The sequence below is a fragment of the Streptomyces sp. NPDC048484 genome (assembly GCF_040651415.1).
In the GTDB taxonomy this organism is placed as follows: domain Bacteria; phylum Actinomycetota; class Actinomycetes; order Streptomycetales; family Streptomycetaceae; genus Streptomyces.
Genome location: NZ_JBEZJY010000001.1, coordinates 1 through 229723, shown reverse-complemented (window position 1 = coordinate 229723; position 229723 = coordinate 1). Strand labels below are relative to the sequence as shown.

The window sequence follows — 229723 nt, the reverse complement described above, 5'->3', positions numbered from 1 at the left end:
GAACCCGGAGCGGCAGCAGCAGGCGCGGGACGAGTTCCCCGACGTGCGGTTCGCGGCGACCCCCGACGAACTCTGGCAGCGTGCCGACGAGCTGGACCTGATCGTCATCGCGTCCCCGAACAAGACGCACGTCGCGATCGCCAGGGCCGCCCTCAAGGCGGGCCTGCCGGTCGTCGTCGACAAGCCGATCGCGGGCACGGCGGCGGAGGCCCGCGAGCTCGCCGCCCTCGCCGGGGAGCGCGGCCTGTTGCTCTCGGTCTTCCAGAACCGCCGCTGGGACAACGACTTCCTGACCCTCCGCAAGCTGATCACCGAGGGCGGCCTCGGCGACGTCCAACGCTTCGAGTCCCGCTTCGAGCGCTGGCGTCCCGAGCCCAAGGGCGGCTGGCGCGAGTCCGGCGACCCTGCAGAGATCGGAGGTCTGCTGTACGACCTCGGCAGCCACGTGGTTGACCAGGCGCTGGTCCTCTTCGGCCCGGCGGCCACGGTGTACGCCGAGTCGGTCGTGCGCCGCCCAGGCGCCGAGGCCGACGACGACACGTTCATCGCGATCACGCACACGAACGGCGTCCGCTCCCACCTCTACGCCTCCGCGACCACGGCCCAGCTCGGCCCGCGCTTCCGCACACTGGGCTCGAAGGCCGGTTACGTGAAGTACGGCCTCGACCCCCAGGAAGCCACCCTGCGCGACGGCGGACGCCCGGTCGCGGGCGACGAGAAGGAGTGGGGCGTCGAGCCCGAGGAGCTGTGGGGCCGTGTCGGCTCCGGAGAGTCCCCGCTGACCGGCGGCGGCACCCCGGTCCCGACCGTGCCGGGCGCGTACCCCGCGTACTACGCGGCCGTCGCGGAAGCCCTGCGCGGCACCGGCGAGAACCCGGTCACCGCCCTGGAGGCCGCCGCCGCCCTGGACGTCCTGGAAGCCGCGCGCCGCTCGGCCCGCGAGAACGTGACGGTGACCCTGTGAGCACTTCCACGTCCGCCACCGCGCCGACCATCGCCGAGCTGGAGGAGCAGGAGCGCCGTCTGACGCTCCCCCGCTTCACCCACGACGACGCGTGGACCCTCGGGACGCTCCTCGTCGAGCTGGCCCGCGAGCGCAACGCCCCCGTCGCCATCGACATCCGCCGAGCCGGCCAGCAGCTCTTCCACGCCGCGCTTGCCGGCTCGGCCCCGGACAACGACGCCTGGATCGACCGCAAACGCCGGGTCGTCGAGCGCTACGCCGCTTCGTCCCTCCTGGTCGGCACCCGCTTCCGCGCCAAGGACACCACCTTCGAGGCCTCGTCCCGCCTGGACCCCGACACCTACGCGGCCCACGGCGGAGCCTTCCCGATCACGGTGGAGGGCACCGGAGTCATCGGCACGGTAGTGGTATCGGGCCTACCCCAACTGGAGGACCACGCACTGGTGGTGCAGGCACTGGAACGCTTCATCGCCCGATAAGGGGCGCAGCCCTGGGGGCGCGGGGAACGGCGCAGTCTTTAAGTGGGCGCAGCCCCCAGGGGCGCGGGGAACGGCGCGACCAGCCACGACGGACCGGCACCCGACAACGCACCACACCACACCACCCTTCCTCCCCGCGTACCCCAGTGGAACGCCCCGTGGAACGGTTACGCCGGCTTGAACTCCTGCCGCTGCCGCCCCAGCCCCTCGATCTCCAACTCCACAACATCCCCCGCCCGCAGAAACGGCTTGGGCTCAGGCATCCCCAGAGCGACCCCGGCCGGCGTACCGGTATTGATCACGTCCCCGGGATAAAGAGTCATGAACTGACTCACGTACCGCACGACTTCGGCCACGGAGAAGATCTGGTCGGACGTGCTGCCGTCCTGCCTCAGCTCCCCGTTCACCCACAGCTTCAGCCCGAGCGCCTGCGGATCGGGCACCTCGTCCGCCGTCACCAGCCACGGCCCCAGCGGATTGAACGTCTCGCAGTTCTTCCCCTTGTCCCAGGTCCCGCCCCGCTCGATCTGGAACTCCCGCTCGGAGACGTCGTGCGCCACCGCGTACCCGGCGACATGCGCGAGCGCCTCCTCGCGCGAGCCGAGATAGCGCGCCGTACGCCCGATGACGACGGCCAGTTCGACCTCCCAGTCGGTCTTCACCGAGCCGCGCGGCACGAGCACCGTGTCGTGCGGCCCGACGACCGTGTCCGCCGCCTTGAAGAAGATCACCGGCTCGGCGGGCGGCTCGGCGCCGGTCTCCTTGGCGTGGTCGTGGTAGTTGAGGCCGATACAGACGACCTTGCCTATTCGGGCGACCGGCGGTCCGACCCGTACCCCGTCCGCGTCGAGCGCGGGCAGTTCCCCGGCCTCGGCGGCGGTACGGATCCGGCCGAGCGCCGCGTCGTCGGCGAGCAGCGCCCCGTCGATGTCCGGCGCGATGCCCGACAGGTCCCGCAGGACTCCCTCGGCATCGAGCAGCGCGGGCCGCTCGGCCCCCGCCGTACCGACTCGCAGCAGCTTCATGAGCACAGTCTCCCTTGATCGCAGGCGGTCCGACCGAATGGGCGCAACTGGTGCAGCTGATGCAGCTGAGTGCAGCCATCGGAGGACTGGTCGATCCTCCAAGGTCGGCGTCCAGTCCGCAATACCTGGTTCACGGACTGGACCGTAACCGCCCTCGCCCCAAGCCCCGTATCCGCCCCGTACCCCCAGGGCGTCAGCCCAGTACGGCGGCGGCCGGCACCGTGCCCGGCATGTCCCGGTACAGGGCGGCCCGCTCCACCACGCTCCAGGTCGTGCTGGTCACCACGTACAGCGCGGCGGCCAGCGGCACGAACGCCACGGTGACCAGCGTGAAGAAGGACATCAGCGGCATGACCTTGGTGATGGCGCCGAGCCCCGGCACCTGCTGCGCCCCGTCCTCAACACCACTGAACGCGCCGCCCGCACCACCCACACTGTTCGCGCCACCCGCGCCGCCCGCGCCGTTCGCCGCGGCACCGGCCGCCATCATCCGCTTCGTACGCCGGTAGTTGAACGTGGCGACCGCCGCGACGATCACGAACAGTCCCCCGTACACCAGCCCCTGCGCCCCGAAGACCCCGCCGTCACCCAGCGCGTCCGCCCACCGCTCCCCCAGCGGCGCCGCGAAGAGCTTGTGGGCGAGCAGGGAGTTCGCCTCGCCGCCGATCCGGGAGTTGGAGAACAGGTGGTAGAGGAGGAAGAAGGCCGGCAGCTGGAAGAGGCTCGGCAGGCACCCCGACAGCGGGGACACCTTCTCCGCGGCGTGCAGTTCCAGCACCGCCTTCTGAAGCTTCTCGGGGTTCTTCCCGTGCTTCTTCCGCAGCTCGGCGATCTGCGGCTGCAGCGCGGACCGCGCCCGCTGCCCGCGCGCCGAGGCACGCGACAGGGGGTGCACGAGGAGCCGTACGAACGCGGTGAACAGGACGATCGCGGCAGCCGTCGCCGAGGCGTGGAAGAGCGGGTCGAGCACCTCGGCGAGCCCCTCGACGAGGCTCGCGAAAGCGGACATGAAGGAGGAGAAAACAGAAGAGAAGACGGATGAGGAAACGGTTGAGGAGACAGACATGGGTGAGCCCTCCGTGGGTCTCGTCGTGCGTCGTGCCGAAGGAGATGAGACGTGACGTGCGTCGGCATGACGACCCGCGAGGGGGCTGCGAAAGCAGGAGAGGAGGAACCCAGAAGCACGGATGCTGCTGCGAAGTCCCCTACGCGGCCGTCAGGAGGGGACGGCCGGGGGCCCTGGGACGCCTGCGGCCCCGGGCATCGGGATCGCGCTGCGGCAGGAACGCCGTGCGCCGCTCACGGTCGCGCATGGCCGTTCGGACCCGCGTACGGGGCACGGCGGGCGCGAGCCGCGAGGAGATCAGGGAACAGGCGGCGAGCGCGGACCCGGCCGCGGCGGTCGCCGCGAACGTGACAGCGACGGCTCCGGAGAGGCTGCCGGTGTCGAGGAACGCCACCTGCAGGAGGAGGACGAGCAGCAGGACAGCGGGCTTCGACTGCGCCCAGGTCCGTGTCATCGGCTGCTCTCCTCCCTACGCGTCGATCTGGCTTCCCACTCGTCCAGCTGGCTCTGCGGCCTCCTGCCGTTATACAGGAAGCACGGGCCGCTACGACAAGGCCAAGAAGCCGTGCCCCATCACCCCATCGACCTATCTATCGCCTTATCTACCCATCTACCTATCGAGGCCGCACGGAGTCGAGCTTCCCCCACACCACCAGGCGGTACTTGGAGGTGTACTCCGGCGTGCACGTGGTGAGCGTGAGGTAGTGCCCGGCTTCGGTGTATCCGTACGCGGGCCTCACAACGCTGCGAGGAATCGCACGGATGGTTCCGCCGTCTCCGGGCGAGGTCCGCGGCAGCGTCCTGTCGACGACGTACGTGTAGAGGGCGACCTCGGTCTCGACCTCGACCCGGTCTCCCCGCCGCAGCCGGTCGATGTAGCGGAAGGGCTCGCCATGGGTGTTCCGATGCCCGGCGAGGGCGAAGTTCCCGACCTGTCCGGGCTGGGCGACGCCCGGGTAGTGGCCGACGTACCCCTTGTTGAGCACATTCGCCTTACTGGCGCCTTCCGCGACGGGGACGCGAAGCCCGAGACGGGGGATGGTGAGGATGGCATAGGCCTGCGACCAGCGGGGCTGGGACGTGGAGCCCGGCGTACGCAGGGAGCCGCTGCCGCCACCGGAGCCGGAGCCGGGAGAGCCGCCACCGGAGCCGGCCCCACCGCCCACACCCGAGACACCACCACCCAGCCCACCCCCGCCCACCCCATCCCCATTCCCCTCCCACTCCCTCTCCAGGGCCTGGACCTTCCTCTCGGCGCCCTCCCTGGCCTGCCGGTTGGTCCACCACAGCTGGTGGACGACGAGCAGCAGGATGACGACACCGAGGGTCACGAGAACTTCGGCACCGTTCCAGAGGAGACGGGCGTACCGCGCACGCCGCCGCCGGGCCCGCTGATGAACGACAGGAACCCGCACGCGCGTGCCTCCTCTCCGGAGATCCAGGGACCAAGGCGGCAACCGGGCCGGGGGCACAACCGGACCGGGGCGACAACCAGGCCAGGCCGGAGCCGAGGGCCGCACGATAAGGGCTGAGGCGCCAACTCACCATCCCCATGAAGGCTCCACGCCTCCACGCCGCCCACGGCCGCCCGCGCCCCCTCACGCCCCTCCGCCGATCTCACCCCTGGCCTGCACATACCTGACCTCTGTCGGCCGTCGGCAGTACGGTGTCACTCATGCGCCCCGACACCTCTGCCGAGTACGTCGACCACAACGCCGAAGCAGCACGCCTGGAGCGGACAGCCGGCCTGTACCCCGAGGATGCCGAACACCTGCTCGTGCAGGCCGCGGCCCACCTCGAACTGGCCGACGACCGCCCGCGAGCCACTTCTCTCTACGACCGCCTGCTCTCCAGCCCGATCCCGCTGGAGAACCCGTTCCTGGTACGGGCCCTGAAGGCGGCCAACCTCTGGGAGTACGGCCACGAGGCGGAGGCCGGGGCGATCATCACCGGAGTCCGCGTGGCGGCACCCCGCGACCCCGCTCCCTGGGTGATCGTGGCGGAGGCCCTGGAGGCCCACGACGAGCTGGAAGCCGCACAGGAGACGTTCACGGAGGCGGCGGTCCACCTCCTGACCGACGTCCCGGAACCCCCGTACGCGACCCACCCGGTCCTCTTCGGCCGCCACCGCGTACGCCGCATGCTGGGCCTCCCCCACGACAACTGGGACTCCCTCGCGGACACGCTGAACTCCTCCCCGGTCTCCCTGGACGAGCTCCACGACCCGAAGCGCGTGTGGTCGCTGGGCTCCGAGAACCCGGCGGAACTGGAGGCGGAGATCTCGCGCCTGCGCGCCGAACTGGGCACGGCCCGCGAGGCGTTGTCCCGCCCGTTCCCGGTGGCGGTCCTCCACTGGCCGGCCCCCGAACTGACCGAACTCCTGGCGGCGTACCCGTCCCTCTCCACGGAGTACCCGTCCCACGAGGAACACCTGGCGACCATAGAGTCCTCGCTACGAGAACTGGCGGCATCCGGCACCCCGAACCTGGGCATCGTCACGGGCACGGTCCCGTCCTACGAGGCGTTCGCAGCCTCGGAACTGGCTTCACCGGCGGACGCGTCACTACTGCCGCAGTACGCGACGACACTGGCGGCGCGGGGCAGGGCGGAGGCCTGGCCGCCGGAGCGGGGGGCGGCTTGTTGGTGTGGGTCGGGAACGGCGTACGAGGGGTGCCACGGGGCGGACCTGTAGGCGGCCTGTCCCCCTTTCCGTCCGTCCCCGGTGCTGGGGCCTCAGACCGGAGGCCCCAGCCGCCCGCCGGGCAAGGGGCGTAAGAAATTCCCGTCCCGTTTCGGCACCCACGGTTACGGTGTCCGACCTTTGCAGTACCGTCACACCATCGACCGAGATGTCGGGCCGCTCCTCCCCCACGCAGCCTCCGACCTGTGTACACGAGGAGCCCATGCCCTACGAACCAAGCGCGGCCTGGCAGTACGACGTCCCCACCACCGGCAGTACGCACCTGCCTCCGGACTCCGGTTACGCCAAGGCGCTCACCAACCAGGGATACGGCTTCGAGGTCGCCGTCGCGGACCTGATCGACAACTCCCTCGACGCGGGCGCCGACGAGGTGGTCGTGCACTTCCTGCGGGACGCCGAACGCATCCTGACGTTGCTGATCATCGACAACGGCCGCGGCATGGACGAGGCGGGCCTGGACGCCGCGATGACGGTGGGCAAGCGCCGCGACTACGACGACGACTCCCTCGGCATGTACGGCACCGGCCTGAAGGCCGCCTCCCTCTCCCACGCCGCCTCGCTCACCGTCGTCAGCCGCACCCGGCGCAGTCGCGCCGCGGGCCGCCGCCTGACGGCCGAGGGCATAGAGGACGGCTTCCGCTGCGACACCGTCGACCCGCGGTACGCGCAGGACCTCGTCGACCGCTACGACGGCGTCATCGAGTGGCAGGGCACGGTGGTCCGCTGGGACCGGGTACGGACCTTCGAGACGGTGGCGCGCGGACAGAGCGACCAGTACCTGTCGAAGGCGATATCCCGCCTGGAGACCCACCTCGGCCTCTACTTCCACCGCTTCCTGCACAAGGGCCTGAAGCTGGACGTCGCCGTGTGGGACGTCGGCGAGGGCGGCGGCGGGCAGTGGGAGGAGCTGGACCACATCAGCGTCGAGCCCCTCGACCCCTTCGGCTACACGGTGCCGGGCCGGGCGGGTTACCCACGCTCGTTCACCGCGCCGGTCGAAGGCGTCGGCGAGGTGACGCTCACCGCGCACATCTGGCCCGCCAAGTCCAATCAGGCGGGCTTCCGCCAGATCGGCGCGCTGGCCGACCGGCAGGGCTTCTACTTCTACCGCAACGACCGGCTCGTGCAGGCCGGCGGCTGGAACGGCCTCCGCAACCCGGAGGGCCACCTCGCCCTGGCCCGCGTCGAGGTCGATCTGCCCACGTCCCCGAACGGTGTCTTCAGCCTCGACGTGAAGAAGGAGGGCGTCACCGTGACTCCCGCCTTCACCCTCGGCGTGGAGAAGGCGGTGGACGCGGCGGGCCACACCTTCCACGGCTATCTCCTCGACGCCGAGACCGCGTACCGCGACGGCTCGAAGCGCACCGAGATCACCCGCAAGCCGGTGACGCCTCCCGGCAAGGGCCTCGACCCGAAGGTCAAGCGGGTCGTCAAGGAGGAGCTGCCGGAGAAACCGGGCGAGGAGCCCATCGAGTTCCGCTGGGCCCCTCTGCCGGACGACCGCTTCTTCGACCTCGACCGCGAGGCCAACACCGTCCTCCTCAACAGGTCGTTCCGGGAGGACTTCAACGACGGCCGGCGCGGCGGCTCGAACGACGCCCCGGTCACCAAGACGCTGCTCTACCTCCTCCTCGAGGACTGCTTCGGTCTCGGCCGCTGGGAGAGGACGCGCCAGGACCGCGTCGACTACTGGAACACGATCCTGCTGGCGTCGGTACGGGTCCAGCGCGAGCGCCGCGAACGCGGCGACTCCTGACCCGCCCTCCCCTGCCACCGCCACCCCGACCGCCTAAGGACCTCCGTGAGCGACGACGCCCTCCTCACCATCCACGCCTCCGCCCTGTCCGGCATGACGAGCGGACCGAAGCACTTCGCCAAGTGGGCGGCGCTGGCCGCCGACGAGGACCACCCCGACGCCGACCTGACCGAGGAGACGTTCCGCGCCCGGCTCGCCACCGGCGACGAGGCGCTCCTCGCCCTGTGGAGCCGTCACCTCAACGACTGGGACTTCGCCGGGTCCGCCCCCTGGGCCGCCGACACCTCTCCGCGCACTCCGGAGCGGCGCGCGGCCGCGTACAACCGGCTGCGGCTCGGCGAGGACCTGCGCAAGGCGCTGGACGAGCTGGTACGGGTGTCCGAGGTGCCCGGCGCCACGGTGATCACCCGCGAGTTCACCCCCTGGTACACCCCGGAGCGCGCGGAGGCCCGCTCGTTCTACTGGCGGGCGTACGAGCGCAAGCTGCGGGCCAAGGGCTGGTCGTCCGAGGCGGTCGCCGATGTCGACGAGGCGAGCCGCGCGGTGGTCGAGCGCCTCGCCGACCCGGAGCAGACGGCCGCGCGCCAGGCGAAGGGCCTGGTCGTCGGTTACGTACAGTCCGGCAAGACCGCGAACTTCACCGGTGTCGCCGCGAAGGCCATCGACGCGGGATACCGCCTGGTCATCGTCCTCGGCGGCACCCTGAACATGCTGCGCGCGCAGACGCAGCGCCGCCTCGACATGGAGCTGATCGGGCAGGAGAACATCCTGCGCGGCGCGGACCCCGACGACGTGGACAGCCTGGTCGGCGTGGACTACGTGGGCGACGACGAGGAGTGGCCGGAGTTCGTCCGGCACGGCGGGCGCCCCTCGACCCGTGGCGCGTTCGACATCGAACGGCTCACCACGCGCGGCAACGACTACAAGAGCCTGGCGCAGGGCATCCGCGCCCTGGAGTTCGAGAAGCGCGAGCCGACGCGCCCGCTGCACGACCCGTCGAACCTGCACCACGCGGCGGCCCGCGTGATGGTGGTGAAGAAGAACAAGTCCGTCCTGGAGAAGCTGGTCAAGGACCTCAAGCAGATCCACGGCATCCTCGGCGAACTGCCCGCCCTGATCATCGACGACGAGTCCGACCAGGCGTCCGTGAACACGTCGAACCCGAAGAAGTGGGAGCAGGGCCGCACCGAGCGTACGGCGATCAACAGCCTGATATCCCAGCTCCTCGGGCTGCTGCCGCGCGCCCAGTACGTCGGCTACACGGCGACCCCGTTCGCCAACGTCTTCGTGGACCCGAGCGACGGCGACGACATCTTCCCCTCCGACTTCCTCATCTCCCTCCCCCGCCCGGCCGGTTACATGGGCGTACAGGACTTCCACGATCTGGACTCGACGGTCCCGGCCGAGGAGCGCACGTACGCGAACTCGCAGGAGAAGTCACACGTCCGCGGGGTCTACGACTCGACGGGTGACCGGCTCCAGGAGGCGATGGACGCATTCGTCCTGTCCGGCGCCCTGAAGCTGTACCGGGCGGCGCACGGTGTGCCGGAAGGCCCGTTCCGCCACCACACGATGCTCGTGCACGAGTCGGTGAAGAAGGACGACCACGCGGAGCTCGCTCTACGCATCAACTCCATGTGGCACGAGGCGGGTTACGCGTCCACAACCGGCCACGCCCGCCTGGCCGCACTGTGGGAGTCGGACTTCGCGCGGGTGACCGAGGCCCGCGCGACGGACCTCCCCACCCCCGCCTCGTACGAGGAACTGCGGCGGCACGTCAGCCGCGCCCGCCAGCTCATCGGTTCCGGCGGCCGTCCCGTCATCGTCGTGAACGGCGACTCGGACCGCTACTTCGACCAGCTCGACCTGGACTTCGACCGCACGCCGCACGTCTGGAAGATCCTGGTCGGCGGCACGAAGCTGTCCCGCGGCTTCACGGTGGAGGGCCTGACGGTCACCTACTACCGCCGCACGACCCAGCAGGCGGACACCCTGATGCAGATGGGCCGCTGGTTCGGCTTCCGCCCCGGCTACCGCGACCTGGTACGCCTGTACATCGGCCGCGAGGAGACGTACGGCCGCAGCCAGACGGCGGACCTGTACGAGGCGTTCGAGGCGGTGTGCCGGGACGAGGAACTGTTCCGCGAGCAGCTGGCGCGGTACGCGGAGCTGATCGACGGGCGCCCGCAGTTGACGCCTTCGCAGGTCCCGCCCCTGGTGTCCCAGCACCTGCCGACGCTCATGCCGGCGGCGCGGAACAAGATGTTCAACGCGGAGCTGGTGGAGATCCGGTCGCCGGGCGAGTGGGTGGAGCTGTCGGCCTACCCTGCCGCCACGGCGACGGGGGATCTGCGGCACAACGTGGAGACGTGGAAACCGGTCCTCGACCGTCTCGACACGCCGCCGGTCACCCTCGCCTGCGGCGGAACCGAGTACGAGGCACTCGTCTCCACCGTCGACCACGACACCCTCCTGAAGGTGCTGTGCGAGCTGCGCTGGTCGGAGCCGCGTCAGTTCTCCCCCCACCTGGAGTCCCTGGTCGAGGCGGGAAACCTCAACCCGCCCATCGACGACTGGGTCGTGATCGCCCCGCAGCAGACGTCGGGCCGCCGTACCGAGGGGCGTGTCCTCGGATCGCGACCGCTGTCGCTGGCCCGTCGTACGCGGCGCCGGAACGACCTGTTCGGTGCGATCAGCGAGCCCAAGCACCGGCCGGCCGTCCTGCGCATCGCGGGGGCCGGCAGGGCGCCTCACGGCCACAGAGCCGTGGAGTCACTCGTCCGCCCCCGGCGCGGCGCCGTCGTGCTGTACCCGGTCGTGGAGTCCGATCCCGTGCTGTCCTCCGACGGCTCGGTCGACCCCCGTCGTCTGGTCATGGCCTTTACCCTGGTCGCACCGGGCGGCGCCGCACGGGCGGGACGCGGCCTGCTGCGCTTCCGGGCCCGGGACAACGGCAGGAGCGACCACGCGATCGTCGATCGCCAGGACAGCTGAGCACGGGAAACGTCCATGAACACCGCGAAACCGTCCTCGCCCGCCGTCTCCGCGAGGATGAGTCGGCAGGCGAGACGGGACACCGCGCCCGAGGTGGCCGTGCGGAAGCTGCTCCATGCCGCAGGTCATCGGTACCGCCTCAACGTGCGGGTCCCGGAGATGTCCCGACGCACGATCGACATCGCCTTCACCCGCGCCAAGGTGGCCGTCTTCATGGACGGCTGCTTCTGGCACGGCTGCCCGCAGCACGCGACCCGGCCGAAGGCGAACGCGGAGTGGTGGCGCGAGAAGCTGGACGGCAACATGGCCCGGGACGCGGAGACGACGCGGCATCTGGCGGCATCGGGGTGGACGGTGCTGCGCTTCTGGGAGCACGAGGCACCGGGGGACGTGGCGGAGCGGGTGGCGGCGACGGTGGACCGACAGCGGCACAGCAATAGGGGGATGCGGAACGATGAGTGAGCTGACGTTCATCGATGTCTGCTCAGGCGCGGGGGGTCTCGCGCTCGGGCTGGAGAGAGCCGGTTTCGAATCGAAGCTGCTCCTCGACATCGACCCGCATGCGTGCGAAACACTCCTGATGAACCGCCCACACTGGAACGTGGTGCAAGAGGATCTTTTGGATTTCGACCCTTCGGAGCACCCGGAAGCGTACGACGTGGACGTGCTGACGGCTGGCCTTCCCCGAGTGAAATCGAACGCGACCGTGACACGCGACTCGTCCGACGACGAGATCCGGCTCATCGAGGCCACCGCGTACCTCGCCCACGCCGTACAACCGCGGGCTCTGATCATCGAGAACATGCGCACCTTGGTCGACAAGGACTCCTTCGCACCCGTACGTGATTTCCTGCGCGGCGAGTTGGAACACCTCGGCTACGAACTGCGCTGGTTCGTCCTGAACGCCGCCGATTTCGGAGTGCCGCAGGATCGCGAGTCGGGTGTCCTCGTGGCTGTGAAGCACCAGTGGGCCGAGGCGTTCCAGCCGCCCGTGCCTACCGTTCGCCGACATGTATCGGTGGGTCAGGCACTGGCGCCGTCGATGCGGTCCCGGGGCTGGTCGGATGCCGACCGTTGGGCCGCCCAAGCCGTGCACGTAGCTCCAACACTCGTGGGCGGCTCCAAGGCGCGAGGGGGCGCGGACTTCGGGCCGCGCGGCACCAAGGCCCAGTGGAAGCGGATGGGGGTCTACACGAAGTCCTTCGGTGACGAGGTCCCCGACCACGACTTCGCGTGGGACCCCGCTCTGGGCGACGAGGGGCTGGTGAAGATCACCGTGGCGCAGGCGGCACTGCTGCAGGACTTCCCCGCGGACTGGCGCTTCGCCGGTGGAAAGACCGCCCGATATCGGCAGGTGGGCAACGCCGCCCCACCCGCCGTCGGTGAGGCGTTGGGACGCGTGGTGGCCGAGGCACTCGGGCGACGATCACGGTCGCCGGCCGGCTACACTTCGGCCACATGAGCAACCCGGAACCACAGACGCACGACCCCGAGGACAGATCATTTGACTACGACGTCCTCGACCTCTTCGCCGGCCCTGGCGGATTGGATGTCGCAGCGCATTTCCTGGGTCTCACCAGCGTCGGTATCGAGTTGGACGGTAACGCATGCGAAACGCGTTACCGGGCCGGCCTGCCGACCATTCACGCCGATGTGACCGTCATGCGCGAGGAGCGTTATGAAGAGGTCCCGCACACAAGGGTTCTGGCAGGCGGACCGCCCTGTCAGTCGTTCTCCATCGCGGGGAACGGCGCCGGGCGGGAAGCCTTGAACACGGTGACGGAACTAATCGACGAGCTGATCGAAGATCCAGAAGGTCAGCTCGTCGACAAGAAGCTCGAGGACCTCGATGGGCGTACCCGCTTGGTGTTGGAGCCGCTGCGCTATCTGCTCAAGGCAATCACCTCGGGCAGAGGGCCGTACCAATACATCGTCCTGGAGCAGGTACCCGCGGTCTACGAGGTTTGGCGCGCATACGCAAAGGTGCTCGCCAGTGGTGTGATCAAGCGTCCGCGTCTCGACAGTTCCGGACAGGTGCAGAACGAGGACGTGAAGTACGAGGTCGCTTACGACGTACTACGCACCGAGGAGTACGGCGTCCCGCAGACCCGCAAACGAGCAGTTCTCATCGCCCGCCTCATCGACGGGGAGCAGCACCCGGACAAGCCCTTGGAACTGCCCGGTCCCACACACGCCCGTTTCGTCACCCTTCGAAACAAAACTGCCGGGGACGATGCGACCCTGTTCGCCGTCGAATCGAAGAAACCCGAAGAGGAGGAGTCGAAAGAACCGTGGCGCTCCATGCATTCCGCATTGTTCGCCGCGAAAAAAGAGCTGGATTCCTCCCACGATTCGATTCCGCGTGACTCGAAATTCTACGTGGTCTCCAACTACGGATCCGGCGGGGATCCGAAGAATCGGGGAATCCGGCACTGGGACCAACCTTCATTCACCGTCACGGGGAAGGTTTCCCGCAACCGACCGATGGACGAGAACGGGGAGCCTCTGCCTCGTTTCACCATTCATGAGGCCGGCGTCCTCCAGTCGTTCCCCGGGAATTTCCCATGGTCCGGCAGGGACCAGGCGCAGCAGGTCGGTAATGCGGTGCCCCCTCTGTTCGGCATGCACGTCCTGGGAGTTGCGCTCGGCCTGACCCCCTCTTTCCCGGACGGGCTGAACCTCAGGTGGGCCGGTTCCGTCGATGTGTTGCGCAGCGCCGACCTCCGGCTCGAAGGGTGCCCGCTGAAGCGAGCCTGTCCGACCGGCCACCCTTACGATCAGCCTGCCGAGAGCTCCTCCACGACTTCACGCCCCCGCACCGGGGCATCCGCGAAGAGCCCCTCGAAGTAGTCGGCGAGCACCGCCACCGAACTCTCAGGTGCACGCTCTTCCTCCGGGCCCTCGGGCAGCGCGTTGCGACTGACCGGGGAAGCCCCTTCCGCCGCTGCGATCCAGTCGCGCAGAGGCTCCGCGTCCCGCTCGGAGTCCTGCGCGACCACGTCGTACATCAGCGTGGCGGCCGACGCGTTGACCGCGGAAGCCAGCGCGTTGGCCTCACGGCCGGTACGTATCACCTCACGTTCGATGAGGCGGACGAGCGCCAGAGCGGTCGGGCGGTGGTCGACGACGTCCATCCGTAGTGCGGTGTTGAGCATGTCCTGATTCCCGCACGCGACCACGACCGGGGAATAGTCGGGACCGTTGCGGAACAGTTCCGCCGCCCACCACAGACGAGCGAAGGCCTGTGTGTAGTGCGGGCCACGGAACCTGACCCGGGCGACGCTCGACGCGCCGCCGTCCTTCTTCGGCGTCGTCGGCAGGTGGCGCCGGACGACGTAGTCCGGAGCCGCCCCGAGTGCCAGGTAGGACCACAGCCGTGCGTCCGCCGCCTCCCGGCGGGTCAGTCGGAGCGTGGCGTGCAGGCGGGGGGCCAGCCAGGCGTCCGCCGCGGTCGGAGGTCGCTCGTCGTCGCGGAACTTGTACATGACGTCGTCGATCAGGTCCCGCACCGGTCGCAGGCGGAATCGGGCGTCGTCGACGGGCAGCTCCTCCGTGGCCTTGTTCAGCGCGATCGAGGGGACGTCCTCACGCCCCGTGAGCAGGCCCTCGGTGATGTATGTGGCGGCCTGCATGTCGGCGAGCAGGGCCAGCCGCTCCGGCAGGTGCTCGGGTCTTGCGGTCACGCGGTGGCCTCCTGGTCGAGTCGTTCGATGCCACGGACGGTCTCGCCCAGCGTCTTGGGTACCTCGGCGCGGCGCGTGGCGGCGTAGTGGATGCGCGGCTGGAGTTCGGCCCAGGTCCCGTCCCCGGTGCGACGGGCGTGCACCTCGCGCAACGCGTCCTCGACGGATAGTCCGGGCACGACGTCCGGCAGCATCTCGCGCAGCACCTCGCCCCGCCAGTCGGGCGGGAGGAGCGGCGTGCCGTCGTCCTCGATCTCCAGGTCGCCGATTGCGGTGTGGAACACGGCGGTCCATACGTCGGTGCACAACTGGGAGAGCAGCATCTCGCCCACCAAGCTCTCGACCTTGGTCCCCGCCCCCTGCACCAACGCGGTGAGGCCCTCGAAGTCGGTGTTCAGACGGACGGTCGGCATCCGGCCCGACGTGTCCACCATCCAGGGCGCGTCCCGGAAGGGACGCAGCCACTCGGCCGCACGCGCGAAGCTGACCGTCACGACGTCCAACTGACGGTCCCGCAGCGGCACGTCGGCCGTCACGTCGACCATCCAGTCCCGCTCCGAGGAGGCGATGATCCGGCCCGGTACGCCGTCGACCGTGGCCACCACGTGGACGGAGAGCGTCGCCCTGTCCAGGTGGTCGGGTCGGGCGAGCGTGACGGTTCCCGTCCAATCCCGCTTGTCCGATCCGTCCGGCTCCAGCCGGGCGACGGTTCGGGCGTTGGTGGCCTTCTCCGTCAGGACGGCGACGACCGTCATGTCCGACCAATGTCCCTTGGTCTCGATCTCCCGGGCCGGCACGGTCGCCGACAGCTTGAGCCGGGCCGTCTCCCAATCCGGGCGTTCGGCACGCCCCAGAGCCACGACCTGTTCGACGACCGAGTAACCCTTGGCGTCCAGATCCTCCCGCGCCTCGCCGGGACCGCTCAGCCGCACGGCCGTGACCCGCATGGTCACGGGGCCGGACGGGCGGGGGTACGGATAGGCCCTCATGCGCTGTCTCCCCTGCCCGTGTGGAGCTCGACGACGAGACCGGTCAGCGCGGCCCGTACGGGGTGCGTGGACACGTCGGTGACTCCTCGGAAGGAGGCGCGGCGCGCGCCGGGCGCGAAGTGCAGCACACCGTCGACCACTTCACAGTTGCTGACCGCGACGAGCTCGGCCCACCGCACCACGGGGCGTGGACCGGACCTGACCTCCAACTTCGCGACCGGGCTCATGTGCCAGGTCTCACCGCCCGTGGGTACCTTCACCTCAGCGGTGACCTGCCACGCTCCGTCGGTGCCGACCGTGGCATCGAGATCGTCGAGCTTCGGCAGGGCCACGGCCATGTTGCCCTTGGCGGCGGCCTTGCCGGAGACCTTCAGCCGCTTGCGTACCTTGCCGGTACCGTTGCTGTCCTTCTTCTCCTTCGGGACGGCGGCCAGTTCCTTCACGGCCTTGTTCGTCGCCGTCGTCAGGGCCGCGATCCGGCGGTGGGCCGACGGCGAGTAGCGCATACGCAACTCCTCCGTCTGACTCCACTTGTTGTGCTCGGGCGGCTCCGACGTACGCAGGAACTCCTCCGCCTCCGCTGCGAAGGGGGCGCCCTCGCCCGCGGCGCGCCCCGCGAGGAGGACCGCCTGGAACGGGTCGGTTCCCATGGGAAGGTCGGGGACCCGACTGGTTCTGACCGTCATCCGGTTGCCGCGCATCGCTGTCACCTGGTTCGACTTCCCGTCGGAGTCCGAGGCATCGGTGACGAGCAGCACGGCTCGGTGCTCGCCGCCCGAGCCGGGACGTCCCGCGATGTCCGGCACCTTCAACGGCACGGTGACAGCGGCCACCTGACCCACCTCGGTGATCCGCTCCACCGTGTTCCCCGCGAGGAACGCCTGCAAGGCCCGGGAGCGTGCCGGTTGGTAGATCATCGGGTCGACCCGCTCCTCCTTGAGGAACTCCTCGCCGTTGCGCTGGGTCCGGACCGACGCCTCCAGGAGCGGCTGCCGGTCACCACCCGTCGTCATCGCCGCCCAGAAGTTGCGGCCGAGCGCCTGGACCAGCCGCTTGTGCATGCGTTCCACACTGTCCTCGTCGTCGCTCGGGCCGCCGTCCGGCCGTGCCCCCGCGAGACTGGCGACGTCGTGCGCTCCCACGACGAGGAAGGAGGTGCCGGGATCGTCGCTCTCGCGATCGAGGTGCAGACTCTTGACCGTGTCCTCGTCCGCCCACCAGGAACGCACTACGTCCACGTTGTCCGACTCGGCGTCGGGGCGGCCGAGCCAGGCGGGGCCCGCGTACGGTTTGCCGTCCACCTCGCGCCACGGCAGGTCGAGGCGCCCGATCAACCGTCGGTCGGTGCGACCCTCGTGCGCTTCGGCGAGGGTGGAGTTGATGAGGACGAGGCCCAGCCGGCTGGTCGCCCACAGGGTGGCCTTGCCCAGACCGTAGGAGCCACCGGCACCCGAGTCGGACTTGCGGCTGTCGAGTTGGCGACGCACGACGGCGGCGAAGCGACCGTCTGCGTAGTCGTCGCCCGTCAGACCGCTCGCGTTGTAGTCGTCGACGCGAAGCAGCACCAGACGGTCGCGGTCGTACATCTCACGGAGACCCGCGCTGATGACACGACCGACCTTCTGGTTCTGCGCGGCGGCGCTCTCGTAGTGCGGGAACAGGTCGTCCCAACGTATGGCCGTACGGAACCGGGCCAGGGTCTCGCCGGTCAGTTCGTTCAGGGTGTAGCGGACGCGGACCGGCTGTTCGTTCTCCCTACGGCGCTCGTCCAGGCTGTTCTGGGTCGCCTCGCGGGCCAGGACCTCCAGGTCGGCCTCGAAGGCGAAGGCCGCCGCGTTGCCGAACTCCCGCCCTCCGTCGGCGTGTCCGGGGCGGTGGTACCAGGTGATCGGGAGGCCGGCGAGCGTGTCGGTGGTGCGGGTATGGAGCGTTCCGACGTCCAACTTGAGCGCTTCGGCGATCTTGTTGATCGTCTCCGTGCGGGGCTCGGCCCGGCCGGTGATCCAGGCGGAGACGGCGGCACGCGTCACCCCGACCGCCTCGGCGAGCTCCGTCTGCTTCATCCTCGTCAGCTGGAGCTGACGGGCCAGCCAGGGCCCGAAGTCTTCTCCGACCTCCACGCTTCCCCCTCTCTCGGGTCACCGTCTCGACCACGGCACGGATCGGTTGACGCGACAGCGACCTGTCAAAGAGTACTTGACGAGCACCTTCCGACCCCAGGAACGTTGTCATGAAGGATCAGATTCTTTCGCCCCCATTCATCACCCTGTGCGCCATGCATCCCTTTTACTCCTCCGACCTCCGCAACAAGTGGGGGCCCTCATTCCGCAGCGCCCCCTTGCGCCACTCGAACAGAAGTCGCTAACCTCCCGTCAGGAAACGCGGTCCACCGCCACGTGACCCTTCCTTTCAATTTGGTTTCAGTGCGCCGTAGGTCACCGGACCTCCCCCCATTCGTGCGCCCCTGCCGTGCTGTACGAGCAGTCTCTTTCGACGCATACGAATGGGTTCCCGTGACCAGTCATTTTCTTTTCCTGTCTCCGACACATGACGCGGGACTCCCGCACGTTCGACGCGGCACGGGAGAAACGATTTCTTACCCCTGATTCACAGGGAAACAGGAACCATCGGCGCCGACATCGCGTCCCTGCCGTCACCCTCACCGCTGACCCCACGAGCAGCGACTACGCCTACCAACGCACCGCACCGCGCGCCTGGGCCGGATGCAGGCGACCGGTTTCCGCGCTCCCTCGTACTCGCTGTTCCTGGAATGGAGTCCCGCCATGACCGCTGTCGAAACGCCTGTGATCAAGACCGTCGTCGAGCAGTCCGCTCGCGTCCTGGAGACCTACCGTGTCGACCCCGGACTCATTCCGGAGCACGCCAACGGGGAAAGACGGATCACCCAGGGTGGTTACGGTGACCGTCAGCTCTTCGAACTCGTCCAGAACGCCGCCGACGAGATCGCCGACGAGCCCGGCGGAAAGGTGCATGTCGTCCTGACGGAGACGCACCTCTACTGCGCGAACCAGGGAACTCCCGTCACTCCCGAGGGCGCCGAGACCATTCTTCGGATGAGTATGTCCCGAAAGCGGGGTGGCCAGATCGGGCGCTTCGGTGTCGGCGTGAAGTCGGTACTCGTCGTGTCGGACGCTCCTGAGTTCTTCAGTCGTACGGGTTGTTTCGGATTCGACCGTGAATGGGCGTACGAGCAGATCAAAGGCGTGCCCGGGGTCGAGCACCTCGGTGAGAACTTCGAGGCGCCGGTACTGCGTATGGCGCGTCCCCTCGACGAGGCGGCCGAACGGAGCAGGGACCAGACGCTCGACGAGCTGATGGGGTGGGCGACCACGGTGGTCCGTCTGCCGCTGCTCCCCAAGGCCGACGAGAAGCTGGCCTACGACATGCACGCCGTCCCCCTCTCCCCGCGCAAGGAAGGGAACGGCACCAGCCCGGTACGCGACAGCTTCCCGGCCGGATTTCAGCTGTTCTCCCCGCACGTGGGCGAAGTGACCCTTGAAGACCGGCGACTTCGTCCGGTGGTCCGACGAGTGCTCAGGACGGAACAGGACGGTCATCTCCGTACCGTCCACGAGCAGCGCACCGGCAGCCCCGTGACGGCCCACCGATGGAAGGTCTTCACACACACCCATCAGCCCACGGAACGGGCTCGTCTCAGCGCCGGCGAGATGCACGACCGGATCGCCATCGACGTCTCGTGGGCGGTCCCGGCGTACACCAAGGACGAGGCGACCGGCCTGCTGACCTCCCCGAGGGGACGGGGCAAGTTCTGGTCGTTCTTCCCCACCAAGTACGACATCACCCTGAGCGGATACCTCAACGGCGCCTGGAAGACCAACGAGGACCGGCAGAACCTGCTGGACTCGTCACCGTTCAACGAGGAGTTGATCCAGGTCGGGGCACGCCTCGTCGTCGATTCCCTGCCGAAGCTGGCGCCCGCCGAGGACCCCGCCGCCTACCTTCCGCTGCTGCCCGGACGTGCCCGTGAGTCGGAGACCGTCAGTTGGGCCGACCGTTACCTGACCCGCCACATCTGGGCGGTGACGGTCCAGCGTCCCTCGCTTCCGGACCAGGACGGTGTCCTGCAGACCCCTCGTGACCTCAACTTCCCTCCGGACCTGGGCAAGGCCACTCCCAGGGACCAGGTACGGTGGTTGGGGATGTGGAACGCCTACGCCGGCCGTCCCACGAACTGGCTGCACCCCTCGGCCGAGGCCGACAACCTCCGCGCGGGCAAGGTCAAGCACATCCTGGAAGCCGCCGAGCTGAACCGTTCCACGGTGAAGGAGTGGCTGGAGGCACTCGTCTCGGACAAGACCCCGGCGTCCTCCGCCGCCGCGATCCGAATCGTCGCCGACGTGATCGGGGTGGATTCCCCCTACGCCGTCGAAGCCCGCAGGGCACGCGTCGTACTCACCGAGGACCACGGCCTCGTCCCGCCGGTCGCGGGCAAGGTCTTCCGGCGGTCGGTGCAGGACGGGCTCAAGGACGACCTGGTGTACGTCCACGCCGGGCTGTCCGACGACGACTCCCTGTCGATGGCCCTGAACACCGTCGGTATCCAGGAGGCGGACGCACGCGGTCGCTTCGTCGGCGTTCTGGACCAGGGTTTCGACAACTACGCGCCCCAGGACTGGAACCACTTCTGGGAGTTGTTCCACAGCGCGGGCGGCAGCCATGTCTCCAACGAGGTCCGCTCCCGTGTAGCGACTCCCCTCACCACGCTCCACGTCCGGGTGACCGACGGTACATACCGCCCGATGCGCAACACCATGCTTCCCGGCCCGGTGGTGACCGCCGAGTCCGACCCGTCCCTCACGGTCGACATGCGCTTCCACTCGGACGACGCCGGCTTCTTCCGCGAGGTGGGTCTGCGCGACCGGCCGACGGGTGGCTACCGGCCCGAGAGTGAGGACTGGTACGAGCGGGAGTACCGCGAGTGGGCCTACAAGCTCTACCTGGGACAGCTCGACGACCGTGCGTCCCGGCCGCAGATCACCCGCATGAAGCTCGAAGGCGCCGCTGTGGGCGGTCCCCTTCACCTGCTTCCGCTGATGTCGGACGAGGCGAAGGCCGCCTTCGTGGCGGCGTTGTCCGACGACTCGGTGATCGACCGCTGGACGCGCCAGTTCGGCGTCCAGGTCGGCACGCGTCAGGCCGTCGCCTCGCCCCTGCACTGGATGCTCCGGCGCCACGGCCGGGTGAAGACCTCCCAGGGCCTCAAGCCGCTCACCGAGGCCGTCGGCCCGCAACTCGACGCCTACCGTGACCTGCTGCCGGTCGCGGCGATCAGTTCCGAGAAGGCCCGCAAGCTGGGCCTCCCCGTCAGCCTCGACAAGGTGCCGGACAAGCACTGGGACCAGCTCCTGGAGCAGCTGAGGGAGAGCGAGGACGACGCTTTCGTCGGCAACATGTACGTGATGCTGACCCGCCTGGAGGTCGCCTTCCCCGAGGACTCCCTCACCCGCTGCCGCGTCGGCACGGAGTGGAGCACCCGTGAGGACGGCGAGATCGCCGTGGCCGCCACGCCGGCCGAGTACAAGGCGCTGCGCGCCGAGCAGGTACCCGCCCTGCTCACCGCCTCCCCCGGGGACGCGGCACTGCTCGTCAAGCAGTGGGGCATGCTGCCGTACGCGGACGTCATCAGCAAGGAGACCCGGCATGTGGCCGCCGGTGAGCCGATCCCGCTGCGCGATGCCTACCCCACGCTCCGACAGCGTGTGGGCAAGGCCGCCAACGAGTACTCCCTGCTGCGTTGCTCCGAGCTGGAGGAGGTCCTCCGCACCCCCAACGGCATGAAGCCCACCCCGTTGAAGAGCGCGCTGGACGGCACGACCGTACTGGTCATGGAACCCGCCACCGACCTGGAGGCGCTTGTCGCGGTGGACCGCGAGCTGCGCCTGAATCTCCGGGAGACGGGCTGCCGCCAGGTGCTCGACGCGCAGGAGCAGCAGGAGCAGAGCCTCAAGGTCCGGGAAACGCTGAAGGCGGTGCGCGGGGCCGAGAACGTGGTGACCAAACTGGAGCTGCTGATCGGTGCGGACACCCTGCGCACCGGGCTGCCCGCCGGACTGCTGGACAGCGAGAAGGCCGCTCTCGGTGGGGCGGAACCCTCCGGTTCCCGCATCGCGCAGTTGGCGTTCGACGCCCACGGCGACGGCATACTGCAGGTCCACGTCCGAGACCTCCAGGCGAACTACCCGACCAACGCCCCGTCGTCGTTCTCCGGCAGTTCCCGGGCGCTCGCCTTCGTCTCCGACCTCGACTTCCCCGACTCCTTCGCCGGCGTCAGGGCACCTTCCCTGGATCCCCGGATCGAGGTGTCCGGCCCCACCCAGTTCCCTCGGCTCCACGACTACCAGGAGCGGTTGGCTACGAACGTCTTCACCATGCTGGACCGCATCGCCCCGCAGCGAGGGATGCTGTCCCTGCCCACCGGCGCGGGCAAGACGCGCGTCGCGGCGGAGGCGGTGATCCGTTGGGTCAAGCAGGTGGAGAAGTTGGACGGCCCGATCCTGTGGATCGCTCAGAGCGATGAGTTGTGCGAACAGGCGGTGCAGAGTTGGAAGTTCGTGTGGGAGAAGGTCGGCGCGGAGACACCACTCGTGATCAGCCGGCTCTGGACCACGAACGAGGCGGGACCGGTCACCGACAGGCCGCACCTCGTGGTGGCCACGGACGCCAAGCTGCGGGTCTGTCTCGACACCGACGCGTACACCTGGCTGCGCCGGGCCGCGCTCGTCATCGTCGACGAGGCCCACATGGCCATCGCCCCGCAGTACACCGAGATCCTCTCCCACCTGGGGCTCACGGCGTCCCGCACCGACCGACACCTGCTCGGCCTGACGGCAACCCCGTTCCGCAACACCAACGTCGAGGAGACCGAGCGTCTGGTCCGGCGGTTCGGCGTCACGCGTCTGGACGACGGGGTCTTCACGACGGGTGATCCGTACGCCGAACTCCAGGAGCTCGGCATGCTTGCCCGCGTCGAGCATCGGGAACTCACCGGCGGCACCATCGAACTGACTCCTCAGGAGCGGACGCAGGCCGAACAGCTGAGCATCCTGTCCAAGGCGGCCGAGCAGCGGCTCGCGGAGGACCACGACCGCAATGACCGGATCATCGCCGAGATCAAGAGCATGCCGGACGACTGGCCGGTGCTCGTCTTCGCGACCTCCGTCAGCCATGCGAAGTTCCTAGCGGCCAAACTGAACGGCCAGGGCATCGGCGCGGCAGCCGTGGACTCGGCCACCTCAACCTCCGACCGCCGCCGCCGGATCGACGCGTTCCGCAGCGGTCGGACCCGGGTGCTCACCAACTACGGCGTCCTCACCCAGGGCTTCGACGCCCCGGCGACGCGGGCCGTCGTCGTCGCCCGCCCCACCTACAGCCCCAATGTGTACCAGCAGATGATCGGGCGCGGTCTGCGCGGTCCCCGCAACGGCGGCAAGGACACCTGCCTGATCCTCAACGTCCGCGACAACATCACCAACTACGGCAAGGCCCTGGCCTTCACGCAGTTCGAGCACCTCTGGAGCGAGAAGTGATCGACGCCTACGCCGACAGCCCGGCGCTCACCGACGAGCAGCGGGCCGTCGTCGACCAGCCCTGGGACGCGCGCGTCCTGGTGACGGCCGGCGCCGGGTCGGGCAAGACCCACACCCTGGTCCGGCGTCTCGACGCCCTGGTCGGCCGCGAGGAGGACGCGCTGGAGGCCGGGGAGATCCTCGTGCTGAGCTTCTCCCGAGCCGCCGTGCGCGAGCTGCGTCGTCGCATCGCCACGCACGGGCAGCGGGCCCGGCGGGTGCGCGTGCAGACCTTCGACTCCTGGGCGTACGCCCTGCTGGCCCAGGCGTACCCGGACGAGGAGTGGGGGCGCCGCAGCTTCGACGAGCGGATCAGGGAGGCGACGCGGGCGATCGGGAAAGGGGCGGTCGAGGCCGGCGAGGCGGGAGGGCCTTCCCATGTGGTGATCGACGAGGTGCAGGATCTCGTCGGCGACCGCCGCGACATGGTCGAGACCCTTCTCGACCAGTTCCAGGACTCGTGCGGATTCACCGTGGTCGGGGACTCCGCGCAGTCGATCTACGGCTTCCAGATCGACGACCCAGATGCCCGGGCCGCCGAGGTCGACCACTTCCTGACCTGGCTGCGCGTCTCCTATCCCGACGACCTGGTGGAGCTGCACCTGACGGAGAACTTCCGCGCGGAGGCACCCGATGCGCGGACCGCGCTGTCCTTGGGCCCGGAGATCCAGCGGCTCGGCCCGGACGCCACGGACAAGGACGGCGAACGCCTCTACCGGGAGCTGTGCGGCCGTCTTTCGGTCCTTCCCGACCTGGGTCTCCTCGACGACCCGTCGACCCTGATGGCCCTGCAGGTCTACCCCGACACCTGCGCGATCCTCACCCGGGACAACCGCCAGGCGCTTGCGGTGTCGGAACTACTCGCCTCCCGCGGCGTCGACCACAGCCTCAAGCGCTCGCTCCGCGACCGCCCCGTGCCGTACTGGGTGGCCGAACTCCTCCGTCGCGCCGGTGCGCCCACCCTGGCCGAGGCGCGCTTCCTGGAGATCGTCGCCGACATCCCGCTGCCGGACGGCACCGACCCCGCTCAGGCTTGGCGTTCCCTGCGTGGTGTGGCGCGAGGGCCGCGCGGATTCCTGGAGCTGGACGGAGTGCGTCGGGCGGTGGCCGACGGCCGGTTCCCCGAAGAACTCGCGCCCTCGGAGTCGTCCCGGCTCGTCGTCTCCACGGTCCACCGGGCCAAGGGCCTGGAGTACGACCGGGTGCTTCTGTTGACCCCGCCTACCCCCGCCGAGCTGCGCAAACAGCACACCGAGGTGGACCTGGCGGCGGAGACCCGCGCGCTGTACGTCGCGATGACCCGGGCCCGCGCGGACCTGTGTCACGTACGCCCGCCGAACACCGCCCAGGTTCGTAGGGAGCGCCGTACGGACCGCTTCTACAAGGGCGGGTGGAAGGCGCACCAGCGATACGGCATCGCCGCAGCCGACCGGGACGTCTCTTGGGACGAGCCGCCGGGCGCGGACCTGCCGGATGCCACCGCCCTGTCCGTGCAGGAGTATCTGCTCGGCCACGTACGCCCCGGGGACGAGGTCGTCCTGCAGCTGCGTCACGAGATGCCGATGGGACCGGACCAGAGCCCGCCCTACGGGCTCCACCACCGCGACCACGAGATCGGCGAGGTCTCGGAGAGCTTCCGCAGGGACCTGTACGCGGTGGAGAAGATCTCCCGCAACTGGGAGGTGAGCTGGCCCGTCGAGATCACCGGACTGCGGGTGGATTGCGTGGAGACGGTCGCGGGCAGTGCCGCCGCGAGCATCCGCGCCGGGCTCGGCGACCACGGGGCGTGGATGGCCCCCCGACTCGACGGACTCGGCAACTACCGGCGCGCGCCGGGCACTCACAAGGGAGACGAGAAATCATGACCGACAGCACGACCGGACGCCACGGCGCCCACTACCGGGCCCGTGAGGACCTCGTCGAGAGACTGCGTCGTGACCTGCTCGGTCCGGCCGACGACGCCGTCGGCGAGGACCGCGAGGAGGTCCTCGCCCAGGACGCGCCGATCACGGTCTACCCCATCGGCGTGCTCTATCCGCAGCCCGCCGATGGGGCAGCGCGCCGAGAGGTCGAGGAGGACGAGGCCGAGCAGGACGGCCTTGACGCCGCTCCGGTCCTGAGCCACGACAACGCGGACGAGTCGGCCCCGGCGGTCGAACTGCCGTCGGTCGGGGACCGCAGGCCCTCCAGCATGGGCCTGACGTTCGCCGTCGATCCGACGGCGACGGACACGATCGTGGTGAAGGCGCGAGCCGCCATGTACGACCCCGTCGACTCCGAGGGTCACAAGGTGGCGCCCAGGCGGGCCGAGTCGAGGACCACCGTCGACCAACGTGAACACTGGAGGCGTCGGGTGCTCGACCTGCCGGAGGTGTCGGTCGACGTCACCGACCCCGGCCGTCCGAGGCCGAAGCCGAAATTGGCCGACGGTGTCGAACTCGATGTCCTGGTCCGCAAGCCGAGCGCCACGGGGACCGTCACCGTCACCATCACACTGATCAACTGCAACAAGGTGGGTGAGCGTGAGCTCCAGGACGCCTACGGTCTCTTCCAGCCCCGGCTGACCGTCACCGCCGCCAACGGGTCCTCCGCCTTCGTCGAGCGCCCCGCCGCCCTCAGCGCGGTCGACGAGGAGCTGGGGACCAGCCGGCTCCTGCACCGGCACGCCCCGACGTTCGCCGTCGGGCACGGCTGCTCGGCCGCCTGGGACTGGACACCGCCGCAGGTCGGGATCACCGACATAGAACGGGCCGCGATCGCCGAGGTCCGCACCGAGTTCCTGCCCACGCACGAGGTCCTGCTGACCGACTCCAACCCTGAGATCGACGCCTCCGCGCTCCGTATGCACGACCTCGCCACCTGCCCGGACGCCGACGTGCTGTCCGCCCTCGAAGGGCTGGTGAACGGCTACGAGCAGTGGATCGCCCGGAAGGACGCGGAAGCCTCCCAGCTGTCCGGCACCCCGTACGAGGAATCCGCTCACGAGCAGATCCGCGCCTGCCGCGAGGCGCTGCGCCGTATCCGCCGGGGCATCGAGCTCCTGCGCTCCGAACCCGACGTGATGCATGCCTTCCGTCTCTCCAACCAGGCCATGGCGCAGCAGCGGGCGCGCACCGACTGGGTGAAGGGCGGTCGGGAGGGCGAACCCGATGTCGCGTCGGGCCGCTGGCGGCCCTTCCAGATCGCGTTCGTCCTGCTGTGCCTGACCGGCATCGAGGACGCGGACCACGAGGACCGCCGGATCTCCGACCTCCTCTGGTTCCCGACCGGTGGTGGCAAGACCGAGGCGTATCTGGGGCTGATCGCCTTCACGACCTTCCTGCGTCGCATTCGCGGCAAGGAACGGGGCGGCGGCGTCACCGTCCTCATGCGCTACACGCTGCGGCTGCTCACCCTTCAGCAGTTCGAACGCGCCACGATCCTCATCTGCGCCATGGAACTGATGCGCCGCGAGAACCCGAAGACGCTGGGGTCCGAGCAGATCTCGATCGGCATGTGGGTCGGTAGGTCCGCCACGCCCAACAAGCTGAAGGTCGCGGCCGGGAAGCTCGACGAGTTGCGCGCCGGCAAGACCTTGCAGAAGGAGAACCCGGCCCAGCTCCACTACTGCCCGTGGTGCGGGACCGCCATGGACGCCGACGACTACGAGGTGGATGAGGACGCTCGGCGCATGTACGTGCGCTGTCCCGGTGACGGCTGCGACTTCGCCTCCGGTCTGCCCGTGCATCTCGTGGACGACGCGGTGTACGACGCGCGGCCGACCCTTGTCATCGCCACCGTCGACAAGTTCGCGTCGATGCCGTGGCGCGAGCAAACCGCCGCGCTCTTCAACCGTGACCGCTCCGACGGCACGCCGCCCCCCGAGCTGATCGTGCAGGACGAGCTGCATCTCATCTCCGGTCCGCTCGGCACCCTCACAGGTCTGTACGAGACCGCCGTCGACGCCCTCGCCGACCAGCCGAAGGTGATCGCCTCCACGGCGACGATCCGTCGGGCCGGCGAGCAGGGCAAGGCCCTCTTCGACCGTGAGGTGCGGCAGTTCCCGCCGGCGGGCCTCGACTCGCGGGACTCCTGGTTCGCCGTCGAGACACCGCGCGAGGTCAAGGCCAGCCGTCGCTACGTCGGGCTGCTCGCCCCCGGCACCAGCCAGTCGACCTTGCTGATCCGAACCTACGCCACCCTGTTGCACCAAGCGATGCGCACCGACACCACCGACGAGGTGCGCGACGCCTACTGGACCCTGGTCGGTTACTTCAACAGCCTGCGTCTGCTGTCCGCGGCCGAGCTGCAGGTGCACGACGACGTGGCGTCGTACCTGAATCTCCTGGCCGAGCGGGACGGGCTCGAAGTTCCACGCAGTACGGACGGCTACTCGGAGCTGACCAGCCGAATCGACGCCAGCGCGATTCCTGCCCGCCTGAAGCAGATCGAGCGGCGCTACCCCGACCCGGACGTCGTGGACGTCCTGCTGGCCACGAACATGATCTCGGTCGGTGTCGACGTGGACCGACTCGGTCTGATGGCCGTCATGGGTCAGCCGCAGACCACCGCCGAGTACATCCAGGCCACCAGCCGGGTCGGGCGTTCCCACCCCGGCCTGGTCGCCGTCATGCTCAACGCGACGCGCTCCCGCGACCGGTCCCACTACGAGAACTTCCTGCACTTCCACTCGGCCCTGTACCGCGAGGTGGAGTCGACGTCCGTGACCCCGTTCTCCTCCCGGGCGCGTGACCGGGGTCTGCACGCGGTCGTGGTCGCCCTGGCCCGCATCCTGATCCCGGCCGCGCGGCCGAACGAGGGCGCCGGCCGCATCGCCGACTACGTCGACGCCCTTCGTCATGAGATCAAGCCCATCCTCATGGCGCGTGTGCAAGGGGTGGACGAGGAGGAGTACGAGGCGACCTCCGCCGCCTTCGACGAGTTCGTGGACTCATGGGAGAGCGAGGCCGAGTTCTTCGGCAGCCTCCTCTACGAGCCCGTACGCGGGAAGAAGACACCGTCCCTGCTCAAGGCTTACGACGACGAGTCGGAGGACGCCGAGGCCTGGTCGACTCTGTGGAGTCTGCGCGACGTCGACGCCGAGTCCGCCCTTTTCATGGAGGCTTCCCGATGACCCCGCCCCCCGCCCGCCGCCGTCGCGGCGCCGGCGCCACCGTCCCCCGGCACAACCTCCCCCGACGCGGAGCCGTTCGCCGGGCCCAGATGATCACCACGTACGGCGTAGGTTCACTGATCGCCGTCGACAACGAGTCGTTCATCGTGGCCGGCCTCGACGGTGCCCACGAGGCGTGGAGCCTCGCTGAGGCGCCGATCATCTACGAGCACCGGCTGGCCCGCATCCTCGGCGTGCAGCACTTCCGGCTGCCCCCCGCGTCGGACGAGAGCAGCAAGGACGGCATACGGGTACGCCGCTTCCCGCTCTGGCACTCCTGCCCCGGCTGCGACACTCTTCAGCACGTGCGGGGCTTCAACCCGCCGCCCGGCAAGAACATCTGCACCGACTGCGAGGAGGACCTCGTCCCCTCCCGCTTCGTGGTGGCGTGCGAACACGGGCACCTCGACGACTTCCCCTACTGGAAGTGGGCACATCGGGGCAACCGGGCGGACGGCGCGTCCGGTCACTGCGGCGGCGAGCTGCGTCTGCGTACCTCCGGTCGTACCGCCTCGCTCCGCTCCATCCTCATCTCGTGCACGTGCGGCGTGCCCGAGGTGTCGATGGAGGGCGCGTTCCGCCGCTCAGCGCTCGCCGACCTCAAGGTCCCCTGCTCGGGTAGGTGTCCGTGGCTGAAGGACGCGCCCGTGAAGCCGTGCGCCCAGCCGCCGCGCACGCTCCAGCGTGGTTCTTCGGTCGTGTGGGCTCCGGTCCTCAAGTCGGCGCTGTCGATCCCACCCTGGAGCGACGGCCTCGCCGATCGTCTCTCCGGGCGATGGGACACCGTACGCGAGTACGCCACCGACCTCTTGAAGTTGGAGATCTACCTCAAGGGAGCGTTCCCGAACGAGGAGATCTCCACCGACGCCGTTCTCGCCCTGATCGAGGCGGAGGACCAGGAGGACCCCGATCCCGACGGGTCTTCCGGCGGACAGAACCACCGTTACCTCGCCCTGCGCAGGCAGGAGTACGAGCGTCTCTGCGCCGGGAACGCCGAGGCCGACAACGACCGACGCCAGCAGTTCGTGTGCGAGCCGCCGTCCGGCGACAGCGCCCCTCTCCTCCCTACCGGCGTGATGACCCCGATGCTCGTCAAGCGTCTGCGCGAAGTCCGTGCGCTCAAAGCCTTCTCCCGCGTCACCGCCCCCGACTCCAACGTCGAGGTGCACGAGGCAGCGTTGTCGCTGCACCCCATCAACTGGCTGCCCGCCATGGAGGTCCACGGCGAGGGCGTCTTCCTGCGCCTGGACGACGATCGCCTGGAGAGGTGGGCCGCCTCCACCGCGGTGGCCGCCCGGACCGACCGTATCCGCGCCAACCACGAGCGGCTGCTGCGCGAGCGGGCCTCCGACCCCGCGCAGGTCCCCGATTCGCCGGCGGAACCTCGTATGGTGCTGCTGCACACCTTGGCCCACGCGCTGATCAACGAGTGGAGCCTGAACGCCGGCTATCCGGCGGCCTCCCTGCGCGAGCGCCTGTACGCGGACGAGACGATGGCCGGCCTGTTGATATACACGGCCACCAGCGACTCGGCGGGCAGCCTCGGTGGTGTCGTCGCCCAGGGGGAGCCGACACGGCTGGCCCAGGCGCTGCGCTCGGCCGTGCACCGCGCGCAGTGGTGCTCCGCCGATCCCCTGTGCATCGAGTCCGAGGCCACCGGCACCGGTTCCACCAACCTCGCCGCCTGTCACGCCTGCGTGATGCTTCCGGAGACGAGCTGCGAGCACAACAACTGCCTGCTCGACCGCGCCCTGCTGGTGGGCACTCCGGAAGATCCGTCCATCGGGTTCTTCGCCGACCTCCTGACCGGTTGAGCGACGCCTCACCAAGTGTCCCGTGGGTTCGTCTCGGCCTCGAAGTGGGTCTGTGCCCGGTCCAGGGCCTCGTCCGGGTCGCAGCCGTGCGCCCGGAGCCAGTGGAGGAGGTCAGCGATCACATCGATCGCCGCCTCCTCCGCGACGGCCACGCTCAGCAAGGAGTCCTCCGTGGCCGCCGTACGGGGCAGACGGGCCGCACCGTAGAGGCCGAGCATCGCCTCGGCCCGTGTGACGCGCGTCCCGCCGCTGTGGCCATGTGGCGAGGGCAGGTCGGTGGCCAGCTCGCACCAGGTGACCTTGTGGTCCGATCGCAGTTGGACACCCCACCGTTCGGCGACGGCGCCGACAAGCATCATGCCGCGTCCGGACTCCGCGTCGGCGGACGCGCCGACGAGTGTCGGGAGCGCCCTGGTGTCGGTGTCGTGGACCTCGATGCGCACAAAGGTTCCGTTCATGGCCAGTGCGAGGGTGGTCGGAGTTCCCGCGCCGACGTGGGTGACGACGTTGGAGACGAGTTCGCTCACGCACAACTCCGCCGAGTCGGCGATCCGATGCAGCCCCCAGAGCCCGAGGTTCATACGAACGATGCGCCGCAGGGATGACACCTCCTCGGGGTCGGCCAGAAAAGCCAGGTCCCACGGCTTCCGCACCATGCACGCTCCTTGGATCACAGCAGCTCCTCCCACCACACCGGCGGCACGGCTCACCCGGTCGATCGGTGAGCCCCAGCCGCTACATGCCGTTGCCTGTCCGCACACAGCGTGACGCCGGCTCATCCCGTTCTGCAATGTGCACGAAGGGATTCCCACGAATGAGTGATTGGCAAGGCCACGCCTTGGCACTGAGACTGGGGGCCGCTACGAAGAGGGGGCTCGCATGGCAGGTTCACCGACGGCACGTCGCCGTCGACTCTCGATCGAGCTGAAGAAGCTCCGCGAGAAAAGTGCGCTGACCTGCGCTCAGGTGGGAGCGGCTCTGGACTGGAGCGGGTCCAAGGTCAACCGTATGGAGACGGGAAGCGGTCGGGTCCAGCCCTCGGACGTCGATGGACTGTGTCGCTTCTACGACACCAGCGACGAAATGCGCGAGTTTCTCAAGTCCCTGGCCAGAGAGGCCAAGACGCGAGGATGGTGGCAGGTACACGGCACAGGGGTGCCGGAATGGTTCAACATCTACATCGGTCTGGAGCAGGACGCGTCGACGTTCCGTCAGTACCAGTGCGAACTGCTGCCCGGCCTGTTGCAGACCGCCGAGTACGCTCGTGAACTGCACACCTGCGGCAGCCACATGACAGCGAACGACATCGATCGTGCCGTGCGCGTGCGCATGGAACGTCAGGCGATGCTGGTGCGTCCCGACGCCCCGGACGCCTGGTTCGTCGTGAACGAGGCGGCGCTACGGCACGTGATCGGTGACCGCTCTCTGATGCGCGACCAGTTGGAACGCGTGCTGGAGTCCACTCGGACACCCGGCGTCACCCTGCAGATCCTCCCCTTCGACTGCGGGAGCTACCCGGCCACCGGAGCATTCACCGTCCTCGGCTTCCCCGACCAGGAGGACCCGGACATCGTGTACCGGGACGGCATCACCGATGCCGTGTACCTCGAAGGGGAGCATCATGTGCGGGAGTACACCAGGGCCTTCGACGGCCTGAGGGCCGCCGCCCTCAGCCCTCAACGTTCCACCAAGTTGGTCGAGTCCATTCTTAAGGAATACGCAGGATGAAGATCGCGCCGTCCGCTTCCGAAGTCCCCTCACCCTGGTTCAGGTCCTCCTACAGCAACGGCGCCGGCGGTGAGTGCGTCGAGGGTGCCCGCGTCGAGGGCGGTTTGCTACTACGCGACTCCAAGTGCGCAGCGGGACCGGTCGTAGCCGTTCGTGTCCCGGCTTGGCGGGCTTTCATACGGGCCTTGTAGGGCTGCACCTCGGCTGCGTAAACGGTATGTATGCCTTGGTGGCCGTGGCGCCACCCGCTTCTTGGCAGTGTCGTGCTTCCGCGCGCCGCGTAAAGGGCGGCCTTCGGCCGTCGCCTGCGGCGATTGCGCTGCGCTTCATCCTTGACTCGGCCCGCTCCAGCACGGGTGAGAAGCGAGCGCGCGGCCCGGAGAGGCGGGGGCCCAGGAGGCATGGATGCGGGCGGGTTGGTTGGGCTGTGGGGCCGGGCTTGTGGGCGCAGGCGCGTCTAGCCAGCATGCCGGGATGGCTCAGCGGCTCTCCGTAAGAGGTTGGCAGTTGCTTGGCCGGAGCCAGAATGCGGTGCGACGCGGGTCCGCCCATTGCCCGTCGGGTTGGACTGTTTTGGCCAACTTACGGACGCAGATGGTTACTTGAGGCCGCAACTGGTTGCCGGTCGGTGCTCCGGTGGCATTATTTCCTTGGCCCGCCAGGGGGATGGGCCGTACGGGACGCGGGGGCCGATCATTGGTTTTACGGATTCACTTCACTGCGGAAGACCTCTCACGGGTCGTTCTGGCGGGTCGCCCGGATCCGATGTGGGAGGTGCTGCTCAGCATGCACCTGCTCCAGAACGGGGACGGGCCGCTGGTGTTCGACCGTTGGCGCAGGCAGGTGACCGGGCGGGCCGGGCGAGTCTGGGGCGGCGTGCGGCTGTTGGCTCCGCCGCGGGGCTACTCACCGGACTTCCTGACCCCCACCCTGCCCGAGCCCGGTGGGGAACTGGACGACGGGATCGAGGCCCTGCTGTCCACCCCGCGCCGACGCCTGCGCGCGGATCTGACGGAACTGGCCGAAGACCGGCGCGTACCGGCATGGGGGCAGCGGCTGGCCGACGGTGACGTTCCCTCGTTGCGCGTCCTGGCGGATGCCCTGCGACGGCATCACCGACTGGCCGTCGCACCGTTCTGGTCCCACATCCGCGCCCGCTTCGACGCGAACCGGACCGCCGTGGGAGCGGCGATGCTCAACCAGGGACTCGCGGGAACACTGCCCCTCCTGCATTCCTCGCTGCGCTGGGAATCGCCCATCCTGTACGTCGGCGGAGAGCATCTGGGAAGCGACCTCCATCTGCGGGGGCGTGGGCTGCGGCTCGTCCCGTCGTTCTTCTGCTGGCCCGGTCCCACGCTCCTCAAGGACCCGGAACTGGATCCGGTGCTGGTCTACCCGGTCGACCACGATCCGCTCTGGCTCGCGGGAAACCCCGCCGCACCGCCGGCCGCCCCCGAGATCGCTCTCGGCGCGCTGCTGGGCAAGACACGGGCCACGGTCCTCCGGGCCGCCGCCGACAGCTGTACGACCACCGATCTGGCCCGGCGCTCGGGCATTTCGCCGGCCAGCGCGAGCCACCACGCCGGGATCCTCCGTGAGGCACGGCTGCTCAACACCCGGCGAGTGGGCGGTGCGGTGATCCACCACATCACGCCGTTGGGCGCCGCGCTCTTGCACGGAAACGGCTGACCGGCCTCCTTACCCACCGGACAGCGATTCGAATCTCTTCCTCGGAGGGCTTTCGACGTACGCCGAACAGATTGCTCCCCGAACGCGGTTCGGGTGAGGCTCCTTCCCGCAGGCTCGGCACACGCGGCCGAACCACCACTCGGGATGGGGAACTCACCATGCGTATCTCACCTTCACTGCGGTTATTCGGTGCCGCGGCGGCAGCGGGCGGACTGCTGCTCACCACGGCGGGCGCGGCCCACGCGGACAGCGCGGCCTACGGCACCTATGCGAACGAGGGCCTCTATCCGGAGTCCACGTCGTGCGCCGGCTCCTACTACTCCCCGGTCGCGAACCACACCGTCAGCTACGGCGGATACACCATCACGCTGAAGTACTTCTACAACGGCGGCTGCGGTTCCTTCGCCCGGATCGAGAACGCCCCCACCAACTGCTCGGCCTACCTGGACCGTTCCGACGACGGCGGTGCGGAAGGCTGGGTGAACACGTCCGAACCGGTCGAGGCCGGCCTCACCTACGCCTACACCAAGATCGGCAACAACCTCGACGGGCGGGTGTCCCGCGCGGCGCTGGTGTGCAACGACGGCGTCGTCGACCGCACGAACTGGTACTGAGCGCATGCCCCGATGGAACAGGCCGCGTCCCGTGGCGGCGTTGTGCGCCGTGGCCATGGCCGTGATCACGGCCCTGCTGAGCCCGACAGTGACAGCGGCGGCGGACACGGCATCGCCCTCGCCGCGCGCCGCGGCCGGCCTCACGGTGCCGGCGGGCGTGACGGCGGGAGTCGCCGTCTTCGACCGGCAGACCGGCACTTTCACCGAGCAACTGAACCCGGCCATGCAGTTCCGGTCGGCCTCCGTGGTCAAACTCCTGATCGCCCTGGACTACATGTGGAACCGCGACCCGGACTACGAGATCCCCGCCGCTGACCGGGCCCAGCTGAACTCCATGCTCCGCAGCAGCGACGACGACGCGGCCAGCGACTTCTGGGTACGAGGCGGCGAGGGCGCGATCGTCAGCCGGATGGCCTACGAACTGAAACTCCAAAACACGAACCCGCCACCGGACGGCCAGGACGACATGTGGGGCTACACGGCCATGTCGGCCGCGGACACCGTGAAGATCTACCGCTACCTGCTCGACCAGGCGCCCGCTCCCGTCCGCGAGCTGATCATGGGCAACCTGCGGCAGTCCACACGCTGCTCCACCATCGACCTCTTCGACCAGCACTTCGGTATCGCGAGCGCCTTCGACCGCCCCTGGGCGGTGAAGCAGGGCTGGTCGGGCTTCGGCGGCCGCGAAAACGGTACGTGTCCTTCCGCCGCGTCAGTTCAAGGCGGGGAGGCGGCGGACGTCGACGTGACGCACCCGGCCCTGCACACGACCGGGACGGTGGGCGCAGGTGACCGCTCCATCGTGGCCGTGTTCACCCTGCACAACACCGGCACCCCCTATGGCAAGGCCTACACCGACCTGGGCAGGCTGACCCGTTCACTGACGGTTCCCGGCGGTGTGCGCCCGACAGGCACGTGGTTCGGGACCTGGAACTCCGGTGTCAACGTCCGCGACGGCGCGACGACCGGCTCCGCCGCACGCATCAAACTCCCCGCAGGGGTCGAGGTGCTGGTCGGCTGCCAGAAGGAGGGCCAGACCGTCTCGGTCCCCCCGTACACCAACCAGTGGTGGGCCTACCTGCCCCAGTACGGCGGCTATGTCAGCAACATCTACATCAGCAGCCCGGACAATCAACTGCCCGATGTCCCCCTGTGCCGAAGTCAGCAGTGAATTCCTGCGTCCTCAGGAACTCCATAGTCCCGCACGCCCGACCTGAACACACACCCTGCAAAGGAAAGGAACCTTCACGTGCTCCTTCGACGGCTGATTGTCACCGCTGCCGGCCTTGCTGCCGCGTTCGGTACAACTGTTGCAGCGCCCTCCGCATCCGCTGCTGACGGCTGCTGGCCGGACGGCGACGGCATAAGGTCCTGGTGCTCAAACGTCTCCGGTGCCTCGGTCTACGGATCGATAGGAAACAACCACCTGTATCCCAATCCCAACGAAATCGTCGGAACCATGTACTCGAACCCGAGTTGGTTCTACTGCAAGCTGGACGGACAGGCCTACGTGGGCGGTCCGCACCCGACGCGCTGGCTCATGACCAAGGCCGACAACGGACAGTTGGGCTGGATGAAGGACACCGCCATCTACAGCGAGACGGACCCGGTGCGCGACTGCTATTCCACGTGAGGGGAGTACGGGAAATAGCCGGACAGCCGCACAGCACCTTTCGTCCGAGATCGAAAACTAGTGAGAAACAGATAGGTCGATGAGTAGAACCAGTAAGCATCTCTCCCTCTGGATGGCAGCCCTCGCTCTCACGGTGGGTGGTGTGATTTCCGCCCCCTCGGCCAGTGCCGCATCTGACGATGACTGCGCGGTTCGGGCAAGCGACGGACGGCTGTATTGCGGGAATGCGGCGCCGGCCATCACCCGCCTGGGCGCCTACCATGAGGCACCCATCACGGGACAACTGGAAACGAATTACAGTTGGTTCGACTGCTGGACCAGTGGCGGACTGCACGGAGGCGGCAATACCACCTGGTACCACACCGCCGCCGACTGGGTTGCTCCCGGCTACGACGGGTGGGGCTATGTTCCGGCGGACTGGGTGAATACGCCGGGTTCGTTCGACGCCAATCCCACCGCGCGCGGTTTGCGGCACTGCTAGCCCTTCAGTCGTAGATTGCGGTGCTCGCTGTAGTTCCTTGATTGGTAGGGTGTTGTTGCTGGTCAGGTCGTTGCAGTGGCGGTGATGTTGTTCCATCTCCGGTGAGCTTCGGCGGCTTGGTGTTGGTGGTGACGGCGCCAGGCGGACCAGTGCAGGAGGTGGTCGCGTCGGGGGCGGGGCAGGGCGGTGATCCGCAGGAGGCGGAGCAGTTCGCGGGCGCTGGCCGGGACGGCCTCGCTGTCGGTGATGGTGGCCGTGGTGGTGCGGGCGCGGGTGACGGCCAGGACTGCTGCGGCGAGCATGCTGATCAAAGTCCAGCGCATCCAGGAGTTTCAGCAGGTGCTCTGGCCCTGGTCCAGGCCGCAGACGCCCTTGGAGGTCTGGAAGTCCTCCTCGACGCGCCACCTTCAGCACACCACATCCACAAGATCGGCCGGAGTGACGGGCGTGGCCGAGTGGCAGCGGTAGAAGGAGAGTTCACGGGTGTAGCGGTGACGGCGGACCAGGATGGTGGCGTGCCTGGGCCGGTGTGTGTCGGGGGTGTCGTCGGGCTGGATGTCGAGCAAGGCCCAGTCGTAGTGGCGGTCGCCCCTGAGGCCGTGGCCGGTGCGCAGGCGCATTCAGCTCTTCTTCGGGACCCGGGCCGCGAGGTCGGTGACGGTCGGGCGGCCGCCGTCCATGTCTGCTCGGCTATCGTGGCCTCTGCGGCCACCTGGTTCTGAAACGTCGTCACAAACGTTCATGATCACGGTGGCCGTACTCATGCTCGCAGGCACCCCGCCATCCCGCTGACCAGCCTCAACTCACGACGCAGCAGCCACATCTACAGCTGCCGTGACGGAGAAGGCGCACAGTCCTGTACTCCACCGCAGTTCCTGCCCATGTGTGGTCCGTGTGGTCCCTCAGTCGGGCACTGCGACCCCAAAGAAGCGGACAGCGCGGCCACGATCGGCGTGCCGACCTGATCCGCTGCGATGGCCTGGAGCGCGCGCATGGACGATCACGGAGACGCCTTCCAGCCGTGGGGGTGGGAGAGCAGCGACAGCGCTGTGCGGCGCACCGACGAGGAAGGGGCGGCGATTGCGCGCTACGTTCGGCACGCAGCGAACAAGCTGGGTCCCCAGCACCCGTTGTGCCTCCCCGGTGAACCGCAGGAATGTGGACGGACCGCGCAACAGCATGTGTTGGCCTGGTCTGCCGCACCTCAAGGCCGTAGCCCATCACCTTATGAAGTTGTCCACCCTGAGCGAGGCAAGAGGGGCTTTCGCTGCTGGACCTCTGTACCAGCGGCGGTTGGCTGAGCTGCGGGAACAGAGCACCCCTGTGCCTGCTGCCCATTGACCCCACACCCCTGACTTCCCTGGTCGGTCACTCACGGCATTCGGCGTCCCAGGCCACCCGGAAGCCAAGATTGCCCGCAGAGCTGTCGACTGTGTTCGCGGTGCGGGCGGCGACGCGGTAGCGGTTGCAGTACGAGTCGTGGCAGAGGTACGAGCCGCCTCGCATGGCACGGCGGTCGGGGTCGTCGTCCTGCCAGAGGTCGGCCGACCACTCCCAGACGTTTCCGGCGACGTTGTAGAGGCCGAAGCCGTTGGGGAGGTAGGCGTGCACGGGTGCTGTGCCGGCGTAGCCGTCGGCTTCGGTGTTGCGGAACGGGAAGGTGCCCTGCCAGATGTTGCAGCGGTGCTTCCCACCCGGGGCGAGTTCGTCGCCCCAGGGGAAGCGGGCCTGGTCGAGGCCTCCGCGTGCGGCGTACTCCCATTCCGCCTCGGTGGGCAGTCGTCCGCCTGCCCACCGGCAGAAGGCAGCCGCGTCTTCCCACGTCACGTGGGTCACGGGGTGGTCCCAGCGGCTGTCCAGTCGGCTGTCCGGCCCTTCCGGGCTGTTCCAGGCGGCGCCTTGGACGCCGCACCACCAGGGAGTTGCCGACGGGCGTGGTGACGTCTTGCGCAGGGTGCCCGGCAGGAACTTCGCGAACACGTAGCTCCAGCCGAACTCCTCCGCTTCGGTGCGGTATCCGGTGTCCTCGACGAACGCCGCGAAGCGGGCGTTGGTGACCGCGTAGGCGTCGATGACGAAGGGCCGGACCGATACGTCACGGACGGGGCCTTCGCCGTCACCCGCGTTCGCGTCCTCGTCCTCGCTGCCCATGCGGAAGGTTCCACCGGGGAGAGTGATGCGGTCGGCGTATCCGGTGTGCGGAGGGTGGCGGGCGGCCGCTGTGGCAGAGCTGAATCGTGTTTCGCGGGTGTTGGGGGTGTTGGGGGTGTTGGGGGTGTTGGGGGTGTTGGGGGTGTTGTGAGCTTCTGGCTTCTGCCTTGGAGGGGTGCAGCAGCTTTTCGGGGTTGGCTGCGGGCTCCGCTGCGTGGTGGGTTCTGTGGTGGGTTCTGGCGTTGCTGCGGTGCTCTTCATCGCTGTCCTGCGGCTCGGTCGGCGCGGACTACTTCCCGTATGCCTTCGAGTAGAGATCGCCCGTGTAGTACTCGGCCGGGTCGGGATTGTCGTCCAGTTGCTTGTTGCGGACGAAGAAGTCGCCCAGTTTCTTGAGCCATTCGTCCACCTCGCCGCTCTTGGTCTTCGCCGCCAGGTCCTTGGTGGAGAGGGTCTGGACGTGGGAGGCGTCGGCCTTGGTCTGGGCCTCGGTGACCTCAAGCATTTTGGCGGTGAGCGCGATGGTTTCCTCGGGGTGCTCCTGACGCCAGTCGTTGGCTTGCTGGAGCACCTTGATCACCTTGCTGTTCTTCCCCTCGGGCACCTTGTTGCCGGCGACGAACGCCGTGGGGAAGGCGTCCCCGGTGTCCTTGGTGTTGGCTATCTCCTCAAGCTTCGGGACCTTCTTCTTGATGGTGTCGATGGCGGGGTAGAAGAAGCCGGCACCGTCGATCTGTCCGGAGGAGAAGGCGGAGACGATGGTGGACGGGTCCATGTTGACCTTGGTGATGTCCTTGGCGGTCATCCCGGCCTTCTCCAGGGCGATGTTGAGGATCATGTCGCCGGAGGTGCCTTCGGGGACGCCGACCTTCTTGCCTTTGAGGTCCTTCATGGACTTCATACCGGGCTGGCCGATGACACGGTCCGCGTAGGTGAGGGTGTTGACAGCGATGACCTTCGATCGGCCGGAGGCGGGCAGCCACATCGCGCCGGGGCCGATGTAGCCGTAGTCCAGGTCACCGGCGCTGAGTGCCTGGATCTGCACCGGGCCGTTGTTGAACGACTTCACCTTCGCCGTCAGGTCCGCCTTCTTCCACAGCCCCTGGTCCTCGGCGATCGCCAGCAGGCTGGCGCCGTTGTAGTCACCGATGTAACCGAACCGGACCGTGTTGTCGTCCCCGGAAGAACCACCGGAACACGCGCCGACGGAGAGGGAGAGCACCAAGGCCATGGGCAGGGCCGTGAAGGCGCGCCTGATCGTGCTTCTGGGCATGGGTGTGGGCGCAGGCGTGGGCATACGGGATGGTCCTCTCGGGGTGACGCTCGGGCGATGCTCGGGTTGGCTCGCAGGTGCTCGGGCCGGCTTTGAGGAAGCCCGGAGCAGAGGTTCGGAGCAGAGGTTCGGGGCAGCGGTTCGGGGCAGCGGCCCGGGTTAATGGCTCGGACGGGGCTGCCGGGTCAGGCTGACCGGGCCGGCGCTTCCTGGTGGTACACCGAGGTCCACACCTCGTTGCGGATGCGCCGGAACTCGGTCGAGAGCCGGATCTCCTCGGTACGGGGGTAGGGCAGATCCACCTCGATGACGCGGTGGATGCGGCCGGGCCTGGCGGCCATGACGACGACCCGGCTGGCGAGGTAGACGGCCTCGTCCACGTCGTGGGTGATGAACAGGACTGTGCGCTTTTCCTGGCTCCAGGTCTCCAGCAGCTGGTCCTGCAGCTGCACCCGGGTCAGGGCGTCGAGGGCGCCGAACGGCTCGTCCATCAGCAGCACCTGGGGGTCGACCGCGTACGCACGGGCGATGGCGCAGCGCTGCTTCATGCCGCCGGACAGCGTCTTGGGCAGGGCGTCGGCGAACTCGCTCAGGCTTACGAGATCGATGGCCTGCTCGGCCCGCCGACGTCGCTCCACTGTGGGGACGGAGGCGAGCTTGAGCCCGAACTCCACGTTCTGCCGCACGGTCAGCCAGGGGAACAGTGCGTACTGCTGGAAGATCACCCCCCGGTCGGGGCCGGGCCCGGACACCGGCGTGCCGTCGACCAGGACGCTGCCCGAGTCGGGCTCCTGCAGCCCCGCGGCCATGTTCATCAGGGTGGACTTGCCGCAGCCGGACGGGCCCACGACCGTGACGAACTCCTGGTCCGCGATGTCCAGGCTCACCCCGCCGAGCGCGGTGAAAGTGGCGCCCTTCAGGGGGAAGGTCTTCACCACGTCACGGAAAGAGATCTTGCTGTTCATCGTCGCTCCTGCCAGCCGGTGAGGCGTCGCTCGGCCAGCAGCAACAGCCGGTCCATGACGAGCCCGAGTACGCCGATCGTGATCAGGGACACGAAGATCGTGTCCATTTCGAACCAGGTGGACGCCTTCTGCATCCGGTAGCCCAACCCCTCCTGCGCGCCGATGAGTTCGGCGGCGACCACCGTCGCCCAGGACGCGCCGAGGCCGATCCGCATGCCGACGAGGATGAACGGAGTGGAGGCCGGGACGACCACCTTGGCGAAGATGATCCGGTCCGGGGCACCGAGCACCCGGGCCGCGTTGATCAGCGTCTTGTCGACGTCGATGACGCCCTGGAAGGAGGAGACGACGCAGGCCATGAACGAGGCCAGGAAGATCACGGCGATCTTCGGCACCTCACCGATCCCCAGCAGGACGACCGCCAGCGGAATCAGCGCGAGGGGCGGGATGGTGCGGAAGAACTGGATGTACGGCTCGATCAGGGCGCGCGCCGTCGCGTACCAGCCCATGAGGAAGCCGACCGGTACGGCCACGACGACGCCGAGGGCGTAACCGATGAAGACCCGGCGCAGGCTGGCGAACGTATCCGACGCCAGGGTGCCGTCGGAGATCATGGTGCCGGCCTTCTGCGCCACCGCCGTCGGCGAGGGGAGGTCCTCGACCAGCCCCAGCGCGGCCACGACGGCCCACAGGGCGACACCCGCGGCCAGTGCCACGGCGTTCAGGACCAGGGGCCGGAGCCGGGAGCGGCGCGGTCGCTGCTGCCGCGTGTCGGTGGCGGTCTTCTCGGGAGGAGTGATCACAGCCATGGGTTCCTCTGGTTCCTCTGGTTCCTCGCTGATGGCTTCACTCGTTCTCCTCGGAGACGGGCTGCGGATAGTGGGAGAGCAAGGGGGATTCGTGGAGGACGAGGGCGATGCCGCCCAGCGCGCTGCCGGCCTCGCCGAGCGTCGCGCGCCGCACGTCCACGTACCGGCGGGCCATCGGCATCAGGTGCTGCCGCAGGGCCCGTTCGACCGGTTCGAGGAGGGCGGGGCCTGCCTCCGCCAGTTCGCCGCCGACGACGATGACGCCCGGGCCGACGGCATGGCAGACCGCGGCCAGCACCTCGCCGATCTCGCTGCCGACACGCTCCAGCACCTCCAGGGCGGTCGGTTCGGCGGCCGCGGTGGCGTCCAGGAACGCGGCGAGGTCGGCAGCCCGGCCGCCGGCCTCGCGGTAGCGGTACAGGACCGCGTCGAGCGAAGCCCGGGTCTCCAGGCAGCCGGTCCCGCCGCATTCGCACTGTCGCCCGGCCGGGTCCACGGTGATGTGCCCGAACTCGCCCGACAGGCCGTACCGGCCCCGGTGCAGCGCGCCGCCCACGACCAGACCGCCGCCGACGCCGTGCGACAACCGCAGGTAGAGCACGTCGCTGCTGTCCGCCGCCGCGCCCCACACCGCTTCGGCCAGGGCCGCGAGGCGGGTGTTGTTGTCCAGCAACACCGGTACCCCGAACCGTTTGCGCAGCAGGTCCGGCAGGCCGTCGATGCCCTGCGCGTGGGCGTTCTCACTGCCGGGGTCCGTGGTCGGCCCGACCACGCCGACGCCGATCGTGCTGAGCGCGTCGAGGTGGACGGTGGCTGACCGGCCCTGACTCCGGTCCTGGCTCCGGGCCCGGGCCTGACCCCGGCCGCCGTCCGCCGCGCCGTCCGCCCCGTCGTCGGACGAGCCGTCGGACGAGCCGTCGGACGAGTCGGTGGCCAACGTGGTCAGGAGACGTGCCGCGATGTCGACCCGCTCGGGCCAGGACAGGTCCGTGGCATGCGCCTCGCTTGCCGAGCCGATCACCTCATGGGCGAAGTTGACCGCCGCGACGTGCACGGCGCGGCGCGCGAAGTCGATGCCGACCGCCTCACCGGCGGCCGGGTTGAGGCTGAGCTTCTCCACCGGACGGCCGCGCTTGCGCACCTCGACATGCGGTGTGCTGGTGACCACCGCGCCACTGCCGACCAGGCCGCCGACAATGTCGTGGAGCGTCGTACGGGACAGCCCGCTGCGGGCGCCCAGGTCGGCGCGGCTCATCGGACCGTGCTTGCGGAGCAGATCGAGAACGCCGTGCTCATGGCTGCGCCTCAGCCGCGTCAGTGGGCCGTCGTGTTCGTGCATGCCGGACAGCATGTGAGCACCGGGTATTTTCGTCAATGAGTTGGGACGAAATCTTTTCGCCCTGTCGGCCTCCGCTGCGCCCCCTGCTTCAACTGGCCTGACCTGCCAGGACGTACGGGGAGACAGGCCCAGTATCGCGCCTCGTAACTTTTTGGTAACTCAGGATGGCGATCGCGCGACGCCGCCGAGAGTCCCGGGTGCGTCCTGAGTACGCCCTGGGTGCGATTTATGGCAGCACCCTTGACATAAATCTCGGCCGGGTCCGAGCATGGCACCGCCGCCTGGGCGACATGGCGGCGGGCCGGACACTGCCACGGCCGTTGTGCCACGCCGATGCGACTGCCTGCCCCCGCCAATGTGCCACGCCAATGTGACCGTCTGCCCCGGCCGACGTGCGAGCCGGATCCACCCGAGAGGCCCCCGTGCGCCACAACATGCTCTTCCTGATGACCGACCAGCACCGTGTGGACACCCTGGGTGCGTACGGCAACCCGCACACGCGCACCCCGAACCTCGACCGGCTCGCGGCCGAGGGCACGCGGTTCGACAGCTTCTACACGCCCACCGCGATCTGCACCCCGGCGCGCGCCAGCCTGCTCACGGGGGCGGCCCCGTTCCGGCACAAGCTGCTGGCCAACTACGAGCGCAACGTCGGCTATCTGGAGGACCTCTCCGACGGCCAGTTCACCTTCTCCGAGCAACTGCGCGACGAGGGCTACCAACTGGGGCTGGTCGGCAAGTGGCACGGCGGTGTGCAACGTACCGCCGCCGACTACGGCTTCGAGGGCCCCGACCTGGCCGGCTGGCACAACCCCGTGGACCACCCCGACTACCTCGCCTACCTGGAGGAGAACGGCCTGCCCGCGTACCGCATCACGGATCCGGTACGGGGCACCACGCCCAACGGCAGCCCCGGCAACCTCCTTGCCGCCCGCCTCCACCAGCCGGTCGAAGCCACCTTCGAGTACTACCTGGCCACGCGCACCATCGAGATGCTGCACCGCTTCGCCGCGCGGGACGACCGCGGTGGCGCGCAGGACGACGGCGGTGGCGTGCAGGACGGTCGCGACGGAGGGGCGCCGTTCTTTCTGGCCACCCACTTCTTCGGGCCGCACCTGCCGTACATCCTCCCGGAGGCGTACTACGACATGTACGACCCGGAACTGGTCGAACTGCCCGCCTCGGTGCACGAGACCTTCGCCGAGAAACCGGCCGTCCAGCACAACTACAGCAAGTTGTGGGCCTTCGACACCATGCCGCTGGAGGAGTCGAGGAAGCTGATCGCCGTCTACTGGGGCTACGTCACGCTCATCGACGAGCAGATCGGCCGCATCCTCGACGCCGTGCGCGAGCTGGGCCTGGACGAACGCACGGCCGTGTTCTTCACCGCCGACCACGGCGAGTTCACCGGCGCCCACCGGCTGCACGACAAGGGGCCGGCGATGTACGAGGACATCTACCGCATCCCCGGCCTGCTGAAGGTTCCGGGCGCCCCGCGGGGCCAGGTGCGCGACGAGTTCGTCTCCCTCACGGACTGCACCGCCACCATCCTCGAACTGGCCGGCAGCGACCCCGGGCCGGCCGTGGACAGCCGCAGCCTGCTGCCCCTCGTACGCGGTGAGCACCCGCAGTGGGACGAGCACCACCTCGCCGAGTTCCACGGCCACCACTTCCCGTACCCGCAGCGGATGCTGCGCACCCGGAGCCACAAGCTGGTGATCAACCCCGAGTCCCGCAACGAGCTGTACGACCTCGACGCCGACCCGGACGAGCTGCACAACCTCTACGACGACCCCGAGATACGCGGCATTCGCACGGCGCTGACCCAGCGGCTGTACGACCTGCTCCGCGAGCGCGGCGACAACTTCTATCACTGGATGACGCCGATGTACGACGTGAAGACGGACTACGACACCACCCTCTCCGTCTTCGAAACCGCCGCGAACGAAGGTGAGTTCAACTGATGAACAGGTCCGAGAACGGAATACCCGTCGGCCGACGGACTCTGCTGGCCGGGGCCGCCGGCTCCGCGGGGGTGGCGGCACTGTCCATGGCCGCCGGCCAGCCGGCGCAGGCAGCGCAGGCAGCGCAGGCAGCGCAGGCAGCAGGCGCATCGGCACGGCCGTACCCGCCGAACTGGCCCGATCCCACGCCCTACGGCCTCGCGGACACCCGCGAGGACCTGTGGCCGCGCGAGGACAACTCCTTCGTCCTCCCCCTTGAACTCCGGCCCCGCGACAAGGAGCTCGGCCGGGTCTGGATGCGGGACACCTACGTCAACTGCTTCGTCGTCGACGGCCGTCCGCTCTACGTCGCTACCGGCACCACCCGCGTGCCCGGCCTCCCCGCGGCCGGACCCTGGAACGACGGCCTCTTCGTGTGGACGGCACGGGACATGCGCGGCCCGTGGAAGCTCGCCGACACCACCGGCATCCGCCCCGGCGCCGAGCGGGGCAAGGTGTGGTCGCCCGAGTTCGCCGACGAGAACCGCCCCGGGCGCACGGTCGTCGCGCCGTGGCAGGAGTACTGGTACGACGACCGGTTCGGCAAGCGCGGCAACGTCTGGGCGCCGGAGCTGCACCACTTCCGCGGCAAGTGGTACATGGTCGCCTGTATGGGCGACCACTCGCGGAAGGTCGGCTCGTTCATGCTGGTGAGCGAGGGCGGGGTAGAGGGCCCGTACCGCCTCGTCCGGGGCAACCTCGACAAGCCCTTCGGCGACCCGGTCGCCGGCGGGCCGGCGTTCATCGAGCCCGGCGCGTACCACCACATCGACGGCAGCCTCTACACGGAGGGCCGCGAGGCGCGGCTGGTGCTGCACAACAACCTGCACGCCACGTTCCGGGAGGACATGGAGGACATCGTCCCGACGACGAACCTCCCGTCGTTCCAGCAGACGCCGTACGCCCCCGAGCCCTATCTCGAAGGCGCGTACGTCTTCAAGCACGGCGGCAAGTACTTCCTGCTGCACGCCGCCTGGGATCGCAGCTCCATCAACCCCGACGGCAGTACGCGCAACGCCTACGACCCGCCCGGCACCGGCCGGACGCAGTACCAGTACGACGCGGTGGTCGCTGTCGCGGACCGCTTCGAGGGCCCCTACTCGCAGCGCTGGACCGCGGGCGTGGGCGCCGGCCACAACAACTTCTTCGAGGATCACCGCGGCGGACTGTGGGCGACGTTCTTCCGTAACCCGGCCTTCGGCTACTGGTCGAACGCGTCACGTGTCTCCGACGCCGCCGCGCCCGGTGTCGTGCGGCTGGAGTGGACGGGCCCGAAGGGCGACCGCATTCAGGTCCGGCGCCGGACCAGGTAGGAGTGCGGCGAGCAGGAGTGCGGCGAGCAGGAGTGCAGCGGGCAGGAGTGCGGCGGGCGGGGCGCTGTCGGCCCGTCGTTCAGGACCCGCTGGAACCGCTGGACTCGGCGGACGACTCGGCGGAGGAGTCCTGGAGAGCGCGGAACGTGTCGAAGAACGCCGGGTTGTGGGCCATGTCGCCGTTCGCCGAAGGCTGGGCGACGAGGTTGGCGTACAGGCTGTTCAGCAGCCACGGCGGCTTTATCCGCCCGATGTCGCGGACCATGGGAGGCTGCTGGAGTGCGCCGTAGGTGGCCACCGCCAGTCGGCCCGTGGCACGGAACTGCTCTACCTGGTCGGTCAGGTAGTCCTCGCGGGAGGCGAACCACCGGCTGTTCATCAGCAGATCGCGCCACCGCCGCTGCGAGACAGGCTTCGCAGCGGCGTCCCGCGCCTCCTGCCACACCGGGGTGTCGGCCGGCACCCCGTAACGGCTCGCGTACACAGCGGGCACCGAGTCGTTCCAATGCAGCTTCCACCAGCGCACCAAGGAGAATTCGGTGGCCAGGAAACGCTGCTCGGAACGGATCCGCGGCAGCACGTAATCCGTATACGCCTCGGCGTTGTCGAGGCTGGTGACGTGCGGGTGAATGTCCACGCCCTCGATCTCGGGAGTGGCCTTGACGTGCGCCAGCCAGCCGTCGACGGCAGGGGTGCGCCAGTCGGGGTCCTCAAGCCGGTTGAGGGCACCCATGTACAGGCTGGTCCGGCAGTCGGACCCGTAACGCTTCTTGCGCTCGGCGATCACGTGAGCGGCAACGGCCTTGTAGAAGGGGTTCAGGAGGGTGGCGCGGTCCTCCTTGCGCGTCTCGAAGAACGGCTCGTTGCCGATGACCAGGAGGCTGACCTTGTCCAGCACGGCGTCCAGGACCTTGTCGACGCGGGCGAGTTCGGTGTCCATCGCGCTGGTGCCCGGCTGCGGGAGAGGCTTGGACTGGTACGGGAACTTCAGCGACAGCACGGTTCCGTAGCCGGAACCGGCGAACGACAGGAGGGAGCTGATGGCCGGCTGCCGGGGCGCCTCCACGGTGTCCAGGTCGGGCATCGCGACGAAGCCGCGCACCCACTTCGTACGCAGGTCGTCCAGCACCGCGGCGGTGATGCCGCGCGGCTCCTCGTTGAAGTTCGCGCCGAGCACGCCCTCCGGAGCCGCGAGACGCGCCCCGTGCCCGGTGTCACCGCCCGAACCGCCGCCGGAGCCGCTGCCGCCTCCGCCTCCGGAGCTGCCGCTGTCACTGCGCCCGGAGCCGGCGGTTCCGTCCTGTCCGCACCCCGTGAGCAGCAGCGCGGCACCTCCGGTGAGGCCGAGGAGTCTGCGACGACCGAGGCTCTGCGATTCAGCCCGGCGCTCGGCGTTCGGCTCACCCGGTTCCAGCACGTGCGGCACCCCAATCTCGCAGCAGTCCGGCAGTGGCGTGCCGAACAGCATGCGAGGACTCAGGGTTTTATGTCAACTGCACGGAAAAATTCCTCACGCGACGCGCCTGCGGTACCGGTGCCCGGAGGGGCAGAGCTCGGCGGACTCGGGGATGATCTGTCCCATGGGGCATGGGAAAGAGCGTGGGCCGGACAGCGACGACGCCCGGGCGTGGGACGAGCGGCTGGCCTGGGCGTACGGACTGATCTCGAAGGATCCGCTCGAACGGGCTGTCGCACTGGACCACTTGGCCTCCGCCAGAAAGGCGACCGCGGAGGCTCTGGACCGGTTCAACACGGCGTTGATGCTGTTGCAGGGGCAGGGCGTGCAGGACCCGTACCGGAATCCGGATCTGCTGTCGGCCTACGAGGAGTACCTGCGGGTCCGGAGCTGTTCGCTGCCCGATGGAGTGTGGGGCAGAGGGGACTGGGACTACGAGGACATCCTCGCGTGGCCTGGGCTGCCCTACGCACTGCTCTTCCTGGAGTGGGAGGCCCGGTATCCGCAGGAGTGGACTCGCCATGCCAAGGCCTGGGGCACGAAAGAGGGACTCATCCGGGATCTGGCCGCGGACACCGTCGGGCAGGATCCGGTGGCCCGGGCCAAGTTGATCGACCTGGTGGAGATCGTCGTACGGCGGGCCTACCGCTGTAAGGATCGCGAGTACGTGCGCGTTGCCCGGGTCGTCGACGGGCATCCGCTGCGCGTGCGACTGGAAGCGGTCCGGCGTTCGGAGAATCCCTGGGCTCAGTTGCACGCCGGGTACGTGCTGTGGATGCTGGACCGGCCCGAGCTGCCCAACAGCCGTCGCGTCTGGCTGACTTGGCTCGCCGACACGCGTCAGTGAAACGGCAACCTTTTCTGGCACGGCTGCCACCAGCCTCTGACAGATCCTCACCTCCTGTACGAGGAAGGTCAGATGATCGGGCGTGACCGGTCGGCGGGCGCGGCAGACCGGCGGATGCGGCAACAGGGCGGACGCGGCAACCGGGCGGACGGATAGTCTCGGCTGACCGTCGGGCGCGGCAGACCGTCGGACGTGGAAGCAGCAGGAGGCAGTGATGGCGAAGGTACCGGCAGCGGTGGTGGCCGCGAGTGGGCTCATCGGCGGGTACGGGGTCGCTCGCTGGACCAGGAAGCGGCAGCTCGGCGGGGTCGTACTCGCCGCCGCCGGGGCGACCGCCGCCCAGCAGTGGCGGCAGCAGGCCGGCGGAAGGGCGGCGGGGGCGCTGACCGTCGCGTACGTGGCGGCCTTCGCCGGATCTCATCCGCTGGCCAAGAAGGTCGGGGCGTGGCCCGCGGTGTTCGGGATGGCCGGGGCCGTCGCGCTGGCGTCGTGGGCCGTGGCCGACCGGCGGGGCTGAGGATCGGCCCCGCCGTCGGCGCGGGTCACTCGCGACTCACTCGCGGCTCATCCGCGGTTCATCCGCGGTTCATCCGCGGCTCACTCGTCGATCGCCTCGCCGAAGCGGGCGTTGTCGCCGGGGGCGCCGAGCGAGGTCGCACCGTAGAGCCATGAGCCGCCCGTGACGAGGCCCTTCGTGCTCGCGGGCAGCTGCCAGACCACCCCGTCCCGGGTGTCCTCGCCCGGTGCGGCGGCCAGCAGTTCGGAGCGGCCGTCGTCATCCGAGTCGGCGAGCCGCACCTGTGCGCCCCACAGGTCGCCGGCCTCCGCGGTGCCGGGTACGTCGGTGCTGTTCTGGTCGAAGGACTGGGCGCCCGTGGCCGTCAGGCCGTCGGCCGAGCCGCGCAGCAGCCACACCGCACCGGCGTCGGCGACCGTCCCGATGTCCTCGCCGGGAGCGCCCACGGCGACGTCCGCGTAACCGTCCCCGTCGACGTCGTCGACGGAGAGCTCGGTGCCCCAGGCGTCACCGCGCTCACCGGCGCCGGGCACACCCGGGGAGTTCTGCGTCCAGTACTGGGGCGCCTCTTCCGTCGCGTCCTCGGGACCTTCCTGCCCCTCAAGGCCGTTGTCACCGCCGTAGTAGACGCCGATCAGGCCGCCGGTCATGCCCTCCGCCTCGTGGTCGAGGCTGCTGTTGTGGCCCGTGACCAGGTCGTCGTACCCGTCGTTGTTGATGTCCCCCGACGCGGTGGAGACTCCGCCGCGAAGGTCACGCTGGTGGGTCACGCCACTCTCGCCGCCCGAGTAGACCGCCGACCAGCCCTGGGCGTGGTTGTCGTCCGGGCCGTAACCCGAGATCACCAGCTCCGCGTAACCGTCCGAGTCGTAGTCGCCGGTGGTCAGGTAGGCCGGAGTGATGGCGCGTCCGGCGGGGTGCGCGGTCGTGTCGAGTGTGCCCGTGTGCCGCAGCGCGCCCGCGCTGTAGGTGAACAGCTCCGCGCCGCGCCGGTCGGCCACGGCGACGACGTCGCCCGGGGTCGCCCCCGTCAGCCGTGCCGCGGTGGCGGTGGAGCCGAAGCGGTCCCCGGCGGCCGGGTCCGCGGAGGCGACGGTGACGCTGCGGGCGGTGCCCAGTCCGGCCTTGGAGCCGTACAGGACCGTCGCACGGCCGGCGTCCTCCAGTGAACCGGCCTCCTCGCCGGGCGCCCCGATCACCGCGTCGTCGTAACCGTCGGCGTCGATGTCACCCGTGGCGACGGCCGCACCGAAGGCGTCGTACGTCTGCGAGGTGCCCGGGACACCGGACGTGGACTGGCTGAAGACCGCGGTACGGGCCTTGGGGACACTCTTGTTGGTGCCCATGCCGTTGGCCGCCCCGTACTGGACGGTGACGAACCCGGCGCCCTCCTTGCCGTCGACGGTGCCGCTCGGCGCTCCGATCAGGACGTCGTCGTAGCCGTCGCCGTCGAAGTCGGAGTTGCGGTCGTTCGCGGAGGTCCCCCCGGGAGTACCCGCGAAGGAGGCGGGCGCGGCGACGATCCCGAGGCCGGCCAGCAGCAGGAAGGAGGCCGCGGACACGGCGACCGAGGCGGACCCGCGGCGGGGGCGTCTGGCGGTGACGGTCGTCTGCTGCTTGACCTGCTCGACCTGCTTGAACTGCTTGAACTGCTTCAGTCGCGTGCTGCTCATGATCTGTTCCCCCGTTGATGTGCCGTGGCATGTGCCACGGCATGTGCATGGCCCGTGCGTGACTTGTGCGTGAATGCGGCGGTAAAGCCGTGTTGCTCTCACTCACGACCACTTCGACACGAGACCTGCCGGAAGAGTTGTGGCACCCGAGGGTGCCGTGACACAGCGGTTACGTCTGTTGCGGTACGCGGACTTCACGACTGCCGGAGCCGCGGGTGCCGGACTCGCGGCTGCCGGAGCCCCGGCTGCCAGACTCGCGGCTGCCGGGGCCGCGGCTGCCGGAGCTGGCGTCGGCCCCGTCCGGCGCTCCCCGGAACGCCCTCCGGTAGGCGTGCGGGCTTGTCCCCACCACCCTCTTGAACCGGTCCCGGAAGGCGGTCGGCGAGCCGAACCCCGCCTGGACCGCGATGCGCTCGACCGCGTGGGAGGTGTTCTCCAGAAGGTGCTGGGCCTTGCGCACCCGCGCCCGGTGCAACCACTGCAGGGGTGTCGTACCGGTCTGTTCACGGAAACGGCGGTTGAGCGTACGGGCACTGGTACCCGCCCGGGCGGCGATGTCGTCCAGCGTCAGGTCACGGCCGGCGTTCTCCTCCAGCCAGGCCAGCAGGGGCTCCATCGTCGTGCCGGCCGGGGTCGGTGGCTGGCTGTGGGTGATGAACTGGGCCTGCCCGCCCTCCCGTTCGAGTGGCATGACGCACATCCGGGCCGCGTGGGCGGCGACGGCCGAGCCGTAGTCCTTGCGGATCATGTGCAGGCACATGTCCATCGCCGCGGCGGCACCCGCCGAGGTGAGGAACTGACCGTTGTCGACGTAGAGGACGTTGGGGTCGACCGTCACCGCCGGGTGCATGGCCGCCAGGTCCGCGGCCGCGATCCAGTGGGTCGTCGCCCGATGGCCGTCCAGCAGGCCGGTGGTGGCGAGGAGGAACGCGCCGACGCAGATCGAGGCGATACGCGTACCGTTCGCAGCCGCCGCCCGCAGAGCCTCGGCCACACCCGGTGGCAGCGGGCCGGTCGGGTCGGTGGTGCCGGGCACGATGATCGTGTCCGCCTCGGCCAGCGCCTCCAGCCCGTACGGCGCCCGTAGCGTGAACGCGCCTGCGTTCACCTCCTCGGTCACCGAGCACACCTTGATCCGGTAGGGCGCACGGCCGTCGGGCAGCTGAGCCCAGTTGAAGGTGTCGATCGGAGCGGAGAGGTCGAACGGGATGACCTGGTCGAGCGCCAGTACGGCCACGGTGTGCATGGCAAAAGAGTAGGCGGACCACGGATTCCGGCCAAGCGATCCGGTGAAGCTCGGAGCCTGCCACCTCGCTGGCACTTCAGCGCCGGAGAGCCATGGGAAGCCGTGGCGAGAATCCGTTGAATGCTGGCAATGTCGCCACTTCCACAAGATCCGGTACGCCGTCTACCGTCCGTTTGTGACCAAGTTGCTCCTCGTACTCCACGTCCTCGTCGCGATCGTCGCCGTCGGGCCCGTCACTGTCGCGGCCAGTATGTTCCCGCCCAGCGCCCGGCGCGCCCTTGCCGATCCCGGTGACCCACGGGCGACAGAGACCGTGCGTCTGCTGCACCGGATATGCCGGGTGTACGCGGCTGTGGGCATCGCCGTTCCCGTACTCGGCTTCGCCACGGCTCTCAGCATGGGCGTGCTCAGTGACGCCTGGCTGGTCGTCTCCATGGTCCTGACCGGAATCGCGGCGGCCGTTCTCCTGGCGCTGGTGCTGCCGCGTCAGGAGGAGTTGCTCGAAGCGTTGGAAGCGGAGCCAGCCGGGGTCGGCGCGGTCGCCGGGGCCACCGAAGTCGCCGCGAGTACCCGGGGCACTCGGAACACCCGGAGCACCGTTCGGCTCGCCATGTTCACCGGCATCTTCAACCTTCTCTGGGCCACCGTCACGATCCTCATGATCGTGCGGCCCGGTTCCACGACGGGCGCCTGACGCTCAACACCGGTGTGGGTGGGCTTGGTGAGCTTGGTGGCGTTGCTGGTGCTGGTGGGTTTGCTGGTGCTGGTGGGTTTGCTGGTGCTGGTGCTGGTGGGCGAACACCAGCCCCTCCATCGAGTCTCCCTTGTCCGCCCTGAACTGCCGCGCCACGGAGGCCACGACGAGCACGCCCGCCGCGATGACGAGTGTGGAGAACGCCCAGGTCAGGGGCCAGGGCCACCCGGTCACGTCAGGCGGCTCCCGGTGCGTGCGGAACGAGACGTACATGAGCGTGGCCGGGGGCACCGCCACCAGCAGCAGGGGCCAGGCCAGGGCGTCACGGCGGCCGAAGTACGTGGCCAGGAGGAGCAGGGACACGGCCAGGATCGCGACTCCGGGGCCGGTCACCGAGGTCGCCGTCTCCGTGGTCGAGCCGGGTGACTCGGGGCCGTTGCGGAGTTTCCAGGGGAGGCAGAGAAGGTACGCCGCCGAGGAGAGGGCGGCACCCAGCAGGCGGGTCAACCAGCGTTCCGTCCAAGGCCGCTCCGACAGCAGGCCCAACAGCTTCTCGGTCATGGGAACGAGGGTTCCTCTGTCGCACACAGGGCCGACAGAGTACGCGTACTCAGTTCCGGCCCGTTCCTCTGAGGCGTACGCCACGCCGCTTCCTGGACCGGCGGGCTGACCAGCGGGTTCACCAATTGGCCCACCGGTTGGTGAGCCGGTTGGTCCACCGCTAGGACGGCGACGGCTCAGCCGTCGACAGCGGGCTGGCGATGTCCTCCAGGGAGCGCCCCTCCGCCTTGACCGCGAGCGCCGCCGCGACGAGGCCCGCCGCGCACATCAGGCCGGCGCCGATCTGGAAGGCGAGGACCGTGTCGCCGACGACACCGGTGCTGGTCAGTTCCGCGAAGATCAGCGGGCCGCTGATACCGCCGGCCGCGGTGCCGATGGCGTAGAAGAACGCGATGGCCATCGCGCGGGTCTCCATCGGGAAGATCTCGGAGACCGTCAGATACGCGCTGCTCGCGCCGGCCGACGCGAAGAACAGGACCACACACCAGCAGGCGGTCAGTGTGGTCGCGCTCAGCGAGCCCCGGTCGAAGAGCCAGGCCGTGCCGAACAGCAGGACGCCGGAGAGCAGATAGGTGGACGAGATCATGATCCGGCGGCCCACGGTGTCGAAGAGTTTGCCGAGGAACAGCGGGCCGAGGAAGTTGCCGACCGCGATGACGGCGAAGTAGTAGCCGGTGCTGCCGGTCGGCACGTCGAAGAACTCGGTGAGGATCGCGCCGAAGCCGAAGGTGATCGCGTTGTAGAGGAACGCCTGCCCGATGAAGAGGGACAGACCGAGCACGGCACGCTTGCGGTAGGTCGAGAAGACCGTGCGGCCGATCTCCAGGAACCCGATGCTCTTGCGCTGGTGGATGGTGATCTCCCCCGCGGGCGGCGGGAGTTCGTGTCCGTTCTCCTCCTCGATCTGCCGCTCGGCCGAGGTGACCAGCCGTTCCGCCTCCTCCCCCTTGCCGTGGATGAACAGCCACCTCGGGCTCTCGGGGACGTTGCGGCGTACGAGCAGGATCACCAGGCCGAGGACGACGCCGAGGAGGAAGGTCAGCCGCCAGCCGACGTTCATCGCGAACAGGTCCGTGTTCAGCGCGACGATCGACAGGAGCGAGCCGGCGACCGCGCCCAGCCAGAAACTGCCGTTGATGATCAGGTCGACGCGGCCGCGGTACTTGGAGGGGATCAGCTCGTCGATCGCCGAGTTGATGGCCGCGTACTCGCCGCCGATGCCGAAGCCGGTGAGGAAGCGGAAGAGGAAGAACCACCAGGTGGAGAACGAGAGCGCCGTCATGGCGGTGGCCGCCAGATAGACGGCCAGGGTGATCATGAAGAGCTTGCGGCGGCCGAAGATGTCCGTGAGCCGGCCGAAGAACAGGGCGCCCGAGCAGGCTCCGGCCACATAGAGCGCGGCCGCGATACCGGTGACCTGCGCGGCCGAGATGGGCAGGCCGCTGCCGGACTCGGAGAGACGGCCGGCGATGTTGCCGACGACGGTGACTTCCAGGCCGTCCAGGATCCAGACCGTGCCGAGCCCGATGACGATGGTCCAGTGCCAGCGGGACCAGGGCAGCCGGTCCAGCCGGGCGGGCACGGCGGTGGTGACGGTTCCGGTGCCGACGTCGGCGACGGCCATGGCGCCCTCCTGCGGCTCGGGGACATGTCCCCGAGTTCCCCGAGCCGCCCCCTTCTCACCTGCCAGTTCGCACGCCCTCACCTGCCATTTCGCACGCCACCGGGCGCAGCCCCGTCAGGGGGGGGCGGGGAACGGCGCGATCTTTTAGGGGCGCGGGGAACTGCGCGACCAGCCACGACGCTCCCGCACGCAGCCATACAACGCGCGGGAGCAGCGAATCCCGGCAAACCGGGCTACGCCCCCAGCGCCCGCGACACCGCATAAATCAGAAGGCCCGCCAGCGCGCCGACCACCGTGCCGTTGATCCGGATGAACTGCAGGTCACGGCCGATGTGTGCCTCGATCTTCTTCGAGGTGTGCTCGGCGTCCCAGCCGGCGACGGTGTCGGTGATGAGGGAGGTGATCTCGTCCCGGTACGTCGTCACGACGTACACCGCGGCCCCCTCGACCCAGCCGTCGACCTTGGCCTGGAGCCTCGCGTCGGTGGCCATCCGCGCACCGAGGGACAGCAGCGAGGCCCGCACGCGCAGCCGCAGCTCGCTGCGCTCGTCCTCCGCGGCGGACACGATCATCTGCCGTACGGAGGACCAGGCGGACGCGATCAGGTCCTGGACCTCGCCACGGCCGAGGACCTCGCGCTTGAGGTTCTCCACCCGCGCCCGGGTGTCGGTGTCGGACTGGAGATCGGAGGCGAAGTCGCTGAGGAAGCGGTCGAGGGCGCCACGGGCCGGGTGGGCGGGCATGTCGCGCATCTCGGTGACGAAGCGCAGCAGCTCCTTGTAGACGCGCTCACCGACCCTCTTGTCGACGAACTTCGGGGTCCAGCCGGGGGCGCCGCCCTGCACGGCGTCCATCACCTGCTCGTTGTGGAAGACGAGCCAGTCGTGGGCGCGTACGCAGATCAGGTCGACGACCCGCCGGTGGCCGCCGTCCGCGACGATCTTCTCCAGCGTCTTGCCTATGCCGGGGGCGATCTCCTGGGCGTCGGCCCGCCGGTTGATGGCCTCGCCGACGACGGCCTGCACGTCCGAGTCGCGGAGCACCGCGAGGGCGCCGCGCAGTGCGGTGGCCAGTTCCGCGGTCACCCGGTCGGCGTGCTCGGGATCGCCCAGCCAGGTGCCCAGCCGGCTGCCGATGCCGACGGCCCGCAGCCGCTGACGTACGACATCCTGCGAGAGGAAGTTCTCTCCCACGAACTCGCCCAGGGAGACGCCGAGCTGGTCCTTCTTGGTCGGGATGATCGCGGTGTGCGGGATGGGCAGGCCCATGGGCCTGCGGAACAGTGCCGTGACGGCGAACCAGTCGGCGAGCGCGCCGACCATGCCGGCCTCCGCGGCCGCCGCCACATATCCCGCCCAGGCGCCCGCACCGGAGTTCCCGGCCCACTTGGCGAGTACGTAGACGACGGCGACCAGAAGCAGCAGGCCGGTCGCCGTGAGTTTCATCCGGCGGACCCCGCGGAACTTCTCCTCGTCGGCGGGGCTGAACGAGTTCATCGTCCGGTTCGGCGCGGTGCCGTCCCGGTTCGGTGGGGTGCGGCCGGCCCCCGTGGAGCCCGTGGGGTTCGCCACACCGCCGGGCCGGGAAGACTGCCCCTCGGGGCCCGTTTCCCCTGTTTCATCCTCTTTCGTGCGTTCCATCCACTCCATCCGTTCCCGGTCCCCCATAACGCATTGTCCCAACCTGACCGACTCCTGGAACGGAACAGGAGTTCCCGGCGTCTGTCCGGGCGGGGGAATTACAAACGGGTCCTGTGTGCGTCCTTGGGGATGCCCAGGTGGGTCCAGGGGGTCTAGCGGGGTCCAGGGGGCCCTGTCGGGTTCCTTCCACGCCATGCCTCATCATGGGGTGATCACATCGGAGCCTCGTGCTCCCACTTTTCCGAGGAGACACGCACCGCATGACCAAGCGTCACGGTTATGCCTTGCTGGCCGCGATCGCCGCCGTGATCGTCGCCATTTCAGCCGCCATATACGTCGGAGTCGCCTCCGACGACGGCGGGGAGACCGCGATGGCCGGCGGTCGCACCCCGCACAACTCGGCGGCTCCCGCGTCCGTCGGCACCTGGGTGGGCGCCTGGTCGGCGTCCCCGGCCGGATCGGAGCCGGGCACCGAGCTGAACGGCATGGCGGGCCGTTCGGTACGCAACGTGGTGCACGTGGGGGTCGGCGGCACCGCGGCCCGGATCACGCTGTCCAACCTGTACGGACAGCAGCCGCTCAGCATCACCCACGCCTCGGTCGCCGTCGCGGCCACCGCGAACAACGCCGCCGCGGCCACCGACACGATGCGGCGCCTCACCTTCGGCGGCCGCCCCTCGGTGCTGGTGCCCGCCGGACAACAGGTGGTCAGCGACGCCGTGGGACTGCTGATCCCGCACGACACGGACGTACTGGTGACGACGTACTCACCGACCCCGTCGGGGCCCGTCACCTACCACCCGCAGTCACGGCAGATCTCGTACACCGCGGAGGGCGACCGCACGGAGGACCTCAGCGGCGTCGCGTACACCGGGCAGACGCCGTACTGGCGCTATGTCACCGCGGTGGACGTGTTGAGCAACGAGTCGGACGGCACGGTCGTCGTCATCGGCGACTCGCTCACCGACGGAGTGACCTCGACCGTCGGCGAGAACCGGCGCTGGACGGACGTCCTCACCGACCGGCTGCGCTCCGACTCGGACGGGCCCCGCTACAGCGTGGTCAACCAGGGAATCAGTGGAAACCGCGTCCTGACCAGCGGCCTCGGCCGTCCCGCCGAGAACCCGAGCGGCCTGACCCGCTTCGACCGCGACGTGCTCGGCCGCACCAACGTCAAGGCCGTCGTGGTCGTCCTCGGCGTCAACGACATCCTGCGGACGCCCCACGAGACCGACGCCGACCGGATCACCGCCGGGCTGCGCGAACTGCGGCGGCTGGCCCACGCCCGTGGCCTGCGGATCATCGGCGCCACCCTCATGCCCTTCAAGGGCCACCGCGGCTACCTGCCCGTCCTGGAGGACACCCGCCAGGCCGTCAACGCCCAGATCCGCTCCGGCAAGGTCTTCGACGCCTACGCCGACTTCGACAAGGCGCTCCGCGACCCGTACAACCCGCGCGGTCTGCGCCCCGACTACGACTCGGGCGACCACCTCCACCCGAGCGACAAGGGCTACGAGCGCATGGCGGAAACCTTCGACCTGGACGACCTGAAGGGCGCGGCACCGGCCCAGCTGTAGGCGTCGGGCGCCTTCAGCCTTCAGGGGCCCTCAGACGCCGCCCTCAGGGGCGGCCCCCTCAGTCCCGCGCGCTCAGTCCCGCCCCGTCTCCAACTCCTCCTGGCGGGCAGCCTTGCGCTCCAGCTTCTCCTGCCGCCGCGCCTCCTTCAGCCGCAACCGCTCCGCCCTGCTGACCTTGCGGTCGATGCCGACCCCGCCCCAGAACGCAAAGCCCGTGACAACGACGCGCGGAGCGCCTTGCTCCCCCGGCACGCCCTGCTCACTGTGGTCGAAGCCCCCCATGATGCCGATGCCGCGGACGACGACCTCGACGCCGGGCGGCACGACCACATTCAACCCGCCCATGATCGCGACGCAGTTGACGACGACCTCGCTGTCGGCGAAGTTCGCCTCGCGCAGGTCGACGACGCCACCACCCCAGAACGTGAAGGAGTTGAACCGCTTCGGCGCGGTCCAGTGCCCCTTGCGCTCGAAACCCGACATGATCGCGACGCCCCACTGGGACGAGCCCTCACCGCCGACAATCCGGCTCGCCCAGTCCCCGCTGCCCGCGGGCAGCTTGACCATCGACACGGCGGGGGCGGGAGCGGAGACGCCGGGCGCGGGCAGATCCCGGGTGATGGGCTCCAACTCCTTGTACGTACGCGCCTTGTAGGTCGCCTCCAGCCGTTCCTCGAACTCCTCCATGTCCAGGCGGCCCTCGGCGACGGCGTCCCTCAGCACTTCGGCGACCTGTTCACGGTCGGCGTCGGAGGCGCGCAGCTCGGGAAGCCCACCTGGGGACGCGCCAGAAGATGCGCCGGAAGGTGCGCCGGGAAGTGCGCCGGAAGGTCCGTCCGGGAGTTCGTCCGTCATGCCAGCAGCCTACGAGTTTGCCTTCTCCGCGTACATGCGGCTGATGACCGCCTCGATGTCGGGTTCCCGTACCGACAGGTCGACCAGCGGGTACTCGGCCGCGATCCGCGCCACCAGCGGCGCCGCCGACTGCGCTGCCGGGAAGGCGAGCCACTGCCGTGGTCCCTCGACCTTCACCACCCGCGCGGACTCGACGTCGATGGGCGGCAGTTCCCGCTCCAGGTCCACGATGAGTGTCCGCTCGCTCTCCCCTATCTCGTGCAGCCCGGCGAGCGGCCCGTCGTACATCAGGCGTCCGTGGTCGATGACCATCACCCGCCGGCACAGGTGCTCGATGTCCGACAGGTCATGGGTCGTCAGCAGCACGGTCGTGCCGCGCTCCGCGTTGAGATCCTTCAGGAACTCCCGCACCCTCGCCTTGCTGACCACGTCGAGCCCGATGGTCGGCTCGTCCAGATACAGCACCTCGGGATCGTGCAGCAGGGCCGCCGCGATGTCCCCGCGCATCCGCTGCCCGAGCGAGAGCTGCCGTACGGGCACGTCCAGCAGCTCGCCCAGTTGGAGGAGTTCGACGCACCGGTCGAGGTTCGCCGCGTACCGCGCGTCCGGGATCCGGTACATGCGGTGCATCAGCCGGTACGAGTCGATCAGCGGGAGGTCCCACCACAGGGTGGTCCGCTGCCCGAACACCACACCGATGCGCTGCGCGAGCCGGGTGCGTTCGCGGGACGGGTCGATGCCCGCGACCCGCAGGCGCCCGCCGCTCGGCGTGAGGATGCCGGTGAGCATCTTGATGGTGGTGGACTTGCCGGCGCCGTTGGGGCCGATGTAGCCGACCATCTCGCCGCGCGACACGGTGAAGGAGAGCGAGTCGACCGCCCGCACCTCCCGCCGCTCACTGCGCAGAAAGCCGGTCTTCTTGCGTACGTCGAAGACCTTCTCGACGCGATCGAGCTGGATGAAGTCGTCGGCGTGACCGAAATCCGTCTGCGTGTCCATGTGCGGCTAGCTCCCCGTGCTCCGGTACGAACGAAGGCCCGCCCGCCAGGCGACACCCGCGAGCGCGCAGCAGGCGGTGGCCACGAGGGGCGACAGGAACGCGACCCACTCCGGCAGGTCGAGCGGATACGGCAGCCCGAGCACATACAGCGCGGGCAGCCAGTTGACGAAGGCCAACGGCAGCACGAAGGTCACCCCGCGCACCAGGTCCTTCGCGAAGACGGTCGGCGGGTACTGCAGAAGCGTGGTGCCGCCGTACGTGAACGAATTCTGCACCTGGGACGCGTCCTGCGCCACGAACTGGAAGGCTGCGCCCGCCACGAACACCGACGCGAAGATGGCGGCCCCGCTGACCACCATCACCGGCATCAACAGCACCTTCAGCGGCGTCCACGAGATGTCGACCACGACGAGCGCGTACCCGAGAACCAGCAGCCCCTGCGTGATCCGGCCCAGCCGGCGCAACGCGAACCTGTCCGCGGCGACCTGCGCGAGCACCGGCACGGGACGTACGAGCAGTGTGTCGAGCGTGCCGTCGCGCACCCGCTGCCCGAGCCGGTCCACCGAGCCGATCACCAGATCGGTGAGACCGAACGCGGCGCTGGACAGGCCGTACAGGAAGGCCACCTCGCCGAACGAGTAGCCGCCGAGTTCGTCGACCCGGGAGAACATCAGCAGGATCGCGACGAAGTCGAGCGCGGTTCCCGCGAAGTTGCCGAAGAGAGTCATCGCGAAGGACGCGCGGTACGCCATCGTCGAGCGGATCCACATCCAGGCGATCAGCCGGTAGGCGCGCAGTCCGTCCGCCAGACGCGATCCACCGACCGGCGCGAAGCCGCGGTCCGCACCGGCGTGCCACCCCTCGCGGCCCTCGCCGCGCCTCCCGCCCTCGCTACCTTCCCTGCACCCCCCGCCCTCGCTACCTTCGCTGCGCCCCCCGCCCTCGCGGCCCTCCCTGTCCTCCCGGTCCTCCCTGAGGTCAGCCACCCTGGACCACCACCCTGCGTGTCGCCGCCGACTGGACCAGGCGGCCGAGCGCGAGCAGCCCGACCGCCCAGGCGGCCTGGAAGGCGTACGTACGCAGCAGTGCGAAGCCCGTGCGCTCCCCCAGCAGCACGTCCGCCGGGGCCTGCATCAGCGCGGACCAGGGCAGCACGCGGGCCAGCTCGCCGAGCGCGCCCGGGAAGACGTTCAGCGGCAGCGTCATCCCGGAGAAGAACAAACCCGCCAGAACGGCCAGCTGCTGCACCCCCGCCCCGTCCATGAACCAGAACGCCGCCAACGCCACGAGATAGCGGATCGCGAAACTCACCAGGACCCCCAGCACCACGGCGACGAGGAACGCCAGCCAGGTTCCGGCGTCGGCCGGCAGCGCGAGGTGGAAGACGAGCCCGCCGAACACCATCGGCAGCACACCGCGCCCCAGCAACTGGAACGCGGCCCGCCCCGCGTCCGCCGCCAGCCACCACGCCTGGAGGTCCACGGGCCGGTAGAGATCGATCGCGATGTCACCCGTACGGATTCTCTCGATCAGCTCGTCCTCGAAGCCGGCGCCCATCAGCGCGACCACCGAGAGCAGCCCCTGCCCCACCCATACGTACGTCACCGCCTGGGCCTGGTCGTACCCGCCGAGGCCGGGCCTCTCGTCCCACAGCGCGATGTACGTGTACGCCAGGATCAGCCCGAAGACGGTGTTGGTGAACACGCCCGCGGCGGTGGCCACCCGGTAGGTCGCGTACCGTCGGAAGCCACCCGCCGCGACGGCCGCGTACAGCCTCCCCGCTCCCACCACGGCCATCACCACGAGCCCCCTTCAGCCGTTCTGAGCCAAAGCGCTGGAGCCTAGCCGCGGGACCGTGCCGCGTGCCACGCATTTTCTCCCGTGACGCGTGCCACGTGCTGGGAACGAAACACCGGGTGGCACAGTCTTCAGAGGGAGGGGCGCACCAGACGTACGAGGGCGTACCAGATGTACGACGCGAAACGGGAGCACGGCACAAGATGAACGACCAGCCTCAACCGCAGCAGCCGAGCGAGGGCTGGGCACCGAGAGACCCCGCGACCGCCCCCGCGGCGACACCGGACGCGCCCGGCGAGAAGCCCAAGCGGCCCAAGCGGCCCAAACGCACCGGCTGGAAGCGTCTGATCCCGACCTGGCGGATGGTGCTCGGCACGTTCGTCACCGGGATCCTGCTGCTCGTCGGCCTGTTCGCGCTCGGCTACTACCTGGTGAAGATCCCCTCGGCGAACGCGACCGCGACCAAGCAGAGCAACGTCTACCTGTACGCCGACGGCAGCCAGCTCGCCCGCGACGGCGAGGTGAACCGGGAGAACGTGACACTGCCGACGATCTCCAAGGACGCCCAGCACGCGGTGCTGGCCGCCGAGGACCGCGACTTCTACACCGAGTCGGCGGTCGACCCCAAGGCGATGCTCCGCGCCGGCTGGAACACCGCCACCGGCAAGGGCAAGCAGTCCGGCTCGACGATCACCCAGCAGTACGTGAAGAACTACTACCTGGCCCAGGAGCAGACGGTCACGCGAAAGGTGAAGGAGTTCTTCATCTCGATCAAGCTGGACCGCGAGAAGAGCAAGGGCGACATCCTTGAGGGCTATCTCAACACCAGCTACTTCGGCCGCAACGCGTACGGCATCCAGGCCGCCGCCCAGGCCTACTACGGCGTCGACGCCAAGGATCTGACGGCCGGCCAGGGCGCCTATCTGGCGGCGCTCCTCAACGCGCCGAGCGAGTACGACGTCATCGCGCACCCGGAGAACAAGCCGTCGGCACTGGCCCGCTGGAACTACGTCCTCGACGGCATGGTCAAGAAGAAGTGGATCACCGCGTCGGAGCGCTCGGGCGTCGAGTTCCCCGCGCCCAAGGAGACGGTGGTCGCGGCCGGGATGTCGGGCCAGCGCGGCTACATCGTCAAGGCCGTCAACGACTACCTCACCGACCACAAGATCCTCGACGAGGACGCGCTGAACACGGGCGGCTACCGCATCACGACCACCCTGCAGAAGCCCAAACAGGACTCCTTCGTGAAGGCCGTCGACGACCAGGTGATGGACGAGCTCGACAAGAAGGACCGCAAGGTCGACAACTACGTCCGCGCGGGCGGCGCCTCCATCGACCCGAAGACCGGCAAGGTCCTCGCGATGTACGGCGGCGTCGACTACACGAAGCAGTACTACAACAACGCCACGCGCCGGGACTACCAGGTCGGCTCCATCTTCAAGCCGTTCGTGTTCACCTCGGCCGTGCAGAACGACTCGGCCACGCAGGACGGCCGCCCGATCACCCCGAACACCGTCTACGACGGCACGAACAAACGCCCCGTACAGGGCTGGAGCGGCGGCAGGTACGCCCCGGAGAACGAGGACCAGGTCTCGTACGGCGAGATCCCGGTCCGCACGGCCACCGACAAGTCCGTGAACTCCGTGTACGCGCAGATGGCCGTGGACGTCGGCTCCACGAAGGTCGAGAGGACCGCCGTCGACCTCGGCATCCCGTCCGACACCCCCGACCTGAACCCGTCCCCGTCCATCGCGCTCGGCACGGCCACCGCCAGCGTTCTCGACATGACGGAGGCGTACGCGACCCTCGCCAACCACGGCAAGCACGGCACGTACACGATGATCGAGAAGATCACCAAGGACGGCTCGGAGGACGTGAAGCTGCCCGGCAAGGAGACCGAGCAGGCCGTCAGCCGTGAGGCCGCCGACACCACGACCTCGATCCTGCAGAGCGTCGTCGAGGGGGGCACCGGCACGGCCGCGCAGGCCGCCGGGCGCCCCGTGGCGGGCAAGACCGGTACCGCGGAGGACGACAAGGCGGCCTGGTTCGCCGGCTACACCCCGAACCTCGCCACCGTCGTCGCGGTGATGGGCCAGGACCCCGACACGGGCGAGCACAAGGAGCTGTACGGGGCGCTCGGGCAGGAGCGCATCAACGGCGGCGGCTACCCGGCGCAGATCTGGGCCCAGTACACGAAGGCCGCGCTGAAGGGCGTGGAGGTCCAGGACTTCGACCTGGACCTCCAGGAGGGCGCCGGACAACAGGAACTCCCGCCGGCCCTCCCCGAGGAGGAGGAGACCGGCACCGGCGGCCAGGACGGCGGCGGGACGACCACCGGCGGCGAGGAGACCCCGGACACCCAGGGCCAGGACGACGGCGGCACCACCACCGACGGGGGCACCACCGGTGACGGCGGGACGACGACCGACGGCGGCACCACCGAGGGCGACTCGGGCGGCACCACCGGAGACGGCGGAACCACAACCGACGGCGGCACCACCGAAGGCGACTCGGGCGGCACCACCGGAGACGGCGGAACCACAACCGACGGCGGCACCACCGAAGGCGACTCGGGCGGCACCACGAGCACGACGTTCGGAGACTTTCCGTAGCCCGGTGACGGCGCCAGCCCCGACGACGGCGACCGTGACGGTGCGGTCACGGGGTTACGGGGTCATGGGGTCCCGGGGTCACGACGCGTCGGCGTCCAGCAGTTGCCGGTACTCGTCGAGCAGGCCTTCCAACTGCTCGACCATGAAGGCGTAGTAGGTGTGCATGTCGCGTAGCCGGGTCCGCTGGATACGCGGCAGCCCGTCTCCACGCTCCCGCGCGGCCTCGGCGAGCTCCAGCAGTTGCCTGGTCTGGTCGAGCTGATACTGGAGGCAGCCGCTCCAGGCGTCGGAGCGCCACTCGTACCCGGCCTGGCGCACCCCGGGCACCTTGACACGGTCGACCGTGCCGTGGGTCATGAGCAGGCGGGTCATCTCCGACGCCGACCCCTTGCTGGCACCCAGCGCCTGCTGCAGCTGCGACAGCGTCATGGGGGCCGGGCTGAGCATCAGGATGCCTGCCAGCCGCCCGGCCATGGGGGGCCAGCCCATCGCCCGCCCGATCCGAAGACCGAAGTCCTCGATCAGCCGCCCGTCACCGGCGGCATCACCGTCATCCGCGGCTTCGCCGTTGCCAGCGGCTCGCGACATCGACGCCTCCCGTGCCTCCCGTGCCCCCCGTACAGAAAAAAATGAATATTCACTCTTGACTGAACAAGCCGGGTGGGTCAGATTACCAACATCCACGCCGGACTCGCCGACGTTCACACATCCAAGGGTGAAGCAATGGCACAACGCAGGTGGGATCTTATCGTGGTCGGTGCGGGGTCGGCGGGCGCGGTACTCGCCGCTCGCGCCGCCGCCCGGGGCCGACAGGTGCTGCTGCTGGAGGCCGGCCCCGACTACCGATCCGCGCAGATGCCCGAGGTGTGGCGTTCGCCCAATCCCGCGGTGGCCCTGATGGATCCGGCGACGGCGGCGCATCTGGTCTGGATGGGCCTGAACTCCTCACGGACGGACAAGCAGCCACAGGCCCCGTACTGGCGCGGCCGGGGCGCCGGAGGAAGCTCGTCCGTGAACGGCCAGATCGCGATCCGGCCGCCGATGGAGGACTTCCAGGAATGGGCCGCACTCGGCTGCCGGGGATGGGCGCCGAACGACGTACTGCCGTACTTCGCGAAACTTGAGGACGACAGCGACTTCGGCGACGAGCCCCACCACGGTCGCGGCGGACCCACCCCGATCTACCGAACCCCGAAGGACGCCTGGGGAGCCGTGGACCGCGCCCTGGCCGACTCGGCGCTGGCCGCCGGGTGGGGATGGGCGCCCGACGTCAACGCCCCTGGCGCCACCGGCGTCTCGCCCTACCCGATCAACTCCCGTGACGCACGCCGCGTCAGCGTCAACGACGCCTACCTCGAACCCGCTCGCGACCTGCCCGGCCTCACCGTCCGCGGCGGCGCCCTGGTGGACACCGTCGTCTTCGAGGACAACCGCGCGGTCGGCGTCCGTGTCCTGCCCGACGGAGCCGGGGCCGGGGCCGGAGCCGGGGCTGGAACCGGGGCTGGGGCCGGAGTCGGCGTCATCGAGTACGCGGACGAGGTGATCCTGAGCGCAGGCGTGATCCACTCACCGGCGATCCTGCTCCGCTCGGGCATCGGCCCGGCCGACCAGCTGCGGACACTGGGCATCGAGGTCCGTCAGAACCTCCCCGTCGGACTCGGCATGCAGGACCACGCGATGACAGTGCTCTCACTGCCCCTGCGGCCCGAGGCGGCCATCAAGTCCCCGCACGACCGGCACACGAACGTCTGCGTACGACGCTCCAGCGACTCGGGCACCCACTCGAACGACCTGCTGTTCGCCTCGCTGAACCAGAACGTGCTCGCCATGGCCACCGCGGACTCCCGGTCCCACTCCGGCGCCTTCGGCGTCTGGCTCAACCAGACCCACTCACGTGGCGAACTCACCCTGACCTCCACCGACCCCACGGCACACCCCCACGTCGCCGAGAGAATGCTCTCCGACGAACGCGACCTCGCCCCCATGAGAGAGGGAGTACGCGCCCTCGTGGAGCTGAGCCGCAGCCCCGAGACCGCCACGATCCTCGCCGCAGGACTGGAAGAGGCGAACCGGCCGCTGTTCGACGCACTCGCGAGCGACAGCGCTCTCGACGACCATCTGCTCGCCACCGTCGTCGACGCCCAGCACGGCACGAGCACCTGCCGGATGGGCGCACCCGACGCCGCGGAAACGGTCGTCGACCCCGCCTGCCGCGTGCTGGGCATCCAGGGCCTGCGAGTCGTCGACGCCTCGATCTTCCCTTCGGTACCACGCGCCAACACCAACCTCGCCACCATCATGGCCGGCGAGCTGATGGCCGACCGGCTCGACGACTGACTCTCGACGACTGACGACTGGCTACTGACTGCGCCCTGACCAGGCCGTGATCACGCCCGCCACCGCACAGGAACGGCAACGAACATGAGGACGCGAACATGAAGACTCTGCGACACCTCATCGGTGGCCGGTGGGAAGAGGCCACCGGCGCGGACATGGTCACCGTGGTCAACCCCGCCACCGAGGAAGCCTTCGCACGCTTCGGCGCGGCATCCGCGGACGACGTCGGGCGCGCCGTGGCCGCCGCCTCCGACGCACAGCCCCGCTGGGCCGCGCTCACCGTCACAGAGCGCGTCGACCACATCAACGCCTGGGCCGAGACAATCGCCGCGCACGCCGCCGAACTGGCCGAACTGGAATGCCGCGAGATGGGCAAGCCCGTCGGCATCGGGCGCACTTTCATCGACGGGGCCACAGCCGGTCTGAAGGCCGCCGCGGCACAGGCACTGACCTACCCGTTCACCGAGACGGTGACCGGTCCCGGCGGGGAACACACCGACATCGTCCGCCATCCCCTCGGCGCCACCGCGGTGATCACCCCGTGGAACTTCCCCGTCCCCATGGTCCTCGGCGCCCTCGGCCCGCTGCTCGCCGCGGGAAACACCGTGGTGGTCAAACCCTCCGAACGTTCACCCGCTTCCACCGTGCGCCTGTTCGAGCTGGCCGAGTCCGCCGGGCTCCCGGCAGGCGTACTGAACCTGATCCTCGGCGAGGGCCCCACCGGAGCGGCGCTCACCGAACACGAGGACGTACAACTCGTCCACTTCACCGGCTCCGTGGAAGCCGGCCGCAGCGTGGGCAGCGCAACCGGCCGCCGCCTGCGTCGCTGCCTCCTCGAACTCGGCGGCAAGGACCCCGTCGTGGTCGACGCCGGAGTCGACCCGGTGACCACCGCCCAGGCCGTCGCGTTCGGCGCCTTCATCAACACCGGCCAGATCTGCACCTCCATGGAACGCATCTACGTCCACGAGCAGATCGCGGACGAATTCGTCGAGGCGCTGGTCTCCGCGGCCCAGACCTTCACTCTGGGCGACGGCACCGAACCCGCCACAGTCCTCGGACCACTCGTGGACGAACGCCAGCGCGACACCGTCCGACGCCACGTCGAGGACGCCGTCAACAAGGGCGCCACCCTCCGCACCGGAGGCGCGGTGCCCCAACGGCCCGGCTACTTCTACCCGGCGACCGTACTCACCGATGTCGACGACACCATGCTCGTCATGACCGAGGAAACCTTCGGCCCGGTCGCGCCCGTCGTCGTCGTGCCGAGCTTCGAAGAGGGAATGGCACGGGCAGCCGCCTCCCGCTACGGCCTCGCCGCCACCGTCTACACCGACGACCCCGACCACATCGCGGCAGCCGCACACCTGCCGGCCGGAGTCGTCTGGGTCAACCAGTGGCAGGGCGGCGGCCCGGAACGACTGTACGAGCCCGCCCGCGACAGCGGCATGGGAGCCACCGGAGCCCGTGCCGCCTACGACGCGGCCACCCGGCCCACCTCCGTCCACCACGCCCCCACCCCGGCAGCCGTCCGATGACCACCGCCAAAGACACCACCAAAGCCCCGGCCTATGGCACCGCCAAGGACACCGCCGCCCGGCGTATCCGCGCAGCCGGCGACCAACTCGTAGCCCTCTCCCACCGCATCCACGCCCACCCGGAACTGGCCTTCGAAGAACACCTGGCCAGCCGATGGGTCGCAGACGCCCTGGACGACGCGGGCTTCGAGGTCCAGCACGGTTGCTACGGACTGCCCACGGCGGTGTCGGCGACCATCGGCACCGGTCCGGCACACATCGCGATCTGCGCCGAATACGACGCCCTGCCAGAGATCGGGCACGCCTGCGGCCACAACATCATCGCCGCCGCGGCCGTCGGCGCCGGCCTCGGCCTCGCCCCCCTCGCGGACGAACTCGGACTGACCGTACGCGTACTCGGCACCCCCGCCGAGGAAGGCGGTGGCGGCAAGATCCTCATGCTCGAACAGGGCGCCTTCGACGGCCTGCACGCCGCCATGATGGTCCACCCGGCCGCGACCGAATCAGCAGCGATGCCAGGCCTGGCCGTCACCCAGTTCGACGTGACCTACCGCGGCAAGCCCGCCCACGCCGGCGCCTACCCCGAACTCGGCGTCAACGCCGCCGACGCCATGACCCTGGCCCAGGTGGGCATCGGGCTGCTGCGCCAGCAGACCGCCACCGACGACCGGATCAGCGGCATCAGCACCGAGGCCGGCAGCGCCGCGAACATCATTCCGGATGTCAGCCGCGGCCGCTGGATCGTACGAACGGGCAGCCTGGACACGCTGCAACCACTGGCCCGCCGTGTGCACCGCTGCTTCGAGGCCGGCGCACTGGCCACCGGCTGCGAACTGACCACCTCACCGGTGAGCCCCGACTACGCCGACCTGCGTCCGGACCAGGACATGCTGACACGGTGGGTCGCCAACGCCACAACCCTCGGTCGTTCCTTCCCGCACGTGCCGAACGGCATCGCGGGCGCTTCCACCGACATGGGCAACGTCTCGCACGTGGTGCCCACCATCCATCCCATGCTCGGCCTGGACTGCTACCCCGCCGTCAACCACCAACCCGAATTCACCGCCGCGTGCATCACACCGACAGCGGACCGAGCCGTCCTCGACGGAGCGATCGCGATGGCCTGGACAGCCATCGACACCGCCGGCGACGCTGTCGGCGACACAACCGGCGCGGCAACAGGAGACAGCCCAAACGCCGGCCCGTAAACCGCTGGTCACGGGTCACCACTCAGTGACCGGAGGTCGCCTTCAGCCCGATCACGGCCACCAGCAGCAGACAGACGAAGAAGATCCGGGCGGCGGTCGCCGGTTCGCCGAGCACCGCCATGCCGAACACCGCCGCCCCGGCCGCGCCGATGCCCACCCAGACTCCGTACGCGGTACCGATGGGCAGCGTCTTCGCCGCGTACGACAGCAGCAGCATGCTGGCGACGATGCCGGCACCGGTGAGAACACTGGGCACGAGCCGCGTGAACCCCTCGGTGTACTTCATACCGATCGACCAGCCGACCTCGAGCAGACCGGCGACGACAAGCAGGACCCAGGCCATCAGGCACCTCCGTGAAGGAATCAACAGGGGTGCGTCGTCTTTGCCTGTCCCGGTACGGCGCGTCTCGTCGGGGTCCCCCAACGGTAGCAAGGGACAGCCAGAAGGGGCTGGTGACAATGGCCACCAGCCCCTTCTGCTTCTACTTCCGTCTCGGGGTCCTCAGAGGTACAGCCCCGTGGAGTCCTCGGACCCCTCGAACCGGTCCGCGGCCACGGCGTGCAGATCCCGCTCGCGCATCAGCACGTACGCGGTGCCGCGCACCTCCACCTCGGCACGGTCCTCCGGGTCGTACAGCACCCGGTCACCCGGCTCCACCGCTCGCACGTTCTGTCCGACCGCGACGACCTCGGCCCAGGCGAGCCGCCGGCCCACCGCCGCGGTCGCGGGGATCAGGATGCCACCGCCGGACCGGCGCTCACCCTCAGCGGCGTCCTGCCGCACGAGCACACGATCGTGCAGCATCCGGATGGGCAGCTTGTCGTGATGGCTGCTGTGCTCATTCCTCTTGGCGCTCACGGTTCGAACCTACCTGCCTTCGCGCCGCTCGTACGCAGGTGGGTACGGGCGGAGTACGGGCAGAGTGCGGCCGGGTTCAGCCCCTGCGACGCCTGGTGCTCAGGGTGAGCAGTCCGACGACGCCGACCACCACGAGGGCCACGGGCACGATGCGGTCCAGCCGCGGCGCCCCGTCCTCCGTGACGAACTGCCCCTTCACATCGCCGACGACGCGATTGACGCCGACATAGGCGCGTCCGAGGGTGTGGTCGACACTGGACGCCACCTTGGCCTTGGCGTCCCCGACAATGGTCTTCGGGTGTACCCGCACACCGATCTCATCGAGCGTCTCGGCGAGATTTTCGCGACGGCGCTTGATGTCCGCCTCGATCTGCGCCGGAGTCCTGGTGTCCGGCGTGCTCGACGTGTCCGACACGCGCTGCCTCCGTAATCGTGGTCGTTTCTTCCCGTGGCCGGTCCATGGCCAGTTCCCGTCGGCCCTGTCCCTAATCGACAGTCTGTCAGCTTTGCCCTCCGCGCACCGCCCGGCACCCCCATTACGCTCGGTTCCGCATCCACCACCTCGCAAGGAGACCGAACCGAGATGAGCGAGCGACTCCAGCCCGGCGACACCGCCCCCGCCTTCACCCTGCCCGACGCCGACGGCAACGAGGTGTCCCTTGCCGACCGCAGGGGCCGCAAGGTCATCGTCTACTTCTACCCGTCCGCCCTCACTCCCGGCTGCACCAAGCAGGCGTGCGACTTCACGGACAACCTGGACGTGTTCGCGGGCGCCGGTTACGACGTCATCGGCATCTCCCCCGACAAGCCCGAGAAGCTCGCCAAGTTCCGCGAGAAGGAGAACCTGAAGGTCACGCTCGTCGCCGACCCGGACAAGACGGTCCTGGACGCGTACGGCGCCTTCGGCGAAAAGAAGAACTACGGCAAGACCTACATGGGCGTCATCCGCTCCACGATCGTCGTGGACGAGGAGGGCAAGGTCGAACGGGCCCTGTACAACGTGCGGGCGGCTGGCCACGTGGCGAAGATCATCAAAGACCTGGAGATCTGACACCCCAAGCAAATACCCAAGGCCCAAGCCCCGAGACCCGAGACCCGAACGGCTCGTACCGCCTGATCCGGTACGAGCCGTTTCGCATTCCGCGCACTCCAGGCGTGACTGTCCGATTAGCGGTTCGTTACTCCGTACGAGGTCGCGAACACGCGGCCGGAATCGGAGGGGGAATCATGCCGGTCAGCCCATACACGAGGGAACGACTGGAGGAGGCAGCGAGCTCGTCGCGAACGTTGTCAGAGGCGTTGGGGAAGTTGGGCGTGGATCCGAAGAGTTCGACGCGCGCTTACATCCGGGGGCGCATCAAGAAGTTGGGGATCAACACTTCGCACTTCGAACCCGAAGGAGCCAAGTGGACAAAGGAGATCCTCGAATCGGCGGTCGCCACGTCAAAGAGCGTCAACGAGGTGTTGCGGCGGATCGGGCTCGACTCCGTAGGCGGCCACCACACCAACATCGCTCGGCGCATCAAGGCGTACGGCCTGGACACCTCACACTTCACCTTGGTGGCCCGCACAGAGAGGATGCGCTACAACCAACGCCGCAGGACAGCCGAGGAGATCCTTGTCGAGGAGGTCTCGGCCCACGCAAGGCGCACACCCAGCAGTCGACTCAAGAGAGCCATGTGCGAACTTGGCATCGACGAGCGGTGCGCCCTGTGCGGAATCGAAGCGGAATGGCTGGGAGAGCCTCTACCACTTGAGGTCGACCACATCGACGGAAACTGGCGAAACAACCGGGTCGAGAACCTGCGGTTCCTCTGCCCCAATTGTCATTCCACCACGGACACCTATCGCGGCCGAGCCAAAAGGCGCAACCAGAGCACAGCCTCATGAGCAACGGCGTCCGGTACACCCGCGAGCAATTGGTTCGGGCCGCCGAGCGGAGCTCAGACCTGGACGAAGTCATCGCCTTCTTCGGCACCCGGCCGTACGGGTACCTCCGTGGATACCTCGCGAAGCGCTTCGCTCATTTCGGAATCGACATCTCGCACTTCCGCCAATGCGGCAGCTACACCCGACACGGGGCCCGGCCCACGTCTGACGATCTGCGTATGGCCGTGACCGAATCTGTCTCCATCGCCGAAGTGCTTCGTCACCTCGACCGACCGGACAACGGCGCGCAGCGCCGGATGCTGCACCAATGGATCGCCGAGGAGCAGCTCACAACCTCGCACCTCCTGGGCCAGGGACACGGCCGAGGAAAGCCGGGCACGACCCCCTGCAAACCAGCAGATGCCGTGCTGATCAAACACAGCAGGAAACGCCGGACGGCGACCAAACACCTCCGACGGGCCCTCGGCGCGATCGGTGTACCTGAGCAATGCGCCCGATGCGGCACCGCACCGCAGTGGCTCGGCAAGCCGATGACACTGGAGGTCGATCACGTCAACGGGGACTGGAGTGACGACCGGCGCGAGAACCTGCGCTTGCTGTGCCCCAACTGTCATGCGATCACCAGTACCTGGTGTCGAGGGGGCAGCCGAGGTCGACGAACGGCGTGACATAAATGCACGCTCACCGGCAGCCGCACGACCGGTACGATGGCAAGCGACTGGCGGCGGTGGCGCAGAGGTGACGCAGCAGACTTAGGATCTGTGGCCCGTGAAACGGCTTGAGGGTTCGAATCCCTTCCGCCGCACAGTATCGGCCTGCGAATCGATGGTTGATTCGCAGGCCGTTTTCTTGTTCGCGCACCCGCGGCAAGGCGGGCCCTTCACTCGGCCGTCAGCGCGAACCACCGCAGCAAGACCGGCTTGGCGTCCGGCGGGGCGTCCTCCGGGCCTCGGGCGAAGCGCGCCAGGAGGTCCAGGTACGCGTCATGGAAGGCGGTCACCTCATCCTTGGTGAGGTGACTGAGGCTGCGGGATCCGCGCATCCAGCCCTCCGACTCGGCGTGCCCCTCCGTGAACCGCCGGGCCAGCTCGATGTCCTCGTCGAGCCGCATCCGGTCCAGGGCGCCGGCGACCGCCCGCTCCCCGTCGGTCAGCTCGCCCTGTGCCGGCCGGCGTACGTCGAGTCCGCGCACCGCCCGCCACCACCGCTCGCGGCTGTTGGGCCGCTCCGGTACGTCCTCGATGAAGCCGCCGCGTTCCAGGCGCCGCAGGTGGTAGCTGAGTGTGCCGGTGTTCTCCCCCAGCGCGGCGGCGAGGGTCGTGGAGGTCGCCGGGCCGGAGACTGCGAGGTGACGGAGGATTTTCAGCCGCAGCGGGTGGGCGAGGGCCTTGAGCGCCGCCGGGTCGCTGACCGTGCGGCGCTCGCCGCCCGAGTCGGGCACGGAGTCCGACGGGGGGTCGGGCGGAGAGTCCGGCGGGGAGTCGAGCGCGGACTGGGACTCGCCTTCATCGCTCATGACGGAAGCCTACCGCCACTCGCAGGCGATTCTCTGCAGATTTTTCTCTGCAGACCTTTCATTGCAGAGAAATAGCTGCGAACCTGGAGGCATGCGGGAGAGCCTCCCGCTCATCCGGCCAGCACTCGCCTGGAGGCCTTCATGATTCGTGCCCGACGTCGCCTCGTCATGACGCTGCTGTCCGCCGTGGCTCTCGCCGCGAGTGTGGGCGCGGCGACAGCGGGACCCGCGCATGCCACCGGCACCGGCGAGCGCGGCTTTCAGGACTGTCCCGCCCCCTCCGAGCTGCCCGAAGGCGCCGATCCCGCGAAGTGGCGCTGCGAGGCGATGACCGCCGTCGGGCATCTCACCCTCGGCCGGGTCGAGAAGCGGATTGACGAGCCTTTGGCGATCACCTTCGCGGAGGGCACGGTCGACGGTGAGTACCGTCAGGTGTTCGGCGCGATGGCCGCCGCTCCCCTACCGGTTCGGGGAACGCCCCTGTCGATCACACCTCGGTACGGCGGGTACTCCGACTTCCAGTCCAACGACGAGCGTCGAGGCGAGCTGGCTCTGACGTTCGGGATAACCGGTCCCGGAGTGCCGCCCGGTTGCTCCATAGGCAGCGACGCGGACCCGGTCCACTTGGTGCTCATGGAGACGGATCCGCCGGAGGTCGTCACGCCGGATCCGCTGGTCGTCACCTTCGGGGTCGAGGACAACAACTTCGCCGCACCGAGGACTTCGGGCTGCGGATGGCTGGGCCCCGTACTCAACAAGGCGCTGCGGCTCCCGTCACCGGCGGGCGTGAACAGCATCGACCTGGACGCCCGGGTCACGATGCGCTCGTACGGCGAGGAGGGGTAATCGAGTCGGGGCCGGGGCGGAATCGGGGCCGGGGTCGGGGCCGCACGCTTGAAAGGGCGCCCCCGGTGCGCCTCAGCCCAGCAACTCCTCTACCACCGGCACCAGTTCCCGGAACGCCCTGCCCCGGTGGCTGATCGCGTTCTTCTCGGCGGGGGTCAGTTGCGCGCAGGTGCGGGTGTCGCCGTCGGGCTGGAGGATCGGGTCGTAGCCGAACCCCTGGGAGCCGGCGGGCTCGTGGCGGAGCGTGCCCCGCAGGCGGCCCTCCACCACTCGCTCGGTGCCGTCGGGCAGGGCGAGGGCGGCGGCGCAGGCGAAGTGGGCGGCTCGGTGCTCGTCCGCGATGTCGCCGAGCTGGGCGAGGAGGAGGTTGAGGTTGGCGTGGTCGTCGCCGTGCGTGCCGGACCAGCGGGCGGAGAAGATGCCGGGGGCGCCGCCGAGCACGTCGACGCACAGGCCGGAGTCGTCGGCGACGGCCGGGTGGCCAGTGGCCTGGGCGAGGGCGTGCGCCTTGAGCAGGGCGTTCTCGGCGAAGGTGACGCCGGTTTCCTTGACGTCGGGGATCTCCGGATAGGCGTCCGCGCCGACGAGGTCGTGCTGCAGACCTGAGGCGGCGAGGATCGCCCTCAACTCGGTGATCTTTCCGGGGTTGCGGGTGGCGAGGATCAGGCGGGTCATGATGCTCACCCTAGCCAGGTGGGCGGCGACGCTCATGTACTGCCGGGGATCGTTCGCCGCCCGCGGGGCCGGCCGGTGCCGTTACGGGGTGCAGACCTTGGTGAGTTCGCCCGCCGCGTCGGTCACGGGGCTGATGTCGGGCGTCTCGTCGCCGTTCTCGATGGAGCCGCGGACGTTGGTGACCGCCGCCTGGAGGTCGTCCACGGCCTTGTTGATGTCGGTGTCGTCGGTCTTGTCACCGATGGTGTCGAGGTTCTTGTCGATCGAGTCGAGCGCGTCGTCCGCCTTTGTGGGGTCGTCCGCCGCGTTCTCCACGGCCTGCTGGAGGTCGGTGACGCTGTCGGCGATCGTGTCGGCGGTCTGGACGCAGTCCAGTGCCTTGTCGACCGCGTCGCAGCCGGTGGTCAGTCCGGCTGTCAGTGCGACGGCTGCCACGGCTGCGGCGACGGCGGTGATACGGCGTGGTCGGCGGCGGCTCGCGGCCATGAAACGGTCCTCCCGTTGGTCAGGCCCCCGGGGGCCCGCTTCGTAGGCCTCAGGGCCCCCGTCTGGTACTGGCCGGGCGGCACCGGTGTGCTGTGCCGCCCGCACCTGTAGAGACGCGACCGCCGGTGCCGTGGTTGCTCGCGACATCCGACCGTCTTGGTACGCCCTTTACCTTTCGAGGACCGTATCAAGTGCCGTGCGCTGGGCGACAGCGAGTTCTGTGCAGCCGTCAACGGCCAGATCGAGAAGGGAGTTGAGCTCATCGCGGGCGAACGGCTCGGCCTCGGCGGTGCCCTGGACCTCTACGAAGCGGCCGTCACCGGTGCAGACGACGTTCATGTCGGTGTCGGCCCGCACGTCTTCCTCGTAGCAGAGGTCGAGGAGGGGGATGCCGCCGACGATGCCGACGGAGACGGCGCTGACCGTTCCGGTGAGGGGCTGTCGGCCGGCCCTGATGAGCTTCCTGCCCTGGGCCCAGGAGACGGCGTCCGCGAGGGCGACGTACGCGCCGGTGATGGCTGCGGTGCGGGTACCTCCGTCGGCCTGGAGGACGTCGCAGTCCAGGACGATGGTGTTCTCGCCGAGCGCCTTGTAGTCGATGACCGCGCGCAGGGAGCGGCCGATGAGCCGGCTGATCTCATGGGTACGGCCACCGATCTTGCCGCGGACGGATTCGCGGTCGCCGCGGGTGTTCGTGGCACGGGGAAGCATGGAGTATTCGGCGGTCACCCAGCCCTCGCCGCTGCCCTTGCGCCAGCGCGGGACGCCTTCGGTGACGGAGGCGGTACAGAAGACCTTCGTGTCGCCGAAGGAGACGAGGACGGAGCCCTCGGCGTGCTTGCTCCAGCCGCGTTCGATGGTGATCGGGCGGAGCTGTTCAGGCGTGCGGCCGTCGATGCGAGACATGGCGTCGAGCCTAGCGGTGGTTTGTTGGGCCGGGCGCGGAGATCAAGAGGTCTGCCGGTGCAGACGACGTTGATCAGGGTTTGGAGTTCGGCCGGAGGGGTCTGGGCCGTCCAGGCCCGCCAGTAGCGTTGCAGCGTGCTCCAGGGCACCAGCCAGCCACGGATCGCCCGGGGCCAGCAGGGCAGTTGGGGCGGGGCGAACCAGGTGTCCGAGCAGAAGCTGAACGCGCAGGTGATCAGGGTCCGAAGGCGGCGGATCGCGATGAAGACGACCCAGAGCGCTTACTGCGCGGGTGATTGACACCGGCTCGGTACGTGCGAGGAATTCAGCGACCGGTGGGGGTGAATCCTTGCTTGACCGTGTCGAAGACGGGGCGGTAGGTGTCCCACTGCGCTTCCGGCGCCGAGAGGTAGATGTCGTACTCCCGGCCGCCCTCGCGGCCGAAGCCGAGCTTGATGGCACGGTACGAGCGTTCCCGCCCCTGGAAAAGAAACTCCCACACCACGGCCGGCTGCTCCCGGAACTTGGTCTGCTGCATACGAAGCCTTCGGTACACGGAGTAATTGATCTTCGTGTTCGCCTCCATGTCCCTGAAGTGCGCCATGGGGCTCGAACCAGCGGGCTCCACGATCCCGATCGTGATGCCGACCAGGCCGGACTCGTTGGTGTAGGTAACCGATTCACTCGTCCGCTTGATGGCCTTCCAGTCGTCCGGTACGCGGAAGGAGGCGCCGATCTCGCTGACCTGGTGGAAGCCTTTGGGCACCGGCGGTGGCGTGTACAAGGGGGCAGCGGCGGCGGGGCTCTTCTGGGCGCCGGTGTCGGGTGAGTCGGTGTCTCGGTCGGATGTCGCGTAGATCGCGCCTGTGATGGCTGCGGCCGCTGCTGTCACGGCAACCGTGGTCGATACGAGGACGCGGCGGCGTGTCCGGCCACCATCGGTCCGTGTGGGTCCCGCTGGGACCGCCTCGCCGTCGAAGGACCGGCCCGGGGCCTCACGCTCCTGGCCACTCTCCTGGCCGGCGGACGCGTCCGCAGCGGGTTCCGGTGGCACCGCCGGCGTCGACGCAGTCGACGATCCTGCCGGTCCACCGGACCGCGCGACCCTCAGTGCCTGCTCGGTCTGCTCCGCCGACGGTCGGTCCTCGGGGTCCTTGGACAGGAGGGCTTCGATGAGCGGTTGCAGTGGCCCGGCCTGTTTCATGGGCTCCAGTGGTTCGACGGCGATGGCGTACGCGGCCTCCATCGCGGTGTCCCGGTGGAACGGCGGCCGGCCCTCCACTGCCTGGTACAGCGTCGCGCCGAGCGCCCACAGGTCCGAAGCCGGCCCGGGTTTCTTGCCGCGTATGCGTTCCGGCGCCATGTAGTGGATGGAGCCGACCATCTCGCCGGTCTTGGTCAGGGTCGAGGCGTCGGCGGTCATGGCGATGCCGAAGTCGGTGAGTACTACCCGGCCCTCGGCGCCGATCATGACATTGCCGGGCTTGACGTCGCGGTGCAGCACCCCGGCGGCGTGCGCGGCCCGCAGGGCGGCGATCATGCCCAGGCCGATGCGGGCCGCCTCCTCGGGCGGAAGGGTCCGGCGCTCCTTGAGGAGTTCGCCGAGCGTGTCGGCCGGAACGTACTCCATGATGATGCAGGGCTGCCCGTCGTCGTCCACGGCGTCGTGGACCATCACCACGTTGGGGTGCACGATGCGGGCGGCGCTGCGCGCCTCCCGGCGCATGCGCTCATAGAGCGTGGCGAGCTCGCCATCGGACAGCTGCGGCTGCGTATGCAGCCGCTTGAGGGCGACCTGGCGACCCAGGACCTCGTCCTGCACACGCCACACCGTGCCCATGCCGCCACGGCCGATCTGCTGGGTGAGCCGGTAACGCCCGGCGACGAGCCGCCCCTCGTCCGTCACAGTCCGCCTCCGCCAGCTCCCGCCCGTTTCCTTCGCCCAGTCACCGTAACTGGACGACATATGGGACCACGACCAGGATGTGTTCGGCATCACCGTGCCGGAGACCCACTCGCCCGCGTCAGCGGAAGCGACCCCTCAGGGGTGAGACGGGTGTGACGGTGAGGCCGGGGACCTACATCATGTCCTCGATGTCCGCGGCGATCGGGTCCGCGTCGGTGCCGATGACGACCTGGATCGCCGTGCCCATCTTGACGACGCCGTGGGCGCCCGCGGCCTTCAGGGCGGCCTCGTCGACCTTGCTCGGGTCGACGACCTCGGTGCGCAGCCGGGTGATGCAGCCCTCGACCTCTTCGATGTTGTCGATGCCGCCGAGCCCGGCGACGATCTTCTCAGCCTTGCTGGCCATGTCCTGTCTCCCTGATCCGAACCGCTTTGTCGCAGTAACCCACAGTTGACCCATCTTCGCGAGCGGTTGCGTCGCCCCTGCCGAAGGCTGGCGTTCACGACAGCGCAGACCGTTCGCAGACCGTTCGCGACTGGTCTACACCAGTTTCCAACGGCCGCCAAACCCGCCCTGTTCCCGGGGCTCTGGAGGCGCCGGGAACAGGTGGGTTCCTTATCTCACCTTCACCGTGCTACAACAGGTCTACACCACTGACTGGTGTAGACCACCCGGGCGCTGTCCGTACCTCGCGACCTCGCGCAAACCTCATTCTCTCCCTATATCCGTCCCTGGCCGTCCCCCGGCCGTCCCCGGCAGCACGCAGTACATGGAGGAACAATGACCACCGCCACAGCTCCGGCGGCCCCCACGAAGAAGTGGGGCTCCGGCCTGCTCCAGGGCCTGCAGAAGGTCGGCCGCAGCCTGCAGCTCCCCATCGCCGTGCTGCCGGCCGCAGGCATCCTGCTCCGCCTCGGCCAGCCCGACGTGTTCGGCGCCGACGGACTCGGCTGGGACAAGGTCGCGTCCGTGTTCGCCACCGCCGGTGACGCGGTCTTCGCCAACCTGCCGCTGCTGTTCTGCGTCGGCATCGCCATCGGCTTCGCCAAGAAGTCCGACGGCTCCACCGCCCTCGCGGCGCTGGTCGGTTTCCTGGTCTACAAGAACGTGCTCACCGCGTTCCCGATCACCGAGGCCAAGGTCCAGAAGGGCGCGGACGTCGCCGCGACCTACAACGACCCCAAGGTCCTCGGCGGCATCGTGATGGGCCTGATAGCCGCCGTCACCTGGCAGCGGTTCCACCGCACCAAGCTGCCCGACTGGCTCGGTTTCTTCAACGGCCGTCGCCTCGTCCCGATCCTGATGGCCTTCATCGGCACCGCCGTCGGCGTGTTCTTCGGCCTGGTCTGGGAGCCCATCGGCGACGTCATCACCAACTTCGGCGAGTGGATGACCGGCCTCGGCGCGGTCGGCGCGGGCATCTTCGGCGCGATCAACCGCGCGCTGCTCCCGGTCGGCATGCACCAGTTCGTGAACACCGTCGCCTGGCAGGAGATCGGCTCCTACAAGGACTCCGCGGGCGCCGTCTGGCACGGTGACCTGCCGCGCTTCTTCCACGGTGACCCGACCGCCGGTCAGTTCATGACGGGCTTCTTCCCCATCATGATGTTCGCGCTCCCGGCCGCGGCCCTCGCGATCACGCACTGCGCCCGCCCCGAACGCCGCAAGGCCGTCGGCGGCATGATGATCTCCCTCGCGCTGACCTCGTTCGTCACCGGCATCACGGAGCCGATCGAGTTCTCGTTCATGTTCATCGCGCCGCTCCTGTACGTGATCCACGCGATCCTGACCGCCCTGTCGATGGCCATCACCTGGGCGTTGGGCGTGCACCACGGCTTCAGCTTCTCCGCCGGCGCCATCGACTACTTCCTGAACTGGAACCTCGCCACCAAGCCATGGCTGATCATCCCGATCGGCCTGGTCTTCGCGGCGATCTACTACTTGACCTTCCGGTTCGCGATCATCAAGTTCAACCTCGCCACCCCGGGCCGCGAGCCCGACGAGGAGGTCGAGGACCTCACCAAGGCGTGAGCCCTCGCACGGCGTGACAACGGCATGACAGCTGCCCCGGAGCCCATGGGTTCAGGGGCAGCTGTCATGCCGTTGTCACGCCGTCCTCAGATTTGTCACGCCGTCCTCAGATCTCGTACGTCGCTCGCGGCGCCGCCAGCTCCACCGGTCCGCCGAACACCTCGCGGGCGTCCGCCAGGTTGGCCTGCGGGTCCGTCCACGGCGGGATGTGGGTGAGGACGAGACGACGGGCCCCGGCACGGGTCGCGGTCTCGCCTGCTTCGCGACCGTTGAGGTGGAGGTCCGGGATGCTCTCCTTGCCGTGCGTGAACGCGGCCTCGCAGAGGAACAGGTCCGTGTCGCGGGCCAGTTCGTCGAGCGTGTCGCACACGCCCGTGTCGCCGGAGTACGTGATCGACCGTCCGCCGTGCTCCACGCGGATGCCGTACGCCTCCACGGGGTGCCTGACCTTCTCGGTGTGCACCGAGAAGGGGCCGATGTCGAAGGAGGCCGGCTTGACCGTGTGGAAGTCGAAGACCTCGCTCATGGACGAGGCGGAGGGGGTATCCGCGTACGCGGTGGTCAGGCGCTGCTCCGTGCCCTCGGGTCCGTAGACCGGGATCGGATCGCAGCGGCCGCCGTCATGGCGGTAGTAGCGCGCGACGAAGTACGCGCACATGTCGATGCAGTGGTCGGCGTGCAGATGGCTGAGGAAGATCGCATCCAGGTCGTAGAGACCGCAGTGGCGCTGCAGCTCGCCAAGGGCACCGTTGCCCATGTCGAGAAGCAGCCGGAAGCCGTCGGCCTCGATGAGGTAGCTCGAGCAGGCCGATTCCGCGGACGGGAACGACCCCGAGCAGCCGACGACGGTGAGCTTCATAGAGCAGAAACCTCCGCTGGCGGGGAGAGAGACGGGGGTCGTGACGGGGTCGTGACGGGGAGTCGTACGGTCAGTCGAGCGTAAGGCGCGAAAGGGCGCGTCGCTCCTCCGTCGAGGGCTGTTGTGGGGGAACTCACCTGCGGTGTCACCGGTTCGGGGGCCTGTGGGGCCGACAGCGGGCAAGGGCCCGAGCGGGCAGGCGTGGGCGGGGGCGCGCAGGCGTGGGCGGGGGCGCGCCGGGTACCGTCGTAGGCATGAACACGTCGTGGTGGCTCGCGTTGGCGGCGGTGGTGCTGCTCGCGGCCGTCGCGACATTGGTGGACGGGTGGGGCCGGGGGCGGAAGCCCTCCGGGCGGCGACCGACTCGGCGGCCGACCCGACGGCCGCCCGGACGGTCCGACGGAGTCCGTCGCTCGCCTCGGCCGCAGCCGGCCGAGATCTGGTGGGCGAACGTGCCGTTCGAGGACGGGCCCGGGGCGAAGGACCGGCCCTGCCTGGTCCTGTCGGTGCGGGGGCGGAAGGCCGTCGTCGCCAAGATCACCACGAAGTACCACGACGAGCAGGCCGGGGTCATTCCGCTGCCTGCGGGGTCGGTGGGTGATGCGCGGGGGCGTGAGAGCTTCCTGGAGACGGATGAATTGCGGGGAGTGCCGGTGCGGGAGTTCCGGCGGCGGGTCGGAGTGGTCGACCCGGGGGTCTGGGACCGCGTACGGCACCTGACGGGGTAGGGGGTTCCTCGCCCCCGCCGCCCCCACCCGTTCCCGTCAACTTCCCGTCAACGCCGGAGAGGCTGGTATTCCAGCCCGTCCGGCGTTTGAGGACGAGCGCGTTCAGCGCGATGCGGGGGTCTGGGGGCGCAGCCCCCAGGGTCGGGACGGGAAGGGGCGGCGGGGGCGAAAAAGCCGGCCCTAAGCCCAGAGCTGGCCCTGCACCGTCGCGATCGCCTCTTCCGTCGTGGCGGCCGTGTAGACCCCCGTGGAGAGGTACTTCCACCCGCCGTCGGCCACGACGAACACGATGTCGGCGGACTCGCCCGCCTGCACGGCCTTGCGGCCGACACCGATCGCGGCATGGAGCGCCGCCCCGGTGGAGACCCCGGCGAAGATGCCCTCCTGCTGGAGAAGCTCGCGCGTACGGGTCACCGCGTCGGCCGAGCCGACCGAGAAGCGGGTGGTCAGTACCGACGCGTCGTAGAGCTCGGGCACGAAGCCCTCGTCCAGGTTGCGGAGGCCGTAGACGAGGTCGTCGTAGCGCGGCTCAGCCGCGACGATCTTGACGTCGGGCTTCTGTTCGCGCAGGAAGCGACCCACGCCCATCAGTGTTCCCGTGGTGCCGAGCCCGGCGACGAAGTGCGTGACGGAGGGCAGGTCGGCCAGGATCTCCGGGCCCGTCGTCGCGTAGTGCGCACCCGCGTTGTCGGGGTTGCCGTACTGGTAGAGCATCACCCACTCGGGGTGCTCGGCGGCCAGTTCCTTCGCCACGCGGACCGCCGTGTTGGAGCCGCCCGCCGCCGGGGAGGGGATGATCTCGGCACCCCACATGGCGAGCAGTTCTCGCCGCTCCTGCGAGGTGTTCTCGGGCATGACGCACACCATGCGGTAGCCCTTGAGCTTCGCGGCCATGGCGAGCGAGATGCCGGTGTTGCCGGACGTCGGTTCGAGGATCGTGCAGCCGGGGGTCAACCGGCCGTCCTTCTCCGCCTGTTCGACCATGTGGAGCGCGGGGCGGTCCTTGACCGAGCCGGTCGGGTTGCGGTCCTCCAGCTTCGCCCAGATACGGACGTCGGCGGACGGCGAGAGCCGCGGCAGGCGCACCAGAGGGGTGTTGCCCACCGCGGCCAGCGGGGAGTCGTAGCGCATCAGTGATCAGAGCCCGGCAGCCCGGTCAGACCATGCCGCCGGCGACGGCCGGCAGGATGGTGACGCTGTCGCCGTCGGTGAGCTTGGTGTTGATGCCGTCGAGGAAGCGGACGTCCTCGTCGTTCAGGTACACGTTCACGAAGCGGCGCAGTTCTCCGCCGTCCACGATGCGGGCCTGGATGCCCGTGTGGCGGCTTTCGAGGTCGGTGAGGAGCTCGGCGAGGGTCTCCCCGCCGCCCTCCACGGCCTTCTGGCCGTCGGTGTAGGTGCGGAGGATGGTGGGGATGCGGACCTCGATGGCCATGGTTGCGGGCTCCTGTCGGAAGGTGAGTCAGGTCTGGGTGCGCACGGCAGCGCGAAGAGCAGGGGGGTTGGACGCCGGTCGCGGCCCCGCGGAGCCGTGGCTCACGGCCGTACGGCGGCAGGGATCAGCGCGTACAGATGGCGCTCTGCAGCCTGCACAGGTCGACGTGCAGCCGCGCCACGAGCAGCATGCCCGGCGTCTTGTCGCTCACGTCGTGGGAAACCATGCGCTCATCGTATCGATTCCCGGTCCGGGTCCTGGAATGTGATCTCAGATAGTGGATGAATTCTGCCCGGAATACGGGATCAGTACGCCTCCACCACCATGACCTCCTCCTCCGTGACCACGCTGTCGACGATCCGGAACGAGCGGAACTGGAAGTCGCCGAGGCCGTCGGTGTCCGCGGTCGAGACGAGGACGTAGTGCGCGTTCGGTTCGCCCGCGAGCGAGACGTCCGTGCGGGACGGGTAGCCCTCGGTCGAGGTGTGGGAGTGGTAGACGACCACCGGTTCCTCGTCGCGGTCGTCCATCTCCCGGTACAGCTTGAGCAGGTCCCCCGAGTCGAACTCGTAGAACGTGGGTGACATGGCCGCGTTCAGCATGGGGATGAAGCGCTCGGGGCGCCCGGTGCCCTCCGGGCCCGCGATCACGCCGCACGCCTCGTCGGGGTGGTCCTGACGCGCGTGCGCGACGATCTGGTCGACGAGTGCCTGGGTGATGGTCAGCATGCTGGCCAGGATAAGCAGACGGCCGCCCCGTACCGGAGAGTGGTACGGGGCGGCCCGCGTACCGGGCCACGAGCCCTGCATGCCCTGCATGCCCTGCACGCCCTGCACGCCCTGCACGCCCTGCATGCCCTGCATGCCCCGCGTGCAGGGGGTGCGGGAGACCGCGTCAGCCGACCTGCTCGAAATCCGGCTCGCGGCGCTCGGTGACCTCCGGGTTCCGTGACTTCAGGACGGCCCAGCCGATGCCCAGCACGGCCGCCCAGCCGGCCATCACGTACAGGCAGACGCGGGAGTCGGCGTCGTAGGCGATCAGACCGGTGACGAAGAGCAGGAAGGCGACGGCGACCCAGCTGAGCTTGGCGCCGCCGGGCGCCGGGAAGGACGACGCGGGCAGTCGGCCGGCGTCGACGGCGCGCCGGTAGCGGATGTGGCTGACGAGGATCATGAGCCAGGTCCAGATGCCGGCCGCCGTGGCCACCGAGACGACGTAGCCGAAGGCCTTCTCCGGGACGATGTAGTTCAGGATCACGCCGATGCCCATGAAGAGCACGGAGACCGTGATGCCGAACGCGGGCGTCCTGGTGGACGACAGCTTGTTGAAGAGCGCGGGGGCCTCGCCGTTGTCCGCCAGGGTGCGCAGCATGCGGCCCGTGGAGTACATGCCGGAGTTGCACGAGGAGAGGGCCGCCGTCAGGACGACGAAGTTGACGATGCCCGCGCCCGCCGGGATGCCGATCTTCGCGAAGGCCGCGACGAAGGGGCTGACGCCCGGCGCGAACTCCGTCCATTTCACGACGCAGAGGATGACCGTGAGCGCGCCGACGTAGAAGAGGGCGATGCGCCAGGGCAGGGTGTTGATCGCCTTGGGGAGGGTCTTCTCCGGGTTCTCGGACTCACCCGCGGTGACGCCGACGAGTTCGACGGCCAGGTAGGCGAACATCACGCCCTGGAGGGTCATCAGGGACGAGCCGATGCCCTTGGGGAAGAAGCCGTCGATGGCCCAGAGGTTGGACACGGCGGCGGTGTCGCCCGCGGAGCTGAAGCCGAAGGTGAGCACGCCCAGGCCGATCACGATCATGCCGATGAGGCCGGTGACCTTGACCATCGAGAACCAGAACTCGATCTCGCCGAAGAGCTTGACGGAGATCAGGTTCGCCACGAAGAGCACGACCAGGAAGACCAGGGCCGTGACCCACTGCGGGACCTGCGGGAACCAGTAGTTGACGTAGATCGCGGCGGCGGTGAGTTCCGCCATACCGGTGACAACCCACATCAGCCAGTACGTCCAGCCGGTGAAGTAGCCGAAGAACGGGCCGAGGAACTCGCGGGAGTACTCCGCGAAGGAGCCCGAGACCGGGCGGTAGAGCAGCAGCTCTCCGAGGGCCCGCATGATGAAGAAGATGATGACGCCCGCGAGGGCGTACATGAGGATGAGGCTGGGGCCCGCCTTGGCGATGTTCGCCCCGGCCTGCAGGAAGAGGCCGACGCCGATGGCGCCGCCGATCGCGATCATCTGAACCTGACGGCTGTTGAGCCCGCGTTCGTAACCCTCTTCGTTGACGTCCCTGTCGGGGGCGTCGCCGCCGGCGGCTCCCTGGCCGCCGGGCTCGTGGCCGTCGTCGTGCTTGCCGACCTGCACCGAGGTCATGTCTGCTGCGCCTTTCTCCATTCCGATCCGAGCCGTCGTCGGCTTCGGACCGGTTCCGATCCCCCCGGATTGATGGAGCAAAGCGGGCTCCCCGAGCCCACTGAGCGGTCCCTGGGTCCTGTCGGCCCAGACCGCTCGTGCCGGTCCGGCGGTCGCCGGCGCGGTGGCGTACCCGGCGGGACGTGGGTGGTGTCCCGTCGGGCGATCGTGAAGATTTATCACGACCGCAACGTTGATCAACCGCGGCCGGCCTCGGCACCTGTAGCGCATGCCACAGGTAGAAGTGGACATAAAACACCCGGGCCCACATAGCAGGCCCGGGTGGTGACTTGATCGTTATCCGGATTTGAGCGTCCGCTGAGCGAACGTTTTATCTCACATCAACGTTTCGACCAGCGTCTCCTGAAGTCCGCCCAACCACAGGTACGCCATCACCATCGGCTTGCGCGGGTCTTCGTCAGGCAGCCGGTAGAGGAGGTTGGTGTCCTCCTCGTCGACGACGTCCAGCCGGGAGCCGATCGCCAGGCGCAGGTCGTTGAGGGAGTTGAGCCACCTCTTCGACTCCTCGGGGGTCAGCTTCAGGACCGCTCCCCCGTCCCCCACGGCCACCAGGGCGTCCAGGGAGTGGATCACCACGAGCGCGTTCTCCCGCTTGCCGGCGCGCAGGTCGTTCTCGGTGAAGCGGCGGAACTCCGAGGAATACGCGCGCTGTTCCTCGGCCTGTTCGGGCGAGCCGGCCTCGACGCCGGGGCTGCTGTACGCGTCCGGGAAGAGACGCTTCAGCACGGGGTCGGAGGGCGGCTCGCTCGGTCCCTCCGCGAACAGCTCGGCGAGCGGATCGCCGGAGACGTCCTCGCCCGGGCCCGGTCCGATGAGCTCCAGGAGCTGTACGGCGAGGGAGCGGATGATGGAGATCTCGACCTCGTCGAGCGCGACGGCGGCGCCGCCGCCGGGGAGCGGTTCGAAGTGTCCTGGCATCAGGTTGCGTCGCTACTTCCAGTACTGCGCGGGCGTCGGGCGGGTGGTGGCCTTGCCGTGGCCGGCCTGGTCAGTTCCGGTCGTGCTGGAGGGTGGCCCACAGACCGTAGCCGTGCATGGCCTGCACATCGCGTTCCATCTCCTCACGGGTGCCGCTGGAGACAACGGCCCGGCCCTTGTGGTGGACGTCCATCATCAGTTTGTTGGCCTTGTCCTTCGAGTACCCGAAGTACGACTGGAAGACGTAGGCCACGTAGCTCATCAGGTTGACCGGGTCGTTGTGCACGATGGTCACCCAGGGGACGTCGGGCTCGGGTACGGCAAAGACCTCCTCGGCCGACTCGGTCTTCTCGGTCTCTAGGGGTGCGGGAGCCGTCACACGGCCCATGCTGCCACCACAGGTGGGTGCCCGGCCAAACGAGCCCTGGAAATCGCGATCCCTACAAATCGTCAGAGTGACGAGATAGGGGGTAGCATCTTCTGCCATGAACAGTGCGGACCTAGGGCTGCCGGTGGACGTCCCGTCGACAGCGCTCTTCACGGACCACTACGAGCTGACCATGCTGCAGGCCGCCCTCAAGGGCGGTACCGCCGACCGGCGTTCGGTTTTCGAGGTCTTCACCCGCCGTCTGCCCGAGGGCCGCCGCTATGGCGTCGTCGCGGGCACCGGGCGGGTCCTGGACGCGGTGGAGAACTTCCGCTTCGACGCGGACGTCCTCGGCTTTCTGCGCGAGCGCGGCGTCGTGGACGAACCGACCCTTGAGTGGCTGGCCTCGTACCGCTTCGGCGGTGACGTCTGGGGCTACCCCGAGGGCGAGGTCTACTTCCCCGGGTCGCCGATCCTCCGGGTCGAGGGCTCCTTCGCGGAGTGCGTGCTCCTGGAGACGGTGATCCTCTCCATCCTGAACCACGACTCGGCGATCGCGGCCGCCGCCTCCCGGATGGCCTCGGCCGCCGGAGGCCGTCCGCTGATCGAGATGGGCGCCCGGCGCACCCACGAGCTGGCCGCGGTGGCGGCGTCCCGGGCTGCGTACGTCGGCGGCTTCACGACCACGTCCGACCTGGCCGCGGGCTTCCGTTACGGCATTCCGACGGTCGGCACGTCCGCCCACGCCTTCACTCTCGTGCACGACACCGAGCGGGAAGCCTTCCGCGCCCAGGTGGACTCGCTGGGCCGGGGCACCACGCTGCTCGTGGACACGTACGACGTCGCCGAGGCCGTACGGCTGGCCGTCGAGGTGGCCGGACCCGAGCTGGGGGCCGTCCGGATCGACTCCGGTGACCTGCTGCTCGTGGCGCACCGGGTGCGCCAGCAGCTGGACGAGCTGGGCGCCACGAAGGCCCGGATCATCGTGACCTCGGACCTGGACGAGTACGCGATCGCCTCGCTGGCCGCGGCGCCCGTGGACGCGTACGGCGTGGGCACCCAGCTGGTGACGGGGTCCGGCCATCCGACCGCCTCGATGGTCTACAAGCTCGTCGCGCGTGCCGAGTCGGCGGATCCGAAGGCTCCGCTCGTGCCGGTGGCCAAGAAGTCCTCGGGCGGCAAGACGTCCGTCGGCGGCCGCAAGTGGGCCGCGCGGCGGCTCGACGGGTCCGGGGCCGCCGAGGCCGAGGTGATCGGCACGGGGGCGGTCCCCGCCGAGCTCAGCGACAGCCAGCTTCTGGTGCAGCTCGTCAAGGGCGGCCAGGTCGTGGCCCGCGAGCCGCTGGACGTCGTACGCGACCGGCATGCGCGGGCCCGCGCGAATCTGCCCCTCTCGGCGACCCAGCTGTCGCGCGGGGAGGCCGTCATTCCGACCGAGTACGTGTGAGACGTCTGAGTCCGGGCCGGGCATGGCCCGGGGCACGCCTTGGGGCGGCGCCCTGTCTGGACGTGTCCGTACGGGCATGAACGGCCGGGAAGCCGGGAAAGGCAACGGCAACGACCGCATCCTCCGCCATGCCCGCGCGCCAGTGAGGGGGCGCGGGGCCGTATCGACATGCGGCCCCGCCACGTGGGCGCGACCAGCCACAACACACCCGCAGACGGAGCACCCGACCCAGCGGAGCGTCTCCCTGCCAAGCCAAAGGACACCGACCATGCGCCGCGCCCTGATCGTCGTAGACGTCCAGAACGACTTCTGCGAGGGAGGCAGCCTCGCGGTGCCCGGCGGCGCGGATGTCGCCGCCGCGATCACGGAGCTGATCGGGCAGGCCCCGGCCGGCTACCGGCACGTGGTGGCGACCCGCGACCACCACATCGCCCCCGGCGGCCACTTCGCCGACAACCCCGACTACGTCCACTCCTGGCCGGCGCACTGCGTGGCGGGCACCGAGGGCGTGGGCTTCCACCCGAACTTCGCTCCGGTGGTCGCCTCCGGCGCGATCGACGCCGTCTTCGACAAGGGCGCGTACTCGGCTGCGTACAGCGGCTTCGAGGGCGCCGACGAGAACGGCGTCTCGCTGGGCGACTGGCTGCGCGCCCGTGGGATCACCGAGGTCGATGTCGTGGGCATCGCCACCGACCACTGCGTCCGGGCCACGGCACTGGACGCGGCCCGCGAGGGCTTCCGTACCCAGGTGCTGCTCGACCTGACGGCGGGCGTGGCGGCGGAGACCACCGCGCGGACCCTGGACGAGCTGCTGGAGGCAGGCGTGGAGCTCAGCGGCAAGCCGGTGGTCTAGAGCCCCCCGGAACCCCTGACCCCTGGCCCCTGGCCCCTGAGTGGACTCCCGGACCGCAGTCGGGACACGGTCCGAAGGGACAGTCCGAAGGGGGCGGTCCGAAGGGGCGGTCCGAAGGGGCGGTCCGGACGGAGCGTTACAGAGGCGCGGTCGGCCGGCGCATCAGCGCGCGGATCGGGTGCCAGAGCTCGGCCGCGACAGCGTCCGCCCCCGGCGCCGTACGCCATATGAGGCCGTCGGGATGGTGCAGGACGGCGGTGATCTCGTCCGGGCTCGGCGGCTCCGCGTTACCGCGCAGGTACACCGCCCGCAGGCCCAGGTTGCGCAGCCGCGTCAGCGCCCGGGCGCGGTTCTGGGCGTGCACCAGCACCCGTACCGAGCCGCTGCCCGCGGCGAGCGGTCTGGGCAGGTTCAACGCCACCACGACGGTGCCGTTCGGCAGCTTGCTGAAGCCTCCTGCGGCCATGCGGTCATACCCCCGTGAGATTCGGTGTCAATAAGAGAGCCACAGGACGCACCTAAACACGATCGGCCGCAACCCGCCAGGGGGTTGCGGCCGATCATGGCTTGACCTGCGAAAACGTCTCTTACTACCGTGCGGAGGAGACCTTCACGGTGATCGTCGAGCCGTCGCGGGGCTCCTTCACGATCGCGATCTTGGTGTTGGTGTCAGTGATCTTGACGCCTCCGGTCGGGTTGGCGGTGTCGTAGTAGGTGTTCGTGCGGTCGTTGAAGATCCGGTTGCCCGGCTGCGACTTGATCTTCGTGGCCACGTCCGCCTTGTGCAGCGTGAGACCGTCCGTCCGGTACGAGCTGAAGGGCGAGTCGTACGACTGGACGCGGTTGCGCATCAGCGTGCCGTCGGACCACTTCAGCGCCTTCGGGTGGGCGTCCACCGGCAGCAGCAGGCCGGTGCCCTTGTGCTGGCTGACGTTGTTGTCCCGCTGGGAGGTGTCCCACTTCCAGATCAACAGGCCGTTCTGGTACGGGAAGTGCTCCACCCAGGACGGACGCGTGGTCGCGAAGCCGAAGTTGTACGGGCCGACCTTGAGGGTCTTGTCGTACGACACGTACTGGCGGTTCTCGGCGATGTAGTACTGCGCGTAGTCCTTGGTGAAGGACGCGCCGATACGGGAGAAGCCGACCGACTTCCACGCGGCGTCAGCGGTCTCGGCGTTGTCCGAGAAGACCGCGGAGCCGTCGGCGGTGACGGTGATCCGGTCCGCCGCGAATCCCTTCTGGGCCACGCCGCCGTCGGTGGAGTAGCGGAAGCGCAGGTCGATCTTCTGGCCCGCGTAGGCGTCGAGCGGGAACGACAGCTTCTTGTACGCGTCCACCGTGCCGGTCAGCGCGGGGCTGCCGCTGGCGTCGCGCGGGATCGGCGCACCGTCGACCGTTCCGTCGACAGCGGTCCACTTGGTGCCGCCGTCGGTGGAGACCTCGGTGTAGAGGTAGTCGAAGTCCGTCTCGATGTCGTAGTAGCCGTCGAGGGTCAGCGCCGCCGAGGACTTGCCCGTGAGGTCCACGGAACGGGTCAGTGTGTTCTTGAGGTTGTTGGCGCTGCCGCTCCACCACTGGGTGGCGCCCTCGGCCGGGGGGACGACCTCGGTGGTGACCGCCTTCTTCGGCAGCTCGACCACCAGCGCCTGGGCCTTCTTGGTGTTGTACTCGGCCACGCCCAGCGTGTGGGTGGAGCGCTTCGCGGCCTTGGCCGTGTCGTACTTCAGCCAGCCGAGCTGGAGCTTGTCCCAGGCGGTCATGTCGCCGGGCAGGTCACCGATGGCGTTCTTGCCGGTGCCGAGCCAGGAGCCGGAGGACATCAGGGTCCAGAAGGCGGTGGAGTTCTCAGCGGTGTTGGTCGTGTCGTAGTGGTCCGGCAGACCCAGGTCGTGGCCGTACTCGTGGGCGAAGACGCCGAGTCCGCCGTTCTCCGGCTGGATCGTGTAGTCGCCGACCCAGATGCCGGAGTCGCCGATCTGCGCGCCGCCCATCTTGTTGCCCTCGGGGCCGGTGGCACCGGCGTCGGTGCCGAACGCGTACCAGCGGTGGGCCCAGATGGCGTCGTCGCCCTGGGCGCCGCCGCCCGCGGACTCGTCCTCGCCGGCGTGCACGATCTGGAAGTGGTCGATGTAGCCGTCGGGCTCGTTGAAGTTGCCGTCGGCGTCGAAGTCGTTGCGGTCCCACTTGTCGTAGGCGGACAGCGCGGACTTGATGTCGGCGTCGGACTTGCCGGCCGCCTTCTGGGCCTCGACCCAGGCGGTGACACCGTCCGCGACGGCGTTCCACGCGCAGGTGTCGGGCTCACACTTGTTGGAGCCGTAACGGGCCTCGTTGTAGGGCACCTTGACCCAGTCGGAGACCGTGCCGTCGATGGAGTAGCGGCCCGAGGACTGCTTCTCGTAGTACTTCTTCATCGACTCGGCACCCTTGCCGGTGCCGAAGTACAGGTCCTGGTAGTGCTCTTTGTTGTAGTCCGCCTGCCAGTCCGTGCTGTTGTCCTCGGCACGGTCCGGCTCGGCTATCTGGTTGTGCAGCGGGCCGGGGGTGCCGCCGTAGCGGCTGTCCACCTGGTCGCCGAACTCGACGAGGATCGTGAAGATCTCGTCGGACTTCTCCCGGCCGAGCTCCACGTACTTGCCGTTCTGGAGCTTCACGACCTGCGAGCCGCCGCGCTTGACGGCCTTGGCGTCGCCGGAGATGACCCTCTTGAGGGCCTCCTCGCGCTGGGCTTCCTGACGGTCGGTCAGGGGGCCCTTCAGGTCGTGCTCGTGCTCGGCGTCGTCCCCGGCGCGTGCCGGGTCCTGCCGGTTCGCGGCCGCGGCCGGCTCGTCGCCGGCGTCGGCGGCCTGCGCCACCGCGAAGGTCGAGAACGTGGCGGCGGCCGTTGCGAGCGCCACACCCACCGCGGCTGCTCTGAACGTCCATGGTCTGCTGGTCACTTGAGGCAGTCCTCCCCCGCGCCCGGGCGCGCGGAAGGAGGGGTGTCCAGGTTATGGAGTCCGCGCGCGCTCTATGCGCGTCACAAGTGACGACATTCGATCGGAGTTACCGGAGAAAAGACAGATCTTGACTTGAACAGGTCAAGTGCGATAAGGGCCGGCGGCCGCTCGTCACGCGCCGGCACCCACCCGTTCCCGGTTGGTCTCCGCACCGCTCACCAGGCGCGTTCAAAAGCCTGCTTGTCGGACGCGATGATTCCGTGCGCCCCCCGTGCACCGGCACCGTGGGTTAGGTCACGCTTACCGCTCGTTCCACTCGGGCAGACAGGCGAATAGAGTCGTTTGGCGGCGCGCCGGATTTCCGGTGATTTGCCGAGCGACACCGTTGTCGCACCCCTGATTCTTGTCCGCCCCCTCCCCCACCGCGAGAGGCACCCGGGGGGAGACCCCCACCCCGAGGACGGAACTGCCATGCCTCGTCCGACCGCCGCACAGCTCGCCTACGGTTCCTGCACCGTGATCTTCTCCACGCTCGCCATGCTGCTGCTGTCACAGACGAGTTCGGGCCTGGGAGTCGTGGTCATCGCACTCTCCGCCCTCGTGCTCGGCCTCCTCGTGGCCATGACGGTTCCGGTTCCGAAGCCCGCAGCGACCGCCGCCCCGGGGGCGTCCGCTGCCGCCGGGTCCTCCGGTGTTCCCGAGGCGTCCGCTGTCCGCTCTTCGCCCGTCACCGTCAGCGTCGCCGTCGCGGAACAGCGTGTTCCGGCGCTGCGCGAGACCGTCGCCGCCGCCGGCGCGTCCGAGCCGATGCGCGAACGCGCCTGACTGCTGCCGCCTGTTCAGTACTGCCGTCGGATCCGTACTGGCGTCTGTTCAGTACTGCCGCCGGTTCCATGCTGCCGTCGGTTCCGTGCTGCCGCCCGTCGCCTGTCGTCGGGCGGTTCAGGCGGTGCTGACCACCACCGTCTTGGCCGCCTTGTCGTGCAGCCCCTGCTTGTACGGCTTGTCGAAAAAGCTCCAACCGCCCGCGATGGCGGTCCAGATGCACGCGCAGCAGAACGCGAACGGCACCCACAGCACCAGTGCGCGGACCAGTGAGGTCTGCACGGAGGGCGTGGAGCCGTTGTCGAGGTTCGCCACCCGCAACTGCAGCCACCGCTTGCCGAGGGTCTGTCCCGACCGGGTGGTCATGAAGGTGTCGTAGCCGACGTAGAGCAGCAGGGCGATCAGGGACTGGCCGAAGGACTTGCCGTACTCGATCTTGTCCGTGTCCACGTCGTACTCGTTGACGCCGAAGCCCCACGTCAGCAGCCACACCACGATGACGACGAGGAGCATGTCGATGATCCGCGCGAGCACGCGTTTGCCGCTGTCGGCGAGGGGCGGCATCCCGGTGAGCGGGTCGTTGGAGTACGGGCCGCCTCCGTAGGGGTCACCGCCTCCATAGGGACCACCGCTCCCGTACGGGTCACCGCCTCCATGGGGACCACCGCTCCCGTAGGGGTCACCGCCTCCGTAGGGTGGCGGTGTGGCGCCGTACGGGGAACCACCGCCCTGCCCCGGCGGTGGCGGCTGCTGCTTCTTGAACGGGTCCTCGTCCGGCGGTCTGTGCTGCGGATCGTCGTCCGGAGGGGGCGGCGGCTCGGTGGTCATGTTCCGAGTCGATCGCGAACCCCCCGACCCCGCAACGGGGGACGGCCGTCCGGGGTACCCGTCAGCCGGCGACGAACGTGTGGGCCGCCTTGTCGTGCCAGCACTGGCGCCACGGGCGGTCGAACAGGCCCCACACGACGCCCACCACACCGATGGCGAGGACGCCCGGGACGCTGTAGACGAGCCAGCGGCGCAGGGCCAGGCCGAACGACGGAGGGTCGCCCCCCTCGATGTCCCGCACCTGGAGGCCGAACAGCTTCTTCCCGAGGGTGCGGCCCCATTTGGCGGTGGGCAGCGCCTCGTAGAGGACACCGAAGAGGATCAGGACGGCGAGCACGATGCCGAGGTAGAGCGCGGTCGTGCCGTCCAGCAGCCAGACCGTGACCGTCTCACCGGACAGCTTGGCCGCGTCGATCTTCTCGTTGACGTGGTCGAGGGCCTTGGTGCCCAGCGGTACGGCGGCCGCACCGGTGACCGCGGCCAGCACGAGCGTGTCCACGAGGCGGGCGGCGAACCGCTTGCCAAGACCCGCCGGACGCGCGTTCGCCTGCGAGCGGGCTACCGCCTGGAACGGGTCCTCCCGCACCGGCTTCCACGGCACGACGGGCTGATCCTCGTCCGGCCCGGCCAGTCGGTGCACCTGCTGGGCCCAGGAGGGCTGTCCGCCGCCAAGGCCCGCGCTCATGGGCGCCGCCTGGGAGCCGGACTGCGGGGGCACGGTGGGGGTGGACTGCTGCGGGGCAGCCGGAGTAGCCGGAGTGGCCGGAGTGGCCGGAGTGGAGAACGCGGAGGCCTGGGCCTCACCCTGGGCCTGGGGCTGGGCCGCGGAGTTCTGTCCCGCGCGCTGTTGCCCCGCTCGCGGCGACATCCTCCTGAAGGTCATCGTGCCTTCGGAGGCGAGGGGTTCGCGGGAGCCGGGAACACCGGGCAGGTTGGGGCCCGTTGAGCCGTCGGCGCCGGGCGGAGCCGCGGCCGCGGCGTCCGCGCCCGGGTTCTGCGGGCGACCCGCACCGGACGTGCCGGCGACATGCGCGCGCCCGGCACCCATGGCACCGGCCGCCCCTGCGGCACCCGTGGGGCGTACGGGTCCCGTGGGGGGTACGGGTCCCGTGGGCCTGCGGAAGACCACAGTGCCGCCGGAGGCGCCGGAGTCGGAGGGGGAAGGCGTGGGCGCTCCTGTGTCGCCTCCGGTATCGCTCTCGTCGTCGGACGCGTGGAACGTGGCCGTGCCGTCCGCGTGGTCCGACCTGCCGTCGGGCTGCGCCTGCTGGGAGGGCCGAGCCTGGTGGGCGGACTGCGACGGTACGCGTGGGTCCGGTGAACCCCAGCGGACCCGGCGGTCCGGATCGCCGCCGAAGCCGGTCTGCCGGGAGCGGTCGGCGCCCCACGCGGTGGCCGGCTCGGGGCGGCTGCCGTGCTGCGCCTCGGCGGGCGACGGTCCCGCGGGCGGCGGGTCCTCGTCGAAGAAGTGCGGGCCGGTCTCCTCCGTGGACACGGAGGGCACGGGGGACGCGGGGGTGGGCTGCGCGTCGTCGGGCGACGGGATCGGTTCACCGCCGGCCGGCGCCGGCCGGCTGGTGCCCGGCACCCATGAGGAACCGTTCCAGTACCGGACATATCCAGGAATGGACGGGTCCGGGTAGTACCCCTCTCGGGGGCTGTCGTCGCCGGGGGCCGGGGTTGGGGCGCTCATGTCCGTCGTCCCGTATCTGCTCGGGGGTTGTGTTGAGCGTCCACATCTATCAGACCGGCGCAAGCGCCACTGCCGCTCCTGGCGTACCTACCCCCTTCGAGCAAGGTTCTCCCACGTTTTCCGGCCGTCTCGGGGTAGAGGAGCGGCGGGCGGCGGAGCCCTCCGAGGAAAGTTCCGCGAACCGGCGTAATGCTGTGGGCTCCGCGCTCTCTCCACTCGTACGGGCCCACCCACAGGGCCCTGGAGACGAGAGGAACGTACGACATGCACACCGTGGTGGAACGCGAGCTGGAGCTCAAGCTGGTCCTGTCCCCCGAGCGCAGCATCCCTGTCCCGGCTCTGCTGAGCTATCGCACCGACGACCCGTACGCCGTCCACGTCACCTTCCACATCGGCACCGACCACCCCGTGAACTGGACGTTCGCACGCGAGCTGCTCGTCGAGGGGGTGTTCCGGCCGTGCGGGCACGGGGATGTGCGGGTGTGGCCGATGAAGGCCGACGGGCGCGGTGTCGTCCTGATGGCGCTGAGTTCACCCGACGGGGACGCCCTGCTCGAAGCGCCCGCCGCGCAGGTGTCGGCCTGGCTGGAGCGCACCCTGCGGATGGTTCCGCCGGGCGCCGAGGCCGAGCAGCTCGGTATCGACGACGGCCTCGCCGAGCTGCTCGCGCCCGCCCCGGCCGACGACCTGTGGCTGTGCGATCCGTGGCTCTCGGACGAGTCCGGGGACGGGGAGTGAAAAGACGGGGGGTGAAAGGACGGGGAGTGAGGGGTGTTTTAGAAGAGTTTGCCGGGGTTGAGGATGCCCAGTGGGTCGAAGGTTGCCTTGACCGCCTGTTGCATCTCGATGCCGACCGGGCCGATCTCGCGTGCGAGCCAGTCCTTCTTGAGGACGCCCACGCCGTGCTCGCCGGTGATCGTGCCGCCGAGTTCCAGGCCGAGGGCCATGATCTCGTCGAAGGACTCACGGGCGCGCCGGGACTCGTCCGGGTCGCCCGCGTCGAAGCAGACGGTCGGGTGGGTGTTGCCGTCGCCCGCGTGTGCGACGACCCCGATGGTCAGCTGGTACTTCTCGGCGATGCGGTCGACCCCTGCGAGCATCTCGGCGAGCCTGGAGCGCGGTACGCACACGTCGTCGATCATCGTCGTGCCCTTGACCGCCTCAAGACCGGTGAGGGACAGCCGGCGGGCCTGGAGGAGCAGTTCCGACTCGGCCTCGTCCTCCGCCGGTACGACCTGGGTGGCGCCGGCCGCCTCGCACAGCGCGCCGACCGCGGCGAGGTCGGCGGCCGGGTCGAGCGTGTCGAAGGCGGCGAGGAGCAGGGCCTCGGTGCTCTCCGGGAGGCCCATGTTCGCCATGTCGTTGACGGCCTTCACCGTCGTACGGTCCATCAGTTCGAGGAGGGACGGCACATGGCCGCCCTCCATGATCCGGCAGACCGCGTCGCAGGCGGCCGCCCCGGACTCGAACTCGGCGGCCAGCACCAGCTGCCGGGGCGGTCGCGGCTTCAGGGCCAGGGTCGCTCCGACGACAATGCCGAGCGAGCCCTCCGAACCAACGAAGAGACGCGTCAGGTCGTATCCCGCGACACCCTTGGCCGTGCGGCGGCCGGTTGACATCAGGCGTCCGTCGGCGAGGACGACGTCCAGGCCGAGGACGTACTCGGCCGTCACTCCGTACTTCACACAGCACAGGCCGCCGGAGGCCGTGCCGATGTTGCCGCCGATGGTGCACATCTCCCAGCTGGATGGGTCCGGCGGGTAGGAGAGGCCGTGTTCGTTGACGGCGCGGGAGAGCGTGGCGTTGATGACGCCCGGCTCCACCACCGCGATCCGGTCGACGGGGCTGATCTCCAGGATCCGGTCCATCTTGACGAGGGACAGCACGATGCAGCCCTCGGAGGCGTTGGCGGCGCCCGACAGACCCGTACGGGCACCCTGCGGGACGACCGGGACGCGTAGCTCGGTGGCGACGCGCATGACGTGCTGGACCTGCTCCACGGTGCGCGGCAGCACGACGACGGCGGGGGTGCCCGCCTCGCAGAAGCTGGCCATGTCGTTGGCGTACGAGCTGGTGATGTCCGGGTCGGTGAGGACGGCCTCGGCCGGCAGGCCCGCGAGGAGACGTTCGGCGACGCTGCCCACTGCCACGATGTCTTCATCGGGTCGGGCTTCGATGCGGCTCATGATCACAGCGTCGCACTCGGGGCCATCGGTGTGAACCCCGCCCACGCGAGGCTTTGCGTGTCGGGGTGGTGGCCGGATGTGCTCTTCGTATTGACGCACAGTGAGCGGCGTGGAGAGAGAGCTGCGGGCGTTGGCCGGGGCCGTCGTGGGCTGCTTGGCTCTGGGTGGTGCGCTGATGGTGATGCCCGATGGGGGTCACCACCGGCCTGCCTCCCCCGGGCCCGTGGCGCGGGCCGTGACCGCGGTCGGGTCCGGGGCGCCCGCCTCGCTGCCCGACCTGGTCGCGCTGATCGGTGACCACGAGGCGCATCTGCGGGCCCACCCGGGTGACGTACGGTCGTGGGCCGAACTCGGCGCGGCGTACGTGGAGCGGGGCGAGCGGACCGCTGAGCCGCGGTACTACCCGAAGGCCGAGAAGGCCTTGCTCGCGTCGCTTACTTCGCTTACGTCGCTCAAGGCGAAGGGGAAAGCGGGGGGCAAGGCGAAGGGGAACACGGAGGCGTTCCGTGGGCTGGCCTCGCTCGCCAATGCCCGGCACGATTTCCGGACCGCGCGGAAGTGGGGCGAGGCCGCGGTGGCTGCCTCGCCGAAGCGGTGGACGGTGTATCCGCCGCTGATCGACGCCTACCGGGGGCTCGGCGATTACAAGTCCGCGCGCAGAGCGCTGGCCAAGCTTGTGGCACTTCCTTCGGGGGGCCGGGCCTCGGGGCCGGCGTCGACGGCGGCGTCGAGGGCGCAGGTGCTGACGCGGGCCGGGCTCGTGTACCGGGACCGGGGGTGGCGGGAGGACTCCGCCGCCGCTCTGTCCGACGCGGCGGCGCTCGCCTCTGCGCCGGCCGAGCGGGCCGGGTGTCTCGTGCGGGTCGGGGAGCTGGCCTGGGAGCGGGGGGAGCCCGCCGAGTCGCTGCGCGCCTACGAGGCCGCGCTGCGGGTCGAACCCGGTGAGCACGCGGCGCGGGCCGGGCAGGGCAGGGCGCTGGCCGCGCTGGGGCGGCACTCGGAGGCGCTGCGGGCGTACCAGTCCGCGCTGGCGAAGCGGCCGTTGCCGCAGTACGCGCTGGAGCTGGGCGAGTTGTACGAGTCGCTGGGGCTGGAGGGGGCGGCGAGTGCCCAGTACGACGTGGTGCGTGCGCGGGTACGGGAAGGGGATGCGGGGGGTGTGAACGACGAGCTCGTGCTCGGGCTCTTCGAGGCGGATCACGGGGACACGGATGCTGTGGCGACCGCAGTGCGGCGGCTGCGGGCCGAGTGGGCGCGGCATCCTTCCGTGGCGGTCGCGGATGCGTTGGGGTGGGCGTTGCATCGTGCCGGGAAGGACAAGGAGGCGATCGTGTTCGCCACGAAGGCCACGGACAGAGTGCACGGGGGTGGGGTGCGGTTCGCCCTGTACGCGTATCACCGGGGGGTGATCGAGCGGGAGTCGCGGATGTCGGGGGCTGCTCGGCGGCATCTCGGGGAGGCGCTGCGGGTCAATCCGTCGTTCTCGCCGCTGCTTGTGCCGTTGGCTGAGCGGGCGTTGGAGGAGTTGGGGGAGCCGGAGGCGGGGGCGGTGCCGGAGTTGGAGGCGGGGGCGGGGGCGGGGGCTGAGGCTGAGGCTGAGGCTGAGGGCGCGTGACTGAGGGCGCGTGGCTGTGGGTGGGTCGGGGCCGTGCCGGTACGTCGAGCCCGTCGCCTTCCGGGTGTACTGCCCCAAGACGGAAAGGGCCGGGTTGATTGCAGGAGCCCTACGCGACGGGCTGCGACGTACCGGCACGGCCCGCTCCCGTAGCGAGACGGCCGCGGCACGGCATGGGGCGCTGCCGCGATCGAGGGGTCAGAGGTTGCCGCGTCGCTCCTGCTCTCGTTCGATCGCCTGGAAGAGGGCCTTGAAGTTGCCCTTGCCGAAGCCCATCGAGCCGTGGCGCTCGATCATCTCGAAGAAGACGGTCGGGCGGTCCTGGACCGGCTTGGTGAAAATCTGCAGGAGGTAGCCGTCCTCGTCGCGGTCCACCAGGATCTTCAGTTCGCGCAGGGTGTCGACGGGGACGCGGGTCTCTCCCGCCCACTCGCCGAGGGTGTCGTAGTAGGAGTCGGGGGTGTCCAGGAACTGGACGCCCGCAGCTCGCATTGTGCGGACTGTCTGGACGATGTCGTTGGTGTTCAGGGCGATGTGCTGGACGCCGGCGCCGCCGTAGAACTCCAGGTACTCGTCGATCTGGGACTTCTTCTTGGCGATGGCGGGCTCGTTGATCGGGAACTTGACCTTGAGCGTGCCGTCGGCGACGACCTTCGACATCAGGGCGCTGTACTCGGTGGCGATGTCGTCTCCCACGAACTCCTTCATGTTCGTGAAGCCCATGACCTTGTTGTAGAAGCCGACCCATTCGTCCATCCGGCCCAGTTCGACGTTGCCCACGCAGTGGTCGATGGCCTGGAAGGTGCGGTGGGCGGGTGGGGCGACGATGGGGGCGGCCGCCGTGAAGCCCGGGAGGTACGGGCCCTCGTAGCCCGCGCGCTCGACCAGGGTGTGGCGGGTCCTGCCGTAGGTGGCGATCGCGGCGAGGACGACCGTGCCGTGCTCGTCCTTGTGCTCGTACGGCTCGGTGAGGGGGCTGGCGCCGTGCTCGACGGCGTACGCGAAGGCGGCGCGGGCGTCCGGCACCTCGATGGCCAGATCGACCACGCCGTCGCCGTGTTCCGCCACGTGTTCGGCCAGGAAGTGGCCCCAGGGGGTGGTCGGCTTGATGACCGAGGTGAACACGAAACGGGCGGACCCGTTCTCCAGGACGTAGCTCGCGGTCTCTCGGCTGCCGTTCTCCGGTCCGGAGTAGGCGACGAGCTTCATACCGAAGGCGGTGGAGTAGTAGTGCGCCGCCTGCTTGGCGTTGCCCACGGCGAAGACGACCGCGTCCATTCCCTTGACCGGGAAGGGGTCTGCCTGCCGCGCGGTGTTCGGGGTGTGGTGAGTGGTCTGCGTCATGGCCGCAGACTCTCTCCCTTCCTCAAGGTGCGCAATGGTTTGTGATTTCGGTGGGCAATATGTTCAGTGAGGTAAGGGAATCGGCGGGCGTTGTGTACAGGATGACTACTGCGGAGGTTCATGTGGCGATCGATCGTTTGGACGGTCGGCTCATCGTGTTGCTCGCCGAGGAGCCTCGGATCGGCGTGCTGGAGATGTCCCGTCGGCTCGGTGTCGCGCGCGGGACCGTGCAGGCGCGGCTGGACCGACTTCAGTCGAATGGAGTCATCCGGGGGTTCGGGCCGCAGGTGGATCCCGCGGCCCTCGGATATCCCGTCACCGCTTTCGCGACCCTGCAGATCCGGCAGGGGCAAGGCGCGGACGTCCGGGCGCACTTGGCGACCGTGCCGGAGGTGCTGGAGCTGCACACGACCACGGGCGGCGGGGACATGCTGTGCCGGCTCGTGGCCCGGTCCAACGCCGATCTTCAACGTGTGATCGACCGGGTTGTCGGTTTCGATGGCATTGTCCGGGCCTCCACGGCGATCGTCATGGAGAACCCGGTTCCACTGCGGGTCATCCCGCTGGTGGAGCAGGCGGCGGGGGACGGCGACGACTGAGACGACTGAATGAGGTGACTGTGGGTGAACTTCTGGGAGTACCTCGGCAGTCGCCATCAGCAGCTCCTCGTTGACGCCTACCAACATGCCAGCGCCGTCTTCCAGTGCATGGTCGTGGCGACGGTCCTGGGGGTGGTGGTCGGAGTCGTCACCTACCGCAGCGACTGGGCGGGGAACCTCGCCACGATCACGACGGCGACCCTGCTGACCATCCCGTCGCTCGCCATGATCGGTCTGCTGATCCCGGTCGTGGGGCTGGGTGTCCCTCCCACGGTCATCGCCCTGACGCTGTACGGGCTGCTGCCGATCATCCGTAACTCGATCGTCGGGCTGCGCGGGGTCGATCCGTCGCTGGTGGACGCGGCGAGGGGCATCGGGATGTCACGGCTCGCCCGGCTCGTGCGCGTCGAGCTGCCGCTGGCCTGGCCGCCGATCCTGACCGGAATCCGGGTCTCCACGCAGATGCTGATGGGTATCGCCGCCATCGCCGCCTATGCCTCGGGGCCCGGGCTCGGCAACGAGATCTTCCGCGGTATCGCCTCCCTGGGCAGCAAGAACGCGCTCAACCAGGTCCTTGCCGGCACGCTCGGGATCATCGTCCTCGCGTTGCTGTTCGACGCCGCGTACGTCCTCATCGGGCGGCTGACCATCCCTAGGGGGATCCGTGTCTGAGACACCCGAGATGCCGGCCGGGGCGAGGGCCGAGAGGTCGCAGGGCGGCGGAGATGGTGGGGTGGCTGGGGATGATGGGAAGGGTGGGGTGGCTGGGGAGGAGCGGCGTGCGACCGGGGCCACCATCCGGTTGGAGAACCTGACCAAGCGGTATCCGGGGAGTTCCGAAGCCGCGGTGGACAGCGTCAACATGGAGATCAACTCCGGCGAGCTCGTCGTCCTCGTGGGGCCCTCGGGGTGCGGGAAGTCCACCACCCTGAAGATGATCAACCGGCTGATCGAGCCCACCGGCGGGCGGATCAGGATCGGTGGCGAGGACGTCACCCACATGGATCCCGTGAAGCTGCGGCGGAAGATCGGGTACGCCATCCAGTCCTCGGGGCTCTTCCCGCACATGACGGTCGCCCAGAACATCGGCCTCGTCCCGAAGATGATCGGCTGGCCGAAGTCGCGGGTCACGGCGCGGATCGAGGAGATGCTGGACCTGGTCGGGCTCGACGCCCGTGAGTTCCACGGGCGTTATCCGCGGCAGTTGTCGGGCGGGCAGCAGCAGCGGGTGGGGGTGGCTCGGGCGTTGGCCGCCGATCCGCCCGTGCTGTTGATGGACGAGCCGTTCGGTGCCGTCGATCCCATCACGCGTGATCATTTGCAGGACGAGCTGATCCGGCTCCAGCGCGAGCTGCACAAGACCATCGTGTTCGTCACGCACGACTTCGACGAGGCCATCAAGCTGGGCGACCGGATCGCGGTGCTGCGGGAGCAGTCCCACATCGCGCAGTTCGACACCCCGGAGGCGATCCTCACCAACCCCGCCGACGACTTCGTGTCGGGGTTCGTGGGCGCGGGGGCCGCTCTGAAGCGGCTGAACCTGACGCGCGTACGGGATGTGGAGATCACCGGCTATCCGACGGTGACCGTCGACGATCCGCTGCAGGAGATCTTCAACAGCATCAGGGCCAGCGGTACCAACGAGATCCTGCTGCTCGACAGACGGGGGCGGCCCTACAAGTGGCTGCGGCGCGGGGACCTCATGCGGGCCCGGGGCTCGCTGGCCAGGGCGGGCACGCTGGTGAACGACACGGTGACCCGGGACGCGACACTGCGGGACGCACTGGAGGCCGTGCTCACGGACAACGCGGGACGGGTCGTGGTGACCGGGCGGCGCGGGGAGTACACCGGCGTGGTGGACGTGGAGACGCTGATGAACTCCGTGCACGAGATGCTGGAGGCCGACCGACTCGACGCGGTGGAACACCAGCACGATCTGGAGGAGGCGCGCACCGAGCAGACCCGTCACGAGCAGGAGGGCGCGGTCGGCGGCGGGAAGGCGGGGGAAGCGTGAGGACTCCTGAGACCGACGACCGCGACCGCGACGGCAGGCGCGGCGACGGGGACGGGGACCTTCGTCACCGGCGCGCCCGTACCGGCTCGGAGGACGCCGGTCCGGAGGCCGGGCGGGAGGCCGCGTTCGAAGGGGACCTCGCCGCGGTTACCGCCGAGTCGCGGGCGCCCCGGCTCGGCTGGCGGAAGCTGACCTTTCTGCCCGTCGTGCTCGTCGTCGGGCTGCTCGCCACCTGGCTCTGGTTCCGGCAGGCGGAGCTGGACCCGCTCTCCGAGAACGCGCTCTCGAACGGCCAGGTGTGGAAGGCGCTGCGGCAGCACATCGAGCTGACCGTGATCTCCACGTTCTTCGTGCTGATCATCGCGATCCCGCTGGGCATCCTGCTGACGCGCGGGGCCTTCCGCAAGGCGACCCCGGTGGCGATGACCTTCGCCAACATGGGGCAGGCGACGCCCGCGATCGGGCTGCTGGCCCTGCTGGTGATCTGGCTGGGCATCGGGCGGAAGGCGGCCTTGATCGGCATCATCGCGTATGCCGTCCTGCCGGTGCTGTCGAACACGATCGCCGGACTGAAGGCGAACGATCCGACGCTCCTGGAGGCCGCCCGGGGCATCGGCATGTCACCGCTGGGCGTGCTGAGCCGCGTCGAACTACCCCTCGCCGTACCGCTGATCCTCGCGGGAGTCCGTACCGCACTCGTTCTGAACGTGGGCACGGCGACGCTCGCCACGTTCGGCGGGGGCGGCGGTCTGGGCGTGCTGATCACGACCGGGATCACCAACCAGCGGATGCCGGTGCTGATCCTCGGCTCGATCCTGACCGTCGCGCTGGCGCTGCTCGTCGACTGGCTGGCGTCGCTGGCCGAACTCTTGCTCAGTCCGCGCGGGCTGGAGGCGGGCTCATGAGGCAGCTTACGGGTCTGGTGGCGGCCGGGGCCCTGCTGGCGGGGGTCTCCGGGTGCGGGCTGACCAGCGGTTCGCCCATGGTCGACGATGTGAAGCCGGGGTCGATCGGGCGGGGGCAGCCGCTCAAGGGCGCCGATCTCACCGTGGCGTCCAAGGAGTTCACCGAGCAGCTCGTCCTCGGCGCGATCATGGGTATCGCCTTCCAGGCGGCCGGCGCCGACGTCCTCGACCGCACGGGCATCCAGGGTTCCATCGGCGCCCGCGAGGCGGTCAAGGGCGGGGACGCGGATGCCATGTACGAGTACACGGGCACCGCGTGGATCACCTACCAGGGCAACAGCGACCCGATCCCGGAACCGGACAAGCAGTGGGAGGCCGTGCGTGCGGCCGACCTGAAGAACGGGCTGACCTGGCTGGCCCCGTCGGAGCTGAACAATACGTACGCGCTCGCCATGAACCAGGCCAACTTCAAGAAGTACGGCACGAAGACACTCTCCGACGTGGCCGCCCTCTCGAAGTCGGACCCCGGGGCCGTCACGGTCTGTGTGGAGAGCGAGTTCGCCAACCGGGCGGACGGAATGCCGGGCATGGAGAAGGCGTACGGGATGAAACTGCCCAGCGGGAGCATCACGCAGATGGACACCGGGATCATCTACACCCAGGTGTCCAAGGGGAGTTGCACCTACGGGGAGGTCTTCACCACCGACGGGCGCATCAGGTCCATGAACCTCGCGGTGATGGCGGACGACAAGAAGTTCTTCCCCAACTACAACGTGGCTCCCACGGTCAACTCGGAGACCTTGAAGAAGTATCCGGCGATCGCCGGCGTCCTGGACCCGATCACCAAGCGGCTGGACAACGACGTGGCACAGGAGCTGAACGCCAAGGTGGACGTCGACGGCGAGGACCCGCACGCGGTGGCGCTGGACTGGATGAAGGCTGAGGGGTTCGTGAAGGACGGCTGAGCCGGCCGGCACGTGGGTGCCGCCAGCGGGGTGGAGGTGAGAGGGGCGGGGGTCTAGCAGGATGGGACCGAGCCTCGTCCCTTCTCCAGGGCCACCAGGGAACTCACCGCGCCCTTCAGCGTCGTCACCGGGATGAGGCGGAGCCCCTTCGGCAGCTCCGTCTTCGCGTCCGAGCACTCCGCCTTCGGGACCAGGAAGACCGTGGCACCGTCGCGGCGGGCGGCCTGCGTCTTGAGGGCCACTCCCCCGACCGCGCCGACCTTCCCGCCGGTGTCGATCGTTCCCGTACCCGCGATGACCCGGCCGCCCGTGAGGTCGCCGCCGCTGCCGTCGCCGTCCAGCTTGTCGACGATGCCGAGGGAGAAGAGGAGTCCGGCGCTCGGACCGCCCACATCGGCGAGCTTCAGGGTGACCCTGATGTCGTCCGACTGCTCACCCAGGTGGTTCAGAGCCGCCTCCGTGGCGGTGTCCTGGGACTTCTTCATCTCCTCGGTGTTGTACTCCTCGATCTCCTTGACGCTGTCCCCGTTCGGGTAGACCGAGTCGCGCGGCATCACCGCACGGTCCGTACGGAACCAGCCGTCGAGCACATTGCTCAGGCTCACGTCCGCGTCCGGGCCCGTCGCCTCGATGGTCGTCATCCGCAGCTGCCCGCTCGTCTCACGGGCCTTCGCGCCGGAGATCGTGATCACCGGGTCGCCCTTGTTCTCCCCGAGAACGTCCGCTGTCATGCCGGGCTGGGCGAGCGAGAAGGGCAGCGGCACGAACACCGCCGTGGCGAGCAGAGCCACGACGGGGAGGGCGCAGACGGCGACGGCCCGGGGCCGAGAGAGACGCGAGAAACGAGAAAGCACGGGATCAATCTAACGTGAGAGCGATATCCGTCCGAGAGCCCCGGGTACGAGGGCCCCGGGCATCGGCTGCGAGGGCCGCGGGCATCGGTTTTTAGGGGCGCGGGGAACTGCGCGACCAGCCACATCCGACCTGCAGACGTCACACGCCCCTCGCCACGCGTCACGCAGCCACGCAGCCCGCAGCCCGCAAGGCCATGCCGCACTCAGGACCACGCAGCCCCCGGCACGGGTCACCGCAGGGCGTCAGCCACCTCCCGGGCCGCGTCGACAACACGCGGCCCGACCCGCTCCGGCACGGCATCCGCGAGCATGACGACGCCCACGCTGCCCTCCACCCCCGTGACGCCGACCAGCGCCGCCGCCGCCCCGCTCGCGCCGGCCTCCAGCTCGCCGTGCGTGAGGGTGTAGCCGGGTTCGTCCGCGGCGCCGGTCCGTGCGGCGAGGATCGCCTTTCCGGCGGCACCCCGTTCCAGGGGGTGCCGGAACCCGGCGCGGTAGGCCACGTGATAGTCCGTCCACGTCGGCTCGACCACCGCGACGGCGAGCGCCTCCGTGCCGTCGACCAGCGTGAGGTGGGCGGTCGCTCCGATGTCCTCGGCCAGTGAGCGCAGTGCGGGCAGCGCGGCCTCGCGGACCAGCGGATGCACCTGGCGGCCGAGCCGCAGCACGCCGAGCCCGACGCGTGCGCGGCCACCCAGGTCCCGGCGGACGAGGGCGTGCTGCTCCAGGGTGGCGAGCAACCGGTACACGACGGTCCGGTTGACACCGAGTTTGTTGGACAGCTCGGTGACGGTCAGACCGTGGTCGGTGTCGGCGAGCAGCTTGAGGACGCGAAGTCCCCGGTCGAGCGTCTGAGAGGTTTCCGCGGTCACGACGCCCACTCCTTAGTGGTGAGAGTCGGCGGCCCCCCTACGCGGCGGATGCGTCGCCGGTCCCATCGGCGACGCGCGTCAGAGGCCGCCGGTCGGCAGCGTCCCGGGCACTCCCGGGCGGGCACCGGCTGCGCTCCGCGGCGGCGCTGCCACGGGGCGTGTGCGTAGCGGGACAGTAGCGAGCTGGTTCGCTCAGCGGAAGGCTCCGTCCAGAATCCGGTCATGAGCAGGTACGTACCGTTCCTGGTTACCCGGGGTTTGATCCCGCTATGACCCGATGTGGACGGCGCGGGCAACTCGGCGTGCACCATGCCTGCACAGAGCGCGCACGCACGCGAGCGACGCTGCCGTGACGGCACCGTCGCTCACTGTGGATGGCGTTGTGGATGGCATAGGGGGGGGCGTTGCGACTGTCGTTGCCGTTGTCGCTGTCGCTCGTGGTGGATGTCACCGCATGCGGGTGGCCCACTCCTGCACCTTGGCGATGCGCTGGCGCAGTTGCCCGGCGGTCGCCTCCGCGCTCGGCGGGCCGCCGCACACACGGCGCAGCTCGGTGTGGATCACGCCGTGGGGCTTGCCGCTCTGGTGGACGTACGCGCCGACCATGGTGTTGAGCTGCTTCCTGAGCTCCAGCATCTCCTTGTGGGAGACCACGGGGCGGCGCTCGGCGGGCAGTTCCAGCAGATCCGCCTCGTCGTCCGGCTTCTTGCGGCTGTGCGCGATCTGCCGGGCCTGCCGCTTCTGCAGGAGGAGCTGGACCTGGTCGGGTTCGAGGAGCCCCGGGATGCCGAGGTAGTCCTGCTCCTCCTCGCTTCCCGGATGGGCTTGCATGCCGAACTCGGCGCCGTCGTAGAGGACCCGGTCGAAGACGGCCTCGGACTCCAGCGCCTCGAAGGAGAACTGCTCCTGTTCGCCGGTGTCCTCGTCCTGCTCCTTGTTCGCCTCCTCCATCTCCTTCTCGGATTCGGCGTACGGGTCCTCCTCGCTCTCCTTCTTCGGCTTGTCGAGGGCGTGGTCGCGCTCGACCTCCATCTCGTTGGCGAAGGTGAGGAGGTCGGGGACGGTCGGCAGGAAGACGGAGGCGGTCTCGCCGCGCCGCCGGGACCGTACGAAACGGCCGACGGCCTGCGCGAAGAAGAGAGGGGTCGAGATGGTGGTCGCGTACACGCCCACAGCAAGCCGGGGCACGTCGACGCCCTCGGACACCATGCGGACGGCGACCATCCAGCGGTCGTCGCTCGCCGCGAAGTCGTCGATGCGGTTCGAGGCGCCCGTGTCGTCGGAGAGGACCAGGGTGGCCTTGTTTCCGGTGATCTCGCGGATGAGTTTGGCGTAGGCGCGGGCCGAGTCCTGGTCGGAGGCGATGACGAGGGCGCCGGCGTCCGGGATGCCCTTGCGTACCTCGGTCAGCCGCTGGTCGGCGGCGCGCAGCACGCTGGGCATCCACTCGCCGCGCGGGTCGAGGGCCGTGCGCCAGGCCTGGCTGACGGCGTCCTTGGTCATCGGCTCGCCGAGCCGGGCGGCGATCTCGTCCCCCGCCTTCGTACGCCACCGCATGTTGCCGCTGTAGGAGAGGAAGATGACGGGCCGCACGACGTGGTCGGCCAACGCGTTCCCGTAGCCGTAGGTGTAGTCGGCGGAGGAGCGGCGGATCCCGTCGTTGCCCTCCTCGTACGCGACGAAGGGGATGGGGTTGGTGTCGGAGCGGAACGGCGTACCTGTGAGCGCGAGCCGGCGGGTGGCGGGCTCGAAGGCCTCCAGGCACGCCTCGCCCCAGGACTTGGAGTCACCGGCGTGGTGGATCTCGTCGAGGATGACGAGGGTCTTGCGCTGCTCGGCGCGGTTGCGGTGCAGCATGGGCCGCACGCCGACACCGGCGTAGGTCACGGCGACGCCGTGGTACTCCTTGCTGAGCGGGCCCGCGCTGTACTCGGGATCCAGCTTGATCCCTATCTTCGCGGCCGCCTCCGCCCACTGTTTCTTCAGATGCTCGGTCGGCGCGACCACGGTCACCTGCTGCACGACGTGGTGGTGCAGCAGCCACGACGCGAGCGTCAGCGCGAAGGTCGTCTTGCCGGCCCCGGGCGTGGCGACGGCGAGGAAGTCACGCGGCTGCTCCTGGAGATACCGCTCCATCGCCCCCTGCTGCCAGGCACGCAGCTTGTTGGCGGTGCCCCAGGGGGCCCGCCCGGGAAACGCGGGCGACAGGTGGTGCGAGGAGGCGGCACTGGCGGCGGTGGTAGTCACGGTCTCCGTGGGGTGGTCGAGCGGCTCGGCTACGTATGACAACGGCTGCGTATGACAACCGGGCCACCCTACCGGCGGCTCGACCGCGTCAACGCGCGGAAGACGCGGGGTCCCTCCTGGATGGGACTCAGGTCACAGAGAACGCACGTTGCTTCAGCGTGCGAAGCGCGGCAGCTGCGCCGCGATTTTCGGCACGTCCAAGGTGCCCTGGCAGACGTCGAGTACGAATGTCTCTGCCTCGTCCACGTCGAAGTCCGCGTCCAGCGGGTGACCGTTCATGTGCAGGAAGACCCAGGTCGCATACCAGGCGATGCGCTTGTTACCGTCCACGAGGGCGTGGTTGCGGGCGAGCGACTCCATCAGCGCCGCCGCCTTCTCCCAGACGTCCGGATACGCGTCCTGTCCGAACACACTCGACTGCGGCCGGGCCAGCGCCGAGTCCAGGAGCCCGAAGTCGCGGACCTCGTCCGCACCAAGCCGCTTCGCGAGGTTCAGCAACTCGGGCAGCGTGACGTAGTGCATCAGGCGAGCCTCCGGTTCAGCTCGGCACTCGCCTTCAGTACGTGCTCGGCAGCTTCATTGAACAGCCGCGAATGTTCGTTTATGGCCGACATCACGGCGTCGTGAGCGAAGGCCTGCATGCTGCGCCCTTCCGCTGCCGCCCGCTCACGCAGCGCGTCGAGTTCTTCGTCCGTAAACCGCAGATTCAGTCCAGCCATGCATCGATGGTACTATGCGGTACCAGATGGTGTCACTTTGTCTCTGCCCGCAGCCGCGTAGTCACCCACGCCCCCGCCAACGCCACCCCCGCCATCGGCAGGAACACCGCCACGAAGGCAGCCGGGTGGCCGCCTGAGCCGGCGGAGGCTTGGGTGGCCGTGTGGGCGACCGTGCCGCCGCCCAGCGCCGCGAAGGCCGCGCCGCCCGCGGCGAGGAGGATGACGTTGGCGAGGCCGTCGGAGATCTGGAGGGCGGCGGAGTTGTTGCCGGCCTGGCCGGGCGCGGAGAGCTTCAGCAGGAGGACGCTGCTGGAGGAGATCACCAGTCCCATGCCGAAGCAGCCGAACGCCCAGGCCACCGCCACCGTCCACACCGGCACCCCGTCGATCAGCACGCTCGGCGCGGCGGCTATGGAGGCCGCGGTCAGCAGCATGCCCAGCATCATCAGCCGCTCCCGGTACGGCTCCACGCGCGCCCTCGCCTGCACGAAGGATCCCAGCGCCCAGGTGGCCCCGCCCGCCGCCAGCGAGAATCCGGCCAGAGTCGGCGACAGCCCCCGCTCGGTGACCAGCATCAGCGGCACGAACGACTCCGCCGCGATGAAGGATCCGGCCGCCACCCCGCGCAGCAGGACCACGGAGGGCAGCCCGCGCGCCGCCAGGTAGGTCCCTCGCGGCAACAGCCCGAGCACCGCCGGGACGAGCAGCGCCGCTCCCGCCACACCCGGGATGACGGACAGCCACCGCAGGTCCTGGGCGGCGTACTGCAGCAGACCGGCGCCCGCGGAGATGGCGAGGGCCAGCCGGATGCGCCGCCGGTCGAAGGGCGCGGCGAGGGTCCCCTCCTCCGGTCCGGACGCCCGTCGGCGTATCTGCGGCAGAGCGAGCGCGAGCGGCAGGACGACCAGGACAGGTACGCCGATGAAGACCCAGCGCCAGCCGAGGTGTTCGGTCACCGCGCCGGCGGCGAGGGGGCCGACGACGGACGGGACCACCCAGCTCGCCGCGAACGCCGCCATGATCGACGGTCGCAACCGTTCCGGATAGGCCCGTCCCACGACCACGTACAGCGCGACGATCACCAGCCCGCCGCCCAGGCCCTGGACGGCCCGGCCGAGGATGAACAGCCACATGACCCCGGCCGTCCCGGAGAGCAGCAGCCCCGCAGCGAACGCCCCTATTCCGGCGGTGAGCGACCCCAGCGGGCCCGCCCGGTCCGACCACTGCCCGGCCAGCACCATGCCGAACAAGCTCGTGGTGAAGTACCCGGAGAAGGCGAACGCGTACAGCGAGATCCCGTCGAGTTCCCGCGCTGCCACCGGCATTGCCGTCCCGACGGCCGTCGCCTCGAAGGCGATCAGCAGTACGACGGAGACGATCCCGATGCTCAGCGCCCGGTGGGAGCGGCCGAGGACACTGTCCGGGGCGACGGCTTCGACGGGCGCGCTCGGGGTGGCGGCGACGCCGGTGTCGCCCGGTTCCAGGTAGGTCATACTCGCCAGCGTAAGGGGCACGACTGACATTGACCCCTGTCGGAAGATGGTCTTCCCCCGGGACCTTGGTCGTACGACCACCAGCGTCCCCGCCCCTTTTGTGAACGCGGTGTGGCAGTCCCATTGCAGCCCTCGCGAGTCTCTTTGCTCCGCCCTGCCCCGGGGCTACGGTCGATACATCGAGTCTGGAACATCGGACTCAAGTTCGGCCGTGTGCCCGAGTGGCTTAGGGACTCGCCTGCAAAGCGAGGCACGTGGGTTCGATTCCCGCCACGGCCTCAAGTGCCTTGACCAGGCAAAAAAGGGCGGCACCCCGTGCGGGGTGCCGCCCTTTTGGTCGCCCGTCCCAGTTCCCGTCTCAGTCAGCTCTGGAGGAAGCTAAGCGAGATCAGCCAGATCTGCGGCGGTTCCCTCTCAGCAGTCGCCATCTTGGGCGTCGCGGTTTCACCGGCCTACCGATCACGCGGCCCGGAGGCCTGTGAAAGCTGGACTCCGGACCAGGCATCGACTTCGCACTGTCTGTCGGCATTGTTCCCTGTGGTCACGGCTGTGCCGTTGGCGCGCAGGCCAAGGGTGTGCGTCGAACCGGCCGCCACGGCGACGATGTCGCGCCACTCGCCGACTTCGCACTGTCCGTAGCTGTTGTCTCCTGCCGCGAGGAGCCGTCCGGACGCAGTGACCCCGACGGTGTGGTAGCTGCCCGCGCCGAGCGCCACCACGTCTTCCCACTCATCGACCTCGCACGCCCCGGTTGCCCGGTCTCCGGTCGCTACTGCCCGCCCGTCGGCTCTGAGGCCGACGGTGTGGAGATACCCCGCCGAAATGGCGACCAGGTCACGCCACCCTTCAACGGCACACTGCCGTCGCCGGTTGTTCCCCGTGGCCAGCGCAGAACCGTCCGACCGGATGCCGACCGAGTGCCAGTCACCACACGAGAGTACGACCATCTCGCGCCAGGACTGCACGTCACACTGTCCTTCTGAACTCCGGCCAACTGCTAGCACACGGCCATTCGCGAGCAGCCCGAGCGTGCGGCGCCAGCCTGCGGCCACGGCCGTGACGCCTCGCCATCCGGCGACATCACATTGCCCATCGCCATTCCACCCCGCTGCCAGCACCGTACCGTCCGACCGGAGTCCCACCGTATGAGACCTGCCCGTGTTCGTCGCGGTATGGACGTTGCCAGCTGCCACCGCGACGACGTCTTCCCATCGCTCGACACGGCATTCAGCGGCTGCGGTATTGCCCACGGCGAGAACGGTTCCATCCCAGCGCCGTCCGACCGAATGACGCCTTCCGGCCGCCAGCGCCGATGAGTTGGCGGGCATTCCGCCTCCTTGTGCTGGCGCGAGTTCGCGACATGGGATTCCACCTTGTTGCGATTTATGGCTGGAGCAGTGAGCCCTGAGCGGGGCGCCGAGCACATCCTGGGGACTCAGAGCGCGCCGCCCGCCTCGTCCTGGAACATCTCCGTCCAGTAGTGCCACTCGCCCTGTGGGGTGGAGCCCGTGGGGTCGACCGTCGCCAGGGTCTGCGTCATCGTGGTGGCGAGTTGGTCGTAGGCCTCCTCGGTCAGTTCGTGGGACAGGGACTCGTCGATCGTTCTCTCGCGGTGGAGCAGCCACAGGGTGAAGGCCAGTGTGGAGACGTCCGTGTTGAGGGCGTGCAGGGTGGCGTCGGGCTCGTTCCAGTCGAGGATCGCGCCCGTCGCGCCGTCGACGATCAGGCTGTTGTCCTCGACCAGGTGGCCGAGGCGTATCAAGTGGTCGCTGCCAGCGGGGAGCTGGTCGGCTGTGAGCATGTCCGGGCGCTGGTCCTCGTAGTACTCGGCAAGAGTCGGCAGCGGTACGTCCGTGTCCAGGTGGAACAGGAAGCCGTTCTCGGGCAGGCCCGTCTCGCGCAGGAAGCGTCGGGTCGGCTCGTGCGCGAGTGCCGCGGGGAAGTCGACGTCCTCGAAGCGCACCACACGGCCGTGCCCGAACTCCTGGTCCAGCAGGCGGGCGGGCAGGTCGAGGGCCAGCGTCGCGTCGGCGGGCGGGCCCGCCACGAGGGCCATCGGGCGGATCAGCGCGGCCATCTTCCAGAACGGCGGGACCTCGCCGTCGACGCCCTCCTCGAAGAGGGTGAGCAGTTGCTGCGACATCCCGGTGATGGCCTTCGGACCGAACCTGCCCTCGTAGGGTGCGAACTGCCCGCGCCTGGAGGCCATCTCGTCCGTCGCCGTCACGAAGTCCGTGAGCGTTCGGAGGGAGGGCGCGAGCGGAAGGCGGTCCATCAGGTCGGGGCGGTCAGGGAGGAAGCAGGCGGTGGACACCTCGCCCGTCGCTCCGTCGAGCAGGATCGACTCCGCCTCCGTGCCCGCCGGATCCCGCAGCGCGCCGATCACCAACTGGTCGCACAGGTCCGCCGGGAGACGGGCGCCGGCCAAGTCTCCGGTCGAGTCCGCTACCGTCCGCAGCCCGTTCGCGCGCAGTGCCTCGAAGGTCAACAGGCCGCTGTCGGCCGGTAGTCCGGGCCCGGTCAGCCATCGCCGTGTCGGTGCGTGCGTGACGTACGGATCCAGGGCGCTTTCAAGCAGAGTGATCGTCTCGATGCCGGTGTCCGTCGTGCTCATCGTTCCCCCGCGCGTTGTTGTTCGCAGTCCCCCGGCAGGACCGGGCCGGGCGGCATACACACGGAGACATCTGGAAACGTCGCAGATCAGATTGATCGGGATTATCGGTTCACCAGAAAATTGGGCCGCCGCCCAGCGGTCCTCCCCCACTGCCCAGAACACTACTTGGCACCACTGACAACGCCTCGGAATCGCCCCGGAATCGCCGCGGGGCCGCCCTCGGATCGCTGCGGGGGCGCAGCGGGATCACTGCAGGGGCGCTACGGGGTCGCTGCGGTCGTTTGCCGTGAAGCCGGCCTGCGCGTAGGCGTCCGCCGTCGCCGCCGACAGGCGGTACCGCAACCGGAGTTACCCGCGCGAAGGCTCGCGCCTCGTCACTGTGTCGCCGTCACCACGGCCGCTTGGGGCCTTATCGGCAGCCGGTTGACCGGGCGCCCAGTGGCCGCCCGTACCGCGGACGCGACCGCGGCGGGGGACGTGACGACCGGTACCGCGCTGACGGCCTTGGCTCCGAAGGGCGCGACCACGTCGCGCTCCTCGACGAGCTTGACGATGCGGATGTCGGGGGCGTCGAGGGCGGTCGGCAGTGAGTATCCGGTGAGGTCGGGGTGGCGTACCAGCCCGCGCGCGGTGCGCAGGTTCTCGGTGAGGGCGGCGCCGATGCCCTGCGTGACACCGGCCTCGATCCGGGCGGTGAGCTGCGCGGGGTTCAGAATGCGGCCCACGTCCTGGGCGAGCGCCAGTTCGACCACGCGTACCGAGCCGAGTTCGATGTCGACGTCCACCACCGCGCGGATCGCGCAGAAGGCGAGCCCCACGAAGGCGTCGCCCTGGCCGGCGCCGTCCAGCGGCTCGGTGGGGTGCGGGCGGCACTGCGCGGTCGCCCACAGTTCCTTGCCGTCCATCGCCTCGGCGACGGTCGTCGACAGCACGCCGTCGTACGAGGTGATCTTGCCGTCGGTGATCTGGAGCAGTTCGGTGGACATGCCGAACTTGTGCGCCAGCGGCTGCAGCAGCTGCGTACGGACCATCTTGGCGGCCCGCTCGACGGCGCCGCCGGACACCCAGGTGTGGCGGCCCCGGCAGCTGGGTCCGGCGGGAGGCTGGTCGGTGTCCACGGAGGCCACGTGGACCTCTTCGATGCCGAGCGTCTCCTGGACGATCTGCCGGGCCAGCGTGGTGAAGCCCTGTCCGGTCTCCACGGCCGCGCAGAGCACGGTGGCGATGCCGTCGTGGACCTTCACGGTGGCTGTCGAGACCTCGTCCGTGCCCTCGGCGCCGAGCATGTGGACCATGCCCAGGGCGTAGCCGACACCGCGCCGCACGGCGCCGGGTTCGCCGGCGCCCTCGGGGCCGCCGGGGAGCAGCCACTCGTCCTCGGGGGTGTCCTTGGGGAGGGCGGGCAGCGGGAAGTCCTGGACGGCCTGCAGCAGTTCGGCCACGGGAGCCGGGCAGGTGACCGTCTGGCCGGTCGGGAGCACGTCCCCGGTGGCCAGCACGTTGCGCAGGCGCAGTTCGGCCGGGTCGACGCCCAGCTTCTTCGCGAGCTTGTCCATCTGGGCCTCGTAGGCGGCGCACACCTGCATGGCGCCCTCGCCGCGTACGTGCCCGGAGGGCGGGTTGTTGGTGCGCACGGCCCAGCCCTCGATGAAGGCGTTCGGGACGACGTACGGGCCGCAGGCGAAGGAGACGGCGGCGGCGAGGGCCTCCGACGAGGTGTCCGCGTAGGCGCCCGCGTCGAGGAGGATCTGCGCCTCGACCTTGACCAGCTTGCCCTCGGCGTCCGCGTGGTGGCGGTAGCGCAGGAGCGTGGGGTGCCGGTGGACATGCCCGAGGAAGGATTCTTCGCGCGTTGCGGTCAGCTTGACAGGACATCCTGTTTTCAGCGCGAGCAGCCCGAGGGGGAGCTGGAAGCCCTGGTCCTCGCGGTCGGCGGTGGCGCCGGGCACGCCGGTTACGACGACCTTCACGCGCTCCGGTTCCAGGCCGTAGCAGGCGGCGGCCGTGTCCCGGTCGGTGTGCGGGTCGGTGGACGCCACGTAGAGCTCGACCCCGCCGTCGGGGCGGGGCACGGCGAGACCGGCCTCGGCGCCGATCGGGGCCGGGTCCTGGCGGCCGATGCGGTACAGGCCCTCGACGACGATGTCACCCGCCGCGTCCGGGTCTCCGTGGCGCAGCGGGATGTGGCGGATGAGGTTGCCGTCGGGGTGCAGGGGTTCGGCCTCGAAGGCCTGCTCCGGGTCGGTCACCGGGTCGAGGATCTCGTACTCGACGATGACGGCGGCGGCGGCCATGCGCGCGGTGTCGGGGTGGTCCGCGGCGACGGCCGCGATGGCCTCGCCGTGGTGGCGTACGACCTCGGAGGCGAACACCGGGCGGTCGGCCCTGCCGCGGCCGAGCAAGGAGACTCCGGGCACGTCCTCGTGTGTGATGACGGCTCGTACGCCGGGCATCTCGCTCGCGTGGGTGGTGTCGACGGACACGATGCGCGCGTGCGGGTGCGGCGATCTCAGGACGGCTGCCCAGAGGAGGCCCTCGGCCCACAGGTCCGCCGCGTACGGGAAGGTGCCCTCCGTCTTGGCGCGGGCCTCCGCGGACGGCAGGGACACGCCGAGGCCGTGCGGCGGCGGCTCCGGAGCGGCACCGGGCTCCGCGGTGGTCGCGATGGCGGTGTCGTTGCTCACGCCTGGCCTCCGTCCTGGCCGTACGGCTGCTCGTGGGGCTGGTGGTGGGGCTGGTGGTGCTGGTGGGGTTCGAACGCGGACGGGTTGACGCCACCGGCGCCGGGGCCCGCCTGGTGCGGGATCCGGGCCGCCTCGTCGCCGTCGGCGCTCTCCGCGGCGGCGTGGGCCCCGCGCTCGGTCACGACGTCACGTACGGCGTCCAGGACGCCCCGGTAGCCGGAGCAGCGGCACAGGTTGCCGCACAGCGCCTGGCGGGTCTCCAGGTCGGTCGGCGCCGGATTGCCCTCAAGGAGGTCGTGCACGGTCATCGCCATGCCGGGGACGCAGAAGCCGCACTGGACGGCACCGCACTTGGCGAGCGCCCGCTGGACGTCCGAGGGCTGTCCGTCGGCGGCGAGCCCCTCGACGGTGCGCACCTCGCTCCCGGCGGCGGTCACGGCGGGCACCAGGCAGGAAGCCACCAGCCGTCCGTCCACCTGCACGTTGCAGGCTCCGCACTCGCCCTGCGAGCAGCCGTCCTTGGCGCCGGCGAGGCCGAGCCGCTCGCGCAGGACGTACAGCAGGGATTCGCCGATCCAGGCGTCGGTCACGGGCCGCTCGACGCCGTTCACCTTCAGGGCGTACGAGGCCAGGGGGTGATCGTTGTGCGCGGAGACGCCCGTGGAGTCGTCGGTCGCGGACTCCTCGGCGGCTGCGTCGGCGTCGGTGTGCGCGGTGTGCCCGGCGTCCGCGTGCTCCTCACGGGGCTCCTCGGGAGCGGCCGCCTCCGACGGCTCGGCGGTGCGTTCGTCCGCGAACTCCTGCTGGTGGTGATCGTGACGGGCCGCGGCCCCCGCCGGGTCCTCGCGCCCTGTGTCATGCCCGGTGTCATGTCCCGTGTCGCGCCCGGTGTCGCGTTCCACGGAGACGGCGATCTCGTCGGCGTGCTCTCCGGAGACGTCGATGATCTCGGCGGCGCCGTGCTCGGCGGGAGCATGGCCGACGGAAGCGTGGCCGAGGGCGCCGGGCTCGTCGTGGGGTGCGGCCCCGTCGACGGGCGAGGGCCGGTCCTCGGCGGGCTGCTGGGCCCATGGCTCGCTGGCCCAGGGCGCGGCCGCCCCGCCCGGCAGCGTGGCGGGCGGGTTCCCGCCCCACTGCTCGACCAGGGACGACGTGGTGAACTCACCGGACTCGTCGGGCAGGTCTCCGTCGGCGACCGGAATGGACCACTGCCCGGTCACGTCGTGTCCGGGCTCGCCCTGGCCGTCCTGTGGGGACTCGCCGCCCTGACCGCCTTGTGAGGACTGGTCCAAGTGCCACTGGCCGGTGGCCCCGGGGTTGTACTCGAAGGAGTCCTGGGCGGGCTGCCGGTGCTCCTCGGGCAGGGCGTTCGGGTCGGGCCACCGCACGGCTCCGGGCCGGCCTGAGTCGGCCTGCTCGGGCGGTACGGCCCAGGAGTCGGCGGACGCCGGGTCGGTTCCCGCGCCCGCACCGGGCGCGACCGTTATCGGCGGCGGTACGTAGCCGTGGCCGGGCGCGGCGAGCGGTGAGTCCGCGAGGAGGGCGTCGATGCCCCCTTCGGGGAGCTTGACGAAGGCGGTGGCGCCGTCGTCGTAGTCACCCTGGGGCAGCGGGTCCCAGCGGCTGCCTGCCTGGGGTGTGCCCTCTCCGTGCTGGTCGTCGGTCACGAAAGTGCCCTCCCCAGTGCTCGTCGGGCCAGCGCGGCGACGGTGCGCCGCAGGTGCAGTACGGCGGGTGGCAGCTGCGGTACGGAACCGTCCTCTTCGGGGGCCGGATCGGGGATGCAGGCCGCGGCGACGTACTCCCCGAAGGCGGCCAGCGCCTCGGGCACGATCGCGCGGTTGTTGTCCCAGTCGATCAGTGAGGCCACCCACTGCTCGGCGTCCAGGGGCCTGAGCGGCATCGGCGCTATGGCTCCCACGGCGCACCGCACCCCGCGCCGGGCGGGGTCGAGGACGAGCGACACGGACGCGATGGCACGCCCGGGGCCGGTCCGTCCGGTCGCCTTCAGGAAGACCTGCGGCGCGTGCAGCAGCGGCACGCGCACGTACCCGATGAGTTCGCCGCCGCGGAGCATCTCCACGCCGGCGAGCAGGTGCGAGACGGGGATCTCCCGGCGGACGCCGCCCGGGCCCGCGACGATGAGGGTCGCCTCCAGCGCGGCCAGCACCGGAAGCGCGTCCCCGGTGGGGGACGCCGAGGCGATGTTGCCGCCCAGGGTGCCCGCGTTGCGGATCTGGGGCGGTCCGGCGGCTCTGGCGGCGGCCGCGAGGGCGGGGATGAGCGCGGCGAAGTCTGGGCGCCCCATGCGGGCGTGGGTGAGGCCCGCGCCGAGGAGCGCGTGGCCGTCCTGGTACTGCCAGCCGCGGATCTCGCTGATCCGGCCGAGGCCGACGAGTGCGGCGGGCCTCAGCTGCCCGGAGTTGACGGCGGCCATGAGATCGGTGCCGCCGGCCACGGGAACGGCCGCGGGCATGGCTGCCAGCGCCGCCACGGCCTCGTCCAGCGAGGCGGGCAGCGTCACGGCCTGCGCCGCCTGCGGTGCTTGCGTGGTCAAACCGGCTACCCCTTCCCGCTGCCCCACCTGGTCCCACCTGTGTTGCCGTACGGTACGTGCTGACAGGGCGGACTTGGCAACTCTGGCACATGTTCCCCGTTCCTCGACGCGGGGGTCCGCTAGGAGGCATTCCTACCCGCCATCAGCGGATGGTCCGTTTTCGCACTACATCGCCCGTCGGCTCGAATTGACACTTTTCGGTGCCACTTGAGCGCCTTTCTCCTCAGAGGCCACCGTCCCAGGGCAACCGCGTCGCACGACACCCCCCGGGGGCCACCTCACACGTTCGGGGGCGATCCCTCGATCGGACGTCCGAGCACTCCCGGGCGACGCTGCCACGGCAACGGCCCGGTGGGCGGCCGGTAGGCGACTCCCAGGGCGTCAAGTCGCGCGTAGTGGGCGGTCATCCGCCGCTCGAAGTCCGCGAAGTCGCGTTCCGCGGGTGCGGGCAGGGCGCTCCAGGCGACCTCGGCGAAGGCCACGAGCCGCGGGAAGGCCTGGTAGTCCACACGGGCCCGGTCCTCCATCACCTCGGTCCACAGGTTGGCCTGGGTACCCAGGACGTGCCGCGCCTGATCCGGGGTCAACTCCGGCGGTACGGGCTCGAAGCGGTAGACGTCCTCCAGGGTGCGTACGAAGCCGATGGGTACCGGCTCGTCCGGGCCGTCGGCCTGCCGGTGGTCCAAGTACACCTGCTGCTCGGGGCACATGACGACGTCGTGGCCCGCCCGCGCGGCCGTGATGCCGCCCTGGTAGCCGCGCCACGAGGAGACGGCGGCGCCCGGGGCGAGGCCGATTTTTGTCGTCTCGCCTCCAGGCGCTCTGATCCCCTGTCGACACTCCTCGTCGAGCGGTCGCTTCGCTCCCTCCTCCTCGTCGCTTTCGGCAGGGGCGCGCCCTTCGGCTCGACTCCCGCCCTCCAGGATCTCGTCCCAGCCGATCAGCCGGCGCCCTCGCGCGCTCAGCCAGCCGTCGAAGTGGCGGATGAACCAGGACTGCAGTTCGTCCTCGTCGGCGAGGCCCAGTTCCGCGATGCGCGCCTGTGCGGCGGGGGACGCCTTCCACTGGTCCTTGGCGCACTCGTCGCCGCCTACGTGGATGAACTCCGAGGGGAACAGGCCGAGGAGTTCCTCGAAGACGTTCTCGTAGAAGCGAAGGGCGTTGTCAGTGGGGGCGAGTACGTTTTTGGAGACGCCCCAGGTGTCCCAGACGGAGAGGGAGGTCGTGTCGATGACATCGGTGTTGCCGAGTTCCGGATATGCGGCGATGGCGGCCTGCGAGTGCCCCGGGATGTCGATTTCGGGGACGACGGCGATATGCCGCTCGGCGGCGTACGCGACGATCTCGCGGATGTCGTCCTGGGTGTAGAAGCCCCCGTGCGGCTTCTCCTCCCAGTGCGGTGAGGCGCGGTGGCCGAATTTGGTGCGCGCCCGCCATGATCCGGTCTCCGTGAGCCTCGGATACCGCTTGATCTCGATACGCCAGCCCTGGTCGTCCGTGAGGTGGAAGTGGAAGACGTTCAGCTTGTGCGCGGCCATCAGGTCGAGATGGCGCAGGACGCCGTCCTTCGGCATGAAGTGCCGCGAGACGTCGAGCATGCAACCGCGCCAGCCGAAGCGCGGGGCGTCCTCGATGACGTGGTGCGGGACGACGTGGGTGACGCCGGGTCGGACGGGAGCGCGCCGGAAGGCTTGCGGGCCGATCAACTGACGCAGTGTCTGGGCGCCCCAGAACACTCCGGCGGGGCCCCCGCCCCGGATCTCGATGCCCCGTTCGGCGTCGGCCTCAAGTACGTATGCCTCCGGTTCCAGCGACTCGTCGATACGCAACCGCACGGTGTTCGCAGCGGCCTTGGCTGCCTGGGCGGCCCGGGCGCTTTCGGGGTCCGTGGTGTTCGTCGTGTCCGTGCTGTCCGTGGTGTTCTCCGCGCGCTCCGCATTCGCGTCGCCCGGTGGCAGGGAAAGTCCCAGGGCGGCTCCGAGGGTGAGGCGCAGCCAGCGTTCGGTGGTGTCCGTACCGGGTCCCGCCCACAGGGCGGTACCCGCGTCGAGCGGGACGCCCGGGCGCTCGGACTCCCGCACGGAGCGGGGCACCGGGATCACACCGGGCGAGGGCGGGTTCTTCATGGTCTTACCGTTCGCCGTCTCGTCGTTGGGCGTCGCGTCGTTCACGTCAGTCCTTCACCGCGCCGCCCAGTCCGGAGACCAGGCGCCGCTGTACGAGTACGAAGAAGATCAGCACGGGAATCGTCATCACCGTGGACCCGGCCATCACGCCGCCCCAGTCCGGCTCGTCGGGCTTGTAGAAGACGAGCAGGGCCATCGGCAGCGTCGACTGCGAGGTGTCGCTGATGATGAAGGACTTGGCGAACAGGAAGTCGTTCCACGCGGAGATGAAGGAGAACACGCTGGTGGCGACGAGCCCCGGAAAGACCAGTGGGAAAAGGATCTGCCACAGGAATCGCGTCCGGCTCGCCCCGTCGATGTAGGCGGCCTCCTCCAGCGCCTCGGGAACGGCCTTCACGAAGCCTCGCAGCATCCAGATCGCGAAGGGCAGCGAGAAGGCTATGTGCGGCAGGATCAGCGAGCCCAGGGTGTTGAGCTGACCGAAGTCCCGCATCTGGAAGAAGAGGGGGATCGTCAGCGCCTCGATGGGCACCATCTGCGCGACCAGGAACATGATCAGCAGGGTGGTTCGGAAGCGGAAGCGGAATCGTGTCACGGCGGTCGCCGCGAGAAACGCGATGAGCGCCGAGACGGCGACCACGGTGACCGCCACGACAAGACTGTTGAGGAAGTAACGGCCGAATTCCTGCTGCCCGAAGACACGCCGGAAGGAATCCAGGGTCGGGGACAGCGTCCAGGGCCGCGGCCGGGTCGACTCGATCTCCCCGGCCGGCTTGAAGGCGCTGAGCACCATCCAGTAGAGGGGGAATGCGACCACCGCCGCGACCAACAGTGCCGAGACCTCCGCGGCCAGCCGCCACGGCCGCCGCACGGAACGGCGTACGAGATTTCGTACAAATCCCGGGGATTGAGCGGGCCTTACGGAAGTCGGGGTTCCGGGCGAACTCGTCGCTGTCCCGGAATGCCCGGACGTCACGGAACTCACAGCTCTTCCCCCTGCCTTCGCAGCAGCCTCAGATATACGAGCGTGACCGCCAGCAGAATCAGCAGCATCACCACTCCGATCGCCGACCCGAGGCTGTACTGGGAGGACGCGAAGGCCTTTTGGTAGGCGTACACGTTCAGGACGAGGTTCTGGCCCGCGATGCCGCCGCCGTTCGTCATGACGTAGATCTGCGTGAAGACCTTGAAGTCCCAGATGACCGACTGGATGGTGACGACCACGAGGATCGGGCGGAGCATCGGCGCCAGCACCGAACGCCAGATCCGCCACTGGGAGGCGCCGTCCAGGGACGCGGCCTCCAGCACCTCGGAGGGCACGGCGCGGATACCGGCGTACACCGTGACCATCACGAACGGGAAGGAGCACCAGACCACTTCGAGCAGGACGAGGGCGAAGGCGCTGTACCGGTCGTACGTCCACGAGTGGTCGCCGAGCCCCAGGACCCGGTTGACCGGCCCGAAGTCCGGGTCGAACAGGAGCAGCCACACCGTCGACCCGGTGACCGCGGGTGTCGCCCAGGCGCCGAGCGCGGCCAGCATCAGGGCGAGCCGCGGCACGGCACGGACACGTGTCAGGAGGACGGCGAGCGCGCAGCCGACCGCCAGGGTCGACACGACACACGCCGCCGCGAACACCACGGTGGCCAGCAGCACCTGCCAGAACTGTTCGTCCCCGAAGAGCGTCGCGTAGTTCCCGAAACCCTGGAAGGTCGTCGGCTCCCCGCCGCTGACCTGGGCCTGCGTGTACTCCAGGAAGGAGATCAGCCCGAGCTGGTAGACGGGGTAGACGAGCAGCCCGCCGATGACCACGAGAGCGGGGGCGAGATAGAGCCAGGGCGTCCAGCCGCCGCGGGCGAGCGGAGACCTGCGCCCCGCCGCCACGCCGCGGCCGGGCCGGGGCGCCTTACGGGCGGCCCCGCCCTGCGTGCTCTTCACGGGTCCGGCTTCGGCCGCCCGCGGGACCACGGCCGAGGAGGCCGACTTTGGGACGGCCCCTGGGCCGGGTCCTGGAAGCGGACGGTTCGTCATCCGGTTCGCTCGGCTCATCCGGCTGAGCTGAACGCGGTGTTCATCTTCTTGGCCGCGTCCTTGGAAGCGGCCGCCACGCCCTTACGTCCGCTGACGACCTCCTGGAACATCGTCGGCAGGACCAGGGACGCGTCGATCTGGGACCAGGCCGGCGAGGCCGGGACGAACTTGGCACCGGCGCCGAGAGTCTCCACGAAGGGCTCGACGAACGGTTCGCGCTTCGCGACGTTCTGGCGCACGTCCGTGAACGTCGGCAGGAAGCCCATCGCGTCGAAGAGCGCGTCCTGCGTCTTCTTCCCCGCGAGCTGCTCCATCAGGTCGACGGCGAGTGTGCGGTGCGAGGTGCTGTTCAGTACGCCGAGGTTGTTGCCACCGGCGAAGGCGGGAGCGATGTCACCCGACTTCACCCCGGGCAGCGGTACGACCGCGTACTTGCCCTTGACCTTCCCCGCCTCGATCGCCGCGTGGCTGAAGTCGCCGCCGATGGCCATGCCCGCCTTGCCGGAGGCGAACGCCGTGACGGTGTCGTTGCCGCCCATGCCCGCGCACTTGGCGGCCGGACAGTTGTCGTCGCCGAAGAGCGAGGTGTACGTCTTGATGCCCTTCTGGGCCTCCGCCGTGTCGATCGTCGAGGCGTACGATCCGCCCTTGCCCTGGGCTATCTCACCGCCGTTGGCCCAAATGAAGGGCATCGCGCCGTACGTGTAGGCGCCGCCGACCGCGAGACCGTACAGCTCCGGCTTCGCCTGTCTGATCTCCTTGGCCGTGCTGACCAGCTCGTCCAGCGTCTTCGGTACGTCGAGGCCCAGCTCGTCGAAAACGTCGGTCCGGTAGTAAAGGGCGCGGACACCGACGAAGTAGGGGGCGCCGTAGATCTTGCCGTCGACCGTGACGGACTGTTTGGCGGTCGGGTCGGTGTCCTTGGACTCGCTCCAGTCCGTGAACTCGTCGGTGACGTCCGCGAGTCCGCCGTCCTTGACGTAGCCGGCCGTGTCCGTGTTGCCGTACTCGATGAGGTCGGGCGCGCTCTTGGGGTCGTTGAAGGCGGCCTTGATCTTCTCGGCGCGGGTCTCGACAGGGATGTACTGGACGTCGACCTTCGCGCCCTTGTGGGCCTTCTCGAAGGCGGTGACGACCTTGTCGACGACCTTCTCCTTCGGCGTGTTGGCGACCTCCTGGAAGAGCCACACACGCAGGGTGCCGCTCTTCTCGTCCTTGCCTCCGGAGTTGTCGGAGGACTCCGGGGCGCAGGCGGTCGCCGTGAGCCCTGCGACAACGAGCGCGGCGATCGGGGCGGCCATGCGGGCAGAGAGATGAGCGAGCTTCATGAGGCGTCCTCCGGGGGAGCGCGTTGCAACACGTGCAATGGGGGTTTTGCGCTGCACAACACACGGAGGCTATGGAGTACATGAACATGCCCACAAGAGGTCTCAACCACTCTGTGACCGGCTGAAGCACTCCACGCAACGGACGGGCGGGACAAAGGCCCCCGATACACCGGATACGCCGGGGGCTCTGGATACCCCCGGGGCGACAGGTGCGCCGCGTGCGCCGGATGGATCAGGTGCGCCGGATGCACCGAGAGCGCGTACACCGAAAGCGTGTACATCGAAAGCGCGCGACTCGGCCGCCGCTCCCCGCACCGGGGCGCCGCGGCCGTAGTCCGCCCGCCCGGCCCACGCGGCGCACACGTCCACGCGGTCCACCGTGTCCCGCGGCGTCGCGAACGGCGCCGCGGGACACGGGAAGCCCGTAGGACCACCGGAGGCAGGGCCTCCGGAGGCGCTACTTGTTGTCTCCGCCCTTGCCCTTGCCGTCGTCGCCGCCCGCGCCCATGGACTCGTAGATCTCCTTGCACATGGGGCACACGGGGTACTTCTTCGGGTCCCGGCCCGGGACCCACACCTTGCCGCAGAGCGCGACGACGGGTGTGCCGTCGAGCGCGCTCGCCATGATCTTGTCCTTCTGGACGTAGTGGGCGAAGCGCTCGTGGTCCCCGTCGCCGTGCGACGTCTGCGGCGTCGGCTCTACGAGGGTCCCCGTCCCAGTGCCTCGCTGGGGCTGGGTCTCAGGCTCAAGAGTGCTCATAACCGCAAGAGTACTGAAGGTGGGAGGCATCAGTTGAGCGAAGGGTCGTCCGGGTACGTGGCCACCATCGCCAGCTCGTTGCGCTGACGGCGCAGCACCTCGCGCCACAGCCGTTCCGGAGCGGGCGAGGAGACGTCACCGGGCTCGGACTCGACGACGTACCAGGCGCCCTCGACCAGTTCGTCCTCCAGCTGCCCGGGCCCCCAGCCCGCGTATCCCGCGAAGATCCTGAGCGAGCCGAGGGCCGAGGCGAGCAGTTCCGGCGGTGCCTCCAGGTCGACGAGCCCGATCGCGCCGTGCACCCGGCGCCAACCGAGCGGCGCGCGCTCCCCGGAGGCTCCGCCCGGGATCACCGCGACACCGAGCGCGGAGTCCAGCGAGACCGGCCCGCCCTGGAACACGACCCCGGGCTCCCCCGCCAGTTCCGCCCAGCCCGCGAGGATGTCACCCACGTCCACCGGCGTGGGCCGGTTCAGGACGACGCCCAGGGAGCCCTCCTCGTCGTGGTCGAGGAGCAGCACCACCGCGCGGTCGAAGTTGGGGTCCGCCAGGGCGGGAGTGGCCACGAGCAGCCGCCCTGTGAGCGAGGACACCTCGGTCATGCGAGACATGATCCCGCATCTTCCCCTCGGCGGGGGAGGCAATACCCGTACCCGGGTGAATGCAGCTCAGGGCGTACGGGTGCAGGTGGAGCGCATGCCGGGACCGGTGACCCCGCGTGTCCGATTAGGCACGGTTCGTGTTGTGGCAAAGCTATGACGTTCCTGAGAGGCCCTTGGGCTTACTGAAGGGGGGTGGGGGGCCATTACGCTTGCTTCTTCGCCCCTGTCCCACCAACCGGAACGCGAGATACATGACCGTCAACGGCTCAGACGACGTACTCCTTGTCCACGGCGGAACCCCGCTGGAGGGTGAGATCCGTGTCCGCGGTGCGAAGAACCTTGTACCGAAGGCCATGGTTGCCGCACTGCTCGGCAGCGCTCCGAGCCGGCTGCGCAACGTCCCGGACATCCGTGACGTGCGGGTCGTACGCGGCCTGCTGCAGCTGCACGGGGTGACGGTCCGTCCGGGCGAGGAGCCGGGCGAGCTCATCATGGACCCGTCGCACGTGGAGAGCGCCAACGTCGCGGACATCGACGCGCACGCGGGTTCGTCGCGTATCCCGATCCTGCTCTGCGGTCCGCTCCTGCACCGCCTCGGCCATGCGTTCATCCCGGGCCTGGGTGGCTGCGACATCGGCGGCCGGCCGATCGACTTCCACTTCGAGGTGCTGCGCCAGTTCGGCGCGACCATCGAGAAGCGCGCGGACGGGCAGTATCTGGAGGCTCCGCAGCGGCTGCGCGGCACCAAGATCGAGCTGCCGTACCCGTCGGTCGGCGCGACCGAGCAGGTGCTCCTGACGGCCGTCCTCGCGGAGGGCGTCACGGAGCTCGCGAACGCGGCGGTGGAACCGGAGATCGAGGACCTGATCTGCGTTCTGCAGAAAATGGGCGCGATCATCGCGATGGACACCGACCGCACCATCCGCGTCACGGGCGTGGACAGTCTCGGCGGCTACACCCATGCGGCCCTGCCGGACCGCCTGGAGGCCGCCTCGTGGGCTTCCGCGGCGCTGGCGACCGAAGGCAACATCTACGTCCACGGCGCCCAGCAGCGCTCGATGATGACGTTCCTCAACACGTACCGGAAGGTGGGCGGCGCCTTCGAGATCGACGACGAGGGCATCCGCTTCTGGCACCCCGGCGGCCAGCTCAAGTCGATCGCGCTGGAGACGGACGTCCACCCGGGCTTCCAGACGGACTGGCAGCAGCCCCTCGTGGTCGCCCTGACGCAGGCCACCGGGCTCTCCATCGTCCACGAGACGGTGTACGAGTCCCGCCTCGGCTTCACCTCGGCGCTCAACCAGATGGGCGCGCACATCCAGCTCTACCGCGAGTGCCTGGGCGGCTCCCGCTGCCGCTTCGGCCAGCGCAACTTCCTGCACTCGGCGGTCGTGTCGGGCCCGACGAAGCTCCAGGGCGCCGACCTGGTCATCCCCGACCTGCGGGGTGGCTTCTCGTACCTCATCGCGGCGCTGGCGGCCCAGGGCACGTCCAGGGTGCACGGCATCGACCTGATCAACCGCGGCTACGAGAACTTCATGGAGAAGCTCGTCGAGCTGGGCGCGAAGGTCGAGCTGCCGGGCAAGGCACTCGGCTGACCCGCGAGCAGCTAGCCGTTCACGGCTCCCGCCGGGAACCGGTACGTACGCCAATGGGGCGGTTCACCCGAACCGGGTGAACCGCCCCATTGGCGTTACCAGAGCCTCGTACGCCCTCCGGGACGTACAGGAAGGCTTACTTGCCCTTGGCGGCTTCCTTGAGCTTGCTGCCCGCGGAGACCTTCACGCTGTAGCCGGCCGGGATCTGGATCGGGTCGCCGGTCTGCGGGTTACGAGCGGTGCGAGCGGCACGGTGGGTGCGCTCGAAGGTCAGGAAGCCGGGGATGGTGACCTTCTCGTCGCCCTTGGCGACGATCTCACCGACGGTCTCGGCAAAGGCGGCCAGAACGGCGTCGGCGTCCTTGCGAGTCACCTCGGCACGGTCGGCCAGCGCGGCCACCAGCTCACTGCGGTTCATGTTGTTACTCCCGTGTTCTTCTTGCCGTTGAGGCGTGCCACGCGGCGGAGCCGCATCTCGGGCACGTCGAAGCCGATGCTGCCAGGGTCCTCAGCGGTCCCCGGACCCGGGTCCGTGGCCGGACCCTCGCGCCCGAAGACGCATCCTGCCCCCACCTGCGGCGGGAAAGCCAATCCGGCACCCCTGGGAGTCACACGAAAAGCGCCACGGCCTCGAATTGGTGACACTCCGTCCACTCCCGGCAGCGGACCGCACGGCCGGTAAAGGCCTGGTGGGTCCGCAGGGACTGCCATGGCCGCCACCCTAGAGGCGGCCCGAGGCCCCATGTCCGGCGACGCGCCGGTACGGGGCCCGGGGTGGCAACCGTCACAATCCCCGCCGATCGGGGTTTTTCCCGCCCCCAGCGCCTCTACCCAATCCCGTCGCCGAATCACATCACCCATCACGAAACCGACTCAGGGTGACTCAGGGTGACTCAGGGGCGCGGCCCTCAGAAGGGTGAGACGGGGCTCAGAGCGTGGGACGGGGCTCAGACCGTCACGCCCGCCGCCTTCGCCGCGTCGCGGACCGCGCCCGCGACCGCGCCCGCGACCTTGTCGTTGAAGACGCTGGGGATGATGTAGTTCGCGTTGAGCTCGTCCTCCGCCACCACGCCCGCCAGCGCCGTTGCGGCCGCAAGCATCATCTCCGTGTTGACCGTGCGGGACTGCGCGTCCAGGAGGCCGCGGAAGACACCCGGGAAGACCAGCACGTTGTTGATCTGGTTCGGGAAGTCCGAGCGACCGGTGGCCACGACCGCCGCGGTCTGCCGGGCGATCGCCGGGTCGACTTCGGGGTCGGGATTCGCGAGCGCGAAGACGATCGCGTCGTCAGCCATGGCGGCCACGTCGTCGCCGTCCAGCACGTTCGGGGCCGAGACGCCGATGAAGACGTCCGCGCCGCGCACAGCCTGCTTCAGCGTCCCCGTGACGCCCTCGGGGTTGGTGTTGTCGGCGATCCACCGCAGCGGCGAGTCGGCGGCGGCCTCCACCAGGTCCTCGCGGCCCGCGTGCACGACACCGTGGATGTCGGCCACGACGGCGTGCTTGACGCCGGCGGCGAGCAGCAGTTTCAGGATGGCCGTACCCGCCGCTCCCGCGCCGGACATGACGACGCGGATGTCGCCGGTCGCCTTGTTGGTGACGCGCAGCGCGTTCGTGAGCGCCGCGAGCACGACGATCGCCGTGCCGTGCTGGTCGTCGTGGAAGACGGGGATGTCGAGGGCCTCGCGCAGGCGGGCCTCGATCTCGAAGCAGCGCGGGGCGGAGATGTCTTCGAGGTTGATGCCGGCGAAGCCGGGGGCGATCGCCTTGACGATCTCGACGATCGCGTCGGTGTCCTGGGTGTCCAGGCACAGCGGCCAGGCGTCGATGCCGGCGAACCGCTTGAAGAGCGCGGCCTTGCCCTCCATGACCGGCAGGGCGGCCATCGGGCCGATGTTGCCGAGGCCCAGCACGGCCGAGCCGTCCGTCACGACCGCGACGGAGTTGCGCTTGATGGTGAGCCGGCGGGCGTCCTCGGGGTTCTCGGCGATCGCCATGCACACCCGGGCCACACCCGGCGTGTAGATCATCGAGAGGTCGTCACGGTTGCGGATGGGGTGCTTGGACGCCATCTCGATCTTGCCGCCGAGGTGCATCAGGAACGTACGGTCGGAGACCTTGCCGAGCGTGACGTCCTCGATGCCGCGCAGCTGCTCGACGATCTCTTCCGAGTGCGCCGTGGAAGACGCCGCGATGGTGACGTCGATCCGGAGCTTCTCGTGGCCGGAGGCCGTCACGTCGAGGCCCGTCACCGAGCCTCCGCTGGACTCCACGGCGGTGGTGATCTGGGAGACCGCGGTTCCGCTCGCGGGCACCTCCAACCGGACCGTAATCGAGTAGGAGACGCTGGGCGCCGTTGCCATGGCCGACTTCCTCTGCTTTCACCGGGTACTACGAGTACTGCGAGCACTGGTGACTCGTGGAGCACTACTGGCTCGTGGTTTGTTTGCCGTCCGATCGTCGCACCTACCGCGGAGTACGTGGTAGCCGCCCCGGATTGCGAACCTTTTGTTCATGAACGAAAGAGGTCCACGTCACTGTGTGACGTGGACCTCCATCGTGCGACTTTCATACGATTTCCGCGCGGCAGCACTCATACAACTCGTGCGGCTCGCGCACCAACACGTTCAATCACGTTCAATGACACCGACCCGCCATGCTCGCCTCGCGGCAAGTGGTCGCTCGTAGCGACGAAGGTTGGGCCCGGGGGCTTGGATCGGGCCGGTGTCACATCCAAGGTAACAAACGATCCCCGTAAGGCAATTCCCGCACCGTGGGTTCACAGAGAACCTTCACGAGGACGGGCTCCTGGGTTCACCGTGGCGCGCCCGCCGATTCACGGGCGCGCCACCGAGGGGCCCGCTCAGTCCCGCAGGAGATCCGGTACTCCGTCCGCGTCCGGCTCGTCGCGGGCCGCCGAGACGATGGTGAGCTGCTGCGTCGCCCGGGTCAGCGCCACGTACAGCACACGCAGCCCCGCCGGTGACTCGTCGGCGATCTCCGCGGGAGAGACGACCACCGTGGCGTCGTACTCCAGGCCCTTGGCCTCCAGGCTGCCGAGCGCCACCACTCGGTCCCCGAGTCCGGCGAGCCACCGCGCGGCCTCGGCACGGCGGTTCATGGCGACTACGACGCCGACCGTGCCGTCGACCTGGTCGAGCAGGCGCGCGGCCTCCTCCCGCACGGTCTTCGCGAGGGAGTCCCGCGTGTCCCTGGAATCCCTGGAGTCCCTGGAATCCCTGGAGTCCCGTGCGACGGTGCCTTTTCCGCCTGTCTTTCCGCCCGGCTGGCCGACCGCCTGTCCGCCCGTCTGTGCGCCCGTCTGTGCGCCCGCCGTGGTCACGAAACGGGGCCGTACGCCCGTCGAGCGGACCGCGGAAGGGGACTTCGAGCCGGGCATGGCGAGGGCCAGGACCTTGGCGGCCAGCTCGGCGATCTCGGCCGGGTTGCGGTAGTTCACGGTGAGCGTGAAACGGCGGCGCGGGCGGCTGCCGAGGGCCTCGTCACGGGCCTCGGCGGCCTCGTCCGGGTCCGACCAGGACGACTGGGCGGGGTCGCCGACCACCGTCCAGGTGGCGTGCCGGCCGCGACGGCCGATCATGCGCCACTGCATGGGTGTGAGGTCCTGCGCCTCGTCGACGATGACGTGCGCGTACTCCGTGCGCTCCTGCGCCAGCCGCTCGGCCCGCTCGCGCTGCGACTCCTCACGATGAGGCATGAGCTCCTCCAGGCCCGTCAGCTGGTCGAGCGGGTCGAGGTCGCGCTTCCTGCGGGGGCGGGCCGGGGTGCCGACGATCGCCTCCAGTTCGTCGAGCATGGCCACGTCGTGCACGGAGAACCCGTCCCGCTTGAGGGATCGGGCCACCCGCCGTACCTCGCCGGGGTTCAGGATCCGCCGCGCCCAGCGCCCGAGCCGTCTCTCGTCGGCCATCGCCGCCAGCACGGCACGGGGTGACAGCTCGGGCCACCAGGCGTCGAAGAACGCGATGAAGGCGTCCTCGGAGCTGACGTCCTCGTCGAACGACGACCGCAGTTCGGCGGCCAGCTCGGGGTCGGAGTGCCGACCGCCGGCGCCGGACCGCGACCAGAGGGCGTCGAGCAGCAGCTTGCGGGCACGCGGGCGCAGCAGGTTCACGGGCGCGGTCCCGGAGAGCGCGTTGTGCCGGACGCGGTCCAGCTCGGGCGCCTCCAGCTCCAGCCGGCGCCCGAAGGCTACGACCCGGAGGCGGGTGGGCGTGGCCGCCGGCCTCCGCGTACCGGATCCGTCGCCGCCCTGTTCTCCGTGCTCGCTCTCGTCGGCCTCGTTGCTCTCATCGGCCTCGTCGAACTCGTCGCCGAACGCGAGCTGCTCGGACAGGGCGGGGGCGGCCCGGCCCGAACCGGACCGGCGGCCGGACGCGCCGGGCGGACCCGACGACTCCAGCGCCCCGTGTGCCGCCTTCCGCAGCACCTTCAGCATCCGGTAGGACCCCTTGGCCCGGGCCACCGCCGGAGAGTCGTACTGCGTGGCCTCGGCGCCGTCGACCAGGGAGCCGACCGCGCGGATGGCGACCTGGCCCTCCTCGCCGAGGGACGGCAGGACACCTTCGGTGTACGCGACCAGCAGGGGCGTGGGCGAGACGATCAGGATGCCGCCCGCGTACCGTCTGCGGTCCTGGTAGAGCAGGTAGGCGGCCCGGTGCAGGGCGACCGCCGTCTTGCCGGTGCCGGGGCCGCCCTCCACGTAGGTCACGGACGCGGCGGGTGCCCGGATGACCATGTCCTGCTCGGCCTGGATGGAGGCGACGATGTCCCGCATGGTGTGGCTGCGGGCCTGGCCGAGCGCGGCCATCAGGGCGCCGTCGCCGATCACCGGCAGTTCGTTGCCGGCGAGCGTGGCCTTCAGCTCCGGGCGCATCAGGTCGTCCTCGACACCGAGGACCTTGCGGCCCTTGGAGCGGATGACCCGGCGGCGTACGACCCGGCCGGGGTCGACCGGCGTGGAGCGGTAGAACGGCGCGGCCGCCGGGGCCCGCCAGTCGATGACCAGCGGCGCGTACTCGGCGTCGAGGACGCCGATACGTCCGATGTGGAGGGTCTCCGCGATGTCGGCGGTGTTGTCGGGCCGTACGGCTCCCTCGGCGGGTTCGACCGCCGTGTACGCGCCGTCCGGACCCTTCTTGCCGTCCTTGCCGAGGAGGAGGTCGATCCGTCCGAAGAGGAAGTCCTCGAACTCGTTGTTCAGGCGGTTGAGATGGATCCCCGCCCGGAACACCTGCGCGTCACGCTCCGCGAGTGCGCCGGGCGTACCGACCTGGCCGCGCTTGGCGGCGTCGTTCATCAGGAACTCCGCCTCGTGGATCTTTTCCTCAAGGCGCTGGTACACCCGGTCGAGGTGTTCCTGCTCGACGCCGGTCTCCCGGTCGCGCACTGAGTCGCCTACCGGATCGAGCGCCATTTCCTGCTGAACCTGAGCGGCCACCGGGCCCCCTTCTGACGTGCATGGCAGCCGTCAACCGTACGCGAAGGGGAGCCCGGCAGGCTACGTTTGCGCTCTTGATCCGCTTACACGTCGGCCTCGGCCAGCTTTTCGCCGTCGAAGGTCACGACCTCGAAGTGGTCGATATCGGCACTGTTCATCGCGATGGCGCCCTGGAGATAGAGCGGGTTCCTGGCCAGCTCGGTGGCGGCGCCCTTGATGCCGTAGCCCCACTTCGGGACGGTCCAGGTGGTCGCCGTCTCCCGCTCGCCGTTCTTGCTGACGGCGACGAGGGAGCACTTCTGCGGGCCCTTGACGTTCTTCAGCTCCAGGGCCACCCCGGTGCCGTACGGCTTGCTCTCCATGCCGACCGCGACGCTGACCTGAGTGCCCGCGTCCGTGCCCTTGACCTTCTCCTTCATCCCGGTGAACACCTGCTTGGCGGGACTGACGGACGCCAGGGGCTTGGCTTCCTGAGTGGTGTCACCGCCGCCGGTGGCCGCGATCGCGGCGATCGGACCGCCGATGATCAGTGAGGCCGCGAGCCCGAAGAAGAGACGTCGGCTCTTCTTGGCACGGACACGGCGCTCGACGACCTCGCCGACCAGCCGGTCCGAGAGTTGTGTGCTCGGGCGGACGGCAAGCGTCTCGCCTATGGCCGGTGTGCCGCGGGTGCCCGGCAGATCCGCCAGGGCGGCGAGCATCGGCTCCATGCCCGAGAGTTCGTCGAGCTGCTGCCCGCACCACTCGCAGGTCGCGAGGTGCGCCTCGAACTCCGTCGCTTCGGCGTCATCGAGGATGCCCAGCGCATAGGCACCCACTGTCTCGTGCAGATCGCCCTGCCCTTGCGAACTTTGCATGGAACCAGGACTACCCGTTCCGTATCCCCCATATGTGCTCATGCCGTCACCCCCCGCTCCTCCAGTGCGAGCTTCATCGAACGCAGGGCATAGAACACCCGTGATCGCACCGTGCCGCTGGGTATCCCCAGGGTCTCGGCGGCCTCGTTTACGGTACGCCCCTTGAAGTACGTCTCGACCAGTACCTCCCGGTGAGCGGGGGTCAGGTCGTCGAGCGCGTCAGAGAGTGTCATCAGCCACAACGCCTTGTCGATCTCGTCCTCCGCAGGAATGACCTCCAGCGGCGACGGGTCCACCTCCTGCGGCCGGGCCTGCCGGCTGCGGTGCCCGTCGATGACGATGCGCCGGGCGACCGTCACCAGCCAAGGGCGCACCGAACCAGTCGCTCGGTTGAGTTGCCCGGCGTTCTTCCAGGCGCGAATGAGCGTCTCCTGGACGACATCCTCCGCCCGCTGCCGGTCTCCGGCGACCAGCCGCAGCACATAGGCGAGCAAGGGGCCTGCGTGTTCCCGGTACAGCGCACGCATCAACTCCTCGTCAGGTTCCGAGGGCTGGGACATGCGATGTCGGGCCCTCGGCGATCGTTCATCGGCCACGGCGGAATCCTTGCGCACGCCTACCTCCGGTGTCCGGGGGATCCCCCAGTCGGTCGCTCATCCCGGGATACGGGCGCAGGCGCGGCTGTGTTCAAAGTGACGGAATATCTATGTGAGGAGAGTGTGGGGAAGTTGGGGGGCTCTCCTTCACGGAGGAACTCTAAGCCCGTGCGAGGGCGGCCCTGCGCCGATGTCGGGCAACTCTCTCGCGGTTTCCGCACACTTCACTGGAGCACCACCTGCGGCGACGCCCTCTGGACGTATCCAGGTACACGATGGGGCAGTTGTCTCCCTCACACTGGCGGATGCTCGCGCGAGCCGCCGGATCCGTGAGAAGTTCCACAGTGTCACGAGCGACCGCCGCGAGCAGAGACGCACAGGTCGGCGGGGAGCACAGGGCGCGGACGAGCGTGCCGCCGACGTCCCATACCGCCAACTGCACGGGCGGTGCGGCGCGGGCGAGTTCGTTGACCCGGGTCAGCGCGATGCCGAAGGGCCGGGAGTCCTGGCGGGGCTCCTCACGCACCAACTGGCCGATATGTCCCCGTAGTTCGCGGAAGCCCACGATCCAGGAGGAGTCGGCCGACGCGAGGGGCGTGCCCGCCGGGACGAGTCCGGATCCGGTGATCCAGGCCCGCAACGGCTCGGCCGAGTCGATCCGTTCCTCGGGATGCGTGGTCGCCAGGAGATCGAGACAGATCCGCCCGGAGTCGAACCGCAGCTCGTACGGGGCCGTGGCCGTGCCCAATGCCATGTGCCTGTCACCGCCTTGGAGTCGCCGCCGTGCGGGGTCGGTGAGGGATCGTGAAGCAGGGGGCCGTGAGAGCCGTGCGAGGCCGGTACCCCCGTACCTCCGTACCCCCTACAGTGCCTTCCCCCGCGCGCGGCGGGAAGACCCACGCCGTCCCGTACCTGCCCACGCCGGTCCACGGCCGGTCCGGGCAGTCGGGGCGGTCCGGGCAGTCGGGGCGGTCCGGGCGTCAGACGTCGGCGTACTTGGAGTCGGCGGCCGGGTCGAGCGCCAGCCGGTAGCCGCGCTTGACGACGGTCTGGATGAGCTTGGGCGTGCCCAGTGCCGTACGCAGCCGGGCCATCGCGGTCTCCACGGCGTGCTCGTCCTTGCCCGCGCCGGGCAGGGCCCGCAGCAGCTCGGCCCGGGCCACCACCCAGCCGGGCCGCCGGGACAGCGCACGCATCAGCGACATACCGGCGGGCGGTACGGGCCGCAGCGCGTCGTCCACCAGCACCGCGTGCCCGCGGATCTCCACCCGGTGACCGGCGATCGGCAACGTCCGCGCCCGGGAGGGCAGTTCCTTGCACAGGACCTGCACGAGGGGGCCGAGCCGGAAACGTTCCGGCTGGATCGTGTCGATGCCCCTGGCCTGCAGCGGCAGCGCGGTGACCGGGCCGACACAGGCGGACAGCACGTCATGGTTGAGGGCGGCGAGCAGTTCGGGGAGCAGCCCGCGGTCCTCGGCGCGACCCAGCATCGAGGCCGCGGCCGGGGCGCTGGTGAAGGTCAGCGCGTCCAGGCCCCGGGTGACCGTGGCGTCGATCAGCCGGTCCAGGGGCCCGATGTCCTCCGGGGCCATCCAGCGATACACGGGAACGCCCACGACCTCCGCGCCGGCCGCCCGCAGCGACTCGACGAAGCCGGGCAGCGGTTCGCCGTGCAACTGGATCGCGATCCGGCGCCCCTCGACTCCCTCGTCCAGCAGCCGGTCGAGTACCTCGGCCATGGATTCGGAGGTCGGGGACCACTCCTCGGTCAGTCCCTGGGCGCGTACCGCACCTTTGACCTTGGGTCCGCGGGCGAGCAGCTCGACTCCGCGCAGCACGGCGAGCAGTTCCTCGCCGATACCCCACCCGTCGGCGGCCTCGACCCAGCCGCGGAACCCGATCGCGGTGGTCGCGATCACGACGTCCGGGGCCTGGTCGAGCAGCTGCTTGGTCGCCGCCAGCAGTTCGCTGTCGTCGGCGAGCGGCACGATGCGCAGGGCGGGGGCGTGCAGGACGGCGGCCCCGCGCCGCTGGAGCAGGGTTCCGAGTTCGTCGGCGCGGCGGGCGGCGGTCACCCCGACGGTGAACCCCGCGAGCGGCCCGTGATCCTGTTGCTCCGATCGACCCGGCTGCTCCGATCGGCCTGGCTGATCCGGCCGACCTGGCTGATCCGGCCGGTTCGGCTGATCCGCCTGACCTTGCTGGCCCGGCTGGCCCGGCTGGCCCGCCTGACCCTGCTGACCCGGTTGTCCCGGTTGGCTTTGTTGATCCGGTTGCTGCTCCGGTCGCTGCGGTTGCTCGTGCATGGCTCTCGTCCCGCTCAAGTGGTGTTCGTCCGCGTCACCCGCTGGGTTGGGGCGTCCTACTGCTCGGAGTACCCGTCCCAGAGGGTCCGGATCTCCGGGGGCGTCCCCTGCACGCCCCATTTGCCCGCCTCATGGCGGACGACCGAGCCTGTCAATCATGCGTGACAGGCTCGGTTCCGCTTGATGTCGCCCGTGTTACGTCACACCTCCGCGTAGCTGAGCTGCGACTTCGCCTCCGATGCGGCAGTAGCGGGTGACTCGGCGGTCGCCGGGCGGCGAAGGTATACGGCCCAGGTGACCGCGAAGCACACCGCGTAGAAGGCGAGGAAGGCGACGAAGGCCCCGGTGCCGGAGCCGACGCTCAGGAAGGACTGCCGGAAGGCGAGGTTGATACCGAGACCGCCGACCGCGCCCACGGCCCCGATGAGCCCCATCGAGGCCCCCGACAGCCGCCGGCCGTACGAGGCCGCCTCTTCCCCGGTCAGCCCGAGGGCGGTCGCCTTGGCCTGGAAGATGCCGGGGATCATCTTGTACGTGGAGCCGTTGCCGAGCCCCGTCAGCACGAAGAGCACGATGAACGCGGTGGTGAACAGGGCCAGCGACTCCTCCATGGAGGCGACCACGATGACGGCGGTCGCGGCGCCCATGCCGACGAAGTTCCACAGGGTGATGCGGGCCCCGCCGTACTTGTCCGCGAGCCAGCCGCCCACGGGCCGGATCAGCGAGCCGAGCAGCGGGCCGATGAAGGTGACGTACGCCGACTCCAGCGGCGTACGCCCGAACTGTGTCTGCAGGACGAGTCCGAACGCGAAGCTGTATCCGATGAACGACCCGAACGTCCCGATGTAGAGGAAGGACATGATCCAGGTGTGCGGGTCCTTCACGGCCTCCCTGGCGGCGCCGGTGTCGTTCTTCACGGACGTGATGTTGTCCATGTACATGGCGCCGAGAACAGCCGCGATGACGATGAGCGGGATGTAGATCCCGAGCAGCACGCGCGGGCCGCCGCTCGCACCGATGACGGCGAGCGCGACGAGCTGCACGACGGGCACGCCGATGTTGCCGCCACCCGCGTTCAGCCCGAGCGCCCAGCCCTTCTTCCGCAGCGGGAAGAAGGAGTTGATGTTGGTCATGGAGGAGGCGAAGTTCCCGCCTCCCACACCGGCGAGCATGGCGCACACCAGGAAGGTCCCGAAGGACGTCCCGGGCTCCATGACGACGAACGCCGCGATCGTCGGGACGAGCAGCATGCTCGCCGCGATGATGGTCCAGTTCCGGCCGCCGAACCGGGCGACCGCGAAGGTGTACGGCACCCGCACGATGGCGCCGACCAGCGTGGCCATCGAGATGATGAAGAACTTGTCGGCGGGGGTCAGGCCGTACTCGGGCCCCATGAAGAGCACCATGACCGACCAGAGGGTCCAGATCGAGAACCCGATGTGCTCGGAGAGGACCGAGAAGAAAAGGTTGCGCCGGGCAACCTTCTCCCCTGTCTCCTTCCAGAACACCTCGTCCTCCGGGTCCCACTGCTCGATCCAGCGGCCCCCCTTGCGCGGTGTGATGCTGCTGCTCGGGGCTGTCATCTCACGCCTCCACAATTTCTCCGGGTGGTATTCCCGAAGGTAGGGACGGCGCGTTTCCACCCTGTGCCTGCGAGTGACCACGGGGGAACTTTGCTCTCACCCTGGGGCGGGGGGTGCGGTGAGGGTTTTGGCTCGGGGACTCTCTCAGACCTTCTCAGACCTCCTCAGACCTCGAACCACAGCAGCTTTCCGGCGCCGCGTCCAAACAGACCCTCACCGAGGGACCAGCCGCCCCACGCCGTCGCGTACTGCTGCACGAGGAACAGCCCGCGCCCTCCTTCCGCGCCGGCCGGAGCGAGCGGGACAGGCGGGACCCGCACACCGGGAGGCTCATCGAAGGGCGCCGGAATATGCGGGCTGCTGTCCCACACCCCCACCCGCAACCGCCCGTCCCCCACCGCGGTCAGCCTCAGCGAGGCGGGCCCTTTCGTATGCCGGTACGCGTTGGTGACCAACTCGGACGTCAACAGCTCGACCACGTCGAGCATGTCAGCCATACCGTGCCCGCTCAGCGCGGCCCGCACGGTCATACGTACGACTCGGGCAGCACGGGGGTCATGGGGCACGCGAACGGCATACGACCAGGTGTCGGGCAGGGCTACGGTGACCATGAGCGCCTCCGGGAGAGGGAGAAAGGGGACGAGAACTGGGGCTCGCTCAACGTCGGCGCCCTGCGGTGGCAGTGCCTGGTGGGGTGCGCTTCCGGCTTGGGGACGCGGACGGTTGGCGGTACGGTCTCAAGTTAGCTTGACCTGGGAGATAGATCTCCCAGATCGGCTACATTCATCACCCATTACCTCGTATGGGGTACCTGAGCGCCGCGACGCGGCCGGAAGGGACCGTCTTGCCTCCCACCAGCACCCCGACTCTTCGCCAGCGGCGCATGGGCGCCGAACTGCGCAAACTCCGCGAGCGGGCCGGTCTGACCGTCACTGGCGCCGCCGCACTGCTCGGCGTCAACCAGGGCCGCGTCAGCATGATCGAGACCGGCCGCAGTTCCCTCAGCGCCGACCGGGTCCACGCTCTGGCACGCGCGTACAACTGCGCGGACGAACAGCTCGTCGACGCTCTCGCCACCATGACCGGCCGACGGACGCGCGGATGGTGGGAGGAGTACAGCGATGTGCTCCCCTCCGGCCTACTGGATCTGGCCGAGCTGGAGCACCACGCCAACGCGCTCCGCGTGGCTGTCACGATCCACATGCCCGGCCTGCTGCAGACCACGGAACACGCCCGCGCGACGATGCGGGAAGCCGTTCCACCACTTCGGCCGTACGAGATCGAGCACCGCGTCTCCCACCGCGTAAAGCGCCAGGCCGTCCTCTTCGAGGGGGTCAAAACCCCGTACACGGCCATCGTGCACGAGGCAGCGCTACGTATGGGATTCGGCGGCCCTGAGATCAGCCGCGCGCAACTCTGCTACCTGCTGGAGATGAGCGAGCAGCCCACGATCACCATTTTGGTGATCCCCTTCGGGGAAGCAGGGTTCCCAGCATCCGGTCAGCCCATCACCTGCGCCGCCGGCCCGACGCCGAGTCTCGATACTGCCGTCCTGGACACCGACCACGGATGCGAATTCCTGGACGGGACCGCACAGTTGGAACGCTATCGCTCGGTATTGGACCGCATGGAATCACGGGCCCTGCCTGAGCCGAAGTCCCGTGACCTCATCCAGCGCATCGCACACGATCTCTGAGGAGCCCTCATGCCCGAACTCACCTGGCAGAAGTCGTCGTACAGCGCGGAAGCGGCCAACTGCCTCTTCTTGGCGGCTGCTCCTACGGGCACGGTCCACCTCCGCGAGAGCGACGACCCCGGCACCGCCCTCACAACAACCCGGCCTTGCCTGCACGACCTGATACGAAGCCTGAAGAACTCGTAGAGTCGGCAATCCCACTGGCCCTACGAAGTGGGCCGCGCCGCGAAAGCACACGGGGAACCATTCGTTCCCCCACGCATTATCGGTTGACGGACTGGATCTCCTGGACGATTACGTCCTGGCCGGCTCCGAACTCGCCGGGAGGGAGGCCCCGTGCACCGTTCACGCCGGTGCCCGTCCACGAGATCTTCCAGGTGATCGTGGCCTTCAGCTGGTACGAGCCGTCGCCCGACGAGCGCAGGTACTTCACACCGCACGGAGGAGGCTCGTCAGCCTTGCCCTTCGCGTACGCCTCGCCGATCTGGTCGCCGTTCAGTTCGCACACGCCGGACGCGGGATACGTCGTCGCGTCAGCCGTGCCCGGCTCGATCTTCAACGAGAGCGGTTCGGCCGTGGTCGTCGCCTCAACCTGTAGAAGGGGAACAGACGCCGTCACTGAGACCGGCTTGAACTTCGCCGCGTCCAGCCACGCCCACGTCGGCAGGTTCACCTTCGTGGTGCCCTCCGGGGCCAGCTCGACCTTGGTCGAGGGCACGCGGATCTCGGCGTACGCGAGTTGCGCCAGCATCTCGGGAGTGATCGCCTGCGGGATCTCGGGCGGCGGGTCGTCGCCCGTGTCCACCCAGAAGATGTCCTTCGTACAGTCGAGCGCTCCGGGATCGCCTTCCCTGCCTTCAGTGACGTAAGAGTCCCAGAAGTAGCCCTCGCCGGCCTTGTCCTTGTTGAAGTCCTTGTACGACCCACCGCCCTCGAACTTCTTCCGCCGTTCCGCGTCCCACTCGTACCCCGTCGACCCCGCTTCCCAGACCTTCTCCATATCCTTCTGCAGTTGCTCCGGGGTGTACTTCGGGGCGTAGTAACAGGCGGGCGGAGTCCAGTTCGACGCCGAGGAGGTGACCGGGCCGGCCGACTTCCCAGAGCCGTTCTTGGAACGGTCGTAGACAACCGCTCCGGCAGTGGAGGAGAGCTTGTTGCCATCGACGTCCGCAGAGGTCCGAGTATCCGTTTCACGAGTTCCATCGGGCGTGATCTTGGCCCAGGCGCTCGGAGTCCCCATGGAAACCAGCAACATGGTGAAGACGAAACCGCCGAGCACTTTGCGCTTCATTTCAGGCACTTCTTCGCTCCTGCAGTCGACACGATGCGCGTGGTTTGCCACACACCGTCACTGTTCTTCTCCTGCCGTGTGTTGTAGAGAATGAAGTCATCGTTGGACGGCGTAGTGACCTTGGCCTTGTCGGTCTTGAGGTCCTTCGCGTACCCCTTGCTCTCATCAGCGCAGAAGAGCACCGACGCGGTCTTACTTCCGTCGAGCGTCACGGTCCGGTCGTAGTACCGGACCTTGCCGGTGATGCCGAGGCCGGCTTCCTCGAACTTTCCGACCCAGCTCACAGCGGCTTCCAGCGCTCGACCACTGTTGTAGAAGCCGAGGGCCTTGCCCTTCGGGTCAGTGCCCGCGATTGCGGCGTTGACCGAGCGCATCCGCTCGGCGCTGTCAGCCAGCACCGCGTCTTTGACGGCGTCTCCCGTCTTGTCGCCTTCGAAGGTCATCGTCAGATCTGACGGCAGCTCGATCTTCGGGCGCCCGGCGGCAGCCTCCTCGGAGGCGCTCGGCGAGGCCGACTTCTCGGTGCCGGTGTCGGCGCCTGCGATCTTGTCGTTGTCCTTGTCCTTGGAGCTGTCGCCACCACAGGCGGACAGCGACAAGGCCGCAGCGGCGGTCAGCGTGATCGCTGCGAGCAGAGTGGGGCGGCGGTTCACGGACGGCTCCCGGTGAGGCGAGGGGGTCATGAGCGCAGCCACGCTACCGAGGGTGCGGGTGACGACACCAGAGCGAATTACGGCAAGCTGCTTATGAAATGGCCATCTTTGCCTGCATACCGGTACATGAGATTGCCGAAAGGGGCCGCATAAGTCGCGGGCCAAGTCCCCGACTTGGCCCGCGCAAACACACCCCCCGGTTGGATCCCTACCGTGCCTTCGCCCGAGCCCGTGGTCGGGAGCGCGGGCCGGAACCGGAGCCCGGGCCGGAATCGGGCCCCGAATGCGTGCCGGAGCCGGCGGGCTTCTTCGTTCCCGTCGGCCACAGTTGTGGCCGGCGCTTCGCCGCCAGGTCCTCCGCCCAGCCGAAACCGAGGACGCAGATCCCGATCAGGACCCAGGTGAGGACGAGGACGGGCCACGGGCTGTTCAGGAACCAGGGGTAGTCCTCCGACAACACGTCGATGTTCCACAGGCGGTCCCACTGCGTCGCCGCGATGAGGATGCACGTGTTGTGCCAGAGATAGATCGTCACGGCACGGGAGTTGAGCAGGGTGATCGGCTTGTCCCAGCGGCGCAGCCGGCGGGGCCACTCCGACCAGGACGGGCTGAAGTGCAGCAGAAGCAGCACGGTGCCACAGGACCAGAGCGCCTGGGCCAGCGGGATGCTGTCCAGGTCGTGGCCCTCGGAGAAGTTGTGGTTCGTCGCGTACCAGAGGCCGGCCAGTGCGATCGCCGGAGCCACCGAGGGGATCACATAGCGCGGGAGGCGCTGCAGGATGCCCTCCTGGTGGGCCATGCCGAGGATCCAGCAGGCACCGAAGGTGCTGAAGTCGGTGAGCGCCGAAGGGATCCGCTCGCCGGGCAGTGAGAGGTATTCGAGCTGGAACGCCGCCGACAGGAGGATCGGCGCCGCGATCGTCGCCAGCGGCAGCGCGCGCAGAGCCCGCAGCAGGAAGGGCGACAGCAGCACGTACCAGAGGTACGCACGGACGTACCAGAGCGGGCCCGCGAGTTCCGAGGCCCAGTCGTCGCCGATGAAGCCGTGGATCCCGGGCAGTCCCTCCGCGAACGGCGGATCGCTGACGGGGAGGATCCAGAACGTGAGGTGGAGCAGCCACCAGCCCGGGTGGCCGTCCTCGTCCGGTCCCCAGCCCTGGAGGACCATGCCGGTGACACCGATCGCGCCCAGGAGCCAGATCGGGGGGATCAGGCGGCGGACGCGGCTGCGGATGACCTGGGGGGCCGGGCGCTTCAGCGAGCGCGCCATGAGATTGCCGGCCAGCGCGAACATCACGCCCATGGACGGGAACACCAGTGGCAGCCAGGCCCAGCCGGTGAGGTGGTACAGGACGACCCGGAAGAGGGCGACCGCGCGGAGCAGGTCGAAGTAGCGGTCGCGGACGGGGGCGCGCTTGACCGGCGCCGAAGCACTCTCCGGTGCCGGAGGACCCTCCGTCCCCGGGAACGCTTTCGTCGCCGGGGCCCCTGCGAACGCGGCCGCCGACTCCGGCGGAGCTCCCGCTTCCGGAGGCACTCCTGCTTCCGGCCACACGGCCGTCGCCGACGGACCGTGTCCGAAGCCAGGTGCCGCGGCCGGCGTCACGGCTGGTGCCGCGGCCGGTGCCGGTGCCTGGCCGGGGAAGTTCCCGCCGTACGCGTCATGCGCCTCCCGTGGGTCACGCGGGCCGCCGTACGAGTTGTGCATCGAGTTGTCCTGTCCGGCCCTTGAACCGGCGCCTGCGCCGATACCAGTACCTCTGGCTGTGTCTGTGTCTCTGGGTGTACCTGGGCCGGGGCCGGGGATCCCGGGGGGCGGTGTGCTCATCCGACCGGCCTCCGGTCCCTCTCCGGCTGCTGTGCGGGCGAGCCCGCGGCCCCGGGGAGCCCCACCGCACCCGTGCGGCGGAGTTTCTGCCAGCGCAGCCGGCCGCCGGTCAGCGCGGTGATCCAGGACTGGAGCAGCACGACGTACATGAGCTGGCGGTACAGGATCTGCTGGAGCGGAAGGGAGACGAGGTGGGTCATGCGTTCCTTGTCGAGCCGGAACGCGTACGCGGCGCACACCGCCTGGACCGCCAGGACGCCGAACCAGGCGATGATCGTCTGCTCCGTGGGGCCGAACACCAGCCCGTAGAGAAGGAACACATCGATCAGGGGGGCGAGGAGCGGGGCCACGATCATGAAGAGGGCCACCAGGGGCATGCCGACCCGCCCGAAGCGGCCCGACGGACCTCGTTCGATGATCGCCCTGCGGTGCTTCCAGATCGCCTGCATCGTGCCGTACGACCAACGGTAGCGCTGGGACCAGAGCTGCTGGACGGACTCCGGGGCCTCGGTCCACGCGCGGGCGTTCTCCGCGTACACGACCCGCCAGCCGTCGCGGTGCATCGCGATGGTGATGTCGGTGTCCTCGGCGAGCGTGTCGTCGCTCATGCCGCCGACGCGCTTGAGCGCGGACCGCCGGAACGCGCCGACCGCACCGGGGATGGTCGGCATGCAGTTGAGCATGTCGTACATACGGCGGTCGAGGTTGAAGCCCATCACGTACTCGATGTGCTGCCAGGCGCCGATCAGCGAGTCGCGGTTGCCCACCTTCGCGTTGCCCGCGACCGCGCCGACGCTCGGGTCGCCGAAGGGCTGGACCAGTTCGCGCACGGTGGCCGGTTCGAAGACGGTGTCGCCGTCCATCATCACGATGAGGTCGTGACGGGCGTTCGCCACACCCCTGTTGAGGGCGGCGGGCTTGCCCGCGTTGAGCTGGCGCACGACGCGTACGTTCGGCAGGTGGAGGTTCTCGACGATGCGCGCGGTGCCGTCGCTCGACCCGTCGTCGATGACGATCACCTCGACGGGGTGATCGCTCGCCACGAGTGAGTGGACCGTCTGCTCGATGCACTTGGCCTCGTTGTAGGCGGGCACGAGGACGGACACCGGTTCGGTGATCGGCCTCCCCCAGCTGAAGCCGCGGCGGCGGACCTTGCGGGCGTGCAGGACGGAGAGGATCAGCATCAGCCCGAAGCGGGTGAGGACCAGGACTCCGATGACGGCGAGGCCGACGACCAGGACGGACGTCGTGTTCTCCGAGGCCTGGACCGCGAGGACCCATGCCTTGCCCTTCCACAGGCCGGGGCCGGTGACCTCGGTGTGCGCGCTCGGTGCTTTGAGGGCCTCGGTGAGATTCCTGAACTTGTAGTTCTCGGCCTGCATGTGCGGCACGAACCGGTCGAGCGCCTGGACAGTTTGCTGACGGTCGCCGCCGGAGTCGTGCATCAGCACGATCCCGCCCTGGCCGCGCTCGGGCGTGGCACGGCGGATGATCTCTTCGACGCCGGGCTTCTGCCAGTCCTCGCTGTCCGTGTTGTTGACGACGGTGAGGTAGCCCTGGCTGCCGATGTACTCGGTCACCGGCCACGACTTGTTGTCCATGGCGTCGGCGAACGAGGAGTACGGCGGCCGGAACAGCGAGGTGCGGATGCCCGCGGCACCTTCGAGGGCCAGCTGGTTCTGGGACAGCTCCCAGCGGATGCGGGCCTTGGACTGGAAGGAGAGGTCGGGGTGGTTGAAGGTGTGCAGCCCGACCTCGTGGCCCTCGTCGACCATGCGCTTGACCAGGTCCGGGTAGCGCGAGGCGTTGGTGCCGGTCACGAAGAAGACGGCGTGCGCGTCGTACTTCTTGAGGACGTCGAGGACTCTCGGGGTCCACTTGGGGTCCGGGCCGTCGTCGAAGGTGAGAACGATCCGGTGTTTGGGGATTTCCAGGCTCGTCTGCTTACCACCGCGGGTGTCGATGACCGGGCCGCCGTCCAGGACCTTTGGGGGGACCTTGTCGGTGGCGGCCGCGGCCTGGATGCGGTGGTCGGCGAGGATCTCGCTGTGTACGAAGCCGCGCAGCATCAGCATCGCCATCAGGGCGACGAGGAGGAGCGAGGGCAGCAGATATCGCATGGGGAGGCGTCGGCGCCTGATGGCGCCCCGCTCTGCACCATGGAGGTGGGGGCGCGGTGCCATCAGAGGACGTTCTCCGGGGACGATGAGGAGAGGGGAGACGAGGGAGCGGTGGTCGCATCCGTCGACACGGGGAGCGGCTCAGGAGTGAGCGGCGCGCCGGCCTCGGTGTCGGTGTTGCTCCCTGCCGAGGGATCCGAGGGATCCGGTGAGACGCCGGTGCCGGTCGGCTCCGGGGCGGGTGACGAGGTGACCGGGTCCGGCGAGCTGGAAGTGCTCGGCTTCGGCTCGTCGGCCGGCTTGGTTTTGCTGACCGAGGGCTTGGGGTCGGCGCTCTTTCCCGGGCCCGTGGCGCTGACCGACGGGTTCGGCGACGTGCCTGCCCCCGGCGACCCGGTCGTCAGGTCGTCGGCCGACGGGGTGCTGCCCGGTGAGGGGCTCAGCGGGCCGGAGGGGTCCGCGGATTCGGCGGTCAGGGGCGGGGTGTCGACCTTGCCGGCCGGCGGAGCGTCGTTCTTCCCCAGTTCGGGGAGCCAGGGCGCGGTGGAGTTGCCCGACACGAGCGTGACGAGGATGACCACCGCGTAGAGCGCGCAGGCCATGCCGACCGCCATGCCGATCCTGCGGTATCTGCGGCTGCGGCGGCCCGTCTCGTCGACGAAGACCGGGCCGTCCGGGGCCTCCTGGGCACCGGGAGCGCCCTTGGCCTGCTGGACGAGCCAGTCCTCTATCTGCCGTCCCACACCGTCGAGCTGGACCGTGACCTCGTGCGGGTCGTGGGTGTGCTCGGGGTGGTCGGACTCCTGCCAGGCGTCGTCCTGTCCGGCGTCGTCCTGTGCGGCATCGTCCTGTCCGGCATCGGGGTCGAACGTGGGGCCGACGATTCTGTCGGAAGAGCCGGGAAGGACCGTGGTGCCACCGGTGGAGCCGGGGAGGCCCGAAGTGCCCGCGGAACTGACGGAACTGACGGAGCTGACAGACCTGACGGAGCTGGCAGAACCCGCGGAGTCTGCGGGGTCGACGGAGCCAACGGTGCCGGTGGCACCCCAGGCTATGTGGCCCGGTTCCAGCCGGGTCACGTCCTGGTCGTCGCTTCTCCGGTCGTCGCTTCTCCAGACGCCGCTTCTCCAGTGCGCGGCGCCGGACACGTCTGTGCCACCGGCGTCACCGTAACTGCCGCGGATCGACTGTTCAGGCCCTTTTTGGACCGGCCGCCCGGCCTCGTCACGGGGTGACCGATCGGCTCTGCCCGCACCGGACTGATCGGAATCATTCCGACCTGGTTGAGCGTCTTCTGGCCAATTGTTCACGCGCACGTACTTCCCCCCACGGGACTCGTTCTGGGGTGGCACGTGCGACCCGGAAACCCGCACGTCATCGTCCATACCGGACCCCCACCCGGCCCGAGCGCCCCTTTTATCACACTGCACCCGGGCCACGAATGTATCGCACGTGGAGATGGGTGAAGGTTCGGTATCAGATTCGGCTCCTCATAATGAGTGCATCTGTGGCCGGAATCCACCCTCCTGAAGGGCGCTCCAGCCATCCCTCGTCCGCCGAGAGTCGCGCCGCCGCGGCCCGCAATGCTTCAACTCCGGGATGAGCCAGCCCCTTTCGCCACACCAGTGACACGGGTGACAGCGGGACGGGGTCGACGAGGGGACGAAGGGTAGAACCGGACATGGCTGGAAAATCCACCACGGCGAGAACCGGGGTCCGTGTCTTGGCCATGACCCTTCGGAACTCCTCGGTGCCGACGGCGAGCGGTGCGGGTGCCGCGACCTCGATCCCACGTCCCTCGAAGAGCTGACGGGCCAGGTCGGTCCATTCGAGCGTCCGGGGATTCCCGGCACCCGCGTACACCTGCTCCCCCGCCAGGGCGTCGAGCGGTACGGCGTCCAGCGCGGCCAGGTGGTGGTCCTCGGGCAGCACGACGGCCATCGGCTCGTACCGTACGGGCTGCTGCTCCAGGCGGGCGCGGAGCGCCGGGTCGAGGCCCGCGAACCGTCCGAAGGACGCGTCGAGCCGCCCGGCGAGCAGTTCGGCCGCGGCGCCGGTGAGACCGCTCTCGAAGCGGGCCATCAGTTCGCAGTCGGGAGCGAGCGCACGGGCCAGGGCCAGGACCCGGCCGGAGGCGAGACCGGGACTGTTCACGTCGACGAGCAGGGGGCGCGCGGCGTCCGCCCGCCCGAAGGCGACGAGCAACTCGTCCTGCGCCTCCAGGGCCCGGCGCGCGTGCGGCAGCAGCCGCTCACCGTCGGGGGTGAGCGTCACCTGCCGGGTGGTGCGTACGAACAGGTCTGCGCCCAGTTCCCGTTCCAGACGCCGGATGTCCCGGCTGAGGGCCTGCTGGGCGACGTACAGCCGGCCGGCCGCGCGAGTGAAGTGCAGGTCCTCGGCGACGGCCAGGAAGGCGCGCAGCAGCCGGGGTTCGAGGTGGGCGGGCATCGGGCGAACCTACAACGACTCACAAAACGACTTACAACATGAGTGCGTGAATCGGCACGGAGATGGTGTTGGACCCCCGACGGCGGGCGGGGCGAACGTTGATCCATGCCGCTACAGCCCTCCCGGCCGCCCTCAAGACCGTTTCCTCCACCACGCCCTCGACCACGCCTTCAGTTACGCCTTCGGTCAATCCCTCGGCGGCCCTCGGGGCCACTCCCTGAACCCCCTCAGCCGCGCCCTCGGCGGCCGTCGCGCAATCCCTACCGTCAGCTCTTCGACATACCCGGCACGCGAGCGTTCACGATCGGGAATCTGATCGCCCGCCTCCCGATGGGCATGTTCAGCGTGAGCGCCGTGATCATGATCGCGGGGACACGGGGCTCGTACGCGCTCGCGGGAGCCGTGACCGCCACCGGACTGGCGGCGACGGCGGTCGTCGCGCCCTGGACCGCACGTCTCGTCGATCGGCACGGCCAGGCCCGGATCGCCGTCCCCGCGACCGCGGTCGCGGCGCTCGGCTCACTCGCGCTGCTGCTCTGCGTCCGTCACGGGGCGCCCGACTGGACGTTGTTCGCCACGTACGCGGCCACGGCGACGACACCCAACACCGGGGGCATGTCCCGGGCGCGCTGGGCCCATCTCCTCAAGGGCGACCCGGCACGACTGCACACGGCGAACTCCTTCGAACAGGCCGCGGACGAGCTGTGTTTCATGCTCGGGCCGGTGCTGGCCGCGCTCCTGTGCGGGGCGCTCTTCCCGGAGGCGGGCACCCTCGTCGCGGTCGTCCTGCTGATGACCGGTGCCCTGGTGTTCACCGCCCAGCGCTCGACGGAACCGCCCGCCCGGGGCCGTACGGACGCCGGTGCGCCGCCCCCACTCCGGGCACCCGGGATACCCCCGCTGCTGATCGGTTTCCTCGCCACGGGCGCGGTGTTCGGCTCGATGGAGGTGGTGACGATCGCGTTCGCGGACGCACAGGGACACCGCTCGGCGGCCGGGGTGATCCTCGCCCTCCAGGCGGCCGGCTCGTGTGCGGCGGGGCTCCTCTACGGGGCGTTGAAGCCGCGCATGCCTGTCGAACGGAGGTACCTTCTGAGCGTCGCCGCGATGGCACCTCTGATGTGCCTGCCCCTCCTCGCCGCCACGCTCGGCGGTGGTCGGCTCGCCCCTCTCGGCCTCGCACTGCTGCTCGCCGGGATGGCGACGGCCCCGACGATGGTCACGGCCATGACGCTGCTCCAGCGCCGCACGCCGGAGGGCCGGCTGAACGAGGGCATGACGCTGGCGGTGACCGGTCTGCTGGGCGGGATCGCCTGCGGGTCCGCGCTCGGCGGGTGGGTGGTGGAGCACGGGTCGGCTGCCGCCGGCTACGTCGTCCCGGTCGCCGCGGCCGCGACGGCTCTGCTGATCGCCGGCGCGACCGCGGTGCGCGGCCCCCGCCGGCCGCCTCGCCGACCGCCCGCGTGACAGCAGCGCGGTGCCGTCGGCGACCGCCTACGCGGCGGCGGCCCGTCGCCTCCGCCCTGGCTCGCCCTCCTGCAGCGCCGCCCCGAGGATCCGCGGGTTCGCTGTGGCTGGTCGCGCAGTTCCCCGCGCCCCTGAAACGGCTACGCCGTTCCCGGGCTGCTGGAGGCATGATCGGTCCGTTCCTCGCGGCCTCGGAGCAGGGGCGCAGCACCTGCTCTTGAGGGGCGCGGGGAACTGCGCGACCAGCCACAGCCGACCCGCACCCGCCCACAGCCCGCCCGCAGGGCCACGGCCCGCCCGCAGGGCACTCGTCCGGCCCGCCGAACGCGGGACCCAATTCCCGCGCACCCCATTGACTCGCCCGGGCCCCCCACATACGTTCCCCCGTCGAAGCGCTTCGACGACACTCATCGAATCGATTCGATGGGTGTTGCATGCGTGCTGCGCGAGTGATGCGTGATGCTCCGATACCCATCCGACTCCCCTGGAGGCACTGGATGTTGACGACACGAAGGCGTGTGATGGCGGCGGCAGCGGCGGTGGTGAGCACCACCCTGCTGCTGGCCTCCTGCGGTGACTCGGACAGTGGGTCCTCCGACGGGAAGACGCTGAAACTGTGGCACTACGAAAGCCCCGACAGCGCGATGGCCGTGGCCTGGAACGCGGCCATCAAGGAGTTCGAGAAGACCCACCCGGGCGTCAAGGTGAAGTTCGAGGAGAAGGGTTTCGAGCAGATCCAGAAGACGGCCCCGATGGTCCTCAACTCCAATGACGCGCCCGACCTCATGGAGTACAACAAGGGCAACGCGACAGCCGGGCACCTCTCCCAGCAGGGGCTGCTCACCGATCTGTCCGCGCAGGTGACCGAACGCGGCTGGGACAAGAAGCTCAGCGCGGGCGTGCGGACCACCAGCCAGTACGACGCCAAGGGCGTGATGGGTTCCGGGAAGTGGTACGGAATCCCCAACTACGCCGAGTACACGATGGTGTTCTACAACAAGGACCTCTTCGACAAGTACAAGATCGCCGAGCCGAAGACGTTCGACGAGCTGACCGCCGCCATGGACACGTTCGTGGGCAAGGGCATCACGCCGCTCGCCAACGGGGGCTCCGAGTACGTGGCCCAGCAGTACCTGTACCAGCTGGCGCTGTCGAAGGCCGACCGCGCCTGGGTGGACTCGTACGAGCTCTACAAGGGCAAGCCGGACTTCCACGACGCCGCCTGGACGTACGGCGCCGAGACCTTCGCGGACTGGGTGAAGAAGGGCTACATCAGCAAGAAGTCCACGAGTACGAAGGCTGAGGACGCCGGGGTCTCGTTCATGCAGGGCAAGAGCCCGATCCTGTTCTCCGGCAGCTGGTGGTACGGCCGGTTCGCCGCGGAGAACAAGTTCGACTGGGGCACGTTCCTGTGGCCGGAGTCGAACATGAGCCTCGGCTCGGGCGGCAACCTGTGGGTGGTCCCCAAGGGCGCCAAGAACAAGGAACTGGCGTACGACTTCATCGACATCACCATGTCGAAGAAGATCCAGAACCTGCTCGGCAACAGCGGTGGTATTCCGGTGGCCGCCGATACCGCAGCCATCAAGAACCCGAAGTCCAAGGAGCTCATCGCCGACTTCAACACCCTTTCCGAGCGGGACGGTCTGGCGTTCTATCCCGACTGGCCGGCCGCCGGTTTCTACGACGTCCTCGTCTCCGAGACGCAGAAGCTGATCACGGGGAGCGCGAAACCGGACGCCTACCTGGACGCGGTTGAGGCGGCGTACGGCAAGGGCGTAGAGGACCAGTGACGGTCACCGTCGAACGGGGCGGCAGGGACAGCCGGGGTGGCCGAGGCGGCAGGGACAGCCTGGTCGTCGAAGCGCGTCACCAGTCGAAGGGCCCGCGCCGCCCCCGTGACTCGTACGCCCTGTTCCTGCTCCCCGGGGCCCTCGCCTTCCTCGTGATCATCATCGTGCCGTTCCTGATGAACACGGGCGTGAGCTTCACCGAGTGGCAGGGCGTCGGCACCCCGAAGTGGACCGGGCTCGCCAACTACCGGGAGCTGATGGACGACGCGGAGTTCTGGGCGTCCTTCCGGCACAGCCTCTTCATGGTCGTCGCGATGGCGGTCGTGCCGACCGTCCTCGGGCTGGTGCTCGCCGCCGCGCTCTTCGACTTCGTCGGCAAACACTTCGGCAGCAGGACGGCGGCCGTACTGCGGGCCTGCTTCTATCTGCCGCAGGTGCTGCCCATCGCGGTCGCGGGCATCGTGTGGAGCTGGATCCTCGCGCCGGAGAACGGCTCGCTGAACGAACTCCTGAAGGCGGTCGGGCTCGGGAGCCTCCAGCAGGACTGGCTCGGCGACCCCGACCTCGCGCTCTACAGCGTCATGGGCGTGATGGTCTGGGTGCAGCTCGGCTTCCCGCTCGTCATCTTCATGGCGGGGCTGCAGCGCGTCGACCCGCAGCTGTACGAGGCCGCCGAGCTGGACGGGGCCGGCTGGTGGCGCCGGTTCTGGCATGTCACGCTGCCGCAGATCAGGCCCGAGATCTATGTCGTGCTGCTCTGGTGCACGATCGCCGCGCTCAAGGTGTTCGGCGCGGTGTACGTGCTCACCAAGGGCGGTCCTGGCGGAGCGACCGACGTGCCGTCGTACTTCTCGTTCACCACGTTCTTCGAGAAGACACAGGTCGGGTACGGGGCCGCGATCTCGACCGTCCTGACCGTGATCGTCCTGGTGCTCACCGTGGTCGGCCTGAAGCTCCAGACCCGTGCCGAGGACGCCGAGATGGGAGTTGTGCGATGACCGCCCTTCGCCGTTACCCCGTGCTGGTCGCCCTGGTCATCGGGGCCCTGTTCATGGTCCTGCCCTTCCTGATCGTCACGGTCAACGCGGTGAAGTCGCCCGCCGAGTACGCGGCGAACGGCCCCCTGAGCCTTCCCGAGGGCGTCTACCTCGACGGGCTGAAGGACTTCTGGGAGCGCGTCGACTTCGGGCAGAAGCTCATCAACTCGGTGCTGATCAGCGGCTCGGTCGCGCTGGGCGCGGTCGTCCTGTCCGTCCTCAACGCGTACGCGATCGGCATCGGACGGATCAAGGGCCGCACCTGGGTGCTCGCCTTCTTCGTGCTGGCGAACATGCTGCCGCAGGAGGCGCTGGTCTACCCGGTCTACTACCTGAGCAAGGAAGCCGGTCTGTACGACACCCGGCTGAGCGTGATCATCGTCTTCATCGTGGTCCAGGCCGCCTTCGGCACGTATCTGCTCTCCGCCGTCCTCACCCAGTTCCCGCGCGAGATCATCGAGGCCGCCCGGATCGACGGGGCGAACAAGTGGCAGGTGCTGTGGCGGATCGTGGTACCCGTCAGCCGGCCCACCATCGGCGTGCTGCTTGTCTTCTTCTTCATCTGGACCTGGAACGAGTTCCTGCTCCCGCTGGTGATGCTGATCTCCAACGACAACCAGACCGTGTCGGTGGCGCTCGGCGTCCTCCAGGGCCAGCGCCTGATGGACGCCACGATGACGAACGCGGCCGCGCTCCTGGGCGTCCTGCCGGCCATCGTCTTCTTCCTCGTCTTCCAGCGGACGCTCACCCGCGGTATCGCCGTGGGTGCCGTCAAGTAACCGGCATGGAATCGGCATGGACTCGGCGAGGAACCCGCAAGGAACCGGGCCAGGTATCCGTCGAACAACCGTCAAACAAGGGGTGTGCGCGTGAAGTTCACCGACGGCTACTGGCTGCTGCGCGAGGGCGTGACAGCCGCCCACCCGGTCGAGGTCCTCGACGTGACCGCCGGGCCCGGGGCCCTGGAGATCCACGCGCCGACCCAGCCCATCCGCCACCGCGGCGATCTGCTGAAAGGACCGGTCGTGACGATCGGCGCGCACGCCCCGATGCCCGACGTCATCGGCGTCACGTTCACACACTTCGAGGGCGAGGAGTCCCGGGGGCCACAGTTCGAGCTGGGCAGGGAGGACGACTTCCGGGCGCACACCGAGTACGACGACGAGTCCGCGACCCTCACCGCGGGCGCCCTTTCCGTGCGGGTGAGCCGCACCGGTCCCTGGCACGTGGACTTCCTCGCCGACGGCCGCACCCTCACGAGCAGCGGCCCCAAGGGCATGGGCATCATGCGCGACGCCGGCAGCGGCGGCCACTATCTGCGGGAGCAGCTGAACCTCGGCGTGGGCACGCATGTCTTCGGGCTCGGTGAGCGCTTCGGGCCGCTGGTCAAGAACGGTCAGGTCGTCGACATGTGGAACGCCGACGGGGGCACGGCCACCGAACAGGCGTACAAGAACGTGCCGTTCTATCTGACCGACGCGGGGTACGGCGTCTTCGTCGACCATCCGGGCCGGGTGTCGTTCGAGGTGGGCTCGGAGGCGGTGTCCCGGGTCCAGTTCAGCGCCGAGACCCAGCAGCTGACGTACTACGTGATCTACGGGCCGACCCCGAAGGACATCATCCGCAAGTACACGGCCCTCACCGGCCGGCCGGCACTGCCGCCCGCCTGGTCGTTCGGGCTGTGGCTGTCGACGTCCTTCACCACGTCGTACGACGAGGCCACCGTCACCTCCTTCATCGACGGCATGAAGGAGCGCGAACTCCCCCTGTCCGTGTTCCACTTCGACTGCTTCTGGATGCGCGAGTTCAACTGGTGCGACTTCGAGTGGGATCCACGGGTCTTCCCCGACCCGGAGGGGATGCTGGCCCGCCTCAAGGAACGCGGGCTGCACATCAGCGTCTGGATCAACCCGTACATCGCGCAGCGTTCGGCGCTGTTCGCGGAGGGCAAGGCCCTCGGGCATCTGCTGAAGCGGCCGGACGGCAGTGTCTGGCAGTGGGACCTGTGGCAGCCGGGCATGGCCCTGGTCGACTTCACCAGTGAGGCCGCCCGCGACTGGTACGCGTCGAAGCTGGAGGCGCTGCTCGCCCAAGGCGTCGACTGCTTCAAGACCGACTTCGGGGAGCGGGTCCCGCTCGACGTGGTGTACGCGGACGGCGGCGACCCCGAGCGGATGCACAACTACTACACCTACCTCTACAACCGGACCGTGTTCGACGTGCTGCGCAAGCACCGCGGGGAGGGCGAGGCGGTCGTCTTCGCGCGGTCGGCGACCGCGGGCAGCCAGAAGTTCCCCGTGCACTGGGGCGGCGACTGCGAGGCGACGTACGAGTCGATGGCCGAGTCGCTGCGCGGCGGACTCTCCCTCGGTCTGTCCGGGTTCGGCTACTGGAGCCACGACATCGGCGGCTTCGAGGGCACCCCGACACCCGCCCTCTTCAAGCGCTGGCTCGCCTTCGGACTCCTCTCCTCGCACAGCAGGCTGCACGGCAGCTCCTCGTACCGCGTGCCGTGGCTCTTCGACGAGGAGGCCGTGGACGTCCTGCGCCTGTTCACCCGCCTGAAGCTGCGCCTCATGCCGTATCTGTACGAGGCCGCCCGCACCGCTCACGCGCAGGGGGTGCCGATGATGCGCGCGATGGTCCTGGAGTTCCCGGACGATCCCGGGTGCGCGCATCTGGAGCGGCAGTACATGCTCGGCCCGGATCTGCTGGTCGCGCCGGTGTTCTCCGACGACGGGGACGTGTCGTACTACGTGCCCGAGGGCACCTGGACGCACTTCCTGACCGGGCGGCCGGTGACCGGCCCCCGCTGGGTGCGCGAGGAGCACGGCTTCTCCAGCGTGCCGCTCCTCGTCAGGCCGGGTGCGGTGATCCCGGTGGGCGCCGTCGAGGACCGTCCCGACTATCCGTACGCGGACGGGGTCACCCTGCACGCGTACGGTCTGGCCCGCGGCGCGCAGGTCACGGTGCCCGTGGACGGGGTGACCTTCACCGTCGTACGGGAAGGGGACACGCTGCGGGCGTCGTCGAGCGATCCGGCGGCGCCCTGGGCACTGGCGGCGGGCGGCGGGACCGTGCGGGCAGCCGCCGGAACCGGGTTCCTGTCCTTGGAACTGGAGCCGGAGCCGGAGCCGGCAGAGGTTCTGGGCCGGGAGCGGGGCTGAGCATGGTGAAGATCACCGATGTGGCCCGGCACGCGGGAGTGTCCCCCAGCACCGTCTCGTACGCGCTGAGCGGCAAGCGTCCGATCTCCGAGGAGACCCGGCAGCGCGTCGAGGACAGCATCCGCGAGCTGGGCTACCGGCCGCACGCGGGCGCCAGGGCCCTGGCCAGCAGCCGGTCGAACGTGCTGGCGCTGGTGGTTCCGCTGCGGGCCGGCATCCACGTGCCGGTGGTGATGCAGTTCGCGGTGTCCGTGGTGACGGCCGCGCGCCGCCACGACCACGACGTGCTGCTGCTCACCCAGGAGGAGGGGGAGGACGGGCTGCGGCGGGTCGCGGACACCGCCCTCGTGGACGCGCTGATCGTGATGGACGTCCAGCTCCACGACGCCCGGCTCCCGTTGCTGCGCGGCCTGGACCTGCCCTCCGTACTCATCGGGTTCCCGGCCGAGCCCGCCGGACTGACCTGCATCGACCTGGACTTCACGGCGGCGGGCGAGCTGTGTGTCGAGCATCTGGCGGGGCTCGGGCACCGGGTGATCGGGCTGGTGGGCTCACCGCCCGAGGTGTACGTACGGGAGACGGGGTTCGCCCAGCGGGTGGTCCAGGGCTTCACCGCGGCGGCTGACCGCAACGGCATCGCCTCCTCGGTGCACCCGTGCGAGGCGGCACCCGCGGCGGCCCGGCAGGTCGCCGAACAACTCCTGCGGGAACGGCCTGCCCTCACGGGGGTCGTGGTGCACAACGAGCCGGTCCTGGAGCCGCTGATCGACGCCTTCGAATCGCTCGGGTTACGGGTCCCGGGGGATCTGTCGGTCACCGCGATCTGCCCGGACGAGCTGGCCGGACGAGTCCGGGTGCCCGTCACCTCGATCGCCATCCCGGCCGACGAGGTGGGCGCCGGATCGGTGGAACTGCTGATGAAGAAGCTGGGCGGCACGCCCGTACCGGAGGCCACCCTGCTCCCGCCACGGCTGACCGTACGGGCGAGCACACTGCCGCGCCCCTGAAGCCTGAGCACACCCCCACGTAAGAGTGTCCCGGCCCCGTGCAAGGCCCTAGTTGAGGGAGCCATGCCATGAAAGGCAAGAAAAGACAGAGAACCGCCGTGAGCCGGGGCCTCCCCGCCCTGGCCATGGGCCTGACCCTGATCGCCGGCCTCGGCGCCACCGTACCGGCCGCGGCCGGCGACCCCGCGTACCCCTTCCGCGACCCCCGCCTCTCCGTGGAGCGCCGCGTCGACGACCTCCTCTCCCGTCTCACCCTCGACGAGAAGATCTCCCTGCTCCACCAGGCGCAGCCCGCGATCCCGCGCCTGGGCGTCCAGTCGTTCAGGACCGGCACCGAGGCACTGCACGGGGTCGCCTGGCTGGGCGAGGCGACCGTCTTCCCGCAGGCCGTGGGGCTCGCGTCGACCTGGGACCCCGCCCTGATCCGGCAGGTCGGCTCGGCGGTCGGCGACGAGGCGCGCGGCTTCCAGCAGGAGCGCCCGGCCGGCTGGGGCCTCAACCTGTGGGCGCCCGTGGTCAACCCGCTCCGCGACCCGCGCTGGGGCCGCAACGAGGAGGGCTACTCCGAGGACCCGTATCTCACGAGTTCGATGGCGACCGCGTACGGCACCGGCCTGACCGGCGGCGATCCCGGGCAGCTGAAGACGGCGCCCACGCTCAAGCACTTCCTCGGCAACAACAACGAGGCCGACCGCACGACCACGTCCTCCGACCTGCGCCCGCGGGTGCTGAAGGAGTACGAGGAGCAGGCGTTCAGGCCGGCGATCGAGGCGGACGCGGCGACGGGCGTGATGTCCTCGTACAACCTCGTCAACGGCCGCCCGGCCACGGTGAATCCTGCGCTCGGCGAGGAGGTGCGCACCTGGTCCTCGCGGGGCCTGCTGAACGTCACCGACGCCTACGCGCCCAACAACCTGACCGGCACCGGCAGTCAGAAGTACTACGACACCCTCGCCGAGGGGAACGCGGCCGCGCTGAAGGCGGGCATCGACAGCTTCACGACGGACGACACGAACTCCGTGCCGACGACCACGGCCGTCAGGTCGGCGCTGGCCGAGGGGCGGCTGAAGGAGTCGGACGTCGACACGGCGGCCGGGCACATCCTCGACGTCCGGGTCCGGCTCGGTGAGTTCGACCCGGGCGGCGGGAAGTACGGGGCCATCGACAAGTCGGTCGTGAACAGCCCGGCGCACCAGAAGCTCGCGCGGAAGGCGGCGGCCGACGCGGCGGTCCTGCTGAAGAACTCGGACGGCGCGCTGCCGCTGAAGGCTTCCGAGAAGGACGTGGCTGTCGTCGGCCCCCTCGCCGACACCCTCTACACCGACTGGTACTCGGGCACCCTCCCGTACGCGGTCACCCCGAAGGAGGGCATCTCCGCGAGGCTCGGCACCTCCGTGGCCGGCAGTGAGGGCGTCGACCGGATCTCGCTGCGGAACACGGAGAGCGGGGCGTACGTCACGGCGGGGACGGACGCCGGCGGCGCGGCGCTGAAGGAGAGCGCCGGCGGAGGGGCGGCTGCCCAGTTCGACGTGTTCGACTGGGGTGCCGGCATCGTGACACTGCGCTCGGCCGCCAACGGAAAATACGTGGGCTACAACTGGTCGGACTTCGTCAACGACCAGGTCCAGCCGAACGGCTGGTACGTCCAGCAGCAGTTCGCGCTGGAGGAGCAGGACGACGGTACGTACCTGCTGCGGTACGCGGGCTACGAGACCCGGGAGTCCTGGTGGTCGAACCCGGTCTACCTCGGCCCGGCAGGACCCGACGGCACACTCGGCCTGGTCGGAAAGGCGGAGGCCGCGCACTACGGCAAGGACGTCGTCCGCAGCGGCTCCGCGGAGGCCGTGGCGGCGGTGAAGGGCAAGGACGCGGCGGTCGTGGTGGTCGGGTCCATGCCCGCGATCAACGGGCGCGAGAACGACGACCGCGAGGACATGGGTCTGGCCCCGTCCCAGGAATCCCTGGTCAAGGCGGTGCGCAAGGCCAACCCGAACACCGTCGTGGTCGTCGAGAACAGCTATCCGACGACCCTCGGCGCCCTCCGGGACGAGGTCCCGGCGCTCCTGTGGACCACGCACGCGGGCCAGGAGACCGGCAACGCCCTCGCCGACGTCCTCTTCGGCGACGTCAACCCGGCCGGGCGGCTCACCCAGACCTGGTACCGGTCGGAGGCCGACCTGCCCTCCATCCTGGAGTACGACAACATCAAGTACGACCGCACCTACCAGTACTTCAGGGGCGATCCGCTGTACGAGTTCGGCTACGGGCTCTCGTACTCGTCCTTCCGCTACGGGCCGCTGCGGCGCGTCGACGGCGGTTACGAGGTCGCGGTGACGAACACGGGCCGCCGCGCCGGCGACGAGGTCGTGCAGCTCTACGCCCACCAGCGGGAGTCGCGCGACAAGCAGCCGCTGAAGCAGTTGGAGTCCTTCCGGCGGGTCTCGCTGAAGCCGGGCGAGACGAGGACGGTGAAGCTGGCGCTGCGGGAGAAGGACCTCGCGCACTGGGATGTCACCCGGTCCCGGTGGGTGGTGGAGAGCGGGACGTACGACGTCCTGGTGGGCGCGTCCTCCGAGGACATCCGCTCCCGTGCCGCGCTGAAGGTGCGGGGCGAGACGATTCCGGCGCGGGATCTCTCCCGGCCGGCCCGGGCGGAGAACTTCGACGACTACGAGGGGGTGCGCCTGGTGGACGAGTCCAAGGTGCGGGGCACCGCTGTGGGGGCCTCGCGTGACGGTGCCTGGTTGAAGTTCACCGACTCCCGGCTGACCGGCCCCCGGCCGATCGGCTCCCGACCGGGCTCCGGTGGCGCGAAGTTCAGCGCGCGGGTGGCCGGGGCGGCCGGAAAGGTGGAGATACGGCTCGGCTCGCCCTCCGGGACGCTCGTCGGTACGGCGCCGGTGTCCGGGACGGGGTCGGTGTACACGTACGCCGACGTGGGCGCGCGCCTGTCGGCTGCCGCGAAGGGGCGCCAGGACGTGTATCTGGTGCTGGGGGACGGCATGCGGGTGTCTACGTTCACGATCCGCTGAGCGACGTCGGTGCCGTGACGGTCCAGGGCGCTTGCGGGCGCCCTGGACCGCGGTTCACCCGCTCAGCACTTCCCCGGCTTGAGCCACGCGCACTCCAGGTCGCCGTTCCGCTCGCTCGCCCGCGCGCTCGGGCCCGGGGCCTTCACCGTCACGGTGTCGTCCGCCGTGGACCCTGCCAGCGTCACCACGATCGCGTCCTCCAGCGGCTTCACGGACGAGACCAGATAGTTGTTGAGCACGATGCTGTAGACGAGTTCACGTCCGTCCGCGTCCTTCACGTACCCGGAGAGCGCGGACGCCCCCGTCAACGAGCCCGTCTTGCCACGGGCGTTGAGCGCCGCGGGCGTCCCGCACATCCTGGTCCGCAGTGTGCCGCCCACGAACCGGTCGGGGGCGCAGGCGACCGGCAGGGACTTGTACCAGTCGGCGTACCAGGGCTCGGACCGCACCGCGAGCAGCAGCTTGGCGAACTGGCCGGCGGAGATGTTGTTCATCCGGGAGAGCCCCGACCCGTCGACCTGCCGCAGCTTGCCCGTGTCGACGCCGACGCCCTTCAGGTAGCCGCTCACCGCGTCGAGTCCGGCGCTCCAGCTCCCCTCACCTGAGGCCTTGCGGCCCATGGCCTTGGTGAGGATCTCCGCGTGCATGTTGTTCGACAGCTTCATGAACGGGATCAGCAGTTCCTTCAGCGGCATGGAGGCGTGCGAGGCGAGCTGCCGCGCCCCCGCGGGTGTGGCGCGCCCGAGCCGCGTCTGCCCGGTCACCTTCACCCCGTGCGCGGCGAGCGCGTCGCGGAACACGGCGGCCGCGTACCCCGTGGGCTCCCATACGCTCACCCACTCCTGGGCACCGGAGCCGCCCACCGGCGTCGTACCGCTGACGACGATCGTGTTGCCGCCGTGCTCCCGCTCCACGGTGAGGTCGTTCGCCCCGCCCGCGGCGACGGTGGTGGCCCGTACGTCGATGTCCACGTACTTCGTCTTCGGGGTGACGGTGATCCGGGGCTTGTCACCGGCCGCCGCACCCGGTGCGACCTGCACGATCACCGATCCGGTGTCGTAGTCGGTGTCCGGCGCGACACTCAGCGCGCTGATCTGCGCCGAGTAGTACGCGGACTCGTCGTCGGCGGCCCAGGAACGGCCGAGCCGGCTGCTGTCGAAGCGGGTGTCATCGGCGAGGAGCCGCCCGTCGACGCGGGTGACGCCCGACTCGGCGACGCGTGCCGCCAGGGCGTCGTAGTCCTCGGCCAGCGCGGTCGGGTCACCGGTGCCGCGCAGGTACAGGTCGCCGCCCAGCACCGAGCCGTGCCGGCGGCCGGTCGTGAGGACGTCCGTCGTGAACGTGTAGTCCGGTCCGAGGATCTCCATGGCGGCTGCCGAGGTAGGCAGCTTGGTGTTGGAGGCCGGCATCAGCCTCGAGGTGGGCGCCCGCTGGTACAGCACGTCCCCGCCGGCGGCTTCGGCGATCACGACGCCCGCCGCACCGCCCTCCATCCGGCTGTCCCCGAGGATGGTGTCGATGGCCTCCGGCAGCCCGCTGGTCCCCGGGTCCGCCCCGGCCGGCGCGCTCCAGCCGAGCCCGGCCGCCAGCATCCCCAGCACCACGGCCCAAGTCCACCCGCGCCCGCGCGGGTTGTGAGATCTCCTGGTATCTCCGATGGTCTCTCCGAGTCGTGTCATGCGACGCAGCATCCAGGACGACCGGCCCCGGCAACAGTGCACGACGCGGACTGACCTCGCCCGGCCCCGGCGAGCATGACGAAGGCCCCGCTGCCTGAGCAGCGGGGCCTTCGTTTTCACTCTGAACTTTTTTTGCTCTGAACATGGGAAAGTGGAGATGGCGGGAATCGAACCCGCGTCCAACGGTGCAGAATCAGGGCTTCTCCGAGCGCAGTTCGCTGAGATTTTCTCAGCCCCGGAGATCACGCGAACAAGTCTCCGACGGGCTCAGTCACTGTTTGATTTCCCATCGAACCCCGTGACCGGGCTCGATGGTTTAGTTCCCTAGATTATGCCAGGGTCCGGGTCGGGAACACTCCCGGGCTGACACCCATTAGGGTCCTTCACTCACTGGTTATTAAGCAGCGAGGGCGAAGGACTGGGAATCGCTCTTGGAATTGGCGATTATTGGTTGCGACATATGGTTAACGAGATCATTGCCGCTTCCTCGGCTCGCTTCCCCTGCTTCGACAGCCGCTGTCGAAACCGATCATCCCCATGTTGTTTTTTCAAACCCTCCGAGGAGGGCGCGTGCACCTGCTGTGAGGTGCAGTGCCATCGTACGTGACCAACGCACGTGGATGCCACTGTATTCCCGCGCGCCACCGGCAGCGCCACCCTCAGCGCTACTGGCCGCGCACCTGGCCGCGCTCCTGGCGCTTGACCGCCGCGATCACACGGTCCGACTCGCGCCGGTCCTGCTTCTCGCGCAGGGTCTGGCGCTTGTCGTACTCCTTCTTGCCCCGGGCGAGCGCGATCTCGGCCTTCGCGCGGCCGTCCTTGAAGTACAGGACGAGGGGCACGATCGTGTGACCCGTCTCCTCGGACTTCGACGCCAGCTTGTCGATCTCCTCGCGGTGCAGGAGCAGCTTGCGCTTGCGGCGCGCGGAGTGGTTGGTCCAGCTGCCCTGGGTGTACTCGGGGATGTGGGCGTTGTGCAGCCACGCCTCGTTCCCGTCGATCTGGACGAAGCCGTCGGCCAGCGAGGCACGCCCCTGGCGCAGCGACTTCACCTCGGTGCCGGTGAGCACGATCCCGGCCTCGTAGACGTCGATGATCGCGTAGTCGTGCCGGGCCTTCTTGTTCTGCGCGACGATCTTGCGCTGGCCGTCCTTGGTCTTGCCCTGGGTTCCACCGCCCTGCTTCGGCTGGGATTCCTTCGGTACGTACATGCCCTTGCTCATAGTGCTGGCCATTTTCGCACTAGAGGGGGGCCAGAGGGAAAGCCGATTAGTCGGCGGGGAGATCCGCGGTGCTACGAGGGGTCCCCGAGCCCGCTCAGTACGGTCTCGGCGCGCTCCAGCGCGCCGTCCTCGACCTCCAGGTCGGGGGTGATGCCACGGGCGTCCACGGTGCGCCCGGAGGGGGTGCGGTAGTGCCCGACCGTCAGTTCGGCGACGGAGCCGTCGGGCAGCCGGCTCGGCATCTGGACCGAGCCCTTTCCGAAGGTCCTGGAGCCGACGACGACCGCGCGTCCGCGGTCCTGCAGGCCGCCCGTGAGGAGTTCGGCCGCGCTCATCGTGCCGCCGTCGACGAGCGCGACCAGGGGTCTGGTGGTGTCGCCGCCGGGATCGGCGTGCAGGGCCCGCTGGTCGCCGTTCACGTCGTACGTGGCCACGAGGCCGCCGTCGAGGAAGGCGGAGGCGGCGGTGACGGCCTCGGTGACCAGGCCGCCGGAGTTGCCCCGCAGGTCGAGGACGATCCCGCCGTCCACGGGTGCGCCGGCCACAGCTGTCCGTACGAAGTCTCCGGAGCCCTTGGTGAAGGCGGCGGCCTTGATCACGGTGACATCGCCGGGGAGTTCGCGCACGCTCACGGAGTCGGTGGACAGCCGAGCCCGGTGCAGGGTCTCGCTCCACGCGCGCGTGCCGCGCTGCAGTCCGAGGGCGACGGTGGTGCCGGCGTCGGCACCGGTGGCGTCGCCCCTCAGCAAGGAGACGACCTCGGTGACGGGCCTGCCGTCGACGCGGTGGCCGTCGACACTGCGCAGCCGGTCGCCCTTGCGGATGCCGGCGCTCGCGGCGGGCGAGCCGGACTGGACCCGGGCCACCTCGATCCGTCCGCCGCTCTCGCGCCGGGCCCAGAGGCCGACGCCGGTGTACTGGCCGTCGAGGGCTTCTTCGAACTCCTTGTACTCGCCCTCGGAGTAGACGGCGCCCCAGCGGTCGCCGCTGCGGCTGACGGCCCGCTCGGCGGCCTCCACGGGTGACTTGCCGTCGGCCATCGCCTCGGCTGCGGCGTCGGCGACGTCCTCCTGGTGGCCGGCCTGGGTGGTACGGGCCGACGGGGAGCCGGATTTCCGGCCGGGGGTGTCGAACGAGCCGGTCGCGGCGCCTGCCGCGAGAACGCTCGCGAAGACCAACGTCAGGGCCGCCCCGCGGCGGATGCGGCGGGGCTGACAGAACAGGTCGCGGCCTGACATGCCGGTGAGTCTAGGACAACGAGAAGGGCCGTACCGGCGGTTGCCGGTACGGCCCTCTTGGCATGCGTCACACCTTCAAGTACTTGCGCAACGCGAAGAACGCGGCCAGCGCGGGCATCAGAAGGCTCGTGGCGAGGATGAGCGGCATTTTCGCGAGAACGGCGTCCCAGCCGATGAAGTCGATCAGGTTCAGCTTCTCGGACAGGGCCAGGCCGTGGTCGATGATGAAGTACCGCGCGAGCACCAGGAAGGCGCAGGCGACACCACCGCCGATGAGTCCGGCGACCGCGGCCTCCATGATGAACGGCGCCTGGATGTAGAAGCCGGAGGCGCCCACCAGGCGCATGATCCCGGTCTCACGCCGACGGCTGAACGCGGAGACGCGCACCGTGTTGACGATCAGCATCAGCGCGACGACAAGCATCAGCACCATCAGCGCGATGGCCGCCCAGTTCATGCCGTTGAGCAGCTCGAAGAGGTTGTCGAGGATGCTCTTCTGGTCCTGCACGGACTGCACGCCGTCCCGGCCGTCGAAGGCGGTCGCGATGACCTTGTACTTCTCCGGGTTCGTCAGCTTGACGCGGAAGGACTCCTGCATCTGGTCCGGGGTCAGCGAGGCCGCCAGCGGGGAGTCGCCGAACTGCTCCTTGTAGTGCTTGTACGCCTCGTCGCTGGACTCGTGTATGACGTTGTCGACGACCGGCATCTTGCCCAGGTCGGTCTGGATCTGCTTCCTCTGCTCGCTGGTGACCGCCCCCTTGGCACAGTTGGGGTCGGACTCCGCGTCGCTCTTGTTGCAGAGGTAGATCGAGACGTTGACCTTGTCGTACCAGTAGCCCTTCATCGTGTTCACCTGGTCGCTCATCAGGAGCGAGCCACCGAACAGGGCGAGGGACAGGGCGACGGAGACGATGACCGCGAAGGTCATGGTCAGGTTGCGGCGGAGACCGACACCGATCTCCGACAGTACGAACTGGGCGCGCATGGCGTCTTCTCAGGCCTTTCCGTGGACGGACGCGTGGGGGTCGCGGTCAGTGCTGATAGCCGTAGACGCCACGCGCCTGGTCGCGGACGAGGCGACCCTTCTCCAGCTCTATGACGCGCTTGCGCATCTGGTCCACGATGTTCTGGTCGTGCGTCGCCATCACGACGGTGGTGCCGGTCCGGTTGATCCGGTCGAGCAGCTTCATGATGCCGACGGAGGTCTGTGGGTCCAGGTTTCCGGTGGGTTCGTCCGCGATCAGCAGCTTGGGCCGGTTCACGAACGCTCTCGCGATCGCCACCCGCTGCTGTTCGCCGCCGGACAGCTCGCCGGGCATTCGGTCCTCCTTGCCGCCGAGGCCGACGAGGTCGAGCACCTGCGGCACGGACTTGCGGATCTCGCCCTTCGACTTGCCGATCACTTCCTGGGCGAAGGCGACGTTCTCGGCGACCGTCTTGTTGGGCAGGAGGCGGAAGTCCTGGAACACGGTCCCCAGCTGGCGGCGCATCTGCGGCACCTTCCAGTTGGAGATGCGCGCGAGGTCCTTGCCCAGCACGTGCACCTGGCCGTGGCTGGCCCGCTCCTCACGGAGGATCAGCCGCAGGAAGGTGGACTTTCCGGAGCCGGAGGACCCCACCAGGAACACGAACTCTCCGCGCTCGACCTCCAGGGAGACATCCCGGAGAGCGGGGTGGGTCTGCTTGGCGTAGACCTTGGAGACGTTGTCGAATCGGATCACGGATGCACCACAGGCCGTCGGGGATATCGGGGGTAGATGAGCGTGACCTTACGCGACCTGGGTACACCGGCGCAGGCGCCGAGGCGGGTTGCTCGAGGGTTGTGCGCATTTGTACCGGGGCAGCATCTGATGGAGGGGGCCGCACCCCGCAGGAGCGCCGGGCTGTGACACTCGGCGGTTCCATCGCGGGGCGCGACCGGCCCCCACCCGTCCGCAGCCGCGGAACACGCCCCGAGCCCCCTCACGAGGCGCCCGTCCGGCCCCCTGCAAGGGAACCCGCGCGCCCTCCGGAGGAACCTGGCACAGTGGTAAGGGGAACGTTCGCGTTCCCGGGAGCGTTGTCCACGTGGAACCGGTGCAAGGAGGGCAAGCGCATGACGTACGACCGGTTGGTGTGCGCGAACTGCGCCGGGCCCGTGAGCGAAGGCCGCTGCTCGCTCTGCCGCGCGAACCGTGAGCGACTGCAGCAGGAGGGGCCCCTTGGCGGGCTCACCCCCATGGCGCTGATCGCCCTGCTGGCCATCCTGATCGCGGCGGTGGCCCTGCTGGCCCACCAGACCGCGTAGGGGACACGCGTCACGGACGACAGACGAGAACAGACGACATACGGGAAGGGCCCGGAGCTGCTCGCTCCGGGCCCTTCTCGCGTCCTCACGTGTCGCCACGTCCGGACGCCTGTGACATGCGTCAGGCAGCGACGCCCCGGCCGTTCATGAGGCGCGGCAGCATACGGAAGCCGATGCCGCCGGCGATCATCGTGGCGGCGCCGATCAGCAGGTACGTGATGTTCTCGGCGGCGCCGGTCTCGGCCAGCTCACCGCCGGTGCCCTGGGCGGAGGTGTCCGAGCCCGTGTCGGTCAGGCTCTCCTTGCCCGCACCCTGCTCGACGGGGTTGGAGCCGCCGCCGTCGGCGTCGTTGTCGTTGCCGCCACCGCCACCGCCGCCGTTCTCGTTGCCCGGGGAGGACGGGTCGTCCGCGGTGGGCTCGTCGGTCGGCTCCTCGGTGGGCTCAGTGGGCTCCTCGGTCGGCTCCTCGGTGGGGGGCTCCTCGGTGGGGGGCTCCTCCGTGGGCGGGTCGGTCGGGATCTCCGTCGGGTCGGTCGGAGGCGGGGTCGTCGGGTCCTCGACACCGATGCCGACACCGACACCGCTCTCGTCGACACTGGCGCCGACACTCAGGCCGGCTACGTCGACACCCACGTCGAGTGCCGAAGCGGCACCGGCGGCGGTCAGTGAAGCTCCGGCGGCGATCACCGCGCCGGCGGCTATCCGCGCGACCCGGATCCGCGTCTTCTTGGTCATCTGGCTGCTACCCCCAGTAGCTCATCGTCAATGGTGCAGCGCCCGGGGCCACGACATCGGGGGGCCTCGGTGAAGCTCCCGGTTCACACGCGCCCCAGAAATACGCATGCCGCGCGTTACCCTTCCCACTTTTCAAAGCAACGTCAAGGTCGTTGCGACCGCGATGTCCAGATCAAGCTCTTTTGACCGGCACAGCGTCATGTGAGTGTGATGTAAAACCCACGCATCGCCCAACAGAATGGGCAACCGCCGCCCGGTGGGCGACAGTTGCCCTGTCGACAAAACGACGTACGCGAATGTCGCTTACTTCTCCTGCTGCTTGCGCCAGCGAATTCCAGCCTCAAGGAAACCGTCGATCTCGCCGTTGAAAACGGCCTCGGGGTTACCGACTTCGCAATCCGTGCGGAGATCCTTGACCATCTGGTACGGGTGCAGGACGTACGAACGCATCTGATTGCCCCAGGAGTTGCCGCCGTCGCCCTTGAGCGCGTTCATCGCGGCCTGCTCCTCCTGACGGCGCCGCTCCAGCAGCTTGGCCTGGAGGACGTTCATCGCGGACGCCTTGTTCTGGATCTGCGACCGCTCGTTCTGACAGGACACGACGATGCCGGTGGGGAGGTGGGTCAGCCGCACCGCGGAGTCGGTCGTGTTGACGCCCTGACCGCCGGGGCCTGACGAGCGGTAGACGTCCACCCGCAGCTCGGACTCGTCGATCTCGATGTGGTCGGTCTGCTCGACGACGGGCAGCACCTCCACACCGGCGAACGACGTCTGCCGGCGTCCCTGGTTGTCGAAGGGCGAGATCCGGACGAGCCGGTGCGTGCCCTGCTCGACCGAGAGCGTCCCGTACGCGTACGGCACCTGGACGGCGAAGGTGGTCGACTTGATGCCGGCCTCCTCCGCGTACGAGGTCTCGTAGATCTCCGTCTTGTATCCGTGCTGCTCGGCCCACCGCAGGTACATGCGCTGCAGCTTCTCGGCGAAGTCCGCGGCGTCCACGCCACCGGCCTCGGCGCGAATGTTGACGAGCGCCTGCCGGACGTCGTACTCGCCTGAGAGCAATGTCCGGACCTCCATCTCGGCCAGTGCCTTCCTGACGACGACCAGCTCGGACTCGGCCTCGGCACGGGTGTCCGAGTCGTCCTCCTCCTCGGCCATCTCGAAGAGCACACTGAGATCGTCGATGCGCCCGCGGAGCGTCTCGGCCTTGCGCACCTCCGCCTGGAGGTGGCTCAGCTTGCTGGTGATCTTCTGCGCCGCGTCGGGGTCGTCCCACAGGGACGGTGCCGCCGCCTGCTCCTCGAGCACGGCGATGTCCGCCCTCAGCTTGTCGAGGTCCAGGACGGCCTCGATCGACTCCATGGTCGAGGAGAGGGACTTGAGTTCTTCGGATACATCGACGACTGCCACTCCCCCAGCGTAACGGCTCCGCCAAGTTGGGTCGGCCGGTGTGCGGGGTGCCCGTTCCTGAGGGCTGCCGCCCCTGGACCGCCGCGCCCCTGAGAGGGCGCAGCCCTTCAGGGGCGCGGGGAACTGCGCAACGGGGGTTCGGGGGCGGAGCCCCCCGAGGACGATGGGGGTCCCCCCGCTCGAGCGAAGCCGAGAGTGGGGGAGGGAAGGGGCGGCGGGGGCGAAAAAGGCCCGGTCGGTCACGGTGCGGCCGGAGCGGAGTTCTCCGTGTCGGAGGGCGTGTCCGCGTCGTCCCCCGAGGTGGCGAGCCACGCGCCACCCCCGATCGCGGCGACCAGGGCGACCCCGGCCACCCCGAGCGTGATCCGGCGCCGCCGTGCGGAGGCCCGGTGCCGCGCGGACCCCGGCCGCGGCGCTCCCGCCGCACGGGGAGCGCGGGCCGTGCCGAGAGCGCCCCCCGCCAGCTCGTCCGGCCCGGGCACCCTCATCGATGTGTGCGTGTCCCGGTTGGAGTCGGGCTTGGGTCCCGGTACCAGCGGAACGGCCCCGCGCCGCACCCGCTCCCGCGGAGCCTCCGGCTCGGCCGGCGCGGCGTCCTCGTCGTAGGTGCCGTCCGACTCCCCGTCCGGCTCGTCCACGTCCAGCGGCGGCATCCCGTCGAGCAGGGGCAGCTGCTCCCGCAGCCGCTCTCCCAGCTCGGACGCCCGCAGCCGGGACGCCGGCGCCTTGGCCAGACACTGCACGAGCAGTTGCCACAGCTCGTCCGGGATCCCGGGCAGCGGGACCACGGTCTCGGTGACGTGCCGGCGAAGGACCGCTCCCGGATGCCCGCCGCCGAACGGCGTGAACCCCGCCAGGAGCTCGTACAGCACGGTCGCCAGCGCGTAGATGTCGACGGCCGCCCGCGGCGGGAGCCCCTCGATGATCTCGGGCGCCAGGTAGTCCGGCGTACCGATGATCTTCGTTGCCCGGGTGCGCCGCGGCGAGTCGATGAGCTTGGCGACCCCGAAGTCCGTGAGCAGCGCGGGGTGCGAACCGCCGGGTCCGAGTGGTCCCTGCATGTCGAGCAGCACGTTCTCGGGCTTCACGTCCCGGTGCACGACGCCCGCCGCGTGCGCCGCGGCGAGACCGTCCGCGACGTCGGCCACGATCGCGACGGCCGACTCGGGCGCGAGCCGCCGCTCCCGGTCGAGCCGGGTGCGCAGGTCCGTGCCGCGTACGAGGTCCATGACCAGGGCGAGATCGTTGCCGTCGACCACGAGGTCCCGCACGGAGACGACATGCGGATGGTCGAGGCCGAGCAGGGCCGTCCGCTCCTGCACGAAACGCCCCACCAGTTCCTGGTCGGACGCCAGGTCCTCGCGCAGCAGCTTGATGGCGACGGGGCCCTCGGGCCCCTCGCCCAGCCACACCGTGCCGGCGCTCCCCCGCCCCAGGATCTGGTGCGCGGTGTACCGGCTGCCGATCTTCCGTACCAAGACTGCTCCTACGGGCGCGTGTTGGCGACAAAACTACGCGCCCGGAGCGCCAACCTTCACTTCGGCGACGGAAATCACCCCCCAGGTGTCGACAAATCCCCAGAACCGCGGTGCGGTTCTGGGGATTTTGAGGGGTTCGAGGGAGCAAGTTCCTGAGAACGCCGCCCGTGAAGATCTACTTCCCGAGCCTGTCGACCCATCCGGAGACTTTGTCGTACCCGTCCCCGAGCTGCTCCCAGTAGCTCTGGGACGTCCCGATCCAGCCCTGGAGCGGGCTGAACTCCCAGATCGCCCACCCGGCCGCGAAGAGGATGACGATCGTGAACAGGCATCCCTTGAGGCAGCCGAGCCCGGGGATCTTCATCCGGTTGGCGCTGCGCTGCCGGGGTTCCCGGGGCTCGCGGGGCGGACGCGGCGCGGGCTGCTGGGGCTGCTGCGGCGCGGGGGCGTACCGCTGCTGGGGCTGCTGCTGAGGGGCGTACCCCTGCGGCTGCTGTCCCTGCTGCGGATACCCGTATCCGGGCTGGTTCTGCGGCGGCTGCTGCTGCTGCTGCCGGGATCGCCCGCGCGGCTGTGGCTGTTGCGAAGGCGGCGGCTGCGGCTGCTGCTGGGGCGGCCGGGCGACCTGTCGCTGCGGGCGGCGCCGCAGCGGGTCCTCGTTCGGGTCGACGTGCGACTGCACCTGCGTCGCTTCGTTGCGGTCGCGGGCCGCGCGGAGCTGGTTCTGCCAGGGGTGCGGGTCCTGGGGGCCCGCCCCGGCCTGGTTCGGCGGCACCGGCGGCATCACGGCGGTCGGGTCGGCCGCACCGTGGTGGGGCAGTACGGCGGTGGGGTCGGCGGCGCCCGCGGCCGCGCCGGTCTGCGGCAGGACGCTGGTCGCGCCGTTCGGGTCGTACGCGGCCGCGTTCTGCGGGAGCACCTGGGTGGGGTCGGCGGCGCCGGATTCGCCCGGCACGGCGGCGGGCGCCGGGTCCGGGACGAGGAGCACACCCACGGCCTCGGCGGCGCCGATCTGCGCAGAGTTCGCGTGCACCCCGATGCCCGCGGCGACCGTACGCAGGCCACGGGCGAGGTTCTCGGCGCTGGGCCGTTCGTCGGGGTTCTTTCGCAGACAGCGCTCTATGACGGTCCACAGCGGATCGGGAACCGTGGAGGGCCGGCGCGGTTCGGCGCTCAGGTGCTGGTGGAGTACTTCCAGGGCCGACCCGCCGCCGAACGGCGGACGGCCGGTGACCAGCTCGTACAGCATGATTCCGGCGCCGTAGATGTCGACGGCGGAGGTCTGCGGGCGGCCCTCGGCGGACTCGGGCGCGACGTACGCGGGCGTGCCGACGAACTCGTGGGTGCGGGTCAGGCCCGGGGAGTCGGCGAGGCGGGCGATGCCGAAGTCCGTCAGCATTGGGTGCATCTGGCCGTTGACCTGCTGGAGCAGGACGTTCGCCGGCTTCAGGTCGCGGTGCACGACGCCGTCGGCATGGCTGGCGGCGAGCGCGTCAGCCACCTGGGCGGTGAGGAGGGCGGCCGCCATCGGAGAGAACGGGCCGTTCTCCCGCAGGTAGCGGTGCAGGTCAGGACCGTCGATCAGGTCCATGACCAGCGCCAGCAGATCGCCCTCGACCACGAGGTCCCGTACGCGCACGATGTTCGGATGGGTCAGGCGGAGCAGCACGGAGCGCTCCCGCAGGAACCGCATCACGATGTCCGCGTCGCATGCGAGCTCCTCCTTGAGGACCTTGATCGCCACGGTCTCGCCGGGCTGACCGGCCACGGCCGCCTCGGCGCCCGCGGTCTCGCGCTGGCTGGCCCGCCAGACGGTGCCCGTGGCGCCGCGCCCGAGCGGCTCCTCGAGCAGGTACTTGCTGCCTACCGGCCGCACGTCATGCGCTCCCTGCTGCTTGCTTGCCTGGTCCGTCCACCGTGGTACCGGTGGTTCCGACCCACTGTAATGCCGCCGAACACGGCATCGGGCTGTCGTCGTGCTGCGGTTTCCTCAGCCCGGCCCACCTATGCATTACGTGGGACTTTCCCGTATGCGTTCGATGAAAAGACGCTCACTTCGGGTGGTTTGGTTGCCCGATCCCGACGTGAGCGATCTCAACCGGGCATTGGTCAGGCACTTTTGCGGGCAGAGCCGACCAATCAAGATCACTTGGCCGGGGAACGCGGGCGTGTTGTCAGTCTCAGGTGCGAGGATGCTTTCCGTACTGGCCGACGTGTCCGTGCGCGGTGGGGGAAACTGCGGTGGGGGACCGCGGGACAGCCCCGTCGCGGGCGCCCGCGACAGAAGGGACCGCTGACGGCGATGCAGATCCGGCTGACCGTCGTAGACCCGCTGGGCACGCGCCCCGACGGACGCCCCTCGTCCTGCGACGTGCTGGTCACAGCACCCGCCGGGACCGCGCTCGCGGTGGTGGCCTCCGGCCTCGCCTCGGCGGTCGGGGGTGAGGGCCCAGGGGTGCTGTACGCGGAGGCGGAGCGGCTCGACGCACAGCGCTGCACGCTGGGTGAGCCACCGCTGATGGACGGCGCCGTGCTGTCCCTGGGCTCCCCGGCACAGCCAGGTCCCGATGTCGATCCCGCCGCCGCCCAGCTGCGTGTGGTCGCCGGGCCCGACGCCGGGGGCGTCCATCTGCTGCACGGCGGACGGATCGACATCGGCCGCTCCGCCGACGCCGACGTACCTCTGGACGACCCGGACGTATCCCGTCTGCACTGCGCGGTGACCGTCGCGGCGGACGGCCACGTCTCGGTCGCGGACCTGGGCTCCACGAACGGCACGGTGCTGGACGGCAGGCGCGTGAGCGAGCGCCCGGTGCGCTTCGCGCCCGGGGCGCTGCTTCGGGTGGGCGAGTCGGCCCTGCGGCTGGCCCCGGCGGGCGAACCGGCCGACATCCGGGAGACCGCGCCGGACGGCGAGGGGCATGTACGGGTGGTCACGGCACCGGAGGCACCGGAGGCTCCCGGCCGTTCGCGGCAGCAGAGCCACGCACAGAACCAGGGACAAGGACAAGGACAGGGCCAGGGACAGAGCCACGGCCGGGGTCGGAATCCAGCCGTATCCGGCGGGGCGGAGACCGGAGGCGCGAATGTGCCCCGCGCGCGGGACGGGGGCTCCCCCGAGGATCCCCCGGCCCCCCGGGATTCCGGCTCCCGGACCGCGCCGCCGACCGCCGAGACCCATCACGGCTACGGGACGGCCGGGTGGGGCGCCGCCGAAGGCGGGACCTCGGCGGCCCAGGGGCACGTACCCGCGGGGCCGCATATGGTGCCCCGGCAGGGCGGAGCACCCCGGTCGGAGCGCACGGCCTTCGGCGGGCCGGCCGAGGAGGGCCCGGATGTCCAGGGACCCGGTGAGGGCAAACGCCAGGGCACTCCCCTCCGGGGGACGCCCGTGCCGCGCGGTGCGCGCAAGCGCGGGCTCTCCGCATGGGCCCGCCGGCTGGCGGGCACCCGGAGTGACGACCCGTACGACGACGAGGGTGCCGAGGCCGACGAGGCCGAGTACGACACGTACGAGTCGTACGAGGCGCCGTTCGCCGAGCCCGTCCCCCTGGGCGTGCCCGAGCCGGAGCGGTGGCCCGATCCCGCCGCGCTGCTGCTGACGGCGCTCGGACCGGGGCCGCGGCTGTGGGAGCGCGGGCCGGGGCACCAGGAGACACTCACGGTCCGGCTGGGCACGGCGGACCGGAGCGCGCCCGACGGCTCCGGTCTGCTGCCCGCCGTCCCGGTGACCGCCGGACTGCGGGAGGTCGGGGCGCTGGGTCTGGCCGGACCGCGCGAGCGCCTCTCGGGGCTCGCGCGCGCGGTGGTGGCCCAGCTCGCCGCACTGCACTCCCCCGACTCGCTGGAGATCACGCTCCTCAGCACTGACCGCTCGCGCTCCCTGGAGGAGCGCACCGCCGAGTGGTCGTGGCTCGGCTGGCTGCCCCACCTGCGCCCCACCCACGGCCAGGACTGCCGCCTCCTCCTCGCCTACGACCGTGAACAGGCGACAGCGCGTACGGAGGAGCTGGTCCGGCGCCTGGAGGACCATCTGACGGAGACGGGGCGCGCCGTCGAGAGGGGTCACGGATCCCGCCTCGCCGGAGGCTCGCCGGATGACAGCGGGGCCTTCGCGCGCCACCCGGGGAACCCGGCGGACACGGGCCCGGACGCCCCCTCCGGGACGTACGCGCCTGGCCGGGGCGGCCGGGAAGCCTCCGGTGCGCACGACCTCGGTGCCTCAGCGCTCGCTCCTGGGAGCCATCCCCTCGTACGCGACAACCACGCCACTCACCTGGGACTCCCCCGCAGCGGCACACAGGCCGATGAGGCGCGAGGAGGCGGCCGGCGGCCTTCCTCCGCGCGGTCCGACGACCTCGCGGAGGCGGCCGAGTGGGCCGGCCCCCACACCGTCGTCGTGGTGGACGGGGACCCCGGGTCGGCCTCTGTCCGGGAAGCCGTGTCACGGCTCGCGGCCGAGGGGCCCCAGGTCGGGATCCACGTCATCTGTCTCGCCGAGACACCGGCCGCGTCGCCCGCCTCGCCGGTGGCCGACACGTACGAGGCGGCCTGCGCGGTGTCCCCCGCGTTCCGCGAGTGCGGGGCCGTCGCACTGCTCAGCGGCGACGTGGCGACGGCTCTGCGTCTGCTGCGCGTGGCCTCCGGCACACAGCCGCACGGCGCGTCGGGGATGTCAGGGGCACCAGGGGTGTCAGGCGCATCGGGCGGTCCCGTCGGCCATGGCACGGTCGCCGCGGTGGACGCCGTCTCCATGGCGTGGGCCGAGCGCTTCGCGCGGGCGCTCGCGCCGTTGCGTGCGGAGGGCACCGCCGGCGAGCAGCACACGCGCGTGTCCGCGCCGCTGCCGCAGGGCGCGCGGCTGCTGGACGAGCTGGGCCTGGCGAGGGCGACCCCCGCGTCCCTGATGGCGCGCTGGGCGGACGCGGCCGACGACCCGGAGGCGCTCGGCGGCCGGGCCACGGCCGTGCTCGGCGCCGGGCCGCGCGGGCCCGTCGGTGTGGACCTCTCCCACGAGGGACCGCACCTGCTGATCGAGGGCCCGCCGGGCAGCGGGCGTACGGAGCTGCTGCGTTCCGTGGCAGCGTCGCTCGCCGCCGCGGAGCGGCCCGACCGGCTCGGCATCGTGCTGGTCGACGGCCGGGACGGCACGGGCACCGGCGGCGCCGCGTCACGCGGGGACGGGCTCCAGGTCTGTACGGACCTGCCCCACGTCACGACGCATCTGGGCGCCCACGATCCCGTACGGATGCGGGAGTTCGCGCAGTCCCTGTCCGCCGAGCTGAAGCGGCGGGCCGAGCTGCTCGGGCGGCTCGACTTCGCCGAGTGGCACTCCCGGCCCGAGGCGTCGGACCGGGTCGTCGCCCAGCGCTCTGCCGGTTCCCCGGCCAGGCAGGCCACCGGCTCGGCCGCCGGAGCCAAGGCCGGATCCGCCGCCGGCTCCGCTTCCGGCTCCAATTCCGGTTCCGCTTCCAGCTCCTCTTCCGGCGCCGCAGATCTCGACACGTCCTCCAGCGCCACCCTGCGGCTGCGTCCCATCGCGGCCCGGCCCCGTGCGGACACGGGGCCCCCGCTGCCCCGGCTCGTCGTGATCGTCGACGATCTGGACGCGCTGCTCTCCCCCGCGCTGGGCTCCCCCGGGCGCCCGGCCGCCGGTTCCGTCGTACGGGCCCTGGAAGGGGTCGCCCGGGACGGAGAGCGGCTCGGGGTGCATCTGGTGGCGGCGACCGGCGGCGGGGCCCGTACGGAAGGAACGGAGCTGGCCCGGCGGGCCGGGCTCCGGGTCGTCCTCGACACTCCCGCGTCCGGCCCTGAGGAGCCGTCACCGGGTCGGGGCAGGCTCAGCGGACCGGGTGGGCGGCCGACGCCCTTCCAGGGCGGCCGGGTCACCGGCCGTATCCCGCGTACCGCGACGCTGCGGCCCACGGTGGTGCCGCTGGAGTGGGCTCGCATGGGGGATCCGCCCGCGCGCCGGCCCGTCCGTGAGCTGGGCAACGGGCCCACGGATCTGGCCCTGCTGGCCAGTGCCCTGGAGCGGGCCGCCCGCTCCGTCTCGGCCGCGGAGGTCCCCTCGCTCCTGTGAGCGCCGGTTTCCTCCGCCCCCGCCGCCCTTTCCCGTCCCGTACCTGGGGGCTGCCGCCCCCGGACCCCCGCATCGCGCTGAACGCGCTCGTCCTCAAACGCCGGACGGGCTGAGAGCGTCTCTCCACGTCACGACGCGGTTACGATCACCCCCTTGACAGCGCAGGCGCTCTTGCCGCCGCCAAGCGGACGGGCGTAGACCAAGAGCGCACGGGACGGCTCTCGGACGTTCAACGGAGAACGGGGCACACACCATGCGCAGCAGCACTCTTCGTATCAGCAGGTCGCACAGGAGGAGCAGGGCCGCGAGGGCCGCGGCTGCCGTCGTCGCGGGGGCGATGGCGCTCACGCTCACGGCATGCGGCGGTGACGACAAGAAGGACGATGAGGGGGGTGACGGCGAGAGCGGCGCCGCGGCCAGCGTTCAGCTCCCCAAACTCGACGGCCAGAAGCTTGAGGTGGCGGCCGTGTGGACCGGGCCCGAGCAGGACAACTTCACCGCGGTCCTGGACGAGTTCGAGAAGCGGACGGGCGCGGAGGTCAGTTACGTACCGACCGGCAACAACACCTCCACCTTCCTGGGCACGAAGATCCAGGGCGGCAAGCCGCCGAACGTGGCGTTCCTTCCGCAGGTCGGTGTGCTCCACCAGTTCGCGCAGAAGGGCTGGATCAAGCCTCTGGGCACCGAGGCGCAGGCTCAGCTCGACAAGAACTTCACGGCGGGCTGGAAGGACCTGGGCGCGTACGAGGGCAAGCAGTACGGCGTCTACGCGAAGGCCGCCAACAAGTCGCTGGTCTGGTACAACACGGCGGCGTTCGAGGCGGCGGGCATCACGGCCGAGCCGAAGACCTGGGACGAGTTCGTCCAGACCGCGCAGACCCTGTCGGACGCGGGTTCGCCGGCGGTCTCCATCGGCGGGCAGGACGGCTGGACCCTCACCGACTGGTTCGAGAACATCTACCTCTCGCAGGCGGGACCGGAGAAGTACGACCAGTTGGCCAAGCACGAGATCAAGTGGACGGACCCCTCCGTGAAGGAGGCCCTGACCACGCTGGCCCAGCTGTGGGGCAAGGACGACCTGATCGCGGGCGGCAAGGCCGGCGCGCTGCGCACCGAGTTCCCCAAGTCGGTGACGAACACCTTCTCGGGTGACACCCCGGCGGCGATGGTCTTCGAGGGCGACTTCGTCGCGGCGAACATCAACGCCGACACGAAGGCCAAGATCGGCACGGACGCCAAGGTCTTCCCGTTCCCCGCGGTCGGCGACAAGTCGCCGGTGGTCAGCGGCGGTGACGTGGCGGTGGCGCTGAAGGACGACAAGGGCTCACAGGCTCTGCTGACCTTCCTGGCGTCGACCGACGCGGCCGAGGTGTGGGCGGCGCAGGGCGGCTTCATCTCCCCCAACAAGGAAGTGGACCAGAAGAAGTACAAGGACGACGTGACCCGGGACATCTCCGGAGCGCTGCTCAAGGCGGGTGACGACTTCCGCTTCGACATGTCCGACCAGGCCCCGGCCGCCTTCGGCGGTACCCAGGGCACGGGCGAGTGGAAGGCGCTGCAGGACTTCCTGAAGACCCCCAAGGACGTCGCGGGCACGCAGCAACAGCTCGAGACGTCCGCCGCCAAGGCGTACAAGGGCTGACGGCCGCCCATGGCGTCACAGCTGGCGACGGCGGGGGGCCCGGCGAATCCGGTGCCGCCCGCCGGTAAACGTAAGAGCGTGATGGGTACGCGGTGGTGGGTGGCGGGGCTGTTCCTGCTGCCCGCGATCGTGCTGCTCGGCGCGCTCGTGGTCTACCCCATCGGGTACTCGGTCTGGCGCAGTCTGTACGACGCCGACGGTTCGGGCTTCGTGGGCCTCGGGAACTACGGCGATCTGTTCAGCGACGACGCCACGTTCACCGCCGTCAAGAACACGGCGATCTGGGTCGCGGTCGCTCCGGCGCTGGTGACCGCGCTCGGTCTGATCTTCGCCGTGCTGACCGAACGGGTGCGCTGGTCGACGGCGTTCAAGCTCGTCATCTTCATGCCGATGGCGATCTCCATGCTCGCCGCGGGCATCATCTTCCGGCTGGTGTACGAGGCGGACCCCGACCAGGGCGTGGCCAACGCCCTGGTGGTGGGCGTGCACGACACGTTCGCCGAGTCGTCCGCCTACCCCAAGGCCCGCCCGTCGACCGAGAGCGGTCTCAAGGCGTCCGGCGGGGGTTCCTTCACCTCCACGGGCACGGTGAGCGCGGGCTCGCCTGCCCTGATCCCGCTGGTCGGCATCGCCCCGAACAAGGTGCCGGGCGATCCCGGGGACGCGAAGGCCGCCGAGCCTTCCGATGACGGGGTGTCGGGCACGGTCTGGCTCGACTTCAAGCTGGGCGGCGGCGGCGCGAAGGGCGCCATCGACACGGGTGAGAAGGCGCTGCCCGGCATCAAGGTGGAGGCGGTCAAGGACGGCAAGGTCGTGGCCACCGCGAAGGCGGGCGACGACGGTACGTTCACGTTGCCGGCGTCGGCCGACGGTGCCCGGCTGCGGTTGCCCGACTCGAACTTCGCGGCGGCCTACAACGGCGTCGACTGGCTCGGCCCGAGCCTGGTCACCCCGGCCATCATCGGTTCGTACGCCTGGATGTGGGCGGGCTTCGCGATGGTCCTCATCGCGGCGGGCCTCGCGGGGGTGGACCGCAACCTCCTGGAGGCGGCCCGGGTCGACGGTGCCAACGAGTGGCAGGTGTTCCGCAGGGTCACGGTCCCCCTGCTCGCGCCGGTCCTCGTCGTCGTCCTGATCACCTTGGTGATCAACGTGATGAAGATCTTCGACCTGGTCTTCATCATCGCTCCGCAGCCCAGCCAGGACGAGGCCAACGTGCTGGCCCTGCAACTGGTCAACGCGTCCTTCGGCGGCGGCAACAACCAGGGCCTCGGCAGCGCGATCGGCATCGTCCTGCTGCTGCTCGTGATGCCGGTGATGATCGTCAACATCCGCCGACTGCGAAGGGAGCGCCGACGGTGACCGCACCCTCCGTACCTCTGAAGGGCCCCGGGGACGCCGGGAATCCGGCCGTGGACGCGTCAGGTCCGCCGCGGCGCTCGCTGGCCTCCAGGCTCGCGAGCGGCGCGGCCGGCGGCATGGTGCGGGTCTTCCTCATCCTGGTCGCGCTGCTCTGGGTGACGCCGGCCGTCGGGCTGCTCGCCTCGTCGTTCCGCGACCCGACCGACATCGCCGACTCCGGCTGGTGGGACGTCTTCAGCAGGCCCTCCCAGCTCACCACCGAGAGCTACTCGACGCTGCTCGGCAAGGAGGAGATCACCGACGCCCTGCTCAACACGGTGCTGATCACGGTGCCGGCCACCGCCCTGGTCGTCGTCATCGGCGCCATGGCCGGGTACGCCTTCGCCTGGATGGACTTCAAGGGCCGCGACTGGTGGTTCGTGGCCGTGGTGGCGCTGCTGGTGGTGCCCATCCAGATCGCCCTGATCCCGCTGGCCGACCTCTTCGGCGACCTCGGGATCTTCGGCAGCGTCCTCGGCGTGGTCCTCTTCCACGTGGGTTTCGGCCTGCCGTTCGCGATCTTCCTGCTGCGCAACTTCTTCGCGGAGATCCCCCGTGAACTCCTGGAGGCGGCACGGCTCGACGGCGCGGGCGAGACCCGGGTGTTCACGACGGTGATCCTGCCGCTCGGCGGGCCCGCGATCGCCTCGCTCGGCATCTTCCAGTTCCTGTGGGTGTGGAACGACATGCTGGTGGCGCTGATCTTCTCGGACTCCGGCTCCCGACCGCTGACGGTCGCGCTGACCGAGCAGACCCGGCAGTTCTCCGGCAACATCGAGACGCTCGCGCCCGGCGCGTTCATCTCGATGGTGATCCCGCTGGCCGTGTTCTTCGCGTTCCAGCGGCAGTTCGTGTCCGGCGTGATGGCGGGGGCGGTGAAGTAGCTCCCACCGTGCGCGTTCTCGCGCGTGTTTACGTACGCGTTCCCGTACGCGTTCTGAGGGGCGGGCCGTCTCCGGTCCGCCCCTTCGCGTGCGCCCGGGGTCCCCCACATGCCGCATTCGGCGTAACCACGTAACCCCTTCGGCCGTTGCCGGGAAATATGGCCGCGCCGACGTATGGATGTCCCTTGCCCCGGTTCAGTGTCGTTGTCCCCGCTTACCAGGTGCAGGCGTATCTGCACGAGTGCCTGGCATCGGTCCTGGAACAGTCCTTCACCGACTTCGAGTTGATCGTTGTCGACGACTGCTCGCCGGATGCCTGCGGTGCGATCGTCGACGAGTTCGCGGCCCGCGAACCTCGGGTCCGGGCCGTCCACCTCAAGGAGAACGTGGGCCTCGGCCGGGCCCGCAACACGGGTATGCGGTACGCGACCGGCGACTACCTGGTCTTCCTGGACGGCGACGACACCCTCACCCCGCACGCGCTGCGGGAGATCGCCGACCGCGTCAAGGAAACCGGTGATCCGGACGTCCTGGTCTACGACTACGCGCGCACCTTCTGGTCGGGCGAGACGGTCCGCAACGTCCAGGCGGGACAGCTCAACGAGGAGGGTCCGGCGCCGTTCCGCCTCGACGACCGGCCGGGGCTGCTGAACGTCCTCATGGTCGTGTGGAACAAGGCGTACCGCCGGGAGTTCATCGAGCGGGAGCAGTTCACGTTCCCGCCCGGCTACTACGAGGACACTCCCTGGACGTACCCGGTCCTGATGGCCGCCGAGACCATCGCGACGCTCGACCGTGTCTGCGTCCACTACCGGCAGCGGCGGCTGGGGAACATCCTCGGCACGACCAGCGGCAAGCACTTCGACATCTTCGACCAGTACGACCGGGTCTTCGCCCACCTCGACGCGCACCCCGAACTGGCGCACTGGCGCCCGGTCCTGTTCCAGCGCATGGTCGACCATCTGTCGGCCGTGTTCCTCAAGCGCGACCGGCTGCCGCCCGGCTCCCGCGCCGCGTTCCTGCGCAAGGCCCGCGCCCACCACGCCCGTTACCGGGTGCGCGAGGCCGGTGTCCCGTCCCACAACCGGCTGCGGCACGCCCTCGTACGCCTCGGCAGCCATCGCACGTACCGCGCCCTGTGGACGGCGACGCAACTGAAGAGACGCGTCGCGCGGCTCACCGGGACGCTGGCCCGCGGTGTCCTGGCCGCCGCGCTCCGGCTGCACTACGGCGTCCAGCGCCGGCTGCCCGTGCGGACCGACCACGCCGTGTTCGCCGGCTACGGGGGACGCGGTCACGGCTGCAACCCGGGGGCGCTGGAGGCCGCCTTCCGCGCGCATGCGCCGGGGATGCGTACCGCGTGGATCGCGGAGCGCGAGTTCCACCACACGATCCCGACGGCGACGCGCAAGCTGACGCCCGGTTCCGCCGCGTACTGGACGGCCCTGGCCCGGTCCAAGTACCTCGTCGACAACGTCGGCTTCGACCGCCGGCTGGTCAAACGGCCCGGCCAGATCATGATCCAGACGCAGCGCGGCACCCCGCTCAAGCACATGGGCCTGGACCTCCAGGACCGTCCGGCGGCGGCACGCGGCACGGACTTCGCCGAGCTGCTGCGCGACGCCGACCAGTGGGACTACTGCCTGTCCGGCAACCGCCACTCCACGCTCGTCTGGGAGCGCGTCTTCCCGGCCGGCTACACGATGCTGGAGTACGGCCAGCCGCGCAACGACGTGTTCCACAAGGCGACGCCGACGGACGTGGCCCGGCTGCGCGAGACCCTCGGCATCCCCGAGGGCGCGGTCGCGGTCCTGTACGCGCCGACGCACCGCGACTACCGCCGCGCCCAGCGCACCGCGCTCGACCTGGAGCGGGTGCTGCGCCGGCTCGGCCCGCGGTTCGTCCTGCTGACCCGCGCGCACCACGCCTACCGGGCCCCGCTGACCGGCAGCGGAAGCGACAGCAGCAGCGGCAGCCGCCGCAGCAGCCGGCTGATCGACGTGTCGGACCATCCGAGTGTCGAGTCGCTCTGCCTCGCCTCGGACGCGCTGGTCACGGACTACTCGTCGCTGATGTTCGACTACGCGGGCCTCGACCGGCCGATCGTGATCCACGCGGACGACCAGGAGGCGTACGAGGCGGCCCGCGGGACCTACTTCGACCTGTGCGCGTTTCCGCCCGGCGCGATCGCACGCAGCGAGGACGAGCTGATCGACATCTTCGCGAGCGGGCACTGGCGCGGTTCGCGCTCCACGCAGCTGAGGGCCGCCTTCCGGGAGCGTTTCTGCCCCTACGACGACGGGCGGGCCGCCGAGCGTGTGGTGCGCCGGGTCGTGCTCGGTGAGACGGCCGGTCTGCCGGCGGTGGTGCCGCCCGACGAGCGCCGTCCGGTGCCGTCCGCGGCGAGCCGGACCCCCGCCGCCGCGCTTGCCATGGTCCCCGCACCCACGCCCGGAGCCGGTGTCCCGGTCGTCGACATGCCCTGATTTCCCGGACTCGGAGCGCACTCGTGGTGGGGCGGGGCGGTCGCCGGCCCGTCCCGTCACGCGTTCTCCCGGCATCCCCCGGATGCCGCATCCGGCGTAACCGGGTCACCCCTTTGGCCGTTTCCGAGCAGTACACCCGAGCCGACCCATGGATGCCCCCTTGCCCCGCTTCAGCATCATCGTCCCCATCCAAGGCGGCGCGGGGCGACTCCCGTCCGCACTCGACTCAGTCCTCACCCAGTCCTTCCCCGACTTCGAACTGATCCCGGTCTGCGCCGCCCCCGGCTCCCCGGCGGGAGTCGTCGTCGCCGAGTACGCCGCCCGGGATCCCAGGGTCACCCCGGCGGGCTCCCCGCAGGCGGCCACCGGCACGTATCTGCTGTTCCTCGACACGGACACCGCCCTGTCGCCGGGGGCTCTCGCGACGGTGCACGCACGGCTGCGCGAGACCGGCGACGTGGACGTCCTCTACCTCGGACACGAGCGCGTCCCGTGGTGGGAGGGCGCCCCGGTGACGGAGCGGTTCGAGGACGGCCCCGGGTCCTGCGTCCGGCTGCCACCCGTCTGGGCCGCCGCCTACCGCCGTACGTTTCTCACCGACCACGTCCCCGAGGCCGCCCTGCTCCAGGCCCGCCGCACGGACATCAGCCGGCCGGGGCTGGCGGCCCTGGCCGCCGGGAAGACCGCCGTACTGCCCACTGTGTGCGTACGGCACGTCGAACCCCGACGGAGCCGCCCCGCGCCCGGGGACCACGACGACCTCCTCGACCAGATCGAACTGGTCCTGAGCAGGGCGGCCGGGGCGGATCTCCCGGAGGACCGCCGCCGCACCCTCTTCCGCCAGCTCTTCGCGGAATTCCTCGACACCGCGGACAGGGCGGCCGGCGCCCCCTGCGGCAGGGCCTCCTTCCGCCGCGCGGGCAGGCTCTACCGGCGCCACCGCCCGGCGGGCCACCGCACCGGAGGAGGGCGGGACCTGCTGCTCCGGCGGGGCGCGTACACGGCGTTCCGCGCGCTGCGGGCCCTCGGCCGGCAGACGGCGAGGGCGCGGGCGTACGCGGCCCGCTCGACGCTGCGCAGGCGCCACGCCCTCCTGTACGCGTGGTACCGCCGCCGGCCGCTGGACAGGAACCTCGCCGTCTTCGCCGCCTACTGGGGCCGCGGCTACGCCTGCAACCCGGCGGCCGTCCACCGCAAGGCACGCGAACTCGCCCCGCACATCCGGTCGGTGTTCCTGGTGAAGGAGAAGGAACTGCCGCACATGCCCGAGGACGTGGAGAGCGTGGTGATCGGGAGCAGGCGGTACTGGGAGGTGATGGGGCGGGCGAAGTACACCTTCAACAACGTCAACTTCGAGTCCGCCGTGCGCAAGCGCCCCGGCACCGTGCACGTCCAGACGCACCACGGGACCCCGCTGAAGCGGATGGGCGTCGACCAGATCGAGTACCGGGCCGTCGCGGCCGCCACCGGGAGCTTCGGCCGGCTGATGCGGCGGGTGGACCGCTGGGACTGCTCCCTGTCCTCCAACGCGCACTCCACGGAGGTCTGGTCGGGTGCCTACCCCAGCGCCTTCACCCACCTGGAGTACGGCTATCCGCGCAACGACCGCTTCTACACGGCGGCCCCCGGTGAGGTCGCCGCGATCCGGAAGCGGCTCGGCATCCCCGAGGGCCGGGTGGCGCTGCTGTACGCGCCGACCTACCGGGACTATCCGCGTGACGTGGCGGCGCAGTTCGACCTGGCGCGGTTCTGCGCGGAACTCGGGCCCCGGTTCGTGGTGCTGTTGCGGGCGCACTACTTCCTCGACGGGAACCCCGGTCTCCAGCAGGCCGTGGCGGACGGCCGGTTGATCGACGTGACGTCGCTGCGGGACACCGAGGACGTCTGTCTGGCCTCGGACGCGCTGATCACGGACTACTCGTCGATCATGTTCGACTACGCCAACCTCGACCGGCCCATCGTCACGTACGCCGACGACTGGGACGTCTACCGGGACACCCGGGGCGTCTACTTCGACCTGCTCGCCGAACCGCCGGGCCATGTCGCCCGTACGCAGGACGAGCTGATCCGGGTCCTCACGTCGGGCGAGTGGTCCGACGAGCGGTCCGCCGAGCTGCGGTCCCGGTTCCGTGCGCGGTTCTGCGGGTTCGACGACGGACAGGCCGCCGAACGGGTCGTACGGCGGGTGCTGCTCGGGCAGCCGGAGGAGGAGCTGCCGCCGGTGATCCCGCTGCGGGACCGCCTGCCGGTGCCGGCCGCGGTCGCGGCCGTGCCGGGCCCCCGCGCGCCGGCGCACTGATGCCGCCCCGCCCGCCGGCCCTCCCTCCGCCCCGCCGGCCACCCCTCCGACATCCCCTCCGACCGTCCCGCCGCCAGCCCCTCCGACCGCGCCTTTGCCGACCCAGCGAGATCCCGGATCTGGAAGTGCCATGCCCCGCTTCAGCATCGTCGTGCCCGTCCACAATGTGCAGGGCTATCTGCGCACCTGTCTGGAGTCGGTCCTCGACCAGTCGTACGGCGACTTCGAGCTGATCGTCGTTGACGACCGCTCCCCGGACGGCAGCCCGGCGATCATCGACGAGTTCGCGGCCCGTGACGAGCGGGTCGTGGCGGTGCATCTGCCCGTCAACGGCGGCATCGGTCCGGCCCGCAACCACGGTGCGAAGCTGGCGCGGGGCGAGTACCTGCTCTTCCTGGACAGCGACGACAGCTACACACCGGGCACGCTGCGGGCGATCGCCGAGCGCGTCGACGCGACCTCACGGCCGGACATCGTCCTGTTCGACTACGCGCGCACGCACTGGTACGGCGCGGTGAAGCGCAACCGGGACGCGAAGGTGTTCGGTGCGCCGGGCCCGGCGGTGTTCACGGTCGCCGAACGCCCCGAGCTGCTGGACCTGTTCACGGTCGTGTGGAACAAGGCGTACCGCCTCGACTTCTTCCGCGAGGGCGGTTTCACCTTCCCCACCGGCTTCTACGAGGACGCGGTGATCGTCTACCAGACGCTGTGGACGGCCCGCACGATCACTCTCCTCGACCGGATCTGCGTGTACTACCGGCAGCGCCGCCAGGGCAACGCGATGCGCACGCCGAGCCGGGAGCACTTCGAGGTGTTCGCGCAGTACGAGCGGCTGTTCCGGTTCGTCAACGAGCGCCCCGGGCTGACGCGGTGGCGCGGTTTCCTCTACGACCACATGGCGGACCACTACCTCTTCATCCTCCGCCAGGCGGACCGCGTACCGCCGTCGTCGCGTCCCGAGTTCCACCGGCGTGCGGCGCGGGACCTGCGCGTCCACCGGCCGAGCGGTCACCGGCTCGGGGCACACATCGCGCGGACCTCCTTCGCCCTGGTCGCCCGGGCACCGTACGCCCTCTACCGGCTGCACCGCGTCGCCGCCGTGAAGCGGGCCGGGCTGCGCAGGCGCTACCGGGTGTGGCGGCGACGGCTGCGCCGGGTGCTGCTCGCGCTGCACCGGCGTCTGGTCCTGTGGCGCGGGCTGGACCCGAACCTGGCGGTGTACTCGGCCTTCTCGCACCGTGGTGTCCTCGGCGACCCGGCGGCGATCCACCGCAAGGCCCGGGAGATCGCCCCGCACATCCGGGGGGTGTGGGTGGTGGGCCAGGAGCATCTGGACGCGCTGCCGCCGGGTGTCGAGCACGTGCTGCCCGGCAGCCGGGCCTATCGCAGGGTGACGGCACGAGCCACGTATCTGATCAACAACGTCAACTGGGCGAACGACCTGGTGAAGCGCGAGGGTGCCGTCCACATCCACACGCACCAGGGCACCCCGGTGAAGTCGATGGGCGCGGATCTGCTGAAGTACCCCGGCGCGAGGCGTGGTTTCAGTGTCCCGAAGATGCTGCGGCGGGCCGACCGCTGGGACTACAGCCTGGCCGCGAACGCGCACTCCGAGCTGGTGTGGGACCGCGCCTACCCCTGCGGCTTCACGTCCCTGCGTTCGGGCAGCCCGCGCAACGACTGCCTGGTCCGGCCGGAGCCGGGCCGGCGGGAGTCCGTACGGCAGCGTCTCGACATCCCGGACCACAGCACCCTGATCCTGTACGCGCCCACCAACCGCGACCACCTCCAGGGCGGTTACGCGCCGACCTGCGACCTGGAACGCCTGGTCGCCGGGCTGCCCGGCGACCACGTCCTGGCCGTCCGGCTGCATCCGTCGCTGGCCCAGCACCACGAACGAGGCCTCGGCCTCCGGGACCTGGCCGGGCGGGGTCTCGTCCTGGATGTCACCGACGAGCCGGAGGTCGCGGACCTGATGCTCGCCTCCGACGCGCTGATCACCGACTACTCGTCGCTGATGTTCGACTACGCGCACCTCGACCGGCCGATCGTCCTGCACACCTACGACCTGGACACCTATCTCGCCGCGCGCGGCACGTACTTCGACGTCACCGAGCGGCCGCCGGGCCATGTCACCCGTGACGAGGACGAGCTGGCGCGGCTGTTCGCGTCGGGCGCGTGGCAGGACGAGGAGTCGACGCGGCTGCGGGCCGCCTTCCGGTCACGGTTTCGCGGGTACGACGACGGGCGCGCCGCGGAGCGGGTCGTACGGCTGCTGATGCTGGGCGACGGCATGGCGGTACCCATGGTTCCCGCGCCCGGCGCCCCGAGCGACGCCCTGACCCGCTCATGAAGGCTCGCCCCGCCGCGTGGGTGCTGTTCCTCGCCGCCGTGTTCGGCTGCGTCCAGCTGGCCAACGTCACCGGCCGGGACACACCCGACAGCCGCAACTACCTGTCGTACGCGCTCGGTCTGGGCGGCGCGGACAAGTCGGAGGCGGCGGGGCGAACCATCGAGTATCTGTGCGCGAGCCGGGGCGAGACGGCCTCCCGCAACCACGATGTGGACGTCCGGCGCTTCCGTACCCCCGACCCGGGGCCGGCGGTACGGGAGAAGTGCCGCCGCTACTACGAGTGGAGCGTCGGGCGGCGGCTCGACGCGGGGCAGACGTCCGGCTGGACCGCGCCGTTCATGAGCGAGCGGTTCATGCGGATCTTCGAGGTGCGGCCCGGGTATCCGCTGCTGCTCCTGCCGTTCGTGACCCTGCTCGGGGTGACGTGGGGACTGTGGGCGGCGGGGGTGTGTGTCGCGGCGGCCGGGGGCGTACTGGTGTTCCTCGTCCTGCGGACGGTGGGCGTCCCGGTGGGTCCCGCACTGACCGGGCAGGTGCTGTACTACGTGCTGCCGACGGGTGCGACCGCGATGCGGCCCATGACCGAGGGCACCATGACGGCGCTCACCCTGGCGGCGCTGTGGGGCTGTGCGCTGGTGCTGGGCGGGCGACGGGGCGGTGGTGGTCCGGTGGCGGTGTCGCTGGCGCTGCTCTTCGCCGTCAAGCACGCGCAGGCGCTGTTCCTCGCGGTGTGTCTCGCCGGGGCGTGCTGTCTGATCGGCGTCCACCGCCGAAGGGCGGGGCGGCCGGTGGGGAACGCCGTGCGGACGCTGCTCAAGGTGACGACGGGGGCGGCCGTGGGTACGGTCCTGCTCGCCGGGCTGCTCCGCTATCCGTCGGAGTCGGACAGCCTCCAGGACCTGCTCACCGACCACTTCTTCCAGCCCGACCGGGAGAGCCCCTGGGAGGAGTTCTTCCAGCTGGAGGGCAACTTCTGGGTGGAGTGGCTGCGGCGGCAGCTGGCCCAGCCGCTGTTCCTGGTGCTGATCGGGGCCGGCGCGTGGGGCGCCCTTCGGCGGCGCCCCACTTTCGGCGTGCTTCTCGTCGCGGCCGGGGGGACCGGGGTACTGAGCATGGCCGCGCATCCCGACATCGCCATCGACCGGCTGATGGTGATGGTGTGGCTGGTGCCGGTGGTGGGGTTGCCGTTGTTGGTGACGGACGAGGAGCTTCGCCCCCGCCGCCCCTTCCCGTCACTGCTCGGGGGCCAGCCTTCGAACCCCCGCTCCTCAAACGCCGGAGAGGCTGAGGCACCCAGCCCGTCCGGCGTTTGAGGACGAGGCCGTCCAGGCCGATGCGGGGACTTGGGGGCGCAGCCCCCAGAAGTGACGATGGGGGAGGGTAGGGGCGGCGGGGGCGAGAAAACTACTCGACGACGAGCTCGACCGGGATGTTCCCGCGGGTCGCGTTGGAGTAGGGGCACACCTGGTGCGCCTGCTCCACCAGCTTCCGCCCCGTCTCGGCGTCGACGGACTCCGGCAGCTCCACCCGCAGCGTGACGGCGAGCGCGAAGCCCTCCCCCTGCTTGCCTATACCGACCTCCGCGGTCACCGCGGCGTCACTGACGTCGACCTTCGCCGCACGCCCCACCAGAGCGAGCGCGCTGGCGAAACAGGCGGAGTAACCGGCGGCGAACAGCTGCTCCGGGTTCGTGCCCTGGCCGTTGCCGCCCATCGCCGTCGGAATACCGAGCTGCAGGTCGAGCTGCCCGTCGGAGCTGTAGGCCCGGCCGTCGCGGCCGTGGGTGGCGGTGGCTACGGCTGTGTAGATCGCGTCCATGGAAACCATCCCTCTCAAAGGTCCAAGTCGTGAAGCTCACGTCGTGAAGGTCCAGGTCGTGTCGGCGGGCGTTGGTCCGGGCCGCCGCACCACGCAAGTAGAGCACACAATTAGATTGTGCACAACTAAATGACGCGCCCGAGGTATCCTGGAGGCATGACCACGATGCCCGCGCCCGATTCCGCCATAGGCGGCTCCGCGCACGACGGGGACTTCCTCCGCCTCGACCAGCAGATCTGCTTCTCCCTGAACGCCGCCTCGCGCGCCTTCGGCGGTCTGTACCGCGTCGTCCTGAAGGACCTGGGGCTCACTTACCCCCAATATCTCGTCATGCTCGTGCTGTGGGAGCACGGCGAGCTGCCGGTGAAGAAGGTCGGCGAACACCTGCGGCTCGACTCCGGGACGCTGTCACCCCTGCTGAAGCGGCTGGAGACGGCAGGTCTCGTACGGCGTGAGCGCAGCGCCCGGGACGAGCGGTCCGTGGTCGTCGGGCTCACGGACGAGGGCGCCGCCCTGCGCGAGCGGGCACTGCGCGTACCGCGCCGGATCGCCGCCGCGACGGGGTTCGACCTGGCCGAGATCCTCGACCTGCGGACCCGGCTCGACAGACTCACGGGCGCACTGGACGCGGCGACCCTGGAGGAGACCCAGGACATGACCCCGGGCAGCGACTGACCGCCGAAGGCGCGCGAGGCGGCGGCCATCAGACGACCGGCGACCGGCGACAGATAGGCGATATAGGCAGTATTGCGGCTTACGATCCCCTGGATGAAGCCCTGGACGACGCCGACGCCCCGCCTCCTCCCCCTCGCCGCCACCTGGTCGGTCACCCGCGTCCTGATGCTCTGGCTGCTCTTCCGGGACGGCCGTGCCCCGCTCGGCGTCGGCGGCGTCGCGCGCGAGGTGCACGAGCTGTACGCCCGCTGGTACGGCGTGCTCGGCGACGGCACGTTCCCCGTGGGCGACCGGCTGTGGCAGTACCCGCCGGGCGCGGGCCCCGTCCTGCTGTCCCCCGGGCTGCTGCCGGGACTGACGTACTTCCAGGCATTCGTGGCCCTCACGCTCGCCACCGACCTCCTGGTCACCGTCACCCTCACGCGCGCGGGCGCCCGTCCGGGCCGCAGCCTGCGCGGCACGGCGCTCTGGACGGCGGGGCTGCCGCTCCTGCTGCACATCCCGCTCGCGCGCTACGACATGCAGGTCACCGCCCTCGCGGTCATCTCTCTGTTGACGTTGTCTCGCTCCACGCGCGCGTGCGGTGTGTTCGCCGCACTGGGCGCCCTCGTGAAGGTGTGGCCCGCGCTGGCACTGATCGGCATCTCCCGGGGGCGTACGACGAAGGAGGCGTGGACGTCGGCCGCGCTCACCGCGGGCGTGTTGCTGCTGGTCCTCGCCGCCCTCTTCCGCGACCCCTTCGGCTTCCTGCGCCAGCAGGGCGGCCGGGGTGTGCAGATCGAGTCGCTCGGCGGGACGGTGCTGTCCTTCGCGCGCCACGCGGGCTGGCCGGGACACGTGGGCTACCGGTACGGCGCGATGGAGTTCACCGGACCGTACGTCACCTCGATCGCCGCGATGTCGCTCGGGCTCACCGTCGCCGCGTTCGGCGCCCTGCTGCTGTGGCGGCTGCGCGCGAGCCGCTGGACGCCGGCGACCCCGTACGACGCCGCGCTCAGCGCCGTGCTCCTGTTCACCGTGACGAGCCGGGTCATCAGCCCCCAGTACCTGGTGTGGCTGCTCGGCCTGGCCGCCGTGTGCCTGACCTCCCGGCACACCACGCAGCGCCCGGTGGCGGTACTGATCACGGTGGCCGCGGCGGTCAGCTCCCTCGCGTACCCCGTCCTGTACGACGACGTCGTGGCCTGCACCTGGACGGGCACCCTGCTGATGCTCGTCCGCAACGGCCTGCTGGCGACAGCCGCCGGGCTCTCCTTCCACCGCCTGTGGACGGCCGGGATCCGGCCCGCGGGGTCACGGCCCGAGGAGACGCAACCCGCACACAATCCCCACCATCCTCATCATCCTCGCCATGAGACAGTAAATGCCTCATAACGGGAAATTACTCTCATGCAAACGACGCAAAACGCGCAAACAGTTCCAGCCTCACAAGCCGCACAAGCCCTACAAGCTCCGCAAACCACACACGCCATGCAAACCAGCCCTCCCCGTCCGGCACAGGTGTCCGTCGTCGTCATCGGGTACGACGACGCCGCCCATGTGAGGGACGCGGTGCGCTCGGCCCTGGCACAGGGACCCGCCGTCCACGAAGTGATCGCCGTGGACGACTCCTCGACGGACGGCAGCGTGGACCTCCTGGACCGCCTCGCGCTCGACGAGCCACGCCTGAAGGTCATCCGCCGCGAGGTCAACAGCGGCGGCTGCGGCAGCCCGCGCAACGACGGGATCGACGCCGCCACGGCCCCGTACGTGATGTTCCTGGACAGCGACGACGTACTGCCGCCCGGCGCCGTGGACGCCCTGCTGGACGCCGCCGCCGGGCGCGGCACCGAGGTGGCGGCCGGCCTGTGCGTGCGCCGCGAGCTGCCGTCCGGCCGCGAGGTGCCCTGGCAGCCCGAGCTGTATGCCGGGGCCGCCAGGGTGGCTCTCCCGTCGCGGCGCACCCGGCTGGTCCACGACACGCTGTGCGTCAACAAGCTGTACCGCAGCGACTTCCTGCGCGAGCACGGCATCCGCTTCCCCGAAGGGCGCTTCCCCTACGAGGACTTCGTCTTCACCGCGCGTGTGCTCGCCGCCCGTCCGCGCATCGCGCTGATCCCGGACCCGGTGTACGTCTGGCACGTGCGCCGGAACGCCGGGCGGCTGTCGATCTCGCTGGACAGGTCGGGCGTCGACAACTGGCGGGCCAGGATCACCGCGCACGCCCAGGCGTACGACGTCCTTCTCTCCGCCGGTGAGAAGCGGCTGGCCCGGGCGTCACGCGCGAGGTTCCTCGACCACGCGCTGCGGATGTACGCGCGCGAGCTCGATCTGCGCGGCCACCGGTACCGGCGGGAGTGGTGGGCCCTCACGCGCGCGTACCTCGCGACGTTCGACGCGGGCGACTTCGCGCTCGCCCCGGCGCCGGGCAGGGTGATCGCGCAGGTGGTGCTGGCCTCCGAGGAGCCGTGCGACCTGGCCCGCGTCAAGGAGCTCGCGGCCCGCCCTTCCCGGCTGCGGCCGCCGTACGCACGGGCCGCGGACGGCACGCCGGTCTGGTCCGCCGACCTGCCCCGGGTCACCCTGGAACACCTCCTGCACCGGCCCGTGCGCCTCCTTCCCGTGGCCGTCGACGCGGAACTGCGGCCACGCGTGCGCGGCACCCGGCTGCGGCTGCGCCTGCGCCTGCGCCTGCACGAGCTGTACGGGCGGATGGCGGACGCGGCGCCCGCATCCGTGGACGCCGAGTTCGTGAACCGCCAGGACGGGGCGGCCGGGCTCACGCTCACCGCACGGTTCCTGCCGGACGACACCGGTCCCATCGACCCCACCGGTCCCATCGCCCCCACCGGTCCTACCGACCTCACCACCGACGGTTCCGACATCGGCTCCGACCTCGACTCCGACGTCGGCTCCTGGACGGCCGAGGCTCCGGTCGACCTGTCGGCGCTCGGCTCCGGCACCTGGGACCTGCGGCTGCGGCTGCGCTTCCACGACGGCACGAGCCGCGAGACCACCGCGCACGCGAGCACGGGTCCGGGCCTGCTGCGCCGGTCGGTCGTGCCGAGCGGCCGGCACGGTGTGCTGCTCGTCCAGCCGTACGCGACCCATGCGGGCTCGCTCGCACTGCGCGTCGCGCCCGGCTGGCGCGGGACGGCGGCCGTACTGAGCCGCAGGGTGAGGCGTTTGCTTCACTGATACGCCACCACCGGTTCGCCACCACCGGTCTCAACCACCGGCACGCGACCACTGACCCACATACGCACACCACCACGCATCCACACCGCACATCCACACCACACATCCGCACCATGCGGGGCATACGAGGGGACGGCCGTACATGACCTGGCTGATCACCGGCGGCGCCGGCTACATCGGGGCGCACGTCGTCCGCGCGATGACCGAGGCGGGCGAACGGGCCGTGGTGTACGACGACCTGTCCACCGGGATCGCCGAACGTGTCCCGGACGGGGTGCCGCTCGTCGTCGGCTCGACCCTGGACGGGGAGCGGGTCGCGCGGGCGCTGCAGGACCACGCCGTCACCGGTGTCGTGCACCTGGCGGCGAAGAAACAGGTGGGCGAGTCGGTGGAGCTGCCGCTGCACTACTACCGCGAGAACGTCGAAGGACTGCGGGCCCTGCTGCAGTCGGTCACGGCCGCGGCGGTGCCGTCCTTCGTGTTCTCGTCCTCCGCGGCGGTGTACGGCATGCCCGATGCCGACCTCGTGACCGAGGAGACACCCTGCGTGCCGATCAACCCGTACGGCGAGACCAAGCTGGCCGGCGAGTGGCTGGTGCGTGCCACGGGCCGCGCGCACGGCCTGTCGACGGCCTCCCTGCGCTACTTCAACGTGGCGGGGGCGGCGACACCGGAACTGGCCGACGTGGGCGTCTTCAACATCGTCCCGATGGTCTTCGAGAAGCTCACACAGGGCGAGCCTCCGCGGATCTTCGGCGACGACTACGCGACCCCGGACGGCACCTGCGTGCGTGACTACATCCACGTCGTCGACCTGGCGGAGGCCCACGTGGCGGCCGCCAGGCGTCTCGCGGCGGCCCCCGGCACCGGCCTGACCCTCAACATCGGCCGCGGGGAGGGAGTCCCGGTCCGACGGATGATCGACCGGATCAACGAGATCACCGGCTACACGCTTCCGCCGGTGGTCACACCCCGCCGGCCCGGCGACCCGGCGAGGGTCGTCGCCGCCGCCGACCGCATCGCCGCGGAGCTCGGCTGGAAGGCGAAGTACGGCCTCGACGACATGATCACGTCGGCCTGGGAGGGCTGGCTACGACTTCATCCGCAAGCACGACGGGGCTGAAGCCCGCCCGAAACGCACTCGCCGCGGGCCCGACGTAACCCTGGGCCGCGGCGAGAGTGTTCCGAAGAGACCCGTCAGAGTTTGTCCATACGGGTGTAGGGGCTGACGATACGGGCCTGGCGGGAGCCGAAGTCGACGAGCATCGCGATGCCCTCCTCGACGCCGACGATCCTGCCCAGGCCGAACTGGTCGTGAGTCACACGGTCACCGAGGGCGAAGTGCTTGGCGACCGGGACAACCGGAGCTTTGAAGGGACTGGTGGACAGGTGGCGCCGGGGCGCGGATGGCTTCGTCATCGTGATTCCAGTATGCGCCCCCGAAGGGCTTGGGAGTGAGGCGTGGATGACAACGATCCGGCCGCTACGAAGGTCGAATGCCCGCTGAGAGGTGCCCGGAGCTGGGCGGCAGGTTCCGCGGAACCGCAGGTGGAGCGCCGGTCTCCGCCTGTCTCCGCCTGCCTACAGCGCCTTGAGCGCCGCCGCCGTGGCCCGGGTCAGACTCTCCAGATATCCCTTCGGCGGCTTGGGTCCACGGATCACCACCGCACGCCAGTACAACGGTCCTGAAACTATGTCGAGGGCCAGTTCGCCGTCGATTCCCGTACGGATCTCACCGCGCGCCTGAGCCGCCGCGACGATGCCGCTGGCGACGCCGGCCTGCCCCTCGCGCAGAGCCTTCTGCATGGCCTCCGCGATCTCCGGGTTGCGGGCCGCCTCGGCCTGGAGATCGGGGATGACCTGCGAGGCGACAGGATGACGCAGGGCACGTGAGGTGACCTCGTACAGCAGTCGCAGGTCGCCGTCCAGCGTGCCCGTGTCGGGCGCGGGCAGTCCCTGCACGGCGATCGCGGAGACCAGGTCGAGCACCAGGTGCAGCTTGGAGCGCCACCGGCGGTAGACGGCGGTCTTGCCGACGCCCGCGCGGCGCGCGATCCCCTCGATGGACATCCGCGCGTACCCGACAGCCGCGAGCTCCTCGAAGACGGCCGCCCGGATCGCCTCCGTCACGTCCTCCCGGAGCACCGCCGCCCCGGCGGGAACCCTGCGGCGCGGCTGCTGCGGGGGCGGCTGCGGACTCTGGGCTGCTCCGTCGGCGTTCGTCGTCATGCGGACCAGCATAGGGGCGTAACGACGAAACGGTTGCGTTCCGACGTGAGATCGGCCTACGATCGCGTCACGACGATACGGGCCCGTCCCGACGTAAAGTCGAGCCCAATCGAAGCCCAACCGCAGGTAAAAGCACCCTCTCCCCCTTCTTCACCCTCCTTTCATCGCCCTCTTCGCCCTCTTCTTCGCCCCTCGCGCCCTTCCCCCGAGCGAAAGCAGCGGATGTGAGTCAGGTCCTCGACACACCACCCTCGGCGCCGGCCCCGCCCGACGACGACCCCGCGGCACTCGCCGCCCGTTACGGCCTCACGGTCAGCGGCGCGCGGCCCTCCCTGCCCACGTACATCCGCCAGCTGTGGGCGCGGCGGCACTTCATCACCGCGTTCGCGACAGCCAAGCTCACCGCCCAGTACAGCCAGGCGAAGCTCGGCCAGGTCTGGCAGGTGGCCACGCCCCTGCTGAACGCGGCGGTCTACTACTTCATCTTCGGCGTGCTCATGGGCACGAGCCGCGGCGTGCCGGACTACGTCCCGTTCCTGGTCACGGGCGTCTTCGTGTGGACGTTCACGCAGAGCTCGATCATGGCGGGCACCCGGGCGATCTCCGGCAGCCTCGGCCTCGTCCGCGCCCTGCACTTCCCGCGGGCCGCACTGCCGGTGTCGTACGCGCTGCAACAGCTGCAGCAGCTGCTGTTCTCGATGGCCGCGCTGGTCGTGATCCTGTTCTGCTTCGGTGTGCCCGTGAGCATGTCCTGGCTGCTGGCCGTGCCGACGCTGGCACTTCAGTTCGTGTTCAACGCGGGCGTGGCGATGGTCGTGGCCCGGCTGGGCTCGAAGACACCGGACATCGCCCAGCTGATGCCGTTCCTGCTGCGGACCTGGATGTACGTTTCGGGTGTCATGTGGAGCATCGACCGGGTGCTCAGCGGCCACGAGGAGATGCCGCGTGTCGTGCTGCTCGCCCTGGAGTGCAACCCGGCGGCCGTCTACATCGACCTGATGCGGTTCGCGCTGATCGACTCGTTCCGGGCGAGCCAGCTGCCCCACCATGTGTGGGCCCTCGCGGTCGGCTGGGCACTGCTCGCCGGCGTCGGCGGTTTCATCTACTTCTGGAAGGCCGAGGAGACGTACGGGCGTGGCTGAGCAGAGCGCAAGCGCAATCACCATCACTGAAGGCGCCGGGAGCCCGGCGGGGACCGGGCTGATCCCCACCGTCGTCGCCGACCGCGTCGACATCGTCTACCGCGTCAACGGCACGGGGGTGGGGCGTGGCAGCGCCACCGCCGCGCTCAACCGCATCCTGCGCGGCAAGAAGGCCGAGCGGGCGGCGGGGGTGCGCAAGGTGCACGCCGTGAAGTCCGTCTCCTTCACCGCCTACCGGGGCGAGGCGATCGGTCTGATCGGCACGAACGGGTCGGGCAAGTCCACCCTGCTCAAGGCTGTGGCCGGTCTGCTGCCGGTGGAGCACGGGCGGATCTACACGGACGGGCAGCCCTCGCTGCTCGGCGTCAACGCCGCGCTGATGAACGACCTCACCGGCGAGCGCAACGTCCATCTCGGCGGGCTCGCGATGGGGATGTCCCGGGAGCAGGTGCGGGAGCGGTACCAGGAGATCGTCGACTTCTCCGGCATCAACGAGAAGGGCGACTTCATCACCCTGCCCATGCGGACGTATTCGTCCGGCATGGCAGCCCGGCTGCGGTTCTCCATCGCCGCCGCCAAGGACCATGACGTGCTGATGATCGATGAGGCCCTCGCCACGGGGGACCGCTCCTTCCAGAAGCGGTCGGAATCCCGGATTCGGGAGTTGCGGAAGCACGCCGGCACGGTCTTCCTCGTGAGCCACAACAACAAGTCGATCCGGGACACGTGTGATCGGGTGTTGTGGCTGGAGCGTGGGGAGTTGCGGATGGACGGGGCTACGGAGGATGTGCTGAAGGAGTACGAAAAGTTCACCGGGAGCGGGGGCGGGGGAAAGGGCTGAGGGCAGGAGCAGGGACAGGGAACACAGGGGCAGGAGCAGGGGCAGGCCGTGTTCTGTGTCAGCGCTATCAGCGCTGATAGCGCTGTCAGCGCATCAAGAGAGTGAACAAGTCCTCCCATCTCTTCACGATCTCAGTCGTCGAGTAGCGCTGGATATTGGTGCGGGCCTGCTCGCCCATCCTGTCCCGCAGGGCCTTGTCGGACATCAGCGTGTCGAGGCGGCGGGCCAGTTCGCGGGTGTTGCCGAGGGTGGCGAGGAGGCCGTCCTCCCCGTCGCGGACGATCTCGTGGACGCCGGGCGCGCAGTCGAAGGCCGCGCAGGGCACGGCGGTCGCCATCGCCTCCATGAGGACGAGCGGGAAGCCCTCACCCCGGGACGACTGGACGAAGACGGAGCCGCCGCGCAGGGCGCCCTGGACATCGCTGGTACGGCCCATCCAGTCGACGGAGCCGTCCAGGCCCAGAGCCGTGCACTGCTCCTTCAGGATCTCCTCCTCCTCGTTCTCGCCGGAGCCGTAGATCCGCAGCCGCCAGTCGGGATGGCGCGGCGCGACCTCCGCCCAGGTGTCGAGGAGCATGTCGACGCCCTTCTGGTCGTGCAGACGGCCGACGCTGACGACCACCTTCCCGGTGCGCGGCGACGGCACCTCGGGCATGAACGGCAGCGGGTTCGGCATGTACGACGCGTTGTTCATGCCCTGCCCGATCCACAGGTCGGCGTCCTCCCGGGTCAGCGCCAGCATGCGGTCCACGTCCCGGTAGTGCCGGCGCACCCGCTGGAAACGCGAGGACGCCCTGGAGCACGCGAAGGACTCGTGGCTCATCCCGATCACGGTCGGTCCGCGTGTGTCGGCCCGGGCGACCCACTCCATGGCCCACACCTGCGTGACGATCACGACCGCCCCGGGCCGCGCCGCCCGGAACAGCGCGGTGAGCTTCACGGCCTCCTCGCGCATGCTCGCCTCACGTGCCCGGCCGGGTCGCGGCGGCTGTCCGGCGTACAAGGTCGTCGTCGGATACGGGAGGTCGCCGAGTTCCTGGGCCACCTCGGACGGGGTGATGCCGACGACATGGACGCGATGCCCGCGCCCGGTGAGGAGCCGGGCCATCTGGTGCGACCAGCTGGTCACCCCGCCCAGCTCGTCGACGCTGTTGGAGACGAAGAAGACGTCCCGCCGCGGATCCGCGTCCACGGCGATCGCCGGCGGGACGTCTACGGGGATCATGCGCGCCTCCACTGGGAGAAGAACTGGTCGACGATGTTCTGGGCGGCGGTCCCCTTGTCGTACTCGCCGAACTCCGCCACGAAGCCCTCCCGCGCCTCCGCGTACTTCACCGTCTGCTCGTCGAGGGAGGCGAGGGCGACGTACAGCTCCTCCTCGGTGCGCAGGACCGGTCCCGGCGCCCGTTCGAGCAGGTCGAAGTAGGTGCCGCGGCCCTCGTGCACGTACTCGTCGTAGTCGTACGCGAAGAAGAACATCGGCCTGCCGAGGAGCGCGTAGTCGAACATCACGGACGAGTAGTCGGTGATCAGCCCGTCGGCGAGCGCGAGCAGCGGGGTCACGTCGTGGTGTGCCGACACGTCGATGACGCGCCCGCGCACGGACGGCGGGAGTACGACGTGGTTGAGGTAGTGCGAGCGCACCAGCAGGACGTACCGGTCGCCGAACTCGTCGGCGAACCGCTCCACGTCGAAGGGCAGCTCGAACCGCCGCTGTCTGCCCCCGTACTGGCGGAAGGTGGGCGCGTACAGCAGTACGGCCCTGTCGTCGGCGATCCCCAACTCGGCCGCGAGCGAGCCCCGTTCCCGGCGGCCCGCCTCCTCTTCCCGCCTCCTGGCCCGCACGAGTGCGTCGTTGCGCGGATAGCCCACGCGCAGCAGCGTCCTCTCCTTCAGGCGGAACGCCCGGGCGAGGGTGCGTACGTCGTGCTCGGAGCGGATCAGGAACCTGTCGAAGCGGTCGAGGACACGCTGTTGCTCCGCCCGCGCGGGCCGGGCCCGTAGCTTCCACTCCGGTTCGTCGAAGCCCATCCGCTTGAGCGCCGAGCCGTGCCAGGTCTGGATGTACGTGGTCTGTGGCCGCTTGGTGAGCTTCAGCGGATAGCTCTGGTTGTCGACCCAGAACTCGGCCCGGGCCAGCGCCTTCAGATAGGGCAGCGACCAGCGGCGTACGAGCGTGGCGTCGGGCGGGAAGCCGGCCTTGCCGTTGCCCGCGTAGGACCACACGGCCTCGAAGTCGAGGCCCTGGCGCCGCATCTCCTCGTAGACCGCCTTCGGGCTGTCGCTGTACTGCCGGCCCAGGTGGCTCTCGAAGACGACCAGGCCCTTCTTCACGGGCAGCCGGCTGAACACCTCGTGGTAGATCCGGATCTTGGTACCGCCCGAGGTGAGCCTCCTGCGGGCCGACTTCGCCTTCCGGTATCCGGACTTGGCCAGCCGGCCTGGCGTTCCCCGCACCCCCCGTCCGACGAGCGCGTCCACCTTCTCGCGGGTGAGGACCCGGAAGGCGAGGTGGCCTCGTGCGGAGATCTCGGGCGCGATGTGGTCGGCGACCAGCCGGGTGAGCCGGGGCCTGACGGGTGACCGGCCGACGGCCAGACCGGGTGCGGAGGCGGTGAGCCGGGTGGTGGTGCGCACTCCGTCGACATCGAGCCGCAGCCGTACGTCCCACACGGCGTCCACGATGCCCAGGGGCCGCAGCCCGCGCGTGAGGTCGGCCGACGCCTCCCAGGCGATGGACTCGCCCTCGTGCCGCAGCGCGCCGACGGGAAACCGGAAGGTCTGGAAGCGCACACCCTTGCGGCGGGCGCCGAACTCCAGCTCGCCGGTGAGCCGCGCGCCGGGCGCGATGACGCCGAGGGGGTTGGTGATGCGCCCGGCCAGCCGGACCGCACCCGCGGCCTCCTCGTATCCGGTCAGGACATTGCGCAGGAACATCTTTTCGAGGGGCTTGGCGTGGTAGCCGAGTTCGGTGACATCGAGGACGCGCCGAGCGAAGGCGCCACCGGCGTCGTCGAGGTGCTGGGCGCACCAGTAGACGCGGCCGTCGCGTTCGACGAGCGGCGAGGAGATCTTGTCGCGGTTGGTGAGCGTGTCCACGGCCGGCAGGAGGTTGTCCCAGTCGCACTCCCGCAGCAGATAGGCGCAGATGGCGTGGATGGGATCCACCTCGTCGAAGGCGGCCGGATCCATGGACTCCAGATATTCGCGGGCGATCGCGGCGAACTCCTCCCGGTAGGAGGCGTCACGGAACGGCAGGTCGCGCAGATGCAGCACCAGGTCGTGCTTGAGGAACTTGACGTCCTTGTGGAACTTGAGCTCCGGCAGCCCCCGGTCGGCGAGGAGCCGGTCGACCCGTCGGTGGATCTCCATACGGTGCGCGAAGTTGGCGATCTCGGCGCGCCGGTTGCTGATCGACTTCACCGCGGCCTTGTCGACGACGTGCCAGTCGTAGACACGGTTCGGGATCAGGGTGATCCGGCGGGCCGCCACGTACGCCTGTGCGGAGAAGAACAGGTCCTCGTAGTGGATGCCGACGGGGAACCGGAGCCCCTGCTCGACGAGGAACTCGCGGCGGTAGCACTTGTTGGTCGACAAGGTGTCGAAGACCAGCAGATCAGGCAGCTCGGAGACCGACTCCAGGGTGCGGGTGCGCGTGTACAGCCAGGGGTACCACTTGGCCTCCTTGCCGCCCCGCGAGTCGACGTGGACCCGCACGCACAGGCCGGAGACGAGGTCGGCGCCGGTCGTCTCGGCCGCCTCCAGCATGTTCCGGCAGGCGTTGCGCTCCAGTACGTCGTCGCTGTCGAGGAAGAGGACGTACGTCCCGCGCGCCCGGTCGATCCCGTGGTTGCGGGGCGCACCGCACCCTCCGCTGTTCTCGTCCAGCCGGAGGGCCCGCACCCGTCCGGGGTGCAGCGCGGCCAGCCCCCGCGCCACCTCGTACGAACCGTCCGTGCTCCGGTCGTCCACGATCACGACCTCGACGTTTCGCAGTGTCTGCGCCAGCACGGAGCGCACGGCGGCGGGGAGCCGCGCCTCATCGTTGTAGACGATCACGACAACGGATACGTCCGGGACCTGAAGCAGATCATCGCTCATCCCATTTATCCTAAATGCTCCCTATGGACCTCCTGGGAGACAGGCCGGTGATGGCTGTGTCTTTAGCCCGTCCGGCGTTTGAGGACGAGCGCGTTCAGCGCGATGGCGGGGGTCTGGGGGCGGCAGCCCCCAGGTTCGGGACGGGAAGGGGCGGCGGGGGCGAAAGAAAAGAGGGGCACCCCCAACCTCCCGGGGTGCCCCTCCTACCGCAGGCGCGGCGGACGCCGCAGACGCGCGGCCGCCGCAGCCGCCGCAGCCGCTAGGAGTGCGTCCGCAACATCGTCCGCATCGTCCTCATCGCCACCGACAGGTTCGCCAGATCGAAGGCCTCGGACCCCTGGATCTCCTCCAGCGTCGTACGGGCCCGCGCGAGGATCGCCGTGTTCTTCCCCTCCCACGCCTTGAACCGCTGCTCCGGCGTGGACGTCCCGTTGCCCACGGCGAGCACATCGGCGGTGAGCGCCGAGTGCGCCGCGTAGAGGTCCTCACGGATGGACGCCCGGGCCATGGACTGCCAGCGGTCCGCCCGCGGCAGCTCGATGATCCGGTCCATGAGCTGGGTGATCCGCAGCCGGTCGCCGAGGTCGTAGTAGACCTGCGCGACATCCATCGGATCCTTCGCCATCCGGTCGCCCACCGCGACGATGTCGAGCGTCGGGAAGGCGGACGAGAACCCGGCCACCCGCTGCGCCAGCTCGTCCGGCACCCCGGCCCCGGACAGCTCGTCGTAGATCTGCTGGTACCACTCCAGGTCGGCGCCCCGCAGCAGGTTGGGCAGCTCGCCCCAGACCTGCGTGACCCGCTCGCGGAAGAAGTCGATCGTCTCGGCGAGCTGGATCGGCTGCGGCCGGTTGTTGAGCAGCCACCGCGTACCGCGCTCGACGAGCCGGCGCGAGTGCAGCCGGATCCGGGTCTGGACTCCCGCGTCGACCGTGTTGTCGAGCGCCTCGACGGCGTCCCACACGGCACTGGAGTTGAAGATCGCGCGGGCCGCGGTCTGTGCCCTGACGATCTCCTCCAGCGACGCCCCGGTCTCCTCCCGCAGCCGGTGCAGGAAGCTCGTACCACCGGCGTTGACCGTGTCGTTGACCAGCACGGTCGTGACGATCTCGCGGCGCAGCGGGTGGTTGTCGATCTGCTCGCCGAACTGCCGGCCGAGCGCGGTCGGGAAGTACGCGTGCAGCAGACTCCGCAGATACTCGTCGTCCGGCAGCGAGGTGTGCAGCAGCTCGTCGGCGACCGTGATCTTCGTGTACGCGAGGAGGACGGCCGTCTCCGGCTGGGTCAGCCCGTGCCCGGCGTTGAGCCGCTCCCGGATCTGCCGCTCGGTGGGCATGAACTCCAGCGCGCGGTTGAGGTGCCCCGCACGGACCAGGTGCCGCAGATAGCGGTGCTGGGCGTGGAGCATGCTCGGCGACTGGGCGAGCGCGTTGGCGAGCGCCGTGTTCTGCGCGTAGTTGTTGCGCAGGACCAGCGTGCCGACCTCGTCGGTCATCGCGGCGAGCAGCTTGTTGCGCTGCTTGACGGTCATGTCGCCGTCCGCGACGACCGCGTTGAGCAGGATCTTGATGTTCACCTCGTGGTCGGAGGTGTCCACGCCCGCGCTGTTGTCGATGGCGTCGGTGTTGACCTTGCCGCCGGCCTGCGCGAACTCGATGCGCCCGAGCTGGGTGAGACCGAGGTTGCCGCCCTCACCGACGACCTTGACCCGCAGGTCGGCGCCGTCCACGCGGATCGCGTCGTTGGCCTTGTCGCCGACGTCCGCGTGCGTCTCGGTGGACGCCTTCACATACGTACCGATGCCGCCGTTCCACAGCAGGTCCACCGGCGCCGCGAGGATGGCCCGCATCAGGTCGGCGGGGGTCATCTTGCCGATGTTGCCCTCGATGCCGAGGGCCTCCCGGATGTGGCTGTTGAGCTGGATGGCCTTGGCCGTACGGGGGAAGATGCCGCCGCCCTGCGACAGCAGCTCCTTGTTGTAGTCGGCCCAGGACGAGCGCGGCAGCTCGAAGAGCCGGCGGCGCTCGGCGTACGACGTCTCGGCGTTCGGGCGCGGGTCGATGACGATGTGCCGGTGGTCGAAGGCGGCGACCAGGCGGATGTGCTCGGAGAGCAGCATTCCGTTGCCGAACACGTCACCGCTCATGTCGCCCACCCCGACGACCGTGAATTCCTCGGTCTGGGTGTTGACCCCCAGCTCCCGGAAGTGCCGCTCCACGGACTCCCAGGCGCCGCGGGCCGTGATGCCCATCTTCTTGTGGTCGTAGCCGGCCGAGCCGCCCGAGGCGAAGGCGTCCCCGAGCCAGAAGTTGTACGACTCGGCCACTCCGTTGGCGATGTCCGAGAACGTCGCCGTGCCCTTGTCGGCGGCGACCACGAGGTAGGTATCGTCCCCGTCGTGCCGTACGACGTCGGCGGGCGGCACGACCTCCCCGGCCACCATGTTGTCGGTGATGTCGAGCAGCGCCGAGATGAAGGTCTTGTAGCTGCGGACGCCCTCCGCCATCCAGGCGTCGCGGTCCACCGCCGGGTCCGGCAGCTGCTTGGCGACGAACCCGCCCTTGGCGCCGACGGGCACGATGACGGTGTTCTTGACCATCTGCGCCTTGACGAGCCCGAGGATCTCCGTGCGGAAGTCCTCACGCCGGTCGGACCAGCGCAGACCGCCGCGCGCGACCTTGCCGAACCGCAGGTGCACGCCCTCGACCCGCGGCGAGTACACCCAGATCTCGTACGCCGGACGCGGCGCGGGCAGGTCGGGGATGGCCTGCGGGTCGAACTTCATGGAGACGTACTCGTGCGGCACGCCGCCGCCCGCCTCCTGGAAGAAGTTCGTGCGCAGGGTCGCCTTGATGACGGTGAGGAAGGAACGCAGGATCCGGTCCTCGTCGAGGCTGGCCACCTGGTCGAGTGCGGCGTCCAGCTCCTCGCGGAGGGCGTCGGTCAGTTCCGTACCCGCCCGCTGCCGGTCCGGCGACATGCGCGCCTCGAAGAGCGAGACGAGCAGCCGGGTGGTGTGGACGTTGCTGCGGAGGGTGTCCTCCATGTAGTCCTGGCTGAACGTCGAACCGGCCTGGCGCAGGTATTTGGCGTAGGCGCGCAGCACCATCGCCTGCCGCCAGTTCAGCCCGGCGCTCAGGACGAGGGAGTTGAAGCCGTCGTTCTCGGCGCGCCCGGTCCAGGTCGCCGCGAAGGCCTCCTGGAACCGCTCGCGGCCGTCGTCGCCGAGGTGGTCGCCGTTGCCGCCGGCCGACTGGGGCAGCCGCAGACCGAAGTCGTAGATCCACGCGGACGCGCGGTTGGGGCAGCGCAGCTCGTACGGCCGCTCGTCGGTGACCTCGACGCCGAGGCGGGTGAGGACCGGCAGGACGGCGGAGAGGGAGACCGACTCCCCGATGCGGTAGATCTTGAAGCGGCGCTCTTCGGGAGCGGCGCCCACCGGCTCGTACAGGCTGAGGTCGAAGTCCTTGCCGTCGCCGAGCTCCTCCAGCCGGACCAGGTCCGCGACCGCGGTGCGCGGGTTGTGGTCGGCCTTGTAGCCCTCGGGGATGACGTTCCCGTACCGGCGCAGCAGCTCGGCCGCGCGCTCCTCGCCGCACTCCGCGTTCAGTGCCTCGGCGAAACCGTCGGCCCAGGAGCGGGCGGCCTCGACGAGCCGCGCCTCGATGCGGTCCTTGTCGGCGTCGCTGAGCTGCGGCAGCTCGGTGCCCTGCGGGACCCGGACCACGAAGTGCAGCCGGGACAGGATCGACTCGGTGTTCCAGGCGGTGAAGTCGACGTTGGTGCCGCCCAGTTCCTCCTTGAGGATGTCGATGATCCGCAGGCGCACGCCGGTGGTGTAGCGGTCCCGCGGGAGGTAGACGAGCGCCGAGTAGTAGCGCCCGTACTCGTCCTGGCGCAGGTAGAGGCGGAGCCGCCGCCGCTCCTGGAGGTAGAGGACGGACGTGACGATCGCCCGCAGCTCGTCGGGCGGGGTCTGGAACAGCTCGTCGCGGGGGTACGTCTCCAGGATCTGGAGGAGGTCACGGCCGTCGTGGCTGTTGGGCGAGAACCCGGCGCCCCGCAGGACCTCGGCGACCTTGCGGCGGATGACGGGCACGCGGCGGACGGACTCGGTGTAGGCGGCGGAGGAGAACAGGCCGAGGAAGCGCCGCTCCCCGACGACGTTGCCTTCGGCGTCGAACTTCTTCACGCCGACGTAGTCGAGGTAGGACGGCCGGTGCACGGTGGCGCGGCTGTTCGCCTTGGTCAGGACGAGGAGCTTGTGCTCACGGGCCTTCGCTCGGGCGTCGGCGGGCAGCCGTTCGAAGGACGGGCTGACCGGGTGGCTCTCCTGGTCCCCGTGCTGCGGATCGGAACGCAGGATGCCGAGGCCGGTGCCGGGGACGGCGGTCAGCGAATCGTCGTCGCGCAGCTCGTACTCCCGGTATCCCAGGAAGGTGAAGTGGTCGTCCGCGAGCCAGCGCAGCAGTTCGCGGGCCTCCTCCACGTCCTGGTCGCGCAGGTCGTCGGCGGTGGGCTCCTTGGGCAGCTCCTCGGCGATCCGCAGCGCCGAGTCGCGCATCTTCTCCCAGTCCTCGACTGCCTCACGGGCGTCGGACAGGACACGCAGCAGGTCGGTGGTGATCTGCTTCAGATCGGCGCGGTCGGTCTCGCGGTCGATCTCGACGTGGATCCAGGACTCGATGGAGGCGTCGTGCGGGAGTTCGCCGGTGGGCCGGGCCTTAAGGACCTCGATGAGCTTGCCGGTGAGGTCGCGCCGTACGACGAACTGCGGGTGGATGACGACATGGATGCCGCGCCCCTGCCGGGACAGCTCATTGGTCACGGAGTCGACGAGGAAGGGCATGTCGTCGGTCACGACCTCGACGACGGAGTGGCTGCACATCCAGCCGTGCTCCTCGACGGTCGGGGTGTGGACCCTCACGTTGGCCGTGCCCTGAGGGCGGTTCTCGGCCAGCCGGTAGTGCGAGAAGGCGGCTCCGAAGACGTCGACCGGGTCGCGGCCGGCGAGGTCCTCCGGGGCGGTGTGCAGGTAGTACCGCTGGAGGAACGCGAGCAATGTCTCCCGGTCAGGGGTGCTCTCGTTCGTCTTCCCGGTCGGTAGGTGCCCCCCGACCGGGCTGTTCTCAGCAACCCGGGCAGCCCGTTCGAGCAGCTCGGCCTTGGCTTCGTCCAGCTTGGTCTGCATTGTCCTCTGGCTCCTGTCGCGCGCCGTTGCGTGACGTCGTTGAACATGAAGTGACGTAGCGCCGCGACGCGGGGTGTCCGGTCTGATCCGACGCTATGCCGCGATGAGAGATGAGCGGGGCGTTATCGGCCACATTTGGCGGCTCCGGAGGCTGTGACGCTGCTCTCGGTGCCTGTTCCGCGGCTGCCCGCTCGCGGGGACCAGCGATCGCCCGGTCACGGATGTCGTCCGTGCGGTCCGGGCGCAGGGCAGGGACAGCGATGCCCCCGCGACATATCGCGCTGATCACGGGACAAGGCTATCGCTCCCGCGGGGGGCCCCGTCATGAGCCGCATATGTACAAAAGAGGAGCCACTTTTTTGCCACTCTGCACAACTAGCTCCCCTGTGCCGACTCCGTTAACTCCCCTGTGCCGACTCCGCTAACTCCGCTGCGTCGGCTCCGCCCGCTCATGTGAGTCGGCTCCGGTGTGCCGGCTCCGCCGTCCCGGCACCGCGCCGAGCCCGGCGGGGGCCTCGCTCACGCCGCCAGCCACTCGGCCACCGTCACCGCTTCCGCCAGGGTGTCCACCACCGGCACCCCGACCCCTTCGAGGCTGACCCGGCTGTGCGACCCTCCGGTGTAGAGCACGGCCTTCGCGCCGACATGCCGGGCCGCTGTCGCGTCGTCCGCCGCGTCCCCGATCACCACCGTGCGAGCGGGGTCCACCCCCGTGAGGGCTCTCAGGTGACGCACCATGTGCTCGGCCTTGCTGCCGCCGGACGGCCCGGTCCGCCCGTCGACCCGCAGGAAATGCGGCTCGATACCGAACCCGCGCACCAGCGGGACGAGCTCCTCGTGCCCGTACATGCTCAGGATCGACTGGCTCCGCCCGGCCGACACCCACTGGGCGAGCAGCCCCGGCACCCCGTCGGTGAGCCCGCATCCCACCCGGTGCTGCGCGTAGTACCGGTGGAAGACCGCGTCCATGACCTCCCACTCCTCGTCCGTCGGCAGCCGTCCGATCAGCCGCTCGTAGAACTTCGGTACGGGCACGCAGTACAGCTCCCGGTACCGCTCCAGCGTGATCGGCGGTATGCCCAGCTCGGTGAACGCCGCGTTCGTCGCACCGATGATGGCCGCATTGTCGTGGAACAGCGTCCCGTTCCAGTCCCAGACGATATGTGTCGCTCCGCGCATCCCCATATTCAAAAAGTACCCGGCTCCACCGACAACGCCCCGGACGGGCTTCGGAGTGCGCTGCCGGAGCGCCTGCCTCACGAAACGCACCCCCGCGCGCCCCTCGGGTGCGTCAGCCGCCTAGCCCCACCAGGTTCGGGATCTCCTGCGTGGCGAACCACAGCAGCTCGTGGTCCTCGGCCCCGTCCACGACGAACTGCGCGTCGTCGTCGCCCCGGTCCGCCGCGCCCAGCGCGTCCGCGGCGGCCGTCACGTCCGCCCCGGCCTCGTCCGCGTCGACGTGCACGGCCGCGGCCTTGGCCAGCGCCACGGTGCCGCCGACCCGCACCTCCCCGAGGGAGGCGGGCTCGGCCCCCTGGCCGGGATCGGCGACCGCGGCACCGTCCGGCACGTCGACGGCGACGACGACCCGTCGGCGCGGGACACCGGGATCGAGCGCGACCAGCCGCAGGGAGGCGAGCGCGGCCCGGTTCAGCGCCGCGTACTCCAGCTCCTCGATGTCGTCGGAGAGGTACCACTCGCGCAGCGCGGGCGTGACGGCGTACGCGGCGAAGGGTTCCGAGCCGAGCTCACCCGTCTTGTACGCCTCGGCGAGACCGGAGAGGGTCAGAGGGACGTAGACGCGCATGGCTGGCCGCTTTCGTAGGGGGATCGCGTGGTCGGTTCCGTCACGGATGGAAATCTCATGGCCGTGGAATCTCATGGGCGAAGGAAACCGGAGGCCGGAGGAGCTGGTTCCGCACCTCCCGGGAGGCGTTCCCGGGAGGCGTTCCCGGGAGGCCTTCAGGATACGTGCGGGCGTCCCCTTTCGAGTCCGCGCCCACCCGCAGGAGGCGTCCACCTCCGGCCCGCCCGTCACCCGGCGGGCCCCGGCCCTGCCAAGCCTCCTGCCCTTCCCGGTCACCCTGATAGGTGAATATTTCGGCGGCTCCGGCGCCCGCCCGGCTCGCTTGCGCCTGCCTGCCCCGGCCTCGTACAAGATCCCCAACGGAAAGTTACTGGCCGGTATGAGCCGGTCCGAGCGAATGGGGCTCCGTCGTGAACAAGGTGATGACCAGGACGAGGCGCACCCCGGGCAGCCGCCCGCCCGGTCGCCACGACACCCGCCGCCCGGGCGGAGCCACCCCGCGTACGACGCCGGGCGGTGGCACCTCGGGCACGATGCCGGGTGGAGGCGCCTCGGGCGCTACACGGGGCGGGACGGCCCCCTCCGCGACCCCGGACGCCGCGGAGGGGGGCATGGAGGTCTCCGTCTCGGCCGCCGCCTCCACGGCCCTCCCAAGCAGCCCCCTCAGGACGCCGCCGCCCCCGCGCCCCCGCCCCACCGACCTCTTCGCCGACCGCCTCGTCGAGGTGCTGAGCGGCCGGCGCCCGGTCCACTGCATGCTCCGGCACACCGCGGGCCGCGCCTACGACGAGCTGGCCTGGCTCGCCGAACGCGGCCTGCTCCGCACACACGGCACCCGCCCGGTCGTCCGGGACATCGGCTACTACGTGCCCCGTTCGGGTGCCGTCGAGGCCTTCGCCCGCATCGGCGCAGGCGATCAGCTCCGTGCCATGGCGTTCCGCCTGGAGCAGGGCCCGGACCTCCGCTGGCGCTGCACAGCGGTGGAACTGGGCGGCGCCCGCATGCCCCGTACGGCCGAGGACTGAACCGAACGAGTCCGGGGCCCCGCGCCCGGCCCAGAGCCCTGCGCCCCACCCGGGGCGCCCCGTGGCCCGGGGGCCGGGGGCCGGGGCAACCCGAAGGGCCGGGCACCGAAGTGCCCGGCCCTTCAAGCGTCGATGACTCGCCCCGTGGAGCGAACCGTCACTTCTTGCGGCGACGGCTGCCCTTCTGCTGCTTGCGGCGCTCCGCGCGCGTGAGACCGTCGGACTCGGAGCGCACCGGCTCGTCGTCGGTGGCGAAGTCGCCCTCGACGACACCGCCCTCGCCGTCCACGGTGGGCGCGGAGAAGTGCAGCCGGTCCGGACGCTGCGGGGCGTCGAGGCCCTTGGCCCGGATCTCCGGCCGGGCTCCACCGGAGGCACCCGCGGCGACGGCGTCCTGCTTGGCGAGCGACGGCTTCGCGTCCTCGACCGGGACCTCCTCGACCTGCTGCTCGACCTGGACCTCCAGGTTGAACAGGTAGCCGACGGACTCCTCCTTGATGCCGTCCATCATGGCGGTGAACATGTCGAAGCCCTCGCGCTGGTACTCGACCAGCGGGTCCTTCTGGGCCATCGCGCGCAGGCCGATGCCCTCCTGGAGGTAGTCCATCTCGTAGAGGTGCTCGCGCCACTTGCGGTCCAGGACCGACAGCACGACCCGGCGCTCCAGCTCACGCATGATCTCGGAGCCGAGCTGCTCCTCGCGGGCCGCGTACTGCTCGTAGATGTCGTCCTTGATGGACTCGGAGATGAACTCGGGGGTCAGACCGGCACGGTCGCCTGCTGCCTCCTCCAGCTCCTCGACGGTGACCTTCACCGGGTAGAGCTGCTTGAAGGCGCCCCACAGCCGGTCGACGTCCCACTCCTCGGCGAAGCCCTCCGCGGTCTCCGCGTCGATGTACGCGTCGATCGTGTCGTTCATGAAGTGCTGGATCTGCTCCTGCAGGTCCTCGCCCTCCAGGACGCGGCGACGCTCGCCGTAGATGACCTCGCGCTGCCGGTTGAGGACCTCGTCGTACTTGAGGACGTTCTTCCGGGTCTCGAAGTTCTGCGTCTCGACCTGCGACTGGGCGGAGGCGATGGCGCGGGTGACCATCTTGTTCTCGATCGGCACGTCGTCCGGGACGTTCGCCATCGACATGACGCGCTCGACCATCTGGGCCTTGAAGAGCCGCATCAGGTCGTCGCCGAGGGAGAGGTAGAAGCGGGACTCACCGGGGTCGCCCTGGCGGCCGGAGCGACCGCGCAGCTGGTTGTCGATCCGGCGGGACTCATGCCGCTCGGTGCCCAGCACGTAGAGCCCGCCGAGGTCTTTGACCTCCTCGAACTCGGCCTGCACGGCCTTCTCGGCCCGCTCCATGGCGGCCGGCAGCGCCCCGGCCCACTCCTCGATGTGCTCATCGGGGTCGAGGCCGCGCTGGCGCAGCTCCGCCTCGGCGAGGTCGTCGGGGTTTCCGCCGAGCTTGATGTCCGTACCACGGCCGGCCATGTTCGTGGCGACGGTGACGGCGCCCTTGCGGCCGGCCTGGGCGATGATCGGGGCCTCACGGTCGTGCTGCTTCGCGTTCAGCACCTCGTGCTGGATGCCGCGCTTGCTGAGCTGCTGCGAGAGGTACTCGGACTTCTCGACCGAGGTGGTGCCGACGAGGATCGGCTGGCCCTTCTCGTGCTTCTCGGCGATGTCGTCGACGACCGCGTCGAACTTCGCGACCTCGGTGCGGTAGATCAGGTCCGACTGGTCGGCGCGGACCATGGGCCGGTTGGTCGGGATCGGGACGACGCCGAGCTTGTAGATCTGGTGGAACTCGGCGGCCTCGGTCATCGCCGTACCGGTCATGCCGGAGAGCTTGCCGTAGAGGCGGAAGAAGTTCTGCAGGGTGATCGTGGCGAGGGTCTGGTTCTCGTCCTTGATGTCCACCTCTTCCTTCGCCTCGATCGCCTGGTGCATGCCCTCGTTGTAGCGGCGGCCGGCGAGGATACGGCCGGTGTGCTCGTCGACAATCATGACTTCGCCGTCGATGACGACGTAGTCCTTGTCCTTCTTGAAGAGCTCCTTCGCCTTGATGGCGTTGTTCAGGTAGCCCACCAGAGGCGTGTTCACCGACTCGTAGAGGTTGTCGATACCCAGCCAGTCCTCGACCTTGGCGACGCCGGGCTCGTGGATGGCAACGGTGCGCTTCTTCTCGTCGACCTCGTAGTCGCCGGTCTCCTCGATGCCCTTGAGGGTGTTGCCCGCCTCGCCCTTCTTCAGACGTGCGACGAGCTTGGCGAAGTCGCCGTACCACTTGGTGGCCTGGTCGGCGGGGCCGGAGATGATCAGCGGCGTACGGGCCTCGTCGACCAGGATCGAGTCGACCTCGTCGACGATCGCGTAGTTGTGGCCGCGCTGCACCAGTTCGTCCTGCGACCACGCCATGTTGTCGCGCAGGTAGTCGAAGCCGAACTCGTTGTTCGTGCCGTACGTGATGTCGCAGCCGTACTGCTCGCGGCGCTGGGCCGGCGTCATGTTGGCCAGGATGCAGCCGACGCTCAGACCCAGGAACTTGTGGACGCGGCCCATCGTCTCGGAGTCGCGCTCGGCCAGGTAGTCGTTGACCGTGATGAGGTGGACGCCGTCTCCGGAGAGGGCGTTCAGATACGCGGGCAGTGTGCCGACCAGGGTCTTGCCCTCACCGGTCTTCATCTCGGCGACATAGCCGAGGTGGAGCGCGGCGCCGCCCATGATCTGCACGTCGTAGGGACGCTGGCCGAGGGCACGCTTGGCGGCCTCGCGGACGGTCGCGAACGCCTCGGGCAGCAGGTCGTCGAGGCTCTCGCCGTCGGCGAACCGCTGCTTGTACTCATCGGTCAGGGCGCGCAGCTCGGCGTCGGAGAGGTCGACGAAGTCCTCTTCGATGGACTTGACCTGGTCCGCGATGCGGTGCAGCTTGCGCAGGATCTTTCCTTCGCCTGCACGCATGATCTTCGAGAGGACGGACACGAGGGTTTGTCTCCTTGCCGGTCGGGCCTGGGACTGTCGGTTTCAATGACGGATTCAAATCACAGCTTGAGCAACGGCCATCGTAAGCGAGGACCCCACCGCGCCGGGAGGTCTGCATGTGACAGCCACTGAGACAACGGGCGGAGGATGCGGAAGGTGCCGCACAGGCGCTACGAAAGGTGACGGCACCCTCACACAGTGCAAAAGTGATGGCTTCCTTACCGAAGCCCGGCCAGAATCGGGCGATGGACCCCGTCACACTGACCTCCGAACGACTCCTGCTGCGCACGGTGGGTGCCCACGACGTCGACGCCGTGTTCGACGCCGTCCAGGATCCCGACATCCAGCGCTGGACCACGATCCCGTCGCCCTATCTGCGTGAGCACGCCATCGGCTTCACCGAGCAGTTGGTGCCCGACGGGTGGGCGGACTGCTCGATGTTCACGTTCGGTGTCTTCCTGCCCGTCGCCGGTGAACTCGTCGGGATGCTCGCCATCACCATGCGCTCCCTGGGAGTCGGCGAGATCGGTTTCTGGGCGACGAAGGAACACCGGGGCAACGGCTACATCACCGAGGCGGCGCTCAGCGCCTCCCGCTGGGCTTTCACCCAGCGCTCCCTGGACCGCGTCGAGTGGCGCGCCGAGGTGGGCAACACGGGTTCCCGCGCGGTCGCCGAACGCGCCGGTTTCACCGTCGAGGGGGTCCTCCGCTCCGGCCTCAACAACAAGGGTGTGCGCCGCGACTGCTGGGTGGGTTCCCTGCTCCCGTCGGACCTGGGACTGCCGTCGACGGCGCCGTACCTTCCCGCTCAGCAACAGACCTGACCGCCCGGCCGTCCGCCATGGAACCGTCCATCCGCACGGGACCGCCCGGGCCGGGCCCAAGTGACCGGACCCGGTTGCCGACCCGGACGCCGGACGCCGAACCCGATTGTCAGTGGCACCGCCTATCGTGCGGACCATGACGAGTGTGCCGAGCCCGACCGCCGAACTCTCCGCCGACGAGGCCCGTCGGATCGCCCTGCGCGCGCAGGGGTTCCTCGGAGCCCCCGACCGCAGGGGCGGTGTCCGGGGCGTGCTGCGGCACCTGGGCGCGGTCCAGCTCGACACCATCTCCGTCCTGGCCCGCTCCCACGAACTCATCCCGTACGCCAGGCTCGGCGCCGTCGGCCGCAGGACGGTCGACGAGGCGTACTGGACCCCGGCACCCGTCGGCGCGACTCCGCCACAGCCCCACGCCTTCGAGTACTGGTCGCACGCGGCCTGCATCCTGCCCGTCGAGGAGTGGCCGCACTTCGCCTTCCGCCGCCGCGCCTACCGCGCCCGCCCGCACTGGAACCACGCTCTGCCGGACGGCACGTACGACCAGGTCATCAAGCAGCTGAGGGCCGAAGGGCCGCTCACGGCCACCGACTTGGGCGGCGCGAAGAAGACCAGTGAGTGGTGGGACTGGTCGGGCACCAAGGTCGCCGTCGAGCGCGCGCTGATGTACGGCGAGGTGGTGTGCACGGAGCGCCGCGGCTGGAAGCGGGTGTACGACCTCGCCGAGCGGGCGATCCCGGACACGCTGCTGCACGACGATCTGGACGACGCGGAGTGCCTGCGCCGTCTGGTCCGGCTCGCGGGCCGGTCCCTGGGCGTCGGCACCCGCGCGGACATCGCCGACTACCACCGCCTCAAGGGCGAGCAGGTCGACGCGGTGATCGCGGAGTCGGGCCTGGTCCCGGTCACGGTGGAGGGCTGGTCGAAGCCGGCCTGGGCGGATCCCGTGGCACTGGAGACGACCCCGCGCGGCCGTCACCGCACCACGCTCCTGTCGCCGTTCGACTCGCTGGTCTGGGACCGGGCGCGCACGGAGCGGATCTTCGGCTTCACCCACCGCCTGGAGGCCTACGTCCCCAAACCCAAGCGTGTGTACGGTTACTTCGCCATGCCGGTGCTGGCCGGCGGCCGGCTCGTCGGCCGTGTGGACCCGGCCCGCGAGGGCACCACCATGGTCGCCAAGCAGGTCACCCTGGACGGCCCCAGGTCCGTCCCCGCCGTCGCCCAGGCCCTGCTTGAGGCAGCCACCTGGGTGGACTGCACGAACATCCGCGTGGACCGAGCGAACACACCGGACCTGCGCGACGCCCTGACGGCCGAACTGGCGAGGACACTCGGCTAGTGCTGTGACCGGGAAAGGTTCACCGGCTCGCGACGCCCGGTGCGGCACCAGAGGCCCCGGCAGGGGCCTCTCAGGGGCGCGGAGAACTGCGCGACCAGCCACATCGGACCCGCACCCGACAACCGCACCCCGCCCCTCGCCGCCCTCAGAACGTCACAGCACGTCGCGCCTCAGCGAATCTCGAGAATCTTCTCCCGCATCGCGTACACCACCGCCTCCATCCTGGAGTGCAGCTGCAGCTTCTCCAGGATGTTGCGCACATGGTTCTTCACCGTGTTCTCGGAGATGAACAGCTCCTTGGCGATATCACGGTTGTTCATTCCGGTCGCCACCAGTTTCAGAACCTCCAGCTCACGTTCGGTGAGCCGAGGCGCCGGCACCAGCCGCCGCTCGTCCGTGCGCTGGATCATCGACTTGAACTCGGTGAGCAACTTCGAAGCCATCGAAGGGCTGATCTGCGACTGCCCGTCCGCAACCGCGCGAATGGCCGTGGCCACTTCGTCCGTGGAGATCTCCTTCAGGAGATACCCCGTGGCCCCCGCCTTGATCGCGTCGTAGAGGTCGGCCTCCTCGTCACTGATCGTCAGCATGATGATCTTCGCGCTGGGAGCGACCTCCTTGATGGAGGTGCACGCCTCGATCCCGCCGCGCTTCGGCATCCGCACGTCCATCAGCACGATGTCGGGCAACAGATCGGCGGCCTTGTCGACCGCCTCGGCCCCGTCCCCCGCCTCCCCGACGACCTGGATGTCCTCCTCGGCGGCGAGCACGATCTCCAGCCCGCGACGGAAGAGGGCGTGGTCGTCCACGACAAGAACCCGGATGGGCTCCTTGCTTGGGGAGCCCTCGTCCGGGCCCATGCCGACGACGCCGTCGTCGGCATCTTCGTCACGCATCGGTCCGAAGCTGTCCGCCATGGTTCCTCCCCCTGAAGGCCGTGGCCTGTGTTCCTGAGCCGCCGCCAACCTGGCGCGACGACACACCGGTTGAGGCCGGTAGGGCCATGATTTCATGCCCGGACGACAACGGGGTGACAGAGCCGGGCACGAAGGGGTCGCACACCGGTGCCCCTGGAGCACACGAGCGCTCCAGGGGCACCGGCTGGGGGTTCCCCCGGCCGAAGACCGGGGGAACTCACCGGGGGAGGTCAGCCGCCCAGTAGCCCGCCTGCCGGGGCCTGCTGCGCCTCGGCGACCATCGGGTCCGTGTTGAGGTGGATGACGCCGTAGTCGTACGCGTGCCGCCGGTAGACGACACTCGGTTCCTTGGTCTCGGAGTCGACGAACAAGTAGAAGTCGTGACCGACCAGTTCCATCTCGTAGAGCGCCTGGTCGAGCGTCATCGGGGACGCGACGTGGGTCTTCTCGCGGACGACGAGGGGGCCGTCACCCTTCACCTCGAGCGAACCGATCTTCTTGGTCGGCACCGCCTCGGGCTCTTCGTCGTGGACGACGCTGCCGTTCACGTCGAGCGTCGCCGCGTCCGGGACGTGGTCGGCGACCTCCGCGGCCGAGATCCTGCGGGCGCCTCGGCGGGTGTACCGCTTGTCGTGCTGCTTGCGCAGCCGCGCCTCCAGCTTGTCTGCCGCCAGGTCCAGCGCCGCGTACGGATCGCTTGCCGCTGCCTCTGCCCGGATCACCGGACCGCGGGAGTGAAGTGTGATCTCCACTCGGTCCGAGCGGTCGGCCTGCCGGGGGTTCAGCTCCTTGGAGACTTCGACGTCGAGGCTGATCACCTTGCTATCGAGCTTCTGGATCTTCTCCAGCTTCAGCTTCTCGGCCACGTGCTTGCGGAACCGCTCGGGCACCTCGGTCTTGCGGCCCTTGACGACGATGTCCACGCAGAACTCCGTTCCCGGATCGCTCCGCATCGACGGCGGAGCATCTCCCTGTTGCACCAGGCTCCAGCGCGTCCCGGAGCCTCGGACTCGGTGACTTCCACCTCCTCCTCCCCCGCGGGCAAGATCTCCACCCCACTGTCGCGGGTGAATGAGGAAAACCCGCGGCGCGGCATTTCGATATGCAAGGGGCGGCGTCCGCCATTCCCTCACAACCGAACATATCTCGCCTGGACGGATGTCGTCACCCTCTACTGCGGTGTACCTCCATTCAGGTGAATGGAACCTCTCACTACCTGCAACGAAGCAACTTCCCTGTCAGTTCCGGTTTATTTCGAAAGAAGCTGGAGACACCGCGATCACCGCCGCGCCGACCTCGTCTTCTTCGCTGTTCGCGCCCCTCTTTTCCCTGACCGCTTCTGGTCGGCCTACACCTGTCATCGTTGCCCGTCTCGCCCCTTCCCCCGTCGTTCCCGGTGTTACCCGGCCGTAGAATCCGTCCCTTTCCGGGAGAACCGCCCGCAGGGCCCGTGCCGCCTCGGCCAAGGACGCGCCCGTCGTCATCAGGTCGTCGACGAGCACGGTCCGCCCGCCGTCGGCCAGCATCCGAGCACCTCCGGGCGCCACCTCCAGGGCACCGGCGAGATTGTCCAGCCGCTGCCGTGAGTTGAGCCCCGTCTGGTCGGCCACGGCGCGCCGCTGCCGCAGCACGGCCAGCACCCGGGCCGGCGTCCCGGTGCGCCGCAGCTCGGCCGCCGCGGCGAGCGCGATCCGCCGCGCCGGGTCGTGCCCCCGCGCCCGCACCGCCCATCGCGCCGACGGCACGGGAACCAGCAGCACCGGCGCCTGCGGGCCGCCCGCCCCAGCGCGTTCGCCGGCTCCGAGCCCCACCCGCACAGCCCTCGCCAGCGCCGCTCCCAGCGGCCCGGCGAGCGTCAACGCCCCCCGTTCCTTGTGGGCGAGGAGCGCCGCCCGCACCTGGTCCTCGTACGGAGCCGCCGCGTGCACCACCGGCAGCCCCGGTGGCTCCGGCTCCGGCCGCACACGGCTCGGTACCTCCCCCATGAGGGCGGCACGGCACTCCGGACAGAGCACCGTGCGAGGCCGTCCACAGCCTCCGCACTCGGCCGGAAGCACCAGGTCGGTGAGGTCCTGCCACCACCCCCGCATGCCCACCACTGTGCCAAACGCCCGAGCACCCGGGCCAGCCCTGTGGACAACTACCTGTGGACAACTACCCGCAAATATCGGCGGGTTGTCCCCCACACGAGGGGCGCACGCCACTCCGTACCGGAACTCACCCCGGATAGACCGGCGCCATTCCCGTCTTGACCACGGTCTGCCACTGCGAACCGGTCGAGAGCCGCACGATCCCGTCCTCCGAGTGCGCCACCAGCGGCAGCCGTTCGTCCTCGGAGGCGGCGATCTCCTTCACGCCGGTGAGCGCGGAGGGGGCCGGTCCGACCGGCGTGGATCCGTCGACCTGGACGTACTGGATCTGCTGCACACCACGGGCCTCACGCCCCACCACGACCAGGCGGCTGTCGCCGGCCCAGGACATGGCCGTGACCTCTTCCAGCTGCGGTGCCACGGGCCGCAGCGCACGGATCGCGACGGCGCTCTTCCCGCCCGCGCCCTGCGGGTTCGCACGGTCGATCCGCCCCATGAGCAGGGTCGTCCGCTTGTCGTTGCGCACCATCAGAGCGATCCGCACGCCGTCCGCGGCCACCCGCACCGCTTCGATCCGCCCCTCCAGGCCGGGTGCCGAGACCACCAGCGGGTCGCCCGCGCCCTTCGGCAGCAGGAGCAGCCGGGAGTCCTTCGGGCCGCGGTCGGCCACCCACAGGTCGCCGCTCGCGTCCCAGCTGGGTGTCGTCAGCCCGTCGTCGTCCGACGTGGCCTCGCTGTGCAGCACGGCTTCCCCGAGCGAGCCGCCCGACGCGAGCGACCCGACATACATCGAGCGCCCGTCGAGCGACACTCCGGCCGCGCTGTCCTCGTCCCGCGACACCGCGGCCGCCCGCAACTCCTTGCCTCCGTCGCCGAGCGCGCCGGGCACCGGCTCGGGCTCCTGCTCGCTGCCGGCCCCCGGTATCCGGACCAGCCGCTTCTCGCCGTCGATGAAGTACTCGTACTCGGCACGCTTCGCCGGACCGTGCGCGACGTAGATCTCGGCCCGGCTGTCGTTGAGCACGCACGACTGTGTGCCGTCCGAACGCTGCAGTTCCACCTCGTCGATGCCCGTGGGCGTCAGGTCCTGAAGGGTGAACAGGATCTGGGCGGCCATCTCCGTGCACACGGACTGCCCGACCCGGTCCGCTTTGGCGTTCAGGGGCACAGTCAGCCGGTTCTGGTCGTCCGGCGTCAGCGACTTGACGCCCTTCCTCAGCGCCGTACCGGGCGGGAAGCTCGACCTGACCACCGGCTTCAGCCAGCGGGTCGGCCCCTTCAGGACCGAGCGGACCATCTGCGCCACCGGGTCCACCTGCTCGCGTACGTAGACGGGGTCGGCGACCGCCCCGAGCTGATCGTCGGTCCTGCCTTCGGCGTTCGAGGCGAAGTAGTACTTGTTCACGGACTCGTAGTTGCGCTGGAAGTCGGACATCCCCATCACCAGGCCCGGCGGCAGGGCGTCGATGCGCCACTCCTTGGAACCGGTCGGCCCCTTCTGCTCCGTGAGGTGCACGGTCCTGTCGTACGCCCCCTCGGCAGGTTCGTAGGCGAACTGGGAGTCCACCGTGGCGACCTTGGTGCCGATCAGCGAGTAGGCGTAGTCACCGGTCACCTCCCTGCTGCCGCTCTGCGCCGCCACGGTGTTCGGCCCGTCCGCGAGGACCGTCGTCGACTCGTTCGGACGCCACTCCTTCGACGCCTTGTCGGTCAGGTACTTGCGCGCCGTCTCGAACCGCGGGTCATCGCTGGTCAGCGCTTCGAGGAAGCCCTGGACGATCTCCTCGGGCTGCGCGTCCTCCCGCGGCGGCATGGCGAAGACCCGGACCTGCGGGTCCGGCCGCTGGGAGGCCTCGACAGCGCGCAGGTCCCCTCCGTCCGGCATCGACGCGCACCCGGCCAGCAGTACGGTTCCGCAGGCGGCGTACACCACCGCGTGCGCCGGACGCCGACGGCCGCCCCGATCGCGGTCAGCGCCCACGAGACCCCTCCCCATGCTTCGATCGGTCCGGCTGCCCGCCGGTTCCCGGGCCGCCCTCGGACGGCGTCTCCTCCGATGCCGCGGCCGGGCCGCGGGTGTCCGCGGTGGGCCGTGACACCACGCGCGCGCCGTTCCCCGGCAGCGCCGCCGGATCGACCGCGCCCGCCACCACGGGGGCACGCGCCGGCATCGGCGGCACGGTCCGTTCGCCTGCCGGCTGCGCCGGCACCGTGGCCAGCTTCTGTGTGCCCCCCAGGGGCAGCCCCGCGTCGTTCAGCCCGCGGTTGCGCCGCGAGTCCTTGGGCTCCAGCGGTATCGGCGAGCCCCGCAGCGGCTCGTCCGCCGTCCGCGGCAGCGTCAGCCGGAACTGCGAGCCGCCCCCCGGTTCGCCCCACGCCTGCAGCCAGCCGCCGTGCAGCCGCGCGTCCTCCAGGGCGATGGACAGCCCCAGACCCGTACCACCGGTGGTACGCGCGCGTGCCGGATCGGCCCGCCAGAAGCGGCTGAACACCCGGGTCGCTTCGCCGGGCTTGAGCCCCACCCCGTAGTCGCGCACCGCGACCGCGACCGCCCCACCCGCGGACGCGAGCTTGACCACGACGTCCTCGCCCTCGCCATGCTCCACGGCGTTGACCACGAGATTGCGCAGCACTCGCTCCACCCGCCGGGCGTCCGCCTCGGCGACCACCGGCTGCTGGTCCCCGACGACCCGTACGCGGGTGCCCTTGCGCTCGGCGAGCGGCTCGGCCCCGCTGATGACCCTGCGTACGACTTCCCGCAGGTCTATCGGCTCGGCCTCCAGGGCCGCCGCGCCCGCGTCGAAGCGGCTGATCTCCAGCAGGTCCGCCAGCAGCGTCTCGAACCGGTCCAGCTGGTCGGCGAGCAGCTCGGCCGACCGGGCGGTCATCGGATCGAAGTCCACGCGCGCGTCGTGGATGACGTCGGCCGCCATCCGGACCGTCGTCAGCGGCGTACGCAGCTCGTGCGACACGTCGGACACGAACCGCCGCTGCATCCGCGACAGGTCCTCCAGCTGCTGGATCTTCAGCTGGAGGTTCTGCGCCATCTTGTTGAAAGCCTCACCGAGGCGCGCGATGTCGTCCTCGCCGGTGACCTTCATACGTTCCTGGAGGCGCCCGGCGGACAGCCGCTCGGCGATCCCGGCTGCCATCCGCACGGGCGTGACGACCTGGCGCACCACGAGCCAGGCGATCGCCCCGAGCAGCACCACGACGAACAGCCCCGCCGTCGCGAGCGTCCCCTTGACCAGGCTGAGCGACTTCTCCTCCTGGGTGAGCGGGAAGAGGTAGTACAGCTGGTACGGGTCGCCCTTGGGGTCGTTGACCTCGGTGCCGATGATCAGCGCCGGCTGGGAGTCCTGGCCGTTGGTGTAGACGACACGCGTGTAGCTCTGGGCCGCGCCCGTGCCCTCGTCGACCCGTTCGCGCAGGTCCTCGGGCACGCTGAGACTCCAGTCCACGAAACCCGACGCACGCGGGCCGAGGCCCCTGGTGTCGTTGTCGGCGGAGGTGGTGCTGAGCGTCACGACGCTGAACGCGCCCTGGCCGCCGCTGGAGAGCGACTCGACGAGCGAGCTCATCCACCCGCTGATGTTCTGAACAGGGTTGTCGTTCGGACCAGAGCGGTCGTCCCCGCCCGCGGCCGCCGCGCTGTCGGCCTCCTGTCTGGCGACCGTGAACCCGCCCGTGGCCTGGCTCTGGGAGGCCTTCACCTTGGCGTCCAGCAGGCCGTTGCGCACCTGCCCGATCACGACGAAACCCAGCAGCAGGACGACGCCGAGCGACATCAGCAGGGTCGTGACGACGACCTTGAGCTGGATGTTGCGCCGCCACAGCCGCATGACGGGCAGCAGTGGACGGCGCACCCAGCGCATGAGCAGCCGAAGAACCGGGCTGCCCTGGACTCCGCCCTGGAGCAGCCCGCCCTCGACGAACCGTGCCCAGCGGGAGCCCGTCATCTTCCGGCCGACAGGCCGCCCCGAGCGAGCCCCCGGCTCGCCGGGCGCCGAAGCGGCACTGTCCCGGGACATGTCAGCTCGGTCCGGCCTTGTAGCCGACGCCACGGACGGTCACCACGATCTCGGGCCGCTCCGGGTCCTTCTCGACCTTGGAGCGCAGCCGCTGCACATGGACGTTCACCAGACGGGTGTCCGCCGCGTGCCGGTAGCCCCACACCTGCTCCAGGAGCACCTCGCGGGTGAACACCTGCCACGGCTTGCGGGCCAACGCCACCAGCAGGTCGAACTCCAGCGGAGTGAGCGCGATCGAGGCGCCGTCCCGCTTCACGGAGTGACCGGCCACGTCGATGACCAGATCGCCGATCGCGAGCTGCTCGGGCGCCGGCTCCTCGGACCTGCGCAGCCTGGCCCGGATCCGGGCCACCAGCTCCTTCGGCTTGAACGGCTTCACGATGTAGTCATCCGCACCCGACTCCAGGCCGACCACTACATCGACGGTGTCGCTCTTCGCGGTGAGCATCACGATCGGCACCCCGGACTCCGCCCTGATCAGGCGGCACACCTCGATACCGTCCCGGCCGGGAAGCATCAGGTCCAGGAGCACCAGGTCGGGTTTGCTCTCACGGAAAGCGGCCAGCGCCCTGTCGCCGTCGGCTACGAAAAACGGCTCAAAACCTTCACCACGCAACACAATGCCGAGCATCTCGGCCAGTGCGGTGTCGTCATCGACGACAAGGACTCGTCCCTTCATAAACGACATCATCCCATTAACTAAATTGTTACCTGGCGTGACCTGTCACACAGCTCCGCGAGCGCCTCGGCCGTCACGGGCGACACGACGCCCTCCTCGGTGACGATCGCCGTCACCAACTCGGGCGGCGTCACGTCGAACGCCGGGTTGTACGCCTGGGTCCCCAGGGGCGCCAGCGGTATCCCGCCCCCCGCTTCGACTCCCGCCACGGGCACCAGCGGTGCTGTGATTTCTGTCACTTCATGACTGGCACGCTGCTCGACCTCGATCGATGCTCCGTTCGGAGTGCTGGGATCCACCGTCGTCAACGGCGCCACCACGATGAACGGCACATGGTGGTACCTGGCCAGAACCGCGAGCGGATAGCTCCCCACCTTGTTCGCCACCGAACCGTCGGCGGCGATCCGGTCCGCTCCGATGAGCACCGCGTCCACCTCTCCCGCCGAAAACAGTGATCCGGCAGCGTTGTCCGTGAGCAAGGTGTACGCCATTTGGGCGCGCGCCGCCTCATAGGAGGTCAGGCGAGCACCCTGCAGCAACGGACGCGTCTCGTCCACCCAGAGCCTGCTCAGCCGCCCCGCCCGGTGCGCCGCGAGCGCCACCGCGAACGCCGTACCCTCCCCGCCGGACACCAGCGCCCCGGTGTTGCAGTGCGTGAGGATCCGGTGGTTACCCCCGGGCAGCAGCTCGTCCAGCAGCGCCAGACCGTGCACGGCCATACGCCCGCTGGCCTCGGCGTCTTCCCTGTGGAGCGCCTTCGCGGCAGCCAACGCGGCCTCGGCGGCCCGCTTCTGGTCGCCGCCCGCCCGCAGAACGGCGAGGTGAGCCTCCTGAGCCCGGCGAACTCCGTAGGAGAGGTTCACCGCGGTGGGCCGCGCACCCGCGAGCGAGGCCGCGGCCTCGTCGACGTCGAAGCCCCGAGCGGCAGCGAGCGCGACCCCGTACGCCCCCGCGATACCGAGCAGCGGCGCCCCGCGCACGGCGAGCGACCGGATCGCCTCAACCAGCACCGGCGCGTCCGTGCACACCAGCTCGACCTCTTCGGCGGGCAGCCGTGTCTGGTCGAGGAGGACCAGCACAGGCCCCTCCGGCGGCTCGTCCCACCGGAGCGCAGGTATCCCGGTGGGCCGTTTGTCCTCGCGGAAGTGCGCGTACTGATCAGCCATCCGCCCAGTCTGCCCCGTACAGGGCGGACAATTGAAGGTGTGCAGCCCATACAGCGGCCGGTCACTTCCCGGCCGCACCGTGGCACGATGGCTGCCAACCTGCCGCCGCGAACGCGGACGGGCACCGAGAAGGAGCGACGATGAACGACACTCCGGGCTGGGCAGCGCCCGGATCTGCCCCCTCCGACGGGCAGAACGGACAGGACCCGGCAACTCCCGGCCCTGCCCGGCCCGCCGATCAGCCCCGTCCTCCCGAGCCCACGGATGAGCAGGCCCGACCCGGCCCCGCCCCGTCCGGCCCGGACTCGAAGTGGTCCAAGGAGCAGCCCCCGCCCGCCCAGTGGCCCTCGCCCGGCAGCCCGGAGGGCTCCCCGCCCCAGGCCCCGCCACCACCCCCTCCCGGCCCCGGCTGGGGCGGCCGGCCTCCCGCCGGCCCCGGCGGCCATGGCGGATACGGCGGCGGTTACGGGCAGGGCCCCGGCGGCCACCCCGGCTGGGGAGGAGGCTGGGGAGGCCCCCCGCCCGCTGCCAAGCCCGGCGTGATCCCGCTCCGCCCGCTCGGCGTCGGTGAGATCCTCGACGGCGCGGTGTCGACCATGCGTACGTACTGGCGCACGGTCCTCGGCATCTCGCTGGCCGTCGCGGTCCTCACCCAGATCGCGGTGATCCTGCTCCAGGGCCTCGTCCTCGACGACAGCGCGAGCATGGACACCCTCGACGACCCCAGCGCCACCGCCGGGGAACTGACCCGCGCCCTGGGCGACACCCTCCTCAACACCGGCGTCGTCCTGCTGATCACCCTGCTCGGCACCATCGTCGCGACGGCCCTGCTCACGACCGTGACCAGCCGCGCCGTTCTCGGCAAGTCGGTGACCACCGCCGAGGCCTGGCACGACGCCAGGCCCCAGCTGCTCAAGCTGGTCGGCCTGACCTTCCTGCTCCCGCTCATCGCGGTCGCGATCGCCGCGGTGGGCACCCTGCCCGGCATCCTCGTCGGCCTCGCGGGCGGCGGCGACGGCGCCGTCGTACTCGCCGTCCTCGGCGGCCTGGCCGCAGCCGTCGTCGTGGTCTGGATGATGGTTCGCTTCTCCCTGGCCTCGCCGGCCCTGATGCTGGAGAAGCAGAGCGTCTTCAAGTCGCTGAGCCGCTCCGCGAAACTGGTCCGCGGCTCCTGGTGGCGGGTCTTCGGCATCCAGCTCCTCGCCACGATCATCGCGAACATCGTCGCGTCGATCATCGTGATCCCGTTCACCTTCCTCGCCGCCGCGCTCAGCGGCGACGGCATCAGCGGCTTCCTCAACAGCGGCACCGGCGACCTCGGCTGGACGTTCCTCATCATCAGCGGCATCGGCTCGGTGATCGGCGCCCTGCTCACCTTCCCGATCACCGCCGGCGTCACCGTGCTCCTCTACATCGACCAGCGCATCCGCCGCGAGGCCCTCGACCTCGACCTGGCCCGCGCGGCCGGCGTCCAGGACTACGGCTCCGGCGCCCCCGGATCCACCCCGGGGAGCTGACGGAGTGAGCCTGGCGGGGGGAGTTCTCACAGCGCTACTGGTGCTGCCGCGCACAGACGGCGAGCCACCGGTGACCGTCCCGCGCGATCCCGCGCGGGAGGCCGCCCGGCGCGAGCTGTCCAAGCGGATGTACCACGAGAACGACCCCAGTCTGGTTCGACGGGCGCTGGACGCCTTCTGGGAATGGGTCGACAAACTGCTCAACGCCGCTTCCTCGGCGACCCCGGGGGGCGGACTCGGCCTCCTGGTCATCATCCTGGCCGCCCTGGCACTCATCGGTGTCCTCTGGTGGCGCCTCGGCTCCCCCCGCCGGAGCCCCTCGTCGACAGTCCCGCTCTTCGACGACCGGCCACGCAGCGCCGCCGAACACCGCGCGGCCGCCGAAGCCCACGCCGCCCAGGGCCACTGGAACAGGGCCGTCCAGGAGCGCATGCGCGCCGTCGTCCGCTCCCTGGAGGAACGCGCCCTGCTCGACCCCCGCCCCGGGCGCACCGCCGACGAGGCCGCCGCCGAAGCGGGCCGCACCCTCCCCGCCCACACGGACCGACTGCGCGCCGCGGCGCGGGACTTCGACGACGTCACGTACGGCGGACGAACATCCGTCCCCGAGACGTACCACCGCCTCGCCCAACTCGACCACGACCTGGAGCGCACCAGGCCGGTCCTCGCGAGCAGCAGCCCCAGCACGGCCCACAGCGCCCACCAGGGGGCCGCCGAATGACCTCCGAGGCCACCACCACCCTGTCGTCCACCTCGGCCTCGCCCACCGCCCGCCAGGTGTGGACCCGCTCGCGCGGTGTCCTGCTCGCCCTCGTGATCCTCCTGGCTGCCGCCGTCGCCATCGCCGTCGTGCGCTCCGACGCCCAGCACGGCCGCCTCGACCCGCGCTCCGCCGACCCCGGCGGCAGCCGTGCTGTCGCCGAACTGCTCGCCGACCGGGGCGTGACCACACGTGTGGTCACCACCTTGAAGGAGGCGGGCACCGCGGCCGGCCCCGACACGACGCTCCTGATCGCCCGCCCCGATCTGCTGACCAGCCGTCAGCAGGACCGCCTCCGTTCCGTGTTCAGCGGTTCCGGCGGCCGCACCGTCCTCGTCGCCCCAGGCGCCCCGTCCGTCGGCACCCTCGCACCCGGAGTCGACGCCGACCCCACGCCCAGCGTCGACTCCACGCTCCCGCCCGCCTGCGCCCTGCCCGCCGCCCGACGAGCGGGCACCGCGGACACCGGCGGCATCCGCTACACGACGGACGCGCCCGCCGCCGACTCCTGCTACCTCAGCGCCGGCCTGCCCACCCTGCTGCGCATCCCGACGGCCGAAGGGAACGGCGACACCGTCGTACTCGGCGCCCCCGACATCCTCCGGAACAACCGGCTCGACGAGCGGGGCAACGCCTCCCTCGCCCTCCAACTGCTCGGCTCGCGCTCCCACGTGGTCTGGTACCTCCCCTCCCTCTCCGACGACTCGGCCACCGACGACGACCGCAGCTTCCTCGACCTGGTCCCCTCCGGCTGGCTCTGGGGCACGCTGCAGCTCTTCATCGCGGCGGTCCTGGCCGCCCTCTGGCGTGCCCGCCGCCTCGGCCCGCTCGTCCCCGAACGGCTCCCTGTCGCGATCCGCGCCTCCGAGACCGTCGAAGGCCGCGCCCGCCTCTACCGCAAGTCCGACGCCCGCGACCGTGCCGCGGGAGCCCTGCGCTCCACCACCCGCACCCGTCTGGCCCCCCTCGTCGGTGTATCCCCCGCTCAGGCGCACGCGCCCGAAGCCCTGCTCCCCGCCCTGTCCGCCCAGCTCCGCCGGGAAGGACAGCCCCTGCACTCCCTCCTCTTCGGGCCGCCGCCCCGCGACGACGCGGCCCTCATCGCTCTCGCCGACCAACTCGACGCCCTCGAAAGTGAGGTACGCCGTCCATGATGGACCCGACCACTGACAACGCCGGGAACACCGGGAACACCGGGAACACCGGGGATCCGGACACCGCCCGCGCCTCCCTGGAAGCCCTGCGCACCGAGATCGCCAAAGCCGTGGTCGGCCAGGACCCCGCCGTGACCGGCCTCGTCGTCGCCCTCCTCTGCCGCGGACACGTCCTGCTGGAGGGGGTCCCCGGAGTAGCCAAGACACTGCTCGTCCGCGCCCTCGCCTCCGCACTGGAACTCGACACGAAGCGCGTCCAGTTCACCCCCGACCTGATGCCGAGCGACATCACGGGCTCCCTCGTCTACGACGCCCGCACCGCGGAGTTCTCCTTCCAGCCCGGCCCGGTCTTCACGAACCTCCTCCTCGCCGACGAAATCAACCGCACCCCGCCGAAGACCCAGTCGTCCCTCCTGGAAGCCATGGAGGAACGCCAGGTCACGGTCGACGGCACCCCGCGCCCCCTCCCCGAGCCGTTCCTGGTCGCCGCGACCCAGAACCCGGTCGAGTACGAGGGCACGTATCCCCTCCCGGAAGCCCAACTGGACCGCTTCCTCCTCAAACTGACGATCCCTCTCCCGTCCCGCGAGGACGAGATCAACGTCCTCACACGCCATGCCGAGGGCTTCAACCCACGCGACCTGCGCGCCGCCGGCGTACGCCCCGTAGCGGGCCCGGCGGACCTCGAAGCCGCCCGCGCGGCCGTCGCCAAGACCGCGGTTTCCCCCGAAATCACCGGCTACGTAGTGGACATCTGCCGCGCCACCCGCGAATCGCCGTCCCTCACTCTCGGTGCCTCCCCCCGCGGCGCGACGGCGCTCCTGGCCACGGCCCGCGCCTGGGCCTGGCTCACCGGCCGCGACTACGTCATCCCGGACGACGTGAAAGCCCTCGCCCTGCCGACCCTCCGCCACCGCGTCCAGCTCCGCCCGGAGGCCGAGATGGAGGGCGTGACGGCCGACTCGGTCATCAACGCGATCCTCTCCCACGTCCCCGTCCCCCGCTGATGGCCCTCACCGGCCGCGCCGCCCTTCTGGCGGCCCTCGGCACCCTCCCCGTAGGCATCTGGGAACCCGGCTGGACGGGCATCCTCGCCGTCAACGCTCCCCTGGCTCTCGCCTGCGCCTGCGACTTCGCCCTGGCAGCACCGGTACGCCGCCTCGGCCTGACCCGTTCCGGCGACACATCCGTACGCCTCGGCGAGGTCGCCGACGTCATTCTCACCGTCACCAACCCGTCCGGCCGCCCCCTGCGCGCCCGCATCCGCGACGCCTGGCCCCCGAGCAGCTGGCAACCCGGCACGGAAGTCACCGAATCGCGCCACCAGGTGTCGGTCCCCGCAGGCGAACGCCGCCGCGTCACCACCCGTCTGCGCCCCACCCGCCGCGGCGACCGCCAGGCGGACCGCGTCACCATCCGCTCGTACGGTCCTCTCGGCCTCTTCGCCCGACAGGGCAACCACAAGGCACCGTGGACGGTACGCGTCCTGCCTCCCTTCACCAGCCGCAAGCACCTCCCCTCGAAGCTGGCCCGGCTGCGTGAACTCGACGGCCGCACCAGCGTTCTGACCCGCGGCGAGGGAACCGAGTTCGACAGCCTGCGCGACTACGTCCCGGGCGACGACACCCGCTCGATCGACTGGCGGGCCACCGCCCGTCAGTCGAGGGTCGCCGTACGCACCTGGCGTCCCGAACGCGACCGGCACATCCTCCTGATCCTCGACACGGGCCGCACGGCCGCGGGCCGAGTCGGAAACGCCCCCCGCCTCGACGCCTCCATGGACGCGGCCCTCCTCCTGGCAGCTCTCGCCTCCCGCGCCGGCGACCGAGTGGACCTGCTGGCGTACGACCGCCGGGTACGCGCCCTGGTACAGGGACGAGCCGCAGGCGATGTCCTTCCTTCACTGGTCAGCGCCATGGCGCACCTCGAACCGGAACTCGTCGAGACGGACGCCCGCGGCCTCACCTCCACGGCGCTCCGCACAGCCCCGCGCCGCTCCCTGATCGTGCTCCTCACGACCCTCGACGCGGCCCCCATCGAGGAGGGCCTGCTTCCCGTACTCTCCCGCCTCACCCAGCGGCACACGGTCCTCGTCGCCTCGGTCTCCGACCCGCACATAGAGCGTATGGCCGCAGCACGGGGCAGCACGGAGTCCGTGTACGAGGCTGCCGCCGCGGCGCAGGCCCAGGCGGAACGTCACCGCACCGCCGAACAACTGACCCGGCACGGCGTCACCGTCGTCGACGCGACACCGGACGACCTGCCCCCTGCCCTGGCAGACGCATATCTGGCTCTCAAGGCCGCAGGCCGTCTCTGAACCGAACCTCGCCCGGATACAGGACAACGGATGGTGGGACAACGCAAAGAAGCCCCCGCACCGAGGTGCGGGGGCTTCTTTGCAATATTTGTTCGGCGGCGTCCTACTCTCCCACAGGGTCCCCCCTGCAGTACCATCGGCGCTGTAAGGCTTAGCTTCCGGGTTCGAAATGTAACCGGGCGTTTCCCTTACGCTATGACCACCGAAACACTATGAAACTGTTCAACCGGAGCCGTGGCCTTGGCTACGACGGTTGTTCGTGGTTTCAGAACCAACACAGTGGACGCGAGCAACTGAGGACAAGCCCTCGGCCTATTAGTACCGGTCAGCTTCACCCCTTACAGGGCTTCCACATCCGGCCTATCAACCCAGTCGTCTACTGGGAGCCTTAACCAATCTAGTTGGTGGGAATACTCATCTCGAAGCAGGCTTCCCGCTT

General features: G+C 69.8%; 186 protein-coding genes, 2 tRNA genes, 2 rRNA genes, 1 other RNA gene and 1 riboswitch (1 of these 192 cut by a window edge). Of the genes, 82 read left to right on the top strand and 109 right to left on the bottom strand.

Annotated elements, in window-relative coordinates; translation table 11 throughout:
• Together AB0D14_RS00955 and AB0D14_RS00950 are read left to right on the top strand one after the other, a co-directional pair.
• Positions 1-964, top strand: the 3' portion of a protein-coding gene (locus AB0D14_RS00955; protein WP_362772734.1) for a Gfo/Idh/MocA family oxidoreductase. 182 nt of this gene lie to the left of the window's left edge; 964 of the gene's 1146 nt are visible here — the last part of the coding sequence; its start codon lies off the left edge, out of view; it ends in the stop codon at positions 962-964.
• A complete protein-coding gene (locus tag AB0D14_RS00950; RefSeq protein WP_362772731.1) occupies positions 961-1443 on the top strand; it encodes a heme-degrading domain-containing protein in 483 nt (160 codons plus the stop codon). Before AB0D14_RS00955 ends, AB0D14_RS00950 begins: the two co-directional genes overlap by 4 nt.
• A gap of 167 nt (positions 1444-1610) precedes the next feature.
• On the opposite strand, the gene AB0D14_RS00945 is transcribed toward AB0D14_RS00950, so the two are convergent.
• The 4 genes from AB0D14_RS00945 to AB0D14_RS00930 all read right to left on the bottom strand — a co-directional run bounded on the left by AB0D14_RS00945 (position 1611) and on the right by AB0D14_RS00930 (position 4949).
• Positions 1611-2468, bottom strand: coding sequence for a fumarylacetoacetate hydrolase family protein (locus AB0D14_RS00945; protein ID WP_362772728.1), 858 nt, complete (start codon positions 2466-2468; stop codon positions 1611-1613).
• A gap of 193 nt (positions 2469-2661) precedes the next feature.
• Complete coding sequence (locus AB0D14_RS00940) at positions 2662-3477, bottom strand: YidC/Oxa1 family membrane protein insertase (protein ID WP_362772725.1); 816 nt, start codon at positions 3475-3477, stop codon at positions 2662-2664.
• A gap of 196 nt (positions 3478-3673) precedes the next feature.
• The gene (locus tag AB0D14_RS00935) at positions 3674-3988 is read right to left on the bottom strand and encodes a DUF6412 domain-containing protein (RefSeq protein ID WP_362772722.1); all 315 of its coding nucleotides are present in this window, start codon (positions 3986-3988) and stop codon (positions 3674-3676) included.
• 160 nt (positions 3989-4148) lie between these two features.
• Positions 4149-4949 (bottom strand): class E sortase, encoded by an 801-nt coding sequence (locus AB0D14_RS00930; protein ID WP_362772720.1) that lies wholly within the window; start codon positions 4947-4949, stop codon positions 4149-4151.
• Between the two features lie 260 nt (positions 4950-5209).
• Between AB0D14_RS00930 and AB0D14_RS00925 the strand changes: the two genes are divergently transcribed.
• The 6 genes from AB0D14_RS00925 (at position 5210) to AB0D14_RS00900 (ending at position 13835) form a co-directional block, all read left to right on the top strand.
• Positions 5210-6226, top strand: a complete 1017-nt coding sequence (locus AB0D14_RS00925; RefSeq protein ID WP_362772718.1) for a hypothetical protein — start codon at positions 5210-5212, stop codon at positions 6224-6226.
• A 211-nt stretch (positions 6227-6437) separates the two neighbouring features.
• The gene (locus tag AB0D14_RS00920) at positions 6438-7991 is read left to right on the top strand and encodes an ATP-binding protein (RefSeq protein ID WP_362772715.1); all 1554 of its coding nucleotides are present in this window, start codon (positions 6438-6440) and stop codon (positions 7989-7991) included.
• Positions 7992-8084: 93 nt separating this feature from the next.
• Positions 8085-10985, top strand: coding sequence for a Z1 domain-containing protein (locus tag AB0D14_RS00915; protein WP_362773139.1), 2901 nt, complete (start codon positions 8085-8087; stop codon positions 10983-10985).
• Between the two features lie 15 nt (positions 10986-11000).
• On the top strand, positions 11001-11447 hold the full coding sequence (locus AB0D14_RS00910) for a very short patch repair endonuclease (RefSeq protein WP_362772712.1): 447 nt from the start codon (positions 11001-11003) through the stop codon (positions 11445-11447).
• Positions 11440-12447: a DNA cytosine methyltransferase gene (locus tag AB0D14_RS00905; RefSeq protein ID WP_362772709.1), complete on the top strand. Its 1008-nt coding sequence runs from the start codon at positions 11440-11442 to the stop codon at positions 12445-12447. Before AB0D14_RS00910 ends, AB0D14_RS00905 begins: the two co-directional genes overlap by 8 nt.
• Entirely contained in the window at positions 12444-13835 is a 1392-nt protein-coding gene (locus AB0D14_RS00900; protein WP_362772707.1) for a DNA cytosine methyltransferase, read from the top strand. Before AB0D14_RS00905 ends, AB0D14_RS00900 begins: the two co-directional genes overlap by 4 nt.
• Here the strand turns inward: AB0D14_RS00900 and AB0D14_RS00895 are convergent.
• From AB0D14_RS00895 to AB0D14_RS00885, 3 genes are read right to left on the bottom strand one after another with little or no spacing between them, the layout of a single operon-like run.
• Positions 13763-14668, bottom strand: coding sequence for a DUF6339 family protein (locus tag AB0D14_RS00895; RefSeq protein WP_362772704.1), 906 nt, complete (start codon positions 14666-14668; stop codon positions 13763-13765). The genes AB0D14_RS00900 and AB0D14_RS00895 overlap by 73 nt on opposite strands.
• Positions 14665-15657 carry a hypothetical protein gene (locus tag AB0D14_RS00890; RefSeq protein ID WP_362772701.1) on the bottom strand — a complete coding sequence of 331 codons (993 nt, stop codon included), beginning with the start codon at positions 15655-15657 and terminating at the stop codon, positions 14665-14667. Before AB0D14_RS00890 ends, AB0D14_RS00895 begins: the two co-directional genes overlap by 4 nt.
• The gene (locus tag AB0D14_RS00885) at positions 15654-17777 is read right to left on the bottom strand and encodes a helix-turn-helix transcriptional regulator (protein ID WP_362772698.1); all 2124 of its coding nucleotides are present in this window, start codon (positions 17775-17777) and stop codon (positions 15654-15656) included. The genes AB0D14_RS00890 and AB0D14_RS00885 overlap by 4 nt, the downstream gene beginning before the upstream one ends.
• 663 nt (positions 17778-18440) lie before the next feature.
• Here AB0D14_RS00885 and AB0D14_RS00880 point away from each other — a divergent pair.
• The 4 genes from AB0D14_RS00880 to AB0D14_RS00865 are packed head-to-tail and all read left to right on the top strand — an operon-like array spanning position 18441 to position 30230.
• The gene (locus AB0D14_RS00880; RefSeq protein WP_362772695.1) at positions 18441-23225 is read left to right on the top strand and encodes a DEAD/DEAH box helicase; all 4785 of its coding nucleotides are present in this window, start codon (positions 18441-18443) and stop codon (positions 23223-23225) included.
• Positions 23222-25129, top strand: a complete 1908-nt coding sequence (locus tag AB0D14_RS00875; protein WP_362772693.1) for a UvrD-helicase domain-containing protein — start codon at positions 23222-23224, stop codon at positions 25127-25129. Before AB0D14_RS00880 ends, AB0D14_RS00875 begins: the two co-directional genes overlap by 4 nt.
• The gene (locus AB0D14_RS00870) at positions 25126-28377 is read left to right on the top strand and encodes a helicase-related protein (RefSeq protein ID WP_362772691.1); all 3252 of its coding nucleotides are present in this window, start codon (positions 25126-25128) and stop codon (positions 28375-28377) included. Before AB0D14_RS00875 ends, AB0D14_RS00870 begins: the two co-directional genes overlap by 4 nt.
• Positions 28374-30230, top strand: coding sequence for a DUF1998 domain-containing protein (locus tag AB0D14_RS00865; RefSeq protein WP_362772688.1), 1857 nt, complete (start codon positions 28374-28376; stop codon positions 30228-30230). The genes AB0D14_RS00870 and AB0D14_RS00865 overlap by 4 nt, the downstream gene beginning before the upstream one ends.
• A gap of 8 nt (positions 30231-30238) precedes the next feature.
• Here the strand turns inward: AB0D14_RS00865 and AB0D14_RS00860 are convergent, their stop codons facing one another.
• The gene (locus tag AB0D14_RS00860; RefSeq protein WP_362772686.1) at positions 30239-30886 is read right to left on the bottom strand and encodes an ATP-binding protein; all 648 of its coding nucleotides are present in this window, start codon (positions 30884-30886) and stop codon (positions 30239-30241) included.
• A gap of 223 nt (positions 30887-31109) precedes the next feature.
• On the opposite strand from AB0D14_RS00860, the gene AB0D14_RS00855 reads away from it, so the two are divergent.
• From AB0D14_RS00855 to AB0D14_RS00825, 7 genes are all read left to right on the top strand, one after another.
• A complete protein-coding gene (locus tag AB0D14_RS00855) occupies positions 31110-31958 on the top strand; it encodes a helix-turn-helix transcriptional regulator (RefSeq protein ID WP_362772683.1) in 849 nt (282 codons plus the stop codon).
• Entirely contained in the window at positions 31955-32149 is a 195-nt protein-coding gene (locus AB0D14_RS00850) for a DUF397 domain-containing protein (protein WP_362772681.1), read from the top strand. Before AB0D14_RS00855 ends, AB0D14_RS00850 begins: the two co-directional genes overlap by 4 nt.
• Positions 32150-32723: 574 nt before the next feature.
• Positions 32724-33647, top strand: a complete 924-nt coding sequence (locus tag AB0D14_RS00845) for a winged helix-turn-helix domain-containing protein (RefSeq protein ID WP_362772678.1) — start codon at positions 32724-32726, stop codon at positions 33645-33647.
• Positions 33648-33805: 158 nt separating this feature from the next.
• Positions 33806-34261, top strand: a complete 456-nt coding sequence (locus AB0D14_RS00840; protein ID WP_362772675.1) for a hypothetical protein — start codon at positions 33806-33808, stop codon at positions 34259-34261.
• 4 nt (positions 34262-34265) lie between these two features.
• Complete coding sequence (locus tag AB0D14_RS00835) at positions 34266-35432, top strand: hypothetical protein (protein ID WP_362772672.1); 1167 nt, start codon at positions 34266-34268, stop codon at positions 35430-35432.
• 288 nt (positions 35433-35720) lie between these two features.
• Entirely contained in the window at positions 35721-35894 is a 174-nt protein-coding gene (locus tag AB0D14_RS00830) for a hypothetical protein (RefSeq protein WP_362772669.1), read from the top strand.
• Between the two features lie 79 nt (positions 35895-35973).
• Positions 35974-36375, top strand: a complete 402-nt coding sequence (locus AB0D14_RS00825; RefSeq protein ID WP_362772667.1) for a hypothetical protein — start codon at positions 35974-35976, stop codon at positions 36373-36375.
• 62 nt (positions 36376-36437) lie between these two features.
• Here the strand turns inward: AB0D14_RS00825 and AB0D14_RS00820 are convergent, their stop codons facing one another.
• The 7 genes from AB0D14_RS00820 to AB0D14_RS00790 form a co-directional block, all read right to left on the bottom strand.
• Entirely contained in the window at positions 36438-36677 is a 240-nt protein-coding gene (locus tag AB0D14_RS00820) for a hypothetical protein (protein ID WP_362772664.1), read from the bottom strand.
• 105 nt (positions 36678-36782) lie between these two features.
• Positions 36783-36995: a hypothetical protein gene (locus AB0D14_RS00815; RefSeq protein ID WP_362772662.1), complete on the bottom strand. Its 213-nt coding sequence runs from the start codon at positions 36993-36995 to the stop codon at positions 36783-36785.
• Between the two features lie 748 nt (positions 36996-37743).
• Entirely contained in the window at positions 37744-38787 is a 1044-nt protein-coding gene (locus AB0D14_RS00810) for a formylglycine-generating enzyme family protein (RefSeq protein ID WP_362772659.1), read from the bottom strand.
• 28 nt (positions 38788-38815) lie between these two features.
• On the bottom strand, positions 38816-39799 hold the full coding sequence (locus AB0D14_RS00805) for an aliphatic sulfonate ABC transporter substrate-binding protein (protein ID WP_362772656.1): 984 nt from the start codon (positions 39797-39799) through the stop codon (positions 38816-38818).
• Between the two features lie 185 nt (positions 39800-39984).
• Positions 39985-40764, bottom strand: a complete 780-nt coding sequence (locus AB0D14_RS00800) for an ABC transporter ATP-binding protein (protein WP_362772653.1) — start codon at positions 40762-40764, stop codon at positions 39985-39987.
• Positions 40761-41573 (bottom strand): ABC transporter permease, encoded by an 813-nt coding sequence (locus AB0D14_RS00795; RefSeq protein ID WP_362772650.1) that lies wholly within the window; start codon positions 41571-41573, stop codon positions 40761-40763. The genes AB0D14_RS00800 and AB0D14_RS00795 overlap by 4 nt, the downstream gene beginning before the upstream one ends.
• A gap of 37 nt (positions 41574-41610) precedes the next feature.
• Entirely contained in the window at positions 41611-42924 is a 1314-nt protein-coding gene (locus AB0D14_RS00790; protein WP_362772647.1) for an ROK family transcriptional regulator, read from the bottom strand.
• Positions 42925-43346: 422 nt separating this feature from the next.
• Between AB0D14_RS00790 and AB0D14_RS00785 the strand changes: the two genes are divergently transcribed.
• Complete coding sequence (locus AB0D14_RS00785; RefSeq protein ID WP_362773136.1) at positions 43347-44876, top strand: sulfatase-like hydrolase/transferase; 1530 nt, start codon at positions 43347-43349, stop codon at positions 44874-44876.
• On the top strand, positions 44876-46228 hold the full coding sequence (locus tag AB0D14_RS00780; RefSeq protein WP_362772644.1) for a family 43 glycosylhydrolase: 1353 nt from the start codon (positions 44876-44878) through the stop codon (positions 46226-46228). The genes AB0D14_RS00785 and AB0D14_RS00780 overlap by 1 nt, the downstream gene beginning before the upstream one ends.
• 79 nt (positions 46229-46307) lie before the next feature.
• Here the strand turns inward: AB0D14_RS00780 and AB0D14_RS00775 are convergent, their stop codons facing one another.
• Positions 46308-47645 (bottom strand): hypothetical protein, encoded by a 1338-nt coding sequence (locus AB0D14_RS00775; RefSeq protein ID WP_362772641.1) that lies wholly within the window; start codon positions 47643-47645, stop codon positions 46308-46310.
• Positions 47646-47808: 163 nt separating this feature from the next.
• Here AB0D14_RS00775 and AB0D14_RS00770 point away from each other — a divergent pair, with 163 nt between their 5' ends.
• Together AB0D14_RS00770 and AB0D14_RS00765 are read left to right on the top strand one after the other, a co-directional pair.
• Positions 47809-48531 carry a hypothetical protein gene (locus tag AB0D14_RS00770; RefSeq protein WP_362772638.1) on the top strand — a complete coding sequence of 241 codons (723 nt, stop codon included), beginning with the start codon at positions 47809-47811 and terminating at the stop codon, positions 48529-48531.
• Between the two features lie 214 nt (positions 48532-48745).
• Positions 48746-49048, top strand: a complete 303-nt coding sequence (locus AB0D14_RS00765) for a hypothetical protein (RefSeq protein ID WP_362772635.1) — start codon at positions 48746-48748, stop codon at positions 49046-49048.
• 80 nt (positions 49049-49128) lie between these two features.
• Here AB0D14_RS00765 and AB0D14_RS00760 read toward each other — a convergent pair whose 3' ends face one another.
• On the bottom strand, positions 49129-50721 hold the full coding sequence (locus AB0D14_RS00760; RefSeq protein ID WP_362772632.1) for an FG-GAP repeat protein: 1593 nt from the start codon (positions 50719-50721) through the stop codon (positions 49129-49131).
• A 169-nt stretch (positions 50722-50890) separates the two neighbouring features.
• Positions 50891-51967 (bottom strand): helix-turn-helix domain-containing protein, encoded by a 1077-nt coding sequence (locus AB0D14_RS00755; protein ID WP_362772630.1) that lies wholly within the window; start codon positions 51965-51967, stop codon positions 50891-50893.
• A gap of 175 nt (positions 51968-52142) precedes the next feature.
• Between AB0D14_RS00755 and AB0D14_RS00750 the strand changes: the two genes are divergently transcribed.
• The gene (locus AB0D14_RS00750) at positions 52143-52661 is read left to right on the top strand and encodes a protease (protein WP_362772627.1); all 519 of its coding nucleotides are present in this window, start codon (positions 52143-52145) and stop codon (positions 52659-52661) included.
• Positions 52662-52664: 3 nt separating this feature from the next.
• Here AB0D14_RS00750 and AB0D14_RS00745 read toward each other — a convergent pair whose 3' ends face one another.
• The 3 genes from AB0D14_RS00745 to AB0D14_RS00735 form a co-directional block, all read right to left on the bottom strand.
• Complete coding sequence (locus AB0D14_RS00745; RefSeq protein WP_362772625.1) at positions 52665-53222, bottom strand: hypothetical protein; 558 nt, start codon at positions 53220-53222, stop codon at positions 52665-52667.
• Positions 53223-53382: 160 nt separating this feature from the next.
• Complete coding sequence (locus tag AB0D14_RS00740; protein ID WP_362772622.1) at positions 53383-54846, bottom strand: MFS transporter; 1464 nt, start codon at positions 54844-54846, stop codon at positions 53383-53385.
• Between the two features lie 233 nt (positions 54847-55079).
• Positions 55080-56486, bottom strand: a complete 1407-nt coding sequence (locus tag AB0D14_RS00735; RefSeq protein ID WP_362772619.1) for a DUF445 domain-containing protein — start codon at positions 56484-56486, stop codon at positions 55080-55082.
• A gap of 260 nt (positions 56487-56746) precedes the next feature.
• Between AB0D14_RS00735 and AB0D14_RS00730 the strand changes: the two genes are divergently transcribed.
• Positions 56747-58063 carry an SGNH/GDSL hydrolase family protein gene (locus AB0D14_RS00730; RefSeq protein ID WP_362772616.1) on the top strand — a complete coding sequence of 439 codons (1317 nt, stop codon included), beginning with the start codon at positions 56747-56749 and terminating at the stop codon, positions 58061-58063.
• Positions 58064-58135: 72 nt separating this feature from the next.
• On the opposite strand, the gene AB0D14_RS00725 is transcribed toward AB0D14_RS00730, so the two are convergent.
• From AB0D14_RS00725 to AB0D14_RS00710, 4 genes are read right to left on the bottom strand one after another with little or no spacing between them, the layout of a single operon-like run.
• On the bottom strand, positions 58136-58918 hold the full coding sequence (locus AB0D14_RS00725) for a DUF1707 domain-containing protein (protein ID WP_362772613.1): 783 nt from the start codon (positions 58916-58918) through the stop codon (positions 58136-58138).
• A gap of 9 nt (positions 58919-58927) precedes the next feature.
• Positions 58928-59917 (bottom strand): ABC transporter ATP-binding protein, encoded by a 990-nt coding sequence (locus AB0D14_RS00720; protein WP_362772610.1) that lies wholly within the window; start codon positions 59915-59917, stop codon positions 58928-58930.
• A gap of 6 nt (positions 59918-59923) precedes the next feature.
• Entirely contained in the window at positions 59924-60904 is a 981-nt protein-coding gene (locus AB0D14_RS00715; protein ID WP_362772607.1) for an ABC transporter permease, read from the bottom strand.
• Positions 60897-61715 carry an ABC-2 family transporter protein gene (locus tag AB0D14_RS00710; RefSeq protein WP_362772605.1) on the bottom strand — a complete coding sequence of 273 codons (819 nt, stop codon included), beginning with the start codon at positions 61713-61715 and terminating at the stop codon, positions 60897-60899. Before AB0D14_RS00710 ends, AB0D14_RS00715 begins: the two co-directional genes overlap by 8 nt.
• A 203-nt stretch (positions 61716-61918) precedes the next feature.
• Here AB0D14_RS00710 and AB0D14_RS00705 point away from each other — a divergent pair, with 203 nt between their 5' ends.
• Positions 61919-64327: a transglycosylase domain-containing protein gene (locus AB0D14_RS00705; protein WP_362772602.1), complete on the top strand. Its 2409-nt coding sequence runs from the start codon at positions 61919-61921 to the stop codon at positions 64325-64327.
• A 78-nt stretch (positions 64328-64405) separates the two neighbouring features.
• Here AB0D14_RS00705 and AB0D14_RS00700 read toward each other — a convergent pair whose 3' ends face one another.
• Complete coding sequence (locus tag AB0D14_RS00700) at positions 64406-64915, bottom strand: helix-turn-helix domain-containing protein (protein WP_362772599.1); 510 nt, start codon at positions 64913-64915, stop codon at positions 64406-64408.
• Between the two features lie 135 nt (positions 64916-65050).
• On the opposite strand from AB0D14_RS00700, the gene AB0D14_RS00695 reads away from it, so the two are divergent.
• The 3 genes from AB0D14_RS00695 to AB0D14_RS00685 all read left to right on the top strand — a co-directional run bounded on the left by AB0D14_RS00695 (position 65051) and on the right by AB0D14_RS00685 (position 69410).
• The gene (locus tag AB0D14_RS00695; protein WP_362772596.1) at positions 65051-66664 is read left to right on the top strand and encodes a GMC oxidoreductase; all 1614 of its coding nucleotides are present in this window, start codon (positions 65051-65053) and stop codon (positions 66662-66664) included.
• Between the two features lie 98 nt (positions 66665-66762).
• On the top strand, positions 66763-68202 hold the full coding sequence (locus AB0D14_RS00690; RefSeq protein ID WP_362772593.1) for an aldehyde dehydrogenase family protein: 1440 nt from the start codon (positions 66763-66765) through the stop codon (positions 68200-68202).
• Positions 68199-69410 (top strand): M20 family metallopeptidase, encoded by a 1212-nt coding sequence (locus AB0D14_RS00685; RefSeq protein ID WP_362772591.1) that lies wholly within the window; start codon positions 68199-68201, stop codon positions 69408-69410. Before AB0D14_RS00690 ends, AB0D14_RS00685 begins: the two co-directional genes overlap by 4 nt.
• Before the next feature lie 22 nt (positions 69411-69432).
• On the opposite strand, the gene sugE is transcribed toward AB0D14_RS00685, so the two are convergent.
• The 3 genes from sugE to AB0D14_RS00670 form a co-directional block, all read right to left on the bottom strand.
• Positions 69433-69753 (bottom strand): quaternary ammonium compound efflux SMR transporter SugE, encoded by a 321-nt coding sequence (gene sugE / locus AB0D14_RS00680; protein WP_362772588.1) that lies wholly within the window; start codon positions 69751-69753, stop codon positions 69433-69435.
• Between the two features lie 28 nt (positions 69754-69781).
• A riboswitch (guanidine-III (ykkC-III) riboswitch) is annotated at positions 69782-69851 on the bottom strand.
• A 61-nt stretch (positions 69852-69912) separates the two neighbouring features.
• A complete protein-coding gene (locus AB0D14_RS00675; RefSeq protein WP_362772585.1) occupies positions 69913-70269 on the bottom strand; it encodes a co-chaperone GroES in 357 nt (118 codons plus the stop codon).
• Between the two features lie 76 nt (positions 70270-70345).
• Positions 70346-70684: a DUF3618 domain-containing protein gene (locus AB0D14_RS00670; protein ID WP_362772583.1), complete on the bottom strand. Its 339-nt coding sequence runs from the start codon at positions 70682-70684 to the stop codon at positions 70346-70348.
• Between the two features lie 168 nt (positions 70685-70852).
• Here AB0D14_RS00670 and bcp point away from each other — a divergent pair, with 168 nt between their 5' ends.
• The 4 genes from bcp (at position 70853) to AB0D14_RS00650 (ending at position 72964) form a co-directional block, all read left to right on the top strand.
• On the top strand, positions 70853-71320 hold the full coding sequence (gene bcp, locus AB0D14_RS00665) for a thioredoxin-dependent thiol peroxidase (protein WP_362772580.1): 468 nt from the start codon (positions 70853-70855) through the stop codon (positions 71318-71320).
• A gap of 176 nt (positions 71321-71496) precedes the next feature.
• Positions 71497-72159: an HNH endonuclease signature motif containing protein gene (locus AB0D14_RS00660; protein ID WP_362772577.1), complete on the top strand. Its 663-nt coding sequence runs from the start codon at positions 71497-71499 to the stop codon at positions 72157-72159.
• Positions 72156-72827 carry an HNH endonuclease gene (locus tag AB0D14_RS00655; RefSeq protein WP_362772574.1) on the top strand — a complete coding sequence of 224 codons (672 nt, stop codon included), beginning with the start codon at positions 72156-72158 and terminating at the stop codon, positions 72825-72827. The genes AB0D14_RS00660 and AB0D14_RS00655 overlap by 4 nt, the downstream gene beginning before the upstream one ends.
• A 53-nt stretch (positions 72828-72880) precedes the next feature.
• Positions 72881-72964, top strand: a tRNA-Leu gene (locus AB0D14_RS00650).
• Positions 72965-73039: 75 nt separating this feature from the next.
• On the opposite strand, the gene AB0D14_RS00645 is transcribed toward AB0D14_RS00650, so the two are convergent.
• Positions 73040-73675, bottom strand: coding sequence for a helix-turn-helix domain-containing protein (locus tag AB0D14_RS00645; RefSeq protein WP_362772571.1), 636 nt, complete (start codon positions 73673-73675; stop codon positions 73040-73042).
• Positions 73676-73816: 141 nt separating this feature from the next.
• Between AB0D14_RS00645 and AB0D14_RS00640 the strand changes: the two genes are divergently transcribed.
• Positions 73817-74521, top strand: a complete 705-nt coding sequence (locus AB0D14_RS00640) for a hypothetical protein (protein WP_362772568.1) — start codon at positions 73817-73819, stop codon at positions 74519-74521.
• Positions 74522-74593: 72 nt separating this feature from the next.
• Here the strand turns inward: AB0D14_RS00640 and rdgB are convergent, their stop codons facing one another.
• The 3 genes from rdgB to rph all read right to left on the bottom strand — a co-directional run bounded on the left by rdgB (position 74594) and on the right by rph (position 76588).
• Positions 74594-75196 carry an RdgB/HAM1 family non-canonical purine NTP pyrophosphatase gene (gene rdgB, locus AB0D14_RS00635; protein WP_362772564.1) on the bottom strand — a complete coding sequence of 201 codons (603 nt, stop codon included), beginning with the start codon at positions 75194-75196 and terminating at the stop codon, positions 74594-74596.
• Between the two features lie 81 nt (positions 75197-75277).
• On the bottom strand, positions 75278-75682 hold the full coding sequence (locus tag AB0D14_RS00630) for a hypothetical protein (protein WP_362772561.1): 405 nt from the start codon (positions 75680-75682) through the stop codon (positions 75278-75280).
• A gap of 168 nt (positions 75683-75850) precedes the next feature.
• A complete protein-coding gene (gene rph, locus AB0D14_RS00625) occupies positions 75851-76588 on the bottom strand; it encodes a ribonuclease PH (protein ID WP_362772559.1) in 738 nt (245 codons plus the stop codon).
• 135 nt (positions 76589-76723) lie between these two features.
• Between rph and AB0D14_RS00620 the strand changes: the two genes are divergently transcribed.
• Positions 76724-76888: a hypothetical protein gene (locus AB0D14_RS00620; RefSeq protein WP_362772556.1), complete on the top strand. Its 165-nt coding sequence runs from the start codon at positions 76724-76726 to the stop codon at positions 76886-76888.
• 25 nt (positions 76889-76913) lie between these two features.
• Here the strand turns inward: AB0D14_RS00620 and AB0D14_RS00615 are convergent, their stop codons facing one another.
• Together AB0D14_RS00615 and AB0D14_RS00610 are read right to left on the bottom strand one after the other, a co-directional pair.
• Positions 76914-78494, bottom strand: a complete 1581-nt coding sequence (locus tag AB0D14_RS00615) for a protein kinase (RefSeq protein ID WP_362772553.1) — start codon at positions 78492-78494, stop codon at positions 76914-76916.
• 172 nt (positions 78495-78666) lie between these two features.
• Positions 78667-78900 carry a PTS glucose/sucrose transporter subunit IIB gene (locus tag AB0D14_RS00610; RefSeq protein ID WP_093660495.1) on the bottom strand — a complete coding sequence of 78 codons (234 nt, stop codon included), beginning with the start codon at positions 78898-78900 and terminating at the stop codon, positions 78667-78669.
• A gap of 375 nt (positions 78901-79275) precedes the next feature.
• Between AB0D14_RS00610 and AB0D14_RS00605 the strand changes: the two genes are divergently transcribed.
• A complete protein-coding gene (locus AB0D14_RS00605; protein ID WP_362772550.1) occupies positions 79276-80526 on the top strand; it encodes a PTS transporter subunit EIIC in 1251 nt (416 codons plus the stop codon).
• Between the two features lie 106 nt (positions 80527-80632).
• On the opposite strand, the gene AB0D14_RS00600 is transcribed toward AB0D14_RS00605, so the two are convergent.
• Positions 80633-81385, bottom strand: a complete 753-nt coding sequence (locus AB0D14_RS00600; RefSeq protein ID WP_362772547.1) for an MBL fold metallo-hydrolase — start codon at positions 81383-81385, stop codon at positions 80633-80635.
• Between the two features lie 254 nt (positions 81386-81639).
• On the opposite strand from AB0D14_RS00600, the gene AB0D14_RS00595 reads away from it, so the two are divergent.
• Positions 81640-82113 (top strand): type II toxin-antitoxin system PemK/MazF family toxin, encoded by a 474-nt coding sequence (locus tag AB0D14_RS00595; RefSeq protein WP_362772544.1) that lies wholly within the window; start codon positions 81640-81642, stop codon positions 82111-82113.
• A 180-nt stretch (positions 82114-82293) separates the two neighbouring features.
• Here AB0D14_RS00595 and AB0D14_RS00590 read toward each other — a convergent pair whose 3' ends face one another.
• The 7 genes from AB0D14_RS00590 to clpS all read right to left on the bottom strand — a co-directional run bounded on the left by AB0D14_RS00590 (position 82294) and on the right by clpS (position 87290).
• Entirely contained in the window at positions 82294-83244 is a 951-nt protein-coding gene (locus AB0D14_RS00590) for a cysteine synthase (protein WP_362772541.1), read from the bottom strand.
• Between the two features lie 25 nt (positions 83245-83269).
• The gene (locus AB0D14_RS00585; protein ID WP_362772538.1) at positions 83270-83548 is read right to left on the bottom strand and encodes a MoaD/ThiS family protein; all 279 of its coding nucleotides are present in this window, start codon (positions 83546-83548) and stop codon (positions 83270-83272) included.
• A 124-nt stretch (positions 83549-83672) separates the two neighbouring features.
• Positions 83673-83774 (bottom strand): putative leader peptide, encoded by a 102-nt coding sequence (locus AB0D14_RS00580; protein WP_313904860.1) that lies wholly within the window; start codon positions 83772-83774, stop codon positions 83673-83675.
• 79 nt (positions 83775-83853) lie between these two features.
• Positions 83854-84276 carry a M67 family metallopeptidase gene (locus AB0D14_RS00575; protein ID WP_362773133.1) on the bottom strand — a complete coding sequence of 141 codons (423 nt, stop codon included), beginning with the start codon at positions 84274-84276 and terminating at the stop codon, positions 83854-83856.
• 166 nt (positions 84277-84442) lie between these two features.
• Complete coding sequence (locus AB0D14_RS00570) at positions 84443-85924, bottom strand: amino acid permease (protein ID WP_362772535.1); 1482 nt, start codon at positions 85922-85924, stop codon at positions 84443-84445.
• Between the two features lie 375 nt (positions 85925-86299).
• Complete coding sequence (locus tag AB0D14_RS00565; RefSeq protein ID WP_362772532.1) at positions 86300-86902, bottom strand: DUF2017 domain-containing protein; 603 nt, start codon at positions 86900-86902, stop codon at positions 86300-86302.
• A gap of 70 nt (positions 86903-86972) precedes the next feature.
• On the bottom strand, positions 86973-87290 hold the full coding sequence (gene clpS, locus AB0D14_RS00560; RefSeq protein WP_362772530.1) for an ATP-dependent Clp protease adapter ClpS: 318 nt from the start codon (positions 87288-87290) through the stop codon (positions 86973-86975).
• Positions 87291-87387: 97 nt separating this feature from the next.
• On the opposite strand from clpS, the gene AB0D14_RS00555 reads away from it, so the two are divergent.
• The gene (locus AB0D14_RS00555) at positions 87388-88716 is read left to right on the top strand and encodes a nicotinate phosphoribosyltransferase (protein WP_362772527.1); all 1329 of its coding nucleotides are present in this window, start codon (positions 87388-87390) and stop codon (positions 88714-88716) included.
• A gap of 268 nt (positions 88717-88984) precedes the next feature.
• Positions 88985-89569, top strand: a complete 585-nt coding sequence (locus AB0D14_RS00550) for a nicotinamidase (RefSeq protein WP_362772524.1) — start codon at positions 88985-88987, stop codon at positions 89567-89569.
• A gap of 136 nt (positions 89570-89705) precedes the next feature.
• Here the strand turns inward: AB0D14_RS00550 and AB0D14_RS00545 are convergent, their stop codons facing one another.
• On the bottom strand, positions 89706-90035 hold the full coding sequence (locus AB0D14_RS00545) for a hypothetical protein (protein WP_362772521.1): 330 nt from the start codon (positions 90033-90035) through the stop codon (positions 89706-89708).
• Positions 90036-90159: 124 nt separating this feature from the next.
• On the bottom strand, positions 90160-92508 hold the full coding sequence (locus AB0D14_RS00540; RefSeq protein ID WP_362772519.1) for an immune inhibitor A domain-containing protein: 2349 nt from the start codon (positions 92506-92508) through the stop codon (positions 90160-90162).
• A gap of 471 nt (positions 92509-92979) precedes the next feature.
• On the opposite strand from AB0D14_RS00540, the gene AB0D14_RS00535 reads away from it, so the two are divergent.
• Positions 92980-93333, top strand: coding sequence for a hypothetical protein (locus AB0D14_RS00535; protein ID WP_362772516.1), 354 nt, complete (start codon positions 92980-92982; stop codon positions 93331-93333).
• A 117-nt stretch (positions 93334-93450) separates the two neighbouring features.
• On the opposite strand, the gene AB0D14_RS00530 is transcribed toward AB0D14_RS00535, so the two are convergent.
• Positions 93451-94161: an RDD family protein gene (locus AB0D14_RS00530; protein ID WP_362772513.1), complete on the bottom strand. Its 711-nt coding sequence runs from the start codon at positions 94159-94161 to the stop codon at positions 93451-93453.
• Positions 94162-94222: 61 nt separating this feature from the next.
• The gene (locus AB0D14_RS00525; RefSeq protein ID WP_362772511.1) at positions 94223-95854 is read right to left on the bottom strand and encodes an RDD family protein; all 1632 of its coding nucleotides are present in this window, start codon (positions 95852-95854) and stop codon (positions 94223-94225) included.
• A gap of 264 nt (positions 95855-96118) precedes the next feature.
• On the opposite strand from AB0D14_RS00525, the gene AB0D14_RS00520 reads away from it, so the two are divergent.
• Positions 96119-96592 carry an SsgA family sporulation/cell division regulator gene (locus AB0D14_RS00520; protein WP_362772508.1) on the top strand — a complete coding sequence of 158 codons (474 nt, stop codon included), beginning with the start codon at positions 96119-96121 and terminating at the stop codon, positions 96590-96592.
• A 38-nt stretch (positions 96593-96630) separates the two neighbouring features.
• Here the strand turns inward: AB0D14_RS00520 and AB0D14_RS00515 are convergent, their stop codons facing one another.
• Positions 96631-98046 (bottom strand): FAD-linked oxidase C-terminal domain-containing protein, encoded by a 1416-nt coding sequence (locus AB0D14_RS00515; RefSeq protein WP_362772505.1) that lies wholly within the window; start codon positions 98044-98046, stop codon positions 96631-96633.
• Between the two features lie 103 nt (positions 98047-98149).
• Here AB0D14_RS00515 and AB0D14_RS00510 point away from each other — a divergent pair, with 103 nt between their 5' ends.
• Positions 98150-99655 carry a tetratricopeptide repeat protein gene (locus AB0D14_RS00510; RefSeq protein WP_362772502.1) on the top strand — a complete coding sequence of 502 codons (1506 nt, stop codon included), beginning with the start codon at positions 98150-98152 and terminating at the stop codon, positions 99653-99655.
• Between the two features lie 198 nt (positions 99656-99853).
• On the opposite strand, the gene hppD is transcribed toward AB0D14_RS00510, so the two are convergent.
• Positions 99854-100999 (bottom strand): 4-hydroxyphenylpyruvate dioxygenase, encoded by a 1146-nt coding sequence (gene hppD, locus AB0D14_RS00505; protein ID WP_362772500.1) that lies wholly within the window; start codon positions 100997-100999, stop codon positions 99854-99856.
• 122 nt (positions 101000-101121) lie between these two features.
• Between hppD and AB0D14_RS00500 the strand changes: the two genes are divergently transcribed.
• Genes AB0D14_RS00500 through AB0D14_RS00480 form a run of 5 tightly spaced genes read left to right on the top strand, consistent with a single transcriptional unit; the run spans position 101122 to position 105482 of the window.
• A complete protein-coding gene (locus AB0D14_RS00500; RefSeq protein WP_362773130.1) occupies positions 101122-101598 on the top strand; it encodes an Lrp/AsnC family transcriptional regulator in 477 nt (158 codons plus the stop codon).
• 24 nt (positions 101599-101622) lie between these two features.
• On the top strand, positions 101623-102270 hold the full coding sequence (locus AB0D14_RS00495) for an ABC transporter permease (RefSeq protein ID WP_362772498.1): 648 nt from the start codon (positions 101623-101625) through the stop codon (positions 102268-102270).
• Between the two features lie 10 nt (positions 102271-102280).
• Positions 102281-103612, top strand: a complete 1332-nt coding sequence (locus tag AB0D14_RS00490; protein WP_362773127.1) for a betaine/proline/choline family ABC transporter ATP-binding protein — start codon at positions 102281-102283, stop codon at positions 103610-103612.
• Complete coding sequence (locus AB0D14_RS00485) at positions 103609-104517, top strand: ABC transporter permease (protein WP_362772495.1); 909 nt, start codon at positions 103609-103611, stop codon at positions 104515-104517. Before AB0D14_RS00490 ends, AB0D14_RS00485 begins: the two co-directional genes overlap by 4 nt.
• A complete protein-coding gene (locus tag AB0D14_RS00480) occupies positions 104514-105482 on the top strand; it encodes a glycine betaine ABC transporter substrate-binding protein (protein WP_362772493.1) in 969 nt (322 codons plus the stop codon). Before AB0D14_RS00485 ends, AB0D14_RS00480 begins: the two co-directional genes overlap by 4 nt.
• A 53-nt stretch (positions 105483-105535) precedes the next feature.
• Here the strand turns inward: AB0D14_RS00480 and AB0D14_RS00475 are convergent, their stop codons facing one another.
• From AB0D14_RS00475 to AB0D14_RS00450, 6 genes are all read right to left on the bottom strand, one after another.
• Positions 105536-106336, bottom strand: coding sequence for a S16 family serine protease (locus tag AB0D14_RS00475; protein WP_362772490.1), 801 nt, complete (start codon positions 106334-106336; stop codon positions 105536-105538).
• 230 nt (positions 106337-106566) lie between these two features.
• Positions 106567-107208 (bottom strand): helix-turn-helix domain-containing protein, encoded by a 642-nt coding sequence (locus AB0D14_RS00470; protein ID WP_362772487.1) that lies wholly within the window; start codon positions 107206-107208, stop codon positions 106567-106569.
• A gap of 447 nt (positions 107209-107655) precedes the next feature.
• Positions 107656-109455 (bottom strand): DEAD/DEAH box helicase, encoded by a 1800-nt coding sequence (locus AB0D14_RS00465; protein WP_362772484.1) that lies wholly within the window; start codon positions 109453-109455, stop codon positions 107656-107658.
• Positions 109456-109608: 153 nt separating this feature from the next.
• Positions 109609-109977 (bottom strand): type II toxin-antitoxin system death-on-curing family toxin, encoded by a 369-nt coding sequence (locus tag AB0D14_RS00460; protein ID WP_362772482.1) that lies wholly within the window; start codon positions 109975-109977, stop codon positions 109609-109611.
• Complete coding sequence (locus AB0D14_RS00455; protein WP_362772479.1) at positions 109977-110174, bottom strand: hypothetical protein; 198 nt, start codon at positions 110172-110174, stop codon at positions 109977-109979. The genes AB0D14_RS00460 and AB0D14_RS00455 overlap by 1 nt, the downstream gene beginning before the upstream one ends.
• A 32-nt stretch (positions 110175-110206) precedes the next feature.
• The gene (locus AB0D14_RS00450) at positions 110207-111667 is read right to left on the bottom strand and encodes an MFS transporter (protein WP_362772476.1); all 1461 of its coding nucleotides are present in this window, start codon (positions 111665-111667) and stop codon (positions 110207-110209) included.
• A 207-nt stretch (positions 111668-111874) separates the two neighbouring features.
• Here AB0D14_RS00450 and AB0D14_RS00445 point away from each other — a divergent pair.
• Positions 111875-111946 (top strand) — tRNA-Cys (locus AB0D14_RS00445).
• 173 nt (positions 111947-112119) lie between these two features.
• On the opposite strand, the gene AB0D14_RS00440 is transcribed toward AB0D14_RS00445, so the two are convergent.
• The 11 genes from AB0D14_RS00440 to AB0D14_RS00390 all read right to left on the bottom strand — a co-directional run bounded on the left by AB0D14_RS00440 (position 112120) and on the right by AB0D14_RS00390 (position 126369).
• Positions 112120-112995 carry a chromosome condensation regulator gene (locus tag AB0D14_RS00440; RefSeq protein WP_362772473.1) on the bottom strand — a complete coding sequence of 292 codons (876 nt, stop codon included), beginning with the start codon at positions 112993-112995 and terminating at the stop codon, positions 112120-112122.
• A gap of 107 nt (positions 112996-113102) precedes the next feature.
• On the bottom strand, positions 113103-114281 hold the full coding sequence (locus AB0D14_RS00435; protein ID WP_362772471.1) for an SUKH-4 family immunity protein: 1179 nt from the start codon (positions 114279-114281) through the stop codon (positions 113103-113105).
• Positions 114282-114655: 374 nt separating this feature from the next.
• The gene (locus AB0D14_RS00430) at positions 114656-116965 is read right to left on the bottom strand and encodes a molybdopterin cofactor-binding domain-containing protein (RefSeq protein WP_362772468.1); all 2310 of its coding nucleotides are present in this window, start codon (positions 116963-116965) and stop codon (positions 114656-114658) included.
• Complete coding sequence (locus tag AB0D14_RS00425; RefSeq protein ID WP_362772465.1) at positions 116962-118632, bottom strand: 2Fe-2S iron-sulfur cluster-binding protein; 1671 nt, start codon at positions 118630-118632, stop codon at positions 116962-116964. The genes AB0D14_RS00430 and AB0D14_RS00425 overlap by 4 nt, the downstream gene beginning before the upstream one ends.
• Entirely contained in the window at positions 118629-119522 is an 894-nt protein-coding gene (locus AB0D14_RS00420; protein ID WP_362772462.1) for an FAD binding domain-containing protein, read from the bottom strand. The genes AB0D14_RS00425 and AB0D14_RS00420 overlap by 4 nt, the downstream gene beginning before the upstream one ends.
• Before the next feature lie 278 nt (positions 119523-119800).
• Complete coding sequence (locus AB0D14_RS00415; protein WP_362773125.1) at positions 119801-121648, bottom strand: beta-N-acetylhexosaminidase; 1848 nt, start codon at positions 121646-121648, stop codon at positions 119801-119803.
• Positions 121649-121694: 46 nt separating this feature from the next.
• Entirely contained in the window at positions 121695-122519 is an 825-nt protein-coding gene (locus AB0D14_RS00410) for a carbohydrate ABC transporter permease (protein WP_362772459.1), read from the bottom strand.
• A gap of 110 nt (positions 122520-122629) precedes the next feature.
• A complete protein-coding gene (locus AB0D14_RS00405; protein WP_362772456.1) occupies positions 122630-123586 on the bottom strand; it encodes a sugar ABC transporter permease in 957 nt (318 codons plus the stop codon).
• A gap of 107 nt (positions 123587-123693) precedes the next feature.
• Entirely contained in the window at positions 123694-125007 is a 1314-nt protein-coding gene (locus AB0D14_RS00400; protein ID WP_362772454.1) for an extracellular solute-binding protein, read from the bottom strand.
• 457 nt (positions 125008-125464) lie between these two features.
• The gene (locus AB0D14_RS00395; RefSeq protein WP_362772451.1) at positions 125465-125767 is read right to left on the bottom strand and encodes a DUF3039 domain-containing protein; all 303 of its coding nucleotides are present in this window, start codon (positions 125765-125767) and stop codon (positions 125465-125467) included.
• Positions 125768-125796: 29 nt separating this feature from the next.
• Positions 125797-126369, bottom strand: coding sequence for a YqgE/AlgH family protein (locus tag AB0D14_RS00390; RefSeq protein ID WP_328496043.1), 573 nt, complete (start codon positions 126367-126369; stop codon positions 125797-125799).
• Between the two features lie 251 nt (positions 126370-126620).
• Here AB0D14_RS00390 and murA point away from each other — a divergent pair, with 251 nt between their 5' ends.
• The gene (gene murA / locus AB0D14_RS00385) at positions 126621-127967 is read left to right on the top strand and encodes a UDP-N-acetylglucosamine 1-carboxyvinyltransferase (RefSeq protein ID WP_362772447.1); all 1347 of its coding nucleotides are present in this window, start codon (positions 126621-126623) and stop codon (positions 127965-127967) included.
• A gap of 136 nt (positions 127968-128103) precedes the next feature.
• Here the strand turns inward: murA and AB0D14_RS00380 are convergent, their stop codons facing one another.
• The 7 genes from AB0D14_RS00380 to AB0D14_RS00350 form a co-directional block, all read right to left on the bottom strand.
• Positions 128104-128385 carry an HU family DNA-binding protein gene (locus AB0D14_RS00380; protein WP_007382399.1) on the bottom strand — a complete coding sequence of 94 codons (282 nt, stop codon included), beginning with the start codon at positions 128383-128385 and terminating at the stop codon, positions 128104-128106.
• A 529-nt stretch (positions 128386-128914) separates the two neighbouring features.
• Entirely contained in the window at positions 128915-130330 is a 1416-nt protein-coding gene (locus tag AB0D14_RS00375) for an NAD-dependent malic enzyme (RefSeq protein ID WP_362772444.1), read from the bottom strand.
• A 500-nt stretch (positions 130331-130830) separates the two neighbouring features.
• Entirely contained in the window at positions 130831-133428 is a 2598-nt protein-coding gene (locus tag AB0D14_RS00370) for a UvrD-helicase domain-containing protein (RefSeq protein ID WP_362772441.1), read from the bottom strand.
• A gap of 83 nt (positions 133429-133511) precedes the next feature.
• Positions 133512-134285, bottom strand: a complete 774-nt coding sequence (locus AB0D14_RS00365; RefSeq protein WP_362772439.1) for a zf-HC2 domain-containing protein — start codon at positions 134283-134285, stop codon at positions 133512-133514.
• 38 nt (positions 134286-134323) lie between these two features.
• A complete protein-coding gene (locus AB0D14_RS00360; RefSeq protein WP_010039908.1) occupies positions 134324-134845 on the bottom strand; it encodes a sigma-70 family RNA polymerase sigma factor in 522 nt (173 codons plus the stop codon).
• Between the two features lie 196 nt (positions 134846-135041).
• Entirely contained in the window at positions 135042-135635 is a 594-nt protein-coding gene (locus AB0D14_RS00355) for a CGNR zinc finger domain-containing protein (RefSeq protein ID WP_362772436.1), read from the bottom strand.
• A 226-nt stretch (positions 135636-135861) separates the two neighbouring features.
• Entirely contained in the window at positions 135862-136956 is a 1095-nt protein-coding gene (locus AB0D14_RS00350; protein ID WP_362772433.1) for a uroporphyrinogen-III synthase, read from the bottom strand.
• A 27-nt stretch (positions 136957-136983) separates the two neighbouring features.
• Between AB0D14_RS00350 and AB0D14_RS00345 the strand changes: the two genes are divergently transcribed.
• Complete coding sequence (locus AB0D14_RS00345) at positions 136984-137352, top strand: hypothetical protein (protein ID WP_362772430.1); 369 nt, start codon at positions 136984-136986, stop codon at positions 137350-137352.
• Positions 137353-137387: 35 nt separating this feature from the next.
• Here AB0D14_RS00345 and AB0D14_RS00340 read toward each other — a convergent pair whose 3' ends face one another.
• Positions 137388-138770: a nitrate/nitrite transporter gene (locus AB0D14_RS00340; protein WP_362772428.1), complete on the bottom strand. Its 1383-nt coding sequence runs from the start codon at positions 138768-138770 to the stop codon at positions 137388-137390.
• Between the two features lie 164 nt (positions 138771-138934).
• Positions 138935-139381, bottom strand: a complete 447-nt coding sequence (locus AB0D14_RS00335; RefSeq protein WP_362772425.1) for an ATP-binding protein — start codon at positions 139379-139381, stop codon at positions 138935-138937.
• A gap of 233 nt (positions 139382-139614) precedes the next feature.
• On the opposite strand from AB0D14_RS00335, the gene AB0D14_RS00330 reads away from it, so the two are divergent.
• Together AB0D14_RS00330 and AB0D14_RS00325 are read left to right on the top strand one after the other, a co-directional pair.
• Positions 139615-140466: a helix-turn-helix transcriptional regulator gene (locus tag AB0D14_RS00330; protein ID WP_362772422.1), complete on the top strand. Its 852-nt coding sequence runs from the start codon at positions 139615-139617 to the stop codon at positions 140464-140466.
• 9 nt (positions 140467-140475) lie between these two features.
• A complete protein-coding gene (locus tag AB0D14_RS00325) occupies positions 140476-140652 on the top strand; it encodes a DUF397 domain-containing protein (RefSeq protein ID WP_362772419.1) in 177 nt (58 codons plus the stop codon).
• 76 nt (positions 140653-140728) lie between these two features.
• On the opposite strand, the gene AB0D14_RS00320 is transcribed toward AB0D14_RS00325, so the two are convergent.
• The 6 genes from AB0D14_RS00320 to AB0D14_RS00295 all read right to left on the bottom strand — a co-directional run bounded on the left by AB0D14_RS00320 (position 140729) and on the right by AB0D14_RS00295 (position 148806).
• Entirely contained in the window at positions 140729-141757 is a 1029-nt protein-coding gene (locus tag AB0D14_RS00320; protein ID WP_362772416.1) for a hypothetical protein, read from the bottom strand.
• Complete coding sequence (locus AB0D14_RS00315) at positions 141754-142440, bottom strand: hypothetical protein (RefSeq protein WP_362773122.1); 687 nt, start codon at positions 142438-142440, stop codon at positions 141754-141756. Before AB0D14_RS00315 ends, AB0D14_RS00320 begins: the two co-directional genes overlap by 4 nt.
• Positions 142441-142618: 178 nt before the next feature.
• Entirely contained in the window at positions 142619-144118 is a 1500-nt protein-coding gene (locus AB0D14_RS00310) for an acyltransferase (protein WP_362772413.1), read from the bottom strand.
• Positions 144119-144234: 116 nt separating this feature from the next.
• On the bottom strand, positions 144235-146421 hold the full coding sequence (locus tag AB0D14_RS00305) for a glycosyltransferase (protein ID WP_362772411.1): 2187 nt from the start codon (positions 146419-146421) through the stop codon (positions 144235-144237).
• The gene (locus AB0D14_RS00300; RefSeq protein WP_362772408.1) at positions 146421-147437 is read right to left on the bottom strand and encodes a hypothetical protein; all 1017 of its coding nucleotides are present in this window, start codon (positions 147435-147437) and stop codon (positions 146421-146423) included. Before AB0D14_RS00300 ends, AB0D14_RS00305 begins: the two co-directional genes overlap by 1 nt.
• Positions 147438-147834: 397 nt before the next feature.
• Positions 147835-148806: a LysR family transcriptional regulator gene (locus tag AB0D14_RS00295; RefSeq protein ID WP_362772405.1), complete on the bottom strand. Its 972-nt coding sequence runs from the start codon at positions 148804-148806 to the stop codon at positions 147835-147837.
• 105 nt (positions 148807-148911) lie between these two features.
• On the opposite strand from AB0D14_RS00295, the gene AB0D14_RS00290 reads away from it, so the two are divergent.
• From AB0D14_RS00290 to AB0D14_RS00260, 7 genes are all read left to right on the top strand, one after another.
• Positions 148912-150273, top strand: coding sequence for an MFS transporter (locus tag AB0D14_RS00290; protein WP_362772403.1), 1362 nt, complete (start codon positions 148912-148914; stop codon positions 150271-150273).
• Positions 150274-150770: 497 nt separating this feature from the next.
• On the top strand, positions 150771-152066 hold the full coding sequence (locus tag AB0D14_RS00285) for an extracellular solute-binding protein (protein WP_362772400.1): 1296 nt from the start codon (positions 150771-150773) through the stop codon (positions 152064-152066).
• Between the two features lie 59 nt (positions 152067-152125).
• Entirely contained in the window at positions 152126-153064 is a 939-nt protein-coding gene (locus AB0D14_RS00280; protein WP_362773119.1) for a sugar ABC transporter permease, read from the top strand.
• Positions 153061-153882: a carbohydrate ABC transporter permease gene (locus tag AB0D14_RS00275; protein ID WP_362772398.1), complete on the top strand. Its 822-nt coding sequence runs from the start codon at positions 153061-153063 to the stop codon at positions 153880-153882. The genes AB0D14_RS00280 and AB0D14_RS00275 overlap by 4 nt, the downstream gene beginning before the upstream one ends.
• Positions 153883-153972: 90 nt before the next feature.
• The gene (yicI, locus tag AB0D14_RS00270) at positions 153973-156270 is read left to right on the top strand and encodes an alpha-xylosidase (RefSeq protein WP_362772396.1); all 2298 of its coding nucleotides are present in this window, start codon (positions 153973-153975) and stop codon (positions 156268-156270) included.
• 2 nt (positions 156271-156272) lie between these two features.
• Positions 156273-157277: a LacI family DNA-binding transcriptional regulator gene (locus AB0D14_RS00265; RefSeq protein ID WP_362772394.1), complete on the top strand. Its 1005-nt coding sequence runs from the start codon at positions 156273-156275 to the stop codon at positions 157275-157277.
• A 68-nt stretch (positions 157278-157345) separates the two neighbouring features.
• Positions 157346-160309 carry a glycoside hydrolase family 3 C-terminal domain-containing protein gene (locus AB0D14_RS00260; protein WP_362772392.1) on the top strand — a complete coding sequence of 988 codons (2964 nt, stop codon included), beginning with the start codon at positions 157346-157348 and terminating at the stop codon, positions 160307-160309.
• Between the two features lie 62 nt (positions 160310-160371).
• Here AB0D14_RS00260 and dacB read toward each other — a convergent pair whose 3' ends face one another.
• From dacB to ftsE, 6 genes are all read right to left on the bottom strand, one after another.
• The gene (dacB, locus tag AB0D14_RS00255; protein WP_362773117.1) at positions 160372-161901 is read right to left on the bottom strand and encodes a D-alanyl-D-alanine carboxypeptidase/D-alanyl-D-alanine-endopeptidase; all 1530 of its coding nucleotides are present in this window, start codon (positions 161899-161901) and stop codon (positions 160372-160374) included.
• Between the two features lie 236 nt (positions 161902-162137).
• Positions 162138-162525, bottom strand: a transfer-messenger RNA (tmRNA) gene (ssrA, locus tag AB0D14_RS00250).
• Positions 162526-162653: 128 nt separating this feature from the next.
• Positions 162654-163199: an SsrA-binding protein SmpB gene (gene smpB, locus AB0D14_RS00245; RefSeq protein ID WP_362773114.1), complete on the bottom strand. Its 546-nt coding sequence runs from the start codon at positions 163197-163199 to the stop codon at positions 162654-162656.
• Between the two features lie 83 nt (positions 163200-163282).
• A complete protein-coding gene (locus AB0D14_RS00240) occupies positions 163283-164449 on the bottom strand; it encodes a S41 family peptidase (RefSeq protein ID WP_362772389.1) in 1167 nt (388 codons plus the stop codon).
• A gap of 67 nt (positions 164450-164516) precedes the next feature.
• Positions 164517-165434: a permease-like cell division protein FtsX gene (gene ftsX, locus AB0D14_RS00235; protein WP_362772386.1), complete on the bottom strand. Its 918-nt coding sequence runs from the start codon at positions 165432-165434 to the stop codon at positions 164517-164519.
• Between the two features lie 46 nt (positions 165435-165480).
• Positions 165481-166170, bottom strand: coding sequence for a cell division ATP-binding protein FtsE (gene ftsE, locus AB0D14_RS00230; RefSeq protein WP_107015900.1), 690 nt, complete (start codon positions 166168-166170; stop codon positions 165481-165483).
• Between the two features lie 374 nt (positions 166171-166544).
• Here ftsE and AB0D14_RS00225 point away from each other — a divergent pair, with 374 nt between their 5' ends.
• Positions 166545-166736 carry a hypothetical protein gene (locus tag AB0D14_RS00225; RefSeq protein ID WP_362772383.1) on the top strand — a complete coding sequence of 64 codons (192 nt, stop codon included), beginning with the start codon at positions 166545-166547 and terminating at the stop codon, positions 166734-166736.
• A 121-nt stretch (positions 166737-166857) separates the two neighbouring features.
• On the opposite strand, the gene AB0D14_RS00220 is transcribed toward AB0D14_RS00225, so the two are convergent.
• The 4 genes from AB0D14_RS00220 to AB0D14_RS00205 form a co-directional block, all read right to left on the bottom strand.
• The gene (locus AB0D14_RS00220; protein WP_362772380.1) at positions 166858-167472 is read right to left on the bottom strand and encodes an LPXTG cell wall anchor domain-containing protein; all 615 of its coding nucleotides are present in this window, start codon (positions 167470-167472) and stop codon (positions 166858-166860) included.
• Positions 167473-167775: 303 nt separating this feature from the next.
• Complete coding sequence (gene prfB, locus AB0D14_RS00215) at positions 167776-168882, bottom strand: peptide chain release factor 2 (protein WP_362772377.1); 1107 nt, start codon at positions 168880-168882, stop codon at positions 167776-167778.
• 239 nt (positions 168883-169121) lie between these two features.
• A complete protein-coding gene (locus AB0D14_RS00210; RefSeq protein WP_362772374.1) occupies positions 169122-170360 on the bottom strand; it encodes a serine/threonine-protein kinase in 1239 nt (412 codons plus the stop codon).
• 175 nt (positions 170361-170535) lie between these two features.
• Entirely contained in the window at positions 170536-172236 is a 1701-nt protein-coding gene (locus tag AB0D14_RS00205; protein ID WP_362772371.1) for a protein kinase, read from the bottom strand.
• A gap of 426 nt (positions 172237-172662) precedes the next feature.
• On the opposite strand from AB0D14_RS00205, the gene AB0D14_RS00200 reads away from it, so the two are divergent.
• From AB0D14_RS00200 to AB0D14_RS00165, 8 genes are all read left to right on the top strand, one after another.
• The gene (locus AB0D14_RS00200) at positions 172663-176442 is read left to right on the top strand and encodes an FHA domain-containing protein (protein WP_362772368.1); all 3780 of its coding nucleotides are present in this window, start codon (positions 172663-172665) and stop codon (positions 176440-176442) included.
• A gap of 253 nt (positions 176443-176695) precedes the next feature.
• Entirely contained in the window at positions 176696-178084 is a 1389-nt protein-coding gene (locus AB0D14_RS00195; protein ID WP_362772365.1) for an ABC transporter substrate-binding protein, read from the top strand.
• A 9-nt stretch (positions 178085-178093) separates the two neighbouring features.
• A complete protein-coding gene (locus tag AB0D14_RS00190; protein ID WP_362772362.1) occupies positions 178094-179446 on the top strand; it encodes a sugar ABC transporter permease in 1353 nt (450 codons plus the stop codon).
• Between the two features lie 116 nt (positions 179447-179562).
• Complete coding sequence (locus tag AB0D14_RS00185) at positions 179563-180369, top strand: carbohydrate ABC transporter permease (protein ID WP_362773111.1); 807 nt, start codon at positions 179563-179565, stop codon at positions 180367-180369.
• 185 nt (positions 180370-180554) lie between these two features.
• Complete coding sequence (locus AB0D14_RS00180) at positions 180555-182855, top strand: bifunctional glycosyltransferase family 2 protein/CDP-glycerol:glycerophosphate glycerophosphotransferase (RefSeq protein ID WP_362772359.1); 2301 nt, start codon at positions 180555-180557, stop codon at positions 182853-182855.
• A 160-nt stretch (positions 182856-183015) separates the two neighbouring features.
• Positions 183016-185154 (top strand): CDP-glycerol:glycerophosphate glycerophosphotransferase, encoded by a 2139-nt coding sequence (locus tag AB0D14_RS00175; RefSeq protein ID WP_362772356.1) that lies wholly within the window; start codon positions 183016-183018, stop codon positions 185152-185154.
• 130 nt (positions 185155-185284) lie between these two features.
• Positions 185285-187507 (top strand): bifunctional glycosyltransferase family 2 protein/CDP-glycerol:glycerophosphate glycerophosphotransferase, encoded by a 2223-nt coding sequence (locus AB0D14_RS00170; RefSeq protein WP_362772353.1) that lies wholly within the window; start codon positions 185285-185287, stop codon positions 187505-187507.
• Positions 187504-188820 carry a hypothetical protein gene (locus AB0D14_RS00165; RefSeq protein WP_362772350.1) on the top strand — a complete coding sequence of 439 codons (1317 nt, stop codon included), beginning with the start codon at positions 187504-187506 and terminating at the stop codon, positions 188818-188820. The genes AB0D14_RS00170 and AB0D14_RS00165 overlap by 4 nt, the downstream gene beginning before the upstream one ends.
• Before the next feature lie 91 nt (positions 188821-188911).
• Here AB0D14_RS00165 and AB0D14_RS00160 read toward each other — a convergent pair whose 3' ends face one another.
• Positions 188912-189325, bottom strand: coding sequence for an organic hydroperoxide resistance protein (locus tag AB0D14_RS00160; RefSeq protein WP_362772347.1), 414 nt, complete (start codon positions 189323-189325; stop codon positions 188912-188914).
• Between the two features lie 156 nt (positions 189326-189481).
• Here AB0D14_RS00160 and AB0D14_RS00155 point away from each other — a divergent pair, with 156 nt between their 5' ends.
• The 4 genes from AB0D14_RS00155 (at position 189482) to galE (ending at position 194300) form a co-directional block, all read left to right on the top strand.
• The gene (locus tag AB0D14_RS00155; RefSeq protein ID WP_362772345.1) at positions 189482-190000 is read left to right on the top strand and encodes a MarR family transcriptional regulator; all 519 of its coding nucleotides are present in this window, start codon (positions 189482-189484) and stop codon (positions 189998-190000) included.
• Between the two features lie 93 nt (positions 190001-190093).
• Complete coding sequence (locus AB0D14_RS00150; RefSeq protein WP_362772342.1) at positions 190094-191374, top strand: glycosyltransferase family 87 protein; 1281 nt, start codon at positions 190094-190096, stop codon at positions 191372-191374.
• A gap of 96 nt (positions 191375-191470) precedes the next feature.
• Complete coding sequence (locus tag AB0D14_RS00145) at positions 191471-193177, top strand: glycosyltransferase (protein WP_362772340.1); 1707 nt, start codon at positions 191471-191473, stop codon at positions 193175-193177.
• Between the two features lie 142 nt (positions 193178-193319).
• Positions 193320-194300 carry a UDP-glucose 4-epimerase GalE gene (galE, locus tag AB0D14_RS00140; RefSeq protein WP_362772337.1) on the top strand — a complete coding sequence of 327 codons (981 nt, stop codon included), beginning with the start codon at positions 193320-193322 and terminating at the stop codon, positions 194298-194300.
• 74 nt (positions 194301-194374) lie between these two features.
• On the opposite strand, the gene AB0D14_RS00135 is transcribed toward galE, so the two are convergent.
• Together AB0D14_RS00135 and AB0D14_RS00130 are read right to left on the bottom strand one after the other, a co-directional pair.
• Positions 194375-194596 carry a hypothetical protein gene (locus AB0D14_RS00135; RefSeq protein ID WP_055517933.1) on the bottom strand — a complete coding sequence of 74 codons (222 nt, stop codon included), beginning with the start codon at positions 194594-194596 and terminating at the stop codon, positions 194375-194377.
• A 162-nt stretch (positions 194597-194758) separates the two neighbouring features.
• A complete protein-coding gene (locus AB0D14_RS00130) occupies positions 194759-195406 on the bottom strand; it encodes a TetR/AcrR family transcriptional regulator (RefSeq protein WP_362772333.1) in 648 nt (215 codons plus the stop codon).
• 224 nt (positions 195407-195630) lie between these two features.
• On the opposite strand from AB0D14_RS00130, the gene AB0D14_RS00125 reads away from it, so the two are divergent.
• Positions 195631-196548, top strand: coding sequence for an ABC transporter permease (locus AB0D14_RS00125; RefSeq protein WP_362772331.1), 918 nt, complete (start codon positions 195631-195633; stop codon positions 196546-196548).
• Entirely contained in the window at positions 196541-197389 is an 849-nt protein-coding gene (locus tag AB0D14_RS00120) for an ABC transporter ATP-binding protein (protein WP_362772328.1), read from the top strand. Before AB0D14_RS00125 ends, AB0D14_RS00120 begins: the two co-directional genes overlap by 8 nt.
• Before the next feature lie 85 nt (positions 197390-197474).
• On the opposite strand, the gene AB0D14_RS00115 is transcribed toward AB0D14_RS00120, so the two are convergent.
• The 5 genes from AB0D14_RS00115 to AB0D14_RS00095 all read right to left on the bottom strand — a co-directional run bounded on the left by AB0D14_RS00115 (position 197475) and on the right by AB0D14_RS00095 (position 208488).
• On the bottom strand, positions 197475-198614 hold the full coding sequence (locus AB0D14_RS00115; protein ID WP_362772325.1) for a glycosyltransferase: 1140 nt from the start codon (positions 198612-198614) through the stop codon (positions 197475-197477).
• Positions 198611-201490, bottom strand: a complete 2880-nt coding sequence (locus tag AB0D14_RS00110; protein WP_362772322.1) for a bifunctional glycosyltransferase family 2 protein/CDP-glycerol:glycerophosphate glycerophosphotransferase — start codon at positions 201488-201490, stop codon at positions 198611-198613. Before AB0D14_RS00110 ends, AB0D14_RS00115 begins: the two co-directional genes overlap by 4 nt.
• A 259-nt stretch (positions 201491-201749) precedes the next feature.
• Complete coding sequence (locus AB0D14_RS00105) at positions 201750-206681, bottom strand: NAD-glutamate dehydrogenase (RefSeq protein WP_362772319.1); 4932 nt, start codon at positions 206679-206681, stop codon at positions 201750-201752.
• 519 nt (positions 206682-207200) lie between these two features.
• Positions 207201-207866, bottom strand: a complete 666-nt coding sequence (locus tag AB0D14_RS00100) for an HAD family hydrolase (protein WP_362772317.1) — start codon at positions 207864-207866, stop codon at positions 207201-207203.
• A 106-nt stretch (positions 207867-207972) separates the two neighbouring features.
• Complete coding sequence (locus tag AB0D14_RS00095; RefSeq protein WP_362772314.1) at positions 207973-208488, bottom strand: hypothetical protein; 516 nt, start codon at positions 208486-208488, stop codon at positions 207973-207975.
• 410 nt (positions 208489-208898) lie between these two features.
• Here AB0D14_RS00095 and AB0D14_RS00090 point away from each other — a divergent pair, with 410 nt between their 5' ends.
• On the top strand, positions 208899-209513 hold the full coding sequence (locus tag AB0D14_RS00090) for an Rv3235 family protein (RefSeq protein ID WP_362772311.1): 615 nt from the start codon (positions 208899-208901) through the stop codon (positions 209511-209513).
• Between the two features lie 157 nt (positions 209514-209670).
• Here AB0D14_RS00090 and secA read toward each other — a convergent pair whose 3' ends face one another.
• The gene (gene secA / locus AB0D14_RS00085; protein ID WP_362772308.1) at positions 209671-212490 is read right to left on the bottom strand and encodes a preprotein translocase subunit SecA; all 2820 of its coding nucleotides are present in this window, start codon (positions 212488-212490) and stop codon (positions 209671-209673) included.
• Positions 212491-212735: 245 nt separating this feature from the next.
• Between secA and AB0D14_RS00080 the strand changes: the two genes are divergently transcribed.
• Complete coding sequence (locus AB0D14_RS00080) at positions 212736-213314, top strand: GNAT family protein (RefSeq protein WP_362772305.1); 579 nt, start codon at positions 212736-212738, stop codon at positions 213312-213314.
• A gap of 136 nt (positions 213315-213450) precedes the next feature.
• Complete coding sequence (locus tag AB0D14_RS00075) at positions 213451-214653, top strand: crosslink repair DNA glycosylase YcaQ family protein (RefSeq protein ID WP_362772302.1); 1203 nt, start codon at positions 213451-213453, stop codon at positions 214651-214653.
• Between the two features lie 170 nt (positions 214654-214823).
• Here the strand turns inward: AB0D14_RS00075 and AB0D14_RS00070 are convergent, their stop codons facing one another.
• From AB0D14_RS00070 to mtnA, 7 genes are all read right to left on the bottom strand, one after another.
• Entirely contained in the window at positions 214824-215570 is a 747-nt protein-coding gene (locus AB0D14_RS00070; protein WP_362772299.1) for a response regulator transcription factor, read from the bottom strand.
• Between the two features lie 230 nt (positions 215571-215800).
• Entirely contained in the window at positions 215801-216523 is a 723-nt protein-coding gene (raiA, locus tag AB0D14_RS00065; RefSeq protein ID WP_362772297.1) for a ribosome-associated translation inhibitor RaiA, read from the bottom strand.
• Positions 216524-216808: 285 nt separating this feature from the next.
• Complete coding sequence (locus AB0D14_RS00060; RefSeq protein ID WP_362772295.1) at positions 216809-217660, bottom strand: ComF family protein; 852 nt, start codon at positions 217658-217660, stop codon at positions 216809-216811.
• 127 nt (positions 217661-217787) lie between these two features.
• A complete protein-coding gene (locus tag AB0D14_RS00055) occupies positions 217788-219641 on the bottom strand; it encodes an LpqB family beta-propeller domain-containing protein (RefSeq protein WP_362772292.1) in 1854 nt (617 codons plus the stop codon).
• A complete protein-coding gene (gene mtrB / locus AB0D14_RS00050) occupies positions 219631-221691 on the bottom strand; it encodes an MtrAB system histidine kinase MtrB (RefSeq protein ID WP_362772289.1) in 2061 nt (686 codons plus the stop codon). The genes AB0D14_RS00055 and mtrB overlap by 11 nt, the downstream gene beginning before the upstream one ends.
• A gap of 1 nt (position 221692) precedes the next feature.
• Positions 221693-222382 carry a two-component system response regulator MtrA gene (mtrA, locus tag AB0D14_RS00045; protein ID WP_362772286.1) on the bottom strand — a complete coding sequence of 230 codons (690 nt, stop codon included), beginning with the start codon at positions 222380-222382 and terminating at the stop codon, positions 221693-221695.
• Between the two features lie 8 nt (positions 222383-222390).
• Positions 222391-223536, bottom strand: a complete 1146-nt coding sequence (mtnA, locus tag AB0D14_RS00040) for an S-methyl-5-thioribose-1-phosphate isomerase (protein WP_362772283.1) — start codon at positions 223534-223536, stop codon at positions 222391-222393.
• Between the two features lie 140 nt (positions 223537-223676).
• Here mtnA and AB0D14_RS00035 point away from each other — a divergent pair, with 140 nt between their 5' ends.
• The 5 genes from AB0D14_RS00035 to AB0D14_RS00015 are packed head-to-tail and all read left to right on the top strand — an operon-like array spanning position 223677 to position 229284.
• Positions 223677-225053: a hypothetical protein gene (locus AB0D14_RS00035; protein WP_362772281.1), complete on the top strand. Its 1377-nt coding sequence runs from the start codon at positions 223677-223679 to the stop codon at positions 225051-225053.
• A 4-nt stretch (positions 225054-225057) separates the two neighbouring features.
• Entirely contained in the window at positions 225058-225774 is a 717-nt protein-coding gene (locus AB0D14_RS00030; protein WP_362772278.1) for a DUF4129 domain-containing protein, read from the top strand.
• Positions 225771-226967, top strand: coding sequence for a DUF4350 domain-containing protein (locus AB0D14_RS00025; protein WP_362772275.1), 1197 nt, complete (start codon positions 225771-225773; stop codon positions 226965-226967). The genes AB0D14_RS00030 and AB0D14_RS00025 overlap by 4 nt, the downstream gene beginning before the upstream one ends.
• Positions 226967-227974: a MoxR family ATPase gene (locus AB0D14_RS00020; RefSeq protein WP_362773108.1), complete on the top strand. Its 1008-nt coding sequence runs from the start codon at positions 226967-226969 to the stop codon at positions 227972-227974. The genes AB0D14_RS00025 and AB0D14_RS00020 overlap by 1 nt, the downstream gene beginning before the upstream one ends.
• A complete protein-coding gene (locus tag AB0D14_RS00015) occupies positions 227974-229284 on the top strand; it encodes a DUF58 domain-containing protein (RefSeq protein ID WP_362772272.1) in 1311 nt (436 codons plus the stop codon). The genes AB0D14_RS00020 and AB0D14_RS00015 overlap by 1 nt, the downstream gene beginning before the upstream one ends.
• 90 nt (positions 229285-229374) lie before the next feature.
• Here the strand turns inward: AB0D14_RS00015 and rrf are convergent.
• Both rrf and AB0D14_RS00005 read right to left on the bottom strand, forming a co-directional pair.
• A 5S ribosomal RNA gene (rrf, locus tag AB0D14_RS00010) occupies positions 229375-229491 on the bottom strand.
• A gap of 88 nt (positions 229492-229579) precedes the next feature.
• Positions 229580-229723 (bottom strand): 23S ribosomal RNA (locus AB0D14_RS00005); the annotation flags it as partial.

What these genes read in the sequence shown, in the direction of transcription:
- AB0D14_RS00285 (WP_362772400.1), top strand. Translation starts at nt 150,771, where the DNA reads ATGTTGACGACACGAAGGCGTGTGATGGCGGCGGCAGCGGCGGTGGTG.
- AB0D14_RS00915 (WP_362773139.1), top strand. Translation starts at nt 8,085, where the DNA reads ATGACGAGCGGACCGAAGCACTTCGCCAAGTGGGCGGCGCTGGCCGCC.
- rph (WP_362772559.1), bottom strand. Translation starts at nt 76,588, where the DNA reads ATGTCTCGCATCGACGGCCGCACGCCTGAACAGCTCCGCCCGATCACC.
- AB0D14_RS00690 (WP_362772593.1), top strand. Translation starts at nt 66,763, where the DNA reads ATGAAGACTCTGCGACACCTCATCGGTGGCCGGTGGGAAGAGGCCACC.
- AB0D14_RS00785 (WP_362773136.1), top strand. Translation starts at nt 43,347, where the DNA reads ATGCTCTTCCTGATGACCGACCAGCACCGTGTGGACACCCTGGGTGCG.
- murA (WP_362772447.1), top strand. Translation starts at nt 126,621, where the DNA reads ATGACCGTCAACGGCTCAGACGACGTACTCCTTGTCCACGGCGGAACC.
- AB0D14_RS00220 (WP_362772380.1), bottom strand. Translation starts at nt 167,472, where the DNA reads ATGACCAAGAAGACGCGGATCCGGGTCGCGCGGATAGCCGCCGGCGCG.
- AB0D14_RS00335 (WP_362772425.1), bottom strand. Translation starts at nt 139,381, where the DNA reads ATGGTCACCGTAGCCCTGCCCGACACCTGGTCGTATGCCGTTCGCGTG.
- AB0D14_RS00315 (WP_362773122.1), bottom strand. Translation starts at nt 142,440, where the DNA reads ATGACCCCCTCGCCTCACCGGGAGCCGTCCGTGAACCGCCGCCCCACT.
- AB0D14_RS00835 (WP_362772672.1), top strand. Translation starts at nt 34,266, where the DNA reads ATGCCCCGATGGAACAGGCCGCGTCCCGTGGCGGCGTTGTGCGCCGTG.
- AB0D14_RS00925 (WP_362772718.1), top strand. Translation starts at nt 5,210, where the DNA reads ATGCGCCCCGACACCTCTGCCGAGTACGTCGACCACAACGCCGAAGCA.
- AB0D14_RS00200 (WP_362772368.1), top strand. Translation starts at nt 172,663, where the DNA reads ATGCAGATCCGGCTGACCGTCGTAGACCCGCTGGGCACGCGCCCCGAC.
- AB0D14_RS00450 (WP_362772476.1), bottom strand. Translation starts at nt 111,667, where the DNA reads ATGACCTACCTGGAACCGGGCGACACCGGCGTCGCCGCCACCCCGAGC.
- AB0D14_RS00145 (WP_362772340.1), top strand. Translation starts at nt 191,471, where the DNA reads ATGCAAACCAGCCCTCCCCGTCCGGCACAGGTGTCCGTCGTCGTCATC.
- AB0D14_RS00305 (WP_362772411.1), bottom strand. Translation starts at nt 146,421, where the DNA reads ATGGCACCGCGCCCCCACCTCCATGGTGCAGAGCGGGGCGCCATCAGG.
- AB0D14_RS00110 (WP_362772322.1), bottom strand. Translation starts at nt 201,490, where the DNA reads ATGAGCGATGATCTGCTTCAGGTCCCGGACGTATCCGTTGTCGTGATC.
- AB0D14_RS00810 (WP_362772659.1), bottom strand. Translation starts at nt 38,787, where the DNA reads ATGAAGAGCACCGCAGCAACGCCAGAACCCACCACAGAACCCACCACG.
- AB0D14_RS00080 (WP_362772305.1), top strand. Translation starts at nt 212,736, where the DNA reads ATGGACCCCGTCACACTGACCTCCGAACGACTCCTGCTGCGCACGGTG.
- AB0D14_RS00130 (WP_362772333.1), bottom strand. Translation starts at nt 195,406, where the DNA reads ATGACGACGAACGCCGACGGAGCAGCCCAGAGTCCGCAGCCGCCCCCG.
- dacB (WP_362773117.1), bottom strand. Translation starts at nt 161,901, where the DNA reads ATGCTGGCGGCCGGGCTCGGCTGGAGCGCGCCGGCCGGGGCGGACCCG.
- clpS (WP_362772530.1), bottom strand. Translation starts at nt 87,290, where the DNA reads ATGGGCCGTGTGACGGCTCCCGCACCCCTAGAGACCGAGAAGACCGAG.
- AB0D14_RS00100 (WP_362772317.1), bottom strand. Translation starts at nt 207,866, where the DNA reads ATGGGGATGCGCGGAGCGACACATATCGTCTGGGACTGGAACGGGACG.
- AB0D14_RS00170 (WP_362772353.1), top strand. Translation starts at nt 185,285, where the DNA reads ATGCCCCGCTTCAGCATCGTCGTGCCCGTCCACAATGTGCAGGGCTAT.
- AB0D14_RS00640 (WP_362772568.1), top strand. Translation starts at nt 73,817, where the DNA reads ATGATTCGTGCCCGACGTCGCCTCGTCATGACGCTGCTGTCCGCCGTG.
- AB0D14_RS00595 (WP_362772544.1), top strand. Translation starts at nt 81,640, where the DNA reads ATGAACACGTCGTGGTGGCTCGCGTTGGCGGCGGTGGTGCTGCTCGCG.
- AB0D14_RS00760 (WP_362772632.1), bottom strand. Translation starts at nt 50,721, where the DNA reads ATGAGCAGCACGCGACTGAAGCAGTTCAAGCAGTTCAAGCAGGTCGAG.
- mtrA (WP_362772286.1), bottom strand. Translation starts at nt 222,382, where the DNA reads ATGATGTCGTTTATGAAGGGACGAGTCCTTGTCGTCGATGACGACACC.
- galE (WP_362772337.1), top strand. Translation starts at nt 193,320, where the DNA reads ATGACCTGGCTGATCACCGGCGGCGCCGGCTACATCGGGGCGCACGTC.
- sugE (WP_362772588.1), bottom strand. Translation starts at nt 69,753, where the DNA reads ATGGCCTGGGTCCTGCTTGTCGTCGCCGGTCTGCTCGAGGTCGGCTGG.
- AB0D14_RS00630 (WP_362772561.1), bottom strand. Translation starts at nt 75,682, where the DNA reads ATGGCCGCGAGCCGCCGCCGACCACGCCGTATCACCGCCGTCGCCGCA.
- AB0D14_RS00310 (WP_362772413.1), bottom strand. Translation starts at nt 144,118, where the DNA reads ATGCACAACTCGTACGGCGGCCCGCGTGACCCACGGGAGGCGCATGAC.
- AB0D14_RS00115 (WP_362772325.1), bottom strand. Translation starts at nt 198,614, where the DNA reads ATGATCCCCGTAGACGTCCCGCCGGCGATCGCCGTGGACGCGGATCCG.
- AB0D14_RS00590 (WP_362772541.1), bottom strand. Translation starts at nt 83,244, where the DNA reads ATGCGCTACGACTCCCCGCTGGCCGCGGTGGGCAACACCCCTCTGGTG.
- AB0D14_RS00165 (WP_362772350.1), top strand. Translation starts at nt 187,504, where the DNA reads ATGAAGGCTCGCCCCGCCGCGTGGGTGCTGTTCCTCGCCGCCGTGTTC.
- AB0D14_RS00360 (WP_010039908.1), bottom strand. Translation starts at nt 134,845, where the DNA reads ATGTCCCAGCCCTCGGAACCTGACGAGGAGTTGATGCGTGCGCTGTAC.
- AB0D14_RS00820 (WP_362772664.1), bottom strand. Translation starts at nt 36,677, where the DNA reads ATGCTCGCCGCAGCAGTCCTGGCCGTCACCCGCGCCCGCACCACCACG.
- AB0D14_RS00845 (WP_362772678.1), top strand. Translation starts at nt 32,724, where the DNA reads ATGTGGGAGGTGCTGCTCAGCATGCACCTGCTCCAGAACGGGGACGGG.
- rdgB (WP_362772564.1), bottom strand. Translation starts at nt 75,196, where the DNA reads ATGACCCGCCTGATCCTCGCCACCCGCAACCCCGGAAAGATCACCGAG.
- AB0D14_RS00605 (WP_362772550.1), top strand. Translation starts at nt 79,276, where the DNA reads ATGACCACCGCCACAGCTCCGGCGGCCCCCACGAAGAAGTGGGGCTCC.
- AB0D14_RS00840 (WP_362772675.1), top strand. Translation starts at nt 33,806, where the DNA reads ATGCGTATCTCACCTTCACTGCGGTTATTCGGTGCCGCGGCGGCAGCG.
- AB0D14_RS00825 (WP_362772667.1), top strand. Translation starts at nt 35,974, where the DNA reads ATGAGTAGAACCAGTAAGCATCTCTCCCTCTGGATGGCAGCCCTCGCT.
- AB0D14_RS00260 (WP_362772392.1), top strand. Translation starts at nt 157,346, where the DNA reads ATGAAAGGCAAGAAAAGACAGAGAACCGCCGTGAGCCGGGGCCTCCCC.
- AB0D14_RS00805 (WP_362772656.1), bottom strand. Translation starts at nt 39,799, where the DNA reads ATGCCCAGAAGCACGATCAGGCGCGCCTTCACGGCCCTGCCCATGGCC.
- AB0D14_RS00295 (WP_362772405.1), bottom strand. Translation starts at nt 148,806, where the DNA reads ATGCCCGCCCACCTCGAACCCCGGCTGCTGCGCGCCTTCCTGGCCGTC.
- AB0D14_RS00340 (WP_362772428.1), bottom strand. Translation starts at nt 138,770, where the DNA reads ATGACAGCCCCGAGCAGCAGCATCACACCGCGCAAGGGGGGCCGCTGG.
- AB0D14_RS00415 (WP_362773125.1), bottom strand. Translation starts at nt 121,648, where the DNA reads ATGAAGAACCCGCCCTCGCCCGGTGTGATCCCGGTGCCCCGCTCCGTG.
- AB0D14_RS00755 (WP_362772630.1), bottom strand. Translation starts at nt 51,967, where the DNA reads ATGCACACCGTGGCCGTACTGGCGCTCGACCAGGTCATCCCGTTCGAC.
- AB0D14_RS00135 (WP_055517933.1), bottom strand. Translation starts at nt 194,596, where the DNA reads ATGACGAAGCCATCCGCGCCCCGGCGCCACCTGTCCACCAGTCCCTTC.
- AB0D14_RS00880 (WP_362772695.1), top strand. Translation starts at nt 18,441, where the DNA reads ATGACCGCTGTCGAAACGCCTGTGATCAAGACCGTCGTCGAGCAGTCC.
- AB0D14_RS00855 (WP_362772683.1), top strand. Translation starts at nt 31,110, where the DNA reads ATGGCAGGTTCACCGACGGCACGTCGCCGTCGACTCTCGATCGAGCTG.
- AB0D14_RS00935 (WP_362772722.1), bottom strand. Translation starts at nt 3,988, where the DNA reads ATGACACGGACCTGGGCGCAGTCGAAGCCCGCTGTCCTGCTGCTCGTC.
- AB0D14_RS00375 (WP_362772444.1), bottom strand. Translation starts at nt 130,330, where the DNA reads ATGGCAACGGCGCCCAGCGTCTCCTACTCGATTACGGTCCGGTTGGAG.
- AB0D14_RS00240 (WP_362772389.1), bottom strand. Translation starts at nt 164,449, where the DNA reads ATGTCAGGCCGCGACCTGTTCTGTCAGCCCCGCCGCATCCGCCGCGGG.
- AB0D14_RS00325 (WP_362772419.1), top strand. Translation starts at nt 140,476, where the DNA reads ATGCCCGAACTCACCTGGCAGAAGTCGTCGTACAGCGCGGAAGCGGCC.
- AB0D14_RS00480 (WP_362772493.1), top strand. Translation starts at nt 104,514, where the DNA reads ATGAGGCAGCTTACGGGTCTGGTGGCGGCCGGGGCCCTGCTGGCGGGG.
- AB0D14_RS00185 (WP_362773111.1), top strand. Translation starts at nt 179,563, where the DNA reads ATGGTGCGGGTCTTCCTCATCCTGGTCGCGCTGCTCTGGGTGACGCCG.
- AB0D14_RS00860 (WP_362772686.1), bottom strand. Translation starts at nt 30,886, where the DNA reads ATGGTGCGGAAGCCGTGGGACCTGGCTTTTCTGGCCGACCCCGAGGAG.
- AB0D14_RS00705 (WP_362772602.1), top strand. Translation starts at nt 61,919, where the DNA reads ATGAACGACCAGCCTCAACCGCAGCAGCCGAGCGAGGGCTGGGCACCG.
- AB0D14_RS00815 (WP_362772662.1), bottom strand. Translation starts at nt 36,995, where the DNA reads ATGCGCCTGCGCACCGGCCACGGCCTCAGGGGCGACCGCCACTACGAC.
- AB0D14_RS00795 (WP_362772650.1), bottom strand. Translation starts at nt 41,573, where the DNA reads ATGGCTGTGATCACTCCTCCCGAGAAGACCGCCACCGACACGCGGCAG.
- AB0D14_RS00710 (WP_362772605.1), bottom strand. Translation starts at nt 61,715, where the DNA reads ATGGCCGTGGTGGGAGCGGGGAGGCTGTACGCGGCCGTCGCGGCGGGT.
- AB0D14_RS00920 (WP_362772715.1), top strand. Translation starts at nt 6,438, where the DNA reads ATGCCCTACGAACCAAGCGCGGCCTGGCAGTACGACGTCCCCACCACC.
- AB0D14_RS00530 (WP_362772513.1), bottom strand. Translation starts at nt 94,161, where the DNA reads ATGACCACCGAGCCGCCGCCCCCTCCGGACGACGATCCGCAGCACAGA.
- AB0D14_RS00455 (WP_362772479.1), bottom strand. Translation starts at nt 110,174, where the DNA reads ATGGCTGGACTGAATCTGCGGTTTACGGACGAAGAACTCGACGCGCTG.
- mtrB (WP_362772289.1), bottom strand. Translation starts at nt 221,691, where the DNA reads ATGTCCCGGGACAGTGCCGCTTCGGCGCCCGGCGAGCCGGGGGCTCGC.
- AB0D14_RS00910 (WP_362772712.1), top strand. Translation starts at nt 11,001, where the DNA reads ATGAACACCGCGAAACCGTCCTCGCCCGCCGTCTCCGCGAGGATGAGT.
- raiA (WP_362772297.1), bottom strand. Translation starts at nt 216,523, where the DNA reads ATGCGGAGCGATCCGGGAACGGAGTTCTGCGTGGACATCGTCGTCAAG.
- AB0D14_RS00380 (WP_007382399.1), bottom strand. Translation starts at nt 128,385, where the DNA reads ATGAACCGCAGTGAGCTGGTGGCCGCGCTGGCCGACCGTGCCGAGGTG.
- AB0D14_RS00770 (WP_362772638.1), top strand. Translation starts at nt 47,809, where the DNA reads ATGGGGCATGGGAAAGAGCGTGGGCCGGACAGCGACGACGCCCGGGCG.
- AB0D14_RS00945 (WP_362772728.1), bottom strand. Translation starts at nt 2,468, where the DNA reads ATGAAGCTGCTGCGAGTCGGTACGGCGGGGGCCGAGCGGCCCGCGCTG.
- AB0D14_RS00195 (WP_362772365.1), top strand. Translation starts at nt 176,696, where the DNA reads ATGCGCAGCAGCACTCTTCGTATCAGCAGGTCGCACAGGAGGAGCAGG.
- AB0D14_RS00700 (WP_362772599.1), bottom strand. Translation starts at nt 64,915, where the DNA reads ATGTCGCGAGCCGCTGGCAACGGCGAAGCCGCGGATGACGGTGATGCC.
- AB0D14_RS00745 (WP_362772625.1), bottom strand. Translation starts at nt 53,222, where the DNA reads ATGACCGAGAAGCTGTTGGGCCTGCTGTCGGAGCGGCCTTGGACGGAA.
- AB0D14_RS00225 (WP_362772383.1), top strand. Translation starts at nt 166,545, where the DNA reads ATGACGTACGACCGGTTGGTGTGCGCGAACTGCGCCGGGCCCGTGAGC.
- AB0D14_RS00015 (WP_362772272.1), top strand. Translation starts at nt 227,974, where the DNA reads ATGGCCCTCACCGGCCGCGCCGCCCTTCTGGCGGCCCTCGGCACCCTC.
- AB0D14_RS00545 (WP_362772521.1), bottom strand. Translation starts at nt 90,035, where the DNA reads ATGGCCGCAGGAGGCTTCAGCAAGCTGCCGAACGGCACCGTCGTGGTG.
- AB0D14_RS00800 (WP_362772653.1), bottom strand. Translation starts at nt 40,764, where the DNA reads ATGAACAGCAAGATCTCTTTCCGTGACGTGGTGAAGACCTTCCCCCTG.
- AB0D14_RS00460 (WP_362772482.1), bottom strand. Translation starts at nt 109,977, where the DNA reads ATGCACTACGTCACGCTGCCCGAGTTGCTGAACCTCGCGAAGCGGCTT.
- AB0D14_RS00725 (WP_362772613.1), bottom strand. Translation starts at nt 58,918, where the DNA reads ATGACGGACGAACTCCCGGACGGACCTTCCGGCGCACTTCCCGGCGCA.
- AB0D14_RS00735 (WP_362772619.1), bottom strand. Translation starts at nt 56,486, where the DNA reads ATGGAACGCACGAAAGAGGATGAAACAGGGGAAACGGGCCCCGAGGGG.
- AB0D14_RS00265 (WP_362772394.1), top strand. Translation starts at nt 156,273, where the DNA reads ATGGTGAAGATCACCGATGTGGCCCGGCACGCGGGAGTGTCCCCCAGC.
- AB0D14_RS00600 (WP_362772547.1), bottom strand. Translation starts at nt 81,385, where the DNA reads ATGAAGCTCACCGTCGTCGGCTGCTCGGGGTCGTTCCCGTCCGCGGAA.
- AB0D14_RS00850 (WP_362772681.1), top strand. Translation starts at nt 31,955, where the DNA reads ATGAAGATCGCGCCGTCCGCTTCCGAAGTCCCCTCACCCTGGTTCAGG.
- AB0D14_RS00570 (WP_362772535.1), bottom strand. Translation starts at nt 85,924, where the DNA reads ATGACCTCGGTGCAGGTCGGCAAGCACGACGACGGCCACGAGCCCGGC.
- AB0D14_RS00400 (WP_362772454.1), bottom strand. Translation starts at nt 125,007, where the DNA reads ATGAAGCTCGCTCATCTCTCTGCCCGCATGGCCGCCCCGATCGCCGCG.
- AB0D14_RS00565 (WP_362772532.1), bottom strand. Translation starts at nt 86,902, where the DNA reads ATGCCAGGACACTTCGAACCGCTCCCCGGCGGCGGCGCCGCCGTCGCG.
- AB0D14_RS00655 (WP_362772574.1), top strand. Translation starts at nt 72,156, where the DNA reads ATGAGCAACGGCGTCCGGTACACCCGCGAGCAATTGGTTCGGGCCGCC.
- smpB (WP_362773114.1), bottom strand. Translation starts at nt 163,199, where the DNA reads ATGTACGTACCGAAGGAATCCCAGCCGAAGCAGGGCGGTGGAACCCAG.
- AB0D14_RS00645 (WP_362772571.1), bottom strand. Translation starts at nt 73,675, where the DNA reads ATGAGCGATGAAGGCGAGTCCCAGTCCGCGCTCGACTCCCCGCCGGAC.
- AB0D14_RS00390 (WP_328496043.1), bottom strand. Translation starts at nt 126,369, where the DNA reads ATGACCGAGGTGTCCTCGCTCACAGGGCGGCTGCTCGTGGCCACTCCC.
- AB0D14_RS00160 (WP_362772347.1), bottom strand. Translation starts at nt 189,325, where the DNA reads ATGGACGCGATCTACACAGCCGTAGCCACCGCCACCCACGGCCGCGAC.
- AB0D14_RS00490 (WP_362773127.1), top strand. Translation starts at nt 102,281, where the DNA reads ATGCCGGCCGGGGCGAGGGCCGAGAGGTCGCAGGGCGGCGGAGATGGT.
- AB0D14_RS00870 (WP_362772691.1), top strand. Translation starts at nt 25,126, where the DNA reads ATGACCGACAGCACGACCGGACGCCACGGCGCCCACTACCGGGCCCGT.
- AB0D14_RS00900 (WP_362772707.1), top strand. Translation starts at nt 12,444, where the DNA reads ATGAGCAACCCGGAACCACAGACGCACGACCCCGAGGACAGATCATTT.
- ftsX (WP_362772386.1), bottom strand. Translation starts at nt 165,434, where the DNA reads ATGCGCGCCCAGTTCGTACTGTCGGAGATCGGTGTCGGTCTCCGCCGC.
- AB0D14_RS00575 (WP_362773133.1), bottom strand. Translation starts at nt 84,276, where the DNA reads ATGCTGACCATCACCCAGGCACTCGTCGACCAGATCGTCGCGCACGCG.
- AB0D14_RS00550 (WP_362772524.1), top strand. Translation starts at nt 88,985, where the DNA reads ATGCGCCGCGCCCTGATCGTCGTAGACGTCCAGAACGACTTCTGCGAG.
- AB0D14_RS00905 (WP_362772709.1), top strand. Translation starts at nt 11,440, where the DNA reads ATGAGTGAGCTGACGTTCATCGATGTCTGCTCAGGCGCGGGGGGTCTC.
- AB0D14_RS00830 (WP_362772669.1), top strand. Translation starts at nt 35,721, where the DNA reads ATGTACTCGAACCCGAGTTGGTTCTACTGCAAGCTGGACGGACAGGCC.
- AB0D14_RS00790 (WP_362772647.1), bottom strand. Translation starts at nt 42,924, where the DNA reads ATGCTGTCCGGCATGCACGAACACGACGGCCCACTGACGCGGCTGAGG.
- AB0D14_RS00740 (WP_362772622.1), bottom strand. Translation starts at nt 54,846, where the DNA reads ATGGCCGTCGCCGACGTCGGCACCGGAACCGTCACCACCGCCGTGCCC.
- AB0D14_RS00685 (WP_362772591.1), top strand. Translation starts at nt 68,199, where the DNA reads ATGACCACCGCCAAAGACACCACCAAAGCCCCGGCCTATGGCACCGCC.
- AB0D14_RS00780 (WP_362772644.1), top strand. Translation starts at nt 44,876, where the DNA reads ATGAACAGGTCCGAGAACGGAATACCCGTCGGCCGACGGACTCTGCTG.
- mtnA (WP_362772283.1), bottom strand. Translation starts at nt 223,536, where the DNA reads ATGGCTGATCAGTACGCGCACTTCCGCGAGGACAAACGGCCCACCGGG.
- AB0D14_RS00025 (WP_362772275.1), top strand. Translation starts at nt 225,771, where the DNA reads ATGACCTCCGAGGCCACCACCACCCTGTCGTCCACCTCGGCCTCGCCC.
- AB0D14_RS00155 (WP_362772345.1), top strand. Translation starts at nt 189,482, where the DNA reads ATGACCACGATGCCCGCGCCCGATTCCGCCATAGGCGGCTCCGCGCAC.
- AB0D14_RS00525 (WP_362772511.1), bottom strand. Translation starts at nt 95,854, where the DNA reads ATGAGCGCCCCAACCCCGGCCCCCGGCGACGACAGCCCCCGAGAGGGG.
- AB0D14_RS00730 (WP_362772616.1), top strand. Translation starts at nt 56,747, where the DNA reads ATGACCAAGCGTCACGGTTATGCCTTGCTGGCCGCGATCGCCGCCGTG.
- AB0D14_RS00890 (WP_362772701.1), bottom strand. Translation starts at nt 15,657, where the DNA reads ATGAGGGCCTATCCGTACCCCCGCCCGTCCGGCCCCGTGACCATGCGG.
- AB0D14_RS00940 (WP_362772725.1), bottom strand. Translation starts at nt 3,477, where the DNA reads ATGTCCGCTTTCGCGAGCCTCGTCGAGGGGCTCGCCGAGGTGCTCGAC.
- AB0D14_RS00435 (WP_362772471.1), bottom strand. Translation starts at nt 114,281, where the DNA reads ATGAGCACGACGGACACCGGCATCGAGACGATCACTCTGCTTGAAAGC.
- AB0D14_RS00720 (WP_362772610.1), bottom strand. Translation starts at nt 59,917, where the DNA reads ATGGACACGCAGACGGATTTCGGTCACGCCGACGACTTCATCCAGCTC.
- AB0D14_RS00190 (WP_362772362.1), top strand. Translation starts at nt 178,094, where the DNA reads ATGGCGTCACAGCTGGCGACGGCGGGGGGCCCGGCGAATCCGGTGCCG.
- AB0D14_RS00355 (WP_362772436.1), bottom strand. Translation starts at nt 135,635, where the DNA reads ATGGCATTGGGCACGGCCACGGCCCCGTACGAGCTGCGGTTCGACTCC.
- AB0D14_RS00580 (WP_313904860.1), bottom strand. Translation starts at nt 83,774, where the DNA reads ATGGTTTCCCACGACGTGAGCGACAAGACGCCGGGCATGCTGCTCGTG.
- AB0D14_RS00275 (WP_362772398.1), top strand. Translation starts at nt 153,061, where the DNA reads ATGACCGCCCTTCGCCGTTACCCCGTGCTGGTCGCCCTGGTCATCGGG.
- AB0D14_RS00585 (WP_362772538.1), bottom strand. Translation starts at nt 83,548, where the DNA reads ATGGCCATCGAGGTCCGCATCCCCACCATCCTCCGCACCTACACCGAC.
- AB0D14_RS00865 (WP_362772688.1), top strand. Translation starts at nt 28,374, where the DNA reads ATGACCCCGCCCCCCGCCCGCCGCCGTCGCGGCGCCGGCGCCACCGTC.
- AB0D14_RS00150 (WP_362772342.1), top strand. Translation starts at nt 190,094, where the DNA reads ATGAAGCCCTGGACGACGCCGACGCCCCGCCTCCTCCCCCTCGCCGCC.
- AB0D14_RS00060 (WP_362772295.1), bottom strand. Translation starts at nt 217,660, where the DNA reads ATGCGGGGGTGGTGGCAGGACCTCACCGACCTGGTGCTTCCGGCCGAG.
- AB0D14_RS00535 (WP_362772516.1), top strand. Translation starts at nt 92,980, where the DNA reads ATGCCTCGTCCGACCGCCGCACAGCTCGCCTACGGTTCCTGCACCGTG.
- AB0D14_RS00695 (WP_362772596.1), top strand. Translation starts at nt 65,051, where the DNA reads ATGGCACAACGCAGGTGGGATCTTATCGTGGTCGGTGCGGGGTCGGCG.
- AB0D14_RS00365 (WP_362772439.1), bottom strand. Translation starts at nt 134,285, where the DNA reads ATGCAAAGTTCGCAAGGGCAGGGCGATCTGCACGAGACAGTGGGTGCC.
- AB0D14_RS00395 (WP_362772451.1), bottom strand. Translation starts at nt 125,767, where the DNA reads ATGAGCACTCTTGAGCCTGAGACCCAGCCCCAGCGAGGCACTGGGACG.
- AB0D14_RS00765 (WP_362772635.1), top strand. Translation starts at nt 48,746, where the DNA reads ATGGCGAAGGTACCGGCAGCGGTGGTGGCCGCGAGTGGGCTCATCGGC.
- AB0D14_RS00440 (WP_362772473.1), bottom strand. Translation starts at nt 112,995, where the DNA reads ATGCCCGCCAACTCATCGGCGCTGGCGGCCGGAAGGCGTCATTCGGTC.
- AB0D14_RS00035 (WP_362772281.1), top strand. Translation starts at nt 223,677, where the DNA reads ATGAACGACACTCCGGGCTGGGCAGCGCCCGGATCTGCCCCCTCCGAC.
- AB0D14_RS00660 (WP_362772577.1), top strand. Translation starts at nt 71,497, where the DNA reads ATGCCGGTCAGCCCATACACGAGGGAACGACTGGAGGAGGCAGCGAGC.
- AB0D14_RS00105 (WP_362772319.1), bottom strand. Translation starts at nt 206,681, where the DNA reads ATGCAGACCAAGCTGGACGAAGCCAAGGCCGAGCTGCTCGAACGGGCT.
- hppD (WP_362772500.1), bottom strand. Translation starts at nt 100,999, where the DNA reads ATGACGCAGACCACTCACCACACCCCGAACACCGCGCGGCAGGCAGAC.
- AB0D14_RS00320 (WP_362772416.1), bottom strand. Translation starts at nt 141,757, where the DNA reads ATGAAGCGCAAAGTGCTCGGCGGTTTCGTCTTCACCATGTTGCTGGTT.
- AB0D14_RS00610 (WP_093660495.1), bottom strand. Translation starts at nt 78,900, where the DNA reads ATGGCCAGCAAGGCTGAGAAGATCGTCGCCGGGCTCGGCGGCATCGAC.
- AB0D14_RS00070 (WP_362772299.1), bottom strand. Translation starts at nt 215,570, where the DNA reads ATGGCGGACAGCTTCGGACCGATGCGTGACGAAGATGCCGACGACGGC.
- AB0D14_RS00555 (WP_362772527.1), top strand. Translation starts at nt 87,388, where the DNA reads ATGAACAGTGCGGACCTAGGGCTGCCGGTGGACGTCCCGTCGACAGCG.
- AB0D14_RS00095 (WP_362772314.1), bottom strand. Translation starts at nt 208,488, where the DNA reads ATGCGCGTCTACGTCCCTCTGACCCTCTCCGGTCTCGCCGAGGCGTAC.
- AB0D14_RS00075 (WP_362772302.1), top strand. Translation starts at nt 213,451, where the DNA reads ATGACGAGTGTGCCGAGCCCGACCGCCGAACTCTCCGCCGACGAGGCC.
- AB0D14_RS00290 (WP_362772403.1), top strand. Translation starts at nt 148,912, where the DNA reads ATGCCGCTACAGCCCTCCCGGCCGCCCTCAAGACCGTTTCCTCCACCA.
- AB0D14_RS00020 (WP_362773108.1), top strand. Translation starts at nt 226,967, where the DNA reads ATGGACCCGACCACTGACAACGCCGGGAACACCGGGAACACCGGGAAC.
- AB0D14_RS00520 (WP_362772508.1), top strand. Translation starts at nt 96,119, where the DNA reads ATGCACACCGTGGTGGAACGCGAGCTGGAGCTCAAGCTGGTCCTGTCC.
- bcp (WP_362772580.1), top strand. Translation starts at nt 70,853, where the DNA reads ATGAGCGAGCGACTCCAGCCCGGCGACACCGCCCCCGCCTTCACCCTG.